At 31.4% G+C, this 230,686-nt stretch carries 227 protein-coding genes, 1 tRNA gene, 10 pseudogenes, 3 riboswitches and 1 other annotated feature; of the genes and pseudogenes, 61 read left to right on the top strand and 177 right to left on the bottom strand.

Annotation, left to right across the window (positions count from 1 at the left end; all coding sequences use genetic code 11):
- Window positions 1–136 precede the first annotated feature (136 nt).
- Both C1I91_RS13050 and C1I91_RS13045 read left to right on the top strand, forming a co-directional pair.
- Window positions 137–1,196, top strand: a pseudogene (locus tag C1I91_RS13050) (IS630 family transposase).
- A 94-nt stretch (window positions 1,197–1,290) separates the two neighbouring features.
- Window positions 1,291–1,869, top strand: a complete 579-nt coding sequence (locus tag C1I91_RS13045; protein ID WP_128213280.1) for a 5' nucleotidase, NT5C type — start codon at window positions 1,291–1,293, stop codon at window positions 1,867–1,869.
- Between the two features lie 34 nt (window positions 1,870–1,903).
- Here the strand turns inward: C1I91_RS13045 and C1I91_RS13040 are convergent, their stop codons facing one another.
- The 7 genes and pseudogenes from C1I91_RS13040 to C1I91_RS13010 all read right to left on the bottom strand — a co-directional run.
- Entirely contained in the window at window positions 1,904–3,025 is a 1,122-nt protein-coding gene (locus C1I91_RS13040) for a tyrosine/phenylalanine carboxypeptidase domain-containing protein (RefSeq protein ID WP_128213279.1), read from the bottom strand.
- A gap of 479 nt (window positions 3,026–3,504) precedes the next feature.
- Window positions 3,505–4,923: a cysteine--tRNA ligase gene (cysS, locus tag C1I91_RS13035; protein ID WP_128213278.1), complete on the bottom strand. Its 1,419-nt coding sequence runs from the start codon at window positions 4,921–4,923 to the stop codon at window positions 3,505–3,507.
- A 610-nt stretch (window positions 4,924–5,533) separates the two neighbouring features.
- The gene (locus C1I91_RS13030) at window positions 5,534–6,649 is read right to left on the bottom strand and encodes a serine hydrolase domain-containing protein (protein WP_128213277.1); all 1,116 of its coding nucleotides are present in this window, start codon (window positions 6,647–6,649) and stop codon (window positions 5,534–5,536) included.
- A gap of 177 nt (window positions 6,650–6,826) precedes the next feature.
- Window positions 6,827–7,561, bottom strand: coding sequence for an ABC transporter permease (locus C1I91_RS13025; protein ID WP_128215986.1), 735 nt, complete (start codon window positions 7,559–7,561; stop codon window positions 6,827–6,829).
- 58 nt (window positions 7,562–7,619) lie between these two features.
- Window positions 7,620–8,438 carry an ABC transporter permease gene (locus C1I91_RS13020; protein WP_128213276.1) on the bottom strand — a complete coding sequence of 273 codons (819 nt, stop codon included), beginning with the start codon at window positions 8,436–8,438 and terminating at the stop codon, window positions 7,620–7,622.
- On the bottom strand, window positions 8,438–9,445 hold the full coding sequence (locus C1I91_RS13015; RefSeq protein WP_128213275.1) for an ABC transporter ATP-binding protein: 1,008 nt from the start codon (window positions 9,443–9,445) through the stop codon (window positions 8,438–8,440). The genes C1I91_RS13020 and C1I91_RS13015 overlap by 1 nt, the downstream gene beginning before the upstream one ends.
- Before the next feature lie 568 nt (window positions 9,446–10,013).
- Window positions 10,014–10,721, bottom strand: a pseudogene (locus C1I91_RS13010) (NRAMP family divalent metal transporter); the annotation flags it as partial.
- 156 nt (window positions 10,722–10,877) lie between these two features.
- On the opposite strand from C1I91_RS13010, the gene C1I91_RS13005 reads away from it, so the two are divergent.
- Complete coding sequence (locus C1I91_RS13005) at window positions 10,878–12,014, top strand: IS4 family transposase (RefSeq protein WP_128213274.1); 1,137 nt, start codon at window positions 10,878–10,880, stop codon at window positions 12,012–12,014.
- A 151-nt stretch (window positions 12,015–12,165) separates the two neighbouring features.
- Here the strand turns inward: C1I91_RS13005 and C1I91_RS13000 are convergent.
- Together C1I91_RS13000 and C1I91_RS12995 are read right to left on the bottom strand one after the other, a co-directional pair.
- A pseudogene (locus C1I91_RS13000) lies at window positions 12,166–12,714 on the bottom strand (Nramp family divalent metal transporter); the annotation flags it as partial.
- A complete protein-coding gene (locus C1I91_RS12995) occupies window positions 12,711–13,967 on the bottom strand; it encodes a magnesium transporter (protein WP_128213273.1) in 1,257 nt (418 codons plus the stop codon). The pseudogene C1I91_RS13000 and the gene C1I91_RS12995, both read right to left, overlap by 4 nt.
- 647 nt (window positions 13,968–14,614) lie before the next feature.
- A riboswitch (M-box (ykoK) riboswitch) is annotated at window positions 14,615–14,803 on the bottom strand.
- Between the two features lie 186 nt (window positions 14,804–14,989).
- Here C1I91_RS12995 and C1I91_RS12990 point away from each other — a divergent pair.
- A tRNA-Met gene (locus C1I91_RS12990) sits at window positions 14,990–15,065 on the top strand.
- A 301-nt stretch (window positions 15,066–15,366) separates the two neighbouring features.
- Here the strand turns inward: C1I91_RS12990 and C1I91_RS12985 are convergent.
- Complete coding sequence (locus tag C1I91_RS12985) at window positions 15,367–15,960, bottom strand: GNAT family N-acetyltransferase (protein ID WP_128213272.1); 594 nt, start codon at window positions 15,958–15,960, stop codon at window positions 15,367–15,369.
- 240 nt (window positions 15,961–16,200) lie between these two features.
- Between C1I91_RS12985 and C1I91_RS12980 the strand changes: the two genes are divergently transcribed.
- Window positions 16,201–16,485, top strand: a complete 285-nt coding sequence (locus C1I91_RS12980) for a DUF5316 family protein (RefSeq protein ID WP_128213271.1) — start codon at window positions 16,201–16,203, stop codon at window positions 16,483–16,485.
- 28 nt (window positions 16,486–16,513) lie between these two features.
- Here the strand turns inward: C1I91_RS12980 and C1I91_RS12975 are convergent, their stop codons facing one another.
- The 12 genes from C1I91_RS12975 to C1I91_RS12920 all read right to left on the bottom strand — a co-directional run bounded on the left by C1I91_RS12975 (window position 16,514) and on the right by C1I91_RS12920 (window position 25,730).
- Window positions 16,514–17,035, bottom strand: coding sequence for a GNAT family N-acetyltransferase (locus C1I91_RS12975; RefSeq protein WP_128213270.1), 522 nt, complete (start codon window positions 17,033–17,035; stop codon window positions 16,514–16,516).
- Between the two features lie 20 nt (window positions 17,036–17,055).
- Window positions 17,056–17,601 carry a hypothetical protein gene (locus C1I91_RS12970; RefSeq protein ID WP_128213269.1) on the bottom strand — a complete coding sequence of 182 codons (546 nt, stop codon included), beginning with the start codon at window positions 17,599–17,601 and terminating at the stop codon, window positions 17,056–17,058.
- 175 nt (window positions 17,602–17,776) lie between these two features.
- On the bottom strand, window positions 17,777–18,592 hold the full coding sequence (locus C1I91_RS12965; protein WP_164880528.1) for a phosphatidate cytidylyltransferase: 816 nt from the start codon (window positions 18,590–18,592) through the stop codon (window positions 17,777–17,779).
- Window positions 18,592–19,149, bottom strand: a complete 558-nt coding sequence (locus tag C1I91_RS12960) for a hypothetical protein (RefSeq protein WP_205694311.1) — start codon at window positions 19,147–19,149, stop codon at window positions 18,592–18,594. The genes C1I91_RS12965 and C1I91_RS12960 overlap by 1 nt, the downstream gene beginning before the upstream one ends.
- A gap of 344 nt (window positions 19,150–19,493) precedes the next feature.
- Window positions 19,494–20,144 carry a carbon-nitrogen hydrolase family protein gene (locus C1I91_RS12955; protein WP_128213267.1) on the bottom strand — a complete coding sequence of 217 codons (651 nt, stop codon included), beginning with the start codon at window positions 20,142–20,144 and terminating at the stop codon, window positions 19,494–19,496.
- A gap of 101 nt (window positions 20,145–20,245) precedes the next feature.
- Window positions 20,246–20,572, bottom strand: a complete 327-nt coding sequence (locus C1I91_RS12950) for an SdpI family protein (RefSeq protein WP_128213266.1) — start codon at window positions 20,570–20,572, stop codon at window positions 20,246–20,248.
- 198 nt (window positions 20,573–20,770) lie between these two features.
- Entirely contained in the window at window positions 20,771–21,706 is a 936-nt protein-coding gene (locus C1I91_RS12945; protein WP_128213265.1) for a ketopantoate reductase family protein, read from the bottom strand.
- Window positions 21,707–22,116: 410 nt separating this feature from the next.
- Window positions 22,117–22,593, bottom strand: a complete 477-nt coding sequence (locus tag C1I91_RS12940; RefSeq protein ID WP_128213264.1) for an HAD domain-containing protein — start codon at window positions 22,591–22,593, stop codon at window positions 22,117–22,119.
- Between the two features lie 45 nt (window positions 22,594–22,638).
- Entirely contained in the window at window positions 22,639–23,256 is a 618-nt protein-coding gene (locus tag C1I91_RS12935; RefSeq protein ID WP_128213263.1) for an HAD-IA family hydrolase, read from the bottom strand.
- Between the two features lie 33 nt (window positions 23,257–23,289).
- Window positions 23,290–23,658, bottom strand: coding sequence for an MmcQ/YjbR family DNA-binding protein (locus tag C1I91_RS12930; protein ID WP_128213262.1), 369 nt, complete (start codon window positions 23,656–23,658; stop codon window positions 23,290–23,292).
- Between the two features lie 449 nt (window positions 23,659–24,107).
- Window positions 24,108–24,647, bottom strand: coding sequence for a hypothetical protein (locus C1I91_RS12925; RefSeq protein ID WP_128213261.1), 540 nt, complete (start codon window positions 24,645–24,647; stop codon window positions 24,108–24,110).
- A 300-nt stretch (window positions 24,648–24,947) separates the two neighbouring features.
- Window positions 24,948–25,730: a class I SAM-dependent methyltransferase gene (locus C1I91_RS12920; RefSeq protein ID WP_128213260.1), complete on the bottom strand. Its 783-nt coding sequence runs from the start codon at window positions 25,728–25,730 to the stop codon at window positions 24,948–24,950.
- A gap of 194 nt (window positions 25,731–25,924) precedes the next feature.
- Between C1I91_RS12920 and C1I91_RS12915 the strand changes: the two genes are divergently transcribed.
- The 4 genes from C1I91_RS12915 to C1I91_RS12905 all read left to right on the top strand — a co-directional run bounded on the left by C1I91_RS12915 (window position 25,925) and on the right by C1I91_RS12905 (window position 27,573).
- On the top strand, window positions 25,925–26,110 hold the full coding sequence (locus C1I91_RS12915; protein WP_128213259.1) for a hypothetical protein: 186 nt from the start codon (window positions 25,925–25,927) through the stop codon (window positions 26,108–26,110).
- Between the two features lie 54 nt (window positions 26,111–26,164).
- Window positions 26,165–26,590 carry a GNAT family N-acetyltransferase gene (locus C1I91_RS12910; RefSeq protein ID WP_128213258.1) on the top strand — a complete coding sequence of 142 codons (426 nt, stop codon included), beginning with the start codon at window positions 26,165–26,167 and terminating at the stop codon, window positions 26,588–26,590.
- A 321-nt stretch (window positions 26,591–26,911) separates the two neighbouring features.
- On the top strand, window positions 26,912–27,097 hold the full coding sequence (locus C1I91_RS28185; protein ID WP_164880527.1) for a hypothetical protein: 186 nt from the start codon (window positions 26,912–26,914) through the stop codon (window positions 27,095–27,097).
- Between the two features lie 17 nt (window positions 27,098–27,114).
- Window positions 27,115–27,573, top strand: a complete 459-nt coding sequence (locus tag C1I91_RS12905; RefSeq protein WP_128213257.1) for a hypothetical protein — start codon at window positions 27,115–27,117, stop codon at window positions 27,571–27,573.
- 160 nt (window positions 27,574–27,733) lie between these two features.
- Here C1I91_RS12905 and C1I91_RS12900 read toward each other — a convergent pair whose 3' ends face one another.
- The 10 genes from C1I91_RS12900 to C1I91_RS12860 form a co-directional block, all read right to left on the bottom strand.
- Complete coding sequence (locus C1I91_RS12900) at window positions 27,734–28,588, bottom strand: GNAT family N-acetyltransferase (RefSeq protein WP_128213256.1); 855 nt, start codon at window positions 28,586–28,588, stop codon at window positions 27,734–27,736.
- 446 nt (window positions 28,589–29,034) lie between these two features.
- Window positions 29,035–29,622, bottom strand: a complete 588-nt coding sequence (locus C1I91_RS12895; RefSeq protein ID WP_128213255.1) for a DUF4362 domain-containing protein — start codon at window positions 29,620–29,622, stop codon at window positions 29,035–29,037.
- 365 nt (window positions 29,623–29,987) lie between these two features.
- The gene (locus C1I91_RS12890; protein ID WP_128213254.1) at window positions 29,988–31,172 is read right to left on the bottom strand and encodes a nitroreductase family protein; all 1,185 of its coding nucleotides are present in this window, start codon (window positions 31,170–31,172) and stop codon (window positions 29,988–29,990) included.
- Window positions 31,173–31,187: 15 nt separating this feature from the next.
- Window positions 31,188–31,832 carry a TetR/AcrR family transcriptional regulator gene (locus C1I91_RS12885; RefSeq protein ID WP_128213253.1) on the bottom strand — a complete coding sequence of 215 codons (645 nt, stop codon included), beginning with the start codon at window positions 31,830–31,832 and terminating at the stop codon, window positions 31,188–31,190.
- A 381-nt stretch (window positions 31,833–32,213) separates the two neighbouring features.
- Window positions 32,214–32,768: a DUF1697 domain-containing protein gene (locus C1I91_RS12880; RefSeq protein WP_128213252.1), complete on the bottom strand. Its 555-nt coding sequence runs from the start codon at window positions 32,766–32,768 to the stop codon at window positions 32,214–32,216.
- A gap of 146 nt (window positions 32,769–32,914) precedes the next feature.
- Window positions 32,915–33,817, bottom strand: coding sequence for a CPBP family intramembrane glutamic endopeptidase (locus tag C1I91_RS12875; RefSeq protein ID WP_128213251.1), 903 nt, complete (start codon window positions 33,815–33,817; stop codon window positions 32,915–32,917).
- A 373-nt stretch (window positions 33,818–34,190) separates the two neighbouring features.
- Window positions 34,191–34,316, bottom strand: coding sequence for a hypothetical protein (locus tag C1I91_RS29395; RefSeq protein ID WP_275051658.1), 126 nt, complete (start codon window positions 34,314–34,316; stop codon window positions 34,191–34,193).
- A gap of 94 nt (window positions 34,317–34,410) precedes the next feature.
- Window positions 34,411–35,385 (bottom strand): alpha/beta hydrolase, encoded by a 975-nt coding sequence (locus C1I91_RS12870; RefSeq protein WP_238475995.1) that lies wholly within the window; start codon window positions 35,383–35,385, stop codon window positions 34,411–34,413.
- A gap of 333 nt (window positions 35,386–35,718) precedes the next feature.
- Window positions 35,719–36,291 carry a VanZ family protein gene (locus C1I91_RS12865; RefSeq protein WP_128213250.1) on the bottom strand — a complete coding sequence of 191 codons (573 nt, stop codon included), beginning with the start codon at window positions 36,289–36,291 and terminating at the stop codon, window positions 35,719–35,721.
- Between the two features lie 217 nt (window positions 36,292–36,508).
- Window positions 36,509–37,372, bottom strand: a complete 864-nt coding sequence (locus C1I91_RS12860; RefSeq protein ID WP_128213249.1) for a hypothetical protein — start codon at window positions 37,370–37,372, stop codon at window positions 36,509–36,511.
- A 190-nt stretch (window positions 37,373–37,562) separates the two neighbouring features.
- Between C1I91_RS12860 and C1I91_RS12855 the strand changes: the two genes are divergently transcribed.
- The 3 genes from C1I91_RS12855 (at window position 37,563) to C1I91_RS12845 (ending at window position 41,285) form a co-directional block, all read left to right on the top strand.
- Entirely contained in the window at window positions 37,563–38,168 is a 606-nt protein-coding gene (locus tag C1I91_RS12855; RefSeq protein ID WP_164880526.1) for a TetR/AcrR family transcriptional regulator, read from the top strand.
- Between the two features lie 305 nt (window positions 38,169–38,473).
- A complete protein-coding gene (locus C1I91_RS12850) occupies window positions 38,474–40,033 on the top strand; it encodes a DHA2 family efflux MFS transporter permease subunit (RefSeq protein ID WP_128213247.1) in 1,560 nt (519 codons plus the stop codon).
- Between the two features lie 25 nt (window positions 40,034–40,058).
- Window positions 40,059–41,285, top strand: coding sequence for an HlyD family secretion protein (locus C1I91_RS12845; RefSeq protein WP_128213246.1), 1,227 nt, complete (start codon window positions 40,059–40,061; stop codon window positions 41,283–41,285).
- A gap of 91 nt (window positions 41,286–41,376) precedes the next feature.
- On the opposite strand, the gene C1I91_RS12840 is transcribed toward C1I91_RS12845, so the two are convergent.
- Window positions 41,377–42,849 (bottom strand): DUF4179 domain-containing protein, encoded by a 1,473-nt coding sequence (locus C1I91_RS12840; RefSeq protein WP_128213245.1) that lies wholly within the window; start codon window positions 42,847–42,849, stop codon window positions 41,377–41,379.
- A gap of 1 nt (window position 42,850) precedes the next feature.
- Window positions 42,851–43,372 carry a sigma-70 family RNA polymerase sigma factor gene (locus tag C1I91_RS12835; RefSeq protein WP_128213244.1) on the bottom strand — a complete coding sequence of 174 codons (522 nt, stop codon included), beginning with the start codon at window positions 43,370–43,372 and terminating at the stop codon, window positions 42,851–42,853.
- A 495-nt stretch (window positions 43,373–43,867) separates the two neighbouring features.
- Between C1I91_RS12835 and C1I91_RS12830 the strand changes: the two genes are divergently transcribed.
- Window positions 43,868–44,617, top strand: a complete 750-nt coding sequence (locus tag C1I91_RS12830) for a GNAT family N-acetyltransferase (RefSeq protein ID WP_128213243.1) — start codon at window positions 43,868–43,870, stop codon at window positions 44,615–44,617.
- 44 nt (window positions 44,618–44,661) lie between these two features.
- Here C1I91_RS12830 and C1I91_RS12825 read toward each other — a convergent pair whose 3' ends face one another.
- The gene (locus C1I91_RS12825) at window positions 44,662–45,447 is read right to left on the bottom strand and encodes a hypothetical protein (protein WP_128213242.1); all 786 of its coding nucleotides are present in this window, start codon (window positions 45,445–45,447) and stop codon (window positions 44,662–44,664) included.
- 70 nt (window positions 45,448–45,517) lie between these two features.
- Here C1I91_RS12825 and C1I91_RS12820 point away from each other — a divergent pair, with 70 nt between their 5' ends.
- Window positions 45,518–46,726, top strand: a complete 1,209-nt coding sequence (locus C1I91_RS12820; protein ID WP_128213241.1) for a hypothetical protein — start codon at window positions 45,518–45,520, stop codon at window positions 46,724–46,726.
- Window positions 46,727–47,144: 418 nt separating this feature from the next.
- Here C1I91_RS12820 and C1I91_RS12815 read toward each other — a convergent pair whose 3' ends face one another.
- Window positions 47,145–47,741 (bottom strand): hypothetical protein, encoded by a 597-nt coding sequence (locus C1I91_RS12815; protein WP_128213240.1) that lies wholly within the window; start codon window positions 47,739–47,741, stop codon window positions 47,145–47,147.
- Between the two features lie 341 nt (window positions 47,742–48,082).
- Here C1I91_RS12815 and C1I91_RS12810 point away from each other — a divergent pair, with 341 nt between their 5' ends.
- Together C1I91_RS12810 and C1I91_RS12805 are read left to right on the top strand one after the other, a co-directional pair.
- Entirely contained in the window at window positions 48,083–48,496 is a 414-nt protein-coding gene (locus C1I91_RS12810; protein ID WP_128213239.1) for an SRPBCC family protein, read from the top strand.
- Entirely contained in the window at window positions 48,486–48,941 is a 456-nt protein-coding gene (locus tag C1I91_RS12805; RefSeq protein ID WP_238475994.1) for a MarR family winged helix-turn-helix transcriptional regulator, read from the top strand. The genes C1I91_RS12810 and C1I91_RS12805 overlap by 11 nt, the downstream gene beginning before the upstream one ends.
- Before the next feature lie 17 nt (window positions 48,942–48,958).
- On the opposite strand, the gene C1I91_RS12800 is transcribed toward C1I91_RS12805, so the two are convergent.
- From C1I91_RS12800 to C1I91_RS12765, 8 genes are all read right to left on the bottom strand, one after another.
- The gene (locus C1I91_RS12800) at window positions 48,959–49,711 is read right to left on the bottom strand and encodes a helix-turn-helix domain-containing protein (RefSeq protein WP_128213238.1); all 753 of its coding nucleotides are present in this window, start codon (window positions 49,709–49,711) and stop codon (window positions 48,959–48,961) included.
- A gap of 332 nt (window positions 49,712–50,043) precedes the next feature.
- Window positions 50,044–50,814, bottom strand: a complete 771-nt coding sequence (locus tag C1I91_RS12795) for an ABC transporter ATP-binding protein (protein WP_128213237.1) — start codon at window positions 50,812–50,814, stop codon at window positions 50,044–50,046.
- 21 nt (window positions 50,815–50,835) lie between these two features.
- Window positions 50,836–52,224: a hypothetical protein gene (locus C1I91_RS12790; protein WP_128213236.1), complete on the bottom strand. Its 1,389-nt coding sequence runs from the start codon at window positions 52,222–52,224 to the stop codon at window positions 50,836–50,838.
- Window positions 52,225–52,641: 417 nt separating this feature from the next.
- Window positions 52,642–53,571: a 2-oxo acid dehydrogenase subunit E2 gene (locus C1I91_RS12785; RefSeq protein WP_128213235.1), complete on the bottom strand. Its 930-nt coding sequence runs from the start codon at window positions 53,569–53,571 to the stop codon at window positions 52,642–52,644.
- Window positions 53,572–53,940: 369 nt separating this feature from the next.
- On the bottom strand, window positions 53,941–54,483 hold the full coding sequence (locus tag C1I91_RS12780; protein ID WP_205694310.1) for a GNAT family N-acetyltransferase: 543 nt from the start codon (window positions 54,481–54,483) through the stop codon (window positions 53,941–53,943).
- A gap of 301 nt (window positions 54,484–54,784) precedes the next feature.
- Window positions 54,785–55,456 (bottom strand): class I SAM-dependent methyltransferase, encoded by a 672-nt coding sequence (locus tag C1I91_RS12775; protein ID WP_128213234.1) that lies wholly within the window; start codon window positions 55,454–55,456, stop codon window positions 54,785–54,787.
- A gap of 477 nt (window positions 55,457–55,933) precedes the next feature.
- Window positions 55,934–57,289 carry a branched-chain amino acid transport system II carrier protein gene (gene brnQ, locus C1I91_RS12770; protein ID WP_128213233.1) on the bottom strand — a complete coding sequence of 452 codons (1,356 nt, stop codon included), beginning with the start codon at window positions 57,287–57,289 and terminating at the stop codon, window positions 55,934–55,936.
- 203 nt (window positions 57,290–57,492) lie between these two features.
- A complete protein-coding gene (locus C1I91_RS12765; protein WP_128213232.1) occupies window positions 57,493–57,822 on the bottom strand; it encodes a ribosomal protein L7/L12 in 330 nt (109 codons plus the stop codon).
- Between the two features lie 379 nt (window positions 57,823–58,201).
- Between C1I91_RS12765 and C1I91_RS12760 the strand changes: the two genes are divergently transcribed.
- Window positions 58,202–58,918, top strand: a complete 717-nt coding sequence (locus C1I91_RS12760) for a lysozyme inhibitor LprI family protein (RefSeq protein ID WP_128213231.1) — start codon at window positions 58,202–58,204, stop codon at window positions 58,916–58,918.
- A gap of 249 nt (window positions 58,919–59,167) precedes the next feature.
- Here the strand turns inward: C1I91_RS12760 and C1I91_RS12755 are convergent, their stop codons facing one another.
- Window positions 59,168–59,560: a hypothetical protein gene (locus C1I91_RS12755; RefSeq protein ID WP_128213230.1), complete on the bottom strand. Its 393-nt coding sequence runs from the start codon at window positions 59,558–59,560 to the stop codon at window positions 59,168–59,170.
- A 59-nt stretch (window positions 59,561–59,619) separates the two neighbouring features.
- On the opposite strand from C1I91_RS12755, the gene C1I91_RS12750 reads away from it, so the two are divergent.
- Window positions 59,620–60,099, top strand: a complete 480-nt coding sequence (locus C1I91_RS12750) for a GNAT family N-acetyltransferase (RefSeq protein WP_128213229.1) — start codon at window positions 59,620–59,622, stop codon at window positions 60,097–60,099.
- A 176-nt stretch (window positions 60,100–60,275) separates the two neighbouring features.
- Here C1I91_RS12750 and C1I91_RS28180 read toward each other — a convergent pair whose 3' ends face one another.
- Both C1I91_RS28180 and C1I91_RS12745 read right to left on the bottom strand, forming a co-directional pair.
- Window positions 60,276–60,413, bottom strand: a complete 138-nt coding sequence (locus C1I91_RS28180) for a hypothetical protein (RefSeq protein WP_164880525.1) — start codon at window positions 60,411–60,413, stop codon at window positions 60,276–60,278.
- A gap of 217 nt (window positions 60,414–60,630) precedes the next feature.
- Window positions 60,631–61,314, bottom strand: a complete 684-nt coding sequence (locus C1I91_RS12745; protein WP_128213228.1) for a VanZ family protein — start codon at window positions 61,312–61,314, stop codon at window positions 60,631–60,633.
- Window positions 61,315–61,986: 672 nt separating this feature from the next.
- Here C1I91_RS12745 and C1I91_RS12740 point away from each other — a divergent pair.
- Window positions 61,987–63,261, top strand: coding sequence for a S41 family peptidase (locus tag C1I91_RS12740; RefSeq protein WP_128213227.1), 1,275 nt, complete (start codon window positions 61,987–61,989; stop codon window positions 63,259–63,261).
- A 104-nt stretch (window positions 63,262–63,365) separates the two neighbouring features.
- Here C1I91_RS12740 and C1I91_RS12735 read toward each other — a convergent pair whose 3' ends face one another.
- The gene (locus tag C1I91_RS12735; RefSeq protein ID WP_128213226.1) at window positions 63,366–64,265 is read right to left on the bottom strand and encodes an alpha/beta hydrolase; all 900 of its coding nucleotides are present in this window, start codon (window positions 64,263–64,265) and stop codon (window positions 63,366–63,368) included.
- 356 nt (window positions 64,266–64,621) lie between these two features.
- Here C1I91_RS12735 and C1I91_RS12730 point away from each other — a divergent pair, with 356 nt between their 5' ends.
- Both C1I91_RS12730 and C1I91_RS12725 read left to right on the top strand, forming a co-directional pair.
- Entirely contained in the window at window positions 64,622–65,539 is a 918-nt protein-coding gene (locus C1I91_RS12730; protein WP_128213225.1) for an ABC transporter ATP-binding protein, read from the top strand.
- Window positions 65,540–65,557: 18 nt separating this feature from the next.
- Complete coding sequence (locus tag C1I91_RS12725) at window positions 65,558–66,352, top strand: ABC transporter permease subunit (RefSeq protein WP_128213224.1); 795 nt, start codon at window positions 65,558–65,560, stop codon at window positions 66,350–66,352.
- 336 nt (window positions 66,353–66,688) lie between these two features.
- On the opposite strand, the gene C1I91_RS12720 is transcribed toward C1I91_RS12725, so the two are convergent.
- On the bottom strand, window positions 66,689–67,159 hold the full coding sequence (locus tag C1I91_RS12720; protein WP_128213223.1) for an NUDIX hydrolase: 471 nt from the start codon (window positions 67,157–67,159) through the stop codon (window positions 66,689–66,691).
- 434 nt (window positions 67,160–67,593) lie between these two features.
- On the opposite strand from C1I91_RS12720, the gene C1I91_RS12715 reads away from it, so the two are divergent.
- Window positions 67,594–68,115 (top strand): GNAT family N-acetyltransferase, encoded by a 522-nt coding sequence (locus tag C1I91_RS12715; RefSeq protein WP_128213222.1) that lies wholly within the window; start codon window positions 67,594–67,596, stop codon window positions 68,113–68,115.
- Window positions 68,116–68,301: 186 nt separating this feature from the next.
- On the opposite strand, the gene C1I91_RS12710 is transcribed toward C1I91_RS12715, so the two are convergent.
- The gene (locus tag C1I91_RS12710; RefSeq protein ID WP_164880524.1) at window positions 68,302–69,630 is read right to left on the bottom strand and encodes a carboxylesterase/lipase family protein; all 1,329 of its coding nucleotides are present in this window, start codon (window positions 69,628–69,630) and stop codon (window positions 68,302–68,304) included.
- 21 nt (window positions 69,631–69,651) lie between these two features.
- The gene (locus tag C1I91_RS12705) at window positions 69,652–70,179 is read right to left on the bottom strand and encodes an HXXEE domain-containing protein (RefSeq protein ID WP_128213220.1); all 528 of its coding nucleotides are present in this window, start codon (window positions 70,177–70,179) and stop codon (window positions 69,652–69,654) included.
- 142 nt (window positions 70,180–70,321) lie between these two features.
- On the opposite strand from C1I91_RS12705, the gene C1I91_RS12700 reads away from it, so the two are divergent.
- Entirely contained in the window at window positions 70,322–70,876 is a 555-nt protein-coding gene (locus C1I91_RS12700) for a TetR/AcrR family transcriptional regulator (RefSeq protein WP_238475993.1), read from the top strand.
- A gap of 208 nt (window positions 70,877–71,084) precedes the next feature.
- A complete protein-coding gene (locus C1I91_RS12695) occupies window positions 71,085–71,621 on the top strand; it encodes an HXXEE domain-containing protein (protein ID WP_128213219.1) in 537 nt (178 codons plus the stop codon).
- A 150-nt stretch (window positions 71,622–71,771) separates the two neighbouring features.
- Here C1I91_RS12695 and C1I91_RS29390 read toward each other — a convergent pair whose 3' ends face one another.
- The 13 genes from C1I91_RS29390 to C1I91_RS12635 form a co-directional block, all read right to left on the bottom strand.
- On the bottom strand, window positions 71,772–71,906 hold the full coding sequence (locus C1I91_RS29390) for a hypothetical protein (RefSeq protein WP_275051657.1): 135 nt from the start codon (window positions 71,904–71,906) through the stop codon (window positions 71,772–71,774).
- Window positions 71,893–73,305 carry a L,D-transpeptidase family protein gene (locus C1I91_RS12690; protein ID WP_205694309.1) on the bottom strand — a complete coding sequence of 471 codons (1,413 nt, stop codon included), beginning with the start codon at window positions 73,303–73,305 and terminating at the stop codon, window positions 71,893–71,895. The genes C1I91_RS29390 and C1I91_RS12690 overlap by 14 nt, the downstream gene beginning before the upstream one ends.
- Before the next feature lie 439 nt (window positions 73,306–73,744).
- Window positions 73,745–74,464: an ABC transporter ATP-binding protein gene (locus C1I91_RS12685; protein WP_128213218.1), complete on the bottom strand. Its 720-nt coding sequence runs from the start codon at window positions 74,462–74,464 to the stop codon at window positions 73,745–73,747.
- Between the two features lie 12 nt (window positions 74,465–74,476).
- The gene (locus C1I91_RS12680; protein WP_128213217.1) at window positions 74,477–75,256 is read right to left on the bottom strand and encodes an ABC transporter ATP-binding protein; all 780 of its coding nucleotides are present in this window, start codon (window positions 75,254–75,256) and stop codon (window positions 74,477–74,479) included.
- Between the two features lie 14 nt (window positions 75,257–75,270).
- Window positions 75,271–76,494, bottom strand: a complete 1,224-nt coding sequence (locus C1I91_RS12675) for a branched-chain amino acid ABC transporter permease (RefSeq protein WP_128213216.1) — start codon at window positions 76,492–76,494, stop codon at window positions 75,271–75,273.
- Between the two features lie 3 nt (window positions 76,495–76,497).
- A complete protein-coding gene (locus C1I91_RS12670) occupies window positions 76,498–77,457 on the bottom strand; it encodes a branched-chain amino acid ABC transporter permease (RefSeq protein WP_238475992.1) in 960 nt (319 codons plus the stop codon).
- A gap of 185 nt (window positions 77,458–77,642) precedes the next feature.
- Window positions 77,643–78,839: a branched-chain amino acid ABC transporter substrate-binding protein gene (locus C1I91_RS12665; RefSeq protein ID WP_128213215.1), complete on the bottom strand. Its 1,197-nt coding sequence runs from the start codon at window positions 78,837–78,839 to the stop codon at window positions 77,643–77,645.
- 484 nt (window positions 78,840–79,323) lie between these two features.
- Window positions 79,324–80,325 carry a 5-oxoprolinase subunit C family protein gene (locus C1I91_RS12660; protein WP_128213214.1) on the bottom strand — a complete coding sequence of 334 codons (1,002 nt, stop codon included), beginning with the start codon at window positions 80,323–80,325 and terminating at the stop codon, window positions 79,324–79,326.
- Window positions 80,325–81,029, bottom strand: a complete 705-nt coding sequence (pxpB, locus tag C1I91_RS12655) for a 5-oxoprolinase subunit PxpB (protein ID WP_128213213.1) — start codon at window positions 81,027–81,029, stop codon at window positions 80,325–80,327. Before pxpB ends, C1I91_RS12660 begins: the two co-directional genes overlap by 1 nt.
- Window positions 81,030–81,060: 31 nt before the next feature.
- The gene (locus C1I91_RS12650; RefSeq protein ID WP_128213212.1) at window positions 81,061–81,150 is read right to left on the bottom strand and encodes a hypothetical protein; all 90 of its coding nucleotides are present in this window, start codon (window positions 81,148–81,150) and stop codon (window positions 81,061–81,063) included.
- A gap of 243 nt (window positions 81,151–81,393) precedes the next feature.
- On the bottom strand, window positions 81,394–82,179 hold the full coding sequence (locus tag C1I91_RS12645) for a putative hydro-lyase (RefSeq protein ID WP_128213211.1): 786 nt from the start codon (window positions 82,177–82,179) through the stop codon (window positions 81,394–81,396).
- Between the two features lie 13 nt (window positions 82,180–82,192).
- Entirely contained in the window at window positions 82,193–83,305 is a 1,113-nt protein-coding gene (locus tag C1I91_RS12640) for a DUF4392 domain-containing protein (protein WP_128213210.1), read from the bottom strand.
- Window positions 83,306–83,322: 17 nt separating this feature from the next.
- The gene (locus tag C1I91_RS12635) at window positions 83,323–84,165 is read right to left on the bottom strand and encodes a D-amino acid aminotransferase (RefSeq protein WP_128213209.1); all 843 of its coding nucleotides are present in this window, start codon (window positions 84,163–84,165) and stop codon (window positions 83,323–83,325) included.
- Window positions 84,166–85,212: 1,047 nt separating this feature from the next.
- Between C1I91_RS12635 and murC the strand changes: the two genes are divergently transcribed.
- Together murC and C1I91_RS12625 are read left to right on the top strand one after the other, a co-directional pair.
- The gene (gene murC, locus C1I91_RS12630; RefSeq protein ID WP_128213208.1) at window positions 85,213–86,634 is read left to right on the top strand and encodes a UDP-N-acetylmuramate--L-alanine ligase; all 1,422 of its coding nucleotides are present in this window, start codon (window positions 85,213–85,215) and stop codon (window positions 86,632–86,634) included.
- Between the two features lie 355 nt (window positions 86,635–86,989).
- The gene (locus C1I91_RS12625; protein ID WP_128213207.1) at window positions 86,990–88,006 is read left to right on the top strand and encodes a metallophosphoesterase family protein; all 1,017 of its coding nucleotides are present in this window, start codon (window positions 86,990–86,992) and stop codon (window positions 88,004–88,006) included.
- A 106-nt stretch (window positions 88,007–88,112) separates the two neighbouring features.
- On the opposite strand, the gene C1I91_RS12620 is transcribed toward C1I91_RS12625, so the two are convergent.
- From C1I91_RS12620 to C1I91_RS12610, 3 genes are all read right to left on the bottom strand, one after another.
- Window positions 88,113–89,603, bottom strand: a complete 1,491-nt coding sequence (locus C1I91_RS12620; protein ID WP_128213206.1) for an NCS2 family permease — start codon at window positions 89,601–89,603, stop codon at window positions 88,113–88,115.
- Window positions 89,604–89,714: 111 nt separating this feature from the next.
- Window positions 89,715–89,817, bottom strand: a riboswitch (purine riboswitch).
- A 398-nt stretch (window positions 89,818–90,215) separates the two neighbouring features.
- Window positions 90,216–91,034, bottom strand: coding sequence for a class I SAM-dependent methyltransferase (locus tag C1I91_RS12615; protein WP_128213205.1), 819 nt, complete (start codon window positions 91,032–91,034; stop codon window positions 90,216–90,218).
- Window positions 91,035–91,385: 351 nt separating this feature from the next.
- Window positions 91,386–92,171, bottom strand: a complete 786-nt coding sequence (locus C1I91_RS12610; protein ID WP_128213204.1) for an HAD family hydrolase — start codon at window positions 92,169–92,171, stop codon at window positions 91,386–91,388.
- Between the two features lie 156 nt (window positions 92,172–92,327).
- Here C1I91_RS12610 and C1I91_RS12605 point away from each other — a divergent pair, with 156 nt between their 5' ends.
- Both C1I91_RS12605 and C1I91_RS12600 read left to right on the top strand, forming a co-directional pair.
- Window positions 92,328–93,092 (top strand): DeoR/GlpR family DNA-binding transcription regulator, encoded by a 765-nt coding sequence (locus C1I91_RS12605; RefSeq protein WP_128213203.1) that lies wholly within the window; start codon window positions 92,328–92,330, stop codon window positions 93,090–93,092.
- Window positions 93,093–93,230: 138 nt separating this feature from the next.
- Entirely contained in the window at window positions 93,231–94,517 is a 1,287-nt protein-coding gene (locus tag C1I91_RS12600) for a mannosyltransferase family protein (RefSeq protein WP_128213202.1), read from the top strand.
- A 243-nt stretch (window positions 94,518–94,760) separates the two neighbouring features.
- On the opposite strand, the gene C1I91_RS12595 is transcribed toward C1I91_RS12600, so the two are convergent.
- Window positions 94,761–97,184, bottom strand: coding sequence for a glycoside hydrolase family 3 protein (locus C1I91_RS12595; RefSeq protein ID WP_128213201.1), 2,424 nt, complete (start codon window positions 97,182–97,184; stop codon window positions 94,761–94,763).
- A gap of 184 nt (window positions 97,185–97,368) precedes the next feature.
- On the opposite strand from C1I91_RS12595, the gene C1I91_RS12590 reads away from it, so the two are divergent.
- Window positions 97,369–98,211: an AraC family transcriptional regulator gene (locus tag C1I91_RS12590; RefSeq protein WP_128213200.1), complete on the top strand. Its 843-nt coding sequence runs from the start codon at window positions 97,369–97,371 to the stop codon at window positions 98,209–98,211.
- A 250-nt stretch (window positions 98,212–98,461) separates the two neighbouring features.
- Here C1I91_RS12590 and C1I91_RS12585 read toward each other — a convergent pair whose 3' ends face one another.
- Both C1I91_RS12585 and C1I91_RS12580 read right to left on the bottom strand, forming a co-directional pair.
- On the bottom strand, window positions 98,462–100,174 hold the full coding sequence (locus C1I91_RS12585) for a flavin monoamine oxidase family protein (RefSeq protein ID WP_128213199.1): 1,713 nt from the start codon (window positions 100,172–100,174) through the stop codon (window positions 98,462–98,464).
- 185 nt (window positions 100,175–100,359) lie between these two features.
- A complete protein-coding gene (locus tag C1I91_RS12580; protein WP_128213198.1) occupies window positions 100,360–101,853 on the bottom strand; it encodes a glycoside hydrolase family 43 protein in 1,494 nt (497 codons plus the stop codon).
- A 417-nt stretch (window positions 101,854–102,270) separates the two neighbouring features.
- On the opposite strand from C1I91_RS12580, the gene C1I91_RS12575 reads away from it, so the two are divergent.
- Window positions 102,271–103,137: a helix-turn-helix domain-containing protein gene (locus tag C1I91_RS12575; protein ID WP_238476038.1), complete on the top strand. Its 867-nt coding sequence runs from the start codon at window positions 102,271–102,273 to the stop codon at window positions 103,135–103,137.
- A 113-nt stretch (window positions 103,138–103,250) separates the two neighbouring features.
- Here C1I91_RS12575 and C1I91_RS12570 read toward each other — a convergent pair whose 3' ends face one another.
- From C1I91_RS12570 to C1I91_RS12560, 3 genes are all read right to left on the bottom strand, one after another.
- Window positions 103,251–103,901 (bottom strand): MarR family winged helix-turn-helix transcriptional regulator, encoded by a 651-nt coding sequence (locus C1I91_RS12570; RefSeq protein ID WP_338032609.1) that lies wholly within the window; start codon window positions 103,899–103,901, stop codon window positions 103,251–103,253.
- Between the two features lie 81 nt (window positions 103,902–103,982).
- The gene (locus C1I91_RS12565; protein WP_128213196.1) at window positions 103,983–105,080 is read right to left on the bottom strand and encodes a helix-turn-helix transcriptional regulator; all 1,098 of its coding nucleotides are present in this window, start codon (window positions 105,078–105,080) and stop codon (window positions 103,983–103,985) included.
- A gap of 313 nt (window positions 105,081–105,393) precedes the next feature.
- The gene (locus C1I91_RS12560; RefSeq protein WP_164880523.1) at window positions 105,394–105,702 is read right to left on the bottom strand and encodes a DUF3784 domain-containing protein; all 309 of its coding nucleotides are present in this window, start codon (window positions 105,700–105,702) and stop codon (window positions 105,394–105,396) included.
- 127 nt (window positions 105,703–105,829) lie between these two features.
- Here C1I91_RS12560 and C1I91_RS12555 point away from each other — a divergent pair, with 127 nt between their 5' ends.
- Window positions 105,830–106,978: an IS3 family transposase gene (locus C1I91_RS12555; RefSeq protein WP_128213194.1), complete on the top strand. Its 1,149-nt coding sequence runs from the start codon at window positions 105,830–105,832 to the stop codon at window positions 106,976–106,978.
- Window positions 106,979–107,611: 633 nt separating this feature from the next.
- Here the strand turns inward: C1I91_RS12555 and C1I91_RS12550 are convergent.
- From C1I91_RS12550 to C1I91_RS12535, 4 genes are all read right to left on the bottom strand, one after another.
- A complete protein-coding gene (locus tag C1I91_RS12550; RefSeq protein ID WP_128213193.1) occupies window positions 107,612–108,427 on the bottom strand; it encodes a MerR family transcriptional regulator in 816 nt (271 codons plus the stop codon).
- A gap of 110 nt (window positions 108,428–108,537) precedes the next feature.
- A complete protein-coding gene (locus tag C1I91_RS12545; RefSeq protein WP_128213192.1) occupies window positions 108,538–108,879 on the bottom strand; it encodes a hypothetical protein in 342 nt (113 codons plus the stop codon).
- Between the two features lie 239 nt (window positions 108,880–109,118).
- Entirely contained in the window at window positions 109,119–110,018 is a 900-nt protein-coding gene (locus C1I91_RS12540) for an acetamidase/formamidase family protein (RefSeq protein WP_128213191.1), read from the bottom strand.
- Window positions 110,019–110,100: 82 nt separating this feature from the next.
- On the bottom strand, window positions 110,101–110,907 hold the full coding sequence (locus C1I91_RS12535; protein WP_128213190.1) for a class I SAM-dependent methyltransferase: 807 nt from the start codon (window positions 110,905–110,907) through the stop codon (window positions 110,101–110,103).
- Window positions 110,908–111,174: 267 nt separating this feature from the next.
- Between C1I91_RS12535 and C1I91_RS12530 the strand changes: the two genes are divergently transcribed.
- A complete protein-coding gene (locus C1I91_RS12530; protein WP_128213189.1) occupies window positions 111,175–111,426 on the top strand; it encodes a kinase to dihydroxyacetone kinase in 252 nt (83 codons plus the stop codon).
- A 221-nt stretch (window positions 111,427–111,647) separates the two neighbouring features.
- Here the strand turns inward: C1I91_RS12530 and C1I91_RS28930 are convergent, their stop codons facing one another.
- From C1I91_RS28930 to C1I91_RS12515, 4 genes are all read right to left on the bottom strand, one after another.
- Window positions 111,648–112,361, bottom strand: a complete 714-nt coding sequence (locus C1I91_RS28930; RefSeq protein ID WP_238475875.1) for a transposase — start codon at window positions 112,359–112,361, stop codon at window positions 111,648–111,650.
- Window positions 112,349–112,984 (bottom strand): transposase, encoded by a 636-nt coding sequence (locus C1I91_RS28925; protein ID WP_238475991.1) that lies wholly within the window; start codon window positions 112,982–112,984, stop codon window positions 112,349–112,351. Before C1I91_RS28925 ends, C1I91_RS28930 begins: the two co-directional genes overlap by 13 nt.
- A 352-nt stretch (window positions 112,985–113,336) precedes the next feature.
- Window positions 113,337–114,164 carry a CPBP family intramembrane glutamic endopeptidase gene (locus C1I91_RS12520; RefSeq protein ID WP_128213188.1) on the bottom strand — a complete coding sequence of 276 codons (828 nt, stop codon included), beginning with the start codon at window positions 114,162–114,164 and terminating at the stop codon, window positions 113,337–113,339.
- 97 nt (window positions 114,165–114,261) lie between these two features.
- Window positions 114,262–114,636, bottom strand: coding sequence for a VOC family protein (locus C1I91_RS12515; protein ID WP_164880522.1), 375 nt, complete (start codon window positions 114,634–114,636; stop codon window positions 114,262–114,264).
- Window positions 114,637–115,223: 587 nt separating this feature from the next.
- Between C1I91_RS12515 and C1I91_RS12510 the strand changes: the two genes are divergently transcribed.
- Window positions 115,224–115,778: a PHP domain-containing protein gene (locus tag C1I91_RS12510; protein WP_238475990.1), complete on the top strand. Its 555-nt coding sequence runs from the start codon at window positions 115,224–115,226 to the stop codon at window positions 115,776–115,778.
- Window positions 115,779–116,045: 267 nt separating this feature from the next.
- Here C1I91_RS12510 and C1I91_RS12505 read toward each other — a convergent pair whose 3' ends face one another.
- From C1I91_RS12505 to C1I91_RS12485, 5 genes are all read right to left on the bottom strand, one after another.
- Entirely contained in the window at window positions 116,046–116,663 is a 618-nt protein-coding gene (locus tag C1I91_RS12505) for a DUF1062 domain-containing protein (RefSeq protein WP_128213186.1), read from the bottom strand.
- A gap of 368 nt (window positions 116,664–117,031) precedes the next feature.
- Window positions 117,032–117,241: a hypothetical protein gene (locus C1I91_RS12500; protein ID WP_128213185.1), complete on the bottom strand. Its 210-nt coding sequence runs from the start codon at window positions 117,239–117,241 to the stop codon at window positions 117,032–117,034.
- Between the two features lie 475 nt (window positions 117,242–117,716).
- Complete coding sequence (locus C1I91_RS12495) at window positions 117,717–118,376, bottom strand: YczE/YyaS/YitT family protein (RefSeq protein ID WP_128213184.1); 660 nt, start codon at window positions 118,374–118,376, stop codon at window positions 117,717–117,719.
- Between the two features lie 97 nt (window positions 118,377–118,473).
- Window positions 118,474–119,502 carry a DUF1048 domain-containing protein gene (locus tag C1I91_RS12490; RefSeq protein WP_128213183.1) on the bottom strand — a complete coding sequence of 343 codons (1,029 nt, stop codon included), beginning with the start codon at window positions 119,500–119,502 and terminating at the stop codon, window positions 118,474–118,476.
- 18 nt (window positions 119,503–119,520) lie between these two features.
- Window positions 119,521–119,847, bottom strand: coding sequence for a PadR family transcriptional regulator (locus C1I91_RS12485; protein WP_128213182.1), 327 nt, complete (start codon window positions 119,845–119,847; stop codon window positions 119,521–119,523).
- A 258-nt stretch (window positions 119,848–120,105) separates the two neighbouring features.
- A riboswitch (guanidine-I (ykkC/yxkD leader) is annotated at window positions 120,106–120,200 on the top strand.
- 187 nt (window positions 120,201–120,387) lie between these two features.
- Between C1I91_RS12485 and C1I91_RS12480 the strand changes: the two genes are divergently transcribed.
- The 4 genes from C1I91_RS12480 (at window position 120,388) to C1I91_RS12465 (ending at window position 123,168) form a co-directional block, all read left to right on the top strand.
- On the top strand, window positions 120,388–120,816 hold the full coding sequence (locus tag C1I91_RS12480) for an EamA family transporter (protein ID WP_128213181.1): 429 nt from the start codon (window positions 120,388–120,390) through the stop codon (window positions 120,814–120,816).
- A 190-nt stretch (window positions 120,817–121,006) separates the two neighbouring features.
- Window positions 121,007–121,714, top strand: coding sequence for a B3/B4 domain-containing protein (locus C1I91_RS12475; protein ID WP_128213180.1), 708 nt, complete (start codon window positions 121,007–121,009; stop codon window positions 121,712–121,714).
- Window positions 121,715–121,732: 18 nt separating this feature from the next.
- Entirely contained in the window at window positions 121,733–122,425 is a 693-nt protein-coding gene (locus tag C1I91_RS12470; protein ID WP_128213179.1) for a radical SAM protein, read from the top strand.
- Window positions 122,426–122,649: 224 nt separating this feature from the next.
- On the top strand, window positions 122,650–123,168 hold the full coding sequence (locus C1I91_RS12465) for a GNAT family N-acetyltransferase (RefSeq protein ID WP_128213178.1): 519 nt from the start codon (window positions 122,650–122,652) through the stop codon (window positions 123,166–123,168).
- A gap of 301 nt (window positions 123,169–123,469) precedes the next feature.
- Here the strand turns inward: C1I91_RS12465 and C1I91_RS12460 are convergent, their stop codons facing one another.
- Window positions 123,470–124,630, bottom strand: coding sequence for a MerR family transcriptional regulator (locus C1I91_RS12460; RefSeq protein WP_128213177.1), 1,161 nt, complete (start codon window positions 124,628–124,630; stop codon window positions 123,470–123,472).
- A 571-nt stretch (window positions 124,631–125,201) separates the two neighbouring features.
- On the opposite strand from C1I91_RS12460, the gene C1I91_RS12455 reads away from it, so the two are divergent.
- Window positions 125,202–125,411 carry a hypothetical protein gene (locus C1I91_RS12455; RefSeq protein ID WP_128213176.1) on the top strand — a complete coding sequence of 70 codons (210 nt, stop codon included), beginning with the start codon at window positions 125,202–125,204 and terminating at the stop codon, window positions 125,409–125,411.
- Window positions 125,412–125,465: 54 nt separating this feature from the next.
- On the opposite strand, the gene C1I91_RS12450 is transcribed toward C1I91_RS12455, so the two are convergent.
- Window positions 125,466–125,900 carry a CPBP family intramembrane glutamic endopeptidase gene (locus C1I91_RS12450; protein WP_164880521.1) on the bottom strand — a complete coding sequence of 145 codons (435 nt, stop codon included), beginning with the start codon at window positions 125,898–125,900 and terminating at the stop codon, window positions 125,466–125,468.
- Window positions 125,901–126,034: 134 nt separating this feature from the next.
- Window positions 126,035–126,949 (bottom strand): helix-turn-helix domain-containing protein, encoded by a 915-nt coding sequence (locus tag C1I91_RS12445; protein WP_128213174.1) that lies wholly within the window; start codon window positions 126,947–126,949, stop codon window positions 126,035–126,037.
- Between the two features lie 409 nt (window positions 126,950–127,358).
- On the opposite strand from C1I91_RS12445, the gene C1I91_RS12440 reads away from it, so the two are divergent.
- Window positions 127,359–128,291 carry a DMT family transporter gene (locus C1I91_RS12440; RefSeq protein WP_128213173.1) on the top strand — a complete coding sequence of 311 codons (933 nt, stop codon included), beginning with the start codon at window positions 127,359–127,361 and terminating at the stop codon, window positions 128,289–128,291.
- 209 nt (window positions 128,292–128,500) lie between these two features.
- On the opposite strand, the gene C1I91_RS12435 is transcribed toward C1I91_RS12440, so the two are convergent.
- From C1I91_RS12435 to C1I91_RS12410, 6 genes are all read right to left on the bottom strand, one after another.
- A complete protein-coding gene (locus tag C1I91_RS12435) occupies window positions 128,501–129,484 on the bottom strand; it encodes an ABC transporter permease (protein WP_128213172.1) in 984 nt (327 codons plus the stop codon).
- Window positions 129,484–130,227, bottom strand: coding sequence for an ABC transporter permease (locus C1I91_RS12430; protein ID WP_128213171.1), 744 nt, complete (start codon window positions 130,225–130,227; stop codon window positions 129,484–129,486). Before C1I91_RS12430 ends, C1I91_RS12435 begins: the two co-directional genes overlap by 1 nt.
- A gap of 18 nt (window positions 130,228–130,245) precedes the next feature.
- Window positions 130,246–131,184, bottom strand: coding sequence for an ABC transporter ATP-binding protein (locus C1I91_RS12425; RefSeq protein WP_128213170.1), 939 nt, complete (start codon window positions 131,182–131,184; stop codon window positions 130,246–130,248).
- 821 nt (window positions 131,185–132,005) lie between these two features.
- A complete protein-coding gene (locus C1I91_RS12420; protein WP_128213169.1) occupies window positions 132,006–132,293 on the bottom strand; it encodes a YciI family protein in 288 nt (95 codons plus the stop codon).
- Window positions 132,294–132,501: 208 nt separating this feature from the next.
- Window positions 132,502–133,092: a sugar O-acetyltransferase gene (locus C1I91_RS12415; protein WP_128213168.1), complete on the bottom strand. Its 591-nt coding sequence runs from the start codon at window positions 133,090–133,092 to the stop codon at window positions 132,502–132,504.
- A 128-nt stretch (window positions 133,093–133,220) separates the two neighbouring features.
- The gene (locus C1I91_RS12410) at window positions 133,221–133,874 is read right to left on the bottom strand and encodes a Type 1 glutamine amidotransferase-like domain-containing protein (RefSeq protein WP_128213167.1); all 654 of its coding nucleotides are present in this window, start codon (window positions 133,872–133,874) and stop codon (window positions 133,221–133,223) included.
- A 161-nt stretch (window positions 133,875–134,035) separates the two neighbouring features.
- Between C1I91_RS12410 and C1I91_RS12405 the strand changes: the two genes are divergently transcribed.
- The 3 genes from C1I91_RS12405 to C1I91_RS12400 all read left to right on the top strand — a co-directional run bounded on the left by C1I91_RS12405 (window position 134,036) and on the right by C1I91_RS12400 (window position 136,029).
- The gene (locus C1I91_RS12405) at window positions 134,036–134,779 is read left to right on the top strand and encodes a class I SAM-dependent methyltransferase (protein WP_128213166.1); all 744 of its coding nucleotides are present in this window, start codon (window positions 134,036–134,038) and stop codon (window positions 134,777–134,779) included.
- Window positions 134,780–134,948: 169 nt separating this feature from the next.
- Window positions 134,949–135,107, top strand: a complete 159-nt coding sequence (locus C1I91_RS28175; protein ID WP_164880520.1) for a hypothetical protein — start codon at window positions 134,949–134,951, stop codon at window positions 135,105–135,107.
- A gap of 199 nt (window positions 135,108–135,306) precedes the next feature.
- Window positions 135,307–136,029: an HAD family hydrolase gene (locus C1I91_RS12400; protein WP_128213165.1), complete on the top strand. Its 723-nt coding sequence runs from the start codon at window positions 135,307–135,309 to the stop codon at window positions 136,027–136,029.
- A gap of 342 nt (window positions 136,030–136,371) precedes the next feature.
- On the opposite strand, the gene C1I91_RS12395 is transcribed toward C1I91_RS12400, so the two are convergent.
- From C1I91_RS12395 to C1I91_RS12390, 5 genes are all read right to left on the bottom strand, one after another.
- Complete coding sequence (locus C1I91_RS12395; protein ID WP_128213164.1) at window positions 136,372–136,848, bottom strand: macro domain-containing protein; 477 nt, start codon at window positions 136,846–136,848, stop codon at window positions 136,372–136,374.
- Between the two features lie 231 nt (window positions 136,849–137,079).
- Window positions 137,080–137,220: a hypothetical protein gene (locus C1I91_RS28170; protein ID WP_164880519.1), complete on the bottom strand. Its 141-nt coding sequence runs from the start codon at window positions 137,218–137,220 to the stop codon at window positions 137,080–137,082.
- A 91-nt stretch (window positions 137,221–137,311) separates the two neighbouring features.
- Entirely contained in the window at window positions 137,312–137,449 is a 138-nt protein-coding gene (locus C1I91_RS28165; RefSeq protein ID WP_164880518.1) for a hypothetical protein, read from the bottom strand.
- Window positions 137,450–137,527: 78 nt separating this feature from the next.
- On the bottom strand, window positions 137,528–137,668 hold the full coding sequence (locus tag C1I91_RS28160; RefSeq protein WP_164880517.1) for a hypothetical protein: 141 nt from the start codon (window positions 137,666–137,668) through the stop codon (window positions 137,528–137,530).
- An 87-nt stretch (window positions 137,669–137,755) separates the two neighbouring features.
- A complete protein-coding gene (locus tag C1I91_RS12390) occupies window positions 137,756–139,033 on the bottom strand; it encodes a tetratricopeptide repeat protein (protein WP_128213163.1) in 1,278 nt (425 codons plus the stop codon).
- 358 nt (window positions 139,034–139,391) lie between these two features.
- On the opposite strand from C1I91_RS12390, the gene C1I91_RS12385 reads away from it, so the two are divergent.
- Together C1I91_RS12385 and asnB are read left to right on the top strand one after the other, a co-directional pair.
- A complete protein-coding gene (locus tag C1I91_RS12385; RefSeq protein WP_128213162.1) occupies window positions 139,392–140,009 on the top strand; it encodes a GyrI-like domain-containing protein in 618 nt (205 codons plus the stop codon).
- A 324-nt stretch (window positions 140,010–140,333) separates the two neighbouring features.
- Window positions 140,334–140,601 (top strand) — a binding site (T-box leader).
- A gap of 364 nt (window positions 140,602–140,965) precedes the next feature.
- The gene (asnB, locus tag C1I91_RS12380; protein WP_128213161.1) at window positions 140,966–142,555 is read left to right on the top strand and encodes an asparagine synthase B; all 1,590 of its coding nucleotides are present in this window, start codon (window positions 140,966–140,968) and stop codon (window positions 142,553–142,555) included.
- Window positions 142,556–142,729: 174 nt separating this feature from the next.
- Here asnB and C1I91_RS12375 read toward each other — a convergent pair whose 3' ends face one another.
- The 13 genes and pseudogenes from C1I91_RS12375 to C1I91_RS12310 form a co-directional block, all read right to left on the bottom strand.
- Window positions 142,730–143,302: a D-glycero-alpha-D-manno-heptose-1,7-bisphosphate 7-phosphatase gene (locus tag C1I91_RS12375; protein ID WP_128213160.1), complete on the bottom strand. Its 573-nt coding sequence runs from the start codon at window positions 143,300–143,302 to the stop codon at window positions 142,730–142,732.
- A 474-nt stretch (window positions 143,303–143,776) separates the two neighbouring features.
- Window positions 143,777–144,499, bottom strand: coding sequence for an HAD family hydrolase (locus C1I91_RS12370; RefSeq protein ID WP_128213159.1), 723 nt, complete (start codon window positions 144,497–144,499; stop codon window positions 143,777–143,779).
- Window positions 144,500–144,945: 446 nt separating this feature from the next.
- Window positions 144,946–145,494, bottom strand: coding sequence for an NUDIX hydrolase (locus C1I91_RS12365; protein WP_128213158.1), 549 nt, complete (start codon window positions 145,492–145,494; stop codon window positions 144,946–144,948).
- 21 nt (window positions 145,495–145,515) lie between these two features.
- Entirely contained in the window at window positions 145,516–146,046 is a 531-nt protein-coding gene (locus C1I91_RS12360) for a GNAT family N-acetyltransferase (RefSeq protein WP_338032618.1), read from the bottom strand.
- Window positions 146,047–146,438: 392 nt separating this feature from the next.
- On the bottom strand, window positions 146,439–147,182 hold the full coding sequence (gene eutC, locus C1I91_RS12350) for an ethanolamine ammonia-lyase subunit EutC (protein ID WP_420808472.1): 744 nt from the start codon (window positions 147,180–147,182) through the stop codon (window positions 146,439–146,441).
- Between the two features lie 30 nt (window positions 147,183–147,212).
- Window positions 147,213–148,580 (bottom strand): ethanolamine ammonia-lyase subunit EutB, encoded by a 1,368-nt coding sequence (locus C1I91_RS12345; protein WP_128213155.1) that lies wholly within the window; start codon window positions 148,578–148,580, stop codon window positions 147,213–147,215.
- Window positions 148,581–148,746: 166 nt separating this feature from the next.
- Window positions 148,747–149,892 carry an RNA-guided endonuclease InsQ/TnpB family protein gene (locus C1I91_RS12340; protein ID WP_128213154.1) on the bottom strand — a complete coding sequence of 382 codons (1,146 nt, stop codon included), beginning with the start codon at window positions 149,890–149,892 and terminating at the stop codon, window positions 148,747–148,749.
- Window positions 149,870–150,333, bottom strand: a pseudogene (locus C1I91_RS12335) (MerR family DNA-binding transcriptional regulator). The gene C1I91_RS12340 and the pseudogene C1I91_RS12335 overlap by 23 nt, the downstream one beginning before the upstream one ends.
- Window positions 150,334–150,577: 244 nt before the next feature.
- Entirely contained in the window at window positions 150,578–151,063 is a 486-nt protein-coding gene (locus C1I91_RS12330) for a GNAT family N-acetyltransferase (RefSeq protein ID WP_128213153.1), read from the bottom strand.
- 365 nt (window positions 151,064–151,428) lie between these two features.
- Complete coding sequence (locus C1I91_RS12325) at window positions 151,429–152,862, bottom strand: ethanolamine ammonia-lyase reactivating factor EutA (protein WP_128213152.1); 1,434 nt, start codon at window positions 152,860–152,862, stop codon at window positions 151,429–151,431.
- A 128-nt stretch (window positions 152,863–152,990) separates the two neighbouring features.
- The gene (locus C1I91_RS12320; protein ID WP_128213151.1) at window positions 152,991–153,716 is read right to left on the bottom strand and encodes a CPBP family glutamic-type intramembrane protease; all 726 of its coding nucleotides are present in this window, start codon (window positions 153,714–153,716) and stop codon (window positions 152,991–152,993) included.
- A 79-nt stretch (window positions 153,717–153,795) separates the two neighbouring features.
- A complete protein-coding gene (locus tag C1I91_RS12315; RefSeq protein ID WP_128213150.1) occupies window positions 153,796–154,209 on the bottom strand; it encodes a GNAT family N-acetyltransferase in 414 nt (137 codons plus the stop codon).
- Between the two features lie 154 nt (window positions 154,210–154,363).
- A complete protein-coding gene (locus tag C1I91_RS12310; RefSeq protein WP_164880516.1) occupies window positions 154,364–154,855 on the bottom strand; it encodes a GNAT family N-acetyltransferase in 492 nt (163 codons plus the stop codon).
- A gap of 260 nt (window positions 154,856–155,115) precedes the next feature.
- Between C1I91_RS12310 and C1I91_RS12305 the strand changes: the two genes are divergently transcribed.
- Window positions 155,116–155,970, top strand: a complete 855-nt coding sequence (locus C1I91_RS12305; RefSeq protein WP_128213148.1) for an aminoglycoside phosphotransferase family protein — start codon at window positions 155,116–155,118, stop codon at window positions 155,968–155,970.
- A gap of 267 nt (window positions 155,971–156,237) precedes the next feature.
- Here the strand turns inward: C1I91_RS12305 and C1I91_RS12300 are convergent, their stop codons facing one another.
- The 14 genes and pseudogenes from C1I91_RS12300 to C1I91_RS12240 all read right to left on the bottom strand — a co-directional run bounded on the left by C1I91_RS12300 (window position 156,238) and on the right by C1I91_RS12240 (window position 170,663).
- A complete protein-coding gene (locus C1I91_RS12300) occupies window positions 156,238–157,077 on the bottom strand; it encodes a MurR/RpiR family transcriptional regulator (RefSeq protein ID WP_128213147.1) in 840 nt (279 codons plus the stop codon).
- Window positions 157,078–157,092: 15 nt separating this feature from the next.
- Complete coding sequence (locus C1I91_RS12295; protein WP_128213146.1) at window positions 157,093–157,851, bottom strand: PHP domain-containing protein; 759 nt, start codon at window positions 157,849–157,851, stop codon at window positions 157,093–157,095.
- On the bottom strand, window positions 157,848–158,960 hold the full coding sequence (locus tag C1I91_RS12290; protein ID WP_128213145.1) for an ABC transporter ATP-binding protein: 1,113 nt from the start codon (window positions 158,958–158,960) through the stop codon (window positions 157,848–157,850). The genes C1I91_RS12295 and C1I91_RS12290 overlap by 4 nt, the downstream gene beginning before the upstream one ends.
- A gap of 1 nt (window position 158,961) precedes the next feature.
- Entirely contained in the window at window positions 158,962–160,758 is a 1,797-nt protein-coding gene (locus tag C1I91_RS12285) for an ABC transporter permease (RefSeq protein WP_128213144.1), read from the bottom strand.
- A gap of 263 nt (window positions 160,759–161,021) precedes the next feature.
- Window positions 161,022–162,197 carry an extracellular solute-binding protein gene (locus C1I91_RS12280; RefSeq protein WP_128213143.1) on the bottom strand — a complete coding sequence of 392 codons (1,176 nt, stop codon included), beginning with the start codon at window positions 162,195–162,197 and terminating at the stop codon, window positions 161,022–161,024.
- A gap of 314 nt (window positions 162,198–162,511) precedes the next feature.
- Window positions 162,512–163,219: a hypothetical protein gene (locus C1I91_RS12275; protein WP_128213142.1), complete on the bottom strand. Its 708-nt coding sequence runs from the start codon at window positions 163,217–163,219 to the stop codon at window positions 162,512–162,514.
- 202 nt (window positions 163,220–163,421) lie between these two features.
- Window positions 163,422–163,556, bottom strand: coding sequence for a hypothetical protein (locus tag C1I91_RS29385; protein ID WP_275051656.1), 135 nt, complete (start codon window positions 163,554–163,556; stop codon window positions 163,422–163,424).
- Window positions 163,557–163,779: 223 nt separating this feature from the next.
- The gene (locus C1I91_RS12270; protein WP_128213141.1) at window positions 163,780–164,700 is read right to left on the bottom strand and encodes a prenyltransferase/squalene oxidase repeat-containing protein; all 921 of its coding nucleotides are present in this window, start codon (window positions 164,698–164,700) and stop codon (window positions 163,780–163,782) included.
- Window positions 164,701–164,776: 76 nt separating this feature from the next.
- Entirely contained in the window at window positions 164,777–165,214 is a 438-nt protein-coding gene (locus C1I91_RS12265) for a MarR family winged helix-turn-helix transcriptional regulator (RefSeq protein ID WP_128213140.1), read from the bottom strand.
- Between the two features lie 85 nt (window positions 165,215–165,299).
- Window positions 165,300–166,232: a hypothetical protein gene (locus tag C1I91_RS12260; protein WP_128213139.1), complete on the bottom strand. Its 933-nt coding sequence runs from the start codon at window positions 166,230–166,232 to the stop codon at window positions 165,300–165,302.
- A gap of 60 nt (window positions 166,233–166,292) precedes the next feature.
- Window positions 166,293–167,132: a helix-turn-helix domain-containing protein gene (locus C1I91_RS12255; protein WP_128213138.1), complete on the bottom strand. Its 840-nt coding sequence runs from the start codon at window positions 167,130–167,132 to the stop codon at window positions 166,293–166,295.
- A 218-nt stretch (window positions 167,133–167,350) separates the two neighbouring features.
- Entirely contained in the window at window positions 167,351–168,556 is a 1,206-nt protein-coding gene (locus tag C1I91_RS12250; protein WP_128213137.1) for a tetratricopeptide repeat protein, read from the bottom strand.
- A gap of 268 nt (window positions 168,557–168,824) precedes the next feature.
- Window positions 168,825–169,103, bottom strand: coding sequence for a DUF3892 domain-containing protein (locus C1I91_RS12245; protein WP_128213136.1), 279 nt, complete (start codon window positions 169,101–169,103; stop codon window positions 168,825–168,827).
- A gap of 495 nt (window positions 169,104–169,598) precedes the next feature.
- Window positions 169,599–170,663 (bottom strand): annotated as a pseudogene (locus C1I91_RS12240) (IS630 family transposase).
- 134 nt (window positions 170,664–170,797) lie between these two features.
- Here C1I91_RS12240 and C1I91_RS12235 point away from each other — a divergent pair.
- Complete coding sequence (locus C1I91_RS12235) at window positions 170,798–171,673, top strand: LysR family transcriptional regulator (protein ID WP_128213135.1); 876 nt, start codon at window positions 170,798–170,800, stop codon at window positions 171,671–171,673.
- Between the two features lie 104 nt (window positions 171,674–171,777).
- Window positions 171,778–172,719, top strand: coding sequence for an NAD(P)H-binding protein (locus tag C1I91_RS12230; protein WP_128213134.1), 942 nt, complete (start codon window positions 171,778–171,780; stop codon window positions 172,717–172,719).
- A gap of 242 nt (window positions 172,720–172,961) precedes the next feature.
- Here C1I91_RS12230 and C1I91_RS12225 read toward each other — a convergent pair whose 3' ends face one another.
- Window positions 172,962–174,074: a glycosyltransferase family 4 protein gene (locus C1I91_RS12225; RefSeq protein WP_128213133.1), complete on the bottom strand. Its 1,113-nt coding sequence runs from the start codon at window positions 174,072–174,074 to the stop codon at window positions 172,962–172,964.
- A 252-nt stretch (window positions 174,075–174,326) separates the two neighbouring features.
- The gene (locus tag C1I91_RS12220; protein WP_128213132.1) at window positions 174,327–174,677 is read right to left on the bottom strand and encodes a winged helix-turn-helix transcriptional regulator; all 351 of its coding nucleotides are present in this window, start codon (window positions 174,675–174,677) and stop codon (window positions 174,327–174,329) included.
- Between the two features lie 127 nt (window positions 174,678–174,804).
- Here C1I91_RS12220 and C1I91_RS12215 point away from each other — a divergent pair, with 127 nt between their 5' ends.
- Together C1I91_RS12215 and C1I91_RS12210 are read left to right on the top strand one after the other, a co-directional pair.
- Entirely contained in the window at window positions 174,805–175,554 is a 750-nt protein-coding gene (locus tag C1I91_RS12215; RefSeq protein WP_128213131.1) for an alpha/beta fold hydrolase, read from the top strand.
- A gap of 157 nt (window positions 175,555–175,711) precedes the next feature.
- On the top strand, window positions 175,712–176,650 hold the full coding sequence (locus tag C1I91_RS12210) for a metallophosphoesterase (protein ID WP_128213130.1): 939 nt from the start codon (window positions 175,712–175,714) through the stop codon (window positions 176,648–176,650).
- A 455-nt stretch (window positions 176,651–177,105) separates the two neighbouring features.
- On the opposite strand, the gene C1I91_RS12205 is transcribed toward C1I91_RS12210, so the two are convergent.
- Entirely contained in the window at window positions 177,106–177,339 is a 234-nt protein-coding gene (locus tag C1I91_RS12205) for a hypothetical protein (protein WP_128213129.1), read from the bottom strand.
- Window positions 177,340–178,003: 664 nt separating this feature from the next.
- Between C1I91_RS12205 and C1I91_RS12200 the strand changes: the two are divergent.
- The 4 genes and pseudogenes from C1I91_RS12200 (at window position 178,004) to C1I91_RS12185 (ending at window position 181,177) form a co-directional block, all read left to right on the top strand.
- Window positions 178,004–179,207 (top strand): annotated as a pseudogene (locus C1I91_RS12200) (IS701 family transposase).
- Window positions 179,208–179,349: 142 nt separating this feature from the next.
- Entirely contained in the window at window positions 179,350–179,697 is a 348-nt protein-coding gene (locus tag C1I91_RS12195) for a MerR family transcriptional regulator (RefSeq protein WP_128213128.1), read from the top strand.
- 35 nt (window positions 179,698–179,732) lie between these two features.
- A complete protein-coding gene (locus C1I91_RS12190) occupies window positions 179,733–180,518 on the top strand; it encodes an amidohydrolase family protein (RefSeq protein ID WP_128213127.1) in 786 nt (261 codons plus the stop codon).
- 170 nt (window positions 180,519–180,688) lie between these two features.
- Window positions 180,689–181,177, top strand: coding sequence for a GNAT family N-acetyltransferase (locus tag C1I91_RS12185; RefSeq protein ID WP_128213126.1), 489 nt, complete (start codon window positions 180,689–180,691; stop codon window positions 181,175–181,177).
- A 116-nt stretch (window positions 181,178–181,293) separates the two neighbouring features.
- On the opposite strand, the gene C1I91_RS28155 is transcribed toward C1I91_RS12185, so the two are convergent.
- The 15 genes from C1I91_RS28155 to C1I91_RS29760 all read right to left on the bottom strand — a co-directional run bounded on the left by C1I91_RS28155 (window position 181,294) and on the right by C1I91_RS29760 (window position 192,848).
- Window positions 181,294–181,449: a hypothetical protein gene (locus C1I91_RS28155; protein WP_164880515.1), complete on the bottom strand. Its 156-nt coding sequence runs from the start codon at window positions 181,447–181,449 to the stop codon at window positions 181,294–181,296.
- Window positions 181,412–182,962 carry an ABC-F family ATP-binding cassette domain-containing protein gene (locus C1I91_RS12180; protein ID WP_128213125.1) on the bottom strand — a complete coding sequence of 517 codons (1,551 nt, stop codon included), beginning with the start codon at window positions 182,960–182,962 and terminating at the stop codon, window positions 181,412–181,414. Before C1I91_RS12180 ends, C1I91_RS28155 begins: the two co-directional genes overlap by 38 nt.
- A 263-nt stretch (window positions 182,963–183,225) precedes the next feature.
- Window positions 183,226–183,501 carry a CD3324 family protein gene (locus C1I91_RS12175; RefSeq protein WP_128213124.1) on the bottom strand — a complete coding sequence of 92 codons (276 nt, stop codon included), beginning with the start codon at window positions 183,499–183,501 and terminating at the stop codon, window positions 183,226–183,228.
- Between the two features lie 418 nt (window positions 183,502–183,919).
- On the bottom strand, window positions 183,920–184,603 hold the full coding sequence (locus C1I91_RS12170; protein WP_128213123.1) for a 5'-methylthioadenosine/adenosylhomocysteine nucleosidase: 684 nt from the start codon (window positions 184,601–184,603) through the stop codon (window positions 183,920–183,922).
- 316 nt (window positions 184,604–184,919) lie between these two features.
- Complete coding sequence (locus C1I91_RS12165; RefSeq protein WP_128213122.1) at window positions 184,920–185,108, bottom strand: hypothetical protein; 189 nt, start codon at window positions 185,106–185,108, stop codon at window positions 184,920–184,922.
- A gap of 196 nt (window positions 185,109–185,304) precedes the next feature.
- On the bottom strand, window positions 185,305–185,760 hold the full coding sequence (locus C1I91_RS12160; RefSeq protein WP_128213121.1) for a GNAT family N-acetyltransferase: 456 nt from the start codon (window positions 185,758–185,760) through the stop codon (window positions 185,305–185,307).
- 46 nt (window positions 185,761–185,806) lie between these two features.
- Window positions 185,807–186,667, bottom strand: a complete 861-nt coding sequence (locus C1I91_RS12155) for a metallophosphoesterase family protein (RefSeq protein ID WP_128213120.1) — start codon at window positions 186,665–186,667, stop codon at window positions 185,807–185,809.
- A 115-nt stretch (window positions 186,668–186,782) separates the two neighbouring features.
- Entirely contained in the window at window positions 186,783–187,187 is a 405-nt protein-coding gene (locus C1I91_RS12150) for a hypothetical protein (RefSeq protein ID WP_128213119.1), read from the bottom strand.
- Between the two features lie 518 nt (window positions 187,188–187,705).
- Window positions 187,706–188,740, bottom strand: coding sequence for a helix-turn-helix domain-containing protein (locus C1I91_RS12145; RefSeq protein WP_128213118.1), 1,035 nt, complete (start codon window positions 188,738–188,740; stop codon window positions 187,706–187,708).
- A 249-nt stretch (window positions 188,741–188,989) separates the two neighbouring features.
- Window positions 188,990–189,457 carry a GNAT family N-acetyltransferase gene (locus C1I91_RS12140; protein WP_128213117.1) on the bottom strand — a complete coding sequence of 156 codons (468 nt, stop codon included), beginning with the start codon at window positions 189,455–189,457 and terminating at the stop codon, window positions 188,990–188,992.
- A gap of 151 nt (window positions 189,458–189,608) precedes the next feature.
- Window positions 189,609–190,064 (bottom strand): HIT family protein, encoded by a 456-nt coding sequence (locus C1I91_RS12135; RefSeq protein WP_128213116.1) that lies wholly within the window; start codon window positions 190,062–190,064, stop codon window positions 189,609–189,611.
- 163 nt (window positions 190,065–190,227) lie between these two features.
- A complete protein-coding gene (locus tag C1I91_RS12130) occupies window positions 190,228–190,731 on the bottom strand; it encodes a kinase (protein WP_128213115.1) in 504 nt (167 codons plus the stop codon).
- Between the two features lie 423 nt (window positions 190,732–191,154).
- Window positions 191,155–191,709 carry a GNAT family N-acetyltransferase gene (locus C1I91_RS12125; protein WP_128213114.1) on the bottom strand — a complete coding sequence of 185 codons (555 nt, stop codon included), beginning with the start codon at window positions 191,707–191,709 and terminating at the stop codon, window positions 191,155–191,157.
- A 208-nt stretch (window positions 191,710–191,917) separates the two neighbouring features.
- On the bottom strand, window positions 191,918–192,238 hold the full coding sequence (locus C1I91_RS29765; protein WP_420808471.1) for a transposase: 321 nt from the start codon (window positions 192,236–192,238) through the stop codon (window positions 191,918–191,920).
- Between the two features lie 226 nt (window positions 192,239–192,464).
- Window positions 192,465–192,848: a hypothetical protein gene (locus C1I91_RS29760; protein ID WP_128213112.1), complete on the bottom strand. Its 384-nt coding sequence runs from the start codon at window positions 192,846–192,848 to the stop codon at window positions 192,465–192,467.
- Window positions 192,849–193,113: 265 nt separating this feature from the next.
- Here C1I91_RS29760 and C1I91_RS12110 point away from each other — a divergent pair, with 265 nt between their 5' ends.
- Complete coding sequence (locus C1I91_RS12110) at window positions 193,114–194,427, top strand: IS4 family transposase (protein WP_128213111.1); 1,314 nt, start codon at window positions 193,114–193,116, stop codon at window positions 194,425–194,427.
- A gap of 157 nt (window positions 194,428–194,584) precedes the next feature.
- Here C1I91_RS12110 and C1I91_RS12105 read toward each other — a convergent pair.
- Window positions 194,585–195,118, bottom strand: a pseudogene (locus tag C1I91_RS12105) (transposase); the annotation flags it as partial.
- A 115-nt stretch (window positions 195,119–195,233) separates the two neighbouring features.
- Window positions 195,234–196,070, bottom strand: a complete 837-nt coding sequence (locus C1I91_RS12100) for a helix-turn-helix domain-containing protein (RefSeq protein WP_128213110.1) — start codon at window positions 196,068–196,070, stop codon at window positions 195,234–195,236.
- 501 nt (window positions 196,071–196,571) lie between these two features.
- On the opposite strand from C1I91_RS12100, the gene C1I91_RS12095 reads away from it, so the two are divergent.
- A complete protein-coding gene (locus C1I91_RS12095) occupies window positions 196,572–196,868 on the top strand; it encodes an RpnC/YadD family protein (RefSeq protein ID WP_128213109.1) in 297 nt (98 codons plus the stop codon).
- 229 nt (window positions 196,869–197,097) lie between these two features.
- Here the strand turns inward: C1I91_RS12095 and C1I91_RS12090 are convergent, their stop codons facing one another.
- From C1I91_RS12090 to C1I91_RS12030, 14 genes are all read right to left on the bottom strand, one after another.
- A complete protein-coding gene (locus C1I91_RS12090) occupies window positions 197,098–198,303 on the bottom strand; it encodes an ABC transporter permease (protein WP_128213108.1) in 1,206 nt (401 codons plus the stop codon).
- Window positions 198,304–198,316: 13 nt separating this feature from the next.
- Entirely contained in the window at window positions 198,317–199,387 is a 1,071-nt protein-coding gene (locus C1I91_RS12085) for an efflux RND transporter periplasmic adaptor subunit (protein ID WP_128213107.1), read from the bottom strand.
- Between the two features lie 9 nt (window positions 199,388–199,396).
- The gene (locus C1I91_RS12080; RefSeq protein ID WP_128213106.1) at window positions 199,397–200,230 is read right to left on the bottom strand and encodes a carbohydrate ABC transporter permease; all 834 of its coding nucleotides are present in this window, start codon (window positions 200,228–200,230) and stop codon (window positions 199,397–199,399) included.
- 11 nt (window positions 200,231–200,241) lie between these two features.
- Window positions 200,242–201,096, bottom strand: a complete 855-nt coding sequence (locus C1I91_RS12075) for a carbohydrate ABC transporter permease (RefSeq protein ID WP_128213105.1) — start codon at window positions 201,094–201,096, stop codon at window positions 200,242–200,244.
- Window positions 201,097–201,153: 57 nt separating this feature from the next.
- Entirely contained in the window at window positions 201,154–201,696 is a 543-nt protein-coding gene (locus C1I91_RS12070) for a hypothetical protein (protein WP_128213104.1), read from the bottom strand.
- Between the two features lie 12 nt (window positions 201,697–201,708).
- The gene (locus C1I91_RS12065) at window positions 201,709–203,079 is read right to left on the bottom strand and encodes an extracellular solute-binding protein (RefSeq protein WP_128213103.1); all 1,371 of its coding nucleotides are present in this window, start codon (window positions 203,077–203,079) and stop codon (window positions 201,709–201,711) included.
- Window positions 203,076–203,273, bottom strand: a complete 198-nt coding sequence (locus C1I91_RS12060) for a hypothetical protein (RefSeq protein WP_128213102.1) — start codon at window positions 203,271–203,273, stop codon at window positions 203,076–203,078. Before C1I91_RS12060 ends, C1I91_RS12065 begins: the two co-directional genes overlap by 4 nt.
- Window positions 203,274–203,459: 186 nt before the next feature.
- Window positions 203,460–204,653 carry a sensor histidine kinase gene (locus C1I91_RS12055; protein ID WP_128213101.1) on the bottom strand — a complete coding sequence of 398 codons (1,194 nt, stop codon included), beginning with the start codon at window positions 204,651–204,653 and terminating at the stop codon, window positions 203,460–203,462.
- A complete protein-coding gene (locus C1I91_RS12050; RefSeq protein ID WP_128213100.1) occupies window positions 204,647–205,312 on the bottom strand; it encodes a response regulator transcription factor in 666 nt (221 codons plus the stop codon). Before C1I91_RS12050 ends, C1I91_RS12055 begins: the two co-directional genes overlap by 7 nt.
- 28 nt (window positions 205,313–205,340) lie before the next feature.
- Complete coding sequence (locus tag C1I91_RS12045; RefSeq protein ID WP_128213099.1) at window positions 205,341–205,808, bottom strand: hypothetical protein; 468 nt, start codon at window positions 205,806–205,808, stop codon at window positions 205,341–205,343.
- Window positions 205,809–205,938: 130 nt separating this feature from the next.
- Window positions 205,939–206,109 (bottom strand): hypothetical protein, encoded by a 171-nt coding sequence (locus tag C1I91_RS28150; protein ID WP_164880514.1) that lies wholly within the window; start codon window positions 206,107–206,109, stop codon window positions 205,939–205,941.
- A gap of 341 nt (window positions 206,110–206,450) precedes the next feature.
- On the bottom strand, window positions 206,451–207,221 hold the full coding sequence (locus tag C1I91_RS12040) for a GNAT family N-acetyltransferase (RefSeq protein WP_128213098.1): 771 nt from the start codon (window positions 207,219–207,221) through the stop codon (window positions 206,451–206,453).
- A 120-nt stretch (window positions 207,222–207,341) separates the two neighbouring features.
- On the bottom strand, window positions 207,342–207,851 hold the full coding sequence (locus C1I91_RS12035; RefSeq protein WP_128213097.1) for a GNAT family N-acetyltransferase: 510 nt from the start codon (window positions 207,849–207,851) through the stop codon (window positions 207,342–207,344).
- A 262-nt stretch (window positions 207,852–208,113) separates the two neighbouring features.
- Window positions 208,114–209,016 carry a LysR family transcriptional regulator gene (locus tag C1I91_RS12030; protein ID WP_128213096.1) on the bottom strand — a complete coding sequence of 301 codons (903 nt, stop codon included), beginning with the start codon at window positions 209,014–209,016 and terminating at the stop codon, window positions 208,114–208,116.
- A gap of 205 nt (window positions 209,017–209,221) precedes the next feature.
- Between C1I91_RS12030 and C1I91_RS12025 the strand changes: the two genes are divergently transcribed.
- Window positions 209,222–209,731: a YbhB/YbcL family Raf kinase inhibitor-like protein gene (locus C1I91_RS12025; RefSeq protein WP_128213095.1), complete on the top strand. Its 510-nt coding sequence runs from the start codon at window positions 209,222–209,224 to the stop codon at window positions 209,729–209,731.
- Window positions 209,732–209,890: 159 nt separating this feature from the next.
- Here the strand turns inward: C1I91_RS12025 and C1I91_RS28145 are convergent, their stop codons facing one another.
- Window positions 209,891–210,043: a hypothetical protein gene (locus C1I91_RS28145; RefSeq protein ID WP_164880513.1), complete on the bottom strand. Its 153-nt coding sequence runs from the start codon at window positions 210,041–210,043 to the stop codon at window positions 209,891–209,893.
- 240 nt (window positions 210,044–210,283) lie between these two features.
- Here C1I91_RS28145 and C1I91_RS12020 point away from each other — a divergent pair, with 240 nt between their 5' ends.
- Window positions 210,284–211,117 carry a methyl-accepting chemotaxis protein gene (locus C1I91_RS12020; RefSeq protein ID WP_128213094.1) on the top strand — a complete coding sequence of 278 codons (834 nt, stop codon included), beginning with the start codon at window positions 210,284–210,286 and terminating at the stop codon, window positions 211,115–211,117.
- A gap of 169 nt (window positions 211,118–211,286) precedes the next feature.
- Here the strand turns inward: C1I91_RS12020 and C1I91_RS12015 are convergent, their stop codons facing one another.
- A complete protein-coding gene (locus C1I91_RS12015) occupies window positions 211,287–212,033 on the bottom strand; it encodes a nucleoside phosphorylase (RefSeq protein ID WP_128213093.1) in 747 nt (248 codons plus the stop codon).
- 927 nt (window positions 212,034–212,960) lie between these two features.
- Window positions 212,961–213,335 (bottom strand): ribonuclease E inhibitor RraB, encoded by a 375-nt coding sequence (locus C1I91_RS12010; RefSeq protein ID WP_128213092.1) that lies wholly within the window; start codon window positions 213,333–213,335, stop codon window positions 212,961–212,963.
- A 308-nt stretch (window positions 213,336–213,643) separates the two neighbouring features.
- Here C1I91_RS12010 and C1I91_RS12005 point away from each other — a divergent pair, with 308 nt between their 5' ends.
- Window positions 213,644–214,396, top strand: coding sequence for a gluzincin family metallopeptidase (locus C1I91_RS12005; protein WP_128213091.1), 753 nt, complete (start codon window positions 213,644–213,646; stop codon window positions 214,394–214,396).
- Between the two features lie 401 nt (window positions 214,397–214,797).
- Here the strand turns inward: C1I91_RS12005 and C1I91_RS12000 are convergent, their stop codons facing one another.
- The 12 genes from C1I91_RS12000 to C1I91_RS11950 all read right to left on the bottom strand — a co-directional run bounded on the left by C1I91_RS12000 (window position 214,798) and on the right by C1I91_RS11950 (window position 227,303).
- The gene (locus C1I91_RS12000; protein ID WP_128213090.1) at window positions 214,798–215,544 is read right to left on the bottom strand and encodes an ATP-binding protein; all 747 of its coding nucleotides are present in this window, start codon (window positions 215,542–215,544) and stop codon (window positions 214,798–214,800) included.
- Window positions 215,537–216,289, bottom strand: coding sequence for a Mu transposase domain-containing protein (locus C1I91_RS28910; protein ID WP_238475986.1), 753 nt, complete (start codon window positions 216,287–216,289; stop codon window positions 215,537–215,539). Before C1I91_RS28910 ends, C1I91_RS12000 begins: the two co-directional genes overlap by 8 nt.
- Window positions 216,262–217,110, bottom strand: a complete 849-nt coding sequence (locus tag C1I91_RS28905; RefSeq protein WP_238475985.1) for a hypothetical protein — start codon at window positions 217,108–217,110, stop codon at window positions 216,262–216,264. Before C1I91_RS28905 ends, C1I91_RS28910 begins: the two co-directional genes overlap by 28 nt.
- Before the next feature lie 190 nt (window positions 217,111–217,300).
- Window positions 217,301–218,089 (bottom strand): GNAT family N-acetyltransferase, encoded by a 789-nt coding sequence (locus tag C1I91_RS11990; protein ID WP_164880512.1) that lies wholly within the window; start codon window positions 218,087–218,089, stop codon window positions 217,301–217,303.
- A 327-nt stretch (window positions 218,090–218,416) separates the two neighbouring features.
- Window positions 218,417–219,100 carry a hypothetical protein gene (locus tag C1I91_RS11985; protein ID WP_128213088.1) on the bottom strand — a complete coding sequence of 228 codons (684 nt, stop codon included), beginning with the start codon at window positions 219,098–219,100 and terminating at the stop codon, window positions 218,417–218,419.
- Between the two features lie 25 nt (window positions 219,101–219,125).
- Entirely contained in the window at window positions 219,126–219,968 is an 843-nt protein-coding gene (locus tag C1I91_RS11980) for an ABC transporter ATP-binding protein (RefSeq protein ID WP_128213087.1), read from the bottom strand.
- 1,168 nt (window positions 219,969–221,136) lie between these two features.
- Window positions 221,137–221,541: a DUF5391 family protein gene (locus C1I91_RS11975; protein WP_128213086.1), complete on the bottom strand. Its 405-nt coding sequence runs from the start codon at window positions 221,539–221,541 to the stop codon at window positions 221,137–221,139.
- 394 nt (window positions 221,542–221,935) lie between these two features.
- Complete coding sequence (locus C1I91_RS11970) at window positions 221,936–222,205, bottom strand: hypothetical protein (protein ID WP_128213085.1); 270 nt, start codon at window positions 222,203–222,205, stop codon at window positions 221,936–221,938.
- A 612-nt stretch (window positions 222,206–222,817) separates the two neighbouring features.
- On the bottom strand, window positions 222,818–223,285 hold the full coding sequence (locus tag C1I91_RS11965; RefSeq protein ID WP_164880511.1) for an NUDIX domain-containing protein: 468 nt from the start codon (window positions 223,283–223,285) through the stop codon (window positions 222,818–222,820).
- Between the two features lie 67 nt (window positions 223,286–223,352).
- On the bottom strand, window positions 223,353–224,948 hold the full coding sequence (locus C1I91_RS11960) for an OPT/YSL family transporter (RefSeq protein WP_128213083.1): 1,596 nt from the start codon (window positions 224,946–224,948) through the stop codon (window positions 223,353–223,355).
- Window positions 224,949–225,373: 425 nt separating this feature from the next.
- A complete protein-coding gene (locus C1I91_RS11955) occupies window positions 225,374–226,216 on the bottom strand; it encodes a DUF2268 domain-containing putative Zn-dependent protease (protein WP_128213082.1) in 843 nt (280 codons plus the stop codon).
- A 388-nt stretch (window positions 226,217–226,604) separates the two neighbouring features.
- Window positions 226,605–227,303, bottom strand: a complete 699-nt coding sequence (locus C1I91_RS11950; RefSeq protein ID WP_205694308.1) for an SAM-dependent methyltransferase — start codon at window positions 227,301–227,303, stop codon at window positions 226,605–226,607.
- Between the two features lie 686 nt (window positions 227,304–227,989).
- Between C1I91_RS11950 and C1I91_RS11945 the strand changes: the two are divergent.
- From C1I91_RS11945 to C1I91_RS28900, 3 pseudogenes are all read left to right on the top strand, one after another.
- A pseudogene (locus tag C1I91_RS11945) lies at window positions 227,990–228,208 on the top strand (serine/threonine protein kinase); the annotation flags it as partial.
- A gap of 68 nt (window positions 228,209–228,276) precedes the next feature.
- Window positions 228,277–229,420 (top strand): annotated as a pseudogene (locus tag C1I91_RS11940) (IS3 family transposase).
- 40 nt (window positions 229,421–229,460) lie between these two features.
- Window positions 229,461–229,829, top strand: a pseudogene (locus C1I91_RS28900) (RIO2 family protein); the annotation flags it as partial.
- 485 nt (window positions 229,830–230,314) lie between these two features.
- Here C1I91_RS28900 and C1I91_RS11930 read toward each other — a convergent pair.
- A complete protein-coding gene (locus C1I91_RS11930) occupies window positions 230,315–230,605 on the bottom strand; it encodes a hypothetical protein (protein WP_128213081.1) in 291 nt (96 codons plus the stop codon).
- Window positions 230,606–230,686: the final 81 nt, after the last annotated feature.

Below are 230,686 nucleotides of genomic sequence, written 5' to 3'. Positions count from 1 at the left end.
CACAGGCATCATTATAATATATATGTTGCAAGATGAAAATTTCGATATGATATTTAGGTAAGAACATCCATTAATATAAGATAACTAAAATATCCAAACTAGAATATAAAATAAAAATTATAGCGAGGTTTTAAATATGGATATTTTGATTCTTAATAAGATTGCTGGGCATGAAGATGATATAAACGAGTTAAAATCAGCTTTAAAAAAGACTAAAAACACAAGGTTATATAAAAGATATTCTGTTTTACTTAAGCATTTTGATGGATTTACAAATAGAAAAATAGCTGAAATGGAGAATCTAGAAGAACATACTGTTTCTACATATATAAAAATTATAAATCAAAAGGAATAGATGGATTAAATATTGGCCACGGCGGCGGAGCGCAAAGAAAAATCAATTCACTTCAAGAGAAGCTCATTGTAGAAACTATAACTACAAAAACTCCAGAAGATGTAGGCTTCGAATCTAAAATGAATTGGACTATTGAATTAGTGAGGCAATGGGTTATTAAAGAATTTAATATAAATATGTCACATAGAGGAATAGCATATGTACTTCATAGATTAAATTTAAGTTATACTAGACCTACTTACGTCTTAGCGAAAGCTGATAAAGAAAAGCAAGAAATTTTTAAAAGTGACTTTAAAGCTTTAAAAAAATGCCTCAATGGCTTAGTTGATACCATCTTATTTGAAGATGAATCAATGATTAGAGATTATCAAGCAATTCAAAGAGCTGGTTTATAAGAGGACAACAAAGGAAAATTCCTACGTTCGGTAAAAATGCAGGTGTTAAACTTATGGGAATATTGGATTACGAGACTGGTAACGTATATTGCGAGGAACATGAAAGATATGACGCTAAGATATTTAATGACTTTTTAGAAAACGTACTTAAGCAGTATCCAAAAGGAAAAATTGTTGTGGTATTAGACAATGCTAAGATTCATCATGCAAAGCTGATTCAGCCATTTCTTAATAGAGTTAAAGATAGGCTTGAATTGATGTTTTTACCACCGTATAGTCCAGAAATGAATCTTATAGAGGGGTTATGGGGATGGCTAAAGGCATCTGTTATTAACAATGTCTTTTATAAATCTCTGCCACAAGTTAGAACTGCAATTCAAAAGTTTATAAGTAACATAAATAAGGTTCCTACTCAAACAATAGACAGGCTATGTGTTAGATTGTAGAAACCAATTTGCAATATATATATGAATTTAATCAGTATTTAATTAGTAATTAACTTCGACCTAGTATCATGATGTCATAAGAGAGGTGATATAAATGAAACTTTTTAATATCTGCATTGATATCGATGGTACCATAACTGAACCTTATTACTGGCTAGACAGGTGTAATAAATACTTTAGAACTAATATTACAGAAAATCAAATTACAGAATATTATATACACAAGGTACTAGGAATAGCTCGAAAGGACTATGAAGACTTCTATGAAAATCATAAATTTGAGATTCATTCTAACCAGCCGCTTCGGGATGAGGTTCAAAAAGTTATTAAGCTCCTTAGCCTAGAAAATAATATCTATTTTGTTACCGCTAGGGACAGTAGTCTTAGGATGCTTACCTATAGCTATTTAAAACATAACGAAATACCTTATGACGATTTATTTATTCTTGGAAGTCACTATAAAGTTGATACGGCAATACAGCTAAATTGTAATATATTTATTGAAGACAACTACGATAATGCTATACAACTCTCCAATGCTGGTTTTAAAGTATTATTGATAGACGCAAACTATAATAGAAAGCCTTTAACTGAAAATATTACAAGAGTCTACAACTGGCAACAAATATATTCAACTATAAAAAAGATGCTATTACAAAGCAAAGCAGTGTAAAAGCATCTTTTTTATATTCCTTATTAAAGTTTATTTACTTGTGCTTAGCACTATTGTAGAAAAAACTTGGCAAAATAATATTATTATCTTTTTCTGCCTGTTCTATATATTCATGTAATTTAGGAATCTCATTTAATCCTATACTTCCATAATACAGCTTTGAATATAAGGTAGGCTCCTTAGCTAAAGCTTCCTTTATATCCATATATCCTTGAAAATATACATAATCTCGAACAAAACCTCCTGGTTTACTGGTATCAGATATTCCTATTTTTATTCTTGACACAACATATATAGCATTGTCTATACCTACAAAAGGCTCTATTTCTTGTACCATTTCATAAAAAGACATACTCTCCATATTGACTGCACTTATAAATCTTGCAGCATAAATTTTAAGCATTTCAATGTTGATTTTTCCTGCTATGTCTTCATTATACAAAGCCAACCCTTCTTCAGTTTTAAGGGCGTTTGATGTGCCATTTTTAAAGATTTCATATTCTCTTTTAGCTCCATTTTCTGAACGAAGTACATGTGTTGATACTTCATGAACACAAAGCCTTTCCATATCATTAAGAGAAAAACTTTGATTACCATTTATATAAATTGTCTTGTTACCAGTGCTTACAATTACTTTTCCAGGTATCTCATATGATATTATAAGCTTCCAGTCTAAACTATAACTATCTAAACATTTTTTTAAGTTACAACGTAAATCCTCAGCACAAAAGCTTTTTTCTTCCTTCGCTGCTTCAAGGCTTATGGCCTTTCTTGCATTATCCAAGTACAAAGTATTAGGAACCCCGTCCATTTTTTTCGAATGAATTGTAACCAAATCATCACTACCTATATTATCCATAAGATTAAGAAAGTTATATTGTATTTCTTTTTCTTGCGAATATATATGTCCTATAACTGTATTAGTAAAGGACAACCCTTCAAGCTCCATAAAAAGTTTTTTAAAATTTATAGTACTTCTGTCTCTGTAACTATAAATAGGGTTATAAGACTTCTTTGATAGATAGGCTTCCTTGAACAATTTATTTTCTTCTTGAAAGTTTATCGGTGTTATGTACTTACTAAAGCATACTTGCTGATTTATTTTATTAAATACTTCCTCTGCCTTTTCAATGCATTGCTTTTCATTATATATCATAGTGCACCCCTAAACTAAATAAGTATATTATCCCACAATCATTACTTAACTATAAGTATAGACCTATTTAAGTATATTACAAATTTTTTACTAACACTAATATCATAGTAAGCTTTTATGTTGCTTCCTTTATATATAGGTATCCTTTACGAAAACTTAATTTATACATGTTCGATAATACCGGGTTCTTGGGATTATCGGGCATGCATAAATTAATAGTTGAAGTTGGTTCCCTATAGCTGTACACTTTGTAATAAATTTAATAATAATATTTCTTCTAGATATAATAGAAATATTATTGATTGGCGTATACAGATTGTATATTTAAGTTAATGTAAGTATTTCTAATTATGATTAAACCTTAAACTTTAATCAATATGATGAAAGATGCTATTACAAATAAAATTTGTGTAATAGCATCTCTTTTATAACCTGTTAATTTAAATAATACCCTTTAGCATACCTTACTTCTAATATTGTTAAGAATTTATAGTTCTCCAGCTAGTTCCTTCCTTTGAGTCAATTAGTTCTACATTGATACCTATAAGAATATTTCTTATTTCATCAGCTTTAGTCCAGTCTTTTTGTTTCCTAGCTTCATTTCTTTCCACTATTAACTGATTAACATAACTTTCATCAATTAAACTGGATTCCTTACTATCTTCATTCTTAGTGAGATTTAAAGAAAATACTTTATCAAAGTCTTCAATTAAATATATTTTTTCTTCATGATTTAATTCTTCACTTTTTATTACCTCATGCAATACTGTAAAGGCATTTGGTGTATTCAAATCATCACATATTTGTGCAGCGAATCTCTGTTGGTATTTTTTCACCTTATTTTCATTTATAATTTCATCCTTAGATCCAGCTTCAATTATGTGTCTAATCTTGTTTCTCAACTTATTAAGAGCTTGTTTCGAATCTTTAAGACTGTCCAAGCTAAATAACAGTTGCTTTCTATATCTTGATTGCAGACAGAAATATCTATAATCTAATGGGCTAAACCCCTTCTCTTCCAGTCTAGATATGGTTATAAAATCGCCACTTGATTTTGACATCTTACCACTATCATTCACTAAAAACTCACAATGTATCCAGTAATTTACCCACTTCTTGCCTGTAGCACTTTCTGACTGAGCTATCTCATTGGTATGATGTACAGGGATATGATCTATTCCTCCACAATGAATATCTATTCTTTCTCCCAAATACTTCATTGACATAGCGGAACACTCTATATGCCAGCCAGGGAATCCTTTTCCCCAAGGAGATTCCCACTGCATTATTTGATTAGAAAACTTGGAATTTGTAAACCATAAAACAAAATCTAGTGGATTCTTTTTAAATGGATCTATCTCAACTCTACTGCCTGCTTCTAGCTCTTCCATACTAAGATTAGCAAGCTTAGCATAATCAGGATACTTATCTATTGAAAAATATACATTTCCATTAGCTATATAAGTAAAGCCTTTTGCTTCTAGCTTCTGAATAAATTTGATCATATCTTCAATATGCTCTGTAGCTCTGCACACCACAGAAGGTAAAGCTATATTAAGCAAACTGCAGTCCTTTAGAAAGGCCTCTTCATAGAATCTTGCAATCTCCCATACTGTCTTCTTTTCTCTAAAGGCACCTAAGGCCATTTTATCCTCCCCAGTATCAGAATCTGATTCTAAGTGTCCCACATCAGTTATATTCATTACATGTTTAACTTCAAATCCCACATACTGTAATGACTTTTTGAGAACATCTTCAAAAACATAAGCCCTCAAATTTCCTATATGAGCATAATTGTATACTGTAGGTCCACAGGTGTACATCTTTATCTTTCCTTTTTCTAGTGGTACTAGCTCTTCTCTTTGCCGAGTAAAACTATTATAAACATAAAACTTCATCAAATCTTCCTCCTTTTTGTGATTCTATCTTCATTTACTGTGGTTGACGTATAAATTTAGGACTTAAATTTTATCATTAGCTTATTTTTTCAATTATGTTAAACAATCCTTTTGAATATAATATCTAAAAAAATAAAAACTGCAGACAATAAGCCTACAGTTTATAATATTCAAAACTTTATATAGGTTATATCAAAACGCAGACCTGTTGCCATACTATTTTATTAATATAAACTTATTAAATAAACAGCAACAACACATCATTGATTCCCCCTACAATTTAATATACTTATATTATATCCTTAATTATGGAAAAATGATATGACTATTTTAAAGATATATAGATATCATACTTCAAAATGAAATCTATCAAAATAAGTCTTCTTAGATTCATCAAGAGCTTTACTTTGAGTCTAAGGATTGAAGTAGTATCAGTTCAGAGGAATAGATGTACCAATTGGTAATAAAACTTAGACTATGTTTAAGAATATTGTCGCAATGAAGTTGTAATTAGTGAGATACAACATGATCGAGCAATTATCTTGAGCTCATTAAAGTATCGGATTACTGACCACATGATTTCAACAGGGCCCTTTAGCATAGCCTAAATTTATACTTTCATATTTAAAAGAATTTCTTCTACCTCACCATGTAGCTTCCAAACATTACAAGTTTGATTAGCTAATACTATACTTGTGGTATCTATAGATGGATAATATGCAAACATAGCTGCAACGCCAGCATTTGCACCTTCTTTAAACATACTTACTAAGTTTTCTCTCTTATCGTATTTAAAGTGAAATCCATATCCATTTATAATCTTACCACCATCACAGTTTTTTTCTATATTAACCTGAGATTTCATTATTTCACTGGTTAACTTATATGATAAAAGCTTTCCTGCTTTCAACTGTCTCATAAAAACATCTAAGTCATAGGCCGTAGTAAAAGCTCCCCCATCCGCTGTACCAATGGGTGGATAGGAATAAATGTTTTTCTTCCAACTAATAGTATTACTATCTTTATTAACAACAGAATAATAACCTTCTGCTATCTTTTCGTCACCATCATCTCTGGAAGAAAACCTTGTGTTTCTCATACCGCAAACCTTAAATATATTCTCACTTACATACTCTCTATAGCTCTTATTAGTTAATTTCTCTATAGCTAGTCCAAGAAGTACAAAAGCGCAATTATTATATCTTACATTAGTGCCAGCTTTAAAATTGGGCTTTTTATAAGCGAATTGAGGGATAAAATCACTGCAGTTTCTTATTGAATAGTTAGGTTTACTTATAAATAAATCCTCATACTTTTCTCCAGCCTCTTCATCCGCATCATCTGCTATACCTGAAGTATGAGTGAGTAAATGAAATATGGTCACATCCCACGGAATTTCTGTTCCTGTTAGATCGATTATATCAACTATTTTATCTTCTAAACTCAGAAGCTTCTTATCAACTAATTGCAATATTGCTACAGTAGTAAAGAGCTTAGTTATGGAGGCAGTATCAAACATTGTATCTAAACTATTTTTAATCTCAAAACCTCTATGCGCAAAGCCATAGCTTTCAGTAAAAAGAATGTTATTTTCTCTTTTTACTAGTACTACTCCTGAAAAGTTTTCTTTCTCAAAGTATCTTTGACAAATAGCCTCTATTTCAATTGCAACATTATCTTTAGTATCGTTTTCTATCTCGCTTAATATATTATAGCTACCATCCATTTTTATTCTCCTATAACTTAATATTCAATTCTATTTAATATAACTTTTCAATTAGAAAATAAACCACTTCAAGCTTACTATATCTAATCTAAGATTGAAGTGGTTTATCTTTATTACAAATCTATTATAAAATATTTCATAAGTAAAATATAGGTAATAGATATTTCTATATCATTTTTAACTTCCAGAACTTTCGTAGCTTTTTATCCCCTTCGTCCAAAGTCCATAAGCTAGAATCCATGCGATAGCAGCACATAGCACTGTGCCTAATACTCCATATAAAAAGTTTACTTTTCCTAAAATATATTCTGCTGGTATAAAAGCTGTAAAGGCAAAAGGCACTATAAATTGAACAAGCACACTTATTGCCTTAGGATAAATACTAATTGGATATTTAGCAAAAGTACTTATGTTGTATACCATAAAAACAAGATTTATTGAATTCTTTATCCAAAAAGCAAAGGATGCAAAAAACAACTTTATTGAGGTATAAATAACGGAACCAGCAATTATCAGTATTATAAAAATAATTATATTAAAAATTGAAATAGTAATATTTATCTTAGGTATAGAAATTGCTAAAATTATTAATCCTACAATGATTTCGCCAAAAGCATCTGGTTGAAATCTTTCAGATATGACTTGAAAAAATGGATTGATAGGTCTCACTAGATACCTATCAAAGGTTCCCTGGATAACCATGTCTCTAGCAAAAATCCATATGTTATCCATGATTAGATGATCAAGCCCTCTTGGCAGTTGAGAAAAACCATAAATAAACAATATATCATAATAACTCCATCCATTTAAGCTTGGTATATTTTTAAACACTAAATTGATAAAAGCTATCCCTGACGCTTGAATTAAGAAAAATCCAACTAGCCCAAACAAAAAATCCACCTTATATTCCATAAGCCCTTTTAGATACTGAATTAAAAATCTTTTATAAAGTTTTATATATCTCACAGCATTAACCTCCTAATATGGTTAATCTCTTCATAGATCTATTCCACATAAAATTGCTCAATAACGCTAGTAAAACTATCCATACCAATTGTACTATTAAACTATTTATAAGTTCATGTCCTCTTATCTTTCCTAAATATATCATTATTGGTGTATAATTCATTGATGAAAACGGAACAAACTTAAGTACATTCTGAAACCAGTTAGGAAAAAATACTAATGGTATTAAAGCTCCAGAGCAAAATTCAATAACAGCTGCTTGTATCTGAGAAATACCCCATAGATTTGTAAAAGAGAAAGCAAGTAGCCCTATGCAATAATTGAAGAAAAATAATACAAAGTAGGCTAAAATGCAGCTTACTATATATAGTACCAAAGTAATTATATCAGGAGGTAATTCTCCCAAGGTTACAAATCTTACAATCAACAAAATTATCCATAATGGTAGTGCGGCAAATATAATAAAAGCTGCTGTGCCACCAAAGCTTTGAAAAAGTACCCTTCCCATAAAATTTATAGGCTTAATCAAAGTCATTGCTATGGAGCCATCTCTTACTTCCCCACCTACTAGATATGTTGCATTATTATCCAAAAGCCCTGCTGTTATCTTGCTCATAAACACATACAAAGCCATCTCTGTAGCAGTAAAACCATTTAAAATGCTCTGTCCTGAATTGGCGAATATAGCCTTCCATAGATAATAGATTACAAAGGTAGATATTATATTGCCTAGTATGAACATTAAAACATTTACTCTATAAGCTATAAATCTTTGAAGTGAACACTTAAAGAAAGGTAGGTATACTTTCATTAAACGTTTCATTAGACATTCACCTCATTCCTATAAATCTTCTTTACTATTTCTTCAATGCTTGTTTCCTTTATAGATACATCAAGAACTTCGCATTCCTTCATAACAACTTGAATTATATCAGATACTGGAATTTTGTTTTTATTAAAATTAACTATTACAGAATCTTCAACTACTTCAGTAAACAAATCCTCTTCAGAAGAATTTAATAATTGATTAATATTAAACTTATTCAAAGCTTCAACACTCTTTATCTTTATCTCAACCTTATTCATATAGCCAAAGGCACTTTTTATTTCATCAATACTTCCGTCATAAATCTTCTTGCCATTATCTATAATTATTATCCTATTACACAGTTCTTCTATATCATTTAAGTCGTGAGTAGTCAGTATGACAGTGGTACCAAACTCTTTATTTATCTCTTTTATAGCTTTCCTAACCTTCTCTTTTACCATAACATCAAGACCAATTGTTGGTTCATCCAAATACAGTATTTTCGGATTATGAAGCAGAGAGGCAGCAAGGTCAGCTCTCATTCTTTGACCTAAAGAAAGACTTCTCACTGGAGTTGCCATAAAATCATTAAGGCCCAGCACTTCATCTAAGAATTTCATTCTATACTGAAAGTCTTCATTTGATACCTGATAAATCTCCTTTAACACAGTAAAGGTTTCTCTAAGCGCCAGATCCCACCACAGCTGAGTTCTTTGTCCAAAAACAACGCCTATGTTCTTTGCATTTTCTGTTCTATTTTCATAAGGAACAATACCATCTACTGTAACCTTGCCACTAGAAGGTGTAAGTATACCAGTCATCATCTTTATAGTAGTAGACTTACCAGCACCATTAGCTCCAATATATCCAACAATTTCTCCTTTACTTATGGTGAAGCTCATTTTATCTACAGCCTTCTTAAGGGTATAATCTCTAGAAAACAACCCTTTGAAAGCTCCCTTAAGCCCCTCCTGCTTCTTTACCGTTTTAAACTCTTTACATACATCCTCTAAAATTATCAATTTATCTCCCCCCATTAACCTTACTCTTCTTCAGAGTGCTAAAAAGCTACCTTAAAAGTAAAATCTTCCACTCCTTATATGATACCGTTTAAAATAAGTTGTCACATTTTATGCAATCGCTTGCATAAAGTAGTATAAAAGTGCAGAATACTATTCTTCAGTGAGCTTCTTTTAATAAATTCCTTTAAATTATTCTTAGGCTCACCTTTTTCAAACTTACTTGTTTTACTTTTTCATTGTAGTTTGCTTTCACATGGTTGTCAATATATGTAACCATTTATATAAATAAGTCCTACTTTTCTGCGACTTTCCTAAATGAATTTGTTGTTAATTACTAAATCTATTGTCTAGGTACTAAATTAAATCATGACTAGAGTTTAATAAATTATATAAACGTACTATATTAAAATTAAAAATTTAAATATTCATATATTTATATAAATATATAGTAATCATGCGGTTCCAATGATTATTCTATAAAACAAAACATAACTTGTTAAGAAGATTCAAAGAATACAAAAAATCTTCTGTACTAAAAATAATTTAGCACAGAAGATCTTTTTACCTTCTATAATATTAAATTTATCAAAGGTGATAGGAATAACACCAAGGAAAGAATAACTATAAAAATCACAGTTATCCATATTATAATATTTTGAACCTTATTGTTAACATGCTCACCCATGAGCTCCTTATTGTTAGTAAGAACCACCATAAATATCAGTATAACTGGACAAAGTATACCAGCTATCTGCTGAGTTACAAGCATTATAGAAACTAAGGATACATGTGGAATTAATACTAAGATAGAACTAAATATTATCATAAAAGTGAAAATTCCATAAAATGCTGGTGCTTCCTTATACTTATGGTTTAACCCACTTTCAAAACCAAAGGATTCACATATAGCATAAGAGGTTGATAGCGGTATAATCATGGTTGCAAGCACAGACGCTCCGAACAGTCCTGCTCCAAAAAGTATTGATGCATAATTACCAGCTAATGGCTTTAAGGCTGTAGCAGCCTGCTCCGCACTATCTATTTTAATTCCTGCTTTATATAAAGTAACAGCAGTACATACTATTATGAAGAAGGAAACCAAGTCTCCCCATATTGCTCCCAGATAAACATCTAGCTTTTCGTATTTGTAATCCTGCAGCTTAAGTCCTTTATCAACCACTGAAGATTGAAGATAAAACTGCATATATGGGGTAATTGTAGTACCTATCATCCCTATAAAAGTTAGTATGAAGGCTTTATCGAACTTTAAAGTAGGTCACTACCGTTTAATCTTTGATTAAACTTTCCATTGACAATTTTAATATGGTTATAAGTTGTCTAATTACCATAAATTTAGACGTGAAATAGCCAGTAACCTTTGATTTAATGTAATCACCAAAAAACAATAAACCCAAAGGAGGTTACTGGCTACGTGGTTGATTATATCAAATTATTCGATAAAATTATAGAGTTTATCAATTGGGATACACTGAAATATTCAGTATTTAAACTAAATACTGACAATAAAGTTTCTAAGTTTTTCACAAAAGAACATTTAAAATCAATGATTTACTATCATATACTCCAAAAAGATAATTTAAGGGATCTAAGTTCTGGTATTTGTATGTCTAAGAAATTGAAAACAATCATCGTAAGTGTTAGTTTGGGTACCTTATCACATCACAATAACAAAAGAAATTTTGAAGTGTTTTTACCAATTTTAACTGAACTTATTAATAAAGCTGTAAATATAGGCTCAGTAAACGAATCGTTAAAACGTTTCGGACCTGTCAAGCTAATAGATTCAACCACCATAAGCATGAGTTTAAATCTTTATCACTGGGCACTATTTAGATCTACTAAAGCAGGTGTAAAAATTCATACAAGGTTTGATTTAAATAATGGGCTTCCGGATGCATTTGTTGTAACAAATGCTGTCGAACACGACAAGACTACAATGGATTCCTTGATGGATACGAAGCACTGTATCTATGTATTTGACAAAGCATATAGTGATTATAAAAAATTTGACCAATATACAAGAGATGAAAAATACTTTGTAACTAGATTAAAGGATAATGCAGTAGTAACTGAAGTCAAAGACTTAAGGATAAGCCGTAGTGATAACAGACTTTTGGATTTAGGAACTCAAATATTATGCGACAAGGTAGTAAAGTTAGGATCTCTATACACTTATCAGACCAAAGAGACTTATCGCCTTATAAAAATCTTAGACAAAACTGGTAAAGAGTTAACATTCATAACAAACATTGATGAACTCTTTAGTGAAGAAATAGCCTGGCTTTATAAAAAACGCTGGGAAATAGAAATTTTCTTCAAGTGGATAAAGCAAAATCTAAAATTTAAAACCTTTATAGGTCGCTCACTTAATGCAATAATGATTCAGATAATTACTGGAATTATGACTTTTGCTATATTTAAGATTATAGAGAAATTAGTTGAAATAAAAATTTCACTAATTAATATTAAGAGAGCTATAAAAAATAATTTCTTTGAAATTTACGAAGCAAGCAAATTTAAATGGTCTGATATTTTTAATAGCTCCTAAATATGAAACTAAAATATAGTTTTTTTTAAAATTTACATTGAAAAATTCTGAGCCTACGTATGTTTTTACTGGAATTATATTCCTGACTATCGAATAAGACCTTTTTTAAAAAGTCAATGGAAATATTACTTAATGATTAAACAAAAGTGAAAGTAGGTGTAAACGTCGCTTTCATAACTTGATGCCAATCTGGCTTTACTATAAAACAAGTTATTATATATGAGAAAAATACAAAGGTAAAAGCAAGAAATAGTTTTTCTATCTTTGAGTAAGATCCTTTTGTAATAAGGAACCAAACTAGAAAAGCCATTATAGGAACTGATATATATTTGCTTACTCCAAACAGTTCCATACTTGCTGCTATACCTGCAAAGTCACCTATGCAAACTCCAAAGTTTGCTATAAATAAGGTAAGCATTGCAAATAATGCAAGCTTCACTCCAAATCTTTCTCTTATTAAATCCGCTAATCCTTTTCCAGTAACAATGGCCATTCTAGCATTCATCTCTTGAATTACAGCTAAACTAAAGGTAATAAGAAGAAGTCCCCAAAGCATCTTATATCCATAAGATGCCCCTACTGAGGCATAGGTTGCTATACCACCGGCATCATTACCAGCATTTACAGTTATGAGTCCTGGTCCAATAATAGTCATGATAAATAGTATCTTTTTGAATCTGCTGGATGATGTTTCTGTCATAGTGCCACCCTCCTTGCTGGAATATACTCTCTAACACTATCATTGAGTGATATGGTACCAACTAGCTCGTTATTTTCATCAACCACAGGCATTGAGATAAAGCTATACTTTTCCATTGCCTCTATTGCTTCACCTATGGTATCTTCATCCTTAAGACTCTTTGGTTGAGTTGTCATTATATTGTACAATTTTGTATCTCTATCTGAAGTAATAATATTTAATAAAGGTATTACTCCTAAAAGATTATTCTTGCTGTTAGTAACATAAATATAATATGCCTCTTCTTCATCAGGAACATTACTTCTCATCCAATTTGAAACTTCATCCACAGTGAGGTCTGGTAAAAAAGTTATAAATTCCTTCGACATTATACTTCCTATGGTATCTCTTTCGTATTCCATAAGCTCTCTAATTTCTTCCTGACTTTCCTTGTCCATTTGAGTTAACAGCTTTTCTACTCTAGAATCTTCCATTTCCTCAAGAACATCGGCAACTTCATCTGAAGGCATAATTTCTAAAATATCAGAAGCTTTTTGATCTGACATAGAATTAATCAAGTTGACTTGTACATCTGTTTCTATCTCTTCAAAAACTTCTGCCGCTTTTTGATTGTTAAGGCTATTAAATAAAATATGACGGCTCTTATTGTCCAGTTCTTCAATTATATCAGCAATATCAGCAGCATGTAGAGTCTCTATTTTATTTGCTGGAGAGGAAAGCTGTAAATTGTTATGTCCTGTGGACAAGGGCTGAACCTTATCCCATATAATAAGCTTATTTCTCATCTGAATATTAAGAGCACCTGTTAGCAGTATAAATGGATATTCAACACCAAGTCTTCTTAGAAGCCCTCTGGTTCCTATATCAACGGCTATTAGCTGCCATTTTCCATTTATATTGCCTAGTCTAACGTCATTTACTCTTTCTACTCTTTTGCCATTTATATCTACTATTTGCTTATCTAAAAAATCTTTAGCCAAGAATATTACATCTTTACTAGGTAAATCTATTAGTAAACTACTAGTGTTTAACTTGATATGGTATCTTTCTTTGCTATCCTTAAAAATATCAAATTTATCTAAAGATACATAGTAGGATTTGGGTCCGTTCTTAATCTGCACATACTTAGCTGTAGGCTTTTCATGGTTGAAGTCTACTATAAAATCAGTTAACTTACCAATTAATTCACCTGATATATTAAAAATATCTTTCTTTATTATCTTACTAAAGAAAAAACTAGTTGCTTTATCCATTTGTTTCACCCCTTCTATTTATAGCATCTCGCTGTAATGCAAGATACATTTAAATTACTCTTACATTTCTTGAAACTAATAGGATTCCTAATTCAACTAGCAATTTATACATTACCCAAAACCATTTATACTAAGTCATTGAATATATATAAACTATGCTTCAATTTATGGATCCTATATTTTCATAAGCGAAACGTGAAATACTTTAGAAAGGGTCGTCAAATAATTAACATCAAAGCCGTGAATAAACTCTTTATATGTCATAACAATAACCTCCTAAAGGCCACTGCTATTCAAAGGGTCGGTTACCCGTAAGAATAACGGTGGATATTTTGTTTTTACTACTGACTATACTATCCGTAGGTCCCTCTTCCACGAGTAACCACCTCCTAATTCTTAAATAATGAAAAAGTCTCTGAAGCGATCTTCTTCAGTGATCTTTTTTGCGCATCTGCCTTTTCTGAACGTATGTGAATAAATTCTGGCAGGCGACATAATTTCTCTTTTTTTATTCTTTCTTCTATATCTAAATTTAAGCCATCTATACATACTCATCAACAGCTATATCTAAAATATAATTTTCTAAAGAATAAAAAAATCTCTTCATTACAACGAATGAAGAGATTTATGTGCTCAACAAAAAAACAACCTTTTCTCCATCCGTTGAGTTTTAGCACTACAAAGCTTTGAGCAATAAGCATTCATATAAAATGAATGTTGTCAGCTACATTAAGTAAAACCTTAATTCGGCAGTACCTGCTGACCCATTGGCGTCTCTCGACATTTCTGGGCAGTAGCGTATATCTTTGTAGGAACCTCACCTAACGAGATATTTAATTTTACTTCCTAATATATAATATTATTTTTACTATGATTTGTAAACACATTATTTCACATAATAAATTTTATTTTATATATATTCTAAGCTACTTTAGTGAAATTAAATCTTTTATTAAACTTTCCCTTGACATTAGTGTTTTATTGCTGTATATTAAGTACATAGATAAATCACAACACAATATCGCGGGGTGGAGCAGTTGGCAGCTCGTCGGGCTCATAACCCGAAGGTCGTAGGTTCAAGTCCTGCCCCCGCAACCATATAAAACAGATATATATAAATATATCTGTTTTTTTATTTCCTTTTCTCTGTATATATTTGTATATAATAAAAACTCTTATTCTAAGTTAGACTTTTAGGTTCTACTTTCAGAATAACAGCTTTAAAATTTAATTATGTATATACCAGTTCAAGGTAAAATATATAAAACAATTAATGTATCTTTAATAGTTAAAATGATTTCTAGTATTTATTAAGTTTATAGAACTGTAATATCTATTCTTCTGAACAGATTTACTATTTCAATACTTAGCCCCAAAATAAATCTTTATCATATGATAATTACTCAGTATAGTCCTTCTTCAACATAGCAAGAATAACATCGTCAACTAGCTCACCTTTTATCATAGTTCTCTCTCTTAATATCCCTTCTTGAGTAAATCCAGCTTTCTTTAATACTCTTACAGATGCATCGTTGCCATAAGTTACAGTTGCTTCTACTCTGTTAAGATTAAGTTCTGAAAAACAAAATTTCACCATAGTCTTTATAGCTTCCGTCCCATAGCCTTTATTCCATTCATCTCTATTAAAACCATAGCCTATCTCACCTCTTGCTGCATCATCATCGAAATCCCCTACACAACAATAACCTATTATCTTATTGTCACTCTTCCTAGCAACGCCCCAAGTAATTTCCTCTTCTTCTAGGAACCCATTGTTATACCCTTCTATTATGGCAAAGGCTCTTTCTTTATCCGTTATCGGTCTAAAAAAATCGTACTTAGCCACTTCTGGATCGCTGTAGATTTTAAATATTTCTTCCACATCAGTTTTAGTTATCTTTCTAAATATCAATCTTTCTGATTCCAGTTCTGGAAAGTTATTAAAACAATCGTTATTCATCTCAATATTTCTAATTGATTCATTATCTATCATAGTTTTCTCCTTAATCTTTTAAAATATAAAGTATGTTTAAGAACTATGATAAAATCATATTAATTCTTTGCGCAAGCTCATCAAAGCATCGGATGACTGACCACTTAATTCCAACACGGTACTTTAACAGGACAGAAGCATAAAACAATTAGTATATTCTTACAAATATATCTTTGTTGTGTTATACTTTATTTTATACTTAATTCATAAAATAAAAAAATTGTATTTGAAGGTGATCAAATGAACAAAATTCTTATGGGCTGTCTCGTTGAAATGATTTTACTTTTTATTTCCATGGTATCGAACAACATTAACATATTCCTAAATGGGTCAAAGTTAATTGTTATAGGATGCTTAGTTATAGCCATGATTATATCTGGAGTATTTAATAAAGACAATTTACACTCTACTAGATACGAGAGCAGTGAGGATAGGGATACTAGACTTCACCATGTAAGCACCTTATTATTCTTAGGAATCCCTAGCCTTTTATCTTTATTTATGTTATATGTATTTATTAGATAATAAAGATGGATTAATTGTTATTATCTTTTTAATCTAATACCTTCTCAAAATTTATGCTATCTATCCATTGTCCATTTTGATAAATAAAATTACTATTTCGTCCAGTAAATTGGAAACCATTTTTAATAAGCACTACCTGTGAACCTATGTTTTTCGGTGATGTACCAGCTTCTATCCTGTGTAATCTATACGTCTTTAACGCTTCTTCTAGCAACAGCCTAACAGCAAAAGTTGCATATCCTTTACCTTGATGTTCCTCTCCAATCCTATATCCTATCTCTGCCTTGTTTAGATTACCTCTTACAATTGATACCAAATTTACTCTTCCAACAATCTCTTTCTTCTTATCATATATCAAGTACATGTAATTTAAGCCCTTATCCTGTTCTTCAATCAATTCTTCTACTATTGATTTAAAGGTCTCAGCTCTGTAGTAATCCTCACCTCTTGGAAATCCTAATCTATTAAAATATTCCCTATTGTTAACTTCAAATTTGTAAAGGCTTTCTAAATCAGATTTTTCTAGAAGTTTAATAATAATTTCTGTCATAAGCGCCTCTCCATTTCATCCTAATATCTATAAACCTGTACCACAAAATCAGTGTTAGGAAGCATTTCTACATGATAGCTTTTTCCTTTAACAAAGAAATTTTTATCTGATAGGTTTTTATTCATTACAAACTTTTTCTTGCCTAAAGTGAATTTAGTAAATGTTGTTCTGTCATCAGAAATACTTAGCTCCGTCAACTCTCCGTCATAGGACACATATTCTGATTTTACAACCCTCGAAAGATCTTTGTAGTACTTAGGTAAAACTGCAACTCCTATATAAGCTGTTAAAAGTAAAAATATAATTCCAACAGTTCTAACACTAATTCTAGAAGAATACTTATACCCTTCTGCTTTATGCAGAACACAATAGTACGAGCCTAAACAAAATAGAACGATTGCACTAAAGGTATAAGTCATAACTGCACCAATAAATTTTGCCTTAAATCCTCCAAATAGGTTCATAACCTTAGGCAGCAAAAGACCTAAGGCAAATAATATTGGAAAAAGAACAAATGGAATTTTTGATTTAACCTTATTTACTTTATACCAGTTCTTTACTTTCAATATAATCAGCTCCTATAAATACATTTTAACTATATAAATTCTACATTATTTATGGTTCTGCATAGCTATATAAATTTCTAGTATAATAATCTTAAGTTGAACAGCTTTAAGCTATTTTAAGAACCCATCTGGCCCCTGATTTAACTCCATCACTATTTAACTAAAAAGAAGCAGCTTACCTATATTTCATCAATGCAGATAAAATATAATAGATAAATGGAGTCACTAAAATAACACTATCAAACCTGTCTAATATTCCACCATGTCCAGGTATTATCTTGCCGAAGTCTTTAATACCATTGAATCTTTTTATTAAGGATGCTATCAAATCACCACACTGTGAAATTATTGCTCCAATGCTTCCTATCAAGAAACAATATAATGGAAACCCATTTATATTCACATTGGTTGATCTTAAAACTATAATTCCATAAATAAATGATAGTATTGACGCACCAATTATTCCTCCAATAAATCCTTCAACAGATTTATTTGGGCTTAATTCTGGAGTTAACTTTCTTTTTCCTATGGTTTTACCTACTACATATGCGAAGGTATCCGAGCTCCACGCTACTATGAAAATAAGCCAAACAAAGACGTAGCCTTGAGGTTTTATATTAATTATTTTGCTTATATACGAAAACATATAAGTAACGTAAAAAAATCCTAAAAAGGTTATACCAATATACTTTACATTGTTCTTATTATAAAAAACAATGGAGTAAAGTATTAGTGAGATTAAAAATAAAAATATAAATATCCCCAGTGAAGAATCAATGCTTGGAGGTACAAATATATAATAAAGAATTGTAAATCCAAACCCAATCAAGCTAAAGCTCTTATTATAATTTTCAAAGGAATCATAAAACTCATTTAACCCAATTAAACAAACTACCATAAGAATACTATTAATTAACAATGCATTTTTTGTCATTATTATGCCTATTAAAATAGGAAGTCCTATTACTGAGGTAATTACTCTCTGTTTCATCATATACTCCTAAATTCAAAATATTTCCTTATAGGATCATCTGACCAAATTTGAACTTCTATATACCTCTTTGGCCCTTTTGATCCATCACTATTCCAGTTTTGTGGCAATCCATATAATTCTACTACTTTTTTTATTTCTTCTAGGGTATATACTTTTTTAGAATAAGGTTTGCCATCCTCATATCTCATAGCTGGAAAGATATCCCCATATGTAAAGCTTAAGATTTGAGGATCAAATTGGCATATCGGTATATTTAACTCTTGTCCATCTTTATACCAATCCTTTATCCAATTGCAGGGACCTAAAGTCATTGAATAAGGTGACTGTCTTAGTGGTTGTCCACCATTATCTATAAACAACTCTCTAACCTTTTTTTCTAACTCTCTTCTAACAATCATGTAATCTACTGAGCGTTTGCTGGCATAGGTTTCTCCTTTAGCTCGGATACGATCTAATGCTTTCTCAGCTTCTTCTATTGACAAATCAGATAGTGTTTTGAAAGGCCCTACTTCTGCTTCATAGTAATGGTATAAGTTTGTAGGCATTGAAATCATAGGCTTATACCTCCCAGTTTTTGATTGATATACAAATAAATCACTTTACCTCTAATTATAATTGGTATTTCTAAATCAAATAATATTTAGTTCGGTAAAATTAGTCTATAAACAAACGGACCACTCCATTAGAAAATTCATGTTCTGTATTTATATACACATTTGATTCATCGCTAACAAGAAAGTTTTAAAATACTCTATACATCCTGAAGTAGTCCATTCTCATATAAGAGATTAATCTCAGTTAATTTTTAAAGAGATTTATCTAATATATTTACATACACTTTAACTATTATTTAGTTATATAAGCCTAAAATAAATTCAGCTGACTTATATAAGTATTATCAGAGTTTTATTAAATATTCTTTTGTATTTATATCTATAATTCTAGTTCTTGTGTCTCTTTTTGAAATATATATCGGCTCACCGTCACTGTTTATACAGTAAGAAACAGGTATTGATACACCACAGTTTTTATAGGAACCATCTGCATGACTTGTTCCTATCACCATAGTTTTGTAAGTTTTAGCGATATTCTTTGCCTCATTTATCCATTGTTCAAACTGCTCTTCGCTGTACATGCCAACACCAATTGGATTGGCAACAAAATCAATTTTTCTTTTTACTTTTTTTAAATCTCTTTCACCTTTTAAAATTTCCATACAAAGCAAATATCCAATATTAATTTCATCACATTTTACATCCAAAGGTTCAATTAACTCCTGTTCTAATTGAGGAAGTGTCTTAGCTCTTTCTAATACCTTTACTCCATTACAATCAATGATTATTGCTCTATTTTTCTTATCCTTTAAGTAAGAAGTAATAATTATGACCTCATACTTCTTTGCAAGTTCGCAGGCACCTTCTAAAGCTTTTTCATCCGCTAAATATCCCTCTGGATAAATAACTATATCTACTCCGCTATTTTCTACTATCTCATTGGTTATTTGAGCAATTCCTTTTTCACGAACTGGCTGACCAACTAAGATTCTCATATAAATCTCACTTACCTTCTATTTTATTTATTATAATATTTATATTCATTAGACTCATTAATTATTAAGCTTGTCCTCTATTTTTAAAAATTGTCTTTGCTTTATTTTCTACTACCATCTTTGTTAAAGACTCTTGTCATATGTACTTCTGTGAAAACACAAGCTAGCACAAGTGATATTATAATAATCCAAAAGCAATAAGCAAAGTTTCTATATCCTTTTATAAGTAAGCTGGCGCCTACAATTACTGATATGATATTCCCTAAAATAAGTATGTTTGCGCAGTATTTGTTTGCCTCATTCCATGTATCTAGGTTTTTCATAGAAGATCTGGTTTTATAACCGATACCTGTAATAGATTTTTGTTTAATACTTCTAAGGAAAATACCTGCTATCAAAAACACTATGCTCAATATAAAATAACTCATGGTATACACCTCTCTATAGTTAATGAGAATATATTATCACAAAAGAAAAATTAAGTAAAACAGTAAAAATATAACTTCCATTATAATAACAGAGACCATCTATAGGAAATATTTTTTCTATAAATGGTCTTTGTCATCACATAAAAGCTTTATGTAATATCCATTTCTATTTAGCACAAAGCACTGAAGAATCTAATTCTATAATTTTTTCATATAAACCTGTAGAGCATCTAAATTTGGTGTTTCCAGTTTTACTTTCTGCTTTAACTTATTTAGTGCCTCCTCTAAGGCTACCATCTCTCCAACTGCAGACATAGCATGATCGCTGATAGCAAGTTTTCCGATTGGTGTTGCAGTGACAATCTTAAGCATTAAGTAATACACCTTAGATTTATCACATATTAACTTTGCTTCCTTCTTAGGAGTAGGTTCATATCCAGCAGCTTCAATTACCTTATATCCCTCGATGGTTGCATTGACTATTTGCTTTAAAAGCTTTTTGTTCTTAGCTGCCTTACGCAAATTTCCATCACAGGCATAAGTCGCATAAGCTAGAGGCATGATAAGGGCAATATGACTTTTGTGCCAAGCATCCATATTATCAATATATGTTAGCTTGTATCTGGTATTTTCAAAGGCTTTATCAATAAGCTCTCTCCAGGATAGCTGTCCATTTAAGCCTCCTAGTTCCATCTGTCCCCTTGCTCTTACGCATACTACTCGTCCATTTTCACGCCTTCCTCCAGTACTTTGAAATCCAAATGCTATTTTTTTCTCAAATGAACTATTCTTTTGTATATAATCATAAGTTGCCTGCCCATCTGTATTATTTCCTACAAAAACAATATGCTGACTATTGTTTTCTGCCAGTATTGGTAAAACCGCCTGTAATTGGGTACACTGCATTACCACAAATATTAAATCATAAACATCCTCTTTAGTTAGCTTATCGATAACATTTACCTTATCAACAGTGGTTTTACATTGAACATAATGTCGGATTATAAGCCCATTTTTGCTAAGTTCCTCAAATCTCTTACCTCTAGCAAGAACTGTGGTTTCATTTCCTCCATTAACCAATACATGAGCAAGATAACTTCCCAAAACACCTGCACCATAGACTAACACTCTCATATAATCTTTCTCCCTTCCTTTGATAAATTCACTTTTTGCACATATGTCTTTTCCAATACATATTAGGAAAATGTGGCATGTGAATAAGATTTTTTACTTTTTATTCTAAACCTTATTATTGTTATGTGTAGATAAAAAAATTTATATACGTTCAAGACGGTAAAAAACAAATCTCAATTACCATTAGTAATTGAGATTTGTTTTCATTATACATCTTATTCCACTTTATGTAAATAAAGTTATAAGTTTTAATTTTGTCTATGTTCAAGTATATTGTTGAAATTAAGTGTTTATGAAGTAATCATATTAATTCTTTGCGCAAGCTCATCTAAATATTGTATCACTGACCACTCAATTTCAACACAGTACTTTAACAGCACCTTATTTTTATATACAGCAGTAATTACCAATTATGAAAGCATAGAAATTACACTTAAAGCATCTTCGAAAGTTAACCCAATCTCTCCATTTACTTTAACTAAGTGAGCATTTATATTTTCATCCCTAAGTAACAAATCATCTATTACAACATACTTTTCTACATCTTTATTATCCTCAAGCCATGCAATTATTTCCTTTGCTTTCACATGGCTAAAGGTCTTTCTTGATTTTATTTCGTCAGTGCTGAAATCTGGTGTTTTATCATATATTTCTAGTTTATTTTCACAAAAAATATCATATAGCTGCTGTGAGTAGCCTTCTGTAGGCAACATATTATCATCAAACCATAATCTCCAGCCTGAGGACATTACTATAAGCGCGCCAGTTTTCTTTATAATATACTTTAATATACTTATCTTCCAGTAGTCTATGGCTACTCCTGGATTGTCATTAAGGAATCCTTCTGTATTAAGAACTCCGTCTACGTCTAAAAATATAATTTTCATTAATGTACCTCATATTTACAATATCAATAGAATTTAATTTTTTAATTAATCAATTATAGAATAAAGCTGACTAAAATCGCTTACTATATGATCTGCAACCTCTATATTTATTCCTGCTTCATTAAAATAGCAACCATAAATACCAGCATTTTTGCCAGATAAAATATCTAACTCTCTATCTCCTATCATTATTGCTTCATGCTTTAAAATATTGTGCTTTTTTATTAAGTATTCTATAGCTTCAGGGCTTGGCTTTCTTTCAAAGCCGCTACCTTTTGTTATGAAGTCTGTAAAATAATCATATAACCCATACTTCTTTAAAAACCTTATTGACGATTCCCCTCTATGGGTATATAAATAATTGTTTTTACCTGAACTATGAATATATCTGCAAACTTCTTCTATTCCAGCATATGGCTTGCAATTTTCCTCTTCAGCATCTTTCCTTCTCCTAGAATACTCGGATAAAAAATCATCATCTATTCCAAACTTTTGACTATAGTATTGTGCTGCAGTAGACATAGATACCTTCATATATTTAAGTATTTCCTCTATAGGAGCTTCAAAACCATGGGCTTCAAGAGTTTCCTTAAAGGTAGTTGCCATTACAGTATATGTATCAAAAAGTGTTCCATCAAAATCCCAAATAATATGTTTATACAATTATGTTCCCCCCAACCCTTATTCACAGACTGACTAGTCAGCATTTTTATCTAAAATCTCTTCTTGAAGCTTTTTACTAAAACCGTTAAAAACAAGGCTATAGGACATGTTTATCATCTGCTTTAATACGTCGTCTGGTACATCACCTTCAAAATACACTGAGTTCCAATGTTTCTTGTTCATATGATAGCCTGGAACTATATGCTCATATTCTTTTCTTAAAAACTCACCAAACTCAGGCTCGCATTTAACTGAAATTATAGGTTTACTATATTTATCTCCACCGATCATTAAAAACATCTTATCTCGTATACGATACCTAGTTGCTTCCCATTCCTCTTTATAATCTTTAACAACTCCTTGTTTAGAAAGACAAAACTCATCAAGCCATTGATACTTCATACACACACCTCATTTCAAAAATATTATCAATTCTTCTGTAGCTAGTTGTATAAATAATTTTGCTAGTCTATTCTTATAATGGTCAAAAACAGGAAAACCTAATTTATACGATATATAAAGTGCTACAATACATATGCATCTTTAGGTACCTATTCATACTTACTTTCTGCATCTTTCTTATTGCTATGATTATATATTGAACTACATATAATATCAATTTCTCTTGCTAAAAAACTTTAAGTTCATTCAATGTTTTTTCAACTTCTATTGCTATTACTCCTAGCTTAGCATGATCTAAACTGCTTCCAGCTTTATAAACATAAATATAATGAAGCATCCTTGCAACAGAACAAATTAAGAATAAACTATGCTTTACTCAAAATTCTTCTTACTCATTTAATCTTCACCCTATGGTTTTAAATCAATTTATAGTACACGGAAACAAATAGTTACATTACTATTCCTTTTGTAGATAATATCCATATAAGTCCAAAAAACATTATAGGAATAGCTATAAACGTTACTAACAATATAAATCTCATATGATATTCGGAGTAATCTTTACTCTTTTTTACTATCCTATCATTTAAAGCGCCTATAATAATAAATGATATAAATGATATAACACAAACTATTGTAGCAGCAGTTATGGAGGCATTGTTCTTAAGTGCTTTATAATTTATTAAAGCTTGAGCTATTGCAATGAATCCCACTACTATTGAGGAGTTAAAAAATCTATTAACATTATTATTTTCATTAACTCCAAGAGATTTATAGAACTCTTCCCTCCCCTTTAGATTATCTTCTTCAAACCTAAAGAACCTATTTACTATTATCCGTTTATACTCTTTAGAAAATATCATTAAACATCCATGCGCAATACATACTATACCGAAGGCCAAAAAAGCACTAAATATTGAAAAAGCTACAGATAACAATCCTAAGATGATTATTATTAGACCTAACACAAGAATTCTCTTTGATTTCATATTTCTAACCTTTCTTAAATTATTATTAAGCTATAATAATCTTTTGTCATAATAAACCGTCATTTTGAAATTAGACGCTACTCTATATAGATACCCTTTACAGAAACTTAATTTATACATGTTTGATAATCCCGGCTTCTGAGGATTTTGTGTCATGCATAAATTAAAAATTGAGTTAGGAACCCTATCAAGCCTCTTATATATTTCCTGGAAAATAATTACATATACTTCAAGCATAGTTTCCACTTTATAGTACATAAGTTTACTTTAAACTTAAAGATTTACTAGACTTCAGAATTTTTATATCTTAGTAAACTCTAAACAATATAAAGTTCCATTTCTTATCTCTGTTACTTTTATATCCTTAACATTTGGAGGCAATAAATCAACAGGAGCTGTTATGGCTTCCTTTCTGTTTTTGAAAGGCCCTCTAAAATATGGTATCTTCTCAAAAAACTTAGCAACCTTCTCTGTTTCATCAGCTATTAATATCTTCGATCCACTCTTAGCTACTCTCACCATTTCACCTATAGCTCTTTTCTTATCATTAAAGAAATTTATCCCACCTATATGATATACTACATCAAAACTATCATCTGGAAAAGGAAGCATCTCTCCATTTCCCCAAAATAGTTTAAGTCCTAAATTGTATTTTTTATTATTCTTTTCACACTGTTTTAGTTGACCAAGGGATATATCCAATCCATAGTATTCAGCATTCCTTGGTAAGAACCTTATGTTTGCCCCTGTTCCAACAGATACCTCAAGAACCTTATCCCCCTCTTTTACATTTATAAACTGCAAATAATCATTTCTAGCTTTCTCTTCTCCACCTAAGAAGGCATAATAGGCTTTTTGACCAAGCTCATAAAAAGGAGCAAAAGAGTTATAAAACTTTGTACTATCATAATTTGTACCATCAATATCCTCTGAACTAATAAATGAAGGGATTCCTTCTTTTATAGCAAATCTTTCCCCAGTACTTGAATCTACCAAAAACTCCTCTATACCATTAGAATCTACGATTAATTTGTTATGGGTGCTTGGATTACAAAGCATCTCTAAACATAAATCATTTACCATACCAACACCTCATATTCCATATTTTGTTTAATAAATTATATCATTATATTTTAATGGTTGTAAAATAAATATACAAAATCTTTAATATTCTATATTTTCAATTTATATGTTATAATTTCCATGAAATACATACATATTTATAAATTATCCAACTTTCACTCTTAAAGTTGATATGCTTGTTAGGAGAAAATAAAATGAGTAATTCGCTAAAAGAAGTAATAATCAAATGCTTTTTTGTTTTTCTAATCCTTTATCTTGTAGGTATATTTATAAAGTGGCTAGCTTTGACTCTACTAAAAGCTCTTGCCATCGCCTTCGTTATAGCACTACTTGACGGAGTATATGTTCTATTTAAAAATTCCAGTAAAAAGACTCGCTAAAGCACAAAAATTAATTATACTTTGATTAAATATGAATATTATAGGAGAAATCTCATGAAGGATTATATTATTAAGGAAAGTAATAAAGAAGATTGGGCAACTGTTGATACTGGAATTGTTGAGTATAACGCTTCTAAAGTTCCATTTACTCAAGCTCCGGCTTTCATACCACTAAATAGAGTTATAAAAAACTCAGAAGGTGAAACCCTTGCAGGCATAAATACTATGATTTATTGCTGGAACTGCTTATATGTTGATGTATTGTGGGTTAAGGAAGGTTTTAGAGATAAAGGATATGGCTCTATATTATTGAAGGAAGTTGAAACCATAGCAAAAGAAAAAGGCTGCAAGTTAATACACCTAGATACCTTCGATTTCCAAGCAAAAGATTTTTACCTAAAACATGGTTATGAAGTATTTGGTATACTAGAAGACTGTCCCGAAAGTCATAACCGTTATTATTTGAAAAAAACTTTATAAAGATGTAACACTTCAATCCGAAAGCTATTTTTAAAACTCATCTAGGCTTTGAGAGGAGTATTGGAAAATATAAATTTTACTATGAAGTGATGCATCTAAAATATCTAAAATTAAATATAAGCTGGAGGCAAAATGTACATATATATATTGATACCTTTAATCTGCCCAATACTTTGTCCTTTGATAGTCATTGGAACAAGCTGCTTGATTAATAATTTATCTAATAGGAACCTAGACAATTCAAATTTTCTCAAGTCCTTATTGTCTTAAAGCAATACCAGCTACTGGCTCACGGCTAATAAGCTTTCTTCTAGGCTTTTAATGCTGTTTTGCTTATTTACTTTAGTTATAACTTTAGTTATTACATTTATATTAGGTCCAGATAATTTAGATTTAGAGGTTTTTATTTCCTCCACTTTAGTTATAGTTTCATCGATTTCAAGTATGATTATAACTCAAAAGCACTTTAAGGAAAGATTTGATAATTGCAATTTGAATAACTTATAAGGAGAAAATGACTAATCATGTTGGCTGAAATTAAAGAATATAAATTTACTAAAAAGTTTCCTACACCATTACAGAATATTGTTAATATTGTTTTTATAGCTTTTATATTTTTACCTCCAAAAGCCGCCATTTATACTACCATAGGAATAATATATGAAATATCTTTATCCTTAATTTTGTTACTACTAATTGGGAATCAACTATACATAGCATTAACGGAAAAACACAGACAACCTAGTCTAATTATAGATAAAAATCAAATAGCTTTTTCTAAGTATTTCTTAAGGAAATATAGATTAATAAGACTATCTGAAGTGAAAAGTATAAACGAACTTAATCAAGCATTTGATAATATAATAGTACTTACTTTACTTAATAATAGAAAGATACGTCTTAGCTTACATGGATATAGCGAAGAAGCTAAAAAACAAATCAGTTACGCATTTAATGAACTAAAATCAGAAATCACTGTGTAAATAATAAATTCTATCTTCACTTTTAGCATTCTTTTTATAGACTAATCTTTAGCTATAGAAATGAATCAAACTAAAAGCAAGTGCACTTAAGCTTTATACTTAAGGCACTTGCTTTTATATTATTTACTATTTTCTTTTTTTGTCAGATTAATATAATTAGCTATAGTTTATAGTCCATGTTAATCTGTCCTGGTTCTCCATTAGATTGATAGTTTAACGATTTATACAAGTTAAGAGCCCTTTGATTTTCTGCATCACAAGCTAAGAAACTTCTTCTAGCTTTACTTTCTTGTCCCCATCTTATAGCTGAATATAGTAACTTACGACCAATTCCTCTTGATTGATATTTAGGCTTAACTGCAAGCTCTCTTATCCATAGTATGGTTCCTTTTTCACTTTCAAAGCCGTATAATATACCAAAACAAACACCTATTATGTGGTTGTCATCTTCAGCTAGAAACAATCTGGATTTTTCCATATTACTCCATTCCTTTATAGTCTCCTCTGACTGACCGGTAAATCCCCTAGAATAACCAGCACAACTCTTAGTTACTGCTGCAATCTGAGCTATATCCTCCATATTCTCAAAACCTCTAACCTTAAAGTTATCATCTACTGGCAATTTTAAAGCGTATAAATCCTTATTCCAGTAGTCTATCCACTCAGATACAGTATTGAAACCTAAGCTCTCCATATCATTTACAAACTCAGCTGGGACAAATTCAATATATACTCGCTCTGCTTCAGCTTCATTTTTTCTAATATAATTTATAGTCTGCTCTAACCCCTCAAAATAGCTTTCTTTAGTATTGGAAGCCCAAAAAACTTGAAAATTATTTTTGGATTTTGTATAAGTCCCTATTTCTCTATCTGTATTCAAACTAATGTATAAGAATAAGCTATCTTCAGTATCAATGCATAACTTGGCAGTTTCAATATCTTCTTCCTCAACATACATTAAAGAATTAAACTTAAAGTCTTCTGCCTTCTTCATAACATTTTTTATATTTGACATATTTCCACCTCAAAATTTCACTGTAATTTTTAATTAATCCTTCATTATAAACTTCTAATATTTTCTTATTGCACATGCTACATCATCTCCTTATTATAAGTAAAATAGTGTTTAAATTAAGTAGTTATTCATAGGAGGCCCTATTACTAATAGTTAGCTCATATCTTATTTTCATTGTAATCACTTAACTCAATGGGTTTTTCCACATAATAGTTAGATAATTCCTCCTTTTATCTTCCATATAAAGTTTATTATTCAATATTATAACACAAGCAAGCTGAATAGAAATTTATGCATTTAAATTTAATATTTTTGTATTATGTATTTTATCCTGCAGGTCATTTAAAAAGTTCCTACAAAAACAAAAAAGAGCTGGTACTCACTATATACCAGCACTTTCTATAACCATAATGTATAACTTTATATAATAAATCAATTTTTAGGTTTCATTGAACTACGCTACTTTTCTTAAAGCTTATAAGAGTACCACAGTCTTTATCATTATTATTGGAGCATATACCATACCATAAATCATTGGGATAGTCTTTTTTAATAACTCTCTTCTCAAAGGTTTTAGGTGATTTTATAAACTCCTCTGGATTTGAGTAGGTATCATACACAGTCATTTCTATACTTTGCCCATTAAACTCTAAATCATATAACTTATTAACCCAAACCTTACCATCATCATATCCATACTTAACGATTCTAACCTTATCTCTTTTTAACTTTTCAACATTCTCGATAAATTGATCAAGTTTCTTAACATTATAAGTTAAAGTATCTTGACTTTTACCTGGATATTTTGCGTTTGCTGGAAGTTCTACAACATAACCATTACTTATTGCCTTACTAAAGTTTAAAGTGTTGTTGTTGAGCAGTTCCTTTTCTTCAGTAACAACTTTACTTTCCATACTTTCAATTAGCTTGATAACACCTAGGGCACCAGAACTCATGTTAATTTTTCGTTCGAAGATTTCCAGTGTACTTCCTAAAGATACAGCTAGTAGAGATGCTATTACTATAGACTTCATCCTTTGTAACCTCCTCTGACCTTCGTTAGTTAAAAAATATAGTATCCTTTTTTATTTCTTTTATACACGTTTTTACAGAGAAGCTCACAAAAGCATTTTACAGTACCTTCTTCAGTATATATTCCATCTATAGGTATCCTTTACGAAAACTTAATTTATACATGTTTGATAATCCCGGCTTCTGGGAATTATCGGGCACGCATAAATTAATAGTTGAAGTTGGATACCTATACTATTTTTTAAGTACATAAACTCTTACAATGATTATTCGTTATCTAAACTATTAAGTTATGCATAACTAAAGTTCATAGGTGCAGGATTTTTCACCATGCATCACTTAAGTTTTCCTAATGGTCTATAGCTTGTTACTTTTCAATTATATCCATAACATCTTTTCTCATGCTCTTAGGAACCTCTTTAGTAGGCTTACCTATCCTAAATAGCATCTGCAGAGTCTCGCCTGGAAACGCAAATTCTTTATGAATCTTTGTATATTGATCTTTCATCTCAGGATATTCTTCTAATACCTGGCTTAAAGGCTGCATAGCAAGTCCCAAAGATTGTGCTGTTAACACCAATCTACTATAAACCATGCCGCTTTTTACCTGTTCAATTCGTGAATTACCTTTCGTAGCTACTATTCCATAGCAAGGAGTATTATCAATGGAATTCTTTGTTGAACTAATGTACATATCTTTAGATGCCTTTTCACTATTAATTGATGGTATTAAGGTTATAGCCCCTTCTAGCAAGTACATTTTTAGTCCCTTTATATCTTGTCCTTCAAATGAATAACCGTATCTAAACTTATTTTTTGTGTATTCATTTGATCTAAACACATTTGCCGACTCCACATTCATCCTATGAATGCCAGCTTCTATTTCCGCTCCCTTCATAGCTAGTGTACCTAATCTTTTTAAATCTTCCTCACCGTCCAATATTCTTATATCTATATTCTCTTCAGATAAAAGTTTTAATGTAGATATCTGATCCTTTGTAAGTTTAGTTTTTTCATAAGCCTCTCTATTGGTATCTGGATAAAACATATAATTATATAAATGAGCACTTTCCTCAGTTTTGGATAGGTTTATTTTTGCTACAGGCTTACTGCTCATACTATTAACTAAGTCTTTTTCGTCATATACACCTTTTGGGAAAAGTTCTATATTCACGTCATATCCAATTTTTTTACCTGCAACAATTAAGTATTCTAAAAAGGTCCCTTGAGTAATCATAGTCTGCCTTGCTAAGGGATCTACTTCTAGGTTCAACAAATGGCTGTCTGCGTATAGGTAGAAGATATTCTTGTCATCATCAAGCTTTATTTTCCAAGGCTGCATATTATGTCCACTGGCGGCTAGAATACCATTAGATATTATTTTCACTCTTACGTCTTTATAATTTTCCGAGTAATTTTTGTTCCATGTCTCAAGATATTTAGACTTCAAAAAACATCCACTTGCTATGAATACCGAAACTACTGCAACTAATAAGATAGTTAGAACTACCGAAAATGCTATTATCAATTTTCTTTTCCCCCTATATTCCATAAGATAACTCTCCTCCTACTTTTCTATAGTTTTTGTAAGCATATTAAAAGCTACTTCCAATAATTCATCTACACTCTTATGGTGTACCTCTACTATATAGTTTTTCTTTTTCTTTAGAGTAGTGAATATTCCAACAGTGAATGACCATAACAATATTGCTGTACTCTTTATATCTATATCCTCACGTATGATCTTTTCTCTAATGCCTTGCTCTAAGAAGTCACTAAGATACTGAAAAATTATCTCCCCAAGTTCATAACACTGTTCTCGTGACTTATCTGGTATTCCACTTGAAAAATCTAGTTCTCCATTTTCATAGTTCATTATGGCGTAAAAGTAATTTGGATGATGTTTACTAAAGCAAAAAAACACTTCACCTAATTTTCTTACCTTAGTAATTCCATCGTCCTTAGAATTGCTAACATATTCATCAATCATAGAGATTAAAAGCTTATAACCTCTTATCATTATTTCAAAATATATCTGCTCCTTACTATTGAAATAAACATAGATAGTTCTTTTACTAAACTCTGCAGTTTTAGCTACATCATCCATAGTAGCCAGATCATAGCCCTTAGAAAAAAACACCTTCTCAGCAGCATCTATAATGTCATTTCTTCTTATTTCTTTTTCCTTTTCCTTACGCTCACTTACTCCCATCTCTTATCCCTACTTCTATATATATTAAGTAAACTCACAGTTTACTTAATTACATTTTAGTATACCAAAAAACTATATTCAATAATATATCAAAATTAATATGTTAAAAATTTTTAACAGCAATTCATTTTAAAATTAGAAAAGTTTAATAACCTACTATTGCTTTATATTTAATACAATCAGATAAATCATATGATGAAGTTATACTGTTTAATCCTTCATCAAGAACATATTCTTTTTATGCAATCTCATACTGATACATATATAAAAAACAATATAAAATAAGGGAACTTTTTAAAAGTTCCCTTAAAATTTTCACCTTATATACATTATTGTTTCACTGTCTTAAAAACTAATTTTAGTAAACTGAAAATGCCCATTTTATATCTCATCAACTAAAGAAACTAACTTACTTAAAGTTTTCCAATTTCTAACCGTATCTGTAACCTTAAGTTTGGTAAGATTAGTGGCTAATTTCGAATTTCTTATGCTTTTTCCAAATAAAAGATATACATCTCTACCGATTACCTCATATTTATCATATTCATTTTTATAAGCTTCTAACAATTTTATATTTTCTTCTAAAGGAACCTGTTGCATTAAGGATACATAAAGACTTTCTCCTTCTGAAGTACTTTCAGCCTTTTCTATATCTTCTTCAGAAAAAGGAAGGTTTCTAATTATATTATTTAACTCTTCAGAAGATCTCAAAATCATCTTTGTAGAGAAGCCAAACCTATCCTCAAAATTACTTTCAAGCTGTTCTTTGATCTGATTTTCATCAAGCTCAGATCTAAATATCACATTACCACTCTGTATATAAGTTTTCACATTAGTATACCCCAAGTTTTCGAAATACTCCTTAAGCTCAGACATTTTTATCCTATTTTTTGTTCCAACATTAATTCCTCTTAATAACGCTATGTAAACGCCCATAAATATCTCCTATTCTATTTTTATTCTTTTAGTATAATAAAATTAGCATTGTGTCTTTAAATAAGCCTTAAATGGTGGACCATATTAATTTAAACTAGTATGTATGAATGTATTAAAACTACTAATTATAACTAATATAAATAATTTTATTTATATTTTTTATACAACTTAATACCTATTATAAATATTCCTACAAGCAATACTAAGGTGGTAATAAAACCTCCTTCTGGTCCAAAATCTCCTCCATTAAGGAAGTTAGCTGGAGTATTTTTGAATAATACGCAGCTTTCTCCGTAATTAGAAAACCCACTTACAGGAAAGCCAAATATATTTCCTAGAGTTAGATTCCACATAAAATGCAAACCCATAACTGTCCATATACCGTTACAATATATAGCAATCATAGCAAAAAAAGCGCCTGACAAAATTAGATTACTAAAGGATAGCAAAGTGACGCCTTTGGTAAATAGATGTAGTATACCAAAGACAACTGAAGTTATCAAGATAGCTGTAATGGGTGTCTTTCTGTATCCAAGTTTAGGAATGAGCCATCCCCTGATAGCAATCTCCTCTGCAGCACTTTGTATCATCCAAGAAACTACTATAGGAATAAATGACAAAAGCGAGAACCCTTGACTAACACCTATAAAAGTTATTATCTTAAGTGAAAACAAACTAATAGTTATCAAACAAATAGCTAAAAATCCTATAACCATTCCATTTATATAGCTTTTCATAGGTGCATCAGCTCTAAATCCCAATGATCTAATTTCTCTCTTTTCAAAGAACTTCACCCATATAAAGAATAAAAGTATCTGTACTCCGCATACCAAAATCTTTCTAAAGCTTTCTATTAAGTTTTTCTCTACATTTAATTTATTAATAAAGAAAGTAGAAAAGCCTTCGTATACCACTCTACCTAAAAATAATCCAGTCATCCATAGGATGAAATAAAGCAAGACAATTAATACAATATTTAGTTTAATTCTATCCTTAGCTGCATCTGAGAAAAAAGTACTCTGCTTTAACTTATAATCTAAACTATTCATAATTACCTCATAATTTAATAATAATTTGGTTAATAACTTGTAAGTAATGTTTCATATGGAAATTATACATAATCATCTGCTACAAACTGTATTATATTAAAGCTAAAAATAGTTAGTACTATCATAATTAAATGATTATCACGATTCCTAGAATATGAAAACACCTCTTCTATCAATTAATATATAGAGGTGTTTTTTTACTATTCATTCTTCTAAACATAGAGAACCATTTAAATAAATGCTATCTTAATCCAAAAGTAGCTTAAACTAACAAGTATTTTTATAATTGCTTTACAAAAATAAATTTTATAAATAGTTCTTATAAATACAGTTATGTTTCCAGTTTTACTTGAATCTATAGGTTCATAAAGCTCTATGAGTTATTTTTAATATATATTCTTAGAGCTTTTATAAGTAAAAGCATTGTGTATATGCTTAATCCAGCCACTCCAACAATTATAAATAGATAAAGAAATTGAAGTATACCTACAAACATCATCCTGTAATCCCCCCCTAACCTCATAATAAACCATCAATAACTGTTAACTTATAGTAATTATACCATTGACTTGTAACATATTCTAATAATTAACTTAATTTTGTTTTGCAAAATAATTGTCTACAGCGTAGCCAAAAGAATGCATTAGAAAAGAGGTAGCCTGCTTGCTTACTTCTGCTTTAGGACAAAGAATATCGAAGCCATGATAACAGCCTTTAAATAACTGAAAATATACTGGAACTTTAGCTTTACTTAAATTGTTAATATACTCTAAAGTCTCATCTCTAAAAGGTTCCAGATCTCCAACAAAAGTAATCGCTGGAGGAAGGTCTTTGTAGTCAGTGGCTCTTGCTGCTGCGGCATAAGCAGGTACATCTTTACCATACAACTGTCCAAGGTATAACTTCCAAGCCCATCTATTAGATTGGGAATTCCACACAGGAGCATCGTTATCTTTGGATGATTCAGTTATCATCCTATCATCTATCATCGGATATAACGGAATTTGAAATGCAATATTAACTTCCTTTTTATCTCTTGCATACAAAGTTAAAGCCGCAGTCAATCCACCGCCAGCACTTTCTCCACCTACAATCAATTGATTATCCTTTATACCTAGCTCTTTTGCATTGTTTTTCATCCATAAAAGCACTTCATAACAATCCTCTAGTGCTGCTGGATAAGGAGCATCAACTGACAATCGATAATCTGGCGCTATTACTACACACCTTCTTTCAGTTATAAGTCTTTTATATATTTGCCCGCCTTGCTCAGGAGTACCAATAGCATATCCTCCACCATGTATCCAAAGAACTGCAGGAACCTTTTCATTAAGCTCAAGTGGCCTGTATATACGAACACGAATTTTAGATTTATCTCTTTTTCTAGGAATATATATTTCACTACACTTTAATTCTTTAATGTCTATTCCGGCAAATAATATGCTCATTATTTTTTTTGATAGTTTGTAACTCATAACACAAGTTTTTTCTCTAGAAGGAAGTATTCTTCTCATAACATTGCCTTTAAATCTTAGTTCTTTATTTATCATATCATTGGTTATTTTCAAATCTTCTCACTCCTTTTATATCTTTGTATCAAGGAGAACTTTTGTAAATAAATATTTTGGAGCTTATTATTGCTGCATCGAGGTTTATGCTAAAAACGCCACTTAGCAATCACATCAACTTTTAAACCTCCAGTATAGCTGAAACCTATTTATAAAGGCCATCAACTATACTAAAGCCTATATGATTTATTTTGCCTATGTATATAAGAATTACACAAATAATAATTATTAATCTAGTACATTTTTACATGCAAATTAGTTTAAAGAAACAATTCGCTAAAAATATAAACTATACCTTTGTAATACTAACTTATTCGCATACAAACCATGTTTTTATACGACTTGCTCTTCTTTGCTCTGTATGAACCTTTTTGTGATAAATCTATAAAAGTAAAAACCAATCGCTGCTCCCAAAGTGTTTAAGATAATATCATCTATGTCAAAAGATCTTGCACTGCCAATAAACGCTGAAAGATATTGAAGAACCTCTATTGATAAAGTTACTATAAAGCCAAGTAAGACAGTTGCTTTAGAGCTTCTAAATCTTTTAAAAACCAAGGGCACAATTATTGCTAAGGGTGTTAAAAGCAATAGATTTACCAATATATTAACTAACCAAAATTTAATCATGAAAACTTTCATATTTTGTGGAATATTACTCATATCCTTCAACGTATTAAAGACAGGTATTAAATTAGCTTCTGGGCTATGAGCACCCCAAGACCGAAAAGGCAATAACGTAACTGATATTACTGTTATTATATAAATAGAAAGTAATATAATAAGAAATTCTCTAATATTAAAAAACTTCCTATTTCTCTTTTTACATTTTTTATATCTTAATATTTCAGTAACTATTAGTATTGGTACTCCTATGACAAAAGCAGTTATTCTATCAAAACTCATCGTATTTTCCCCCCATTAAATAAGCACATATTATATAAATAATTTGTTTAGTTAATACTGATCTACAGTTATAATATCTTCATCACTAATTTCTCCCTTTGTTATAGCGATATATAATAATTTAAATCCATTAACTCTAATAAAACTTAACTTGTTGTAGTTCTGATACTGTGACTCCTAAAGTGGTTTTTCCTTATAAAAATTACGATTACTATTATTAATCTGGCCATAAATGAAAATTACTCTTACTATTATAATAATCAGGCCACAACTCTTTAAGCTTAGATATTATAAACTTACCAGCTATCAAGTAATACCCCTCATGATGTCTCCTTACAAACCAATCAAGTCTGCTTGTACACCAAGCTAAATCTCCTCTATCAAAAGGAAAAAAGCCCTCTATGCACAAATCCACAATAAAAGATTCATAAATACCATCATAGTCTAATTGATATATTCTAGTAACTTTGTTGTTAATTCTTCTAATTAATTCTTCAATATCAACCTTCTCCTCAAAAATCTCCTTCTTAAAAGAAACAAACAAATCTAGATTCTTAGCTTCATAAAAACGCTGAAATCTCTCTTCTACCTCACTTTTTATATTTTCAGCTCTTTTTCTATCTAATACCTTCCGATAATATAACTTAGGCACACCGCCTAAATCCTCTTCATATATATTAGAAAAATAACTAAAAAAACTATTCTTCTCCTTATCACAAATTATATTAACTTTAGCTTTATCAACGCCTGAAAAACCGAATCTTCTATCTATTCTTGCTTCACTACTTACTTCAATGACTATATTTTTAATAGCTTTCAAATCATGAAAATTATTTAAGTCTATGTTCTCAATTCTCTGCAGTATAACCTTTAGTATCTCTGCCTTTATAGACCAGAATGGATTTTTCTCATTATATGACCTATACAACTGACTTATACTTTCACAATTCCAAGTCTTTGTTACTTTGTAAAGCTCACAGGCTTTCTTATCTATACTATCAATTCCCTTCCTATAGTTTCTTAAGGTATCGATTATATATACTCTACATAAGTTATGAAAGGCTAGAACATTACTATTCATGAAATTATTCCTCTCTAATTAAAATTATTTATGAACAGCTTTTCATATATTGTATTTATTATTTAACTATGATATATTAACTAAGTAGTTAGTTAATGTATACTTAATCAATAGGGTAACGATATATAAGTATATTATACCAATTAATTACAAAATATAAAATTAGTTTATGAGAGGCAGTGTGTCTAATTTGGATAAAAACAAAGCGCAGGATACTAAGCAAAAGCTTCTGGATTCCGCTATTGAAGTTTTTTCTGAAAAAGGGTTCGATGGCGCCAGAGTAGATGAAATTGCAGCTAGAGCAAAGGTAAATAAGGCAATGCTCTACTACTATTTTAATAGCAAGGAAAAATTGTTTGAGGAGCTTATAATGCAATATAAGCAAGACTTTAAAGATTTTCGTGAGACCTTGGTAAAAGATACTTATTTAGATGAAGAAAGCTCTTTAGAGTTCTTATTTGAAGAATTGTATAAATTTATATCAAACAAGAAAGATTTACTTAGAATTATAATAATAGAATCAATCAAAGCTAATTCCAGCAATGACAGCATATTTAATTCTATACTTCCTTCTGCTGAAATAAAAGTTTCAAGACTTAAGGATAAAGGTATAGAGGTGGAAGATACTGTTAATCTTATGCTTAGCTCCTTCTACTATATGTTAGTACCAGCTGCAGCATTCATAATAGTTGGCGATAAATGGTCGGAGTTTTATGGCTTTGATAAAGAAGAAGTTAAGAAAAAATTCTTACAGGTATATAAAGAAATTCGTAAGAATTATATAAGTCATAAATAGAAATGAAAGTTTACTATGGCTAATGAAGCTAATAATTTATAATAATATAAATAGCAAATATTAAAATGTATTTGCTTTATATTTTAAGGTTATTTAACTAAACGGTTAGTTATAAATATAAATCGAATATACTCTAATAATAATTATTCTACTAAAAACAAGTAACTCAATTGAGTTATTATATTTTTGTTCAAAGTTAACTAAACAGTTAGTTATAAATAAGCCTATTACAAAAGTTTATTATTTTTTACGCAGTATTAACTAAATAGTTAGTTATACATATATCTTTAGAAAGGAAGTGCAAAATGGATAAACATGACGAACGTTATATGTGGCTCTGTTTAGCAGTAATTGTAGTCGGAACCTTTATGGCTATTCTTGACTCCAGTATAGTAAATGTTGCTATACCTAAGATGATGACAATCTTCGGTGCTGCTGAGTCCCAAATTGAATGGGTTCTAACAGGCTATATGCTGACAATGAGTATTGTTATTCCGCTAACCGGTTATCTCACAGATAGGTTTGGAGGAAAAAATATTTATGTCTTCGCACTAATTATATTTACCATAGGCTCTGCACTCTGCGGCTTAGCTACTAGCACAAATACAATGATAGCTGCCAGAGTTGTGCAAGCTATCGGTGGCGGAATGATAATGCCTGTTGGTATGACCATGCTTTTTCAAAATGTTCCTCTTGAAAAGCGTGGCTTGGCTTTAGGTTTCTGGGGAATTGCCGCTATGGCAGCACCAGCTATTGGGCCAACTTTAAGTGGTTATATTGTACAGTATATGGATTGGAGATTGATTTTTACAATTAACATTCCAGTGGGAATTATAGGGGTTACTCTAGCAGTACTTCTATTAAAGGATTCACCAAAAACCATAGGAAAAAAATTCGATATATTTGGTGGAATTACTTCAGCCTTAGGCTTGTACACCTTGCTTTTAGCACTTGCTAAGGTTTCTGATAAAGGTTGGACATCCCCTTACACCATAACACTATTGACTGTTGCTTTTCTTTCATTAACAGCCTTTGTGTTTATAGAATTAAATCACTCAGATCCTTTGCTTGATCTTAGAGTAACAAAGAACTTTCCTTTTACTTTAAGCTTAATAATAAGTACCATAACTACTATTGCAATGTATGGAGCGGTATTCCTAATGCCTATATATATGCAGAATCTTAGAGGTTATAGTGCTATGCAAAGTGGTATGATGATGCTTCCTCAAGCTATTATAACAGGAATAATGATGCCAATTAGCGGAAGACTCTTCGATAGATACGGAGCTAAATGGCTTACAATAATAGGTTTAATAGTAGTTTCAGGATGTACATATATGCTAAGCAGGTTAACCCTAGACACACCATACAATACGGTTATGCTTATCATGGCAGTTAGAGGTTTTGGTAACGGTCTTGCTATGATGCCGATGCAAACAGAAGGTATGAATTCTGTGCCACCAGCAATGACTGCAAGAGCTACTGCTCTAAACTCAACTGTTCGACAAGTTGCTGGATCCCTTGGTATCGCTATGTTAACAACAATTTTGCAAAGCAGAGAAGCCTTCCATAATGCAATATTTTCTCAATCCTTAAATACAAGCTCTCCTGCTTTCACTAAAGCTTCAGCTTTGGTTCAAGGATTAGCTACCACTAAAGGAATTAGCCCTACTGCAGGAAAGAGCCTTATATTCATGCAGATTTATGGAAGTTTAATAAAGTCCGCTACAGTAACTGCTATGAACGATACCTTTATTGTAGCTACTGGAATATCAGTATTCGGAGTATTTATCGCTCTATTCATAAGAGGTAAAGCTTCAAAAAAAGTAAAACTATCAGAAGAACAATTAAGTATGGAAATATAATCCTTAAATCATAAGGAGGAAACCCATGGAAAAGTCAGTTAAGTCAAACAAATCAAAGGGAAAAATAATTCTAGCAGTAGGAGCAGTTCTAGTTATAGCTCTAGGTGGCTTTGGAATTAAATATTATATGGATTCAAAGAACTATGTCACTACAGATGACGCTAAAATAACTGGTGATCTTTTAAATGCAAGTTCAAGAATTCCAGGAAAAGTAGTAAAAATCAATGTTACTGAAGGTGCAACTGTTAAAAAGGGTGATGTTCTATTTACTCTTGAGGGAGATCAATTGCAATACCAATTAAATCAAGCTCAAGCTGCTCTTGATGTAGCTAAGGCTCAGCTTACTAAGGTTGAAAGTGGTGCTAGAGCTCAGGAAGTGGCTGGTGCTCAATCAATGGTTGACCAAGCTACCGCTTCTTTAAATGGAGCTAATACTTCTAAGTCAAACTTACAAAGTTCCTTAAATACTCTTCAATCAGAGTATAATAAATTAATATCACAAATGGATAGTTTTAAAGATCCTTCAACTGGAGATTATGATGCAAGCTATGCTCTTAAACAGCTTGATGCAGCAAGAGCAAAAAATTTAGTAACAGAAGCACAATACACAGTAAAAGCTCAAGCAATCGAACAATTATTCTCCAGCAAAACTCAGCTTGAAAACCAAATAAGCCAACTTCAAGGACAAATAAAAGCAATAGATGCTCAGATCTCTGCTGCAAAAGCCGGTTTAGAAGGTGCTAACAGCAAGCTAAGTCTTACAAACTCTGGAGCATCTGACAAGGATGTAGCTATAGTTGAGGCTCAAGTTAGAGCTGCTCAAGCTTCATATGATCTAGCAAAGCTAAACTTTGACAACGCAGAAGTTAAATCCAGCGTTGACGGTACAGTTGTTCAAGTAAACATTCATGAAGGGGATATGATTGCTGCTGGTCAGTCTGCAGTTTCAGTAGTAGATTTAGGAAAGCTTGAGGTTACTGCTAATATCTTAGAAAGTGATCTAGAACGCATAAGCAAAGATGAATCCGTAACAATGACTGTAGATGCTTATCCAGGTGTTACTTTTAACGGCAAGGTTAAGGAAACTGGTTTAGCTACTGCTTCTGTCTTCAGCTTATTTAGCACAGAAAATGCTTCAGGTAACTTCACAAAAGTTAGCCAAAGAGTTCCTGTAAAAATAAGCTTAGATACTACAGGTAAAAATGTTATCCCTGGTATGTCAGTAGAAACTAAAATTAAAGTAACTAAGTAATTTAATTTTTATAGTTGCTAAGTACATCAAAAAGAACTCATTCCTATAATTGGAGTGAGTTCTTTTCTTACTGTGTATTAAAGCATATTTTTTATTTATTTAGATCAATCTTAACCTTGTATTGATCTAAGATCTCTGGATTGTCTACGGTAGGTAGCGCAATCTTATATTTCTTATTTTTGTCTATAGGAGGAAGCATTATTGATATAATTCTATTGTTAACATCTTCATTTACAGGAGTCTCTCCATTCTCCGCTCTTTCGATATCATTGTAATTCTCATCCAAAATAGTGGCATCTAACAGATATCTAGAAGAATATGCTCCATTACCTTCTACTTTAAAAGTTAATTTAGTATATTTATCCGTAGCTGAAATATCTTTTATTACAAGATTATTGCTACTACTTACTTTTATACTTTGATTAATCAATTTGTCAATACTCACAAATTCTCTTGTTCTATCTATATTATAAACATGATAAACCTTATCATAAACATAACCACTGGATTTTTCTTCTTTAGTTGCAGGCCTAGACTTAACTATTGTTTCTTGAGGTATATTAAAATCATTGGTATTAATAGTTCCTTGAAGTACTGGTGTTTTTATGCCATCAACATCTTTTTCAGCCTCACCATAATCCTTAAATATTGGCACAACAGTTATAAATTTAATCTCATCTAAACTACTGTTAATTTGTATTTTTCCTTCGAATTTTTTTGTATTAGAGTAATCAGGAGCAATAACTGCATCCAGCATCTTACCTTTATCATCAATAACTGCAAAGTCAAAAATCCCATTTCTCTGACTTTTATTTTCTTTGTCATATACACCATCGTAAATTATGGTATTACCTAACGGGCTAGTTACAAGCTTACTTAGTTCTAAAGTAGCATTAGGAATTTTTATTGCTTTATTCAATTCAATAGTTTTTGAATTATTATTTTTATCACCCTTTGGTACTGAAAATTTAAAATTCCAAAAGCCCTGAGTATTACCAATCCATAGATACTTCAACTCTATATTCACATTGTCTGTTAATTTCATCTCTGATACATTAGCATAAGTTACTTCTACCATCTTATTATCATTTATTTTTTTAGCCTTATAGCCAAAACTTCTAGGTGCTTGATTATTCAGTAAAATGCCATTCATATCCCCTTTACGTTCATCAAGATCTTTTCCTTCAATAGTAGATGTTATAGCTAAAGTGTTATCATCTAAAGTTATATCATTTATAGTGACTTTTATCCCCTTGTCTTCTACTGTTTTATTTACACTAGTTGAAAATTTCTCAAACCCAGCCACCAATTGACCATCTTGAACATGATTTATAATACTAAATACTGATTGTACTCCAGGAATTGCTTTTACTATATTGGGATTAGTTATTCCTATTATGGACATAATTCCAACTATACCAGCTGCGGTAGCCACTTTTCTATACTTTCTACTTTTTCTATTAACCTTTTCTTTTCTTCCTCGCTCAATTCCCTCTTTAATAGCCAGATCTATGTTTTTTGGTATCTGTATCTGTTCTTTGATTATATTTAAGTTATCATTCATACTAAACAATCTCCTTATCCATAGAAGTTCTAAGTTTAACTAAAGCCTTATTTAAATAAGTTTTAATAGTCCCTACTGGACAGCTCATAACTTCTGCTATTTCTGTTATAGTTAAGTCCTGAAAATATTTTAAAATTATCACTTTTTTCTGTTTTTCTTCTAGCTTATCAATAGAACTCTGTATATCTAGCTTTGCATCTATACAGTATACTTCACTATCCACAAAGCCTTTCTCACTATTGCCCACTACAGATAAAATTTTCTTTTCCTTCTTAATTAAGTCCATAGCATTATTTAGAAGAATCCTTGTTATCCATGTCTTAAAGTATTTTGTATTTTTCAATTTATCTATATTTACATATGCCTTATATACAGTTTCCTGAAGCACATCTAGTGCATCTTGCTCATCTTTAACATAAGCATAAGCTGTCCTGTAAAGCTCCTCCTTACACATATTTATGAGCTCTTCAAAAGCCTTTTCATCTCCATCTTTTGCTAACTGTACCTGCTTTTCTGTTATCATCACTTAGCTCCTTAAATCTAAAAATTACGCGTAATTTATATTTTACATCTATTAGACGGTATAAAACACCAAAGGGTTTTAATTTTTTTAATATATTTAAATACTTTGTAAATATCTGTTTGAACCTCTAAAAACTAAATATAAGCTCCAGGTAAACTTTACTACATACTTATTTTTTCTATTTATTGTACTTTTTAGCTGTAGTAATATGATATTATAGATTATTTATGTTTAGAGTCCTATAGCACCTTGTATATGGTTAAACGCTAGTCTTCATTCAGTAAAAGTTACAAAACCTAATATCAAGCTTGCTTAGAGGTTTAATAATATTGTTGAAATTAAGCGGTTATGAAGAAGAGCTATATGAGAGAGCAATTAGCGTAAGCTAATTTATGCATCGGATGACTAAACACTTAATTTCAACAGAGTACTTTAACAGAAATTAATATTAAAACTTAAATGATCTTAATAATTAACTTAATGGGCGGTGGCGATATGCTAAGTAAAGCTGAAACTTTAAATATAGCAAAAAAACAATTAATATTAGACTATAATCTACAGATAACTGATTTTGAAAATAATACTAATACTATCGTTGAGAAAAAGCTTCTTGAAGGAAGAAGACTTTATGATAATGATGATTGCTTTCTTAAGATACTTTGTATGGAAAATAAAGCCTTCATAAGCACAGAGGCTACTATAATTCCATGGTTTGAGGAATTTTACGGAAAAGGTACTGGGGAGTGGTTCTTTAACTATCCAAATTTAAGAAGAATCGATAATAAGCTAAAGGATTTTGGACATGAAATAGCAGATTGTCACCACTATTATCTTCCTATCTTTAATAATATTCCAATTAAAGAACTAGCTCCTGTAAAATGGTATGAAAAAGAAGATATATTGCAGTTCAGAGGTGATGATAGATTTGATGAAGCCTTTGCTTTTAATGATAATTTTCCTGATATGTTAGGGGTAGCAGCCTTTGATGGTGAGGAAATAATAGGTATGGCTGGTGCCAGTGCTGATTGTGAAAGCATGTGGCAGATAGGTATCAATGTTATGCCAGATTATACAGGCAAAGGAATAGCAACTTATTTAGTAAGACTGCTGAAAGAGAAAGTATATAAAAGAGGTAAAATACCTTTTTACGGCACTGCAGAATCTCATATTAATTCCCAAAATGTAGCCATTAAGTCTGGCTTCTTACCTGCTTGGGCAGAATTATATACAAGAAAAATTCGATAATTTGATAAAACTTATTAAGTTAAATTATATTCTAATCAATTATATTAATCCATTTCCTTTGCACTAATAGAGTAGATTTCTAATATTGCTCTATTAGTGCAAGCTCCTAGGTAGCTAACAAAAATAATATCCACAATTACTCCTATTGTTCCCATTCTCGCAAAGACACATGTAAATACACTAAAAAATGAGAATATTAATCCAAAATATATTGCCATCTTAATGGAAAGAGCCAAATTGATGAATAAGAACCTTATCCCTAGCTTTAAATGTTGTAAGAACTTCACATCATCAACCGCAAAAGAATATGGTACATACACAAATATTACATTTATAAATGCAAGAACAATAAAGACTTCATTTAAAGCTATCAATATTAGTGGTACAAAACATATTAAGTTCAATAAAAAGAATTTATGCCAATTCTTATTGCCTTTTACAAAAAAGTCTTTTATTCTAACTTTTTCTTCTAAGCTTGTACCAAGCACACTCATATAGCCACTACTAATGAAGCTTAGTATTAGTAATATTGTTATTGTTAGCGCTACATTAAAGAGACTTATTCTACTTATAATCCCAGTCAAACCATTACTATCATATTTTAGCAAGGTTGTAGGAAAATCCTCTAATAGATAAGCAACACTTGGTGGTGCACTAATAAAACCAATCTTAAATAAAAATATCTTTTCAGCCGGTTTATACACACTGTGGTATAGTTTTTCCTTCATAAATAAATTAGTTAAATCGAGCAATATAGGAATACTAATAATCCATAAAGCTTTTCCTGTTATAAACTTCAATCCACTCCTAAATCTTTCTGAAATATTCATAGGTTATCTCCTTTTAAACTGAGCCAATATGTAATATAATCAATATTATACCATATATTGGAGGAAAACTATGAAGAAATATTCTATGCTTATCCTTACTTCGCTTATGCTTCTACTTACTACAGTAGTTTATATATACGATAATTCAGGACAAGCCCCACAGATTAAACAGCCTAATATTTCAATTGATTCAAAAAAGTTTGGATTAATAAAAAATATAGTATGGCCAAATGAATTTACAAATATTAAAAACTCTTTAATCCTTCTATCAACTAAAAAAACTAATGAAGGGAATATGTCATATTTGTACAACCTAAATATAAATACTGGAAAATCAGTTATGATGGCAGAATTTCCTTCTCATAAGAATCTAAACAATGTAATTTTATCTAGTTCTCCTATGGGAGATGGTAGTATTATAGTAGCCTATGATAGAGGTATTGTTAAAGTAAAAACTAACCCAACAGATACAAACTCTAATACTGTATCTATGATTGAAGTACCTGGTTTTGAAAATGCAACTAGCATGGATTATAAAAACAGTTTAATTTATACACGTGAAAATGATAGTATACTCTATTATTCGGATGTAGACTCATCTCAGTTTGGTTTTGCTTTTAATAACCCTAACTATACAAATACATCAACCTATTATTTAAAGCCATTTTATGTAGCCAATTTAAATTCCTTGGATAGATTAATTACCTATACTTCCTTAAATAGAAATCAAATCAATCTATATGCTTTGAAAGACGGGAAGCCTATAAATACTTTTAATACTCCGGTAATAAAAAATGTTGTAACCGTACGAGGTGTTTGGGATAGCTATGGTTTCACAGGTATGAATATATTAGATAATAAGGCTCAGAATAAAGAACTTAGTATATTTATGATACGACATACCATAGATAACTATAATCATGATAACTACTATGATCTAGACACTATACCTTATAATACAGATCCTTTCGGTGCAGTACCAGCGATAGATTCATACACTTTTAATGAAAAATTTTCTTTAGTCTATACAACTTATGATAAAAGCCATAGAGGAGCCATTAAGATCTGCGGCCTTAATCAAATCCCTAAGGTTATTTTGAAGGGTGAAAATATCTTTGGTCCATTAAGTATCACTCAATATCCCTTTGACGAAGAAGGAAAACTCTATATTCTTTACTTCTCCTTAGAAGATAAAAAAGTAAAAATTAAGATTTGTAATGAAAATGGAGACTTAGTTAAGGATCTCACAGATATAATAACTGGCGATACTTTAACTTAAGCACCTGCATTCCGAAAGAGCTAAGTTTAGCTATTAAAAATTTCATAATCTCTTATAAGATGATAGTTTATTTTATTACATGCTTAAATGCTGTTTAAAAATTTGAAGTCCTTGATAAAAGACAATTATATTACCTTTTATCAAGGACTTATATATAAACTTATTAATATCCATTGTGCAAATATAATAGCGTATTACTCTCCTAAATCTGAAGAATTATATTAAAAATCTTCTTAAAGGTTGCGCTATGCTATAACAACTTTTATACTCTGTCAAAGTACTAAGTTGAAATTAACCATAACCTATTTTTTTCAGATTTTAAGTACAAATCTTCTTTATAAATATATTTATATAATTAAAAAATCATATAAATATATAGGTATATCAATGGTTTTACCTCTTCTACTACTTTAAGTTATTAATCCAAGTGGATTAAAATCTTATCTCCAATAGAATCTTCTCTAGAACCATACTCATGTTCTGTAAAAATCAAATCAATCCCAGAAAAATCCTCTGGTAATACTGGTGAGATAACAAAACTATGAGAACTATAATCTTCTCCTCCACAGCCATTATCCATTCGACATTCATACTGTGGCCCTATAAACAATTCAAAATAAGTGTGCTGATTCATAGTAGAACGTTTTTCACCATTCCAATCTATGTTAAGAACTAAAACACTAGCATTTTTGTACTGTTTCATAAAGGTTATAGTAAAGATACGGTTACCTACTAAAATAGATTTAAAAACTGGTACATGCTTCTGGAATCCTTGTGGCTCTACTAAAGGTTTATATATCTTTTCATGATATAATACCCTAAATATTTCTTTCAAAAATTCCTCACTCATATCAAATTTCTTTGACCAATCTGATATATATTCTAAATGTGGAAACCCTGGATTATTATCCGAAATTTCTTTGCGTAGTTTTATCAATCCACAAATCTCTTCATCAATCTTAATTATTGCTTCTTCATAGTAACTAGTTGGCACTTGAAATGGTAGTCTTTTCATTGAATACTCTCCTTACTTTATTTAATTAAACTAAGCAAATCTCATCTGAACTCAAATTATAATTAGACTAATTATAACATTAATTTCATTATTATCCACAATACAGAAAAAATCAATTATTTTTTAGGCTCTGTTAATTTACCCTGTTTAAAATAAGTGATCAGTGATCCGATGCTTTAATTGTAATATTTTTGCAAAACTTAATCATTTTACAATTTACAAATATTTTATAATCAAATAAAATTCAAGTTAATTATTGACAAAATGAACTTTTTATATTACAAATATATTTATAATAAGTACACTTATAATAAATACATTTACAAATAGGAGGATTAAAGATGGAGTTAAGTTTTAAAGTTGAGGTAAATGCTAAAAAGGAAACTATCTGGCCTTATTATGCAGATCCTAAAAAGAGAAATATTTGGGAGGAAGATTTAGAATACATTAAGTTTAATGGAGAAATTGAAACAGGTACTACTGGTGTTATGAAGCTAGAGGGGATGCCTGAAATGCCTTTCACACTAACCAATATAATTAAAGATGCTTCTTATTGCGACCGAACTGATGTCCCTGGTATTGGAGGCTTGTATTTTGAACATGATATCTTAGAAGCTGATGGGAAGACTTATATAAAGCATACCGTAAGATTAGAAAAAGAAAATCCATCAGAAGAAGATTTCAATTTCATTTGCGGTGTATTCTCTGATGTTCCTAGTTCAGTTATGAAGATTAAAAAGGAGGTTGAAATATAAATTGGACTTTCCATCCACTCGTTTTAAAGACAATGCTGATGCATCTACAGGACTTCTTTTTATACGAGTATATAACAAGTGGCATTCGACAATTAGCCAAGAACTTCGAAATTTAGGAATTACTCACCCGCAGTTCGTAGTACTTACATCACTAAACTTTCTTAGTCAATCCGATGATAATGTTACCCAAGTAAGTATTGCTAAGATGGCAGATATGGATGTTATGTCAGTATCTCAAATAGTTAAGGGCTTAGAAAAGAATGGTTTTATTGAAAGAACTGCAAATCCAAAGGATAGTAGAGCAAAAGCAGTTAAACTATTGCCAAAAGGATTAGAAATGGTAATTAAAGCCTTACCTATGGTAGAAAAAATAGATGACGACTTTTTCGGCATATTAAAAGATGATGAACGTGTTTTTAGACAATATTTAAAGATATTGGAATAGTTAAAAGAGCTGTCCCCTTACGAGAACAGCTCTTTTATTAACCTTTCATTTCTTTTTTCTGTCATAAGTCTTCGTCTGCAAAGTAACTTTATGTATACCAAAAGTTCTTTTTCTGTATTTATTATCTGTTTGGTTTTATTGTTCCTTTTAACCTTAAATATAACCTTTTTACCTTCTTTAATGCTATCTAAAGCTTCCTTAAGAATATTTTTTATATATTCGTACAATTTATCATTGACTTCATAGTTATCTATCTTTAAATAGGATTTTTGAAAATCTTTCAAACAAAGATTATACAAGTATCCTTCAAAATCATCATAGATTATAAATTCTTTTTCTTCATTTTTTATCTTTCCAAAAACTCTTTCCATGGCCGAATAGGTCGTAATCCATATATCCCCTGCCTGCTTTATCTCATAGGTTTCAAACTTTCCCCTCTCAATAGCCTTTCTTATGGTAGAACCATCTGAAAATCCCCACTTCTTTGCAGCCTCAGATAAAGTCATTACTTCACTTAGATTGCTACTGTCTTCCTCGTCCTTAATATAATATAAAGCCTTTATATCCTCTTTCTTTAAATATCCATTAAAAGCTTTAAGCTCATTTCCATATTGATCATATTGATTAGATACAACCAAAATACTTCTTTGCTTATACAGAATATCGTAAATGCTATCTATATCAATAATAGGTATTTTGCGTACATCATCATAAATATCCGCAGGATACAGCCTCTTATTTTCTGTGGTTATTATATTAATTCCACTCATATGTACTTCCCTTCCAAAATCTATCTACTAAATCTAAAGTATTATATATTGTCTAAATTAATTCTTTGAATTAAGTTTTTCTCTTCTATTTCTTATGAAATTGCATAGAGATGTACCACTTAGTACTAAAGCTTGTATTCTCAAATTCTGATTTTAGAAATCAGAGAAGTTTTGAGAATATATTTAGGATTAAAGTGGTACATAATGACATAACCATGTGCTATAAAGCATTCATCTTCTTTAGTATAAATAATACTTTAGTCAAACTCAATAGACTTTGATAGCTTTCATACTTATCAAGTTTATCGGAAGCTGTAATATAATAATTAACTTTAACTTTCTATAACATCAAATAGTCCTTGAGATTCTTTTGAAGTTATATCTACTATCTTATAGAAGAATTCTTTTTGAGTTAAACTTCCTTTCTCAAGAGAATCATCAATTTTGCCATCTCTTAAGAATAATAGTTGCTTTGCATAGCTTGCAACCATAGAATCATGTGTTACCATAACTATAGCTATACCTTCTTTTTCATTACGTTCCTTCAATATCTTAAGCATATCATGTGAATTCTTAGTGTCAAGGTTTCCTGTTGGTTCATCAGCAACTATCATTTTAGGGTTTAATACTAAAGCTCTTGCAGCTGCAGCTCTTTGTCTTTGACCTCCGGAACACTCTGAGGGAAATTTCTCTAATATAGCTGTTATATTTAATTTATCAGCTATCTCTGCAACCCTGTCATTACACTCGCTTCTTGATTTATTTGCTAAAGTCAATGGAACTCTAATATTCTCTCCAATAGTTAAAGTATCAATAAGATTAAAATCTTGAAAAATATACCCAATATTATCTCTTCTAAACTCTCCCACTTTGCTTTCAGACATCTGAAAAATATTTTCACCTTTGAATTCTACTGCTCCTTGTGTTGGAACGTCTATATTAGCTATTATATTTAAAAAAGTAGATTTACCTGAACCGGAAGGTCCCATTATGCATATGAAATCACCTTCATTTACAGTTAAGCTAACATCATTTAAAGCTCTTACACCACTTGCACCCTCATATATTTTTACAAGTCTTTTTACTGCTATTATCTCATTCATTTTATTACCTCCAAGGCTTTGTTAAATAGATAAAACAAGTTTTTTATAAACTCTATAAGAAATTGGTATCATTAAAAGAAATACTCCTATAAAAATTCCAAGAAGTATAGCTGCAAGTTTAAGATTTATTACTCCAAAACTAATAAATTTATAAAGATAAATTAAAATATGGATTAGAGGAACCAATATGGCTATACCATAAATCATGGTCACTTCTTCTCTAATTATTTTTTTCATTTGCTTTTTGGTATATCCAATAAGAGACAATTGCCTAAAAATGTGCTTTCTATAAGATGCTTCTATAATAAATTTATATAGTATACTTGTACCTAAAGCTATTATAGAGTAGATATATACCAGCATGCTCATTAACTCCACTTCATGTGAGTTTTTATTACTGCCTGTAAGATATATGAGAGTTACTGAAGATATGGCTAGTATTATAATTAGGTAATTTATCTTTCTAAGTGAATAATGGAGATTGCTAAGAGATATAAGTTTGATCTTGTCTTCTGCGTACTTTCCGCTTTTTAATTCTAATATCTTCTCTGGGAAGTACAGTCTTAATAGCTTTTGGATTCCGACTATTGAAATGACTAGAAAGAAAAACAACATAAAATATATAATACTAGAGTCCACAAAAATTATGGTAATCGGTATAAAATAAATTATCACAGCAGCTATTTTACTAGGTTTTACTTCTACTTTAACAGTTTTAGTAGGTTTTACTTCGACTTCAGCCGCTTTACTTGGTTTTACTTCTACTTTTTTAGTGTTAAGTGAATAAAACTGTTTCCATTCACTAGATAGTTGTGGCAAGGAAAACTTCTTCACTCTTGGAGTAAATACCTTACTCTCCCCATATATCATTTCTTTTATTGGCTTGTTTATTATATAAGAAAAATCTCCAATTATGACATAAGGTATTATTATGAATATAGTTATAACAGTTGTAGTCACTAAGGCATCTGTGGAAAATGCTTGCACACCGCCCTTAATTCCTAATAATCCATTAGTTGCAAAGGTTACTGCTGGCGTTGTAATCATCCCAAGTATTATTCCTATAAGTCCACCTGTGATTCCTACTGCTATATTTTGAAGGCAAAGCATACCTACTAGCCTATAAGAGCATACTCCGCCAAGTTCTGCAAGAGCATATTCCTTAGATTTACCTGTGATGAAATAAGAATTTGAGAAAAAAACTATGAATATTGACAGTATAGTTAAAAACATTAATAGAATTTGAAGCATCTGCCAAACGCTTCCATTCTGAGGAATATGAGAATTACTGTCCATTATATTATAGCCATAAAATAAAACTAAAGTGGAAAATGCTACAGAAGTCATATATAGCAATGTCTGTCTTACATCTGTCTTAAGCATCCTTAATGCATATTTTAAGGTTCCCATTTTTACCCTCCTATTTATTTTTATTGAACTAGTAATGATCTACATCCATATTACTAGTCACTATATCGTGACAACATCATTGTACGTCCAAACTCAAATTACTACAAACTGCAAATTAGCTCATTATTGAATGTTTTTGCAAGTTTTATGTAATCATTTACCTTTTCACTATGTAGGGAATAAATTTGCTTCAATTTGCTAAATAATAAAACACCGTAAATTCAGATAATTTCCAAAATATACGATGCTTCAAATCAATAAATGTAATTGTCAAAGTATAAATATACAAATTATATAATTGAGTTCACTCTAAAGAAATATATACGACTACCTCTTCCAAATGAAATCTGTCAAAACAAAGCTTCCCTTTCAATCTAAAGATTAAAGTGGCACACCTTTATAGGTTTTCTAACTCAACTACCAATGATGAATTACCTCTGGATTTGCAAAAATTTCATCAAGTCTTTTTAAAAAAGGAATAATAGAACTAAAGTCAACTGCCCTGTGATCAAAAGCCAAACACATAGGAAGTATTTTTCTTATGCCGATTTCTTTGGTTTTATTTTCTTTTATATACACACCAGGTCTCTCTTGTACCGAACCTAATCCAACGGCAAAAACTTGTGGTGGTATAATCTCAAGCAGTGCAAAAAATCCTCTCTGTTCCTTATATAAAGATCCTATATTTGATACCGTCACAGTACCTGACATAATATCCTCTTCTATCAAGCGCTCATTTTCTGGTATTTTATAATACTCTTCTTTTTCCTTGCCCTGAAGTCCTTTTATTCTATATCTTGTAACTTTAGAGGCAATAATTCTTCGTATCACACCAAAATTGAGCTTTTTTAATTCATTAATCGTATCAGCTATTACTGCCTTATATAGCATTTCATCAACATTGGTATTTTCAATCCTTTTAGAAAGTTTTATTACATAATCTGCAATATCCTCTAAACTCATTTTATCAGCATTCGGCATTACAGGAGTAATCATCTTACCATCACTTAAAAGCCAAGGTATTGAAACATTTATTTTCTCAAAAATCTCAGTAGATCCTTCTGATTTTTTATGATTATACTTTATATGAGCATTTAAAGCTGGAGCTGCTAACAACCCTTCAATTAATACCTTAATCATTAAGGTATTAAATGTAATTTTATGGCCTTTACTGTTTTTATCCTTTGCAAGCTTACTAAATTCTCTGAAAAAATCGGTAATATCAGGCTCATATATATAGGATACATGGGGAATATTCTTCCATGAAGTTGAGGTCATGTGGGATACTACTCTTCTTTGTAGACCAAACCTTTGAGATTTTGCACTTTTAATATTTTTCTCTTTCATAACTCTCTACACCTATCTCTTTCCCCGTATTTTTAAATCTAATTTATTTGTTAATCTAACCTTCATTGATTCTAAGTATATCTATAATTATTATGAAACCCAAAGATATAAAATAAATAAAGATGTACCACTTCTATCCTGAATCTATTTTCAAGGCTCCTCAGATTTCTGAAATAAGAATTTGAAAATATATTTGTTGCACGAAGTGATACATCCATATAAAAAGTTCCTATTTAGTTTCTTGCACATCTGCATTTTCTGAACGTATGTTAAGAAATTCTACTATGCAAAATATTTTTTTACTGTTAATCCTAAATAACTAATCCAAATCCTTGATATTGCTAGGTTCAGATATTTTTTATAATTTGTCTAAACAGTAAAAAATTCTTCCTCTAAAATTGAATATTCATAAGAATCATGCCATATTGGTTTTCCACTGTTGTCTTTCTTAAAGAAAACCGGCTTTCTAAAATGGCCTTCTCTTCTCATAGATAAACGTTCTAGTAGCCTCCAGGAAGCTGTATTCTCAGGATTGCATTGACCTATGATTCTATGAGTTCCTAATTCTTCAAAGCCATATTTCATAACCCTTTTACATGCCTCTGTAGCATATCCTTGTCCGTAATAATCTGGATTAAAAACATAGCCTATTTCCCAAGTTAAGAACTCTTTAGGCTCTTGCTGCTGAAAATAAACATTTCCTATTAATTTATTATTTTCTTTTAAACATACTGCAAAAAACGAATCACTTTGTGAACGATATGCAGCCTCTTCAATACTAGACTTTTCATCATAAACATCATATGGCTCGTATTTAACAACAGCTTCTTGAGAAAGATATTCAAACAAGTCCTTCCAATCATTCTTTTCAAATCTTCTAATAATAAGTCTTTCTGTTTCCATTAATATCATCTAATAATCTCTCCTTTTCATCTTTGGAGGAATAGATGAATATTTTTTCTTATTCCTCCACTTTAATTAAAACAACACCTCATAATTTTGCTCATACAACACCACTCCTTACTCTATTTATAGATACCTATGATTTTAGCATAACTATCCAATCCAATTTTACATCATTTAGGTAATTTATACAATTATTATTATCCATCTCATATCAAGGTATAAAATCCTTATTCCTATACTGAAAATAAATTTCTATCTTACAGCAAATCTTTGTATAACCGCAACATAAGTAATAGATATTATTCCATTATTTAATAGCAACAACTTCAAAAGCTTTTGAATCATAGATATTTCCACTTAAGTCAGTAAGTTTATATATACTTTTATCTACTTTAATATTTGAGAATAAATCTAACAAAGACTTTAACTCCCTTTCGCTAGTATAGTGGTGAGGTACATCTTCTTCCCCCTGCCTTGAACCTATAAAGGTATTATGCTCTATTTCCATACCAACTCCATAGGACGCATCCTTATCTGATAGTATGTCAAAAATGAAGTATCCCTGTGGCTTCAATACCCTGTACACTTCACTAATAGCTCTTTTTATTTCGTACATCCTAGCATGATGTATGGTAGAAGTACATATTACTGCATCAAAAAAATCGTCATCGTAGGGTATATCAATGAAACTATGCTCACAAATATTTATATTAGTTATATTCAACTCTTTCACATGTTTATCAATATTGTGGCAGTTAATATCTGATGCATAAACTTCAAAGCCTTCATTATTGAAGTATATGCTATGTCTTCCACTACCACAGCCTAAATCTAATATGGTTTTATACCCGCATTTCAGCAGCTGATTCTTCATATTTATAATAAATGTTGAAATAGAAATCTGATTAAAGCCATATTCTGAAGTGACATACTGATTATATTCCTTCCACTCTTCACTAATTTTAAATTTATTAGTCATACCACTACTCTTCTTTCTTATTTATTTGCTTTCAAAGGATGTATACACTTACTTGGCAAGCTTCGTAGGTTCGTCTAAGGATTGAATTAGTATATATTTTCAGTGGAATAGAGAATCCAGTTCTATTATTTTGAAAATTACTATAGATCATTTTAAGAATTAATTGTATCTTTATTGATTTGATATTTTATTTTGAACTGTTATATCTATATACAAAAATGTACCACTTCGATCTGAAAACTATTTTCAAAATCCCTCTTAGTACATAGGGAGTCTTTCAAAAATATACATTTCATCAAAAAGTGGTACATCTATTAACTATCTTTCTTATTATCAAAAAGCTAATATTCTTATATTTAGTAATCTTATGCAAATTTACTTATTTCAATATTATAGTATGGAATTAAGGAAATATTCATTCCTATATTTAATTAATTAATTAATTTAGATCACAATTATTTAATTTTAAAAATTAATTTATACTGTGGTACTTTTGTTCCCGCGAACACCCCAAATAATCAAACCAATAATAAAACCACAAAGCGCTGGTAGTATCCATCCAAATCCATAGTTAAATCCAGGCAGATACTTAGCTGCAAAGCTTACAATATTAGTAACTACACTTCCTTGAAGAGATTCTGGCAGTGCCTTTAAGAAATCGAATACTGCAGCTATTATTGTCAAGCCTGTAGTCCATTTGTAAACATCACTTTGTTTTTTAATAAAGGGTGCCAATATTGATAAAAGAATCAATGTAATTACTAATGGATAAAGGAACATAAGTACAGGTATAGAGAATTTTATTAGGTTACTTAATCCAAAGTTTGCTATTACAAAAGAAAATAATGTGAAAGCAATAGCATATTTTTTATAAGAAATTGATTTTGGAAACATTTCACTGAACATTTCTGAACAGGAAGTAATTAAGCCAATAGCAGTTTTTACGCAAGCAACTATAACTATTGCTGCTAATAATACTTTTCCAACAAAGCCAAAATAATGATTGCTAACCATCGACAGTATACTTCCGCCGTTATCTGCACGGCTTACACTTCCAAGACTTGTTGCTCCCATATAAGCTAATGATGCATAAATGATAGCCATTCCTGCAACACTTACTAAACCTGATTTAGTAGTTTCTACTGCGATAGAACGAGGATCGGTAACTCCTAGTTTTTGAATATTTGAAATAATTATTATAGCAAAAGCTACTGAAGCTAACGCATCCATGGTATTGTAACCATCTAGCAAACCTGTAAATAATGGCTTTGCAACATAATTACCTTGAGCTGCATAGTCACTTACATGTCCCATTGGACTTACAAAGGTTGCAATTAACAAAATTGATAGCAATACTATAAATGTAGGTGTAAGAAATTTACCAACCCAATCTAATATTTGACCTGGTTTTAACGAAAAGTAAATTGTAATAGCAAAAAATATTAATGAGAAAATAATAAGTCCTAGCTTTAAATTTTCATCAGATATAAAGGGATGAATCCCAACTTCAAAGGCCACTGTTGCAGTACGTGGTATTGCAAATAGAGGTCCTATTGTTAAATATAGCAAGCAAGTAAATATAGTAGAGTATTTTGTGCCTACTGGTCTTGCCATATCAAATAAACTTTCACTTCTTGAAAGAGCTGACGCAATGATACCCAGTATAGGTAGCCCTACACCTGTAATTAAAAATCCTATGGTGGCTATAAGTGTGTGATTGCCAGCCTGTTGCCCCATCTGTACTGGAAATATTAAGTTACCAGCACCAAAAAATAGTCCAAATAATAATGAACCTATTAGCAAGTTTTGATTAAAACTTAGCTTTTTCTTCATAAGTTATCCCCCTTCAAATGTTAATACCATCAAAAATTAGTAATATAAGTTCACTTTAACTATTGCTTTTTTGATAACATTGTGATCTGTTTTTATTATTATAATATACTTATTTAAATTAGTAAAACTTATTTTATCAATATTCTAATAAAGTTTAACTTAGCTAAAGAAGATAGCAAATATTAGTTCATTTTATTGATTAATTAATATATGTTAAAAGAGTCAATATATTCTTTTGCTTCTTTTAGCCCAACACCAGTTGCCACTCTATATACTTTTATAGCTTTTATCTTTTTGCCTTCTAAAATAAGTTTTCTTATCTCATCATTTAAGTCATTGTTCAAGCTTTCAGATTTAGGTGCTTCTGTTCTTATATTCATATTATCTACACTAGATGTACCAAACTTCCTTTCTATCATCTCCAATGTGTACTTCATATTCGCCACATCACTTCTCAGCTTTCCAACAGCAATAGCCAAGATAATTAATATAATTGCACCTATCACAAGTATGATCATCGTAATATCATCCATTTACTCTTCCTCCTAATTTTCAAATTACTTGATAACCTCTCCATATACAGTGTTCCTAACTCAATTGTTAATTTGTGCAAACCTGATGATTCCCAGAAACCGAGATTATCTAATCCGCAGAAGCTAGGATTATCTAACATGTATAAATTAAGTTTTCATAAAGGATCCTTATATATTTAACATATCCAGTATTATCACCCTAAATTTTACCATAGCTTACTTGTTTATAAAAGAAGAAATATACAAACCACCTTATTAGCATATATTTTTTCTTAAAACAGTATAAAATATGAACTGTACCTAAATATATGTAAACTTTTAAAAAAATGATATAATATATCCATAGTTAGACTTATTTTTTAATCTTTGGAGGAAAAATATGAAAAAATCAACAATACTTTTAACTTTAATTCTTTCTTTTGGTTTGGTTGGTTGTAGTAGTAATAAGAAAAGTGATACCACTACAGCTCAAAGCACTCCAAGTGATACTACTTCTAATTCTAGTTCGACTTCAACAGCAAAGGATGATAATATAATAAAAGCTGAAAAAAGTATAGAAAATTTAAGTTCACTGGTTGATGAGAAAAAATATGACGAGGCTAAAGCGCTAATACAAGACCTCAGCAAACAAAAACTTGATGATTCTCAAAGAGAGAGTGTAAATAAATTAAAGAATAGAATAGATACAGAATTATCTAAGGCAGCTACTGATAAGAAGCAACCTAACTCTACTAGCAAGAAGCAGCAGTATAAAGAAAAGCTAGACAACTTAGAGTTAAGCTTAAAACCTACAGAAACTAAATATCAAAATGGAGCAACAACAAAGGATATGAGAGAAGCAGCTGGAGATATATATAAAGCTTGGGACAACGCTTTGAATGAGATATATGGTGTCTTAAAAGAACAGTTGTCTCCTAGCGATATGAAGAACCTACAAGCTGAGGAAGTTCAGTGGATAGCCAAAAGAGATGCTAAGGCTAAAGAGGCTTCTTCTTCAGTAAAAGGTGGCACTTTAGAGCCAGTAATCTATACGGATTCTTTAGGACGTACAACTAAGGATAGATGTTATGAGTTGGTAGAAAAGTACATGAAATAAGTTACTAAAACTACTATACCAATTTTAATATCTAATCCTAATTTGATAATAAAGCCATTCACTCCACTTTATTTATTGGCATATACCAATGCCTTTAAGTATAAAGTGGAGTCTTTAGCATCAAAACTTGCATCATATAGACATGCTTGAAATAAATATGCCTTACAAAAAGCTTAAAATTTCTCTAATTAAATGTTTAGTAATAATATGTCTTTTCTAAGAATTACTTAGCATTATCATTTTACACTTCTATGACTGCTTAGCCCTACTCAATAGAAATCCAACCGCAGAGAAAAGTAAATTTCTTATTTCTACAGCAGCTGCTCCAGCCTGATTTATATATACCCAATGTCCTGCAATTGATGTGGCAAGACATACTATAGCAACTATTATCGCTATTTGTGTCTGAATATTAACATTTTCTAGATTAGAATTTTCTGACAGCTGTGAACCAAATATAAATCCAAATATACTTGACATCACTGACCTTATTGCTATTGAATTAGGGCTTGTCTGATTTGCATCAAAAAATACCGTAAGCACTGTTTCAACTAAGGAAATCATACCAACAATAATTAAAGCTCTAGTAGCCAGGTTAAGTCCCTTATAAAATCTTACAAACCTACGAAGTAAACTTTTCATACAATGTCACCTCATTATATATTATGTAAGAAAATAAAACTTGTTAAAGGAGATAATATATGAGTAATAAAATAAGACAAGCAATTGAAAGCGATTATTTTGAATTAAATGAGTTAGTAAAAGAAGTTCATAAACTTCATTATAAAAACAGACCAGATGTTTATGTTGACGCTAATACCCCTTTGGATAAAGCTCACTTTATACAACTAATAAACGATACAAAAACTAAAGTATCTGTAGTAGAAGATTCCTCATCTAAGCAGTTAGTCGCCTACAGTATAGTTACTATAATGACTCCAAGAAGTATTCCAATTCTTAAAGCATCCTCTTTTGCTTATATTGACGCTTTCTCAGTTAAGAAAACTAGCCAAAAAAATGGTCTTGGCACTTTACTCTTTAATCACATCTTAGAGTATGCAGAAGCCGAAGCAGTTTCATCTATTCAGTTGGTAGTATGGGAGTTCAATAAGGATGCAATTAAGTTTTACGAGAAGATGGGACTAACAACTAGGAACCGAAGAATGGAACTAATGCTATAATATTTATACTAATTTAATATGAATAATTTAAATTCAAATTACAAATCCTATATGATGTAAACATTTGTATGTTATACACAAATGCCCTTACTACAATACTTTCCATTATACCTAACCAGTTTTATAAATATTTTATAGAAGCAGCTTAAACCTGCTTCTATAAAGTAAACTAATCATTACTTTTTACCTTCTAATCTATAAACAATCTCACCTTCTATTATTATATAATCAGCTTTTGTAAAAATATTCGTCATATTAGCAGTGAATGTTTCGATATTAGCATCTTTACCAGATTCAATAATCCAAAGTATCACCCAAATTTACAGCTATAATTGTTTCATTGATTTTCTACGTTATAGAAATCCTTTTTCATCATACCTTACGGCATCTTTAGCATCCATGTGCGATTCCTAAAGAATAAAAATGACCTATAAAGTAAAAAACTTTATAGGCTAAATATGATTTTAATTTAATAAAGATATATGTTATAGCAACTTTTAAAGCGAAAAAATGGATTTAATTTTGTCACCACTAGGCTAGTTTTAAATTTGAAACTAATTTCTTTAAATTCAAAATAAGCTTTACCATTAACTTTAGCAATGCATATCCAAAAAGGCTTCCGATAATAGCTGACATAACATCATCTATATCTGCTACTCCCAGTTTTGTAATATGTTGAAGTACTTCTATAAATGTAGCAAAAGCCAATGATATAAGTACGATAATATTGACACTTTTTAATTTATTAATGATAACTGGGAGAAGAAATCCAAATGGAATAAATGCTATCATTGGTCCAAAAAGTGCACTAAACCATGTAGAGTTATTAATATGATTAAAGTTAGTTAAATAAAAATATATAGATTTAAATGGAACAAGGTTTATTGTATCAAAGTTTGCCAGCCCCCTATACCTTAGAAAGGACACTTGTATAAACATTAACATATACATTGTAAATAAGGTTGCCGCTAGTATACTTGTTGTCCTAGAAAAAGCATTATATGTATTGGCATAATTCTTTTTTATCTTTTTAATCTCTCCGAAGTTTTTAATCGCCATTTTAGCTGCTTCTCTTTCGGAAAATCCTTTCGTTATAAACTCTTGCTTTAACATATTTAGATGGTCTTCTATTTCATCTGCAATATCTTTTTTGCTATTTGAATCAGTGAAGATATCCTTCAAGATGTCATTAATATAATCCCTAAATTCATGCATACTTAAACCTCCATTCAAATTTTTATTATTTGTATTGTTATTTCACGTTCTAATCTCTCAACTATTGTCTAAACCTTTTTCAAGAACTGATGATTAAATAACTTATCAATTCTCCTACTCATTATTCCCTTATCTACAACCTTATTCCAGTTACATATACATTGTATCACTATGTATATAGTTAAGCAATATATTTTTTCTAGTAATATCCAGTGAATTACGTATCTGTCCACTTAAATATTTCTGAAATAACACTAAAGATTTGCTATATTTCAAACTAAACTATGATTGAATAAACTCTTAATCTTATAACTTTATACTAAGGCTTGATTAATATTTGAACATTTGACTGAGAAAGCATTGTTATGATATATTTTACATATTATCAAATATTTAAGCATTATATAATTACTGTGTCTTTAATTCTTCCTTAGGTCTAATATAATCTTCATTTCCACTCTGTCAATTGTTTTTATTATACCTCGAACTTCTGAAAGTAAAAGTTCGCTAACCCTCACTATGCCTATATATTTATATAATTTTATAAATATTTGATTCTAGTCTACATTAAGTTTTAATTGCAATTTAACTTTGTACATATTTGTATCTAAAAATTTTCCGCAACTTAGAAATTTCAACTATAAATTTTTCACATTGGGAAGAGGTTTAACTATGAACTACTTAGAAATCTTTGATGATATTGCTAGCATAATGCGTACAGATTATTCTGGGTGCAACGATAAAAAAGACTGGGATGCTCCTGAAATATTTAGAAATCAGCTTATATCTCTTGAAAAAGACAATAATTTGGATGCTATTACTTTTAAAGAAATAGTATCTGACTATTTATTGGATTTTAAAGATGGTCATGTATCTTTAACATTATCAGGAAATAATTCTCCTAAGGCTTACGATAACGGCTTTAAGTGCAGGAGACATAAGGACAAGTTGTATATAACACATGTTGGCAAAGAAAAAAGACTTGAAAAGGGAATGGCTATTGTAGCCATGGACGATATATCAATAACAGAACTTGGCACTACTTACAAAAAGAATATTCAGGTTCTTGGTTCCCATGCTGATAGAGAAAATTGGTCTTCTGTTCTACTAAAACATAAACAATGTGTTGTTGAAACAAAGTCTGGTGAAGCTTTTGAGATGATTTTAGAAAAATATGAAAAAGAGAAATATATTCCTGAATACTCCATAAAACCAATTGGAAATGATACCTTATTAATTAAGCTAACAGATTTTAATGATGATGATATTAGTAAACTTATAGAAGATAATAGAGCAGCATTAGATACAGCTAAATATTTAATAATTGACGTAAGAGTAAATTATGGTGGAAGTGATTCTGCATATATGAAATTGCTTGACTATATATTCCCTAGAGAGATATCCTTTAATCAGTTGCATATTGACGTAACCCAATATAATATGACTGAGAGAAATTATACTTTAAGAACAACTCAACTTAAGCAATATCTTACTCAAGTTGAAGACCAAAATACTAAGAAAGTTATTAAAGACTATCTTGATACAATGGATAAATACAGAAATAAAGGTTTTGTAGAATTCGATATAAATGATTCTGTACCAAATGTAAAAATTAATGGAAGAAAAAGTCCTGAAAAGGTAGTTGTTCTTCAGGATGTATATTGCGGTAGCTCTGGTGATTCCTTTGTAGTAATCGCAGGTCAGTCAGAAAAGGTAACCTTAATAGGCCGTGGTACTGCTGGTATAACTGATTATAGCAATGTAGCAGTTCAACAGTATGAAAATGGACTTATGTTATGGTACCCAACTTCTAGAGATGCTGGCATAGATAATGGTAAAGGCTTGACTGGAGTTGGTGCTACCCCAGATATTTATATTCCATGGAGCCCTGAACATATTGAGAAAGACATAGATCTTGAAAAAGCAATTGAATTTTTATCTAAATAATATTTAATATATAGAAAAAGGTTAATAGAAGATAGTTTGTCTCCTATTAACCTTTTATGTAGCTATATTTAAAATATGACGTTGAAATTATTACTTATTTTTAATTAATATTTTTTAAGCCACTCTGAAGCCAATGCAAACCAATGTTCGCAATGTGGATTGATATGATTTTTTTCAGAAGCAGTATATTCATTACTTAAGGATAGTCCATGCACTCCGCTTTCAAAAACGTGAAGTTCATATGGGATCCTGTTCTTACTTAGCTCATAAGCCATCTTCAATGAGTTAGCTGCATATACTAAGCCATCATCTGCGGTATGCCAGATAAAGGTTGGTGGTGTATTTCTAGTAACATAGTTAGTTGGGCTAAGCTCTGCTAGCTCCTCTTCAGTCTGCGCATCTGTGCCAAATATAGCCTTATTAGATACTTTCCAAAAGTCTACAAGCCATCTATTTTCACTTGCTGCCACTTCTTCCTTCATAATATTATAATCTATCAGTGGATACCCTAAGATAACAGCATTTGCCTTGAAATAATTACTGTCTACTCCAAACTTTTCTGTCAGTAAAGAATCCTGCCAATGAACCCCCATACTAGCAGCCAAATGTGCTCCAGCTGAGAATCCGCATAAACTTATTCTTTCACTATCTACAAACCATTGCTTTGCATTTTCTTTTATAATCATCATAGCTTTAGCCAAATCAAATAGTGGTCCAGGATAAACTGCTCTTTCATTGTATTCTGGTAGATTATCAAAATCAATCTCCATCTTATTAAAACTAGTATTGTACCTCAATACGAAAGTATGGTACCCTTGAGATGCAAATTTCATAGCTATTGGTTCAGCCTCTCTATCAGAGGTTCCAAGATAACCGCCTCCTGGTATAACGATTACAGCAGGTCTCTTATTATTGGTTTGAAACTCTAAGGAATTGTCCAAAATATAGGTAAATAGATTAACCTCTTCATTGTCTTCCCATAATTGAATCTTTTTAATTAGCATTATAAACTCCCCCTACCCTTGTTGTTTGTATTTATAAATAATGTTTATACATTCTGTCCAACAAAAAATCTAAAATCTTTGTTCTTCTTATCAAACATACTACTTCCCACCTTAGATTCAAAATAGTGCTTTCCAAAAACCTTCGAAAATCTATTTTAAAGATCTCACTATGAAATAATCTATCTAAATATATACCATATTCTACTCGAAACTTTTGTCAATAAATTCTATAATAATCGTTAGCTAGCAAGTATAAACTACTACTAATTATACCTCTTTGATTTTAATACTTAAAGCATAAATTTAATTTGAACTTTTTTTATAAATCTACGTTTAATAGTTATGAGGTGAAGAAAATGAACGCAATAAAAATAGAAAATCTTAATAAATCTTATGATGGCAGCACTAACGCTTTAAATAACATCAGTCTATCCATACCCAAAGGCGAAATATTTGGTTTTCTCGGCCCCAATGGTTCTGGCAAGACTACCACTGTTAGAATCTTAAATGGAATTCTTGCTCCAACAGCTGGACATGCTGAAATATTAGGGATACCTGTAAAAGACAATCCTATTGAGATTCACAGGTTATGTGGAGTTATGACTGAAAGTTCTTCCTGTTATGAAAATCTTACCGCAGAACAAAACCTAATATTTTTCGGAAAAATGCATGGACTTGAAGAAAAATCTCTAAAAAAACGAACTAACTCTATTTTGGAAAGACTGGAACTAGTGGATGTTAAGGATAAAAAAGTGAAATCCTTTAGTACAGGAATGAGAAAAAGAGTTTCCTTGGCTGTTTCCTTAATTCATAATCCTCAAATTTTATTTCTTGATGAACCTACTTCTGGACTAGATCCTGAAAATGCTCTTAATGTTACAAAGCTTATTAAGGAACTTGCTGAGGAAAGTGAGGTTACCATATTTCTTTGTACCCACCAACTGAAATATGCTGAAGATATATGTACCTTATATGGTTTTATAAATAATGGCAATATACTTGGCTTAGGTACCTTCAATGAACTTGCTTCAAAGAAAAATGCAACACTTAGGTTTCAGGTTAGAGGAAGGAATATTTCTGACAAATTTGGATTTCTTCATGAAGGTAAAGATATATATAGCAAAGCTATCTTAGGAGACACAGAAGTAAACAGTTTGATTCAAGGTATACTGGAAAGTGGTGGAGAGATCTATGAGGCTGTACAGCAAAAGTGGTCCTTAGAGCAACTTTACTTTAAATATATAAAAGGTATAGATGAAAAGCTAAAATTATAAGTCTGGAGTGATTATAATATGAATAGAAGCGAAAAAACATTGATATATAAAGATATAAATGAAATTACCAGTTCAAAACAGGTTATTCTCCCAATGACCATTGTACCTATTATAATGATTGTACTAATTCCCATAGCTATATTAATAGGAGCTAAATATGCTGGTAGCGATGCAAGTTTACTAACTAAGCTTGGACCTCTTTTAAAAAAGTTGCCGGCTGAATATGCTTCCTACTCTCCAGCTCAGCTTTTAATAAAAGTAACTATAAACTTCATGTTTCCATCCTACTTCCTCATAATTCCTATAATGTGTTCAGGTGTCCTTGGTGCCAGTAGCTTTGTTGGAGAAAAGGAACATAAAACTCTTGAAACTTTACTTTACACTCCGATTTCAATGGAACAGTTGCTTAAAGCTAAGATATTGGGAGTTTTTATTCCATCCTATATTGTAACTTTGATATCTTTTATATTACTTGGAATTATCTTCAATATAGGCGGCTACATTTATTTTGGCTCATTAATTTTTCCAAATATTCAATGGCTCCTTATAATATTTTGGATAACCCCTGCAGTTAATTTGTTATCTTTGACTTTTACTGTTATGGTTTCAGCAAAGTCACAAACCTTTCAAGAAGCACAACAGGTAAGTGGATTGCTTGTACTTCCTGTAGCTCTTCTAATAGTTGGTCAAATGACTGGTATGCTTTTACTAAATAATCTTATTATGTTCTTAGGCGGAGGAGCTATATTGATAATAGATTATACCTTAATAAAGAGAATCTCCGCTAAGTTTACTGCAGAGAAATTAGTTTAGATATATAATTGTAATTTTCTAGGTGATTTAATCTCAGAGCAATTCAGTTGAACTAGCTTTTCTATGTATTTTTTATAGTTAATAAGCCGTTGTTATAGACTAACTTCAACTATTAAGTTATGCATGCCTGATGATCCTCAGAACCCGGGATCATCTACTCCACAGAAGTCGGGATTTGCGAACATGCATAACTTAAGTTTTAGTAATAAAACTCTATAAATAGACTTACTATAATCAAACAAAAAATATTTCTTATATTGCATTTCATATTATTTAGAATACTTTTATCCTATATATTTTTAATAGTTTTTCTTAATGGTATAGTAAAAAACTTTATTAATCCTCTGTCTCAACAATTCTTTCAATAGAAGAAGGAAGTTTTTCAAGGTTGTCCTTTAAAAACTTAGGGTATAACTCTTCATTCTTTATATCTTTTATGTCCACCCATCTAAATTCGAATTTAAAATTTCCTTCAGTAACATAAAATAAATCACCTTTATCTATAAGTGCAGTATCCTCACATTCAATCAAATAGTAGTAGCATATTTCGTGGCATTTGTTATTATTGAAAGTATAAAAATCTTCACAAATCCAAAGCAGTCTGTCAACCTTAACATCAACACCTAACTCTTCCTTCATTTCTCTTACTATTGTGGTTTCAGTACTTTCAAACATCTCAAGCCTGCCTCCTGGCAAAGCATAAAAATCATCATTAATTGCCCTATGTATAAGAATTTTATCTTTGTTAAACAAAAGACCTGCTACGCGGAAATTAAAAGTTCCTTCTTCATTCTTAAAATTAATCATAAATACTCTCCCCCCATATTCTTTACAACATTAAGTCATAAGAAGCTTTAGTGCTTTAAGTATAATTTCACACAAGGATTATTATACCATAAATTCAAATTATGTTTATGTTAGTAGTTAATTGAACCTTCAATACAGCCACAATAACTTGTATTGAAAAACTATGTTTTCATATAACATTCTTTTAACACCTATAAGTACTAGTTATTAAACACCACCTGTACCCTTCCTTAATACTCATTTAATTGATTAAGCATATCTTAAGAAACTTACAAAGCGGTTCAAATCACTATATAAGGCAATAAATTGCATTATATAAAAAAATATTAAAAAAGTTAATTGTGATACATATAGAAATTTGTTATAATAACTACTACTCAAAATAAAAGCGTAATTTATATTGAATAAAAATTTTAACTAATTGGGGGAGAAAGATGGATAGACTAAAATTGGTTTTACCGACACCAGATTACAAAGAAATGATACTTGATTACAAAAGAGAATTTATTGAAAATGGAGATAGCATGGATGGAACAGCTGGTCTAGCTAATTCTGAAACCTTTGAAGAGTGGTATAGTGCATTTTTCGATAACTTAAAGGAAGAAACTGTACGTAAAGGTTTGGTTCCAGCAACTACTTATCTAGCCCTATCTACCGAGGACAATTGCCTAATAGGTATGATTGATATTAGACATCGATTAAATGATCACTTACTTAACTTCGGTGGACATATAGGTTATAGTGTTAGAAAGTCCGAAAGACAAAAAGGGTATGCTACTGAAATGCTGTCATTAGCACTAAAAGAATGTTTAAAATTAGATATAAAAAAAGTTCTAGTTACTTGTGACAATGACAATATAGCCTCTGCTAAAACTATAATTAACAACGGTGGAAAATTAGAAAATGAAGTAGAAGCTGATGGCACAGTTACACAAAGATATTGGATAACCTTATAGTTATAGCTTAAAATAATTCTTTTCACTGTTTATCCTAACTAGCTGTGCTAAGCTATTTATATCACTAAGTTTAGCTATCAACTATTTTTACTTCCCTAGACAGTAAAAATAATGTTTTTCAAATTAGAAAGCTGTTTAAACATAATCATACCACTTAAACAGCTTTCTTTTAAAGAACGTCCTTTATTATTTATTGCTAGAGGCATACGGTTCTGAAATGCTTAAAACTTTAATTTCATTATCAAAGATAGCAGTTAAATAGTTGCTAGCTTCATATTCTGGCCATTTGACACCTTCTATCTGTGGTGTTCCATATCTAATAAACGAAATCCACAACTTCTGTATCTTATCAGCTAATAATCTATTTTTTTCTGACTCTATTTGGAATACTTTTAGATTATTGAATACAAATGGAATTTCTAAACCATGAACAGCTTTTGATGCAAAATAATGATCAGTAACAGTGTAGTCAAACCTATACTTAAACACAGGAGCAAACTTACTTTGACTTTTTGCTAGCTGCGCAGAATCTTTCCAAAATGATTCCGTAATTCTTTCTGCCTGTGCTTTGTCTTTAGTAAAAAGCCAACCTTCATCACGGTTTGTACCAATTAGTATTGGAATTCCTTTAGCCATTCCCTCTTCTATCGCTTTTTTAGGTTCTTTTCTAAGCTTAGAATTTGTAAATGGATAGAATATATGCCTATCTATGCCTTCCTGCAATTCTTTACCTATTTCATCTGCTGCTTGTATTATGTTTTCCACAGGTATTGTTTCTAATTTTTCTATATTATCTTCATTTATGTTAAGCTTTTTAAGTAAATTTACTGTAATATCAAATGCTTCGCTTTCTGTTAGTCTTTCTTCCAAGATTCCACTTTGAAGTATTGCTTTTGAAAATAATTTATTAATGTCAGTGGTAGCAAGTAAGTAAGCTATACTTATAGCTCCTGCTGATTCTCCCATAACAGTTATATTTTCAGGATTTCCGCCGAAAAACTCTATATTTTCTTTTACCCATCTTAAGGCTGCCACTTGATCCAACAACCCTAAATTGTCTTCAAATCCATGTCCAAAAGATGACAGCTTCAAAAAACCGAGCGGACCTAATCTATAATTAATAGAAACAAATACAATATCTCCATTTACAACAAACTTTTCTCCATCATAGGCTGGTAAACTTCCAGCTCCATTCAAGAATGCTCCTCCATGTATCCAGACAACAACTGGTTTCTTTTCTACTAAGGAAGTAGATGAAGTTATGTTTAGGTAAAGACAGTCTTCACTTTCATTAATATTGTTATATACTATCGGAAATCTACCTCTCTGAAAACAAACATTTCCGAATTCTAAAGCATCCTTTATTCCCTGCCAAGGCTCTACTGGCTTAGGAGCTTTATATCTAAGTTTTCCAATAGGAGGAAGTGCGTAAGGTATCCCTTTCCATGTCCTAACATTATCCTTTTCAAAGCCACGCAACTTACCACTTTTAGTTTCTATTACAATATACTTCATAAATTTTCCCTCCATAATTTTTTATTTATTTGAGAATTTAATAAGTAATCTTTCAAAGTTCTTTTCTGCATTTTTAAGTGTAATAAAAAGTATAAAACCTAATACACCAGAAAATGCACAAGAGCCTATTATTTCAATTACATTGAACTTTAATAATTTAGTTGAAATATATAATATATAAATGTTTATAGGCAGAAATATAATAGCTGTCACTAAGCCAGGAACATAGTTTTTAAAGTTTAAAGATAGTTTAAAATGTGCTGTAATAAAATGCGCTGTTACAGTAAACAAAAATCCATACCAAAGATAATAGTTATTAAAAATAATAGAGACTAAGGTAATAATAGAAAGTATAAAAAATAATATTTCCACTCCGATAGAAAACTCATCAGTACTTCTAAAGTCTGCGTAAGGCTTCTTTTTCATTGTGCAGGCTTCAAGATCGTACTGATACCTCTTCCTCCATACCTTTATTAAGATTATCTCTTCAAAGTCATGAAGCATAAAAATAATTGGCAATAGCCATGCAATAGAATTCATACTATTCATATAAATCAACTCCTTAATATAATATGTCACACATGAGACATCTAGTTCCAAATATAGTATAATACATTTAAGAGCAATATCAATACTATTGGAACAAGTGCTACATATATAATAAAACGTGACACTTTAGGAGGTTATTAAATTGAAAAAAACAAATCCAATTGCTGAACAATCAAAAAAATGGTTAGTGGAAGCATTAGTAGAATTAATGAAAGAAAAGCCTTACTCAAGTATCTCAGTGAAAGAAATAGCTGACAAGGCACAATTATCTAGAAGAACTTTCTATCGAAATTTTAATGTAAAAGATGATTTATTAACTGAGTATGCTGACTATTTATTTAAAGAATACCTGGATGAACTTAAACAAGTAAAAAATTTAAATATTTCAAATGTATTTATTGTCTATTTTTCTTTTTGGAATAACCATCTAGAAGAGTTAAAGCTATTTAAGAAAAACCATTTATTTTACTCCCTTATGGAACAAGTAAATTTATTTATCCCTTACTTTAATACCATTCCAAACGTACAGTGGCACGATTATGATAATCAAGCAGAAGAAGACTATATAAGCTTTTATAATATAGGTGGTATGTGGAATGTATTATCAAATTGGATAGATCATGAAGATAGAGAATCTCCACAAGAAATGTCCAAGATACTAAGCAAGGCAATCCGTAATTTTTCAAAGGGACTTTAGAATTCATGGTTTGCTTAAACAAAAAGAAAACTGTTTTTTTAAAGTAGTTGCCTCTATTAAGGTTGTTATAGATGTACAGATGTCACACTTACACTTATTTGTAGCACTTGATTTGAAGCTATTGATTTCTATAGTTGTAAATATTATACTAATAATCACAAAGTGTCACAAGTGAGTCACTTATTTCAAATTATTGGAGGTAATATTTATGAGAACTTTATTTACTATGATTTGGCTTTTTCCTATACTATTTATGCTTCATGACTTTGAAGAAATCTTAATGATCAATGCTTGGCAAGAAAAAAATAAGCAATATATAGCCAGTAGACCTGGTAAATTCATACCATATAACTTTAAAGGTTCTACAGCTTCAATAGCCTTTGGAGTTGCTATAGAATTCCTAATCATATCTGCACTTACTATTATCTCTTATTTGTCTAACAGCTTTATTTCATGGTTTGGCTTATTTACCGCCTTTGTTATACATCTTATACTTCACATCATAATGTGTATAAACTTCAAAAGGTACGTGCCTGGAGTATTAACTAGTGTACTCTTCCTTCCTCTTTGTTTCTTCATCGAATACAAAATTAAGTTTAATATTTTATCCAACTTCAACACACATACTCAAATAATTTCAGTACTTGTTAGTACAGCCTTTATGCTAGCAATTATATATATTCTTCATAAGGCCATAGAATATTTTAACTTATGGTTAGGAAAATATAAAGTTAATACTCCTTAGAAAGTTTTACTTATACTATTTTGGGTTGCCTTTAAGTACATTATAATTCTGATTATAAATTCATTGGTAGATATAACTTTAACAATATAATTATTTTATAGATGAATATATATTTTCTATATTATGACCTTACAAGCTGTTATTAGCACTTCATCTTATTATGTTTAGATAAAGAAACTTATACTTTTTTACAATAAATAAGGCTGCTTCAAAATCAACCACAAATTTTGAAGCAACCTTACTTTTACTATTTAATTGTTCTTTTTTAAACTTAGTTTTCTTCATAACATATTATAGGAGTTCCAGGTTCTATATTTTCAAAGATAGTCTTTGCCAAATATAGCGGAGCATTTACACAACCATGAGTTCCATTATTCTTATAAATATCTCCTCCGAAGGAATATCTCCAGCTAGCATCGTGTATTCCTATATTACCATTGAAGGGCATCCAATAAGTCACGTCTGATTCATAGTTTTCTCCTCTTAAGGTAGATCCTTTTTGTTTATAATTAAGCATGTATATTCCAAGGCTTGTTGCATTGCCCCTGTTAGGATTGCCCGTTACTACATCTCCTTGGGTTATTAGCTTTCCATCTTTATAAAACCAAAGATACTGCCTTGTTATATTTATTTCCACATAGGTATCACCTATATCATTTTCACCTCTTGTTACAGCCTTTTGTGTATATATAGGCTCACGTTCTATTTTCTTACCAGTTTTTATACTGGCTAGAAGTGCTTTTACTTCAGCAGTTTTATTAAGCTTCCAGCCATAGAATCCGCCACCTATGTTTAAAGTCTTACCTATGGAAGTCTTAAACTTTCTTGGAGTTCCTACCGTATCGTATTTTTTACTTAGGCTATTCACATATTCATTTACAGCTTTTTCATCTAATATGGCATCTAGATCTTCATTCACTGAAACCCATTGGTTTATGGTACTTCCATCCAAAACTTCAGTCTTATCTCCTAGGAGATAGGTAACTTTTGTTGATACATAGATATCAAGCAGTTTTTTTGTCTTCTCTGTTTTATCAGATTTTAGAGTATACTTTGGATTTTCGTAGCAAGGACACTTATTTAAATCGATATTTTTAACGCCAGCTATTATGTTGCTTTCCACTGATTTATGAAATTTAGCTCTATCTATCTTGTTTCCCTCAACTTCTTTAATTAATTCATAGGAGCCATCTACATATTTAAAAGCAACATTCTTAGGTTCTATTACATCTTTATTTAGACAGTTTAATTGATTTATCCTATTGTCTAAGCTTAACTTATCATACACAAACAAATCCTCTACCAGATACTTTTGAGCTTTAAAAATCGAAAGTCCCCATTTAAATGAATTCTTACTGCGGTAAATGCTTGATAGACTACTTTTTTCATTATATTTCAAATTTATAGCTCGTCCATCTATTTCTTCGGTGAAACCTTCTCTTTCAATCAGCTTAAGCTTATAGTTCTTAACACTACTTTTGATTATATCTTTAACTTGATCATGAGCCTTTAGAGACACATCTACTCCATTTATTGTGGTGTTAAAAAAGAAATGTCCAGCAAAGTATATGGAAACTAGCAAATATATTAATATAACCACTGATATACCAATTACTATATTTCCTGTGAGCTTCCTTTTAAAAAGTTCCTGTATATTTATCTTCCCAATATTGATTTTACGCATACCCTTTATATCCTTCACCAAAAATACTTTTTATTAATCTAGCAATTACTTTTTCCCAAAATCCCTATGTTTATCATAGCAAGCTTTGAAACTATAAATGTTCTTTTAAAGCAGCATATTAAAACTACACTGTTGGGTAATATACATTTTTAAGAATGGCTATGTTTAATTTCAACATGGTACTTTAACAAAGCCTTAAGAATAAGTAGCTAGTATTTTAGTAACACTTTATAATATGTTTGTATTTTTGATTTTAAAACTAATAGTTGCACATCTTTACTGCAATTTTTTAGGCTATACTCTAACCTTAAGTTAAAGTATAGCCTGAGCATAAAGATAACATATTAAAAATATAAAGCTGTTTTCCGAGAATATATAAATCAGTTCTTATTACAATAGGCCCTATATGCTACAGAATAGCAAAATAACTATAGGTCTTCTACCCTAGATAAGCTTCCCGAACCATATCACTTTTTAATAGTTCTTTTCCGGTTCCTTCTAATATTATAGAACCTGTTTGAAGTACATAGCCTCTGCTTGCAATCTTTAGGGCTTTATTTGCGTTTTGTTCTACAAGAAGTATGGTCATACCATTTGAATTTAACTTTTTTATTATATCAAAGATTAGTTCTACCATTAAGGGGGCTAACCCCATAGAAGGTTCATCCATTATAAGAATAGACGGCTCTGACATAAGTGAACGTCCTATAGCAAGCATTTGCTGCTCTCCTCCACTTAGAGTTCCGCCTTTTTGTTTTTCCCTTTCCTTTAATCTTGGGAATATCTCGTATACACCTTCTATACTCTTCTTTATCTTATTACTATCTTTGAACCTAAAAGCACCCATCTCTAGGTTTTCTTCAACCGTCATCCTTGGAAATATCTTTCTCCCCTCTGGTACATGCGCTATACCAAGTGCAGAAATCTTGTGAGCTGGAAGAGTATTTATTATTTTATCTTCGAAATAAACTTCACCAGTTCTTGGTTTTACTATGGATGAAATTGTTCTTAGAGTTGTACTTTTTCCAGCACCATTACTGCCTATTAGGGTAACAATCTCACCCTTTTTAACTTCAAAGGAAACATCTTTAAGTGCATGAATACTCCCATAATAAGTATTCACGTCTTTTAATTTCAGCACTACTTCATCCTTGGACATATTTTTCACCCCTTATGCTATTACCTCTTCTTTTTCCTCACCAAGGTAAGCCTTGATTACTTCTTTATTATTTTTTATAGCTTCTGGCTTACCCTCTGCTATTTTCACCCCATAATTTATAACCGCTATCTTATCTGACAACCCCATTACAAGCTTCATATCATGTTCTATAAGTAAAATAGAGCAGCCAAAATCCTCTCTTACCTTCAATATAAAATGCTTCATTTCTTCTGTTTCCTTTGGATTTAAACCTGCTGCTGGTTCATCTAGCAGTATCAGTTTAGGTTTTATTGCCAGAGCCCTTGCTATTTCTAACCTTCTTTGATCACCATAGGGAAGACTTTTTGCAAGTTCCTGCTCTTTTCCCTTAAGTCCAACATATTCTAGTAGCTTTAAGGCTTCAGAGTAAGCCTTCCCCTCTTCGCTTTTCAATCTTTTAGTTTTAAAAATTACATCTGTTATTTTATAAGGTATATTTATATTCATTCCTACCATTATATTTTCAACGGTGAGCATCTCTGGAAAAAGCCTTATATTTTGAAAGGTTCTAGAAATCCTAAGACTAGCAACCTTCTCAGGAGTGAGCTTATTAATCTTTTTGCCATCGAATATTATATCTCCTCCATCTGGAACATATAGACCACTTATCATATTAAAGAAAGTAGTTTTTCCTGCACCATTTGGACCAATTACACTTACAATTTGACCTTTTTCTATTTCCAAATCAACAGCATCCACCGCTATTAATCCTCCAAAATGCTTGCTTAGGCCTTTTATCTCTAATAATGACATATACTATACCTCCTTTATACTAATGATTGTTTCTCTTTCTTCACGATACCGAATATCTTTTTGCCTGCAAGATGAAGTTTTCTCTTGGCTGGTAGGATTCCTTTTGGTCTGATTATACACATAATTATAAGTATCAAGCCAAAAACTAATTTCTCATATTTTGCAGGATCCAGTTGTGACGGAAGATTTATAATACCTGCATTAGATAAGTCACCTAGGTAGCCAGACAGTGATTTTAATATTTGAAGCTGCAGTACCACTACCGCTGTAGCGCCTGTTATCACACCAGCTATACTACCCATACCACCTAAAAGTATCATTGCAAGTATACCTATAGATTCCATAAATCCAAAGCTGGATGGATCAATAAAGTTTTGTTTTGCCGCAAATATTACCCCCATCATACCTGCAAAAGCTGCTCCACAAGCAAAAGCAAATAACTTCATCTTTACAAGAGGAATCCCCATAGTTCTTGCAGCCAATTCATCTTCCCTTATTGCACTCCAAGCTCTTCCTATCTTTGAGTTGTTTAGTCTATTCACTATTACTATGGTTAGCATCAAGACTACAAGTACAATAAAGTAAAAATGAATAGGTTTATTTAAGGTAATGCCAAATAGTTTTGGTGGTGAAATAGGAACTATTCCCTTTGGTCCATTTGTTATATTTACCGGTTTATCCATATTATTAAGAAGGATTCTTATAATTTCTCCAAAGCCTAAGGTAACAATAGCTAGATAATCTCCCTTTAATCTTAATACTGGAAGCCCTAGCAGAACTCCTACAACAGCTGCTACAATCATTCCTATTATTAGGAACAGCCAAAAATAGTTGCCTGAAATGGGGCTCCAAGACTTACCCATAAAGCCACTAGCTTGAGTTGATGCAAAGATAGCATAAACATAAGCACCAGTTGCGTAAAAACCAACATAACCTAGATCTAAAAGACCTGCAAAGCCAACAACTATATTAAGTCCAACAGCTAATACTGAATAAATTCCTACCTCTGTTAGTACATCCAAATAATAAGTATTGCTGTGCCCCATAACAGGAATTACTACAACAAGGTTAGCAGCTGCTATAGCTAGCTTTATTGGAAGCTTCAAATCACATTTATATAAAACAAATAGTGAAACTAAATATAGTAAAAATATAATTGTAGAGTTGCTAAAAACAAGAAAAAGTATTGGTGCTGCAATAATAACTGGAAATTGTAATTTTCCTAATAACTTTCTCATCAACTACACCTTCTCTCCAACAGTTTGACCTAGCAGTCCACCAGGTTTAAATAAAAGTAAAATTATAAGTATTACAAAAGCAAAAATATCCTTATACTCTGCACCTAGTACACCATGAGTTAATGCGCCTAGAGAGGCAGAGGCAAAGGTTTCTATAACTCCAAGTAGAACACCACCAAGCATGGCACCAGGTATATTTCCAATTCCTCCTAATACCGCTGCTGTAAATGCCTTCATCCCTAATATAAAGCCTATATAAGGATCTACTAGAGAATACTGAACTGCGAACATTGTACCTGCTGCCCCACCTAGTGCTGCTCCAATTAAAAAAGTTAAAGAAATTACTTTATCAACATTAATACTCATAAGACTTGAGGTAGATTGATCCTGTGCAACTGCCCTCATAGCCTTTCCCCATTTTGTTTTAGATATAAAAAGATTTAAGCCAACCATAATCACCACTGCAATTATTGCTATATAAAATACTTTTACAGGTATGTTAAGGCCATTTGATATCTTTATGTTTGAACTAAATATGGTAGGAGTTGTTAGATAAAAAGCATTTCTTGCCAAGCCTTCTATTAAACGTACAAAATCTTGGAGAAAGAATGAAACTCCAATTGCCGAAATAAATGGAATAAGCTTTGGTGCATTACGAATGGGTTTGTAAGCCACTCTTTCAATAAAAACACCTAAGGTTCCGCTGATAAGCATAGCAATTAACAATGCGATTATTAATGCAAGAGGAGCTGGTATGGAGCCTAAAACCCCAGCGCTTTGTGCAAATAATAACACCTCTGTTCCTGCAAAAGCTCCAACCATAAATATTTCACTGTGTGCAAAGTTTATAAACTCTAATATTCCATAAACCATAGTGTAACCTAAGGCAACTATGGCATAAACTAACCCTAAAGTTAGACCATCTACTAAAAGTTGAGGAATCATTTTTAACATACTCTCCATTTCTTCACTTCCTTTCAAATTACTTAAAAATGTATTCATAGCTCTTCATAAAAATTATCTTCATAAAGATGTACCACTTATAACGCACTGCTTTTTTTGCTTAAGATGTATTCACAACTAGTAATTTGTCCATTAAGTGGTACAGCTTTATATAATGCTGAATTTTACTACTTTGTTCTAAATTCCTATTTCAAATAATCCTTAGCAGTTATAGTCTTTATTACTGAAGGCGGATATTTAGCTTCCTTAAATTGAGATATAAACATAACTGCATCTTCATTGTCTCCTTTAGAATTGAAGGTAACTGTTGTAGCAACTCCCTTAAAGCCCTTTATTGATCTAACAGCCTTTGTAACTTGATCTTGTGTTGGTTTCTTGTTTCCATTGTCTTGTACAGCCTTCTTTAAACCATCTAAAAGAACATTCATTGCATCATAACCATATATTGCATAGTTTTCAGGTTGATTTCCGAACTCTTTCTTATACTTTTCTGCCCAAGCTCTTCCTGCATCTGTTAAGGATACATCTGCAGCCATCGTTGTATAATAAACTCCCTTTGAGCTATCGCCTGCAATTTTAACTACTTCTGCAGAGTCCATTCCATCAGGTCCTATAAACTTAGCAGTGATGTTCTTCTCCTTCATCTGCTTTATTATTAAAGAACCTTCTGGGTACATGCCTCCAAAATAAACAACGTCTGGCTTAACTTGGGCAACCTTATTTAACACACCACTGAAGTCAGACTCACCAGCTGTTATACCTTCATACCCAGCAACAGTTCCGCCTTTGTCTGCAAATCTCTTTTTAAATTCGTCGGCAACGCCTTGACCATAAGTAGTTTTATCATGAATTACAAAGGCTGTTTTTGCTGATAGATCACTTAAGGCAAAATCTGCAGCTACTGGACCTTGAACATCATCTCTTGTACATATACGATTAACATCCTCATAACCTCTCTCAGTAACTGCAACAGCAGTGTTAGCTGGAGAAACCATTGCTAAATTTACATTCTTATATATTTCTGAAGAAGGAATAGCAACCCCAGAATTGTAATGCCCTACAACTCCTAAAACATCTTTATCTGCTATAAGCTTTTGTGCTACTGAAACTCCTACCTTAGGGTCCGCCTGATCATCTTGAGGACTAAATTGCAGATTAATATTAAGCTTTTTAAACTCATCACTTCTCTCAGTCAATGCTAACTTCGCCCCATTTTTTATAGATTCACCTATTGCTGCTTGTGAACCTGACAAAGGTGAAACACTTGCAATCTTTACAGTAGCCCCATTACTGCTAGAATTCCCCCCCTTTGCGCACCCTGACATTGCTATCGTAGTCGTGAGCACAGTTGCCATTGTTAAAAACAATAATTTCTTTTTCATTCTTTTATCCCCCTATTTATTTATTTTTATATTGTCAATCTTATTAAGCTGTTATAAATCCTTTATATTGTTAGGGCTAGCTAATATAAATTTTATAATTGGACTAAATAGTAAAAAAGCAATGAAGCATCAGAAATAAACTCTGAAGCCCCATCGCTTTCGTTTAATTTATGCTAGCCTTACTAACATTATCTATATGTAATTTTCTGAATGTTGAAGCACCACGGAAAACTTTTCAGCAATTATCTGACAATTAACTATATTAAAATGTTAATATATTTCCAATTATTACACAAATCGTTTTTAAGCTGATTTATTGACAATTTATCACAGAGTAAACGCTATCAACTATATTTTTCTCATTTTTTGTATGTATTTTGTATTAATTGCATTTTATTATAAATCATTTATATAAAGTAAAAACCTGAGGTTTCTCCTCAGGTTTTCACCACTCTAAAATGTGTTAAATAAATGTTGTTGAGCGTTATAAACTCATCAATTTAATTGATAGTCTCAATTTTTCTATATACTCTTCTCGTTCTATATAAAGCTTCTCTGCTTCTTTAAGAGTTATTTTCTTAAAACTTACTTTATCAGAAGGCTTTAGCTGAACCAACCTTGAAAGATCAACAGATGCTACATGAGATATTTTAGGATATCCTCCTGCAGTGGCTCTATCCGCAAGAAGTATTATAGGATTACCATCTGGTGGAACTTGAATTGTTCCAAAGGAAACCTCTTCTGATATCATTTCTAGGCTTTCCTTTATCTCTAACTTAGGACCATTTAGTCTATAGCCCATTCTATCAGACTTAGCATTTACAGTAAAATCCTGGCTAAAGAAATCATTAGTACTTTTTTCACTAAGATTTTTAAATTGTCTATCCTCAAAAGCCCTAACTAACTCTCGCCCTGTGCCTTCATAGATAGCTCTATGAAGATACCAGCTTGGATAAATAAAATTATTTCCCTTATGAGCTGTTTCTAGCTTTTTGATTATATTTAAGGAGAGCTTGCTTTTATTTCCCACTTCCAATACATCATCTTTTTTAAGTGCTCTTCCATCTTTGCCTCCTAAATTACCTCTTAGATAGGTGCTTTTACTATTCATAATAGTTTGTAGCTTAAAGCCTCCAGCAATTGATAGATATGCCCTGCAGCCACTTATACACCTTCCAAACCTTAATATGGAGTCTTCCTTTAAGAAAATAGGCCTTCCCATAGGTACTTTTTCATCATTGATAGTAGGTGAAAGATTAGCTCCAGTTATTGAAATTAAATTGTTTTTTTCTATCTTTAAAGAAGGTCCCACTAAAGTTATTTCTAGCCCCCCTTCATTGGGCTTGTTTCCCACAGCAATATTGCCTAGTTTCATAGAATACATATCCATTGCACCACTAACAATAACTCCATGTTTTTGATAGCCAAATCTTCCATCATCTTGGACAGTAGTTAAAAGGCCTGGAGCTAATACAGTTATTTTCATTATTCATTCCCCTTTAATTGTTTATACTCATCATAGGAAATGGGATAAAATTTTGCTATATCACCACACTTCAAAAGTGTCTTTTCCTCTCTATTTAAATCAAATAACTTTATTGGAGTCCTGCCAATTATCTGCCACCCTCCAGGAGTTTCAATAGGGTAAACCCCTGTCTGACTCCCAGCTATTCCAACTGAACCTGCTGGAATAACCGTTCTTGGAGTGCTTCGTCTTTCAGTATGGATCTTTTCTGACAAACCTCCCAAATAAGGAAAACCTGGTGCAAAGCCAATCATATAAACTAGATACTCACCTTTTGAATGAATTTCTACCACTTCCTCTATGGTTAAATTGTTTGCTTTTGCCACATACTCTAAATCTGGCGCAAATTCCTTTTCATAGCAAACAGGGATTGCAACAATGTGCTCTTCATACTGAACCTTGAAATCAATTCTTGATATTATATCCTCTAATATTGATTTCACTGTCTCAAAAGGTTCACTACTGCCAATTGATAGAGGATTGTAAACCACAGATACAGAAGTGAAATACGGAACATATTCTATAAAGCCCTTAAAGGAGCTTTTATCGAGGTATTGGCAAAATAGCCTTATCTTTCTATTTGTCTCTTTATCGATTTTAACCCCAAACTCAATTAAAGCTGAAGTTTCTGTTATTTGGGATATCTTAATATTATCTTCCTCCATACTTTATCACCTACATTAGCATTTTATCGCCTTACTTATTACCATCTTGTCCGATTAAAGTTAATTCATCTTCAATTTTAACATCCTTTATAGGGGTGACGTCAACCATCATTAGGTTCATACGTAGTTCCCCATAAATCCTTAGGCTTCTTTCTCAATACAAGGTTGAAATATCCCAAGGTAATGATTCCTAGATTCATCAAAAACTTTATTTTTAATCTAAGTATTGAGATATCAAGTAATTTTTACCTGAAGAATAGATGTACTACTTGGTAGTAAAATTTATATTTTCAAATTCTTATGTTACACGCCAGTAGTTTGTAAATTGATCTGAGATTTGATTGGTACATATTTAGAACTAATATCAGTATTTCAAATCAATATTCTTTATATCAGTTATAAGCATATGACCTGGTGCATGGGTAATAGCTATTATTGGCTTCACATTCATTACCACTGCTTGAGGGGTAACTCCACAGGCCCAAAATACCGGTACTTCTCCATGTTTTATGGCTACTGCGTCACCAAAATCAGGCTTATTTATGTCCTTTATCCCTATAATAGACGGGTCTCCTATATGAACTGGCGCTCCATGGACTTTAGGCATAGCTCCAGTGACAAGAACTGATTTTACAATCTTATCATAGGAAAGTGGTCTCATACTGACCACCATTTTCCCATTAAACACTCCCGCTGGTATACAATCTATATTAGTGATATACATAGGAACATTAGATTTATCCTCTATATGTCTTATAGGAACCTGTGCTTCAAGGAGCTCTCCTTCAAAAGAAAAGCTGCAGCCTATTAAGAAGCTTACAAAATCCTGTCTCCATAAATGACTAATATCTGTACACTCACAGGTTAAAACTCCATCTTCATAAACTCTATATTTAGGAATATCCGTTGTTATGTCTATATCTTCCCCTAAATACTTTAGCTTTCTATTCCCCACATCACTTACTTCAAGAATGGGACAAGACTTCGGATTTCTTTGAGCAAAGAGTAAAAAATCATAGGCTAGATCTTTAGGTAATATTACTAAATTAGCTTGGGCATAGCCATCACACATTCCAGCAGTAGGACTTGTTATCTTTTCATCTCTTATTAGTTTTCTAACTTCTGAGGGCTTCATAGTTGAATAATCCATACGCTTCTCCACCTTAAATTATATTTTGAAGCTTTTCAGCTTCATAAACATAGTCATCAGCTTTTTCGTAAAATCCTAGCTCCATTACTTTGTCAAACCATGTGGCACAAGTTTTTTCCAAACTCATGGCAGAATCTATGGTTTCTCTCATCAGGCTAACTATGGATAGATTCATCTCTAGCCCACAGCCATCAATAGCTGGAACTAAGTCTCCATACATGTCTATCATCCCACTTCTAGAGGCAGTAATCATAGCTTCCTTCTGCATCTCTTTTGTATGCATTAAGCTTAAGTCCTTCTTCAAATAAGCTAAGGCTGCTATAAGTCCGTAGCATCCCCAGTCAGAAACCGTTGCAGTTATTATATTATCAGCTTTTGTATTAGCTAGTATTCCACCATTGCAGCCGCAATTACAGCTTCCTTTTGCAACATAAGGAACATACTTTTCCAAGTGTTCCTTCAAGATTCCCATACCTATCTCATTGCCAAGATCCCCAATTGCTATGTTTAAAACTCCCTTATTCTTTAACTTGTTAAATAATATATCCTGCTTTGCTTCTAAACTGCTTACGTCTAAGCCCACAGCATTATGGTACACTCCTTGTGCATTTGCTCCAGGACATTCTATGCTTATAACTGCAGTAGGAAGCCACTTTGAAATTAACTCCTCAGCTTGTAGTTCAGCTTCCCTTTCATTCTTTGAAAAAGAGATACATGCTAGAGAAAGCGGATATTCTCTTAGGCTTTCTATATTGTCATGATAATGTAGTCCAATCACATAGGCCAGATTTTCTACAGCTTTAATATTTTCCTCCGGGCACACTATAACAGGTTTTACCTTAAAGCCTTTTACCAAAGTTCTAGCTAGAAGAAGAGAACTAACTATACCATCCATTTCAGCCTTTTTGAAGGGTAACAAAACAAACCCTGTCATGATATAAACCAAATCCCCCTCTTTTAGTGTACTTTCTAGCTTCTTTGCACTATTAGTTGTTAGTGGCTCTTTAGTGTATTTTCTTGATGCGCTGTAAAGTATCCTACAAACTCCATAGCCTCTTGGATCTAAATTCATTAAACTATCTAGATTCTCACCTACATTTAATATGGTTAATTCTTTTTGATTCATACACAATACCTCTAACCCTATATTGTTTCTTCTAAAAATTCTTCAAGTAAAGCATTCTGCAATCTTTCAACTATTTCAGAGGCTTTTCCACCTACTGGCTTTCCATCGATCTCACAAGCACTCATGCAAAATTGACCAGAGCTTGTAACAATAACTTCATCTGCTTCCATCAACTCTTTTAAAGTAAATGGTGTTTCATCTACAGGAATACTGAATCTCTTACACATTTTAATTATATGAGCCCTTGCAATACCTGGTAGAATCAAATTATCCGCTGGTGCAGTTTTAAAAATGCCATTTTTAATTATAGATACATTACTATGGGCACATTCTGTTACTCTATCACCTCTATGAAATATTGCCTCATCACAGCCTGCTTCTTCAGTTTTTTGAGCCGCCATAACACTTGGCAATAAATTCAAAGTCTTTATATTACAATGTAAGAATCTTGTATCTTCGATAGTTATTAGTCTTATCTTTTTTGACATGTCCTTAATATTGCGTGGTGTAAGCACTATCCAAATATTAGCCTTTACGCTCTCTTCAGGAAAAATATGATTACGCATGCCAGTTCCTCTTGTAACCTGCCAATATACAAACTGTTCTCCGCAGTCAACCTTTTTTACCATCTCTTGAAGCAAATCCTTTAGTTCTTCCTTAGTATAAGGAATCTTAATTGAGAGTAATCCTGCACTATTATAAAATCTATCTATATGCTCATCTAATGCAAATATTTTATGATTTCTACTATAAGTAGCGTCATAAACCCCATCACCAAAATAGCATACACGATCATTCATTGGTATCTTCATATTCTCGATTAAGTCATACTCCCCATTGTAAAATCCCAAATTTTCCATAAATATTCCCCCTTAAATTATTATTTATTTTTATTGTCTGTAACTTATATACACATATGCAAGGATATTTTCACAGACTATGGATAACTTTTTTTCTCTAACTACCTCTAATATTTTTAAACTATATGTTCAAATATATCTAAAATATAGTTTTTTCAAAAGAATAAAAATATAACTCATACTTATTAACACAGCGCCCTTGCTGTATAAATATGTATGAGTTTCAAATATTAATATAATATTATACCAGTTATAAATTTTTTTCAACATTTATTTCTAATACTTACTACTATTTGGACCGTGATGTCTCTCATATCTTAGGGCCTTTGTTGCTAACTTAAATTTGTCATAAATTATCGCTAGGTTGGAAATTGATACTAAATTCGTGTTATACTTATTTTGAAATTATAGTTTAAGATAAGCCTAGCTTGTTTATAATAGGTAATGTAGTAAACATATTCTAAAGATGTTTTATAGATTCTAGTTTAATTGCCAAAATGCTATTGAGGTAATCTATCAGAAATATTTACGTATTTTTTCTTAATGTATATGAAGAAATTGTTATGGATAAAAGACTAATTCTTTATATTAGAAATAGATATATAATATACTAGTTGAATTACATAATCTATGCTATAGATAAATTGATTTGAAGTAAATCTAATTTCATAGTTAATTTACCTTAACTATTTAGTAAAACTACTAACCTACTTTATATAGGGAACCAACTTCAACTATTAATTTATACATGCCCTATAATCCCCAGAAACTGGTATTATCGAACATTTATAAATTAAGTTTCCGTAAAGGATACCTATATAGTACAAATCTAGGATTTATTTTAAACTTAGTAGCTAAATATGCAAAACGTAAATTCCGAATTTATTTTTAAGCTCTCGCAGATTATAGCGCAAAGATATTAAAAATATAACTTTGGAATAAGATGGTGCGTCTTTATAGGCTACTTTCATGTTCAGTAAAATAATAATACCCTTAGTCTAAATCATAATATTAGTCTAAGCAGTGTGATAATAGGAGTTGATTATATTGGAACGTAAAATTAAAGTACATTTTATGGGTATATGCGGAAGTGGAGCTGCACCTATAGCAATTCTTGCAAAAAATTATGGTTTTGATGTGTCTGGATGCGACCTTAACATATCAGGTTATTATAAAGATGCATTGGTAGATAATAATATAGATCTTATAAAAGGTCACGATGTAAGTCACATAGCAGATATAGATATATTAGCTATCTCCCCTGCTATCTTAGATATCTCCCCTGATCACCCAGAAATTGTAGAAGCAAAGAAGAGAGGAATCCTAATGACTTGGCAGGAGTTTTCTGCAAAATATGTTCAGAAGGATAAGTTTGTTGTTTCTATCGCCGGTACTCATGGTAAGTCTACAACTACAGTTCTAATGGGGCTTGTTTTAGAAAATGGTGGTATTGACCCAAGCGTTGAAGCTGGAACTACCTTTAAAAATTGGGGTGGTGGATACAGACTAGGAAAGTCAAATTACTTTGTATGTGAAGCTGATGAATTCAATAATAACTTCTTAAACTACAGTCCTTCAATAGCTGTAATAAATAACGTAGAAATGGATCACCCTGAGTTCTTCAAGGATGTCGATGATGTAAAGAATTCTTTTAAGAACTTCATAAAAAAACTTAAAGGGCCAAAAACTTTGATTGTTAACGAAGACAGCTTAGCTATTAGAGAAATTCTATGCGAACTAAAAGATTGGCTTGAGCAAGAAAAAGTAAGAGTCATCGGTTATTATATAGATAACAAACTGGACTTTCCTTTTGCCATAGAATATAAAGCAGAATTAACTTCAAACACTCCTGAGTATTCATCCTTTAGATTAAACTATGGAGATAAAGAAGATATTTTTGAGCTTGGTCTTATTGGTAAGCACAATGTGGAAAACTCTCTAGGTGTTCTAGCTACTGCCTTAGAATTAGGAGTTGACTTAGCTTCCATCAAGAATTCCTTTAAAAGCTTTAAAGGAGTAGGAAGAAGATTAGAGTTAGTGGCTGATATTGAGGATATAAAGATCTTTGATGATTTTGCTCACCACCCTACTGCTGTAGCAGCTACCTTAGACTCAATTAAACTTAGCTTTCCTGGCAAAAAAGTTTTTGCTGTTTTTGAACCTCATCAACTTTCAAGAGCAAAGCTATTTTTCAACGAATTCGCTGATGCTCTAAGAAAAGCTGATAGAGTAATAATCACAAAACCATTCTTAGGCAGAGAAGCCTATAAAAATATAGAGCCTGTTGACTTGAATAAAATGTGTAGTGTAATAGATAAAAATAAAGCAGACTATATAGAAAACTCTGAGGAGATATGTAGCACTGTCCATAGTGAAGCAAAAAAAGGCGATATAATTATAGTTTTTGGTGCTGGTAATTCTTATAAGCTGTCTAGACAAATTATTGATGTATTACAAGGAAAGCGCTAAGTAAAACCTTGATTAATATATGATTAACTAAATACTATAATTAATAAAATCCCTCTTCAATTCTTTGTGATTTGTAGAGGGATTTCAACTGTTCCTAAATAATGCCCCGTAGTTAAATACCTTTCTTTTACTGAATTATTAATCGAAGCTCATTCCACTTACACTTTATTCCATAATCAATAAATATGTAATATCCATTATAATTTGATTATATTTGCTTATTCTGATTTCTAAATTGTTCATATATTCAAGTATATATTAATTATTTTATATTCATTTCATTTGGTTTTATTTGACACATTTTCAAATTAATTGTACCATATCCCAGTAATATATTTTAAGGGAGGATACAATTATGAGACTAAAATCAATCTTAACAGCATTACTTGTAACATCGATAACTACAGCAACACTACTTACAGGATCTAAGACTCATGTATCAGCTTCAGTTAAGGCAAAAGTTGCAACCACACCTTTATACACATTCAGTGTTATCTCTGATACGCACCTAGGATCAGGATATACTGCTATAAAAAACACTTCAACCGCATTAAATAGCATAAAGAATAATTTTTCTGATAGGTGTATAGTAATAAATGGAGATGTAGTTGATAACTATTTAGATTCATCCTATCAAGACTTAACTAATGTAGTAAACTACGTAAATACTAATACCGCAAATCCTAGCTATAACCCTTCATCTATAAGTGGTAAAACTTCAAAACTTCCATACATCTACTTTAATTTTGGTAACCATGAGTTTAGAGAAAATGCGACTTGGTCTTCAGATCAAAGTAAATATGACTGGAGTCTTAGTCAGTTTTGTACTTATACCCGCTCAATTCAAACTAAACTAACTCCTAACGGGGTATCTTATACTGATAGAGATAGAGACAAGTCCTACGATGTTCAATATGTAAATAACGCTACTCTTTTTTTCCTAGGAAGCGATAATGTTAATTATGGAGATTGTGCCTACTTAGATCCTAACTATCAATTATCTTACTTACAGACTAAAATCAATAATAAACCACTTTTCCTTTTCTGCCATCAGCCAATATACAACACTGTCTATGGATCTGATGCCAACAACTGCATATATAATAGCAGCGATTTAACCAATATAATAGGAAGTCATTCAAATGCAATAATGTTCACTAGCCATACACACAACAGCTTCACTAGTACAAGTGGCTTTAGTCAAAATTTCGCTAAAGTAGGTCAAAGTTCAGTTTTTGCCACCTCTTCAGTTGTAGAAGGGCCTCAAGGCTTACATGTAAAAGTATATAGTGACAGAGTTGTTGTTGATGCTGTAAGCTATACTTCTGGAAGCAGTTATAGTGTTATAGCCTCAAAAACAGTATATTTGTAAAATAAAAAAAGTAGCTGAAGCAAAATTCAGCTACTTTTCACATCACTAACTTTTTTAATTAATACGAAAGCTAGCAGACAGTGATTTTATTCTTTTTGAACATTTTTTACAGATTTCTAACTGCTAATAATATGAAATTTAATATAAATAGTACTGTGAATAAATAAATTACTGGATGAATCTTCTTTGTTTCCTTCTTTATGATAGCGATTATAACATAGCTTATAAACCCAAAAGAAATACCTGTTGTTATGCTATAAGCAAATGGCATAAGTGCAATTGTAAGGAAAGCAACTGCTGCTACACTGAAGTCTTTCCAGTCGATTTCTCCAATAGAAGACATCATTAGGATACCAACAACTACAAGTGCTGGTGCTGTTGCAACTGTTGGAATAATTCCGATTACAGGAGCAAAAACAAGACATATAAGGAACATGATTGATGTTACAACTGATGTTAAACCTGTTCTACCACCAGCAGCAATACCAGCTGAGCTTTCAACATAAGTAGTAGTATTTGAAGTTCCGAAAAATGCTCCTACTATAGTTGCACTTAAATCTGCAAATAAAGCCTTATCTAAACGTGATTTAACACCTTTACCTTCAAGCATTAACTTTTCATCTTCTGCATCAAAGATACCTGAACGACGACCTGTCCCAATAAATGTTCCAAGGGCATCAAATATATCTGTTAGTATGAAAGCAATCATTGCAGTTACTGCTAGCAAGAACTTGCTTCCATTAGCAAAAAGGCCCGCAAAGTCCATCTTAAAAGCTGTATATTTAACTGCTGCAATAGAATTGCCTATACCGCTTAGAGATATGTTAGCTGAGGAGAAAAACTCATGAGCATTTTTAGCGTGGAAACCAAAAACACCAGGGTTAACACCACAAGCAATCTCGATAAAGCAAAGTGCAGTTACTGAAGTAATACCAATTAAAATTGCAGCTCTAACTTTTAAAACCATAAGAATAAGTATTAAAACAATTCCGAATAATGCTAACTGTACAGCTGGGTTAGAGAAGTTAACAATTGCTGGAACAGCAGATGAATTAGCAACCACTGTTGCATCTGCAGGAGTTTTACCTAGGAAAAGGTAGGTTCCAGGGTCAGAAGTAAACTTTAAAAGACCGCTGTCTTTAATCCCTATGTATGCTATAAAAAGACCAATACCGCCACCGATAGCTTTTTGTAAAACCGATGGTAAAGATCGTATAATTATCTTACGAAGTCCTGTGACAGTTATAACAATATTTACAACACCACAGATAAATACCATTGCCAAAGCTTCTTGCCATCTGAAGCCCATAGTACCACAAACGGTAAAAGTAAAGAATGCATTTAATCCCATACCAGGAGCTAATGCATATGGTACATTAGCAAAAAGTCCCATAACAAGTGTACCAACCACTGCAGATATAATCGTCGCAACGAAAATAGCCTGTGGGTTAAAAGGATTGTCTGGAGTTCCTGCTAACTGTAAAATGTTTGGATTAACAAAAATGATGTACGCCATAGTAAAGAAAGTAGTAAGACCCGCAATGATTTCAGTTCGTACGTTAGTACCGTACTTCTTCAAATTAAAAAATTTTTCCATCTCCATAACTCCTAAAATATTTTTATGATAAAATTTTATCACCAAAAACAAAATAGATTGAAACATCGTTCCAACCTACCGAAAAAACAGAATTATGAATGAAAAAAATCCATACTCTATGTTCATTTCGATAGTCGGATAATTAACGGTCATCCGGTAGAAACTGCCAACCCATATATGTCGGCGATATATCGAATCTATTTAATTATTGATAAAGTTTTCCGAGTTAAATTATAGTGTAATTTGTCTAACTTTACAAGTAGTAATCATACTTTTTTATACATTTATTTTAATAGAATCAGTAGTATTTCTATATAAATCTAATTAATCTATTTATTGTTAACTATTCCTACTTTAGACCATGTTTAATAATATTATTGAGTTTAAGTATTTATAAAGATAACGCTATATTCTAATTAGATAATATAACAATTCCTTTGTTTACTAATGCTATGTTTACTTAATATAGAAAGCCTTTGTAACTTTATCAATTACAAAGGCTTTTAAAGATCTATCACTTCAATTTGGAACCTAATTTCAAAACTTTTCTGGGTTTTTATATGATAATTTGAAAATATAAATTTTACTAGGAAACTGTAGATCTATATGAGCTTATTTCTTTGGATTTCTAGCTATAAATATCCCACTGGATTTAGGTATATCAATGCTTCCATCCCTTGAAATAATATTTTCCAGATATGCATAAAAGTCTTTTATTCTACTTTCCGTAAGTATTTCCTTTCCATTTGTGTGTCCTTCTAAAGAAAGTACATAATCTACAAAAGGCTTTGCTTCTGTTATATGTAAAGAATCCTCACGTATTATCTTTTCTACAGAATTAAAATGCTTATATAACTGTTCTTCCCCATTTTCTAGTCCGAATTCACTAGTTACAGAAAAGGATTTTATATTTAACCTAGGATCAAATGCGACCACTAAATCCTTAAAGCCTTTCATATTATTACTACCATTGGTAGTAGCATAAAAGGTACCTTCTGGTTTAAGTATGCGGGCTACCTCACTTATGGCTAAATCTCTATTTTGTACATGATAAAGCATGTGGTTGGCAATAACGCAATCAAAAGAATCATCATCATATTCAATATTTTGTATGTCCATTACAGCATAGTCTATTCCTTCAATATCTTGCAGGCTCTCCTTTGCAGCATTCAACATACCCTCTGAAAAATCAGTCAAAACCAATTTAGTATCTTTGGGTATTCTATCTTTATTGTTGGACCATATGCTACCATTACCACAGCCAAATTCTATAATTCTTTCATTAGGCTTAATACTATATTGATCAAATACCCAATTTGCCCAAGCATATTTATTGGTACTAAAGATAATGTGAAATGCTTGTCTAGCATTTAAATTCTTGTCTGAATTATACTGAATTTTAACTATCTCTCTATCGTTTGCTTTAGACATAATAAATCACTCCATTCTATGCAAAAATAATTACCTAATTATACTAAATTACAATATAAAAACTCCTGTATAGCCACTTAATCTCAATAATAATGTTAAGCTCAGTCAGACTTAAGTGTTATTGGAGAGTTTTGTATATATTGTAATATCTAACATAATAGGAATAAGGTTTATTATACCACAAATTTATTCTTGATGTTAAAATGATATTTTTTTGCGCATGTTCTCTTCCCAATGTATATGATAAAATCTGATATGCGACATAACTTCTAAATAAAGAAAACCAAGGGAACATTTCTATGCTTCCTTAGTTCTTTGTCAATTATAGGATTTACTTTTTACACACTTTATTTACAATATAAATTTTTCTATTCCAATTGCTACTCCGTCATTTTCCACTGTATCTGTAACCTTTTTAGCAAAACCTTTAACATAGTCATCAGCATTTCCCATTGCTATGCCGCAGCCTACTGTAGATAGCATCTCTATATCATTTTTTCCATCACCAAAGGCATAGCTATTTTCTACTGGTATATCTAAATACTCTAATACCTTTAATATTCCTGAAGCTTTTGAATTTGCTTTAGAATACAATTCAAAAGTCTGATCATGTAAATTGTAAATATAATTAAAATTGGAATCTCCTAAAGTTAAGCAATAATCAGTTCCAGCCTGGTCATTACATAACATCTCAATCTTATATACATCAACTTCCTTATGATTAAAGTTCCCTTCTAAGTAGCTTTTAGAAACGCTGTAAGACTCATAATAGGAATGCAGCTTCTTATGAGTATCTTTTATATAAGAGTACTTTTCTCCCTGCAAAATATACTCCACATTAAGATCTTCAAATTTATCTACCAGCTTCTCTATTAGTTCTTTATTGATAGCTTCCTTATGGATACACTTGTCCGCAATCTTTACATATGCACCATTAGTAAGTACAAAACCATCAAATCCGAAATCTAACAATGCTTCATTTAGAAAAGCGTAGGGTCTGCCAGTGGCAATAAAAACGTAATTTCCCCTTGCCTTCAATTCACCTATAGCCCTTTTTACTCTAGGAGTGATATCAGTTATTCCCTTTAAACAATCAATCAAAGTTCCATCAATATCAAAAAATACAGCCTTTTTCATGTTATAATCATATCCTCCTGATAACTAATTATGTTCTCATTTAGTTTTATTTATTATCATTTTATGTCGTTTCTTCTCATTTGTCAATTAATTAGATTGCGCAACCTAATAATTATTGCTAAAATAGAAGAAAATGAGAAACACTCGGAGGAAGCTATGTTTACCGAAGAAAGACATAAACACATATTAGACTTGTTAGAAAGAGACGGAAAGGTATTAGTAAAAGACTTAAGTACCCTATTTGAAGTTAGTGAGAGTATGATTAGAAAAGATTTAAAGGTTTTGGAAAAGAGTAACTTACTACAACGAACTTATGGTGGTGCTATTAACTTAAAGCGCACTATAGTAAATGGTGAGAGCTTCTTTAAAAGAGTTGAAAAAGATATAGATATAAAAGAAGTTATAGCTAGAAAGGCCTATGAACTAATACAGGAAGATGATACTATCTTTTTAGATGCATCAAGCATCTCTTATTTTCTAACAAAACTAATTACTGAAAATAACATAAGACTCACTTTAATTACTAATATGGTTGAAATATCATCAATGATTAATTTGGAATCAAAAGTAAAAGTTATTTTTATAGGTGGAGATTACTATCCTCTTGTAGGAGGAAATGTTGGTTCCCATGCAAATGAACAAATAAAGCTTTACCGTTGTAATAAAGCATTTATCGGTTGCAGCGGCATAGATCTTAGAGATGGAAATATTAGTACAGGCGAATCTGAGGATGCAGGTACAAAAAAGGCTATTATGAGTATATCTAAAGAATTGTTTCTAATAGCTCCAAATGAAAGATTTAATATAGATGGTGTCTACAACTTCTCTAACCTATCTGATTTTCATGGCATAATTACAGAAAACGAGCCTAATGATACTATACTGACACTCGTAAATCAGTATGATGTAAGACTAATTTAGTTTTATATAATATAAATTCTTTTATACTGGAATTTAACTAAATATTGACCTTACCTCAATTATTGCCAAACTTTCAGGTTCAAGGTATTATGTATATATTAACAAACATGTATGTAGATTGCTTCAGGAGGCTTTAGATTGTCAAGATTAAATTCTATATTAACTAAAAAAACAACTGATTATCCAATGAAATTATTGATACTTAAATTTATTCAAATAACATCTATTTTCTTAGTATCGAAATTAATCATTTTATTAACCATACATTTCTTTTCCATTGGCCCATTTTCACTAATAACTGATCATAAGGATGCGCCATACAATTTTATTACAAGTATAAAAAAGGGGTTAACTGGATGGGACGCTGGATGGTATAAAAACATAGTTGAACATGGATATTCTTATACTGAAAATGTAAAGGATCAGCAAAATGTAGCCTTTTATTTTGGATATCCTATGACTGCAAAACTAGTTAGCAAAGCCTTCAATCTAAAAGCTGATTGGGCTCTTATACTAGTAAACAATTCAGCTGTGTTCTTTGGACTTTTTTTCATGTATTATTTAGGTAGATTACTGGGACTAAAGGATAATATAAATTTTATAGGAATTACGCTATATTCCCTTAACCCATTTGCTATCTTTCTTACAGCCGGGTATTCCGAAGGCATGTATTTTCTAATATCCGCAATGGCACTAGTTTTATTAATAAAAAGAAATTATCTGCCAGCTGCTATTGTAGGAGGACTATTAAGCGGAATAAGGTCAATTGGAATCTTTTATGCACCAATTCTATTTATTCATTATTTTTTCATTGAAAAAAAGAAGTTTAATATGAATAACATTTTTACATCCATAATGCTACTAGCTTTCAGTGTTTGGGGTAAAGCTGCTTTTATGCTATATAACCTTATAAAATTTGGAGACGCCTTTGCTTCTGAAAAAGTTCAGCAGTATTGGGGTAACATAGGTGGATACATAACTTTAAGGCAAAGATTTTCCAATCTATCTCATTATATTTTAATCCCATTTAAAAATCATTTTAATTTGCTAGATCCATCTGTGGTTTCTATTTTGATGGTATACTTTTTACTAATTATCTCTATGATAGTCCTTATAAAAATTACACGAACCTATAGGACTGAAGGAACCTTAAACCTAGTAAAATTTGAAAATGAATTTATATTGCTTACGTGGTCAGTGGTACAAATAGTTCTTCCATTAATAATATTCGGAACCAGAAACAACAACCCCTTCTCAATGGGAAGATATGTGTTACCAATGTTTCCTCTCTATATATTATTAGGCAAATTAATAGACAAGAAGACAACTCTATACGCTCTTCTTCTTGCCACATTTACTTTTGAGATGGTTATTATAACAGTTGGATTTTCTTTAGGAATGCCAAAGGGTTTTTATGTTTTTTAATTAGCAAGGTAGTGTCTTGAAATTAATAATACCCTTTAATAAAGTGCGAAGAGCTATTTCTTCGCACTTTATTTTTAATTTTTAGACATATTTTTATATAGTTTTCTTTTGTTTATCTGCCTTAACAAAGTATAAAGAATACAAACTTCTTCTTTATACTTTGTGGAGGTTTGCTCTCATGAGCGATCCCTTTACAATAAAAAGATCACTGAAGCTACCTTTTCTTCAGTGGTCTTTTTACTATTAATCTATTTTTAATATAAGCTCCAAGATTCTCTTAGCACATATTTCTAGCTCTTCTCTAGAAATAAAGCCTAACTCTTTAGCCTGTAGAAGACGCTGAGGATATCCACAGCCCATTTTCACATCATTTCCGGCTTTGACCTCCTTATAATGTTCTCCACAAGTCCACCAATCTGTTGTGACCATCCCTTTCCACCCCCACTCGCCTCTTAGTATATCTTCTAAGAGCTCTTTGTTTTCTGAAGCGCGATGTCCATTAATAATGTTATAAGAAGTCATTATGCTCCATGGATCTGCTTCTTTAGCTACTATCTCAAAGGCTTTTAGGTAAATCTCTCTAGCTGCTCTTTCTGACACTCTGGAATCACTGTTCTTTCTGTTAGTTTCTTTATTATTTAAAGCAAAGTGCTTAACCGTTGCGCCAATATGCTGAGATTGTATTCCATTTACCATTGCTGCTGCTAGTTTACCTGTCAAGAAAGGATCTTCAGAATAGTATTCAAAATTACGTCCACACAATGGGCTTCTATGAATATTAATTGCAGGGGCCAACCAAAGAGCAATATTATTTTCCTTAACCTCTTTAGCACCTGCCTCTCCAACAGAATAAACAATATCTCTGTCCCAGGTGCAAGCTAATAAAGTTGAACAAGGCCATGCTGTAGTATTAACACCACACTGAGGTGCAATTCTAAGCCCTGCAGGTCCATCAGCAGTCATAACATTAGGAATTCCATATTCAGGCATATTACCATATCCAAAGGTATTCCCTACTCCTGTATTTGGTTGTCCACCTAGCAAGTGGCATACCTCTTCATCAGTCATTTGTGATAAAAAGTCCTCTACAGTAAGCTTACCTTCTGCCACTTCATCAAAAATTCGAATGCCCTTTTTAAAAGGCTCTTTCCATAATTGGTAGCTCTCTCTTGCACGTACTGCTGGAGAATACCCTTCCATCATTTCAGCTGATAATTTTTCAATACCACAGGCATTTGGATCATTTGCTTCTTTTAAAGGTAGCTTCTCAAAACTGCCATCAGATACCATTCTTTCCTTCAGAGAAGTAGGTGCAATACTTTCACTAAGCTGTATAGTAACTCTGTCCTGCTCTACAGTATAAACAAAGCTTACCTTTTCTACCTGTCTTACTGATGTACCAACATAAAATACATAGTCTCCAGCCTCTAATACATAAGCAGATCTCTGAACTTTACCTAAATCATCATAAGACGCCATAGCTTCAACTGAAAATTCAAGCTTAAGCAGTTGAGTTTCTCCTGGTTTTAGTAAACGGGTCTTTTTAAAGGCTACTAAGCTTTTTGCGGGTTTACCTAACAGTCCTTGTGGTGCACCTGCATAAATTTGAATAACTTCTTTACCTTCAATATCTCCAGTATTGGTTACGCTTACTAGAAATTCAATCATACCTTGTTGTTCCTTTATAGAGGTCACTGACCAATTAAAGCTTGTATAAGATAAACCAAACCCAAAAGGATAATTCACCTTATCAGCAGCTCCTGGGATTGTCTCAAAATAACGATATCCTACATAAATATCATCAGTATAATCTACATAAGCTTCAGATTCATGAAAATTGTAGGTAGACGGATAATCTTCCAACCTTTTTGCAAAGCTATCTGCTAACTTACCAGAAGGATTTCCGATACCACATAATAGCTCAGCAGTAGCGAGACCACCTTCCATCCCACCTTGCCAAGCCATTAGTACAGATTGAATAGAGGCATCATCTACGAACCAACTAGTATCTACCATACCTCCAACATTCATGATAACGATTACCTTTGAGAAATGCTCTTTCACAATATTTACCATAGCTGCTTCTGCATGTGTGAGGTAGAAGTCACCATTTTCAAATAGCTCACCTGACTTTTTTGTCATAGCCTCTTCAAACTCCCAAAGGTTTTTATTTTCTGTGTCTACAACACTTTTTCTGTCCCAGCCTTCTCCTGAAAAACGGCATATGGTTATAACTGCTGTATCAGTGAATGTACAAGCTTTTTTTAACAAAGCTTTAGGAACTTCAGGTTCTACTGTCATTCCTGGCACAGCACCACTTTCATACTGCTGCTTCACATTTTCCCTATAGAATTCTGACAGTTCTTCAAAAACAGTAACATGTCCATCTAAAATTTTCATGCCATCATATAAATTTATAATATATTCAACTGTTACATCTCCACTACCTCCACCGCCTTTTACATAGTCAAAGCAGCCTTTTCCAAATAGAGCAACTTTAGAACCTTTACTAAGTGGAAGTACATTTTCTTGATTTTTTAGTAAAACCATTCCTTCCTTAGCTGCATTCTTTGATAATTCTCTATGAGCTTTGCATGCTGTAACCCTTTCTCCATTATTACCCAAAGGTAAATTGGGTTGAAAGCGGGACCTTTGCCACTTATTCATGGTAATACCTCCTAATTTATACATTTGTGTATATTATATTTCTATCTTATTACTTGATAAAAGCTATAACAAGTATTCTTATGACTTTTAACTAAGTCGATATTGACTTTTTTGTTATATAATGATAATTGTTTATATATGATGTATTTCTTATAAAAGCCTGATATGAAAGGTAGTATTATGTATGCCAAACCATGAAATAATAGCTCCGAAAACAGGACTTCCTGTTTATTTTGATATTCATAGAACCTACAACCAACTAGTTGCAAGCCACTGGCACAACCATCTAGAAGTTCTTTATGTTTTCCAAGGCACAATGCATATAGTTCGCAATGATGAAAAATATACTATCTCTAAGAATGATTTATTTATAATAAATTCTGGAGATATACATCTAACTAGGAGCCCTGGCAATGTTGAAGTTCTTCTTCTACAAATACCTTACGAACTTCTTAGCCAATCGATTCCAGGTTACAAAGATATACGCTTTAAAGAATATTATTCTCAAAATGAACTAAGTGATGAACCTGCTTTTCAAAATATGATTTATCACTTGCTTAACATGAGAACACTTTATGAGCAAAACAAATCAGGTTATCAGTTTTTATTTATTAGCAGTCTCAATCTATTTCTTCATAGTCTTTATACTAACTATATTGTTAAGCAAAATCTTGAAGAAAAAAGTAAGAATACAAAAAACCTTGACCGCTTAAAGGAAGTGTTAGATTATGTGGAGAAAAACTATAGCGAGTCTATAAGCCTAAAAGATGCAGCCTCCTTAGTTGCTTTAAATCCAGAATATTTTTGTAGATGCTTTAAAAAACACACCGGTTTCACCTTTATTGAATATGTTAACATGGTTCGTCTTACTCATATTCACAGCGACATTCTTGATACAGATGACAGCATCACAATAATTCAAGAAAGACATGGTTTTACTAATTATAAGTTGTTTAACAGAATGTTTAAAGATACCTATGGCTGCACACCTTCTAAGCTCAGATATAACAACCATATCTACAGGTAGGATTCTATATGTTTGCCACTACTTACTAAGGCTTATAATGTCATATTGACGTTATACATCTTTAATAACTATATGTTCTAACGTATATGTTGCAATATAAATATTTTATAAATAGACTATGCTCAAGAATATTTTGAAATAGGGTGACATTGAATATCTCCTTAAAATTAGCCATACATAATAGGATCTTAATCTGCCCTTTTATGCATGGCTTCTATTGTACAAATAAGTTTTTTAATTAATCTGAGTCTTACTGGCCATGCATATTGCAAGCCATTACTAGGTCATTAGCAGCCTGCATTCCACTCTGAAGTGCTCCCTGCATCCATCTATGAACCGCAGAAATATGCTCTCCTGCAAAAAACACCCTATTATTATATTCTGGTAGAATCATGGAATAGGAGAATAGTCTCTTCTGTTCTGGCTCAAAGAAGGCCAATGCTCCTCTAAAGCTGGGCTCCTTATCCCAATTTACAGTCTTTTGTGCCTCAATTATATTGTCAAGATAACCACCTTGTAGACCATGAACCATTTCAATCTCTCTTTTCACTTCATTAAGCATCTTTTCTTGAGTTAGATTACCTAAACGGGTTGCATCTAGCCCAAAATTATAAGAGCCAACAAATACACCTGATTCATTAAATGGAATATTGTTCATATTAAAGGAACCATTAATATATTTTCCATGGTCAGAGGGATACCAAATAGAGGAAATAGGTAAGTCAGTATAGGAACCGCCGCCTATAATTCCTTGTCTCTCCCAAAACCTATCTTTAGATAAAAGTAGTATTCTCTGAGCTTGAGTATAGTAAACTTCTCTAATAGCTCTCATTTTCATATTGCTGAAAAGAGGATTAATTCTTACATTTCTCAAAGATGAAAATGGGATAGTGCAAACCACATAATCAAATTCTTCTAGTAAGTTATCCTTAAGCTTCTTGTCTTCATAATTTATAATTACTTTCTGACTCTGGCTATCAAAACTTATAGCCTCCACCCAGCAACCTGATTTATATTTTACTTTACCAAGGTTGTTCATCTCCATATCTGAATAAAAATTGGTAGGATTTGTAGTGCTAAAGGATTCTATGAAAGTTTTTGGTAGTCTTACCATACCTCCAGGAATTTCATATAAATACGAAAGATCTGCTGGATATACTTCTTCAATATAATCTATATAACTATTATATAAATTGCCATAAAGCAAAGGTGCAAAATTAGAACTTAAGGATATAGCTTCTTGACTTAAGCCTGTAGCCTCCATCAACTTCATACTAGAGTTGTCACTCCATAGTATAGTTTCATTTTTATAAAAAGGCTTCACTTGTATAGTTTCAGCTCTTGCCTCAGGGGAAGCGCAAAGCAAGTGGCTTTCCACTGCAATTTGAAATAATCTTTGCCAGTTTGTTTTCCGCTCATTTTCTGAGAGATTATATTTGGGATAGATATTTTTCATGGTATCATATCCGTTTCTATCGTTTCTAGCTCTTGATTGTCTAAGATAAATAAAAGCATTTTCGCTGTACTGTATAAATGGCCTTGTTGGTAACTTAAACAGATTTAAATAATGCCAAACGGTCTCATGGGACACAGGAATTCTCATAGGTCCAAATTCATGATAAAGCTTCTTCTGTTCATCAAAATAGTATGTATAAACTCTACCACCTATCCTATCTTCTAGAGCTTCATAAATGGTAATATCAAAACCTAGTTTCCTTAGTTCAAAGGCTGATGCAAGCCCTGCCAATCCACCTCCTAATATTGCAATCTTCTTATCTTTATACTGGCCAGCTCTTCCGTAGTTTCTTATATCTGGAGGAGGCGCTAAGAGCCTCATACCTGTGCAAAAATCTTCTAGGCGCCCTGCTAAACTCATAACATAACGAGTTAAAAAATATCTATCATTATCACTTGGATTGTCTGGTTGTGGGGGATAAAATAATGATTGGCTGTTTAAATTCATTTTATTCCTTACTCCTATAATTAAATATTTGTAGAACATATAAAAATCTAGTTAGAAAAACACTGCCTAGTTGCATAATATGTAACTCTACATTATATGCTACTGAGCAGTGTTATAGATGTATTTTTCTAATTAAAACAGACTAATCAACTACAACCAATACTAAGGATTCTTTCTGTTGATACTTATTTATATTCACACTTAAAGTTTGTGAACTGAGAATAACTTGTATAACTTTCTCCATAGGCATATAACCCTATAATAACCCCAGTAAAACCACAAGCTACTTCAGTGGATAAATATCTAGTTTGTGCCGTACCTAAAAGAATTTCTTTGTCTTCTGCTTTTATATAAAAGCTATAATAATTATTATTTGCATCAATAACAAGGGATGCCTTACTATTTTCTAAAGCTATTATATTTTCTATAGATTTAACATCACCAATATTTAGTCTTTCAATAACCTCAAAGCCACTATTTGCCTTACGTATAGCAAGGTCATAATGATGATTCTCATCCATGTATAATGTGATGCCTGCTTCCCCATCAGTTACAGATACATCACAAGAAATTACTGCATTAAAGTCCATCTGACGTATACCAATAAAGGTTGGTGAAGCTGTCTTATCTAAAGTTACTTCAGTTCCTTTTAACTTTACACTATCCTCTTTAAGAATATAATTATCGCTGTTAGGATGTCTTAAATAACACCAATCTTTGTCCCATTCAGTATTTTCAAAAGTATAAAATTTCTTTTCTTTCTGAATTACTTGGTCACTTATACGATCAGTATCAACGGTATTCAAGGTTGTACCATTATGTCCAGCTGTGAACCAACCATCTTCGTCGAAGGTTACCTCTGTAAGAAAAACTTCACGTCCTAAATGATGGAACATAGCCCATTTATCTATTTGACGAAAGCCTAAATGAAGCATCCACCAGTTTCCACTGTTATCCTGAATAAGATCTCCATGTCCTACTCCCTGTATCTCATAGCCGCCTAGATTACGATTAGTCAATACTGGATTGTTGGCATAAGGTTCAAAAGGACCATAAGGAGAGTTACTACGTGCATAGGTTACCATATGACCGTACTCTGTTCCTCCTTCTGCTACCATAAGATAATAGCTTCCATTTATCTTATACAAATGAGGACTTTCCAAGTAACGGCCTCCTGAGCCCTGCCAGATCACTTTACTTTCTGTAAGTCTTCTTCCACTCTCTATTTCAATTTCACATTGATATATGCCATTAACTCCTTTATCGTCTCCCATGGTACTCATAAAATAAGTTTTATCTTCTTCAAAATACAGCGAAGGATCAATTCCTCCTTGATCTACATACATAGGCTCAGACCATTCACCATATATATCCTCTGTCCACACGAAAAAGTTTTGATTTGTTGTATTATTTGTGGTGGTCATGTAAAAACGTCCATTGTTATATCTAATAGTTGGAGCAAAAACACCTCCAGAGCTATTTATATTTTCAAGCTGAACCTGGCTTTTTCTTGTAAGACAATGGCCTATCTGCTTCCAATTAATAAGATCTTTGCTTTCGAAAATAGGAACTCCCGGAAAGTACTGAAAGGAGCTGCATACAAGGTAATAGGTATCCTCTACCTTACAAACACTAGGGTCTGGATAAAATCCTTTTACAACAGGGTTATTATATTTCATCTCTATACCTCCAACTTTCTTTATTGGCTGATTAAGTACCACATTTAAGTTCTCATACAATTTACTTAAACCTAACTGGTATTAAAAATACTTGTCCAATAAGTTTTTATATCCATATTTAAAATCTATTTAACATTCAACTTATAGATGTCTATATAGTGCTAATATTATCAGCCAATACACTTATTTATCTATTTTCAACCTTTCGCATCGATATTATCTTTGTTATAACTAAATACATATAGTGCTGCAAAGGTTTTAATGATATTATATTAATATAACCGAGGCTATCTTACCTTGATTATTAAGCCTAACAATAGCATTATATAGACATATAAATCCTAAAATATTCTCAAACACATCCAATATCTATCAATAGTCTAAGCATATATATAAGAAGGTGATGATTTGAAATACATGCATCTCAGTATTTTTACTAAAGATACTAATTTTCCTTTCTTTATACAATTAGGGAAACATGAAAACAATATGCCAGTACATTATCATGTGGATTTTTCAGAGTTGGTAATTGTTTTAAAGGGAACCGCAGATCATATTGTTAACTCAGAAAAATACTTTATTAAAAAAGGTGATGTTTTTATAATTAATAAAAACACCTTTCATGGTTATGACAATGCTTCTGATTTTAGAATTTGCAATATTATGTACAAACCTGAGCATTTATATCAAGTAGGTAGGGACTTAGAAAAATCACTAGGCTATCAAGCACTATTTGTTGTTGAACCTTCTTTAGCTAAGGAATCAAACTTTGACAGTAAACTTCAATTAACTTTGTCTGACTATGAAAAAGTGAAAGACCTCATTTTAGACATGATAGATGAATATGAAAATAAAAAGCAGGGATCTCAGACAATGGTGTATTCACACTTTATGGAATTGGTAGTCTTTTTATCAAGACTACATGATTTGAGTGGTTCAGGTATAAATTCTAACCTTATAAATATTGCAAAGGCCACCTCCTATATGGAAAACAACTTTCAAAACCCTATTAACCTGAAGGACTTGGCAGATGAAGCAGGAATATCAGTAAGACATCTAGATAGAATCTTCAAAGAACATTATAAGACAACACCTATAAATTATTTACTTCGACTTCGCATTCAATATGCATGTTTGCTGCTAAAAAAAAGCGACTATACAATCTCTGATGTTGCCTATGAAAGTGGTTTTGGAGACAGTAATTATTTTGCTAGGCAATTTAAAAAAATCATGGGCTTTTCACCAAAGGATTATCGTTCAAATATAAACGACATTCAGTTATAAATCGGTACTTTATAATATTTTTAGTAAAACATATAGATGTCCCTCCTTCTATTTTTAAATTCTATGCTCAGAAGCCAGAATAACTTTAAAAATCAGAAAGAGCTATAATTATCTCATAGCTCTTTCTTTAAGTTTCTTTGTCTTTCAAATTCTGTTATCACTCTTTCATTAAAGCCATCTAAATCTGCACCTAAATCTAAAGTCCCTAGTTCTTCAAATCCATCCTGCATTTGTCCATCGAAAGAGTATAACTTTTTTAATAGCGTCCATAGCGTTTCTATTTCACTTGAAGAAAAGTCTTTAAATAAATCCGTCAATAAGTAAACACCTAGTTCAGAACACTTTATTATTACTTTACCTCCCTCTTCAGTTACCTTAACATTAACTGCTCTTTTATCCTTAGTACTTGGCACAGTTTCTATGTACCCTTTTTTCTCCATTATATCTAGGAGCTGTTTTACACTCTGCTTTGTGGTACCTAGCTTCCTTGCAATGTTGTTTATAGTTCTCTCATCCTCTTCTAGATGAGCAAGTGCAACAATGGCCATGAACTGTCTTGAGGTTAATCCTTCAAGTCTTTTGTCTCCTACTATTTGTATCTTGTTAGTAAGAGAAAATAAAGTTGCATAGGCTTGCTGCATTAAAAACAGTTCTTTAGTAATATCCAATAAAATCACCACTCTTACTTCTAAATTAATTTTTACCCTAATGATATCAGAACTTTTGCAATTAATCAATATACTGTCTAAGTTCCTTATCTTCATCAGCGAATATTGCTTCATAGCAAGGTGTATGATTAGGTTGCTCAGATAAAGTCAAATAAGAATTAAAAATAGAAGCTTTACTTATAGAGCTTTATTATTTTTAATCTCATCAATCATCCAAAGATATTGTAAATCACCAAATCCATACTGAGGGAAAAGTGTCATTAACTCCTTTACAAGATCCTTTTTATCTATATTATTTCTGATATATCTTGAGATTTCACTACCTTCTGTTCTGTAAGAAAGATATAGATTAATTGCCTGATATGTCACTGGAAGTAGCTTTGAATCAGGCTTTTCTCTATGGCATAGTACTGTTTTATAAATATTATTATACCCATTTATATCAATTTCCATAGCATCTGATAGCATCTCATCTTTTTGTTCTAATGCCATGCAGAAAAGTACATCTCCTTGATAATTAATTTGCTCCAAATAAGCAAGAATTGTGATAAAGTTAATCTGGCAGAACATATCATCACCAAACCACAAAACAATTATATCGAAGCTATCAACTAATAGTGGTTTCAACTGTTCTATAACAATATTCTTGTATTCCTCTGGTGTAGAATTTAAAGAAGCAGCTCTCTTTTTTATAAATTCTGTTGAAAAAATCTCTTCATCAGCTTCCCCCCAGCACATTGCCTCATTAAAAGGAATATATACTGCCTCTTCATTCATAAGCTTACTTTCTTGAAAAGCTTGAAGCATACTCATCCCATTTAAAATATGCAAGGTTCTTGATGGGTAATTTTTCTCAATTTGACTTTGTACATGTTTTATGGTTTCATTTTTCATATATAAACTCTCCTTGTCTTTTAATAAAGGATCAATATTCTTCTGATAAGCTGCAAGAGGTAGTGGATTTAGACGAAACTTTTTCGGTGTCATTCCAAAGGTAGTAGAAAATGCTCTTGAAAATGCCTCTTGAGATGAGTAGCTATATTTTATTGCAATATCAATAATCCTATTTTCAGTATTTTTAAGCTCCTCTGCAGCACAAAGCAGACGGCGTTTTTGAATGTAGCTTTTCATGGTTTCACCAAAATATCTATGGAAGATAACAGAACAATAGTAAGGTGAAAAATTTGAGTACTTTGCTAATTGATTTAACGAAAAATCTTCTGTTAAGTTTCTCTCTACGTAATCCAATATCTTCCTCATACTTGCATCTATCATGGAAAATCCCTCCTTTGTATAAATAGTACTACGTTCTGAAAACATTATTTTGATATTAATTGTGGTGTATCTTTAAATATTAGAAAACTTGCTAAGCCTTACATCTGAGAGTTTAAAATGTAGGCTCTGTTAAAGTACCGTATTGAAATTAAGTTTCCAATAAGAGTTCTATAAATTCATGTACAAATCACTTATATCTCAATAGCTTTTTTTTTAGAGAATTTGTGATATATTAGCCTTAACCTATGTTTGCGTATATCTCTTTCTAACAAAAGTAAAACCTATGCTTTAATATTAGCATAGGCTTATAAATTCACTTAGCTATTTTAAATTTTTCATCAAATTTCTTATATCTAATATAGATGTAATAGGCTAAAGCGATTATTAATAGTGAAAATGCGAGTTTAATTCCAAATCCTTGATAAAAATAATCCACTACTGCACCTATTACAAAGAACACTGCCCATAGCAAAATTGTTTTTCCAACATAATTACAAATCGCTACCTCATCATAGTTGCTTCGGTCTTCTGAAGTTGCAAGATTATATCCTGAAAGAAAATTACAACCTTTCCCCTTTGATTTTATAAATAACATTCCCAAAACTATATTGATTACTACCATTAGTAGGTCAATTGACATGCAAATTAACCTTGTACTCTATAATGGTCTAAGAAAACTCAACAAAAATATGAGTTAAATATAATGAACCTGATATAATAAAAGTATCAAAAGAAAGCAGGTTTTCATTATGAGAAAAAGAACATTCACACCAGAATTCAAAGCTAAAGTAATAATAGAGCTACTAAAAGGCGAAAAGGAGTTGAGCCAGCTGGCAAGTGAACACGAGATTGCTCCAAACCAGTTGCGTAACTGGAAGAGCGAATTCCTCGAAAACGCCGCCAATGCCTTTGATAATAAAAAGGATGAAAAGCTTAAAGAAAGCCTTAAATCAAGCGAAGCGGAGAAGGATGATCTATATAAGAAAGTTGGTCAGTTAACTACGCAGGTTGATTGGCTCAAAAAAAATCTGAAGAACTCTTTGGACCTGATTGGGAGAGTAAATTTACTCCGCGCCCAAAAAGATAGCAAGGAACTCCCTTTATCCACAGTAGCTGAATTACTGGACGTAAACCGTACCAGTGCATACTACAAGAGTAAAAGTCCGTCTGAAACAGAATTAGCTATAAAAGACTCCATAGATAGAATGCACACTGACAACCCATCCTGGGGCTCCCAGGCAGATTTCAAAAGCATTTGCGGCATACAAGGATTCGATATAGGTAGATTGAAGACTCGCAGGTACATGCAGGATATGGACATACATGCGATTTACCCTAAACCCAACCTGTCCAAGCCTGCTAAAGGACACAAGATATACCCTTATCTTCTTAGGAATGTGGATATTGTAAGGCCGAATCAAGCATGGTCTATCGATATAACCTACATCCGCCTCAAACATGGTTTTGTCTATCTGACAGCCATTATCGACTGGCACAGTCGTCTCATCGTAGTCTGGGAGCTGGACGATACGTTATCCACAAATATGGTTAAAAGCGCTCTTGAAAAAGCCTTTTCTGTTGCTAAACCTGAAACATTGAACTCTGATCAAGGCAGCCAATTCACAGGTCATGAGTATATTAGCTTTGTGGAAAACCATAGAGTCAAAATTAGCATGGATGGTAAGAGCAGATGGGCAGACAATATCATGATTGAACGCTGGTTCCGCACGCTCAAATATGACGAAGTCTACCTGAAGGACTATGTTAACATAAGAGATGCCCGTAAGCAGATTGGTGATTTTATCCACAGCTACAATTTTGAAAAGCTCCACTCTGCACTTGGCTATCAAACTCCGGCAGAAAACTACTATCCTGTGCTACTTGGTATTACTGCATAGTGCAACTACATAATGGTAAAATATGGTTCATTGTAAACTTAAATATTTTTGTCTTGACAATCGAGCCACTATACTCATATCTTTTCCATTCCCTTATAATATTATTTACCTCACACTATTGATGTATTTCCAAACTCTGTAATAATATAAATTATACAAATAGTTGATTAGTTTATCACATGATCAAAATCAATATAATATTGAGTAAGAATAAGAAAATGGATGCAATAAGCATATAATCAAGTTATTATTTAAAATAAATATATGTATTCTTAATATATTCAACTATAATAACAAATTTTGTATTAGGTGAAAAATATATTTTTTTATCTACAGTTGAATTACTTAATTCTCTTATGGCCAAAGTACATTTGATATTTTCATTACTCACTTATCTTAACAGTCCCCTGCTTTGTCCATATACCTAATAGCTTTGATGCCAGAAGATAAAATAATGTAGAAGATAGACATACCACTTCTTACTAAAATTTATATTTTCAAATTCTCCTTCTTGTAACCAGAGTTAATAAGAAAATACACTTAGTATAGAAGTGGTACACCTTTAAACTTCCTTTTAAGTTTGAAAACTATATTTTCAATCGTATGGAATCTTTACTTATGAACTAATTCATTTTATTGCTGCTTCTTTACTGGTATCTGTATTTCACTCAAATAATCTTCTGTATTTGTTTCATTCCATGGACCTTTTATAGCGACCTGACGTGGATTGCCGCACATAGCAAATCCATTTTCTTCGATCCAATTTGCTAGAAAATTATATGCGCCTGTCAAATTAGAATACTCCCCAGGAACTAATATACTAGCAGCCTGCTCAACAGCTTCAGTCTCCTTGAATACAAAACCGCTATCATCCTTCATCAAACTATAAACACCCATTACTACCTCTACATCAACTTGTCCTTCTTTATATCCCTCATCATGATAAGTCGCATATGCAAAATCATTGCACGGAATATTTCTTTTCATCAAGTATTCACTTAATCTAGCCCAAAGCATTCCTTCTGCAGTATAAGCTGGTATAGTATCTCTTAACGAGATGACCTTATGGCTTGGTATTTCCTTTAATGTAACGTTATATTTCATATTAACTCTCTCCTCTTTCATATCCTTTATGGTGGAGTTAATTCTTTCAAGCTTTATCTGCTCTGCTCTTATATTATTTTCAACTTCTTCACTTTTCACCTTTAGGATTTCCTCTAGCTTTTCTTTAGATCTTTCCTTTATAAACAGAGCTATGTCTGCTACATTAAAGCCCATGTCTCTCAAGGCTACTATTAAGTTAAGCTCTAAAATTTGTTTTGCTGAATAATATCTGTATCCAGTAAAATCATCGATTCCTTCAGGCTTAAAAAGTCCAACTTCATCATAATATCTGAGCATCCGTATAGAAACTTTTGTTAGCTTTGAAAAGTCTCCAATCTTGAACATAAAATCAACTCCTATCTATTACTGCCATTCGAATGACATATTTAGAATAATGCCTACCACTATGTGAGAGTCAATATTTATTTATAATATAAAATTATATATATTTTATATTAATTTTCTCTTCTATTAGTTGGAATATCTCCCTTACTTACCTGAGTAGCTTCAATATCAGATAGAAGAATACCTATGTTTCTTCCAATAGGTGCTACGTTCATCTTACCAAACCTTGGATTTTCCATACCCATAACCTTGGATTTCAATCTGTTCCCCTTAGTGTCTACTATGTACACCTCATCGCCTAGATGTATATCTGCACCTTTCACTATTCCAACTACTATGCAGCCTAATTTCGTAATCGTGAATATATCTTCAATATAAAATGTATAGATACCAGACGGATTTCGGACTTGCTCCTCTTCTTTTTTTCTAAATAAATTGCTTAAGAATCCCATCTGCATTATCTCCTTATCTTACCTCAGTATACTTGCCAATTGCTATTCTAGGTTATGCTTAAAAATAGCTTTCAGATAGATGTGGTAAATCTTTATATGTAGCACTTCATACTAAAATTTATAGTTTCAAATTCTCCTCTCAAAACCCAGAGGAGTTTTGAAACTATATTTGGGATTGAAGTGATAGATCTTTAAGAGCGCAAAGACTTTTTTAATTCCTTCGAAGAATTTGTGGCTCCTTAATATGGTACGTATCCAAATTTACTCAAGTAGCAAAGTGGAAGTTCCATTCTGACTGTTTTGTAAGAATTAACCTTTTGACAAACAGCTAGATTTCCACAAAGACTTAGAAGTACGCCAGCATCATAGGAGTCCAGACCTACCTCTTCTACTAGAAAGCTTAACATCATTGCAGTAGCTTCATCAGCTGCTTCATCTAAGCTACTACAGGAAGCAATTGCCATCCATTTTCCATCTACAAACACAGCTGGAGCCCTTCTGCTCACTTCAGGAATTACTGTAACCTTAAGCTTTATTGTACCTTCAATCTCAAGGCCGCAGCCACCAACTTCTCCGTCCCCCATAAGAGCATGTATATCTCCAATTGCAAGTAAGGCTCCTTCTGTAAATACTGGCAGGTATAACACAGAACCTTTCTTAATCTGTCTACAATCCATGTTTCCTCCGTGATTGCCAGGCATAAAAGTTGATATCTCTTCGTAAGCTGGAGCAACCCCAATAACTCCTATCATAGGCTCTATAGGCACGGATATCTCCTTAATAATTTTGGCGATTCCCTGCTCAACAGCAAGTCTTTTAGTTTCAAACTTCAAGTTTTTCTCGCTTAAACTGTTGCAGTTAGACCCAATAACATTTACACCCAATGTCCCTACGGTAATATCTAAAATCTCAACCTTTAATGTATCACCTTGCTTTGCTCCTTCAATATATAAAGGTCCCGTTGCTGGATTCCCTATAGATTTATTGTCTACTCCGCACTTTGTCCCTTCAGGCAGTAGCTCATTATTAAAGCAATCTAAAGTATGGAATTCAACTATATCACCAGATTTGCAAAAAGCCACAGGTTTATTATCCTTCGACATGTTGTGTATAACATGTTCAGTTTTAATTATAATCATTTATACTCTCCCCAATATTATTTAATAAAATATATAGTCTTTTATTATGCTATATTTGACAATATTATCAAAGATGCATAAACTAACCATTAAACTTCTCTGCTATGAATAAAAGATGATTACTTGCTCCAAAGAATTCTGGCTTTTCGCAGCAGTAGAAATGATAGTTAAGCCAAGCTTCATAGCTCTTATCATCCATACTATTGATTTTGTTTGCTAACAATTCACTTAAGCCATCTGCAGCAACTTCACCAATAATTTTCAAAGCAGAAGTGTTGATTAGATTTCTACAAGCATCTACTGTATGAAAGACAAAAGGTTCATCTACTACCTTGAAGGTTTCATGATTGTAGTTTTCACTCTTAAAATAGTTAGGATTATAACACATAGCCTCAGTTGTAATAACCATATCATTAGAAATAAAAGCAAAGAACATCTTTCCATTATCTTTGCAAACTCGCTTTACTTCCTTTATATGAGTAAGTTTGTCCTCATCTTTCAGGAAATGATATAGCGGTCCAAAGCTTAGAACAACATCATAAGACTTATCTTCTAGCACTGATAAATCAACTGCATTGCCTTGAAACACCTCAAGAGAAATGTCTTCCGTAATCTTTTCTTTTATTTGTTTCACATGCTTCTCTACTATCTCCACTGCTGTTACTTCAAAGCCCTTTTTAGCAAAATAAAAGCTGTACTCCCCTGTTCCAGGGCCTAAATCTAATATTCTCATCCCAGGTTTAAGATATTTTTCAATCTGCCTTACAGTTGTTAAAAACTCAACTCTACCAGCTTTTGACGCTAACCTTAAGGACTCATCAAAAACATCATATACAGCTGAAACTTTGTTTTCTTGGCTTTCTAAACAATACTCTTCTTTAATGCTCATAGTTCCTCAACACCTCTTTTCTCAATATATTAGACAACATTATATCATATAAGTAATATTTTTCAACTAATTATACTTTTTTCAAGTCATTTATGGAGCTGACACTTAATGGTTTCGCAGTAAATGAAACAAATTATCAATTAACACTGGATTTATTATCCTTACTTTATGTATAATAGAATATATTAGTTAATTTACTATTAGCCTTCTACTATAGATTAGCTAATACTTAATCAATTGTTTGTTAATTAGAAAAGGAGAATATTTATGATTGAATTTAAATTTGATACTCAGTTATTAATAGCAGGACAGAATCTTTCAGAGGATGATATTAACGATTATATTACTGAAAACTTTGAAGGTGATTCCTTGCTTGCAGTTGGAGATGATGAACTTATTAAGATACACTTTCATACTAATAAGCCATGGGAAATCCTTGAGTACTGTGCTTCATTAGGAGAAATTCACGACGTTGTTGTAGAAAATATGGAAAGACAGGCAAATGGCCTTAAAGGCTAGTCTATAAACATAAACTAAATATATCTATAAAAAATCACTAAAGCGACTTTCTCAATGGCATTAAGTTAAGAGAATTCAAGAAGCTATTACATAAAGTGATAGCTTCTTTTTTCAGAGTTAGCTGTAAATGTTCAACCGAAATGAAGAAAATAATTTTAAAAATTGCATGCAAATAAAGCAGGCATATATCCCGCTAAAAAAAACTATTAAATTAATCATTATTATGCTACTCTATACATGAAGCTTACGGATGTTTTTTCAGACATATTTCTAGGTCGCGAACGACCAGGTCGAATCGGTGTTATGTGCCTAGCAATCAAAGCTTCTATATTAGGTGGAGTAACTTTACCAAGGAAAAACTGTCGGCATATATGCGCTGCAACAGAAAAGTTGACTTTGTAGTCGTATTTCCTGTTCCTTTTCTTTATGATTACGTGTTGGGTAATTATTTCAGAAAAGTTGTACATAATTAGCCTTGCATATATTTCCTGAAGTATGTACTCCACCTTTTTTGAATGAAAATGTAGCAATCCAATAGTATATTTCAAATCACGGAATGATGTTTCAATTCCCCAACGCTTGAAATAGAGTTCTTTTAGTGTTTGAGGTGAAAATTTCGTTCTATCTAGGTTTGTAACAACAACCTCATAAGTATCATCAGTAATTTTAAATCGTACAATCCGAAACGGTAGTTTGTACATTACTGTAGGATCACTTTTTCTATTTGTCTCTGGGAGATAGTCAAATGTCTTATTTTTCCCAATTAGTCTATAATGGTTTTTATCCTTAAGCAATTCTTTCACTTTATTAGTTTGTTTTCTAGTAAGGTTTAAATCAATATCAACATCAAATTCATCAGCAGATGGAAGTTCAAATCCATGTAAAATACCTGATGCATGACCATGAAAATCTTTTATTCTTATTAGAATTTCCATCCTTTTTGTTGAATGTGTGCCATATTGTTATAAGATTCATACCCTCGATCCGCAAGGATAATTGCTGGAGTTTTAATAGTAGATCTGTCTACCATGTCTGTTAATGCCTTACATTCATTGGAAAGCTTTCTTCTCAGCACAATTACGTCCTCGTAGGTATGTTGATTAAGATCGTATAATGCATTTAAATGCAAAAGGTTGTACGGTTTCCTAGAGTCTTTAAATTCATATAAGGAATCCAAATCGTTTTTATTTGTTGGAATATGTATGTCAGATCCATCGACAGCCAAAAGGCGATAGCCTTTAAATAGATAATCAGTTGTTGTTTTGTTAACGAAGTTATGAAATAATTTTTCAAATGCCGTAGTCAAGATCTTTGCCCTTTGTTGAACAAAGGCCGCCGATGTAGCTGTGTCAATAGAGCATCCCCATTGATTTAAAAGCTCATTACTTAAAGTATTTCCTTCCATTCCTAGCAAAGAAAAAATTATTTTATCAAAGGGAAGTTTTCGATTTCTAAGGAAATCCTTGTCGGGATTCCTAATATTCTCTTTAGGATTATCGCGAAGCTCTTGAATAAGTTCAAATAAAGTGGATCTCAATTCTTGTGACTTAGTATTCATATGTATTCTCCTCGTAATTGAAATTTCTCTCTAATTACAAGGGCCGCTTTCACTACCTTTAAAACAATTGGTAGTGAAAGCGGCCACATATTTTTGAAATGCTGTCAAGTGATAATTAAAAAAAATAAAAAAGACCCACAGCACATATTTGTGATGCAAGCCTTTCCTTAACTTAATGACATTGAGCGACTTTCTTTAGTGATCTTTTTGTTTATATACCTTTCCCAATGTATAGGTAACCAACTTCAACTATTAATTTATACTTGTTACAAATTATGTTTTCATAAAGGTTCCCTATATAAGAAATATCTTGCGGTCAACATAATTTTTCTTATTCTATATCATTTTAATATTAATTGATTTGCTTTGAAGATCTTTTTATCGTATCCCATATAATAAATAGTATAATTATAAACTGGTATATAATCCAAGTAGCAGTATATCTATTAAATGATTTTACAAAATACGGATTAATTAATGGCGTAATATTATATAATGTGTGAAGAAGAATAGTCATTAATACACTTCCATGAGTTCTGTTATATATCCATGTAAAAACTAATGATAAACACATCACTGATATTATAAACAAACTAAAAGGTATTCCATATTGTGGTGTACCCTGAATAAAAAAAAGTGGTAAATGCCAACATGACCAAATTACTCCCAAAATTATACTTGAATAAATTGGATTTAGTTTATTCTGAAGTTTTGTTAAAGCAAAGCCACGCCACCCAAACTCTTCTCCAAGTGGACCACCCAAAAGTAAAACTAAAAAGAAATTAAGTAGTACACTATTAAAATTCATTGATATATCAAAATTATAAGAACTACCTGTAATATTACAAAACCAGAGAGGTACAAAAAATGATGATACTACATAAAACAAAATGAATATATAATATAAAGGATTGATTCTCCAAATAATACCTTTTTTAAGTAAGTTCTTTACTCCATCAGTTCCATAAAAAAATCCAGTAAAGATTATAGCCATAATGGTTGGCATAAACGCACCTATTGCAAAAAAAACTCCAACATAATTCTTGTAAATGTCATAAGAAATTATATTTCTATCAGAGGCATATATAATGCCCCAAATAATCCACGAAAATAAATAAGTTACAAATACATATAAAATCATTTGTAGTTTATTTGCGGATTTTGTTTTTCTATCAATCATATAATAATCCTCTCAATAAAGATATATTTTTATATAAAAATTATATAATCAACTAAACAAATATTTATTATTCTTTTAAGTCTGCTATATACAGCTTCTATTTTAAATCAGGCCATTCTGAGAAAAGGCACCATCTAACTCCAAATTTATCGACAAAGTCCACCATGCATGGACTAAAGGAAGATGATCCAATAGGAACATTGGTATTACTTTCTTCTCTTAAGACTTCATAGGCTTTTTCTACATCCCCTGCAGTTTGCATCCTTACATCTATCTGAAAAACTGTACCGGTTACTGAAGCTTCTTCATAATCACTAATTGCTAGCTTTTGCCCATGTGCAATAATTTCTGAATGAAGTACTGCGTTTTCTTGAGTGTACTCAATATAAACTAGTTTTGCGTCAAAGGCTTTTTTATAAAGCTCAATGGCTTCCTTCGCATTTTTTACATACAACTGTATCATAAATTCCATTTTATTACTTCCTCTCATTTTAACTCATACTATTTTTCTATTCTAAGTCAATAAACTATATGATTGTACAATAATTTAATTATACATAAAATGGATATTGTTTTATATAATAAAATAGTTTTTTTCATAATATTCTTTTAATTCCACATGTGATTCTTTAGTTATTGCTTTAAGTATACAAAGTTAGATACAATATATAATGTATAGGATGTACATCTTCCATAAAAGACTTATTTGAGAAACCTCTTTTGTTCCCATCTAGGTTTTCTGTGTAATTTCAATCTTGAAGCTACATCCCTAAATAACATAAGGAGTCATACTACTATGATAGATTTACATATGCACACTACTACGTCTGATGGTTCTGACGAGCCTAAAGATCTCCTCATTAAAGCACAAAGCTTAAGGAAATAAATATTCATCAATACTATGAGGGCAAACTTATACCAGGCTGTGAATTCTCTGCTGTACATAATGGAAAACCAATTGAGATCTTAGGATATGGTATAGATCTAGAGGTAATAAGTTCAACTGGAATAGTTTCTGATGAGAAATTTTACGAAAGAGAAAATACTTACCTAAAGAAAATGATGGAGGTATGCAGAAATCTTAATATTAAGTATAGCGATAATTTATCAATTAGAGGAAAATACTTTGCAACACAGATACTCCATGCAGATATAAGAAAATATCCTGAAAATGAAAGACTTTTGGACAAAAATATATGGGAAAGTCTTAATGCCTTTTATAGAACCTGTGTAAACAACCCAGAAAGTCCATTCTTTCTAGATCAGATGAAGGATTATCTCACAGTACCAGAAGCTGCTGCCCTAATCAAAAAGGCAGGTGGTAAATCCTTTCTTGCACACCTTTATGGTTATTTTGTAGAAGACCACGATGCTTTTCTTGACTCAATAGTGTCGCTAAATGCTCTTGATGGTATAGAATGTTATCATTCTCTTCACACCATTGAAAGAACAAAGCACCTACTTGATTACTGCAAGGAACATAATCTACATGCCTCAGGCGGCAGTGATTATCACGGTGCATTAAAACCTAATGTAAAAATGGGCGAAAGTTTACCTGATGTAAAAATTCCTTATTCCATACTGGAACCTTGGCTTCCAAGTAATATCATATAGGAAAATTACCAAAGTATATTTCTTCAATGATTTTTTGCAAATCTGTCCTTTATTAATGTATATGAAAAAACTATAATAGGAAACTGAATTTTTCTTCTTTAACTTCGACTAAAATAAGTATTTAACCTGATTCCGGATACCTATCCCAAATTTCATAGGTACCATAAGTTCTGACAAGGTAAAATTATTATATATATATTGCAAAAAGAAGTAAGCGAGGCTAATAATCCAATAGCCTCGCTTACTGATCTACCATCGACGATTTCACTATACTATAAGTTCCAAAAGCTCTATATTCTCTTCTACCTTTAAAACATGTATTTCCATTTTATTTTTTATTTTAGAATTCATTGAATTCTTGCCGTCATTAATAAAAATCAAACCTCTATTATGCATATTTTTAATCTTACTTCTAGAAAGTCCTAGTATATCACTTAAAAGCTTATCCACTCTAATTTCTACTGGATATTTACAACAAATTTCAAAAACTAGCTCATTTTCTTTTATATATGAGGCATTTAATTCCTTTTGAACCAAGGCATAACTTACAGTTTCAAAAATAACCTCAGCTTTATTTTTACTGTACATATTTAAATTAAAAGCATATTTTCTGGCTAGTTCTTTATCATTTGAAAGGAACTTTTCATACTCCTCCTTATTAATATCAAAAGGCTTAATCCTTTCATATATAGTCATATTATAAGTGGACTTGCACTTCTCACATTGATAAATCATCCAAATATCAAGATTATTTTTATTTGCATTTACTCTGAATTTCTCAGTATTTATATAAGTTGCTTTTTCATTACATTTAGGACAGTTTCTTTTTACCACTGGTAATTTCTCAGGAACCAGCTCCCATTGATATTTTTTTAAATAGCTCATTTTGCTCCTCCTAGTTCTCTAACATTTTTAGGAACAGCAAAGGCTACCTCATTAAACTTTATTTAATTAATGCAATAGCCTCTGCTACGCACTAAAGATATCTAACATCATAAAAATTCCTCCAATCCTTTATCTACGGAGATGTTATAACTCCTAGTTGAAGTAGATAGTTGATTTATCCTCTCATAATGTCTACTACACCAACCTAATTTCAACAATATTTTTTACTAAATATATTTTATCAATTTCATGTACTAGAAAAAACCTCATACTTATTTGAGAAATAAAAATGAGGCGATAGGTTGACCACCATAAATCGCCTCATTTTTTAGAACAGTAAAATTCAACTATTGAAATATATATTTATTTTAGTGTGTTTTCAATCCTCTGAAATACTTAATATTTACCAATGTTCCTCCAACAAGGAGTACTCCAAGTATAACATAAAACCATCTTTTTGACTTTAGAAACATTATAATAGTTGAAACTACTACAAATACAAGTAAAATCCATAATAAAAAGTTAATTATACTGACTATCTTATCATTTAAGTTCTCTTTCTTAAAATTATCTAGCACACCAATCCCCCCTTTAATATCTCTTATAACAATATCTATTTTAATTTATACTTTAGTTTTAAATCATCTATAAGAAACGATATTTTTAGATACAACATTTAGAAGCCAGAGGAACTTTAATATAGTTCTTATACAGAAAGGTACATCTTAACCATATTATACCACCATTGCTAAAAGAGTAAATTAAATATTATAAAAAGCCGCTGAAGCGTCTTCAATAATCCTTATTAACAATTTAAATTTATTAAACATATGTGAAGAAATTCTGGAAGGAGATATAATATCATTTTTTACTGCTCAGCCTGCATAGCTGTTGTAAGTTCTTGATATTACTAACTTTAGCTAATAAAAGCTTTATACTTTCACATAAAGAAAAAGATAAGATATTTATTAGAGGCTATGTTGAAGTACTGTGTTGAACATAACCTTATTATAAAATATCTTACCTTATATATCTAAAAGAACTGTTGCTTAATTATCTTTGATTTACTATACAATCATTAATAAATATGAAACCTTGCTTTATATTTCTGTGGCTTAGGGCCTTTACATCAAACTTTAGTAACTTATATACTACTTGTACACAATACCCTATTCCAAAGGCAGTTATAAGTGTTCCAACTCCAACAAAGCCTCCTAATGTCCAGCCAATTATTAAAGCTCCCATTTCTATAAAAAATCGTATTAAGCTAATAGGTTTGCCAGTAAGACTAACTAAAGCAATCATAAGACCATCTCTAGGCCCACATCCCATCTCGCAGCTTATATAAAAATAGCTACCTATAGCACTTACAAATAGACTACCTATCATCATTAACATACCAGTAGCTACACTACTACAAACAGGAATAATCTTGCTGTATATTATTAAGTCAATGAAACATCCAATTACTATCATGTTAGCTATTGTTCCAATTCCAACCTTAAGTCCTAATATACTTGTTATTATAACAATAATTATGCCAACTATAATGCTAGCCTGTCCAAGAGTTATACCGGTTACCTTTGTTAGCCCTTGATGGAATACATCCCATGGACTTAAGCCCAATTTAGAGTTAAGAGCCATAACTGTTCCACAGGCACATAATAAAAAGCCTAAGGTCATTCTTATAATAATTGCTAATATTTTTCTCATTCTACCTCTTCCGTGGCTCCATTACTCAAGCCAATGTTCTTCTATATTTTCACTGATTCTTATCAAAAATTCATATCATATATAAACTATTAATGAATTAAGAAAGACTTTTATTTATTAATACAAAGAATCTTATAGATACTGTCATTAAAATACTTAATAGAGCTATTATAAATAAAAAGATAATTCCTAAAACATCTATACTATTCTGAATGTACATACCTCTCCCTATAAGAACTGCCAGCAGCAAGAATATTAAAAGGTATATAGAAAACATTGCTATAGTGAAAAAATTATTCCTTACTCTCTTAGCTTTAAAGCTCTCAAATTCTAAAGGTTCTTTATTACTTCTCTTTCTTCTTTCAACATGCATTTGATATTGTGTATTTAATTTATCTAAGTATTTTTCTTCTCTAGCTTCCTTTTCTTCTTCCATGCTACCTCGTTCTAGAACTTTCATCAGAAATAATATTACAAAATTAATTAATCCTAAATATAAAAGAATTAATGATACCTTTGAGAAAGACATAATCATCAGACTACTCTTATCATTGTCTTTTATAAAGGAATAAATCATTATTGTAATAATCCATATTGCATAATATGTATATCGCTTAATCCTTCTGCATCTTCTAGGATTCTCAAACTGCGATTTTGTTACAAAGGAAATGATTTCAGGAATACATATATAGGCCAGCATTAGTATAATATCAGCTATTCCAAAATTAATTGTTTTAAATATTACTCTCATATCTCCTAATTTTATGGCATCAAAAATTCTAGGAAATACTTGCATATAGGCGGTATAAAACAAGGTGCCAAGCAAAATGAAGAATATCCTAGATGATTTATAAATATAAATCCTTTCTCCATAGATCATGTCATCACAATATCTCTTTAAATCTGGTCCTGTAACTTGAATTACTGATTTTTCCTCTTCTTGAGCAGATAAAAATGTGTCTAATACTTGCAAGAGACAGTTGTTTTTTTCAGAGGTATTAAGTTTAGATGAGCCAATAACGTATACCTCTATCTTATCAAAGTCTTTTCTATAGTCATCCATTAGTAAATTAACATAGTTTTTATACCCCTCATATTTATCAACCTTATTTTTACCAATATCCATTCTATCCTCCCAATAAATCTATAAGCTATCTGCATTTATAATTTCATTTACCTTTGATGTAATTTCCATAAATACTTTTTTGAATTCTTCATAATATGTTTCGCCAGACTTCGTAATAGTATAATACTTACGTTTAGGCCCTAAGGGCGACTTTTCAATACGACAAGTTATAATGTTCTTTTTCTCCATTCTAGTTAATATTGGGTAAAGTGTCCCCTCATAGATATCCTTAAATCCATATTTATTTAGTACCAGCAGTATTTCATAACCATAAGTTTCCCCTCGAGAAATAATGCTTAAAACCGTACCTTCTAGGATTCCTTTAAGTAATTGTGCTTCATCCATAATAATTCCTCCCTACTATGCTTTGTATAGTAGCTTGATACCAATATATAACACCTACTTTGCAATGTCAAGTAGCTTTATATTTAATAAGGATATATTTAATAATATTTTTGAAATTAATTTCAATACAGTACTTTAACATATTTTAAATAAAGATCACTTTTAGATTTCTGAGTTCAAAATTAAGTTGACTAAACTTTTCTACTATGCTAAATTAATTCTAGTAAGTTGCAACTTATAAATTTTGATTTTTTATATAGTTTAGTCTTCTAGGGTTCCGCAGTTTATACTGGCTGGTCCAAGAGAAGACGCACAGGTAACTGTGTACACGGAAGGATAAAAGCCTGGGAGATATTTTTATAATATTTCCTTGGGCTTTTTTTTAATGTATAAGAAACTACAATTTTTTATTAACTAAACCTAGCACTATTAGGAGGCTAAAATAACCCAATAAAAAAGAAAGCTTCTTCGCCTGCCAGATTTTCCTCATAAACATTCGGAAAGTCAAATACGCGAAAAGAACAGTTAGGAGTGATGTTTGTGAAGTCTCAGTACTCCCCAATTTTAATAGTGATTATATCAAGCTTGTGCTATCATTTATCTCAAAAATCAACGCCATCAGCCTTGCATCCAATTGCAGCTTTGATTGTTACCTACGCTTGTGCTTTAGTTATATCCATTATATCATTCTTTATTTTTGTGCCTGGGACAAATTTAATAGAATCAATTAGAGTCGCGAACTGGACAAGTATTTTACTAGGATTTGCAGTTGTAGGTGTAGAATTAGGATTCTTATTGTCATATAAATCTGGATGGAATATAAGTGTAACCAGTCTTTTATCAAATACTTCGGTAGCACTTTTACTTATCCCTATAGGGTTATTGCTTTATAAGGAGAAGATTTCCTTCACTACTATATCAGGTGTTGTCTTATGTATGGCTGGCTTAATTCTAATTTCTAGATCATGATGGTGTAAAGGCATTTAATTTATCAATAATTACTAATAAATAATACAATAATAAACTATTGATAAACTTAGACTTCTTAGCAAGCTATTCATAGAAAGACTTTAATATATCAGAAAGCTTATGCTTTAAGATTCAGTTTTATAGGCTGTTTCAGAATATAAATAATTCAATTATACAAGGAGGAGCAATAATGAAAGATTTCATAATAGAGGATGATTTTTGGAGCCTATTCCCCAATGCTAAGATAGGAGTGGTTATCTGCCAAGATATAGACAACTCTATAAAGGATGAAGACAAATATAAGGAGTCTATCCTTAACGCAGAAAAGGAAGCTTTAAAACATTTGCAGAATGATGAATTTAGTAGCAATCAAGTTATAAAAGTATGGAGAGAGACTTTTCAAAAGTTTAAAACAAAAAAAGGCGCTAGATCCTCAATTGAAGCATTATTAAAAAGAGTTAATAACGGCAATCATTTAGGTACTATTAACCCACTAGTAGATATCTATAATTGTATTTCACTTAAATACGCATTACCTTGCGGTGGAGAGGATATTGATAAATTTGCTGGCAACATTAGGTTGACTAAGGCTGTTGGAAACGAAGACTTTATTACACTAGGAACAGACAAAAGTGAGCCTCCATACGAAGGTGAGATAGTATATAAGGATAATGAAGGAGCAATTTGCAGATGCTTTAATTGGCGTGAGTCCGTAAGAACCATGCTAACTGAAGATACAAAGAATGCTTTTTTATGTATTGAATTAGTAGATGAAACAAGAACAGAATACTTTGAAAACGCCTTAAAGGAATTGTCAGAAACCATACAGGTTAATTTAGGTGGAAGCTGTAAGCTTTTCATTCTTGATATAAACAATAAACAAGTTACAATACAGTAATTCAAGGAGGTCATAATAATGGGGGTTTTCAGCTACAAAGAAGTTTATATTGAAGATGGAAAAAAAGTATTGGAGGTTAATGTACTTCCTGAAAAGCATTGTAATTTTGATTGTATATTTTGTCCTATTGGAAGATCTCAAAATAAGGTAGATATCCAAAGGTCATTTGATGATATGGATAGTTCATTGAAGGATCTAGAAATCATGATAGAAAATACTAAAGCAGAATTAATTTTTATTAATTCAAAAGGTGAGGCTTTAGTTAATGACAAAATTTCTTATATAATTGATGTAATAAAAGCTAAAGGTTTGCCTGTAAGACTACTGTCTAATGGGTATTTGCTAGGTAGATCTGAATACATAGAAATTGCTAATAAGTGTGATGAGGTTATTGGAGAAATAAAAACAATAACAGAAGAAGATTTCCAAAAGATCCAAAGGCCAATTGATGGTTATACAATAGAAGATTACATTTCAAGCATGGTTTCTTTTAATAAACAATATAAAGGGAAATTTATATTTGAAATCACTATCATCAATGGTTATAACGACGATGAAGAATCAATTGAAAGACTAAAGATTATTACTAAGGAAATAGCTCCAGACAAAGTAATTATTGAAAGAATAGATGATGAAAGATTTAAGAAAAAACTTTGGATAAATGATGTAAGATTTGAGGAGATCTCAAAGGAACTACTAAGTATTTGCTAATACTTACAAAATATGTGGCTCTTTTATTACACTTAAGTTGTTCCTGTTAGATTATATAAGTTTGTAGTTTTTGGGTTACTAATATATTTTAATTTAAAGATGCACAGTTTCAATCTAAAACCTATTTTTAAAGCTTTTCTGACTTCTGGGAGTAGAATTTAAAAATACAAATTTTATTCCTGAAGAGGTACACTCATATAACAAATTTTGGAGGAATGAACTTTATGGATAACTTTTTAGTAAGAGAATGTGGTTTAGAAGATGTGGAAAAACTTAAATATGTAGGAGAAAAAACCTTTTATGAAACATTTTCTAATGAAAATACAAAAGAAGATATGGATAATTACTTAAAAGATAATTTTTCTTATGAACAAATAGAAAGTGAACTTAAAAATAGTGGTTCAAAATTTTATATAGTTGAAAGTAATGAAAATGTAGCTGCTTACATGAAGGTTAATTTTGACAAAGCCCAAACAGAGCCAGGTCACGAAAACACTTTAGAAGTACAAAGAATTTACGTACTACAAGATTATAAAGGCAAGCAAGTGGGCAAAAGTTTAATACTTAAGGCTATTGAGCTTGGAAAGAACACTAATTTAGATTATATTTGGCTAGGCGTATGGGAACACAACATAAACGCCATAAAATTTTATGAAAAGCTAGGCTTTGAAAAGTTTGATACCCATATCTTTAAACTAGGTGATGATGAGCAGACAGATAACTTGATGAAGCTGGTATTGTAAAAACCCTAAGCAAGCTGGTATTTTTAAATGAGCAGAAGCTAAAGACGGGATTTATTAAACACTATAATATACCTGTTGGAAAATATACAAAGCAACTTAGGATAATCATAGCTAAAAAATTCTTGTATATAAAAGACTTACCTGCTGAGATGGTGGCTAAAAAAGTAGGTTATACTTATTAAGCAAATTTTTCTAGGATGTTAAGAAAACTTATGGAAAGACTCCTTTAAAGTATAGAAAAACTAAATAGGAGCTTTCCATAAGCTTTGAATTTGATGCGCTTAAAGCACCTACTAATTACTTATTTTTCTGAGTAGAACTTGAAGGCTTCTCCAATAAACTTAGAAGCACCCTCTCCATATTTCTTATCAGTTGCTTTTATTATAATATCATTTGATAAATAGGACTCTGCCATATAGCCCATATAATTATCTCCCTGATCTAATTTATAGATTTTGTTAGTTTTTTCATGTAGTTCTTCTATTTCTTTAACAATTTGCTGTATTTCTTCGGAGGCTGGATCTTTACTTAGGTCCGCTAAAAGCTCTTCATATAATTCCACTGCTCTAGGTTTCTTATTATCTAGATTCTTTTTTAAAGCCTCTCCAACGAACTTACAGGTTCCTTCACCATACTTGTCCTCAAAGGATTTTATCCAATCCGGAAAAACTAAATACATTTGGACATGACTATACCAAAACTGCCCCCCAATCTCCTCTACTTGAAATACATCATAATCTTTTTTAGCTGTAGCTGATATTTCTTCCGCAACTTCTTGTATTTCCTTAGAAGTAGGATCCTTGCTTGTATCCTCTATTAATTTTCTATATAACTCCTTTAATCTTGGATGATTTTCTTCTAATAAATCCTTTCTAAATTTATCGATTTTCTCTGATAAGTTTTCTAGTTTTTCACTATTTAAGTTATTTTTAATAGCCTTAGCATATCTTTCAATACTTCCATATTGCCTAATAGCAGACTTAGCAATTTCAGCTTCTTTAGATTTAATTTTTTCAATACTTTCATTGTATTTTTCTATGCTTCCATAAGCTTTGATTATTTTATCTTCATGCTCTAACTTATATTCCTCCAAAACCTTGTAGTATTCACTCATATCAAATTCTTCAAAGTTCATATTTCCTTCTCCTTTCAAGGTCTTATTTATAAGATCTATCAAACCATTAAGTCTTTTTCTTTTTAATATCAGTAGCTTCTTTTGCTCCTCTAAAGCTTTCATTTTATCGAAATATGGACTAGTCATTATTTCTTTAACTTCCTTCAAAGGTATATCTAGCTCTTTAAAAAACAGAATTTGCTGCAAGGTTTTGAGAGCTTCCTCATCATAAAGCCTATAACCTGCTTCTGTAATCTCGCTTGGTTTTAACAATCCTATTTCATCGTAATAATGCAGTGCGCGCACACTTATTCCAGTTAACTCCGAAACCTGCTTTACCGTTCTCATGGATACACCTCTAAACTGAATTTTATTGTCTATAGACATTCATTAATTTATCTTGGCCAATTTTTATATTACACTATGACGTTATGTTAGGGTCAATAACTAATTGTTAAAGTATTTATATTTTACTATAATTATCCAAATTAACAACTAACCGTATGCTAATAGAAAACACTATAGGGAAGCAACTTGAACTATTAATTTATACATGCACAATGATCCCCAGAAGCCTGGATCATCTAATCCCCAGAGGTTGTGATTATCGAAGATGTATAGATTAAGTTTCCGTAAAGGATACCTATACATAATAGCCTTTTGCAGATAAATTAAAATCACACTTTCCTTTATGGCTAGTGTGATTTTAAAGTATGCTATGTATTGAAATTAAGTGATCATTAAATAGATTCTATATAAGTAAACCATTAAATTTAAATCATCAGATAGCTAAGTACATAATCTTAACAGGTCACTCTTACAACATCCTTTTTATAGTAAAAAGTTATAATTATGGCTAGCAGCAACTATAATTTAATACGTACTTATAAAAATTAAATTTAAGCCGAAGGAGACTTTTATGAAACTTAAATTTGTATTTCTAGGAATATTCATCTTTGCAATTATACTAATCTTCAACATAACTAATTTCATGCTGGAAGAAGGATTTAGCTCTACAATAGGAATGATGCAAGCAGCTGATAAAAGGTTTGCATATTCATTAGTAGCCTTGTTTTCATTAGTTGGGTACTTTGTAGAAGTAATACTAGAGAGGATAAAGAAAAATTAGTTAGAACCTTACTGTAATAATCACCCTTTTAATTGCATCAATTTTCACTTTTACTTATATTAACAAGCATAATAGTCCTACCAAGTCGCTGATGCAATGGGCTGACCAAGAAAATAATATATTGGACCTTGAAAAAATCAAGCCATAAAGAACACTGTCTACAAATATACCTAATAAATCAAAAAACACTATACTAAATTGTCCTGAGGAATAGTGCATTAGCGTAAAAGCGATAGATACTACTATTATGGCAAAAGGAACCGAAGTAAATTTTGTGATAACTGCTTGAATCACTTGTCTATATATCAATTCTTCTAAAAAAGTTCCTACTATAATATTTAATAATACTAACTTTTTGTTATTAAGATCGAATGGAAGCCTTTTTATTATATGCTTGGCTACTTCCGGAAACATTGTTCTTTCAATGAAGGCTATAACAATTGGAATAACTATAGCTACTAGTAGCATTAACATTAAAGTTTTTTTCATTAATTCAAACACCTCAATTATTGGACTCAAGAATAGGATGAAATTATTATACATTATATTACCTATATTCAAATATATGTATTTATACTATATAATACCTTTATAATTATTAAGCGTCAATAAATCAGTGTAGTCTATATTTGTAATAAACCCTCCACTTCTCTCTTTCTATACTCTGAAGGAGAACAATTTCTATATTTTTTAAATACCTTTGCAAAATAACTTATCCCGTTAAATCCTACCTCTAAGGCAATGTTGGTAATAGATTCTTCAGTTTTTAGCAGCAGCTCTGCAGCCTTTGAAACCCTATACTCCATTAAATATTCGAAGGGCGTAATCTTTAATATCCTCTTAAAGCTACGACAGCACTCGCTCTTGCTTATATTTGCAGCCATTGCTATATCTTCTAAAAGAATATTGCTTGTGTATTTTTCATGTATATATTCCATAGACAGCTTTACTCTATTATCATCCTTTGAAATTATTTGCTCAGAAATCAAGCTATCAGCTTTAATTTCTCTGATCAAATGTAGCCAAACCATACTTAGATTATTTCTCATTTCAAGCTCATACCCGTAAGGCTTTTCATGAGATAGTGTAAAGACAGCTTTTATCAAAGTCAAAATATTCTTCTGCCACTGTTCTTCTGGCTTTAGGCTTATATATTTTAAATTACTATTTTCAATGATTGGAGCTAAATACTTCTTCTCTATTACTGATTGCTCAGTGCCACCAAGAAAAACTGGATCGAAGTCAATTGAAAACATCATGCAATCACTATTATTGTATGGTTTAATCTGATGAAGCACATTGGAATTTATCATAATTCCCTCACCTGGAGACAGCACTATCTCTTCATCCTCAATAAACACTACCACCTTATCATAAATAGCATAGGAAAACTGCAAATCCTTATGCCAATGCCATCTAATATAACCTTCCTTAAATAGACTGAATCTATCTGTATACACTGCTATGGGAAAATCATAGGAACCATGCTTTACTGTTTCCTGCAAATTGTGATTCACTTCTATTTTCGTTGCCTGCATTATATCATCTCGCTAATATAGTTTTTATTTTAGGCAATATATTAATTGTTAAAGCCCAAAAATAATAATAAAATTATTACAGATTCACTTACAAAAAGCAATATATTTGCATTATATTATTTGACTCTGTTTAAGTGCTGTGTTGAAATTGAGTGTTCAGTCATCCGGTGCTTTCATGAACTTGCGCATATAGCATCTCCTTTATAACCAATTAATTTCAACAGTATCATTAACGTAGACAGATAAAGTTGTACCCCTTATCAAAAGAGTGTTTATTAAACTATAAATATATAAATTATAACTTCATTAGTAAGTGTATTAGAATGTTATTATTTTATTACTCCCATAATTAAAGCTTAATAGAACTTACATAATGAAAAATCTTCATAGAGAAAGTAGGAAAATATCAATGAAATCTAAAATAGAAATAAGAGGGCTGATGCTTGTTATTATAGCTTCTATGCTTTGGGGTGTGTCTGGCACAGTAGCTCAATATTTGTTTCAGCAAAGGTCCTTTACTCCAGAGTGGCTAGTTGTAATACGTTTATTAGCTTCAGGTATAATCTTATTAATATACTCTTTTTTCAAGGATAAAAAGAGTACCTTAGAGATATGGAAATCTAAAGCTGATAGCGCTAGGCTTGTATTGTTTAGTGTTATAGGCATGGTAGGAGTTCAATATACTTATTTTGCTGCTATAAAATACGGAAATGCAGCAACCGCCACCATACTTCAGTATTTATCACCAGTTTTAATAACCTGCTATTTGGCTATTAGAACAAAGAAAGCTCCAAATTTGAAAGAAATGCTAGCTATAACCTTGGCCATATTAGGCACCTTTCTCATTATCACAGATGGTAATGTTCATAGCTTATCTATTTCTAAACTGGCTTTATTTTGGGGCTTTGGTTCTGCCTTAGCAGCAGCCTTTTATACTTTGCAGCCTCAAAAGCTACTTGAAAAATACGGCTCTATACTTATTGTAGGTTGGGGTATGCTAATAGGAGGAATTACTTTTTCCTTTATCCATAAACCTTGGGATTGCACTGGCCAATGGGACTCTTACTCTGTACTAGCCACCTTCTTTGTAGTTTTATTTGGAACTTTAATTGCTTTTACTCTCTATCTAGAAAGCTTAAAGCACTTAAAGCCAACAGAAGCAAGTATTTTATCCTCAGCTGAACCTTTGTCAGCAGCTTTATTGTCTGTACTTTGGCTGCATCAAAACCTTGGATTGCTGCAATGGCTAGGAACTTTATGTATCATAGCTACTATTACTATATTATCTTATGTTAAAAATTCCAAAAAATCTAAGACAAGCATAAATAATCAACCCATATAAAAAATCACACTGAAGTTAGATTCTTCAGTGTGATTTTTTACTCTTAACCATATTTAATAAAGTTATTATCCATAAAGCGGCATAAGAGTGAGCTACTAGAATTAAAATATCTGAAAATAAATTCCAGATTGATGTACTATCTCTTTAGTAAGTTTAAAGCTGTTAAACCTAGTTTAGACTTATTATTTTCAGATTAAAGTAAAATATCTTTAGTAAGTCCCAACTTTAATCTTACTTCTATTTACAGCACTTCCTAGTAAATAAGCACCAACAATCCAAACGAGCAGATATAAAAGTTGGCTACTAAACTGGTAGATATGCTTTCCATTTTCTATTCCTTGTATCATGGTCATATATGCTTTTTGTGGCAATATACCCAATAACATACTTAAAACACTATTATTCCCTGTTAAGGAAACATAACATCCTGCAAGTAGGCTGGTTAATACATATATACCTGTGGAAGCTAAAGAATAGTCTGTTCCAAGCACTGAAGCAAATAGAAGTGCCAGTGAAGTTGATAAAGCTGAAATTATTGCAACTAAAATAAATAGTATTCCATAGCTAAAATTAATATCCACTCTAAATACAAGCTTTGTAATTACTAAGGTTAAATAAGAAGGTATTAAGATAGATAAAAATGTGAACAATCCTTGGGTTAAAAGATATACCCTCTCATTGGCTGGCGACATTAATATTCTTCTTAAAGTTTTCTTATCTCTATCTTCAGTATATAAATTTATAAGTGCTATGCCTTGCATCAATAAAATCATCAGGATATAACCTAAGATATTAGTCCCTATGCCTTTCCTTACAGTATCAGAGTTACTATTAGCATCTGATACCTTGCCTGTCTTAAAAAATCCTTCTATTAGTTCCTTATCCTTATTACTTTTCAGTGTAGTCACATTATAATTATCTCCTGATTTCTCCACAATAGCAGTATATTTTCCCATGAGGAGAGATGAAAAGGCTGGTTTTTCTTTTAGAACTTCAATATTAATATTAGGATCTCTTGGGATACTTACTGAATTATCACATACGTAACCAATACTACCTTTTATTTCTGTCTTTTCTGAAAAAAATACTGCCATACCAGTCATAAGAGGTATAAGTATAAAGGCCATAACTATAGTAGCTTTCTGCGATAGGGTTCGATAAAGGTTATTTTTAAAGATATTTAATATATTCATTATACATATTCCTCCGGTTCAAAAGTTATATGACAAATAATAATACAGACTATAGAAAAAACTAGAATTACACAAATCGTAGGTATAAATATGCTAAAGTCTTTATCATAAATAATTCTAAAAGCACATTCTGTAATCCACTTTATAGGTGATATAACTGATATTTTAGCAATTGCTTTTCCAAGACCCTCTACTGGAAAGAAGCTGCCTCCTAAAAGTATAAATATTAGTATTGGGATCTGCATGATAGAATTGGCAAGCTGCTCATTTTTAAAAATACTACAAAACATTGTACCAAGGCAGCAGCCCAAAAAAGAAAGCGCATTTATTAATAGCATGATATAGAGAATATTTTTCCCGCCAAAGTTAATGTGCATAAGGTACTGACCTAAAAGCATAATAATGCTAAAACAAATTGTGCCTAAAATATAGGTGGCCAGCAATTTAGAAAAATATATTGTTGTTTTTGAAACTGGGGCATATATAATACGAGTATTTCCTTTCTTAACCTTCTCTTCCATAAAGGTGTTTGTTGCTGTCATTGCAAGCATTATTGCTGTAAAAATCATCATAGTAACTCCATAGTAATCATACGAATCAACAGTTGAAGCGTTGTAACTTCCTTTAGTTACAAAACCCATAACTCCGATGATTATAATAGGAACTATGGTATTTGCAATTATTAACGTTGGGTTTCTCACTATATTTATAAAATCAAATTTTATTATTTTTATAAAATTCATAATTAATCTTTCCTTCCATTAATCTCTCAAGTTTCTTCCTGTAAGCTCAAGGAAAACTGTTTCTAAGGACGCTTCTTTGCTTTGCATACTTTCAACCTTGCAATGCTTATCTAAGAAAATACCTATTATCTCATTAAGATTGTTATTGGATTTTAAGGTAGTTACCCTTACTTCATCTTCAACAATATTAACCTTTTTTACACCTTGGACAGCATAAATCTCTTTATCTATTACATTTTCTATATTGTTAAGTTTGAAAGTATAGGTAATTTCATCATTAACCTTCTCCTTTAGCTCTTCCTTAGTGCCCTCAGCTATTATCTTACCTTCATTAATTATAATAATCCTATCTGCTATTGCCTCTACTTCCTCCATATAGTGAGTGGAATAAATTACTGCTGAACCTCTAGCTTTTAGTATTTTAATAGATTCCAAAATATGATTTCTTGATTGTGGATCTATTCCTACAGTAGGTTCATCCATTATTATAACCTTAGGCCTATGGGCAATGGCGCAAGCTATATTTAGTCTTCTTTTCATTCCACCTGAAAAAGTCTTGGGCTTATCTGCCCTCCTATCATAAAGCCCTACCAACTCTAAAGCTTCCTTAACCTGTTTTTTTAACTCATTTCCTTTAAGTCCATATAGACTTGCAAAAAAACTTATATTCTTTTCAGCACTTATCTCCTCATAAATTGCTAAGTCTTGAGGTACTACACCTAGGGTTTGTTTTATTGATTTAGCATTACTAGTAAGCCTTTGACCTAAGACATCTATATCTCCCTTATCTGCTTTCAATATGGTAGATAAGATATTAATAGTTGTACTTTTGCCAGCACCATTAGGTCCTAGCAGCCCCAATACTTCACCATCTTTTACAGAAAAACTTATTCCATCTACTGCCCTCTTAGCTCCATAATTCTTTTCAAGATTTTTTACTGTAATAACATTATTCATAATTGCCTTCCTTTCTAGACATTATACTGTCTATTAGATTAATAATATAATCGTAGGCTTCATATTTGTGTATAGGGAACCAACTTCAACTATTAATTTATACATGCCACAAAATCCCCAGAAGCCGGGATTTTATGACAAGTATAGATTAAGTTTTCATATAGTTTCCCTATAATGAGCTACGATTTAAAATCTTAATTTTAAATTTTTTAGTTTGTTCCTTCCTCATTCCTATATTTATTTTGACATTATATTGTCTAAAATAAATATACTGCTAAATATTTTATAAGTCAATATACTGTCTAAATATTTTTGCTAACTCTTCAGCATTTATTCTTCTCGATTTAATTCAGGGCATCCTGTAAGTAGAATAAATTCTATAATATTATTTTTTACTCAAGTATTGAGTTACCTTCAATAATATTGAATTTAGGTCATTATATACTTTCGTAACCTTTTCTCTAATTACAAATAAAACCACCACAAGATTCGCTTTGAATAATGTGGTGGTTGAAGTCTTTATTTACTTTTAGATACTTTATATATAGATATACCAGTTCAAAGTAAAGTATATAAATTAATAAAAGTATCGTTAGTAGTTTAAATAACTTCTTGTACTTTTAAGATTATAGAACTGTAATTCCTCTGAAAAGAAATACTACTTCAAGCCTTAAACTCAAAATAAAGCTTTCTATGAATCTACGAAGCTTTATTTTGTTAGGTTCAATTTTGAAGTAGTGTGTCTATAGATGTACCGATTCGTATTTAAACTTATGCTTTCCAGCGAAGTGTACAATCTTTATTAAGTTATATTTTAAAGATTATTCAACAAATTTCTTAAAGTTTTCATCATACTTTGTTGGTTGGAACTCTACTATCTCATAATTAGCAATGCTATCTATTTTAAAAGGATCCTCACTAATAATTTTCTCTACTTCTTCCATATTTGTCGCATTACATAAGATTATTCCACCAGTCCTAGGATTCTTTCTCCCTGAACAGATAAAGTTGTTACTAGCATAGTATTTATCTAAGAATGTAATGTGCTCCACCAGATGCTTTTCAACCTCTTCCATAGGTTTTACATAAGTTAAATTTACTATAAACATCTTCTATTCCTCCAAGTCTAAGTTACAATTTCGCTATTAAGAAGTAGTATAACATGATTATACTACTTCTCAATAAAATTTATATTTTCAAAAGCTCTTCTCAGAAGCCAGAATAGCTACCAAAACCGATTTCGTATTGAAGTTGTACATCCTTAAATCTCATGTCATATCCTTAAATAAGAATATACATCATATTGTGAATTACTTTCTACACTTCAAATCCAGTCCTATCTTCTTCAGTAATTTCTCTAATTACTCTACAAGGCACACCTGCCGCAATTACATTTGCAGGAACATCTTTCGTAATAACACTACCGGATCCTATAATTGAATTATCTCCTATTGTAACACCTTGATTTATATTAACTCCTGCTCCAATCCAAACATTATTGCCTATCTTTACAGGTTTTGCATAGCAGCCTCCTGCTACTCTTTCTTTTGCATATGTCGCATGATTAGAGGTGTAAATTCCAACTCTAGGTCCAAACAACACATTATCACCTATAATTATTCCTCCTCCATCTAACATTACACAATCAAAATTGGCATAAAAATTATTCCCTATTGTAATATTGAAACCAAATTCACATCTAAAGGTTGGTTCGAAGTGAACTCCACTTCCAATACTCTTAAGTAACCTCTTTAATATTTCTTCTCTTTCCTTCTGAGGTCTACCGAAACTATTATTATATTCGTTTGTAAGAAACACTGTTTTTTCTCTTGCTTCAATTAATTCTTTAGTCAAATCATTATACATCTTACCAGATAAAATCAATTTTCTCTGTTCTTCTAAATTCATAAAACAACCTCCAAATCTACTATAGGATTCTTTAAAATCACTATATAAATACCCTTTATTCCACAATTATACACTATATTAACTTAGTTTATTTCTTAAGATTTCTCTAAATTATATAAGAATTAAACTTAATTAACTTTTTCTAGCTTTCCTTTGGAAATAAAATATATTTCTCCATAAAAAAATTGTTCTTTACCTCTGCATACAATAGCACTATTGTCGCACATTGCATATATATCATATTTTTCAGAAGCCTCAAGCAATTTATCATACTCTATCCCACTACCTTTAGGATTAAAATGTGGCTCAATTGACACATCAACCAGATTAAGGCCTTCATATATGACTGCTCTATCCTGTCCACTTTTTTCGGTATTAATAGATATTTTCGCCATATTTATAGCTCCTGCACTTAACCCCAAGATACAGCCTTCACATATCCTTAAAGCTTTATCTAGATCATTTTCTTTAAGAAATTTAAACTGAGTCAAGGTCTGACCACCCATTAGAAAAATTACAGAAGCATCTTTTATATTTTCTATCATTTCACCTTTTCTCATTCTATTATCAATTACTGTGCTAAGCTTAAATTTAATACCTATATTAGAAAACCACTCTAAATATCTTTGGGCATACTTATCTGTATTACTGTTATGTTCTGGACTTGAGGCAATAAAAACTATCTTATTATTATCTTTAATATCAATTAATAGATTGCTTACAACCTCAGTAGTAAATCCTTTTTCCATATGAAAATCGCTAAACAAATAATAAACACTCATCTCAATCCACTCCTTATTGTTTATATATCACTATAACATTTTTAAAAACCATCTGTATACTTTATAGACAATAATATGCAATTCCTGTAGAATAAAATTTACATATACCTGTTAAAAATTTAAATTTTTTCTATAATTATAGTGTTTTAGGGGGATTATTTATGGCAAATAAAAGTATCCATGATACCAACAAAAATTATTGGGACAATACCGCAGATGAATGGTTTGGAGTTACTGCGCTTCCTACATACGGGGTTCAATTTATAACAGAAGATGAATTAAATTTATTTGGTGATGTTTCTGGAAAGAAGCTGCTCGATATAGGCTGTGGAAGTGGTCACTCATTAAAATACCATGGTGATCATAAGGCTGCTGAGCTTTGGGGACTTGATATGTCTACAAAACAAATAGAAAATGCTGATAAGTACTTAAAAGAATGTGGATATTCCGCAAAACTAATAAATGCACCTATGGAAGTTGACGCTGGCATACCGCTTGATTATTTTGATTATGTATATTCTATATATGCAGTAGGTTGGGCTACAGATTTGCAATGCACCTTTGATAGAATAGCATCCTATTTGAAAAAAGATGGTGTATTCATCTTCAGTTGGAAGCATCCATTACATCATTGTGTTATTGTAGAGGACGATAAGTTAATATTTGATAAAAGCTACTTTGATGAAAGCTGGTTTACCTACCTAAATGATGGTTTTGCCATAACGTTATGCAACAGAAAAATTCCCACCTATATAAATGCATTAGCAAAAGCAGGCTTCGTTGTAGAATATATGGCTGAAGAAACAGATAAGGAAACGATGCTGGCTACCTCTGACCTTAGCGAAAGATCAAAAAAGGCAAAAATGTTACCTCTTTCATTTGTTATTAAAGCTAGAAAACTCTAATTATATAAAATTACTGTCAATTCACATTAGTTTTTATTTTAATAATATGTAGACTTCGAAAATTCCTTTCGGGTCAATATCATTAAGCTCGATTAAATTGCCAAAAATAATTCATTCGCGTTTCATTATGGTATAATTAATATAATATTACTATATATGGAGGTACATTATGGATTTCTTTGCTACAAAGTTGAGTAATGTTATTGCATTTATATTAGTGCTATTGGCTGTGATATGCTATTTCTTTGGATTTAAAGAGGCGATTATAGTACCAATAGTGTATCTGATTTTTGTAGGTTACATACACTTAAAAAAGACTAAGAGCTAAATTATTCAGACTTCAGCTCAGTGATGGCTATAACAATTCTGTTATTTAAAACTAAGTAGTCAATTAAATTATTTATCAAACTTTAATTGCCTACTTAGTTTTTCACTATATATTTAACATAAACCAATTTATATATAAGGAAATTAATACATGCTTACATATTACTTCTAAATAATTTATTTAAAATTGAGGTTAATTTATGGATAAAATTAAAGCAATATTTTTTGATATGGGTAATACTTTACTACACTTTCATTATGGACAATCTGATTATGAAAAAGATATACACGGCTTAATGCACTTAACTAAATATCTAAACAGATTTAACACAAATATCAAGCTTGACCAAGTAAAGCAAGGTTTCTATGAAGTTTGGATGGAAACAATAAAAGATAGGCAAACAACCTTTGTAGAATACCCTATAGAGAATTTCCTAAATAAATTTCTTCAAGAATACGAGGTAGTTTTAACATTGGATCAATGCATAGAAGCAATCAACTTATTCTACACAGAATATAGAAATCAATTGTATTTTGAACCATCAATATATGATACTTTAAAACACTTAAAAGATAAGGGTTACAAGACAGGAATTATATCTAATACTTGTTATTATGATGAGGTAATGAAAGAATGTTTCAAGAAAGCAGCTATTTACGATTTAATTGATGACTTTACCTTTAGCTATTCATTAAGAATTGGTAAACCTAAGGAGCAAATTTTTAAAGTTGCTCTAAACAATATGAAAATCACCCCTAACGAAGCAGTAATGGTAGGTGATAGCTTAGAAAAGGACATCAAACCAGCATCAGATTTAGGTATGAAAACTATATGGCTAAATAATAAAACTAGCAATATAAATAGTGATATTAAACCCAACATCGAAATATCAAGTCTAGCTGAATTAACTAAATACATATAGATTAGTCTAAGTTATTATTAAAAATTATATAGACCAACTTAAACTATTAATTTATGTATGCCAGCTAACCCACAGAAGTAAAGTTTATCGATCATGTATAAATTAAGCCTTCATAAAGGTCTATAGTCAAGGCAATCTTAACAGATTGCCTTTTTAGTTTCAGAAAATATTAAGAAAATTTTGCTTATCAGCATTTATATTAAGTATCAGAGAATTTCTCCATGTACTATATGTGAATCTGCTTACACCACAGTTACTTGTTTCTCTCGTATAGGTAAAAGTAGATCTAGTCGAATAGAACCATCTTAAAGTGCGACATAACGTCAAAGTCAATGGTTTTTACTAAACTATATCGTAGACATAAACATCTATATTTTTAGAAATAATATTTTTATTTATTAGTTTTTCAATCTCTTCCCATTTACCTCCAGCCAATCCACATCCAATTCTAGGCATATGAATACTGGCATCTAGCTCTATTGCCTTTTTCGCAACCTCTTCTAAGCACTGGTCAACAGCCTCATATCTAATAGGAGGAGTACCAGTTTTCCCCCTTCTTATACCTCTTTGCCCTATCATATTGGCAACATATATTTCATCAGAAACTTGAACAAACTGGACTTTTCCTAACTTAAAATCATCGCCAACTTTATACCAAGCTTTATATTGATTTTCTGGCTCACTCCAGCTTCTCGAAACAGCTAAAACAAAGCCTTTTCCCCATGCACCAATATCATTACATATATGTGCAATAATCTTATTTCCTCCTACATTAGGATTAGTGGCATCACCTTTTAAATATATAATTTCTTTTTCCAACTCTATATCCTCCAAAGCATCTATAAGTTAATTTAACAAATTATTTAATATAAGTTTTAGTTTTTTATGTAATCTTCTCAATAAAAATTATAATTCAAAAATAAGTAATATAATAGCTTATAGCCAACTTTAATGTTGTAAGTTTTCAAATAAGTTAATAGTTTATCTAATGCAAACTCTAGAAATAAAAAAACTAGATGAATCTATAATTCATCTAGTGAAAAGAATATGTTATCCTGCTATTCCTGGACCTTCAATACTCATAGGTGCAACAGCCTGGCCATTACCAGAAATACTTTTACTAGTAACAGGAATTAAAAACATACTAATAAATAAAATATCTGCTATACCTTTTAGAACTTTCTTTCTCATATGCTTAAAGCTTATTCAACATAGAATCGTTCCAAAAGTATTATTGATCATTTCTCTTAATATTCTTTTATAAATACTAATTTATCTTTTACTAATCAATAGGTCCTGGTTCCAATCCCATAGGTGCAATAGTAACTCCATGAATTGAAACATTATTGCCAACAACTGGAACTAAAAACATACTAATAAATAAAACACTTGCAATAGCCTTTAAAAATTTTTTTCTCATATACTCTCACCTCTTATTCAACATAGAATTACAACCAAGATATTCTTCTAATTTTACTTAAGTATTTCTTTTAAAATTCTAATCCATAAAAGGTCCAGGTTCTCCACCCATAGGAGCAACTGTGCTTCCATGAACTGAAACACTACTACCAACTACTGGAACAAAAAACATACCTACAAATAAAATACTTACAATAGTCTTTACAAAATTTTTTTTCATTCTCAATGCCTCCTTAACTTTATGAAACAACTATACTATATTATACACATTCTTCCATTATATATGAAACATGTTAACAAAAAATTATCACAATAATTTTTCTAACTCACTTAATAAATTTACAGTTTCTTCTTTTTTATCTAAATGAGCTGAGGCTTCAGCCAACTTTAGCATTGCATATGACTTTCCTGAATTAACCTGACTATAATCTAGATATTCTATTAGTCTATTCATCAGTTTGACAACGCTCTCGTAATCTCCTGCAGACTCGTAAGCTTGTACCAAATCCTTATAATTTTCTAACGATAAATCAAAGTTACTATACTCTTCTGCTAGATCAATTGCCAAATTAAAAACTAATATAGCCTCTGAGTAAAGACCTCTTTTTAATAACACCTTTGCTTTAATATTTATAGTACGAGCTAAAGTATCCTTATATACGCGCATTTTAAGTTTTTGCGCTTTTTCTATATATTCTAAACTTTTATCGTATTCTTCTAAATCATAATAGCATTCAGCTATATTATTATATACCATAGACAACATAACTTCGTCTTTATCCTTTAAACTATCAACTAAATTCTCAAATACTTCAAGAGACTTTTCAGTTTCATTCTTCCTGTTATAAAGTACCATGCCTTTTGTTATCTGAGCTCTAGCCAGTAAATCAAAGTCAACGTCATTACTTCTATTAAAAATATTATTTTCAAGTATATTTAAAGATTTCTCATATTCCTTTGTATACATATAAACTAATGCTAAGTTAGAGTTTCCTTTATAATAATTCTCCATATCCATTTCATCTAGAGCATATGATATAGTGTCTTCAAAGTAATTTATAGACTCTTCGTATTCTCCTCTGTTATATTTGCAGTTGCCCATTAAAAGATATATTCTAATTTGTGCTTTATTATCTCTAAGCTCCTTATATTTTCCAAGAGCTTTTCTTAAATATAGAAACCCATCTTTATAGTTTTTCTCATTATAGTATAATTCACCTTCAAGCTTATACATTTGAGCTAATAACCTATCTAATTCAAAATCCGTTGCTATCTTAATTAACTCTTTTAGTTTATCATGAGTAGCTTCACTCTTTAGTTGCTCTTCGCAATAGTAGGTTGCATCTTCTTTAGGTGTTCTTGAAAAATACTCATCGTCTAAATTTAGATCTACGGATATTCTTTTTGCAATGTCATTAAACTTCTCTGCTAAGGCCTTAGAGCTTGTCCTACTAACATTTCTTTTTCCGCTCTCCATCATGCTGATGAAGGCTCTCGTCATATTCGCACCTTCAAGTTCAGCTTGATTTACTCTAAACTTTTTTCTCATAAGTTTTATTTTCTCACTTGGATTATAAAATTCCAAACTTCTCACCCCTGATTCTTTAGCTTATCGCCTTTTAAATAATACATTTGTTAACTACTATATTCCATTATATAGGAATTATCATCTTTTATGCAATATTTTTTGTTTATTTTTTCTAAAGAATTACAGAACAAACTGAATTATTTGTATCTATCTATAAATCAATACGTTATATTAAAGTATTATTACAATATGACAAGCAGTTGTCGCATTAAGTATTGTATACTTTATTTATAAAGATGTTCTACTTCAATCCAGAATATATTTTCGGAGCTATTCTGGGTTTTGATAGAAATTTTGAGAATATAAATTTTATTATGAATGGTCCATAATAGATTTGAAGAGAGGAAGAAAACTTATGAAATTTGAATGGAAAAAGCATGAGAAAGATCTTTATCTACCAAAGGATAACCCAACCTTAGTTTCTGTACCTAAGCAAAAATTCTTTATGATAAGCGGTAAAGGCAACCCAAATGATGAGGAGTTTTCTGAAAAAATAGGCATATTATATTCCTTATCCTACGCTGTGAGAATGATGCCAAAACAAGGTTACACACCAGAGGGCTATTTTGAATATACTGTATATCCACTTGAAGGAGTATGGGATCTAACGGAAAAAGGTAGAAGCTCTGCTACTTTAGATAAAAATGAATTAGTATATACAATAATGATTAGACAACCTGATTTTGTCACACAAGAAGTATCTGATAAAGCCTTCGAACTTGTAAAAAAGAAAAAAAGTAATCCCTTGTTAGATAGTGTTACATTTAAAACTATGGAGGATGGATTAGCTGTTCAGATGATGCATATAGGCTCCTATGATGATGAACCAGGAAGTTTTGAACAGATGAAACATTTCATAAAAGAAAGTAACCTAGAGATAAAGACCCTAAGACACAGAGAAATATATATTTCAGATGCAAGAAAGACTGATATCTCCAAATTAAAAACAGTTTTGAGATATATGGTTTTATAAAGCTATATCCCTGCTTATAGTTAGACGTGTTCGTTTACCGTATAATAAGATTTATTAATTCATATAAAACTATTCAAAAAAAGCTATGTTGATATATGAATGTAGCATTAATAGTAAAGCTTATAGTTCAAATACTACTTTAAAAACACTGCCTTTCAAAGACAGTGTTTTTAAAGGTTCCTTGCAACTTATAATTACCGTTTTTTTAAAGTGTTCCTAAAAAAAATGAATTTTTATTAAAAAAATCTTTTAAAAATCTATTGACGTTTAAAAAAATCCGAAGTAAAATGAAATAAATTCAAAGTTAAATTTCAACATTCTATTATAAAAGCATTGATGGGAAGAGTAGTTATTATGACGTAGTTATAGCGAGTCAGTGGCGGTGTGAGACTGATACGAAGCTGATAATGAAGAACATCCCGGAGCTTCCAAACGAAATTTTTTTAAAGAGTAGTCTTGGACGGAGCCAAACCGTTACAGCATGGACAGTATCGAATTGATTTTCTATAAATTAAGATTCTGTACTGATTAAGGAGAGCTTTTTAAGCTAATTTAGGTGGTACCGCGGAAGTATAAGTCTTTCGTCCTATAGAAAAATATAGGATGAAGGGCTTTTTTTATTACCTTTTAGCAAAAATCATACTCTACACATATATCCGGATAACAAATTTTTATTATAAACATAGACTTATGTATGATGAGCTAAAAAGTAAATATATGCTACTTGAAAGAATTTCTCCACATACTTTCATAAGAGACAGCTACACAGAAATAATCTTTATACAAATCCATGGATAATTATGCAAAAAATTATAAACAGTACTATCTTAAGAAACAAAAAGAAAATTAACTTACTGCTACACTCTCCCTATACTTATTGGGAAAAGCAGATGTTCAAAATAACTATAAAAAATTATATTAACGATTATATTTTAAATTTGGGGAGGAGTATTAATATGTGTACTATTATGTGTTATACAGGAACAGACATGAAACATGAAAAATTTGCTGAGGCTTTACAAAGAACTGAGTTAAGAGGTCCAGATATGACTGAGATTCTAACTTTACCTTCTGGTATCTTAGGCTTTCAAAGACTTGCTATCATGGACTTAAGCTTTAGCGGAATGCAGCCATTTACAAGAAAGAGAGATGCTTCTATCTGCAACGGTGAAATATATGGTTTCCGTAAGATAAAAGAAGATTTAATAGCTAAAGGACACAAATTCATATCCGATAGTGACTGCGAAGTGTTACTTCCAATGTACTATGAATATGGTTTAGATATGTTTTCAAAACTTGATGCAGAGTATGCAACAGTTATCTATGATGGAGAACAGGACATCTTCATCGCAGCAAGAGATCCAATAGGAATTCGTCCTCTATTCTACGGCTACTCAGAATCAGGAAAAATAATATTTGCCAGCGAAGCTAAAAACTTAGTTGGACTTACAGATAAAATCATGCCTTTCCCTCCAGGACATTATTATGCGGATGGAAAATTCACTTGTTACTGTGATATAGCTGCTGTAGAAGGTGATTACCTAAAGGATGATTTAGATACTATTTGCCAAAATGTTCATGACAAACTAGTAGCTGCTATAGAAAAACGTATGGATGCTGATGCTCCTGTTGGCTTCTTACTAAGTGGTGGCTTAGATAGTTCACTTGTGTGTTCAATAGCTCAAAAAATGTACCCAGGCAAGCCAATAAAGACTTTCGCTATAGGTATGACTGAGGATGCTATAGACTTAAAATACGCAAAGGAAGTAGCTGACTACATCCATAGTGATCACACTGTTGTTTATATGACTAAGGAAGAAGTTCTTGAATCCTTTGAAGAAGTTATAAAGCTTCTTGGAACCTTTGATATCACTACAATAAGAGCTAGTATAGGAATGTATCTAATCTGTAAAAAGATTCATGAGATTTCTGATGTAAGAGTACTTTTAACTGGTGAAATTTCTGATGAGTTATTTGGCTACAAATACACTGATTTTGCTCCAAGTGCAGATCAATTCCAAAAGGAATCTCAAAAGAGAATTAGAGAATTATTTATGTATGATGTACTTCGTGCAGATCGTTGCATCAGCTCTAACTCTTTAGAGGCAAGAGTTCCATTTGGTGACTTAGACTTTGTTAAGTACGTTATGGCTATTGACCCTGAAAAGAAGATGAACAAATACAACATGGGTAAATACCTTCTAAGACACTCCTTTGAAGGTAACTATCTGCCACAAAGTATTTTATACCGTGAAAAAGCAGCCTTCAGCGATGCTGTAGGACATTCTATGGTAGACTACCTTAAGGAATATGCAGAAAAGCAATACAGCGATGAAGCCTTCGAAAAGCTATGCGAAAAGTATAAATATCATGCTGAGCCATTCACAAAAGAATCTCTACTATATAGAGAAATCTTTGAAAAATATTATCCAGGTCAAGCTGAAATGATAAAAGACTTCTGGATGCCAAATAAGGAATGGGAAGGCTGTAACGTAGACGACCCAAGTGCTAGAGTATTGTCAAACTACGGTGCTAGCGGACTATAATATTTAGAATTTAATTCATATGCTTCTACATTCTACTTCTAAGCAATGCTTATAACAAAAGCATAAAAAAATCTATTCTTCTAATATAATGAAGGCACCTAACATAACTTATTAAGTTTTGATAGGTGCCTTTAAGTATTTTCAATGCTCAAATTATTGTTTATTCTTTTCACTTTAAATAGAATTTTCATTTGAAGTTTTCAAAATCCATTTTACCGCTTCAAGTACATTTTCAGCGATATAATCAGCTTCGTACTGCTCCCAAGTATGTCTAAACTCTGATAAGCTACCTTTGCCTACTCCTGTCAAAACTAAAATACCCTTTGCCCCAACATTTCTAGCAAGGACAATATCGCTCATACCCATATCTCCTACTACGAAGCTATTTTTCACATCAATATTAAGTTCCTTAACAACCTTGTCCACCATACCTGTGAGAGGTTTCTTACAGCTGCAATTATCTTCTTTAGTATGGGGACAACAGTATACACCATCAAAATGAGCACCATTTTCACAAAGCTTTCTTTTAAGAAACAAAATTTTATCATCAAAATCCTTTTGTGATAAGTATCCTCTTGAGATATTACTCTGATTTGTTGTTAAAACAGCTAATATATCATTTCTATTTAATTCCTTTATGGCCTCTATAGCAAATGGATAAAAGTCAAAGTTTGAAATATCATCTATACCGGTACCTCCTAATGTACCTTGCATGTCTAAAAATACAGCTTTATTTTTCTCACTCATACTCTTAAACCTCCTAGTAAAACTTTCAGTAAATTACCTTCTTTTGTTAATTCCTAGGATACTTTTCTTATCTGAGCATATTTGAAGAAACTTTGGCAAGCTAATGAGCTTTTAGCCTCTATGTGGTCTATTATTTACAGACTACCAATCCTACAATAAGATATTGGTATATAATCCGTTTTATGTATCTACCAAAATTTCTTCTTTTGTCTATGTATTATTTCTGATCCTATTAAAGAGTTCCTATGTAGAAATTTAATTTACACATGTTCAATAAGCCAGGCTTATAAAGATTTTCTTGCACGTATAATTAATAGTTGAGTTAGGAACTCTATTATTAAGATGTACCACTTAAATCCCAAAACTATTATTAAAGCTCCTCTTTCTTCTGAACGGAGAGTTTAATAATATAAATTTAAATATAAAGTAGTACATCTATTAATACCTATGTATACTGCTCTAATACTTTTTAGCTTATCTATTTCTTGAAGACAATGTAGTAAGAATTTTACTTACATCTCCATCCCAAAGAACATAATCACTATCAACTTTTGTAACTTTTCTAGATTGGTTACTATGAATATAAAGACAATCTAACGAAGCAGCTTTAGCACCTTCAACATCACATAAGTGATCATTGCCAATAAAAATGCTTTCTTCTCTATCTAGGTTCTCATTGTTTATAAGATAATCAAAAAAGGCCTTATCTGGTTTGCATATTTCTATATCTGAAGAGCTATATAGGCCATCGAAATAATCGTGAATGCCTAGATATTTTAATTCTGGCACTGTAAATTCTCTTTGTCCATTTGATAGCATGTATATCTTTTTATTAGTTGCCTTTAACTCTGTTAATAACTTTTTAACTCCTGGATAAAGACTTATATATTCTGTAGATAGTCCTCTAAACAGCCTCATGGAGTAATTGATTAGCTGCTCATCCACTTTTATACCTTTATCCTCATATAACTTTTTAAAAACTTCTGATAATTTTATATCTGGATATTTTGTCTTATCATTTTCTTTAAGCTTCTTATTAACTTCTTCTAAATATGCTTGTTTTAATTCACTAGGTTTATATATAGCTCCATTGTAACTATAAAACAGTGAAAGCTTCTTCCAAAGTATACTTTTTGACTCATTAGTATGAATGTTTATTAAGGTTCCATACAAATCAAATATAAAATTCTTGTACATAAATAATCTCCTCACCTTTACCCAATATCTTTACTTTTATATATAAAATTTTTCCACATGTTTATTATAACAAATTTGAGTTATATTTTAATAAAGATATACTACTTCAATCCAAAATCTATCTTCAAAACATTTCTGTTTTATGAGAATACAATCTAAAAATATAAATTTTCATATGAAATGGTATCGTTATAGACATAGCAGTTTTATGAGTAATAAAACACAAGAAATCATTTTAACTATTAGTGGTACCTCTCATGATTTATATATTTTACTTTGAACTGGTATATCTTTATATAATACTGACATCAAGTAATTTAATATTTTTACGGCATTAAAGCACTTAAGATTATTTATTACATAAATAAAGCATATATAGCTTTTATTTAGAAAATACTATATATGCTCTTAGGCTTATTTAATATTAAATTTTGGTGTACTTCATTTTAAATCTTAGCTATTATCTTACTATAAATTTTCTTCATATTAGGTTCAGTTAAATGTATGTCTAATTCTTTTATTGGTAGCCATTTCACTGCGCTATTTTCATCTGGTTTAATATTAACAGGCTCATTATCGTCAGCTTGAAATAAGTATACAACTGAAATATGTAGATGTGCTGTAACATATTCACCTATTCTCAAATGTCCTGATAAAGATAGAAGATCTAAAGAAACTATTTTGTCTGATAATAGAGTAATAGCTTCTAAGCCAGTTTCCTCTTTAATTTCTGATGTAGCAACACTCACTAAGTTTTCATCACCATCTGCATGCCCACCTGGTAAAGACCATGCCTTGAATATATTATGATGTACCATTAATACTTTATCTTTAGACTTATTTATCACAAAACCAGAACTGGTTATATGGATAAGTTCGTTGCTCCTACTTAGGATATTGTCAAAAATGTTTATATACTTCAATGTTGCTTCTTTATCTTTTTTCTCCTGTTCATCAGAAGGAATGAACTCTTTTATTGAATTAGCCCAATTCATGTCTCCACCTACATTCTTAAATTAATAATTTAGCATTAATTCATATAAATTGCACTCATGCACTCTTTTAAAGGACTTTTTTATTGTTTCTTTATCTTCTCCTATATAGTGATTAAAACTGCTACATACAAATAATTTGCTAATAGTAGACTTAGCTATCTTATCACATTCACTGCCTTCTGCATAAACATGAAGATAGGACTCTTTCCATATAAAGCCTCTATTTTTATACCAATCATTTACCCATTTATCATCTCTAGTCCATGCTTCAAGCTTCTTTATCCCATTACTTTTCACCCTATTTATTGCTTCACCCAATAACATGGTTGCAACACCTGATTTTCTATATTCAGGTAGTACTGCTAGATGCCATATCACGCCGCCTAATTGATTAGTGCTATAGCACACCGTTCCTTTTTCTATTTCATATTCTACGTCTATTAAGCCAATAATTTTTCCATCATCTTCTGCCACTAATTCTACAGAAGGATTTTCATAATGCTCTTTTTCTCGGAGCACGTTATCGAAATATGCACTATCTAAAAAAGACAGTAATCTGCACTTTACCCATTCATACTCATCAGTAGTTTTATATTCTCTTATTTAATCATGCATTATCTAATAATTCTCAAGTAATATATTTGATTTTCCACTTTGCCTTTTTATACGACACTTTATAGCTTTTACTTAATTCTATGTTCAACAAAATATTTTAACAGAGCCTTACTCAAAACTTTCTTTAAATATTGTTTTTAATAGTTCACTAGAAATCTCTTGCTTATGATAAATTTGCAGCATACCTTTAGGTGTTAGTTTATAGCCTTTCAATTCCTCCTTATGGGAAATTACTGCTTTCGCTTCCACATTTATATGATCTTTAAAAGGAATAAGCCGAACAAAATTATCCTCAACATAGAAGGATGGAAGTTTAGCCCATAGCTTTTCTAAAGCTTTAACTCTATACCGCTTTTCTTCTCTTTCAACAGTATTTCTATGAGCTGAACGATTTGTGCTCCTGCTTCTACAGGAGGCATTCCATTTTTGTGTATATTGGATACTACGGTTCTTTGGGATTCTAGCTTTTTGCTGCTGGCTTCATAGGCCATGTAGCAGCTCATACTTTCACCTGTAGCTAGACCAGGTCTTTCTCCTATCAATATGAGGGTTACTTTAGCATTTAAGACTTCACTTATTTTATCCATGGTAGCAACTCTTGCATATTTAACAAAGATAGGAGTGCCTAGTTTATAGCCTTTAGCTTTTAGTCCATCAACTAACATTGGATATATTTCTTTTAGATTTGACGTTATAGCAGGAGAACTCAATCCATCACCAGCGATAATCTGCACATCCACGTCCTTTATACAGTTTTCTTTTATATCTTTCAGTACTTGTTCTGAAAAGCATCTTCCTAAATCCGGCCTTGTTATATATTGCTCTTTATCTTCAACTAAGGTTTGCACCTTAAAAAATCCAAGCTCATCAACTACCTTTTCATCTACATAAGACCATACTGCATCCATTGCGACGGCATGATCTGCACGTAAGCTTAGATAAGTGCTTGTTTTATATCTAGTTCCAGCTCTACCTAAGCAAATTCTTGCTGGAGTTGCTTGCTTTAGCATAATACAGCCTTCCTTTTCTAAATGCTTGTCTTTAGAATCACTAGAATTCGAATCATTTTCCAATGTATTATCTATAAGATCCTCTTCCACAGCCTATACCCCCATATTTAAAAATAGTGATGGATTACCTGCTGTACTGGTCAATACTCCATCTTTCATTATTCCAAGTTCATTAAGTCTCATTTCAAACTCTTTAATGGGCCTTTTATTAGTTATTTCCCGTAAGGTTGCAATATCATGATAGCTTGTAGATTGATACATTAGCATAACATCATCACCACCAGGAACCCCCATAAAATAGTTGCAGTTGGCTTGTGCTAGCAGAAGCGCAAGGTTTTCCAAGTCATTTTGATCTGCTTTCATGTGATTTGTATAGCAAACATCTACTCCCATTGAAAGTCCAGTAAGCTTGCCCATGAAATGATCCTCAAGTCCTGCTCTTATTACCTGAGCTCCATCATAAAGATACTCTGGTCCTATAAAGCCCACAACTGTATTTACCAAGAAAGGCTTATATCTTTTTGCTAGTCCATAGCACCTCGCCTCCATGGTAAGCTGATCCGCTCCATTATGTCCTGCTGAGGATAATTCAGAACCTTGTCCGGTTTCAAAGTACATAAAGTTATCTCCTTTAGAAGATTTGAGAGTCTTCATAAGATGATAACCTTCGTCTAATAATTTTACATCTATGCCAAAGGCTCTGTTTGAGATCTCAGAACCAGCTAGGCTTTGAAACATCAAATCCATAGGGGCTCCATTTTTAAGAGCCTCCATTTGAGTGGTTATATGAGCTAAGACACAGTTTTGAGTTGGCAGCTTAAACCTATTCATGAAGTCCTTAAAGGCTTTTAATATGTTTGAAACACCTTCGATAGAATCTATTGCTGGGTTAAGTCCAATTACTGCATCACCTACTCCATAACTTATACCTTCCATAACAGATGCCATTATCCCCTGAAGATTGTCAGTTGGATGGTTAGGCTGAAGCCTTGAAGCAAGAGTGCCTAGGGTACCTATAGTAGTGTTGCAGGTTGCGGTATTTATTATTTTCCTAGATGCACATATAAGATCCATATTGCTCATCAGCTTAGTTACAGCTGCAATAACCTCAGAAGTTAGTCCATCACTTATAGCCTTTATTTCCTCTCCTGTGTTTTCTAGAAGAAATTCTCTAAACTCCCCTATTGTCATAGACTTAACCTTCTTATAGATCTCTTCATCTACACCATCTTGAATCACTCTTGTGACTTCATCCTTATCATAATCCACCACTGGATTATTTCTCAAATCTGCTATGGTCAATTCAGAAAGTACTATTTTAGCAGCTACTCTTTCTTCAGTAGTACTTGCCCCTATCATAGCCAGATTATCCCCAGACTTTTCTTCATTTGCTTTTGCAAGAACTTCCTTTATATCTAAAAATTGATATACCTTGCCAAAAAGAGTTGTTTTCAACATCATATATTAGCCGTTACATAAAATCTACTAAAATCTAATATTTAGAGATTTATTCCTTATTCAACGCAACCTGTTTTGTCATAAGACTACTCCAGTTTGATATGTTGCTCCAAAGGCTTAAAATCCTGCGTAACGCACAGTACATATCAGCACTATCTTGTTAGTGATATTATGCTGATTTTTTATACCTTGAAAGATTTATTGACGCATTTTTGTCCCTATCCATCCGAGCATTACATGATGGACAAACAAAAACTCTGTCTTTAAGTTTTAAATCTTTCTTTATTACGCCACAACAAGAACAAGTTTTGCTTGAAGGATAAAACCTATCTGCTTTTACAAATTCAATGCCATTAAATTTACTTTTATATTCTAAGATAGTAATAAACTTATGGAAACATTGTTCTTGTATAGCCTTTGATAAGTGTTTATTTTTAAGCATACCCTTTACATTTAAATCTTCAACAACTATTCTGCTTGGCTTGGTTTTCACTATTGCAGTTGTTGTTTGATGAATATGATTTAAACGTATATTTGAAAGCCTTCTTTGAATAAGTTTTAATTCTCTTTCGAGTTTTTTAATATTATTAGTTTTAGTAAATTTATAACGGTTTTCACCTTCCTTTCCTATTCGAATTTTTCCATCTTCATATTTTCTTGAAACTTGTTTCTGCTTTCTTTTTAACTTCTTTTTTAGTCTTTTCACTTCTTTAGCTTTATTAATATTTTTAAATGGTTTATCTATATTTGAAACTATTGCTAAATCTTTTAATCCTAAATCCACACCTATTGATATATCTGTATTTTCTGTTATAGTTTCTTCTTTTTCTATGCCTATAGATATATACCAAAACTTACCGTCAAAACTTATTCTTGGATTAATATATTTAATATCTGTAGGTATTTGCTCTACTGTTTTAATCCAACCTACTTTTTCAATTAATACTAAATTTTCTTTAACTTTTAGTTTATCTGTATCATTATAGAATGAAGGTTTGCTTTTTCTTCTGCTCTTAAATCTTGGTTTATCAGCTAACCCTTTAAAGAAATTTTTATAAGCATTACAACCATCTTTTACAGCCTGTTTGGCTACATTATTAGATACTTCATTAAGCCAGTTAAGTTCTGATTTCTTTAAAATAGTTAAATCTTTTCTTAAATCTCCATCTTTTATAAACTTGCCACCATTTTTGTGATTTTCTTCTTGTCTTGCAAGTGTCCAATTATAAATATATCTTGAAGTACCAACAGACTGCCATAATTTTTGTTCTTGCTCTATATTCGGAATAATTCTAACTTTCTTCGCCAGTATCATTCTCTAACAGCTCCCTAATCATTTTCTTTGCTTTATTGGCTCTTTTGCCTTGCAACCTACAACTAAAAACTGTAACAATTTGAATTAAATCCTCAACTAATTCCTGTTCTTCTGTTTTTTCAGTGTTATCTATGATTTCGATATCAGTCCCATACTTATCACATAGATTTTCTATTATTTCAAACCCAAATCTCAGTAACCTATCTTGCTAAATCATCTTTTTGTTTATTACTTGATACTCTACAATATCCAATTACTTTTCTAGTTCTCTTAACAAGTGGCACTTGCAAAACTTGATTAATTTGTAGTTCAGAATAATAACGGTGTCCACCTTCTTGTTATATTATGTGGTTTTAACTTTACTTCATTATCCCACAATCTTAAAGTTTGAATACTTTTTCCCACTAATTTTGAAAATTGACCAATTGTATAATACTTCATGCTATCACCTCTTTACACATATTATGACAACATAAAACTAACAATATTCCAATATATTTTAGTGGGTTTTAGTAGGTGTTTTAAAACTGTTGTATGCCCCCTTATAACCGCTTTTAACTTCAATTAAATATATGTACTATACGAATAATAATTAATACATGGTAAAACTCTATGTCATTGGATTCTTTAATAAGCAATCTTTACATTTTCTTATAAGCTTATGAAGTTCAAAGATAGTTCCAGCCTAATCAAGAATCATAACTGAGAATCCAATATTACCAAACTTAGAGCTTCTCTCAAAAGAACTAACTTTTTTAAAGCCAGTTCTTTCATATACTTTTACTGCTCTGCTGTTAAAATCTGCTACAGTTAGTCTAAAGGCCTTTGCTGCAAATTCATCTTTAGCAAAATCTAGGATAGCCTTAAGGAATCCAACACCTAGTCCACAGCCGCACAAATCAGGCTTCATCCCTAAACCAACATCAGTATAATCCTTGCAATCATAAGCTCCAAAGATATTTCCTATTGGAACCTGAGCATCTTCCCCAAAACAACAGTACCCTATAATATTATTTTCACTATCAAAAACTGTATAATAATCTCCCTTAAGAAGTTCTCTTACACACTCTTCACTTTTATCCATGCTATATATTGAATACGGTGCTTCATACACCCATTTTGTGATTTGTTTTACGTTCTCAAGGTTAATCTTCTTTATATCTAATTGCATATTAAATCCTCCTTTGCTTTAGTAATTATTTAAAATGGTATTTTCAAATTCTCCTCTCTAAAAGTAAAGGAGTCTTAAAAATGATTTTAGGGTTGATTTTGTATCTTATAGGTATCCTTTACGAAAACTTAATTTATACATGTTTGATAATCCCGGCTTCTGGGGATCATCAGGCATGCATAAATTAATAGTTTAAGTTGGATACCTATACTATAGGGAATCTTTATGAAAAATTAATTTATACTTGTTATAAAATCCCGCCTTCTTGGGATTTTTTTGCATGTATAAATTAGTAGTTGAAGTTGGTTCCCTATATCTCTAAATTAAATCTATCAAAATACAGCTTCGTAAATTATCTGAAAGCATTATTTTGAGTCTAAGGATTGAAGTGCCACATCTTTATAAACCAGCGTCTTAATAACTACTGGAATAGCATTACCTATGGGTAGTCCTATATCTATGTAATCTCCATTTTTTGTAGAGATTTTATCTAGGCATATAATTTGTCTTTTATCTTTAAGCATCAAAGAAACTATCTGCCCTAAGGCTTTTGCAAAGTCATTTTCTAGTATTACAATTATTGGCCCATCTATTTCTTTATAGAGCTTTATAATTTCCTCAGAAATTACTTTTAGTTCCTTATAGCTTGGACTCTTAGGCCCTATTAAGGAAAATGCTACTGTAGTATTTTCATAAAGACTAAGCTGTTTCTTTCCCTGAGAAAATATTTTGTTTATATTCTCTTCGGCAGTAAAAGGTTTAATTATAGGTATATTCTTAATAGGTAATATACTTTTATCAAAGGCAATCGTACTTCCGCTTATGGTTAATGAGTGATTTCCTGCTCCTATAACCGTTGCCCTTATTCTTTCCTTGGGCAGTATGATTTTGTCTTTATATTTATTAAAAGCTTCACTTATGCATATACCTAAAAGTGGTCCTATGTCCTTGTATATTGCTAAATCTTCAAACCTGGTGACTTCAATACTCGTCCCTATATATTCTGCAACCCCTCCAGAAAAGCTTATAACATCAGCTGTAAACACCTTAGGCTCTTCAGTTATGAATAATCGCTTTGTTTCCTTGGTTAATTCACTTAAGCAAGAAGCTTCTAGTAAGCACTGGACCAACTTTAAGCACAAAGCTTTAAGCTCCAGTAAGCTTATCTGCTCTCCAAGTTTTATGTCTAGATTCATAAGCTTTAAGAGAAATTCAATTCTTTCAGAAATATAAATAACCTTTCCTTCATGGTCAAATCTAATAAGTCTGCCACCAATATCTAAAGCAAAGGTCTCTTCGCAGCTGCCACAATTGAAAACTGCTACGTTTGTTGTTCCTCCTCCAATATCAAGATTTATTACCTTCTTATTGAGCTTCTTAGACAACTCTGAGGCTCCTGCCCCTTGTCCAGCAAGCAGTGCTTCAAGCTTAGGTCCAGCTGTGGCTACAACAAAGCTTCCTAAGTATTCAGAGAGCTTTTCCGATACCTCTCTAGCATTTTCCTTCCTAGCAGTTTCACCTGTGATAATCACAGCTCCAGTAGAAATACTATTTTTCTCTACACCACTTTGTTTAATTGCTTCCTCTACCATCACTTTTATTTTTTCAAAATCTATGGTCACAGTATCTAAAAGAGGTGTAAACTCAATGGGACTTTTATATATAACTTCCTTGCTTTCAATAATGGTCTCTTGGACTAAGGAAGCTCCTATGATGTTTTTGAGCTTTAGCTTGCTTAAGATAATTTCAGTAGTTGAAGTTCCAATATCTACACCTATGCTATATATTACATTTTCCAAAGCACTTCTCACCTCTTTACAATATGACTAAAGCTTATACCTGTTATATTGTTAACCAATATTTGTAATGTATCCATTATTAAATAAGAGCATCTCTGGATTTGGCCACTCTTCAATTTATAAGAGTGCTACTTGCTCATTGCTTTCATGGTTTCAAATAATGCTGGAGATATAGAAGTCATTAAGATTTGAATACTTGTTGCAAAATCTAAAACAGCGTGTCCTATCATCAATGGCTGTAATTTTCTATTTTTATAATAAATAATCACCAATACCAAGATCAAAGGCAAGAATGACAAAAATCTAAACAAGATATGCTTATAATCATATAGAAGTGGAATAAAACTATGTTGTAACCCATAGAAAAATACTGTATACACAACTGCTAATATTTTATTACCTGTAATTTTTTCAATTCTGTTTAGTGCATAGCCTAAATACAAAGGTAGTTCAGCAAATACAACGGTAAGTGGCAAAAGTATAACATTTATTATTGAGAACCAAACAGGAAGTGGATGTATCATTGTCACTGGCACATAACCATAAATCATAAATGCAAATCCATACATTCCTCCCAACCCTAATATAAGCATTGCTACAACAATCAATAAAGTATGCTTCAGATTTCCTTGCCTACCTTTGTTAAAAATCAATTTTTTATATGTAGTGCCTTCACTTCTACATACTGCCATTAATACAACAATAGTAATAATATTGCAAATGGTACATATAACTGACCACCATTGGCTTGCTTGCTCCAAGGTTTGATTGGTTGCTATTGCAAATAATAATCCAACTATAATAAATAAAAGGCTTCTGAATATCGGTAGTATGAATGGAATAACTTTTTTCATTTCATATTCTCCTCACTATTCAATAATATTAACTTAGTAAATAATCATTTTAATTAAATCATATCTTGCCACTTAAATTTCATTTCAATATAAGCTTTCTCATACCATAACCTGAAGAATCATCTGGAATCTTCTGAAATCCCATTTTTTCATAAAAGGGCTCTTTGCCCTTTGCAGCAATAAGTTGAACGGTAGCTCGTCCTCCTATTGTAGTAATGCTATCTGCATGCTTTAATATCATATTAATTATGTTTTTCCCAATGCCTTTTCCTTGATACTCAGGCTTTATAACCACATCCACAACTGTGTAATATATTCCATCTCCAATTAATCGTCCCATACCAATTGGTTGCTCATCCTTAAATGCAACAACAGTATATATACTATTTTTAATTGCTTGTTCTGCTTGTGCTCTTAAAAAATTCTTCCATCTTACACTTTCTCTTAACTCATAATAGTCACTGTATTGTAAAACATTTTCTTTATATACCATGTCTTTTTCTCCTCTCTTAAAGTGTTTTTAATTTATTTATTACTTTAGCATTTTATATTCTTGTCCATGCTTAAAATTATGTTGAATCAAAGTAGTTGCATAGTAGCTTTTCAGTTAAAATCAGATTATTTTTCCAGATTAAATCCATATAAGTTTATTTAACTTTTGCATATATTATATTGTCAAAATAACCATTCTGGAACTTAACAACCTTTTTTAGTAGCCCTTCTTTTTCGAAGTTATTTTTTATTGCCACTTTTTCACTTGCTTTATTTCTGGGGTCCATCCTAATCTCAAGTCTTACTAATTTAAGCTCTTCAAATGCAATTTTCTCTAATGCTTTTACTGCTTCAGTTGCGATTCTTTTATTAAAATATTCTCTATCTACAAAGTATCCCAACTCTCCAACGTGGGAATTTTCCTTATCAATCCTTATTTCACAGCCACCAACTAAAATATTATTATATATAATAGAAAAATTATATTCTAAATTGTTTTTTCTTTTGTGCTCTCTTCTTTCAAGCCACTTTCTCTCTAAATCAATACTTTCAGGAATTGTAGCATAATAGTATTCAAACTTTCCCTCTGTCAGTATTCTAAAAAAAGCTTCTGCATCAGAAATTAATGGGTAACGCAGTTTTATCATATTTTCACCTTCTACAATTATTTTCCGCATACTCAATTCACAGTATTTTACTAATATGTAATATATACATTATACATGAAATTTCCACTTATATACATTAGCAGAAGATATCTTTGTCATTATATTCTATAACTATCTAAAAACTGTAATAAGACCTAATTGAAAGCATAATTAATTTAGTATATAATATTATTAATTTCCATTTATGAGAATTATATACCAATAAGTGTTTTACTACTAATTGAATCGAGGGATAGACAATGATATTAGGAGAATTATTAGGAAGCGGTGGCTCCAGTGAAGTATACGCATATACTGAAGATAAAATTGTAAAGTTGTACTATGAAGGTTATCTCAAAGATAATGTAGTGTGGGAGTTTGAAAAAACTAAGAATGCTGGTGATCAAGGGCTACCTGCTCCTAAAGTTTACGAGATGATTGAGCATGATGGACGATATGGTATTGTGATGGAACGTATTGATGGAACTTCTTTCATGGACTGTATGTATCAGTTTATAATTAACTTTGAAGGAAGAGAGATTACTGGAAACGAAGTGAATCAGTCACCTGAAATGAACTATGTAATAAAGGAAACAGCTCGTCTGTTATACAACTTACATTGTACTAAGGCTGACTTAATGGATACAATGAGTAGCTCAATGACTAGAATGGTAGAAAATAATACATACTTGACCTCAGAAGAGAAAGACTATGTAAAAAATATGATTGATGCCTTACCGCAAGGAGATTATGTCTGTCATGGTGACCCAAATCCAGGTAATATTATAAAAACCAATGATACTACCCGTCTTATTGATTGGGTTAGCTGTGTTAATGGACATCCCCTATATGATCTTGCCGAATATATTCTTATGTTTGAATATGGTGAGCTACCACCGGATACTCCTGCTTACATTATAGAGTTTATTAGTAAGAACAACCAAAGTATGATTGATATATTCTTAAATGAATATAGTCGTCTATCCAATTTAGATTTGACTAATATTGATGCTTTTATAATACCAATGTTAGCTTCCAAGTTAGGCGGAGGAAGTTCAGAAAGACAAAAAGAGTTTATTTTAAAGAAAATCCGTAGTGGTTTGAACATTGCATAAAACACAAATTTTTTAGCAGAATAATGTCAACTAATACTCTTATTAGTTAGCATTATTCTGCTTTTTATTTTAGCTTCATTAATCACTTTATGATAACAGCCTACTATTACTTACAGTACCTTATAATTTACAAGTAAAATACCATACTTGATTTATAAGCTAACATTATAGCATCCCTTTCTACATTCATAATTATTAGTGACATCTAAGTGCTTTCCTAAAATAATCAATTTGCATCTGCACACCTATTCTAGACTTAGGCTATGTTTAAACCTTCTTAGGCAGTAGCTTTTGATAGGTATTTCTAAGCTCTTGAAGCCTTTCTAAGTTAACTAAAGACTGCTCTTTTCGCTCCTTACCTACAGCTACAATTATGCTTTCAATTAAGGCTAGTGGTGCTAGCATGGAGTGAAACTCCCAAAGTTCTCCTCTAGCGGAATATAACTTAAAGGTTGCCTTGTCAAGCATAGAGCTTACCATTAGATCTGTTATTAAAATTGTCTTGCAGCTTATCTTTTCTGCTAGATCAAATAACACCTTTATTTCTGGCGATTCGTGAACAAAGCCAAAGATCAATATTGTATCTTCGGGCTTTATGTGAAGTAAATCTTCATAAAGTTCATGTCCACTACTTGTTAACTGTTTTACCTCTATTCCAAAGCGCTTTAATCTAAATTCTAGTAAAGAGGTTAAAGAAATAGCTGGTCCTGTGCCATAAAGATGCAGCATCCTGCATTTATCTATAGCTTCTACTATATTTTGAAAATCCTCACTGTCTAATTTATCTACAGTCTGCTTTAAATAGTTTGAGCCTGCCATTATAGCTTCTGATAACATATTGTAACTATCCATCTTTTCAAAGGCAATTTCAATCTTTGTAGCAGGAGAAACAGAACTTTGTCCTTTTAAGTATTCCTTAAATTCCTTGAAGTTTTTAAAACCTATTGCCTCCCAAAATCGAGATACTGAAGAAACACTTACCTTACACTTGTCAGCTAGATCTTTTTCTACCATGTAGGGAATTAGCTCTACATTCTGCATGATATAATTTGCGATTTTCTTGTGATTTTTAGTAAACTTTTTATCTGAAAAGTTTAGTTCTATCATAAACTTCCTCCAACATTAAAGAGCTTCGAGTTGCTTTTTTAAAAGGCTTTTAATCATGGTTGCAGCCTTTATTTTTATTCTTAAATTAGGAGAAATAAATAAGGAATATCTTTCTGCACCTATTTCCTCTTTTATCTCTTTAACTGTATTACATTCCTTTTCAAACACAGTCATAACACTTCCTATTTGCAAGTATTGATGAGTATCGCTGCCTGCAACTACTGGAACCTTATGCTTCTCGCCCAAGTTCTTTACCATACTAGTCATTTCCTCTACTCCATAGACATACAAATCTTTTCCATTTAAATCAAAGCCATGGAATTTATTTAATAGTTCTGGAGCTGCCTTGTATAGAGGATGATCTTCTCTAAAGGGATGAGAGCCTATAATCAGAATATCATATGGTCTACACAATTCAAACAATTTTTCAAGAGCAATAAAGTTACCCTTTGTGTCATAACCATTTAAAGCCTCTCTTAGCATCCTTATGTCCTTTAGGTTCCCAATCACCAAAACATGGGCCTCTTCTGCTACATCCACCTCCATGCCAGTAAAGGCTTTAAAACCGTCAACATCATAGTAATCATTTGTATATTCATAATACTGATCTAAGGTATCATAAACTGCTGGAAAGTTAGTGGTATTAAAGTGTTCTGTAATAGCAATAGCTGTTAAGCCCTCCTCTCTTGCTTCTTTAATCAATTCCTTAAAATTTTCTATGTCAAATGCTGTTTTCTTAGATAACTTAACGTGTGAATGAAAATCTATCTTCATACTTTTTCTCCTTTAATCATAACGTTTAATAATTTTCCTGATTCTTTATCATAAATATTTACTTTATTTTGCTTATATGATATCCATAAGTTTGAATCAACTTCATACTCCTTCTCACCAACAACTAAGGCTGTTATAAGCTGTTGCCCAACCATTAGCTGTACTTGAGTTTGTGGTCCTGCTGGAAACACTGCAACTACAGTGGCGCTAAGACAATTACTTTTAGCTTTCTTATGTATTTTTATGTCTTCTGGCTTTATGGTTAGTATCACTTGCCTTTGAGAACTTTCTAAAGCTAGAATACTAAGAGTTCCAAAGCTAGATTTTATAACTCCATAACCTTCAGCCTCTTCATAAATCCCATCTATTATGTTTAAAGATGAATTACCTATGAACTCTGCCACCTGGATATTGCAAGGGTTCTTATATAACTCCCTTGGCTTTGCAACCTGTGCTATTTGTCCATTCATAAAAACTGCTACCTTGGTAGATAAGGTCAAGGCCTCGTGCTGATCGTGAGTAACATATATAATTGTAGTTTTTAACTCCCTATGAAGTCTTTTTAATTCATTTCTCATTTCAACTCTAAGCTTTGCATCCAAGTTGGAAAGTGGCTCATCCATTAACAATACCTTTGGCTTAGTAACAATAGCTCTAGCTATGGCAACTCTCTGTTGCTGTCCACCGGATAATTCTGTTGGATATCTTTCACTTAAACTTTCAATCTGCATTTTCTTTAAGACCTCTAGAGCTAAACTTTTTATTTCTGCTTTGGGAATCTTTTTTATCTTGAGACCAAAGGCTATATTTTCATATACCGTCATATGAGGCCAAAGGGCATAGCTTTGAAACACTAAGCTCAGATCTCTCTTTGAGGAATCTAGATGATAGCTATTTTCCCCGTTATCTACTTCCTTATCATCAAAAAAGATCTTTCCTTCCTCTGGATTCTCTAAGCCTGCTATTATTCTTAAGGTTGTAGTCTTCCCACAACCAGATGGTCCAAGAAAAGTCATAAACTCTCCATCCTCTATATTCAAATCTATGTTTTTAATCACCTTATTATTGTCAAAATATTTACTTATGTTTTTTAACTGAATACTGCTCATCTTAACGACCAATTCCTTTCGTTAATTCCACTTTTCCAAAAACCGTAGCTATAAGATATACCATGAGAATTATGAATATGGTAAATACCAATATTGCGTTTGTCAGCTGGGTAAAGCTTTTTTGAGTATAATAAAAATTCAAAGTGGTTAAGGTTTCTGTTTTTGGTGTAACTAATAATACTATTAGCTCCATCTCTTTCATGGCCCCAATGAATACTAAAAGAAAGCTGGTAAATATGCTTTTCTTGTTTAAAGGCAATATTACTTTTTTAAACCTAGTAAACCAGCTAGCACCACTGATTTTGGCCACCTCCTCAAGCTCTTCTCCAATTTGAAGTATAGCACTACTTCCCACTCTAGTAGTAAAAGGAAGTTCTTTAACCACAGTGATTAATATGATTAAGGCTAATGTTCCATACAGTGCTGGCAGGATAAAGGTAGGCTTCGCAAACATCACAATATATATTGATGACAAGGAAATTCCAGGTATAAGATAGGGTATAAAGGATATCTTATCTATACATTTCGATAACCTGCCTCCCTTTCCCCTTGCAGTAACATATCCTAATATAAGTCCTATAACTGCAGCTATTACAGCTGAAATAATCGCTATTTCTAAGGAGTTTTTTAAACCTACCAAAAAGGTTTCGTTTTTAAAGATTCCAGGTTCTCCTGTATTGATATCGTATATGGAATCCCCTATCCAGTAATGTAGGGTTAGATTACTTAAGCTTATCACACCATCTCTAAGTAGAAAGGTTTGAAGTAATATAAATATCAAAGGCACTATAGAAATCAAAAAAAGAAATACTAATATCGCTATAGAAATTAATCTTCTCCCTTTACCTAAAGGAACGAGTCTTTGCACCGTAGCCTTTCCTGTAACTGTAGCATAACTTTTCTTCTTACCTACAAGCTTTTGGTTAATAGCTATGGCCAGCATTGAAATCACTATTAATATTAAGCTTAGAACATTGGCCTCTGTTACCATCCTTGAGCGCATACTGCTATATAACATGGTTGAAATAGTATAAAACTTCACTGGTGCACCTAAAAGCTCTGGTACTGCAAAAGAGCTTATTGCCTTGCTGAAGATAAGTATAAAGGCAGAAAGAATAGATGGCAAAACCATAGGAAAAACTATTTTTTTCAATATATGAATTCTTCCTGCTCCAGAAACCCTAGCAGCTTCTTCAAGCTGACTGCTCATAGAGCTTAATGCAGCACCAACTATGAGATAAAAATATATGCTGTCATGTATGCTTAAGGATGCAACTATAGGCACAAAACCATAGGATATATAATCCGGAGGATTTATGTGAAATAGCCCTTGAATAATCCCTATGCTTCCTCCAATTTTTGAGTTTTTGAAAATAGTTAGCCAGGCCATGGAAATTACCCAAGATGGAAATAAATAAGGAATTATGACTAAGAATCCTATCAGCTTCTTAAAGTGAATATCAGTACGACTTACTATCCAGGCAAGACCTGAGCCAATTACCATGGAAATCAAAGCTACCACTAAGCCTATACCAATAGAATTAATTAGTGGTTTATAAAATAAAGCTTTGCTTACATCACTATATATAACTCTGAGCCAATGATAAAAGGTAAACTCACCAGGAATGGCCCCTGCTACTAAACGTACATCTTCCTGCTTCCATTGAAAAGTAGATAAAACTATCTTAAAAAATGGAATGAGTATGGTATAAGCAAGAAAACTCAGGGCTATTAAAGAAACTATATTTATGGGACTGCTCAAATAGTTGATTATTTTATTTCTTGTTCGGACCTTCAAGATACTATCCTCCCCATGCTATATTTATGTAACGTATATTATAACAAGCTGTTCTAAACCATTTTATTACTAAGCTTAGCTAACAAAACTTTTATATTGATCTTAATAATAAAAAACTCAGATAAGCTTGTTATGTTGCCATACTACTTCATTAATAGATGTACCACTTCTTAGTAAGCTTCATATTTTCAACTTATCCACTGTGAAACCAGAGAAGTTTTGAAAATAAATTACTAATGGAAGTGATACATATTTAAATAGCTTTATTTTTGCTTAATCCAGAAATCTCTTACCTTAGGTGCTGTTTTATATAGCTTTTCTCCGTCAAAATCCCAAAGCTTTAAATCTTCAAATTTTATATCATTTTTTGATTGAACATCATTCCTTGGCACCCAAGAGCCAATTGTATTGAATTGATCTGCACCAGCTGCTTTTCCATCAGCTTCTCCCATAATCCAACGAGTAAATAACTTTCCTGCACTTTCATGAGGTGCATTCTTAGCTAAATACAAATAACCTGGGTCTGGTACAGAAGTCTTTGGCTTTATATCATAAATTGCATTTACATGCCAATTCTTCTCCTTTATTTTACTCATATCTCCTGATACAGATATGCCTACTGCCTTATTGCCAGACTTTGAAATTGCATCAAGTACATCATCGCTGCCCTTAAGTGCTACTAATCCATTTTGAAATAATTCTTTTATGAATTCATAGCCTGCATTTTCAGTGCCATTTAAGGTTATATCTTTACCAAACTTCTCTTTATAAGCCTTTGCCATATCATCACTGTTAATAACCATTGTTGTATACAAATCCATAAAGGCCGGTGAACTTAGTGGATCTACAGCATAAACTTTTCCTTTCCATTCAGCAGTAGTCAAGTCCCACCAATTTTTTATAGGAGCTTCTTTGAAATCATCTGTATTGTAAAATACAGTTCTAAACTCTATGTAGTTAGCGTAAGCTGGAGATTTTGTTTTGAAAGGCTCATCCACATGAGAAGCTATATCCTCAGGCAAATACTTTATATAACGGCCTTGCTTTACCATCTCTTCTTCCACAGCACCGCTTACCTCTTTAGTTATAATCACATCTGGATTGTAAGTTCCCGCATCCTCTTCACTAGTAACCTTGTTCATCATTTCATCAGACTTAAGTTTACTAACCTCTACCTTAACTCCAGGGTATTTTTTTTCGAAAGACTTCTTTGCATCATTGGCACGAGCAGAAGTTGAGTAAACTACTACCTTGCCTTCTTTCTTAGCTTGTTCATACAACTGATCTACTGACTCCGTTTTAGAAGTACTGGTGCTCTTTTGTTGATTAATAGTTTCCTTTGAAGCTTTTTCACTTCCACAACCTGTGACTGCCGAACTTATGATTAGCATTGCAGCTATGGATATCATTGTTCTTTTTGATAAAACTCCTCTTTTCATAAACTAACCCCTCCAACATATTTTCTTTGCTTCCACAATTTCAATATAAAGAAATAATGTTAATTTTAAATTAAAACAAGGTTTAGTTTTGGTAAAAAAATATTATTTTATTCACTTTGAAATAAAATTATCATTTTTGTATAAAAATAAAGCTTAGATAACTCGTCTAAGCTTTATTTTATAAATCTATATAATTTATCCTTCTAAAAAAGAGTTTATCTTGTCAATAGGATAGATATTGAAACAATCTTTACTACCTATATGAATGTATTTAAAAAATGTTGTCATCAATTCGTTGAAGTCTCTACAAAAAACTAAATTTCTTTAAACTTTGCTCCAAACACTCCCACTTTTAGATTGTTTTCTTTTAGTAACTGCTTTGCTTTTTTGCAAAGTGCTAGAGAACTAAATAAATTTACTATTGGAATTAACGATAAAAATAGATACATAGCCGTCTTTTCTCGAATTACCTTGGAGGCAATTATTAGCCTTACAGTTCCGTTTAGGATAAATAGGTAGTTCACCAATGCCAATATAGAAATGATGACTCCTATTATTATTGATACATAGGCTGCTAATGGAAAGGTTAAAAGTATTGCTCCAGGTAAAAACGACAACGCCAAAAAACATATCAAAATATACGCTACTTGTACTCTCATGCTATAAAGCATCAATGCTGCTAAAACAGCATATATTATGTTTATTATAGTGAGATAAATACCAACCTTTGTCAGCCCTAATCCTTTATCAATTCTGCTTAACTCTACTGAATTACTACTATTTCCAACTTTCTTAAGCCTTGAATATGAAAAAATATTCATATCCGCAATTAAGAGGATATATATTATGCCTACTAAAATGCAGAATATCATTAAGCCTAAGTTGTCCATAAAATTATGTGGCGTAAATATAATAGCAAACAATGAATACGCTAGATTAACTACTATAAAGCATACTGATGCCGGAAGTACTGATAGTAATAGTATAGTTAAATTAAACTTGAATCTTTTTAACTTCCTCATAATTATTGAAATTATAAGGAAAAAAATTATTATTATACTTATCAGATTTAAAAAAATCATATTATATAAAATCCCCTTTATCTTTTAATGCTAGGCTCGGTTAATATGATGTGTTGAAATTATTAAACAGTTTAAAGTTAATTCTAGATGTCTTACACATATCTCTTTTTATCAGTACAAAGCTCCATTGCCATTAATGCTATCATTTTGATTTACCAGTAAAAAATGAATTTATATAGTTTGTTAACACACCTAATTTACTGTTTGGATAAAACTTAAAAGAAACAACTAAAACTACAATCAAAATTACTATTGCTAATACATCTTTATAATCCATTAATATTACTCCTTAAGAATTACACTTAAACCATTCAATTATTACTTTATTTTAAGGCTTAAGTACATTATATTGTTAGCAGATTACTGTCAATACATATTATACCACTAAAAAAACCTCACTAGAACATACTTCAGTGAGTTTCTTTCATATTTCATGTCCTAATGAGTACAAGGAAAACCTTGTATTCCATATGTTTTTATAATTAAACTTAAATTAGTAACTATTGAATTCTCATAAAACTTTTTAAAAACCTTGCTCTTTCAATGGCCTTGGTAGCTTTCCACCAATTTAAACTGATTACTGCTTCCTTAGGATATTTATCGTTATTTTCAAACCAGGACCAAGAAATTGGCCAAACATCATTTTGAGGTAAAGTGTCATGTAGGAAATCTAATTCTACATTAATGATTTCTTCATTGCCTTGGTAAAAAATACTATCCTTCGATTTTATATAATCTGATGGTCTATATCCATAATAGCACCACTGCTCTGGATTTCTTTGAATAGAACCATTGACTAACTCCTTAAGTCGTAGTTCTAATTTATCATAGTCGTAGCCTTCAAGCTGTGCTTGTTTCATAGAATTTACTAGGGAAATATAACCTGTTGGCCCCATATCTCCATGCTCGTCACTAAATAATTTTTCTATCATTTTCTCCATAAGTTCCATCACAGCAGGATATGTTTTTGAATCACGATAATGATCTATAATAAATGAGGAGAACCCTAAAATGACCCCTGTACTTTCTATTTTATTATAGTTTTCATCATAATTATGAAAACTAGCATGTGGATAATTTCTATTGGTAATGACAGTAAAGGTGCAACCTTCTGGGAAGTTCAACTCAGTATCGATATATTTTTTTATACCTAGATAGATTGGGTGCTGCATATCATCAAATTCAATGTCTTTAAGTATGTTTAAGGCAAATAGTGTAGCGTAGGGCGATGAATTTACATCCCAGTTATCAGGATCAATTGCATTTCCAAATCCACCATCTTCGTTTTGATAATATATTAATGCATTAATAACATCTTCTTTTGTTCCATTCTCAAAATGAAATTTCCATATTGCAACCTCAAGTTCCCTTGCATTTCTATGAATCCATGCTGCTATAGGCTTTAAGCTAACTTTTTTCATTATTACTTCCTCCAAAACTTTTAAAGGTGTACCATTTCCTTTGAAAATATATTTTCATTCTGATTTATGCATTTAATTATAGAACATTACAAATTTCCTTATGGATACGAAGTAATGTATCTATATCCTTTGCTGATAACTTTTCTAGTGCTGAAGCCATAGCTAAGTATGAGCTAGGGTTTTGAATTGATTTCTTTGATATTTCTTTACCTTTATCAGTTATACTAAAGTTATTTTCACTAATATCTTCTTGAGAGGATTTTTGTTCAACTAAACCAAGTTTAATAAGTTCTTCAATACTAATAGTAGCTACACTTTCAGAAATTAACAATTGTTCCGTTATCTGTTCAAAGGATATTAGTGGAGTAGCATAAACAGTATTCAATATACCTATCTGCTGCAATGTTAACCCTAAATTAGCTGCATTTTGCTGTGTGTATTTTGCTAAGGCTTTGCTAATCATCATAAATGATTGAACAACTTCAGTAGCCTGTCCTATTTTAATATTATCCATAAAAATCTCTCCTCAAAATATAGTTCAAACGTTAATAATTTATATTGTTGCTATATTGCATATATTTAATCAAAAGTTATGTTTTCTATAAGCAGTTAAAGTCTTTAAGATACATTAAGTTTTTCAAAATCACATTAGCCTTCCACCAGTTTTTGCTTATTGCCCACTGTTCAGGATAATCAGCCCAGTCCCAGGTTATTGACCAGGTACCTTCTGAGCTCAAGGTATCTATAATAAAACTAACCTCGTAATCCGAAAGTTCCTTATTGTCCATGTAGAAAACGCTTTTAGGGGTGACCATAAATTGTGAAGGCTTACACAAATAAGTATCCTTCCAAGCTTCTTTATCTTGGCCAATTGTTACTTTCACCTTTTGCTTTAACCTATCAAGCATCATATCAGTGTTGAAAAGTTCAGTTACTCCAGCCTTTCTACAATACTCATAAAATCTAATAAAGCAAGCTATTTGGTGCATGCTTTCTACATTATCAGTATTTAAAAATAAATCAACTGCTTTTTCTGCTATTTCAAGTGCCAATTTATAAAGCTTTGTTTCCTTATCTTCAAAGTATAAAATAAAACCAACGAGAGCTATCGTAGGATTGTAACCCCAGTTTTCAATTACATTTTCTCCATAAGTCCACCAGGGTGCATGGGGATAGTCATTATTACTAGGTGTTGCTGCAAGCCAGTACCCCTTCTTAAAATCCTGTTTGCTATCCAGATATTTTAATATACCTTTAACTATTTTATTATTTTTATCAGTAACCTCTAATTCATACAAAATTTCAGTAGCACACCAAGTTTGAATAGGAGTAGAATTTATATTCCAGCTATCAGCTTCAAGCGCATGTCCAAAACCACCATCACTATTCTGATAAGCAACTAAAGCTGCCAATACCTCTTCTTTAGTCCCTTTTTCAAAATGATATCTCCATCTTGCTAGGTCCAAGGGCCTTGCATTCCTATAAATCCAATTTCTTATTTGCACAAATTGTTCCTTACTAAGTTTATCCATATTATCACCTCAAAACTATTCTATTAAAAGCATCATTCATTGTATTGTAAAAATACGACATCATCTTTTCTTAAAAGTAAAAGCTCTGGCAGCTCTTGGAGTCATTGTATGATACTTTTTAAAATCTCTAAGCAGATGAGCTTGATCCACATAAGCATATTTAGAAACTAAGTCTTGAATGCTTATGCTATTACCTCTTATGATATCCTGCCAAAGATACTGATAGCGAATAAGTCCAGAAAGCTTCTTCGGCGACACCCCTACATATTCTAAAAATAGCCTTTCAAGCTGTCTCTGACTAATAGTTGTAAAATTCAAAATCTCACTGATACTAGCTGTACCCTTTGATTGTAGTATCTTATACACAGCATTCATCAAATTATTATTTTGCTTATTTATGTTAAGTCTCATAAGAAGATAATCCTGTACCTTTCCTACCCTATCAACGATACTAGTGCTAGCTAACAATATATGTTCTAAAGCATTTTTAAGATTCTTAAAATAAACTTCAGTTTCGGTAAATGCATTTAGTGCCTTATTCATAGCTTCATCAGAAAATAGAGGTACAGCCCAGCAATAAAACCTGATAGCGAAACATGCTATTGTAGCTGAACTTTCCTGCTTTTCTGTAATAAAAGATGTATCATTTATTCCACAAAATATATCCATAAGCTGATTTTTACTGATATCAATATCAAAGATAATATCCATGCAGGTATCAGGGATCACAATGCTGCTTTCTAGCTTTAAAGATGGATTTTCTGTGTAGGGTTTTGGTGTGCCCCAGAAGCAACGTATATATGGCTTTAAAGCTTGGCAAGGCTCTATTTCAACATAGGTTTCGTTTCTATTAAAGGGAGTGGCTGTGATTGGATAATAAATATCACTAAGTTTAAACATGTAGTAGCACCATCCTGAGTATGTATTTCATCAATTTTCAAATATTATATACATATTATACCATGCAGGTCTAAGTCATTTAATAAATTTTTTATATTGCAAGTTTTAGTAAGGATGCTATTAACTTATATAACTTAATAGTGTATTTAAATGAAAAATTGAAAAGTAGCGAGATAGTGATAAGGTGAATTTATATCTTTGTATTGTATTATTTTTTACTATTCTTCCGATAAAAATCCTTGTTTTTTAGTTAGTAGAAAGTAATCCGGCATATTGGCCAATCTACTTGTAAATTCTTTAATTTTATTATAGTCTTTGCATTTTTCATATATAGATATAATATCTCTATAATTTTCATACATCATATTAAATTGTTGAAATTCCTCAGCTATATCTATTGCCAACTGAAATACCATTATACTTTCTTCTACATAACCAAGTTTATATAAAACTCTGCCCTTAGTATTTAAAGTATTAGGTAATGTTTTCTTGTCAACTTTATTTTTTAATAACTGTGCTTTAGATATATATTCTAAACTTTCGTCGTATTTCTCAATCTCATAATAATATTCACCTATATTATTGTACAAGTATGATAATAAAATATCATCAGAATCTGCTAATTCATCAACTAAAGCAAAATACTCAGCTATTGCTTCTTTATAATTCTTTAGTTCCTTTAATACATTAGCTTTAACTAATCTAGCATTTCTTACAAATGTTCTAGGTGCATTATTAGATTTATTTAATATTGACTTATCTAAAACCTTTAAACATTTATCATACTCTTTAGTCTGTACATAAACCAAAGCTAGATCATGATTGGCCCAAAAAAACGTTTCCTTTAACTTTTCATTCTTATATGAATATGATAATGCTTGGTTAAAATAATAAACAGCTTCATCATAAATACTTCTCTTCAATTTACATAAACCAAGTTGCTTATAAATATAGGCTTGCTCATTTTCGTCTTTAAGTTCTTTATACTTTCCAAGGGCATCAGAATATCTAATAAATCCATTGTAATAATCCTTATCTTTTACATAGTCTTCTCCATCTAACTTATATAATAAAGCTAGTGATTCGTCTAGATTAAACCTATCAGCAATTTCTATTAATTTTTCATAACATTGATGCCCATTTTTATTATCTTCTAATTTTCTCTCTATGTAATATCTGGCATCCTCCTCTGGCTGCCTTGAAAAATATTCATCATCAATATCAAGGTTTACAGATTTCTTACTTGCAATTTCTTTAAATCTCGATACTAACTTTTGTGAACTTGCTTTACTTACATTTCTTTTTCCACTCTCCATCATACTTATGAAAGCTCTCGTCATATTTGGTAACTCTAGATCAGATTGATTAACCATAAACCTTTTTCTCATCAGTTTAATTTTTTCATTTGGACTACAAAAATTCACGTAAAACACCTCTTTTAACTTATCATAGTTTATACATTTAATTATAAGTATAATAATATTTGTTAAGAACTTAAATACAAAATTGTTAATTATGTCAAATTTTACACTAACCTATTTGCTAGAGTTAACTGGTAAGTATCTGATTAGAAACTCTGTGATTTTATCTTGAAAATTAGTCTACTCTCTATTATACTGTCGATGATATTTACCGATTTCACTTCTGTATAACAAAAGAAGCCCTTAATCCAGAGCTTCTTTCCTAAATGCTTTATTGAAAATATTGCTTCAAGTCTACCTTATCGTCCCTTACTTCAGTCTGAGGTAGATTGTTCTCGCCATCTTCTCCTTCTGATAGACAATTAAGGTAGTCTTCTCCAGTACTATCAGTCACTATCTCTACATCTTTTATTACGCCTTGCTTTGCAAATCCAACTGCATCGCTAGTAGAGATTTCATCTCCATTGTCCAGTTCATAGGATATTACTTTACCCTTTTCATTCTTGATGATTCTAACTATTGTGTGTCCAAGTCTTGTATCTATAGTCATATTCTCATTCCTTTCATAAATTAATACATATTAAGTTTAAGCATTTATCTGTTGCCTATACGTAATCTTAGTTGATTTATGATAATTTCCTTAAAGTACTAGTTTTACTTTCATTATTATATACTTTCTGCTGTTTACCAATAGTTGTACAGTTTATATTGTTTATGCCCAATCATGAGTAAGCTTATATTTGCCTAAATAGCTAAGTTTGCTACTGTATAATATTTCAACTTTAGCTACTAATTCATATATGTTTAAAAATCATTAATAGATCTTATTTTCAAGACTCCTCTGAGTTCTGATAGTCCACATATAATTTTAAAACTTTAATAAGATTTGACATTATCATTATGTTATTATAAGCTCAAAAAGTACTAAAAAATGAAGGTTTCTATTCATATTAAAGGGTGAACTTAGCTATTAGCTATCTTTAATACTAGAATAAGAAAGCTTTCTTTAAATAATTTATTTAATATATATATTTCAATAAAACTTCTACATTTTAATGCATAGCCTGTCTATGATTTCTGTAGGGGTTTTATTTATATGTGTAATAAACCTTTGCACTGCTTCGCTTACCCTAGATAAGGTAGGATAGAATGCATTATTAATTATTCTTGACTTAAGCCACCCCCATAACCCCTCTATCAAATTAAGTTCTGGACTATATGGTGGTAAAAATACTAACTCTAATCTATTTTTATTCTCATATAAAAAGGGCTCAAGTAGTTTTGCATGATGTATTCTTGCATTATCTAGTATCATTACGATTTTACCCGTAGGGTATTGTTCTAGTATACACTTTAAGAATCTTTCAAATACAACTGCATCATACCTCTCATGCTCTTCACAATATACTTTTCCTGTACCATAATCCAATATCCCTATTAATTTTACTCCAGCATTTTTACCGTAGGTTGGGATTTTACGTCGCTGACCTTTCTTAAACCAAGTTTTCTGTATAGCTTGATAGTCTCTTATCATGGATTCATCTTCGAACAGAAGATGCGCTAGCTCCCCATTAATTAGTTTTTTTTTAGGTCTTCAAAAGTTACCTTAAATTCTTCTTGCTTTTCTTTATCAGCTTTTTTTTAGTACGTAGGTTGGTCTTGTATAGCTTAGATTTAATCTATGCAAAATTTCATGGATTCCCCTGTGACTCATGGTTATACAAAATGTTTTAATCACCCACTGCCTAATTATTTCAATAGTCCAGTTTTTTCTAGATTCAAACCCGACTTCGTCAGGAGTTTTATTTGTTACAATTTCAACTATCATGGCTTCTTGGTCTTTACTCAATTTTCTGGGAGCTCCTGTACTATGCTTCATTACTAAGCCTAGCAATCCTTTAGCTTTGTAGTTTTTAATGTAGTCTCCGACTGTATGTTGATCTAAAGAAACCATTTTAGCAATATCAACATTTGAAGCACCTTCCAAGTGCCTTAATATTACTAGGTATCTTTTATACATTCGTACATTTTTAGTTTCCTTCATAATTGACTTTAATTCATTAATTTTTTCATTTAATTCTAATGTATTATTTGAATAAATATTATCCATATAAATCACAACCTTTTAAATATTATTGTAATTATTTTGCACTTATTTGCGATTTATATATTTGGTAATATTCTACTATGAATTTTTATTATTGAAATTTATATAAATATTTTAAAATACAGGTTGAGGTTAGCATGAATATTGAAAAGATAAAATATTTTATTGATCTTGTGGAATGTAGAAATTTTACTGATACAGCAAAGAAGAATTATGTGTCGCAGACTACTATTAGTCAACATATTGCATCTATTGAAAAAGAGTTTGGCATGCAGCTCTTTGATAGAAAACAGATTCCTATCGAGCCCACTGAAGCTAGATGGTTATTTTACGGTGAAGCGGTTATACTTTGGAAGCAGTACAATAATATGAAGGCTAAGATGGAAAATTATCAAAGGGATCATACTCAAACCTTAGCCATAGAATATGCTGCAGTAACAGATATCAAAAGTATATTAAAATTCATACCACCCTTTAAAGAAAATAATCCGAATATTAAAATTGAGCTAAATAAAGTTTTACTTAAAGACGTATCAGAATTTCTGCAAAAAGGAATATATGATGTCGCAATAGCCTTTGACTCTGAGTTTAAAGGAAAAGAGGATATTTTAACAAAGACCTTATATAGTGGAAGTTATTATGCTGTTGTGTACAAGCACCACCCCCTATATGATAATTCCTCTATATCAAAGGAAGAACTCTATGGTTACCCTCTTGTGATGCTCAGTCCAGAAGCTATCGGTAATTCTTATTATTTAATGATAGAGAATGCTATAGAGGATGGGTATGAACCTAATATACTTAGAACTGCAGATGATGTGGAAACAGAGCTATTTTACATAGTAACAGATAACTTAATTGGATTCTTCCCAGAGAATTATAATCTTACATATATGAGAGATGAAGTACGTTTAATCCCTCTTCAAGACTCTCACCATACCTTTAAGATAGAGATTGGCTACTTAAGGGACAATAGAAATCCTGCTTTGAAACTATTCCTAAATCAACTATAAATTGGTTTTCCCAATGGCTCATAGCTTTTTTGTATTGGACTTTAGTTATTTTTTAACATAACATAATATTATAAAGTTGTAAAAAGAAAGGTTTGTTGTATATTATGGGTAAACTATTATTAACTGGAGTAGATGGAAACTTAGGAAAACAAGCTGCTGATTATTTATTAGAGTTAGTTGGTAAGGATCAAGTAATTTTTTGTGGATATAATCCAGCATCCTTAGAAGAGTATAAAGCACAAGGCATAGAAACTCATGTAACCAACTTCAATGTAATCGATGGTCTTGAAGAAGCTTTTGCAGGAGCAGATAAATTAGCTTTAATATCAATGCCTTTTGTTGGTAAGAAACGTCAAAACGCACATAAAAACGTTGTAGACGCCGCTAAAAAAGCTGGTGTAAAACAAGTTATATATACTTCATTGGTAAATGCTGCTGATGAAACAAATCCAAGTATTGAAAAGATTGACCATGCGTATACTGAAGCTTACATAAAAAGCGTTGGATTAGACTTTATCTTCCTTAGAAATTCACAATATGCTGAAGCTATGATAACAAATTACTTCACCTTTGTAAAAATGAATCAACCATTACAAAACAGCCAAGGTGATGGAAAAATGGCCTATATATCTCGTAAAGACTGTGCAAAAGCTGTAGCTTATGCCTTAGCATCAAAGGACTATCATGAAGCTATTCTTAATATCAATGGAGCTGAATTAATGACAATGGCAGACTTCGTAGCATATGGAAATGCAGCCACTGGCAACAATGTAACTTATAAAGCTATCACTGATGAAGAAAACTACGCTATTTTCGATGCAATGGGAGTTCCAAGAACAACTGATGGTACCTTTAAAAAGGACTCAGAAGCACCATTCTCTTCTGAAGGTATGGTTACATTTGCTCAAGCAATCCGTTTAGGAAAAATGGATTCCTTTACTGATGACTTTAAGAAGCTTACTGGACAAGATCCAATTACCGTTAAATACATGTTTGAGCACGCAGATGACTTCCAGGTTGGTGAACGTCATTCATTAGATGCTTAGTATTATTATAAAGCAAAAGGGGAGAGATAACCTCTCACCTAATTCCTTGCTAATCTTTATAATTTGTAAGGAAAATAAAAAACAAACAAGGATTCAAACACCTGTATTCATTATACCAATATACTTTTGATTTTTATAGTGTGAATACTTTCCATCCTAAGTATTATAGGAATTATGACTAAATAGACTTGATTAAAAAGATTAATAAACCTCTCTTTCTTAGTCAAACTTCCATATACCTACTATAAAACTTTCTCATAAGTACTAATAAGCTCTTGTATTATTCTATCCCAGGACTTACTTTTAATGTATTCCAAGGCATTAGCAATGAGATATTTCCTAAAAGATTGATTTTCTATAAGCTCTTCCATGCAGTCATATAGTTCCTTATGGTCCTTTGGCTTAAACTTAATACCAGTATTCCTATTATCTATAATCTCTCCTACTCCTCCTGCATCTGCTCCAATTACTACAAGTCCAGAAGCCATGGCTTCTAGTACCACATTACCGAAAGTTTCTGTAGATGATGGACAAACGAAAATATCACTGGAGGCATATAGCTCTGAAAGTTCCCTACCCTTTTTAAATCCTGTAAATATAGTATCTTCTGAGAACATATTTTTACATTTATCTAGATAAGGTCCATCTCCTGTAAGGATTAAGGCTACTTCATCTTGGTATTTTTCTTTTATTGCTTTGTAGCTATCACTTAACACATCCAAGTCTTTCTCAAAAGAAATTCTGCCTACATATAAGAATACTGTTTTTCCTTCAATCCCTAAACTTTTTCTAAGCTCCTCATTTCTGTAATCAGGGTTAAAGCTTTCTACTTCTACTCCTCTTGAGAATATTTTAGTTTTACTAATACCATTATCATTCAATATTCTTTCAGTTTCCTTTGATGGACAGGTTGTTATATTATTTTGATTATGAAACCACCTCATGTAGTTCCATATGCTTTCTTTCAAAAATTCTAAATTGTAATACTCTGTGTACTGTGAGAAATTAGTAGTATAGTTAGAGATGGTGGGGATGTTGTGCTTTTTACCAAAATTCAATCCAGCTACTCCCATACTGAACTCTGTCATGTTATGGATGATATCTGGCTTAAACTGAAGCAATGCTTTAGATACCCTAAATATATTGGGAAATGCTACCCTGCATTCAGGATATAAAAACAAACTAAGGCTATAAAATCTTTCAATATTACTATCTGTACTGTTAGCATCATACTTAGGTGCAAACACCATATACTCTATATTTTTCTCATTAAAGTATTTAATGAGCTTATCTAAAGTATTGGTAACTCCATTTATTTGTGGTGAAAAAGTGTCAGAAAACAATGCAACTTTCATTGAAATCTCCTTGTAAAAGTAGCATACAATAATGATTTACAAGAAAATACTATAACAACTATATAAACTCTATATTATTATAAGGTAAAATATCAGTTAATTTCCTTAGGCTAATACTCTTCTGATAAAGCCTTTTACAATATGTCTATGCCTTATTCTCTAACTTAATTTAGCAAAAGAAGGCTCTTATTCAATCTTTTAATGCATGAATAATACCATTTAGAAAAATTTAATTTATCTTTAAATAAGTATTTATACGCTTTCTTTATAATAATCCTCCCCCCACTTACACATTGAACTAAAAACAGGCATTAATTTTTCTCCTAGATCAGTCAATGAGTATTCAACCTTTGGAGGAACTTGTGCGTAAACCTTTCTATTAATTAACTTATCAGCTTCTAACTCTCTTAATTGCTGGGTTAATATCTTTTGTGTCACCTTTGGAATAAGTTTCTTTAATTCACTAAATCTCTTTGTACCTTTGTTTCCCAAATACCATAGAATAAGTGGTTTCCACTTTCCACCTATTAAGTCCACTGCTATCTCAAAGGTACATGTATATTCTTTATTTCTTATTGTCATAATATTTTCACTTATACTCATTATAAACTCCCTTTCCTTAGTATCCTTTTAGAAACCATAAAACTAAAAAGTACCTACTTTTAGTAACCTAATTCATTGATTATAATAGTATCACAACCAAAATTCACCAGCAATAAAGGAGCTAATTATGGAAGGAAATTTAATAAAAAAGACAGTAGATAACAATGGAGTTGAAATCGAATATTATGTTAATAACAAAGTTAATGACAAAGCCACAGTAATAATATCTATGGGTGTATGGGAGCCTGCTGCAAGAGCATTACCATTAATAAGCAGACTTTTAGGCAGACATTGTATAGCAATTAGTTACAGAGGTCGTGGTAGCAGTAGTACTCCAATATCAGGTTTTGATTGGCTTCAACATTCCTCTGACCTCAGTTCAGTATTAAAAAATGAGATAACCAATAGGCCTGTATTTTTAGGATTTTCTAAAGGAGTTTCATATATGCTTGGCTATATTTCCTCTAACTTAAGTGAGCCTAGTGGAATAATTATAATTGATTATCCTGCCATACACTGTAAAGCTGCAAAAGGATATGCTCAATTTTGGAGTAATACTGAGTATAATGGCTCAAAGATGGGAAGTTATATTACTAGTCATGCCTTAGAAGGCATAGAAAGCGAATCTACCTACAAGGAATTTTATACGGCACTAAGTAAAATAAAATGTCCTGTATTAATATTAAGAGGGACAAACCCTGATTCCTCTATACCTTCTAATTTAACTGATGAAGATATCTTTAAATATAAAGATTCTATAAAAAATTTAGAGATTATTGAATTCCATTATAGCGGTCATATGATTCTTGATGAAGAGTTAGGTAAGACCTGCAAGTATATTGACAATTTCCTTAAGTTAGTGGATAGTAATAAATAAAAGTATTAATAAAAAGGATATATAAAACATATAAAAGAAGTATAATTGTACAGATATTTGCCAAATAATTTAAATATATTCTTATTAGAATGGGTAGATTAACAATTGGCCATCGATTATTAGAAGAAAATTTTATTTATCCTTAGAGAGGTGTACTATGATAGCTGAAAAGAGGCTAGCTGAAAAAAGATTAACAGAAGCTTATAAAAATGCCAAAGTAGAATACTTTGATAAAAACTCTAAATATATATTTTTTAGTGATTGTCATAGAGGCGATTGTACACCCTCCGATGAATTCGCAAAAAATCAAAATATCTTTTTATTCGCCTTGGAGCACTATTATAGAAATGGCTTTACTTATGTAGAACTAGGCGATGGAGACGAACTTTGGGAACACTCCAACTTTAAACATATAAGATTAGCTCATGATGAAGTATATACTCTATTAAAGAAATATTTTGATGATAATAGATTTATCATGCTATATGGAAACCACAATATACATTTAAAATATAAGGACTTTGTTGAGAAAAATTTTTATAAATTCTATGATGAGTATAACGAGGAAGAGATAGAATTATTTCCTGGATTAACTCCATATGAAGCAGTAGTTTTTAAGCAGAAATATACAGGTCAAGAAATACTAGCTGTCCACGGTCATCAAGGTGATAGAATGAACGATAGACTATGGCATTTTAACATGATAACAGTAAGATACTTTTGGAAATTTCTTCACTCTGTTGGCTTTATAAATCCTGCAAGTCCTGTGAAAAACGCAGAGAAAATTCATAAAATCGAACGTATTTATGGAAATTGGATAAAAAAGAATAAAACCATGATTATCTGTGGCCATACTCATAGGCCACACTTTCCAAAGGCCCATGAACTACCTTATTTTAATGACGGTTCCTGTGTTAGAGCAAGTGGAATACAGGGGATTGAAATAGAAGACGGAAAAATACAGCTGATTGAATGGAGAATAAGAACAGACGAATCCGGTGATCTTCATATCAAGCGAAAGGTATTGAGAGGACCTGAACCAATAGAAAACTTTGATTTAAGAAATAAAGAAATCGATAGAGAAACTTATTTATAGATTTATTTTAAAAAGCTCCTTTAAGAACCAAAAGGAGCTTCAAAATATATTCCGAATTGAAGTGATCTTTATATGGTTACAACTTCAACTATTAAGTTAGGCATGTCGCAAAAATCATCAGAACCAGAAATTTTCGAACATGCATAAATTAAGTTTTCGTAATTGGACCCTATGTGAAGTTATTGCAGGATAATAATCAAAGATTTATTGAAAGAAAAATTTTTGCAAAGTTTAATAAGTAAGGGCATGAATAAAATACTTTTTTATTTATGCCCTCTATCCTTGCTTATGTTTAAAATTGTTAAATTTAATTGGTTTTGAAGGTTCTGCTATACTAGTGGGCTATCAAAATCAAGTAATTTTTTCACCATACTCCTTTTCTAAAGGTATGCTAAAAAATTATAATAGGTTATATACTCTCTTCTTAATTCACTGGAATTATGTGCTTCCCCCTTCTACTTTTCTGCGTTTTTAGTATACCAATTGTCAGCAATTCTTACAGCTATAGTATTTAAAATGAAGACAAGCACTAATATTATAGCAAAGTTAATTGCAGTGTCTGATGAAAGTAGTTTCTTCCCAGTTAATCCCAAAAACTCACTTATTATATTTCCCCCAATGAAGGCAATAGCGAAGGCTCCAAATTCAAGTCTTCTTCTTATTTTTCTGTATTTTTCATGTATGTTCATAAACTCCTCCAATATATTAATTTATAATATCTTTACTTATTTAGGAAATATTAAACCTTAAAGCTAAACTTATACCCTACTATAGAAGGCTATTCTGTTAAAATCACTAGGCTTAGCTAGTAAAAAGCTTTGTAATTTACTATGGAAAAGATAAGTTTTTTATTATACTTTGTGTGAGTTTTACCATCAAGTAGAATTACCTTAAAGTAAAAGCCTTATAGCTACAAGTAAAATTCAATAAAGTTGTAAGTAGGTCTCGTTTATTTTCTAAATATTTCCAAGGAAATTTCAATTACTATTTAGATTTTAAGTTTAAATATATACCATAATATAACAATGATGTATAGTAATTATATCATCTACTGAATCACGATGTACATATAGCTTTAACCTTTATTAGAACATTTATATTTTCATATATATGCATTTTTTACTTTGTTATTATCATTAATTTAAGCATATTATACTCTCCAAGCATGATACTATCATAACCGATAGGTTTAAATTGAATAAATGTTATAATCAGTATAATAATTTTTATATCTATAATAGTGCAAAAACACTTGAATAATTTTACAACTAAATAAAATAAAAAAACATTTATGCTAAATCTTTGTTATAATTGAGTTCCCACACAACAACTACAGCAAGGAGATTTGCATAAATGTTTCAGAACACAATTATATCAGATGAGTTATCAATACACAAATTCTTTAAACAACTAAATTTTGATTTATACCTAACAAAACCACAACTAAAGCATCTAGAGAGCATTGTAAATGCTATGCTATCAAAAGGCTATAAAGGGAAAATGTCCGATATAGCGGAGCTTGCTTCGCAAAGGCATCGAACCAGTATTACTAGATTTCTAGCAAGCAGTTCATGGAATGAAGATTTTTTAATTAAAGCCTTAAAAAAATTAGTTGTAGAATTAATTTGGAGCAAATCTAAAGAAACTAACAAACCAATATACTTTATCATAGATGATACTATTTCTGAAAAAAACTAAGCCCTCGTCAAAGGCTAAAAATATTATTGAAAAATGTTCTTTTCATAATTCTCATCTCAAAGGTAAAACAGTGTACGGTCATCAAATTTTAGTTTCATTGCTTTCTTGTGATGGTTTGGTACTTCCTTATTCAATAGACATTTACGATAAGGATTTTATGAGTAAAATAGAACTAACTCAAAAGTTAGTTGAATCACTACCTAAACCTGAAAATAAAGGCTATGTGTTGTGTGATAGTTGGTATAGTTGTAAAGCTATTTTTAATAGTTCCGAAAAAGCTGGTTACAGCTACATAGGAGCTATAAAAACTAATAGAGTAATTTATCCTAAAGGACATGAAAGGCTCGGAGTAAAACTTCATAAATTTGCAACAACACTCGATATAGATGACTTTGACCTTGTCACAGTTAAAGATCAAGAATACTATATTTATAGCTATATTGGAGATTTGAAGGATAGAAAAAATGTTACCATTATTTTAAGCTATCCTAAAGATTCCTTCCATAAAGACGGTTCACTAAAAACATTTATAGCATTGGATAACTCTTTAGTTCCCTTAGATATTTTAACTCAATATACTGACCGATGGGCGATTGAGCCATTTTTTAGAGATTGTAAAACTTACTTAGGACTAGACGGATATCAAGTAAGAAGTGAAAAGAGTATCAATAGATATCTTGCAATAATGACTATAAATTATACTTACTGCAAATTATACTCTAATGAATCATATCACTTTAATACTGGATATAAATCAGCCAAGAAAGCTCTAATAAAATCTAAAATAACATATATCTACGAAGCTGCCGCTACCGGAAAGTCACTAGAAGAAATTTTTAAAACATTAAAAATAGCTTAGTTAATCTTTTGGTTATTTAACTGTAAAATTATTCAAGTAAAAACGCACTATTATAGTTATATTAATTTTTCAGATCAAAAAGCTTGACATTAACACCAATGTCATACTTTAAAATATTCATTAGAAGAGAGGTATATCGAAATTGAATATTAGTAAATTGTCTAGTAAAACCGGTGCAAGTGTTCGTTCACTGCGCTACTATGAGTCAAAGGGACTTTTGAAATGTGAGAGATTAGAAAATGGTTATCGTGATTTTCATGATTCTATGATTGAAAGAGTAAAAACAATTCAAACTTATTTATCACTTGGATTAAATACCGATGAGATTGGCCAGATTATTGAATGTCCTGTATCAATGATTAACAAACAGCCACTTTGTGACAAAGCTTTGAATGCTTACAAAATTAAATTATCAGAAGTTGAAAGTCAGATTGAGATACTACAGAAGCTTAAATTACAGTTACAAAGAACAATATCCGATTTCGAATAACCTAACTTGAATATACTTAAAGAGAGGTTATAAATATGATTATCGACAGTCACCAACATGTTATTGTTCCCACTGAAAAACAATTAGCTTTGATGAGCGAAGCAGGTATTGATAAAACAATACTATTTTCAACATCAGTTCACCCAGAAACCACAAATGATTTAGAATCCTTTGAGAAGGAAATGGAAGCTTTAAATGGAATAGTATCCGGCAAACAAAACGCCATTGAGTCTAAAATAAAATCAATTGAAGAACTGGCTGGAGTTATCGAGAAAAACCCAACAAAATTCATGGGATTTGGATCAGTTCCACTAGGATTATCCCAAGATGCAACTTCAAGCTGGATTGAGGATAAAGTTATAAGGAATAAATTTCTAGGACTTGGTGAATTCACCTTAGCTCCAGGTCAGGTTCAGCTATTAAAACCAATTTTTTCAGCTGCTAAAGATTTTAACAATCTTCCTTTATGGATTCATACATTTTCACCCTTAGCTATAGATGACATAAAAGCCATTTCACTACTTGCTAAACAGTTTCCAGAAGTTCCAGTTATATTGGGACACTTAGGCGGTGCTAATTGGTTAGAAACCATCAAATTAGCTAAGGAAAGTAAAAATTTATTTTTAGATTTATCAGCGACATTTTCAACCCTTGTGGTTTCACTTGCTATAAAGACTCTACCAGAACGTACCTTGTTTAGCTCAGATGCTCCATATGGTAATCCATTAATCTGCAGAGAAACCATTGAAAGTGTAACTAATGATAGTCACGTTAAAGATCAAGTTCTTGGATTAAATATTGCTGAACTATTAGATTTATAATTTTTATTTCTATACTTAGATAAGTGAAAAGGCAATACTGTTAATATAGCATTTACTTTATTGTTCTTTTTGCCCTTACATAATTATTAATTTAAGTCCAGCATATTACCAAGTAAGGCTAACTTTAAACAACCGATTCATATACATTATATAGAAAGGGAGGATTAGGTTTGGATATAGTAAATGTAACCCATAATAATATAGATATCTTTTCTAAGGTCTTAAAAGACTCTGCTACATGGCTTAACTCTATAAAGCAACCTATGTGGAAATACGAAGATATAACAAGTGAACAATTACTAAAGAAATATCGTATGGAAGATATGAAATTATGCTATGAAAAAGGAAACTTAATTGGAGTATACGTTTTGCAATGGTATGACCCGCTATTTTGGGCAAGCTTAAAGGAAAATGAATGTGGAATACTACACAAATTAGCTGTATGCAGAGATAATGCCAAGAAAGGTGATGGTAGTAAACTAATACAAGCTGCTGAATTAATGTGCAAAGAGCGTAATATTAAATGGTTGAGATTGAACTGTGGTACATTTAGAGATCGCCTTAGAAACTTTTATGAATGTAATGGCTTTAAGATGGTAGACAGGGTATTTATTGATAATAGGGATCAAATTAGATATGAAAAATTTTTAAAACCTTAGTAAGTAAATAGCTTGCTAAAGCTACCTTTTTAGCGATTTTTTTGTCCATCTAACTTCCCGAATATAAACTAGTAAAATCTGGGTGGATACTAAATTTTCTTCTTTTACTGTATGTCTCAAAAAGCCGTACTTATATCATAGCTAGGTTTAGCTAAATCAAAGTTTTTACCATGCTCATAAGGCAAAAAAGCCAAGTTAAGGGAAGCCCTATGGTTTCCCTTAAAAATTGCTTCACTATCCTCTAGTTGCCCATTCTTCACAGTTCCACACATCAGTAGCAACCTCCTTGTAGAATTCAGGCTCATGGCAAACTAAGATTATACTGCCGTCATACTCTTTTAAAGCACGCTTAAGTTCATTCTTTGCGTAGATATCTAAATGATTTGTAGGTTCGTCTAACACTAATATATTGGTAGGTTCATTTATTAGCTTGCATAATCTAACTTTAGCCTGCTCTCCTCCACTCAATATATTAATTGGGCTGTCTATATGCTGTCTCGTTAGTCCACATCTTGCAAGTGCTTTTCTAACTTCTGTTTGGGTAAAGTCTGGGAACTGATTCCAAACTTCATTTAACACTTGTGTAGTATTTTCTTCTGCAAGTTCCTGCTGAAAATATCCTACCTTTTTATAATCACTTATTCTAACTTCTCCATCTATAGGATCTAGTAAACCAAGTAAGCTTTTCAGTAGCGTTGTCTTTCCTAACCCATTAGCTCCTATTATTGCAATTTTTTCTCCTCTTTTCATTTTCAAATTGAGAGGTTTGCTTAATGGGCTGTCGTACCCTATAACTAAGTTCTTGGTTTGAAATACTACACTTTCAGGAAGTCTTAAGGTTTTAAAAGCAAAGTAAGGCTTTATTATATCCTTTTGTATTTCTATTCTTTCAATCTTATCAAGCTTCTTTTCTCTTGATTTAGCTTGTTTAGCAGTTGCTGTTCTCACCTTATTCTTTCTTATATACTCCTCAAGTTTTTCTATTTCCCTTTGCTGTTCCTTATACTCAATAAGCCTTTGCTCTTTCCTTATTTCATATAGTCTTAGAAAACATTCATAGTTTCCCTCGTATCTTGATAGAGTCTTGTGTTCAAGATGATAAACTACATTCACCACACTATTTAAGAAACTATTATCATGGGATATTAATATAAATGCGTTTTTATAGTTTATTAAATATTCTTTTAGCCATTGTATATGTTCTTCATCTAGATGATTGGTTGGCTCATCTAATAACAAAATATCTGGCTTTTGTAAAAGTAGTTTAACCAGCAAAACTTTAGTTCTCTGGCCTCCGCTTAAAGCTGAAACCTCTTTATCTAAAAGCTCCTTTATTCCTAATCCAGCTGAGGTTGCCTGTATTTTAGAGGAAATACTATAGAAATCACTTTTATCTAAAGTCTCCTGAAGAACAGCGATTTTGCTTAGAGCTTTATTCATTTCCTCTTCATCCATATTGCCAAGCTTTATATATAAATCATTAATCTTATTTTCTACCTCAAACAGATTAGCAAAAGCTTCCTTTAAAAATTCCAATGCAGTTATGCCTTCCTTTAAGTCCACAAGTTGATCTATATATCCAATGGTATATTTCTTATTCCAATCAATAGTGCCGCTGTCTGGCAAAATCTGATTTGTAATAAGCTTCATAAAGGTTGACTTACCCTCGCCATTGGCACCCACAAGGCCTATATGCTCACCTTTCAATAGTCTAAAAGATACATTATTAAATAATATTCTATCACCAAAGGAATGGCTCATGTTTTCAATGTTTAAAATACTCATATCTTACCACCTCATTGTATCCCATAACACCATGATATCATCACCTAGATTAAAGCCCAAGTTCATAAATAATTCTGTAATGTTTGTAACCGGAGAAAGCTTTAAAAAAAGTTACTTAAGCTGCTGCTAGGCCTTTTGATTAGTAGGTTTATCTGGCTAAAGCTCTTGTACTTTTTGAGAGCTTTAGCATTCATGGCATATTCGAAGACAGCAAAAAGACATACTTTTCATAGCTATAACTGCGAAAAATATGTCTTATATCATTAATCATAATTTTTTTGCTTCCTAATTATTCTTCTAATACTGCTCTCTGTTAAGAAATACTGTTCAGCCAATATTTTAACAGCCACTCCAGAAGAGTACTTATTAAATATTTCTTTATCTCTATTTTTAAGATAAATTTTAGTTTCAGTATTTTCTCCCCAGGACTTTTTGTTTTCATCTTTTCTAGGTATATAGATATATCCACCATCAATATAATTTTGAAGAAGCTCAATTATATTGTGGGGCAATATATTTTCTGCTTTTTCATATTTCATCTTCTCTTCGCTCCAATCTACATTTAGTTTCTAAATGAAGATGCAAAGATTTATCCAAATATGAAAAACTCAATATTTAAATATTGGCTCCAGGCAAAAGTTTTTCATATATCAAATCTTTGCATGGAGCTTACTACTATGACTAAAAACATCTTAAATCACTTCCTTTTTTATTCAACATTATACCATTTAAGTAAGTTATGTCAATTTTATTATATATTATTTCTGTGCCGATAAAGAATAATTCTAAAATTAAGTGTCTGTTACTATAGTGATCTAGTTAAAATCCTTCATTCATGTAAAAGCTTTTTATCTGCTAATTGAAAGCAATATCATTAGACTTGCCTCTAAATTATTATATGCACAAAAGTCAATCTCATTATCACTTAAAGCTTAATAAATCCATAATATCTACTCTCTAAATTTTCTCGATTAATTTTTCTAATACCTCAATAGAATTCTTTGCAACAGATACGCAGTTATTTTCAAAGGCTTCTGTTCCACTCTCATCTGCAGTGTCAGTTATTGACCTTATAGCTAAAAATGGAATCTTATTAACATAACACACATGTGCAATACTTGCTGTTTCCATGTCTACACATAGTGGGTTATATTTTTTAATTATATCCTCTCGCCCACTATCACTTATAAATGCTTCACCAGTAACAATTCTTCCAAATAGTACTTTTTGCTTAAACTCACTCTCTTCTACCACTTTTTTGCATACATAGACTAAGGTATTATCAGCTTTAAAATATATATTATCCATCCAAGGATGATACTCTGTTAATATACCAGCCTCAACATCATGATATGCAATTTCTGTTGAAATGACAGTATCTCCAACCTTCAATACACTATCAATGCCTCCTGCAACACCAGTTACCATAACATGGGTGATATTAAACTTGTCTATAAGTATTTGAGTTGCAATAGCTGCATTGACCTTGCAAACACCGCAGTAAAGTGCTACCACATCTTTATTGTCATATTTACCGCTATAAAACTTTAACATTGCATAGGCTTTTACCTTTTTACTATGTATTTTATCAATGAAAGGTACTATCTCATTTTCCGATGGGCCTATAATTCCTATTCTCATAAATTCACTTCCTCTTATAACTTTTTGCTGACATTATTTAGTGTATCTATGCATAGTTAAATGCCTATAGATTGAAAAATTCTAAAATGTATAATTAAAATACTTCTGCCTATCTTGTATATAGTTTTGGCTCCCTATATGTATGTGTTAAATAAATGTTGTTATTATCTTCATATATAAATTCTAATTATTATGGCCCACTTTATTTCAAACACAATACTTTAAGAGAACCTAAAATAAAAACAGAAAGCCAAATTTCAAAAAATATAGACTCCCTGTTAAGACATAAGGTACTAATAAGCTTTATATTCTGGTTTTATCTAGTGTAAGAACTTTGCCTTTTTATTAAGCAATAACCATAATATATTAGACCCACTGTAATGAATGATATTGCCATACCCTCAAAGTATCCTTTAGTAAAATCAGTCATATTCTTAAAAATAAGGCTAACAAAAAGACTAAATGCACCGATTGGCACGCATATTTTAAAAAATCTTTTTCTCATATTGCCCACCTCTTAAAATTTTTCCTACCATACTTATATTTATATATATGTTTTATTATACTACACCGAAAGCATATTATATACTTTTCTAATAAATATAATATACCTAAGAAAGATATCTTTCCTTACACAATGATGGAATATTTTATAAGTCATTAAGGAATATTCAATAAGTTTAGTATAAAAACGTCATAAGTTACTTTAAGCTTAAACTATATAACAATTCATCATCGATTATTCTACCTGTAGCCTTGAAGTTAAAGCTCTCATAAAGTTTTTTGCCAATTTGATTTTCTGGATCAAAGGATAAAAAAATCTCATTACAATCCTTAAAGCTTTTCATTTCTTCAATGACTTTTCCTAGTGCTTTCCTGCCATAACCTTTTCCCTGATATTTGTGATCTATCATAATCCTACATATCTCATAAAAATTATTTTCATAACAAAAACCATACATTGTGAACCCAATCATAGTATCTTCATCATATATTGCCTTTGTAATCCACCCTTTTTGAATTTTTGATTGGGCAATTGATAAAGCATTTGAAGCAACAAATTCCTCACAAATAAAATGCTTTCCTTCTTTATTAGTAGTTAACATAATGCATTGCTCCCAATTCTGGTTATCAATATCCTTTAAATATATACTCATATTTCCCCCTATATCCATCCATCTGATATGCACTGCTTCACTAATTCTATAAGCCTATTAATTCATTTACTGCCTGTTTCCAATACCTTTCAGGTATATCAGGCCAAACGCAATCACCAGTTTCCTCTACGCATAAATTCACTGCTCTTGATAAAACTTTTCCATGAGATATATTACCTCCACGGAGAATATTTTCAGTTACCAAGCACCAATAGGGTGCATGTTCATTGAGCTTAACTTCATGAAGCTCTCTGATTGCCCGTAAATAGTCATATTCGAGACTAACAAATTCCTCTGACCAGGTTATATCATTGCCATGCAATATTAAGAACTGTGTCTTTCCTTCACTAAAAAGAGGTACTCCTATCGCTCCTGGATTTAGTACAACTTTTTCATTATGTACAATCTTTCTTTGAATATGGGTATGTCCACATAAAATTATGGATGTTTTAGCATTGTTCATGATTTCTATAGTCTTCGCATTATCTGGTAATAGCTTTTCATTTACCTTGTTAGGTGAACCATGACAAAGGGTTATTGCTGGCATATCCTCAACAGTCATCTCCTGTACTGGCTGTAACTGCTCAAAGAAATCCAAATCTTTTGATGTAAGAGCTTTGTATGTATATATTAAAGAACCACTGGCAGAATTGTTATCCTTCCAGCCTTTTTCACCACCAGCACGGTAATTAAGCCAATAATCCTCCTTGTTACCTTTGATGAAGTAACATTTATATTTTTCATTCAATTCATATAATATTTTCATTGTTCTTTCAGGGTATGCTAATTCACCAATATAATCTCCAAGAAAAATAAAGTTACTAATGTTTTTTGAAAATGCATATTCAAGGCAACGCTCTAAAGCTACGTAATTACCATGAATGTCTGATAAAACTGCTATATCCATTTTATACCTCCAAGTTTGAATTATTAGTTTACAATTAAGCATTGAGCTTCAATTTGCTATAATGAAAAAGTCACTGAATTGAGTTTTTTTTGCAAATCTACATTTCTTATTACCATCAAAATAATCTCATTGCTTTTAATAGTTCTACCTCTATTCCAATGCTTACAACATATTCTACTAAAATACTAATAGGCTTTGGTGGTATTAAATCTCCGTCTACACCTGAAATATCTAACATAGGACTTCCATCATCTGATATGCATTGCAAAGTCCATTCATATGGATCCATAACTAAATAATACCTTTCCATATTCATATTTGAAGCTTTAAAATTCTTCACTTTCAATAACCGCTGTAAATGAGCATATTGCTTATCGTTTAGTTTTATACCTTTACTTGTGTAACCTTCCTGAAAATTATCATATGTAATTTCCAGCTCTTTACATAGCATATTTACCTTAAATCCGTAAGCTAATATACCACAATTATCTGCATTAAAAACTGCCTTTACATAATGCATAAAATTCCTCCTAGGATAAATTGAATCTACTTTCTAATCTATATGTTATTTGAAGAAGCACTTCTCTTAGAATATAAAGACCATTGCTATTAGTCCTTATTTTGATTCAGAACCTCATACCTTATTATACCATATATTGAAAATTAACACTTATGTTTGAATCTTTCCATCATATGCCTTTCCCAATTTATATGAAGACAATATGTAAGGATAATAAGCTTTTTTACTTTTCAAACCACCAAACTAATCTAAACCCTTGATATTACTATATTTAGCTAATAAGAATTTTTATACTTTTCTACGAAAAAGTCAGGCTCTTTTTCATTATACTTCTGCTAGGACTTTAGCCTTCATCAGCGATTCCTACGAAAAAGAAAAAATTGCACATCATAATTTATTTGAGATTTAGCCTTCATAGGGATTCCTAGACAGAAAGATAGCCTTAACCAATTAAGATCAACGGTTAAAGCTATTTATTAATTCTATATTTTGAGCTGAGTTATTTGTCAGTTCTGGTTTTATTCCAGTAGAAACTTTATTCTAGGGTCATCTTTTACAAAATCCAATGTTTTATCATTTTTAATTAATTTCTTTACTAGTCTTTCGTATCTATCCTTGCTCCATCTTTTAGTAACCTTCCATTTTCTATGTTTATACAGCTTTGAATCCATACTGTCCATGGTCTCTGCTTCCTTTACCATATTTATAACTAGTTCTATAGCTTTTTCTTTATCTTGTTTTTCTTTCGCTAAATATAAATCTAAGGTGTACTTATGGTATGCTCCTAGTTCAAATACTTCAACTAATTTTTTAGCACGTTCTATATAATCTTCTGCATCACTTGTTTCATTCTCTTTTAGAGCCATCTCTGCCATCAAAAATAAAATGCCAACGGCCTCATGAGCAGTTTTGAATAACATTTGCTCACAAGCATCATAAGCTTCGTCTAGCTTATCCATACTTTCAAGTAACAGTATTTGTTGAAGCTTTTTCCCATAATCCATCTCTAAATCTGGAAGTTTGCGCAGTATTTCTTCAGCTTTTTCGTATTCTTTTCTCTCTCTGTAAATTGCAACTAAAGATATTTTTGCCATAGTAGCTGTTTTCTCATTGCTGTTTGATGCTACAAGCTCAATCCAAGCAATTATTTTTTCTTCATATTTGTCTTTATTATCAATTTGCTGGGGAACTAGAAATAGTCTTAGCATTGAAGCTACTCTTAATATTAATTCATCACAGTTTGAGTATTGCTTAATTAATTCACTACCCATTTCAAAAGCTTTTTCATATCCCTCTTTGGATACCATTTCACTTACGTCTCTTCCGAATTTGTTAACTTCCGCTTCAGTTAACTCCTCATTAAAGGCTAATAAAGTATTAACATCAACTTTTAGAATTCTTGCAAGAGGTGATAGCAGAGTTATGTCTGGATAGGATATTCCATTTTCCCATTTATTCACTGCTGGAGTGCTTATATTTAAATAGTTAGCAACCTGTTCCTGAGTAAGATTTTCTTTTTTCCTGTAATCCCTAATGATCTCACCTATTCTCATAAATTAAACTCCTTTGCTTGTATATGTACTACTTAATTATATATTTTTAGGCTCTCCTCTGAGAAGACAGAAAGGAGTTTTAAAAGTATATTTCGGATGTAAGTATTATATCTTTATCAATAATAACTTAGGCCTTCGTTACCTAAATCATATCAAGATTGTATAACTTAAACAATTGAAGTACTTTCACTTTTCGTTCATAAAAATTAACCATTAGTTAATACATTGCAGGAACTCTCGCATATCTTTTTATAAAAGTTCGCTTCTCTCCATTTTTAAATGCACTACCTTCACATTTCCATCCATCTCTGTACCATCTATTTTAAAGCCACACTTCTTTGTATAAAAATTTATATTCTTCTCTTTATCCGCTGGAGTTATCAAGGTTATTTTCTTCCAATCAGAGTAATAAGCCAGTGTATACTTAATTGCTTGTGCTCCAATCCCTTTGTTTTGGTAATCAGGTACTACACAAAGACATCCTAGATAGTACTCGCCCTCTCCCCTGTTTGCAAATGAAACAGCTCCAACGGGAATATCATCACTGTATATTATAAACTTAGGAGATTTTTCAATAGAAGCTTCCATGTTCTCTTTTGATTTTCCATAGGCAGGACATTCAACATACTTAATATAATCCTCATAAAAGGATTGATTATATATTTCTATTAGCAGTTCTGTATCTTCTTTTTTTGCTTTAATATATTTTAAACTCATAAAACACCTCCAGTTTTATCTAGTTTCTCTTAAGACTTGCCATATATTATGTTCATTTTATAGAACAAATTCAATTATTAAGTTATGCATACCTAAGGTTCATAGCTTCATTATTTTCGAACATGGGTAACTCAAGTTTTCGTAATGTACCCTACAATTGATTTAATTCAAATATAAGTTTTTCTTTCATTTCTTTTAATTCTTCTTCAGTAGGTATTGTTGAATCATCATACATTTTCTCCTGAGGATACCACCAAACAGGTCCTTTTCCATTGATACCATACTGTCCCAAATCATTTTGCCTTCTTGGAAACAGGTGCCAATGCATGTGTGAGTCACCATTACCTAACATTTCGTAATTCATCTTTTCGCAGCCAGTAGCCTTTTGTACAGCTTCTGCTACAATTGACATTTCCTCTAAAAACTTCAATTTAAACTCATTACTCAACATGCTTAATTCTGTTTTATGAACTTTACAAAGAAATAAAGTATAACCTTTAAAAAATTGGTTATCACCGATAACTACATAACCTGTTTCTAGCTCTTTTACAAAGTACTTATTTGTTCCTTCTTTTATCATAGAAATTCTATCGCATATAAAACACATATTTACCTCCATAAATCGTTGTATTTTTTATTATTTAATTAAGTGTCAGTTCGCTATAGATAGTATCGTTAAGTGATAAAGCCCATATTGCCAAATTCCCCTGTCACAATCTAGATGATTCTAGAATTGTTGAAGTTGTCCATCTTGCAATTGTAGTAACTTATTACCTAAGGACATCCTTATATATCAGCTCTACTGTTTCCTCTAAGCTTAATTCTTTATGTATATCTGCCTCTGGAATAATACCTAATAAGTCTTTTTCCTTCCACCATCGCTTCATTTCTTTTTCACCAAATTCATTGGCGTTAGGTTTCTGTTTATGGCGATTTAAGGTTTCCTCAAAAGGTATATCAAAGTAATACGCAAAAACTTTATCATCAAACTCCTCAAGTATGGTTTCAAATAGTTTTCTATACCAGGTTGCATTTAAAATTCCTTCTAAAATTATGATATCGCAGTGCTTCTTTCCATATAGCACAAGATCAATTAATAATTGCACTGCCTCATTGTCAGGACCATCCTTTACAAATAGCATCTCTCTCCTAACTATATCCTGTGGAATTAGCATCGTGCCATGTCCAAATTTCTTTTGTAATTCCTTAGCGGTAGTACTTTTACCGCTTCCAGAATTACCTCTTAATATTATTAATTTTGTATCTTTATTCATACACTGTCCCCATCCTTCTGAGGTATCTTATTTCTATGTGTCATTAGATTTATAGGGTTTCATTACGAAAACTTGAGTTATGACTGTTGGAAAATCACGGGTTCTAGAGATTTTTGCGTCAAGCATTGTTCAATAGTTGAATTTGGATACCTATAGGGAATCTTCATGAAAACTTAATTTATACTTGTTATAAAATAGCATCTTCTGGCGATTTTGCTGCATGTATAAATTGATAGTTGAAGTTGGTGCCCTATAGATTTTATTTAGAACTTATTAGATGGCCTACTTTAATCAGAAATCTATTCTTAAATCTTTTTGACTTCTTATTTTGGGAATACAAATTTTAAGATAAAGTGATTCATATACATAATAGAATTTTAAAGGGACTTAGCTAAGTAGGACTTTCTTTAACTTATACCTTAATTATTTATCCTTCATTGATATCCAATACCTTTGAACTATATTTCCGTTCTCTTCAGTTATCTCATTTTCAAGTACTCCATTATTGGCAAGGATAGTCTTTGCTGAACCTATATTATCTTTATCACAGGTTACTAAAACTTGCTTTATTCCCATATCTCTACACTTTTCAAGAGCCAATTGTAGCATCTTGGTTGCATATCCTTTTCTTCTTTGACTAGGTCTTATTCCATAACCTATATGACCACCTAATCGGAGAAGCTGTTCATTTAAACAGTGTCTTATGCTAACTGCACCTAGCAGACTATTATCTTCATTTACCAAAAAGAAAGTATCCGAAGGTGAAAGGTGTGACGGGCAGGTTTCCCTTTTTTTATGTGCTTCTAAAGTTTCTAACCAGCTACTATATTCAATACAATTCCTTCTTATTTTACCTGGATAGATATGCTCCTTTGTGGCTTCCCATTCTTCCATCATGTCTATATATGCATCCTTATGTTCCATGGAAGGACAAACTAAATAAAGCTTTTCCACTTCTAAATCACTACCTCTCAACATTTCTTAATATCATTTTTTTATCAAGTCACATTAATTTCAATGTTTTTCAATTATATACATATACATACAAATACTTACTTTATATATTGTATCAAATTTTTATGACATATTGAAAGGTATACTTTTTTATCTATCTTATACTGGGACACTAGCTCCGTCCGAAACCACTGAAAAAGTAGCATCTTTTAGACAATAAAAAACGGCTTCTTCAATAAAAATAGATTAAACATCCTTTATTTGTAAAAAACTTCAGTATATCTAATAAAAAGGAGGATACCAGCTTGGCTATCCTCTTCAAATTTACCGCTAATGCCGTTAACCGGGCTTGCATGCCCATGCTTCTTAGACCATACCCTTTGGCACGGTCTAACCCATGAAATCTCTTCATTTCACCATTTTTCCACTCATTACAGGAACGATTTTTATATTTTTCTAGAAAATCTTGAGTCTTTGCACGTTGACTATACTCGTAGTACTCATGTGCATTTACTCCAACTTCTAAAGTTCTTGCTGACACTTTACCATTAATACATTCAGAACGGTGTGGACAATCTTTACATATTTCTTTGTCAAAAGTATATCTAAAACTTTTTTACCACTTTTATTGATTTTTGCTTTCTTTTTTACTGTATTGTTTCCATATTTACAATACCATTGGTCGGAGTCTTTATTATAATTAAATTTACTCTCATCGATACGATATACAGATTCACTAACAGGTATATAAGCTTCTGCTTGATCTTCTTTAATTAAGTCTAAAATGGGTTTTCTAAAGTATGCTTTATCACCATAAACTTCTTCCGCTTCAATCCCTCGTTTGCCTTCGTTAGCTCGTATAATTCTTTAAAACCTGTTCCGTCAACATAAGCTCCATCATGTACTGCTACCGCAGTGATTATACGTTCTGAACCTGTAGTCATTATAAATTCTGTCTTGTATCCAAAAAAACTATCAGTTTTACTTTTGTTTCCCACTCTTGCATCTTGGTCTACTAATGAACGTACTCCTTTTTGTTGAATAAATTTCTCATCGGATATGATTTCACGAGCATTCTTAATAACCGCTGCGGTAGCAGAAGTATCAGGATTTTCTATATGATTTTCTGCTTTCTCCATAAGATCTTCCAAGTATGCTTTCATTGTTTCTTTGGCTACTTTGTGATCGTCGATTGCTTTATAATCAGGAATGTTTGCATCAACATCCTCAGGTATTGACCAATGTCATTAAGTTAAGAAATAAGTATTATAGTTATGGAACAGAGTATGTTTACAAATACATACCTGTTCTTTTTTTATAACAATTTACGTATAATAATTTTTATCAAAACATTAGAAAAAGCTTGACAAATAGTTAGAAAAATGTGGCGAAGCCCCTTAAATATAATGTTTTTTAGGAGGTTCGCTCATGAACGAATATGCAGATTTTATAAAGAATAAATTAGATACGGTATTAAAGGAAATGCATGAATACTCATGGTTATTTGTCAACGACCCCGATAAGGATTTCACTAGAAATCGAAAATTGAATTTCAAAGAGATGCTAAATATTTTACTTTCTATTGGAGGCAGTAGCTTAAATCTTGAGCTTCTAAAATACTTTTCGTATGATACTGAATCAGCCACTTGCTCCGCGTTCGTTCAGCGGCCGCAAAAGATTCTCCCTGAAGCACTTAACTATCTTTTTAGTAAGTTTACATCATTAGCAGTAAGCCCTAAATATTATGATGGCTATCGATTATTGGCAGTTGATGGTTCAGATTTATGTATTGCACATAATCCTAAAGATGAAAAAAATCATTTTCAAGCTACTGAAAATTCAAAAGGATATAACCTTCTTCACTTAAATGCTATGTATGATTTATGTAGTAGAACATATATGGATGCAGTTATTCAATCAGGTAGAGAAGAAAATGAATTTCAGGCATTAATTGACATGGTAGATCGCTCTAATATTAATGATAAAACTATAATAATAGCCGACCGTGGATACGAAAGTTATAATGTCTTTGAACATATCATAAAGAAAAATTGGAATTATGTTATAAGAGTTAAAGATATACATAGTAATGGAATAGTATCAGGTATATCTATACCTAATGATGAAACATTTGATATAGAGCATAGTATTTTGCTGACTAGACGTCAAACTAAGGATATAAAGGCACATCCTGAAAAATATAAGTTTATGCCTGCTAATCAAAGGTTTGATTATCTTCCGGTTAAAGATAAAGGAACCTATCCAGTAAACTTTAGAGTTGTTCGATTTCCAATATCAGACAACACTTACGAAGTTATTATTACTAATCTTAGCAAAGAAGAGTTTTCAATAGAGAAGCTTAAAGAAATATACCACATGCGTTGGGGCATTGAGACATCATTTAGAGAATTGAAGTATGCCATTGGGTTAACAAGTTTTCATTCTAAAAAGGCGGACTACATCATACAAGAGATATTTGCAAGACTTACCATGTATAACTTTTGCGAAATAATAACAACACAGGTAGTTGTACAACAGAAAAACAGAAAATACAGCTATCAGGTTAATTTCACTATGGCCATAGCAGTTTGTATGCAATATTTCAGATGTAGCAATGTAGATTCACCGCCTAATGTTGAAGCACTAATTAAAAGAAATATATTACCTGTTCGAAATGGCAGAAAAGACCCTCGCAAAGTCAAAACCAAATCGGCAGTTAGCTTCATATATAGAGTAGCATAAATTTATGCTAATATAAATTTTTTTTTGCAGAGATTTAACTCTGTCTTATTTGCATGCAAAAAAATATACAATATAAAAGAGAAAAGCCAATGGAAAGCATATACACTTTCAATTGACTTTAATTTTGCTGTGGCAAAACATTAACTTAATGACATTGAGGTATTGACCCTCTTTCTTCTTCTAGGTTCTTTAGGATTTTTTTAGCTAAGTGCTTTAATACTCTCTCAGGAACTAACTTACCTGTATTAGCATGTGTATGAGTAGCATCAATGCTTATACTATGTCCTTTTATAATTCCTTTTTCAACGCATTGTTTTACAACTTCTTTTATGATTTCATCCATTGTAACTTCTTGTAGTCTATGAACTCTAAATTTAGCAAGAAGACTTGGATGCGGAAGTTCCTCTTCTGGGTTTAAGCCAACAAACCACATGGATGCAAGATTTAAAGAAGTTTCTTCTATTATTTTTTCATCCGATAAATTATATAAATATTGTAAAATCAACAATCTTATCATCATTTCCGGTTCCTTTGCGGGACGGCCATAATATTTGCAATAAGAACTTTCAAGAAGTTTATTAACAAAACTAAAATCCACAGCTTGATCAATTAGTTTCAATATATGATTATCGGGAATTTTGTGGTATAATATAGAATATAGACTGTATTGTTTTGATTGATTTCTTAACATATGGTTGAACCCCCCTTTTTGGTTATGGTTGTCGCAATTCCATTATACCATTTTAAGGGGGTTTTTTGTATTCTATTCTACTTTATTCTGATTTATTTTACATATTTTCAAATATTTATAATATGTTTTTCAGTGGTTTCGCTCCGTCCCCCTGTCCCTTGTCCCTGAGGCCCATATAGAAGAATATAATTGAAATGATAGTGCAACCTACTGCTGTTAGAATAATAGAGTAATCAATCGCTAATCTTCCTAAAATCTTGTCAATTATTATATCTAATATATGTAAGATAATAAATGCAATTGATAAACCATAGTATTTATTTAATTTGGTATAACAAAATATAAAAGTACCTATCCACAAATAACTAAGTGATGCAATTACGATTGGAATTCCAACAGAAATTAACCAGTGACCATTTGTATTTTGTTCAATTATCCATAAAAAAGGTATGATTAATATACTCAATGAAAGCATTGAAATCGATAGTCTATTTTTCTTTAGTCTAATCATAGGTATTATAATAAACCATGCTAAAACTATAGAACTTGAAGGGATTATGGACCAGCTAATAGTTTTAGTTATGGCTAAATCGCATAATGTACAAATAAATATGGCAGTTAGAAAGATTAGAGAAACCACTATGGTAACTATATTTACATTTTTAACATTACGATGGTCACTTACCTTATTTACATAATCTAATGAGCTATCCACAGCATTGATTAAAGATGAATCTTCCGTTAATCTTTCTCCATTTAAAAGTTCATTTACTGTAACACTCAGAATTTCAGCAAGTTTTGATATTATAGTAATATCAGGGTACCCAATTCCTCTCTCCCACTTTGAAACTGCTTTATCTGTTATGTTAAGTTTCTCTGCTAATTCTTTTTGAGTCATATTCTTGGCTTTCCTTGATACCGATATAAAAGTACCTACCTTATTATTATCCAACTTAGCACCTCCTTGAATTAAATCTACCACCAATTGTAAAAATAGGCAACCTACACCTAGATTACTAGAGGTAAACTAACCGTAGATTCGCCTAAAATCAATTGAAACAACGTTATTACATACAATTTTTATTTTGGAAACAAATTTAATTATCCAAGTAGCCATAACAATATATATTCGAATTTATCGCTAAATAAAGTAGATTGATCATATAAAGTTGGATATAATATTAGTAAGATATATGTCAAACCATAAGTAGTCAATGTTGCTCAAAGATTTAGAGAAATCGTAGATGGAAGTGAATTATTTGAAGATAGTATAATAGATTTTAAGTATAGTGTATTTCATGTAAATAACAAATTCACTAAAGAGCAGCTTATTGAATATAAGAATATAACCTCAGCGATATTTTTACTAGACCAAAAGATTGATGCTAAGGAATTTATAGAAAGAATTAAAGCAATAGCATTATTTTTTTCTAGTATAACAGAAAAGGAAAGAATGGTATTAAAACATTGGATAGAAAATACCATCGAGGAAGATTTGGCAAACACAGCTAAGAGTATATTAGATGCAAATAAAGAGGAGGTGGAACGTATGGTAGCGAATAATGCATTTTTATTAAGAGAAATGAAGGAAGAAGCCAAAAAAGCAGGTAAGATTGAAGGTAAGTTAGAGGGTAAAAATGAAGAAAAAATACAGATAGCAAAAAACTTACTAGACGTTCTAGATGACGATACCATTGCTACTAAAACTGGCCTTTCTTTGGAAGTAGTGAAGAATCTCAGAAAATCTTAGTAGTAGGAAATCACCACTTACTAAACAGAACATCCCTTGACTTTTGAATTATTTACCCAAGTTAAGGGATGTTCTATTTATAGGGAACCTTTACGAAAACTTAATTTATACTTGTTATAAAATCGCGGCTTCTGAGGATTTTGTGGCATGTATAAATTAATAGTTGGAGTTTGATACCTATATAGGGTTCCATTAAGAAAAATTAAGTTTACTGAAGCCACATCTCTTCTTATTCTAAGCCCTTCAATTCACTAGTTGACATGCTTCTTAGTCCTTTAATATTTATAAGCGCTATAGCGAAAAATATAATTTCTCCTATTAAAAGTGATCTTTCCGCACTATTTATATTGGTTACGTATCTATTATAGACGTTGCTATATCCTACTTCGTTAGCATTTGTAAGCTGTGCATATTTTACTATAGTGTCTTTATAGAATTTCAAGTCAAAAACATTATCCGAAGGCAGATAGTTTGGGTCTATAATTACAGTAAACTTTGCCAGCATGAATATAACTATAATACATACCAAAATCAGTGATATCTTTGAAAGGATAGTTAGAAGTTGTATTTTGTTAGAGCTTATTATATCCTTAACATAGTATTTCTTAGAATTTTCTTTAAATATCAGAGCAAGGCTTTTTACATATTTCTTCAATATTCTTATCAACTCTACTATAAGCCATAGTCCTATCAGAAAACATAGTATTCTCAAGTATTGAAAGTTTATATTTTTGTTTAAGATGTAGCTATAACTGTTATATTGGGATAGAGCTCCGCCTAATATATTCACTAACTTATTTCTAATTTTTGCTGAAGTATTTTGTCTTGATTCATTAGTTGCAAATACGTCAACTGTTAGTTTTCCCATGTTATCAGCTATATAAGAGGTATATGGCACAAAGATTCTGTCGTATCCATCATCAGACATGTTAAAGATAAATGATTTATCTTGCTTATAAACTCCTATAATTTTATAAGTAGCATTGTCTATTTCAATTTCATTTCCAACTACTTTAAGGGTTTTATAGAGCTTAACTGCTAACACATCACTGATTACAATTATTTTATCTCCTTTTTCTACTGATAGGTAATCTATCTTGCCGCCTGAAATAAACTTATAATTATATAAAGTAAAAAAGTTTTCATCTGTTAAGACTAATTTCGTCTTCTCAGCTTTCTTTGGAGTTATATCAAATTTATTTCTAACTTTACATATTGCTTCAGAGTAGCCTGTGAAGTTTGCTTCTTTATATTTATCTTTTAATTCATTAAGTTTAGTAAAGCTTAGACCTGTGCTGTCTATCTTCTTATACTCTATTATGTTTGGGATGCTTTTATTTAGATTTATATCTAAGTATAGGCTTACTAGGAGTAATGTTATAAATCCTACTACACTAATTGTAAGGTTCAACTTTATGATTTTCTTCTGCTTCACAAAGGCACCTCCATTATCTCTCAGTATCAAGTTTAACTTCAGCTTTATCTTCGATTTGCTTGGAACTGTTAACTACCACTCCATAGCCTCCTGAAATATCATTGCTGTTCTCCATCTTAATGGCACAATTGATACTATCTGAAGCTATTACTTGCACTGGAACTTTCTCAACATAAAGTTCTCCCCCTAAGGCATTTGTCTTGTCTTTAACAATATAGACATAGTCTTCTCCTGCTTCTTCTGTTAGACAGGCTTTAGGGATTACATTATCATATCTCTTACTGTCTTCTACCAAATTTATTGTCACTTTGTCCCCTGGTTTTAATTGTCCAGCATTATTTATTTCTGCTAAAAAAGTATAGCTATCCTTTTCCATATTATAGGTCTTTTCAGATATGCTTGAAGTAATTTTGTTGTCCTTATTATTATCTTTAGTTTTAATCAATACATCAATATTTGAACCTATAGCTAGTCTTTCAGCATCCTTGGGATTAGCTTCAAACTTAACTATAAATTTAGGATTATCATCTACAATTTCGAATAGAGCCGTAGATTTTACAGCATCCTCTGTAGCTTGACCACTTATATTAACTATTTTTCCATCCATATCGCATAATATATTTCCATTCTGATCCAAACCCTTGCGAATTTGGCTTAATTTAAGTTTTTCCGTTGATAGCTCATACTGACTTTCCTTTATCTTATCTACATCTCCATTGGGTGTAGCTTGTAGAGACTTTAATTCATTTTCCAGCTTCATGATTTGAGCTTGCTCTTCTCTTTCCTCTAGGATTACCTTGCTATTATCTACTTTTCCTAGTATGTCTCCTTTTTTCACAGGCTTATTTACCTGTACTGCTATATCTTGAACCTCCCAGTCACTTTGACAGATTATTTTATGGGTGTTCTCATAATTTATAATTCCTTCTGTTTCAAAGGTATCTCCAATAGCACCTGACTTTAATTGAGCTGTTGAAACCTCAGGTAATAGCATATTTTTTATGGTTTTTGAAAAATACATACAAAACAAAATTGAACTAATAAAGACTGCAATAACTATATTAATAATCTTTTTTCTTCTCATATAACACTCCTATTTACTATCAAGATGCTGTATCCCTTCTAATAAAAGTTTCTCTCCCTTAATAAAAATGAATACCGCTGGCAATATGAATATTACTGCACAGGCAAAGGCCAAGCACACTGAATTTGGGTTGTTACAAATTGTTGGTAAATAAGTGGATAACGGTTGCTGATTGTCATTAAGTAAAATCAAAGGTTGCTCTATCATATTCCAATTGTCTATAAAGCAAAGAATTCCAAGCGATGCAATTGAGCTTTTACACTGTGGAATAATAATTTTCAATAACACCTTAAGATGGCTAGCTCCATCAATCTTTGCACTCTGACATTGATCCTCCGGTATGCTTTTCATAAATTGGGTTAATAAAAACACTCCAAAAGTTGAAAAAATATTTGGAAATATAACTGAAGTATAAGTACCAATTAAATTCAGTTTTTTCATAAGAATATAAGTTGGTACAAGAGTTACTTGGTAGGGCATTATCATAAGTAAAACAAAGCCAAAGAAAAACTGATTTTTGAAAGGAAATTCTATTTTGGCAAAGGCATAGGCTCCTAACACCGATACTACTATTTGCCCTAAAATTATTGGTATAGTCAATATTAAAGAATTTAGGAACTTTAATAAGAAATCTGGCTTTCTAAGAAAAACCTCATAGTATTGAATTAATGTAAAAGAATTAGGTATGAAATGAAAGCTATTTCTACTTATTGCCTCAGCTACTTCTCTTTGTCCCATAAATGAACCAGAAATTATATAAACCACAGGTGCTAAGGCAAAGATTGCACTGATGCACAGTACTATATACTTAATAACTGTTAAAAACTTGTTTTCCACTGTCATGACTTTATCACCTATATTTCGTAGCTTTTTTGCAACTTAAATAATAATCCTAAAGCTGCTGCTACTGCTATAAATACTATTACAGAAGCTGTAGCCAGCCTTTGATAATCCAAGCTTGCAAAATTGTTATTTATAAAATGCTGTAGCATATAAACACTAGATTCGGGGTATTTACCAAAAAGCAGGTATGCTTCTCTATATACTCTTAAAGAGTTTATTATTGAGATTATCAATACGAAAAATATTGTAGGAACCAGCAGTGGTAAGGTTATTTTTAAAAATATGCCTATGGTACCATATCCATCAATGGCCGCAGCCTCATAATATTCTTTTGAAATACTGTTTAGCCCTGCGAGAAATATTATCATATTGTATCCACAATTTTTCCATATATATAACAATACTAGAATTATAAATGACCACCTAGTGTTAATATAGTCTGGGCCAGATATACCTAAGTTTATCAATATCTGATTTAAGAAACCGATCTGTGCAAAGGTAAGCTGCCATATTAGTATTATAGATGCAACTGGAATCACCAAAGGTAAAGTTAGGGTAGTTCTAAAAAAACTACTTCCTTTTATACTGCTATTGAGAACTAATGTAATTAATAAGGATATTACAAGCAATAATGGTACACTTACCAAGTTAAATAAAACTGTATTCTTTACTGCCAATTGAAAATCACTATTTTTAAACAAATCCAAAAAGTTCGCAAAGCCTACATATTCAACATTACTAGCTCCTTTTGTAAAGCAATAAAATAAACTCATACTAAAAGGTATAGCGAAGAAAATTAAAAATCCACCTATTGATGGTGATGCGAAGATATAACCATTTAGCTTCTCTTTATTATAAAACCTCAACCTTTCAATGCCTCCCTTTCTTACTTTAGATAAACTATTCTACAAAAATTCTTAAAGCTATTTTTGTTGGTTAACCATATAGATAATGATTTTTTCAGCTTTAATCTGTCCACCTTTCTTGCTGCCCCACACTTCAACAAAAGAATCTTCTTTGATATTTGATATTTCACCAATCTTATCATCAAATCTAGTATTGTTTTTGTCTATAGGAGTTCTTATCACCACAGAAATGCTATTATCTATGTCTATAGTAACTAGCTGCTGTTTGTCCTTGGGAGCATTCTTTTTTTTACTTGTTGCGGCTCCATCAGAATAGTTAGTAACTTTGGAAATAGTTATTTTTTCCCCCTGAACTTCTGATACTGTACCAACTATAACCGGTGCATTATTATTTTGCTCGAATGCTTGAGCAGCTTTAGAAGTATCATTAGTCTGAGAATTAGTAGACTTGTCTTCTGTGCTTGAGCCTTGGTTTATACTTGAATTTGAAGCTTGCTGGAGGCTTGACTTATCAGTATGGTTAGAGCATGCTGCTAAAAACATAATATTAAGCCCATAAATAAAAGTTATGATTAATTTATTTAAACTTCTACTTTTCATCTTTTTTCTCCCTTACTCATTCAGATATAAATTAATTTTATTTTCTAAGATCTTTAAACAGGTTTCATAAGAAGCTTTATCCTCAAAATACGGTGTTAAACACTCCATCATCATATTTTCAACCTCAGAATTAGTAACTTTAGCCTCATCAACCTGGTCTATTATCTTATCATAATAAGCTTTAAAGTTTTCAGATAAAGGCTGCTTTACTACAGTTAAACTTTTGCTATATTCAAAGGTGCTATTAACCTCATTTTTTATATACTGTTGTTCCAGTTCTCTTGCGGCTTTCTTATTAACCGGTATCATAAAAGGTATCTGCCTATTTTTCTGTATTTCCTCAGATATGGCAAGCTTTATGAAGTTGTAAGCAGCAGCTTTATTTTTCGCATTCTTACTAATAGCTAATGAACCATTAACAATAGGAGTTATCCTCTCCCCTCCACTATAACCGGGGATAACATTAATTATTAGATTTTCTTTGATAGTTTGTTTTATTAATGACTCATATGGGAAAAAGGTATCTCTCATGTCTATAGGATCATTAGACAATAAGGCCGTTCCATTCTTTAAGGCTTCAAAACCATCAGTCCCGCTTCTTCCAGTTACTTCACTATCCTTCTTAGAGCTATTGTATATTTTTTTATAATCCTCTACTATTTCCTTAAACTCCGGCTTATCAAAATAGGCTTTTTTGCTATCATAATCAATAAAGTTTACACCGCTTCCTTCTATGAAATCTTCTATATTTACTTGATTAGCAAAAAGCAGTTTTTTTCTATCCTTACTAGCGGAAGCTATATAAGAGCTTAGTTCCTTAATAAACTGTTTTTCAGTGTAATTTTCTTGAAGGTTAAGATTGTTTTTCTTCAGTAGTTCCTCAGTGGTTATATACTGATTAACGTAATAATCAAAGGGCATTATTACCTGCTTTCCTTTATACTTACCGCCTTCAATAACCTTCATGTTGTAATCTTCTTTTTTAAAGTCTCTATCTTTTTCAATAAAAGCACCTAGGTCAACAAGCATATCAGCTTTCTCTAATTTTCTGGTAGTTTGACTGTCCAAAACTAATATATCTGGTCCATCATCTGCTAAAGTATCTGTAAGCATCTTTTTAACATAATTATCCACTCCATCACTGGTGCTGGCATTGAATACCACTACTTTAATTTTTATATTGGTATATTTTTTCTCGTATTCCCTTACTACAGCCTGTATCCTCCTATCATAGTTATTCTCATCGCTGCCCAATACATAAAGCTTTAAAACATTCTCCTCTTTCGCTACAGTTGGTTTTCTTTTAAAGATAATAGGATAAGAGCCTAAAACCACTACTATCACTGCCAGTAATAATACAATTAGCACCTTTTTCTTCTTCATTCCATCACTCCCTTTTTAGCTGAATTTGCTTTACATAGGTATAATAACAATATCAACATTAAGATAACGTTAAGCACAAACTTATATTTATGGGTTGATAATGCAAGAGGAAAATCTGGTAGGTGAGTAAAGTTTCTTTTTTTGCAGTTTCCCCTAATCAGCTGCTCTAAGCTTTTTAGAACTTCAGATTCCATCGAATATTTCTAGACAGTAAAAAACTCTTTTAATCTATAAAGCTAATACAGTTGAGCTGCAAGCTTTATAGATTAAAAGAGCTTAATATGTTTTTTGAATGTTGTTGAATTTTAGCAAGATGAAGCTTTGTAATTCCATGTAAGGCTTGATTTTAAGTTTATCAATTGAAGTAGTATGTTACTATTCTATTTCTTAAATACTAATGAAAACTTAGAATATTCTCCCTTACTGCTTTCAACTAGGATCTTGCCTTCATGCAAATCCATTACATGTTTTATGTAGGCAAGGCCTATCCCGGTGCTTGTTCTTTTTTCTGTTCCGTAATAAGGTATAAATATCTTTTCAAATCGGTCTTTTTCAATTCCTTTACCATTATCATAAACTTCAACAGTAACATTGTTATCATCTTCATATACTTTTATATTTATCTCATTAATAGCTTTTTCTTTGTCCATAAACTTCATTGAATTGTCAATAAGATTGGCTACACATCTTTCTATCCATACTTCTTTTCCTTTAATTGTTTCAACACCCTCTTCAGGCATGTCGAAGTTGAAGTTATTAAAGATTACTGAGTATTCATCAATGAGCTTTGCACATATCAATGCCAAATCAACCTCTTCTTTTCTATCAGAAATGGTTGTTGTGGCCATAGCTAATATATCGCTTATAATATTATTTAATCCATCTATATAGCCGGTAATTTCTTCTGTATCTTCACCTATCTCTACTTTAGCTCTTAGTACTGCCAGTGAATTTCTTAATTCATGTGACACATAGGAATTTAATCTCTGCAAATTCTCATAAGAGCCTTTTATCTTTCCTAAAGCCTCATTGTAAGCTAGAGTCAAATCATAAATTTCATCTTTAACCACTGGCGCTTCAATTAGTTCTATTTTATTGAAATTCCTCTGTTTCTCAACCTTCTTAGTGAACTGAATTAAGGGCTCTAAAGCAAAAGAAGCATACCTTTTACTTAGTAGAAAATTGACCAATAAAATGATAGCTATAACCATAGCAATAATTATAAAAAACCTGCTATAAAGATTGCTCATAATTATTTTTTCAAAACCTTTTTCAGTAAAACTCATAATGCTATCTTCTGCTTTAGTAGCTTTATCGCTTTTGCTCTCAACCACAGCTTGTGGCTTTTTCCCTATTATTATTACACTATCACTATCCGTCCCTACAGCTTTTCCCTTCTTACTTACTGTTATTTTTGAAGTACTTGCATTTAAGCTAAGATTAGATATTAGTGGTTCTTTATTAAGATTAAGTTTTAGAAACAAGTAAAATAGCACTATAAAGAAGATAATTAATATTACCGTAAGCACACTATATAACAATGCAATTCTGCTTTTTATCTTTAGCTTTAGCATAGCTTATATCCTCTTCCTTTTATAGTTTCTATTACCTCTTGTCCATTTTCATTTTTTAATTTTCTTCTCAAATTTGCAATATGCACTCTTATTACATTTGAAAATTCATTTGTATCTATGCCCCATATATGTTCGATAATACTTTCAGCTGAAACTGAATTGGGATAACTATAGCCTAACAGCTCTAAAATTTCATACTCTCTTGTGGTTAGCTGAATTAATTTTCCCTTTACACTAACGTTCTTTTCCTCTGTATTTATAATAATATCTCCTATTTTAAATATATTAGAGGTCTTGTTATAGTTTCGTCTTATTAAAGCCCTGAGTCTTGCACTTAGTTCTTTTAATTCGAAGGGTTTCCCTAAATAGTCATCTGCCCCACTGTCTAAGCCTAGTATCTTATCATCAGTATCAGTCCTAGCTGTAAGCATTATTATTGGCGTATGTATGCTTTTCTCTCTGATAGCTCTACACACTGTTATGCCATCTATTTTAGGGAGATTAACATCTAAAATAATAGCATCATACACATTTATTTCACTGTAGTATAAGCCTTCTTCACCATCAAAAGCCACATCACTTATATAATCATATTTCTCTAAGCCCTTACTTAAAACAGAACATAGATTTTTATCATCTTCTATAATCAAAAGCTTCATGTTTATACTCCCTTAATAATAAAAATATTTATTTTATAATACCTTTCTTAGATAACATTCTGCAATAAAAGAAAAATGCCCATGTAATTAGTAATAAGCCTATATCGAAAAGAGATACCCAAGGGCCAAGAACATTCCATCTATTTCTAAAGGCAAAGGTTAAGGCATCTAAAAATAACATAGATACAGCTGAAACAAATGAGATTGTTTTTGCTAGGCGAATTCTGAATAGAAGAATAATAGGCCCAAACAAGCCACTGAAAATATTTGTTGTGTATAAAATCAAAAATACTATTGGGTAATTTGTAAAGTACTGAACTACTGCTTCGCCATAATGTTTGGAATTATAATAGTTCGCATTATGTCCAAGCATCATAAAGTAATCATAAGTGCCGTTAACATAAATAAAAATAAATAATACTGCAGTTACCCAAAGATGCCAAGGTGTGTTAATAGATCTTTCCTCTGAATTGTTATTAGCTACATTCTTTTTCATACTATTTCTCCTTTAAAATTTATATGAATACTTAAAGAAAATTAGTTATGCATGAACTTCAGAATCTTCCCTTGTAAAATTTGCAACAAAATACATAATTTAACGGGACATTAGCTCCGTCCCCCTGTCCCTAAGCATAATTGGGTGTTTCTATAAAAAATGCTGCTCCCACTCCCCAAAATAATATTAATCCCAATATAAATATAATTATATTATTAGTAATATATCTTTTAGTCTCTTTATTAGATTTTAATTTAGCTATAAAGCCTAGACCTATGATAAGTAAAATATATAGTACCATTGAAAGCACTCCTGCTATTAGACCTTTAACACTTGGATACCTAAATATTGGGGTGAAATTGACTTTATGATTAACCATATCTAATATAAGCAAAATGGTAAAACCATATATAAATGAGATTATTGAACTTATTGTATAAACTAATTTAATAACAGCATCCTCCTAGCTTTAGTGATAATATATCATAGCATAATGTTCAAGCTCTCATATCTAACCTATAAAATGCTTCCTATATGCTATCTTTATGGTATCTTTATGATGTTCATATGATTCTATGATATTTTAAGAAGCTTTAAGCTATACCATAATTAATATTACATTTCTATGTGAAAGCTTAAAATTTACTTAATAGCATACACCCGGTATTCCTTGTCAAAATGATATCCTAATTTCTCTGCAAGTGCCACTGATCCTAGATTTGCTGCATCCCAGTGAGGATAGATATTTCTTTCCATGCAAGCTAGAATTAACTTTGAAGCTACAGCTAGAGCTAACCCCTTACGTCTATATTCATCTTTTGTTCCAATAGTTATTTCGATACAGCCCTCACAATAAGAATAAGAAGATGCTCCAGCTATTATCTGTCCATTATAAACTATGGCATAACCAAGCCCATTGTTTAAAAATTCTTCTAAGGAGTCATAATTTGAGCAGCAATCTGCCATAAAATTATCTTGTAAAACTTTAGGATAAAGTGATTCATCAATTCTACTAATCTTAAAATCAGAATCAATGGCATTAATATAATCATTTAACCTATCTTTCTTAAATAGATCAGGCTCTGTTTTTATTGAATATCTACTAAATCTCTTTAGAGGGTTAGGATATTGGCTTTCTATAAAGGAAATCCATGAGCTGTCATCAGCTATTATGATCTTTCTCTTGCACTTTTCAATCAATTCTTCTATTGAAACTTCACCCTTACAACCTTCAATGCTTCCAAGTAAGTAGCAGAAATCAGCTACCACCGCAATACCAAAGGTAGGATTGCCATTATTATCTGCCCAAGCTTTTCCCATCTTTCCCTCAATACATGACCATATTGTAACATCAGTTTTTTCCTTACGAAATCTGCTAAGAACTTGTCTTTCCTCAGATAATAACTCTAGCATAACAATAGCCTCCCAATATAATTTAAGAATTTATTTTAATATTTATCGAAGATTAATTTATGAATGTTAAACAATCTTGACCTATAAAAATTGCGTAGATGTACATAGATTAACGGGACATTAGCTCCGTCCCTCTGTCCCTAAATCTAACTTATATCTTAAGATTATTTCCGTTGTGCCATCCTCAAACTTACGGTTGCCATCTGGTTTAAATCCATGATTTTCGTAAAACTTCCTTGCTTTATAGTTCTTTTCTAATACCCAAAGAAATACTTGCTCTGTACTTTTCTCTTTAGCTTGATTTAGGCAATCATCTATTAATTTGCTTCCAATTCCTTGTCCTTGAAAAAAAGTATCTACATAAAGTTCAAAGATCTCTATACTATTTTCATTACTTTCTTTACTTAGACATCCATATTTGATCAATCCTTTTACGATTCCATCATCATATACATATAAGCCCTCTAATTCAGCTTTATTGTCACGAAAACCTAACGCCAAGTCCAAAACCTGCATTTCGTTAAAGGAAACCTGGTCATTGTTGAATATTTTTCTATAAGCAGTCCTTTTTGCAAATATTAATATTTCCGCTATCCTTGATGCATCCTTAACTTCTGCTTTTCTTATCATCTCAGTACCTCTTAAATTATGATTTGTATTATATGTATGGAACCTTTATGAAAACTTAATTTATACTTGTTATAAAATCGCGGTTTCTGGCGATTTTGTGGCATGTATAAATTAATAGTTGAAGTTGGTTCCCTATACAGGTATCCTTTACGGAAAATTAAGTTATATATGTTCCATAATCTTGGCTTCTGGGGATTAGTTGATCCAGGCTTTTGTGGATCATCAGGCATGCATAACTTAATATTTTAAGTTGCTCTATATATTAGATTGGAATTTTATCATCATTGTGCTCTTTCTGTTCCTCCTCAATAAATTTACTGAATAACTCTAAGAATAATTTCACCTCAGGGGTGTCCTTTTTCCACATAACATATGTAAATGATATTGGAGCTTCTATATGATTAGCTTCAATTACTCTAATATTTTTGTCCTTTTGCTCTTTAAAAATATATGTAGGCAAATATGAAATTCCTTGATTCGCCTTTATTAAACACTCAGTGGTATGCACAGATGATATATTAGTTATATCCGCTTCTGGATATAGTTTGTATACTTCTTCAATTAACTTCTCCCAATAGGAAGGATGATTACCGGCTAATATACGGTATTTCTTAAAGAAATCAAGCTCATTAACTAAATTTTTATTCTCTTCAACATCTGGTACTATTAATTTTATTTTCCCCTCGCATACATTTAAGTAATTTATCTTATCTGTATTAGGTAATCTTCTATCTATTCCAATTGTGTATCTATTTTCTTCTATTGCTTGAGGTATATATTCATCCATAACTGATATTGATATATCTATATTAGGTGCAGCTTCAAAAAAGATTGGCAAAAAACTAGGCATTAAATATGAAGCTATGTAAGAAGTAACGACCACATTAAGTCTAAAGGAATATCTCTTCTTAGATTTTTGCATCTCATATATCCCTTTTTCATATGTGCTTAAGGTGTTAGCTGCAATTGAATAAAATAATTTTCCATCCTCTGTTAGTGTAATATTTCTTCCTTTTGGTTCAAAAAGCTTTGTTTTTAATAGATTCTCTAAATTCTTTATATGATTGAATACCGAAGTCTGGGTAATAAATAATTCATCTGCTGCTTTCCTATAATTTTCATATTTTGCAACAACTATAAACGTATAATACCATTCTAAATTCATTTCTTCTCCAAAAATTAATCATTACTTTTTTCTTAACATTATATCAATAAATTACAAATTTTAAAACAAAATACACTAGTATATAATATGATCACAGCCATGCTAGTAGTTAAACTTAAATATATTTAATGGTAGGTTATAAGACCTTTATAAGTTTAATTAATTATTTTAGTTAATAATATATTAAGAGAGGATTGTAAAATTTATGAAAATTAACGTAGAAACCAAGAGTGGCTATTTGCCAGCTAAATATTCAAAATTTGCTGAAATTGAATACCAATATAAAGGAATTCCTTGTGTATCTTTTCCTATTGAGATAAAAGATATATCAAAAGAAGTTAAGTCCATAGCTATTACCTTTGTAGATCATGATGCCATACCTGTATGCGGTTTTACTTGGATACACTGGTTAGCTTGCAATATTCCATCTACAATTGATACTATTCCAGAAAACATAAGTATCCATAATATTCTAAACATTGTACAAGGAAAAAATAGCTATGCTTCTCCTTTAATAGGTGAAACGGATCCTAATATAAAAAATAGATATGTTGGACCAACTCCTCCAGATAAAGATCATGAATACAGCTTAAAAGTATATGGCCTTGACAAAGTCTTGGACTTAAATGAAGGCTACTTTATGAATGAATTTTTAAAAGCAATTAGAGGTCATGTTATCGAATCTGCTGAATTGAATATATTATCCCGTTGTTAAATAAATGCTATGTTTAATATATTGTTGAAATTTAGTGGTCATGAAGAAGATGTATTATGACAAAATCATATTAATTGTTGCGCAAGCTCATTTAAGCATAAGATGACTGACCACTTAATTTCCAACACAATACTTTAACCACTGCTTTAGCATAGTTTTTTATATTCTTTTCTCTAACCTTCCTTGCTCTTTAAACTCTTTGATTAATTCATACTTTTTTTCTTTGTGTCCTTTTCTTTTATTCCAATAAGCCATGTAGTCTGGAAACTTAGTCAGATAGTCTAAACCTTCACTAGAAATACATATACTCATTTCCTTCTTTTTTGTAGATTTTCCTTGTTTTAAGGTCGTTTAATGAGACTTCAAATCACTTTCTTATGCTCATAATTTTACTTATTTTAAAATTACTTTCATAAAAAGTATAACTTTTTGTCAAATAAATACGATAATTACATTAGTTGCTTAATTAAGTGATTTGTACTAATACATTTATGACCTAATTAGACAACATACATATATTTAAGTAAACGTGATTTTTAGGAGGTACTTTTAATGTCAAATAATATATTAGATTCAGTTGTCGTTGCTGCTGCACAACTAAAAACATTTTTTCAAGATGATAGTTTATCTATATGTATATCAGATTTAGAAAAATTTATAGCAATATATGATAGCGAAAAGATACCAGCAGTTTTCAAAGTTGGTGCGACTCTTGAAGAAGTTGGTTATTTAGATTCTATAAAAGAACTTCTTGAAACAAAAAAGGCTAAAACTATTTTTATACCAAAAGAAGTTGTAGGGATACCCTTCAAATCTATTGTAAGTCCAATTTTGGATGAAAGAAATGAATTGGTAGGTATGTTTAGCGTATGTATTAGCTTAGAAAAGGATTCTTTAGTTGAGGAAACTTCTGAGGAACTTACTTCCTCTATTGAAGAAATCAACGCTTCCTTCCAAGAAATTGAACTTGGAGCCAATAAGCTTAACAATATGTTGACTTCAATCAAAGAAAGTACAAGGATAATTGAAGATAACTTAACCATCAGTGATGAAGCTGTAAGTTTAATTAACGGAATTTCTTCGAAATCAAATTTACTTGGGTTAAATGCTGCCATTGAAGCAGCTAGAGCTGGTACTTTTGGACAAGGTTTCTCAGTGGTAGCTTCTGAAATGAGAAAGTTAGCTAGTCTAAGCAGCGAAACCTCAAAGAAAATATCCACCTCTCTTCAACAGATGAGCCGAACTATTGAAGATGTACTTAAAGTTATAAATGAAGTAGGAGATATTGCAGACACTCAATCAAAATCCACTTCTGAAGTCTCTAAAGCAATAGAATTTATCACAAACAAATCCACAGACTTAGTAAAACTTTCAAAGTCTAACTAAGGCCCAAATTGATAAATAGTATTACTTGAAATATAACTTAATAAGTACTTAAAAACTTTGCGGAAGTGTATTTCTTCAGCAAAGTTTTTTGCTTATCTGTATTTTTGAATGTATATGAGGGAAATCTAACAAGCTACACAAGTTCTCTTATAAGCAATCATCTCTGATTTTATATTTTTACAGAAGCTATAACCCTTTCAATTATTTTATCTACAGTATTATCTATTTCAGTTCCTTGCCATCCTAAATTCCATCCATTTTCATCAAGTACATCTGTAATTATATAAATAGCTGAAGCTGCACAGTTTCTGTATTTAGCTATTGTAAAAAGTCCGACACCTTCCATTTCCACACATAAGGCTCCCTTAGCTCTATAATCTAGAACTTGCCCCCAGGTTTCATGGTAACCTGCATCTGTTGTCCAATGCTTTCCTTTTTGCATATATATTGAACTAGTCTTTAATAAAGCCTCTAATTGATCTGTTAAACTTTCAGCTGTTTCTATAAAATCATAATCAAAGCCGTAGAGCCTAGGAACAGCAGTATCATTATATGCCCCTTTTGTAATAATAACTTGACCAACATTTAAATCTGGTTGTAAGCCACCTGCAAACCCTATATGTATTAGCTCCTTAACACCTCCAGCAATTAAATCCTCTGCTTGGGTAGCGATTGCTGGAGCACACATTTGTCCTTTTACAAATCCAACATTTGAATTATTGTCAAAAATATATAACCTTCCACCTATGGGATACTTGTATGTTCCACAATTTTTTTCAAGCATATCATCATAAATGCTGTCTGCCAGTAAAAACACTCTTTCTGGAACTTCAATTTTATCTAAATCAAAACCAGCATTTTTTAATTCAAGCCTAACTAAATCCTTAGGCTCTGTAAGAACTCTATTTCTATCCATTTTATAACCTCCATAAATTCACTATTCTATTGTATCTTGAGGATTCTCATCCCCAAGTATGTTATATTAATACTGACATCTAACTTGTAAAAAGCTTAGTTATATATAGAAGTAATTTATCAGCTATTACAAGCTTACCATGGTGCCCATATAACCTTACAATACTATATATGTATGTATTCAAAAAATGTGGGTGGATTTTTTGCTTTATAATTGTAGTAATAAAAAGCAGTTTTTAAAACTTGCCATATACATCGTTATTTTTAAAAATCTTTCCTTAATAGAAGTAATTTCCTGGCTAAAACTAGCTTTCCATGGTGACAATATAACTTTACACTACTATATATGTATGTATTTAATAAATGTTGGTGGATTTTTTCTTTATAATTATAGTAATAAAAAGCAGTTTTTAAGGCTTGCCATATATATCGTTCTTTTAAAAAATCTTATCCTTTATAGAAATAACTTCCTGGCTAAAACTAGCTTTCCATGGTGACCATATAACTTTATGCTACTATATATGTATGTATTCAAAAAATGTGGGTGGATCTTTTTCTTTATAATTGTAGTAATAAAAAGCAATTTTTAAGGCTTGCCATATATATCGTTCTTTTAAAAAAATCTTATCCTTTATAGAAATAATTTCCTGGCTGCAATTAGCTTTCCTTGGTGACCATATAACTTTACGCTACTATATATGTATGTATTTAATAAATGTGGGTGGATTTTTTTCTTTATAATTGTAGTAACAAAAAGCAGTTTTTAAGGCTTGCCATATATATCGTTCTTTTCAAAAAATCTTATCCTTTATAGAAATAATCTCCTGGCTACAACTAGCTTTCCTTGATGACCATATAACTTTACGCTACTATATATGTATGTATTTAATAAATGTGGGTGGATTTTTTCAAAGGTAAGTACTGAATATCATTCCACCTTAGTACCCCATCCATCATATACTTCATTAAAAGCAGCAGCAATTTCTGTCATTCTTTTTGATTCTGCAAATATAATATTAGGTTCTACTAAGCAATACTTGCAACCATCAAAATAATAGTATTTCTCACCATGTTCCTTAGTTTCTTCGTACACTTCTGACACCTCATAGCCTTCATTCTTCAAGCTTTCTGCCATTTTAGTAATATTGCAATTATGCATAACGGCGAAATGATGCTCAATGTGGTGAGGCTTTGACAAATCTGAGCCTGCATTTTTTAATGCCTTTATTGTATCTAAATATAGCCTTTCGCGTTCTCTCTTTTCTATATTTGCCTTAAATTTATAATTAATTGACTTGAACATTAACTAATCGCTCCTCCTAGAACTCCTAATGTTTTTTGTATTTAGCACTATATAGATATACTACTTCATAATTAAATCTCTCAAAATAATGCTTCGTATTATCATAGAAAGCTTTATTGCAAGTCTAAGGATTGAAATAGTTGTTTATCCATAATGAAAGTTACTTCATTCTTAAATAAGACCTAAGCTCAAGTTTCTCTACCAATACACATGCCATTTATTACAAATTTTATATTTTTTAGGGTCTTATAATGTTATAATTAACTATAGACATGCTATTAGATATAATGTTGGAAGGTGAAACCTAAATGACAAGAGAACTTGAAGATTATTCTGATAATGTAGATTTAAAAAACATAACCGCAGTGAAAGACTATAAGCTCAATTTAAGAAGAGAAACTCAGCATTTTATAATTGATTACACTGAATTTGATCAACCGTGTATAGATAAGGTTTCTGATGTTCTTGAAAATAATTATGCTAGAATTACTACTAACTTTAAGCAGCAGCTTGAAGAAAAGCTGATTATCGAGCTTCATCCAGACCATAAGCAGCTCCATGTAGCTTTGGGTTTCCCAGATGCACCGGATTGGGTAAGAGGAGGTCTTGGAGTGGGCAAGATTGCTATAGCTTCACCTTTAAATCCTCCACCAGGTTCAGAATTTCACAATGTATTAAATACAGCAGTTCATGAATTTGTTCATATCATAGTAAATAGAATAAATGAAAACACTCCTAGATGGCTCAATGAAGGTATTGCCGGTTACGAAGCAAAGGACAACAATGAAAACTGGATAATACAAACTGTTAAATCTGGATTGCTTAATAATACTGTTCCTACCTTCAGCGAATTAGATACTGGAGATGATTTTGAGACATTTTTCAACCGTGACGGATATCAATACTCTTATACTATAGTAGAAGCAATAGTTAAATTGTTCGACTACGAAAAATTGTGTAACTTCATAAAGTCTCCCAATAGTTTTGTTGATAGCTTTGGTTTAACTGAGGCTGAACTACAGAATAAATGGATTGATTATATTAGGAAGAACTATTGCTAAAGAGTTCCTATAATGAAACTTAATTTATTTAAATAAAGCTTTTGATGAATCTACTAAGTTATATTTTCATAGGCTTCATTTTAAAGCGATACAGCTTCATAAATTAGACCTTTGGGAAGTTTGAGTTGAGCCACTCCTCTCTAAGAATGCTCATTTGTATTTGATTAAGGAACTTGCCTTTTCTCAAGCTTTCTTCTCTGCACACCCCTTCTCTTATAAAACCTGCCTTTTCATAAAGAGCAATTGCCTTAGGGTTATTTTCAAGTACTCTTAGCCAAATTCTATTAAGTGATTATTACGCCACATTAGAACCATAGGTTCATATTATTGAAACTATCTATTCACAGTAAAGAAACCACCTATTCACTTATAAGCACCGCCTAAAGGCGGTGCCTTTATAACTAAATTTCTTTAGTAGAGAAGTACTCTCTCATGTTCATGCTCCCTGTATCAATACGAATTGATTTATGTACTATACGGTCTAAAATAGCATCAGCCATAGTTCCACCTCCCAAGCGAGTATGCCAATCTGACACCTTGTATTGAGTACAAAATAAGGTAGAATGACAATCATAACGTTTCTCAGTAAGCTCAAAAATAAATCTGACGTCATCATCGGATAATTCTTGAAGTAGCCATTCATCCAGAATCAGTAGATTATAGTTAGAAAATTTGTTTACCAACTTTCCGATCCCTTTGCCTTGCAAAGTTGCCTCGGTCCGAAGCTCTAGGAGTTCTGGCATTCTTATATAGCGTACTCGATATAACTGCCTACAGGCAGCTTTGCCTAATGCACAAGCTAAAAAGGTTTTACCAGAGCCTGTGAAGCCGTTAAGAACAATACTAAAGTTATTACGCATGTATTGACAGGTTGAAAGCTCAAGAATTTGATTTTTATCAAGACCTCTATCTGCATAGTAAATCGAATTTACATCTGCATCAGTAAATCTGAATTTGGCCTGCTTCATTAAACGCCTGGAGCGCTTATTGTTTTTACCCTGATATAGACCGTCAATAGCTAAAGTTATTCTTTCATCAAAGGTCATAGTTAGATAGAGCGATTGATTATCATCCTGTATCTTTAATATATCAACCATTTCATCAAGGTTTAACTCTCGAAGCTTACGTTTTGTTTCATCACTAATCATACCTGCCACCTCCGTAGTATTCAGAACCTCTCACATATCCATGAGTATTGGAGTTTGATTGTATAGATTTAAGGTGGGTATTTTTCTTTTCAAGATAGATGATATCTTGATTACTTGCGAGAATGGACTTAAGCTGTCTATAGCGAGGTATGCGTGTCATAGGCAATGCTATTTCACATGCAACTTCAAGTCGCTTTTCCGAATAACTCTTACTTAATTTTAAAACTGATAATGCAGAGTTATATCCTTGTTCTTTTATGGTTACACTTTTAAATATACGTTCAATAACTTCGCTTGTGTGAGTACCTATACTTGCTGCCCATTGTCTCAACCTTATATCATTCATTTCTGGTTGATTAAAGGCATCAGGCATATCTTCTTTGTGGGTAGAATATTTGTTACTCACATAAAGCGGAAACCTAGGATGCGTAGAAATACGCTGATGTCGGTTATATATTTCTACAATACTATCTGTTAGCTTCACATCCACATACTGACCGGCAAAAGCAAAAGGTACAGAGTAATAATTCTTACAAACGCATACATGGCTGTTAGGATAAACCTTATGATTGTACTCCCAAGCGGCTACTTCGTAAGGTACTGCAGGAAGTGCCCGAAGATACTTTCTTTCTTCTTCAAACACTTCAATTCTACTGTATTGACGTTTCTGAAAAGGTGCCTCATTAAATCCTTTCAAAGCCTTTGAAACAGCTTCTTTCAATTCATATAGAGAATAAAAGTACATTGTCTTAGCTTAGCAATTATGGCAGTTGCCACTTTGCCAACCGTACCTTCTACGGAACTTTTTTGTTTAGGTTTTCTCACTCCAGTCGGCATGATAGCTGTAACATAGTGACTTCCTAAGGCTTCATAAGCATCTGTGAGTATAATATCTCCTTCTTTCGGATGTTTAACAACTCCCGCCTTAAGATTATCACATACAGTTTTTACAGGAACACCTGAGAAAAACTCGTACATATGGATATGACATCTAAGCCAAGTATCTTGCTTTTCATCTAGAGTAGGCTCTACATAAGCATATTGACTATATGGTAGACATGCTACAAAAAGATGTACCTTTGTAATTTCACCAGTATCAACATTCACGATTTCCATAAGCTTGCCACTCCAGTCTACTTCCACCGTCTGACCCGGTTTATGTTCTAAATGATTGGAGAGATTGCACTGATTAATGTATGAGCTATAGCCCTCTGTAAATTTAGTGTATCCCACAGGAATTAAGCCCTCTTTGTTGCAGAAATCCCTATATTCTTGATGTAAGAGTTTTAGTGTTACACCAACTCTTTTCAGTTCGTTGTGAATGTAGTCATAGTCGGGTACTTTAAACATTGTTTCTACAGCAAACTTATCTGGATAAAAGAGACGGTATACTTCATCGTCAGGTTTATCTTTAATGTCATCGTAGAAAATTTGCTTTTCCTTTGCGATATTTAGTACATCGCATATAGAAGTTTTTGATATGTGCCTGGTCTTTGCAATTACATTCTGCGATAATCCAGATGCCTTAAGCTCCATTATCAGCTTAACATTGATTTTATTAGCCATATGTCTGGCTCCCTTCTGATAGAATTTGATAGTCCTACGGACTTCCTTAATAATTCTTGTCAAAAGAGGTGGTTTTCAAGCGTGAATTAATGGTCTCTTTAGGCAAATTTATATGAAATTTAAAGTGGTTTTATTAGTGTGAACTATCGGTTTCGAGAAGCGAATCGGTGTCTTCCGATACGTGAAATATTCAATTAAGGCCCATTTGTCCAAATCCTAAGCTTAATAAAAGCTTAATTGCCTTGTAAGCAAATCCTTTTCCTCTAAAAGAAGGACTTATGCATATGCTAAGCTCACCACGGCGATTCTTCCAGGATATATCAAACAATTCAACGATGCCTATAAAGCTTTCGCATTCATCGGTTATGATGTAACACTTATTACTATTATCTTCGTAATATGCTTCATCAGAGAAGGTAGTAACTCCAAGCATCTCTCGTGCTTCTTCATCCATGACCATCATATTTATAGCTTGGATATGTTTTGTTTGTACAGGTATAAGAGAGACCCCTTCATATTTTAAGCTTATGGGCAATGAAGCTTCAGATAGCTTGTCAATTTTCTTGATAGTATCATAAATCTCTAGAGGAGAATTTATCAAAAACTCTATATCACTATTATTCTGAAAAGTTTTATCATAGCAAATCCCAATATATTTAGCTTTCACTTCATAAGCAGCATCAACATCATCAGTGTCAGGGCCTACAATAATTGCACTGCTGCAAGCACACTCCTCTAATATCTGTTTAATAAGCTGAACTTTTGTATAGCAGTCATTACTATATTTGATTGATGAGATGTATTCATTAATTTTTAAGATTCTAAGAAGATTCTCAGTATTGAGCTCCTGTTCATCTGTATATACACCTAAGGTATATCCTTCCTTATAGAGGCTTAAAATTAAGTCGTTTACTTCCTTATATTGGGGCTCCTTGTCTACAATTAGACTCTTTAGATTAAAGATAATGGTTTCATACATTAACATCACCCTATTTCTTAACCAAATATTTTACAAGTATTATCTATAGGTATCCTTTACGAAATTTTAATTTATACAGGTTCGATAATACGGCTTCTGGGATTAGACACCCCAAGATTATGATAATAATCAGTCATGTATAAATTAATGGTTAGGCTATGTTTAATATTATTGTTGAAATTTAACAGCTCCAATAGTTAAGTTACTATGGTTACAGAAACAAATTTTAAGTTGTAAGTTTTAATATAGAAGTATTTTTTAATGTATAGGTGTAAGCATAACTTAAGCTTTAAACTGAGAAACCTATAAATCAAAGAATGGATTTTACTACAAAAACTTTTTTGACATTGATAATCTTAAATAGCTTGTGATTAGCACTAAGCTATACGCAAATCCACATATAGCAGGTACCATAACATTTTTATCAAGGCAATCTATAAGATAATAAGCAGGCGGCAGTACTAAAATTATATATTTAATAGCCGGGTAATCTCTTATTATCACTCCTTGTAAGCAGGATAAAAGAAGTATTATAAAAACAAGGATTATAGCTATTTTTCTATCCTTAAATTTACTTGATTCAAAAAAGTTTGCAAACCCGATACCAAGTAAGCTGACGATTCCCTGAATAAGTATACCTTTTAGGACATCTGTAACTGTTATGGATTTTGAAAAAGAGCCGAATATAATTGGGTAAATAATTGATATTATGCTAAAAGCTGAAACAAAAAGAAAAAGAAATATAATTCGGCCTGAATAATATTTTACTTCTTTATTAACGGACAGCATTACCAGCTGTTTCTGAGTAGTATCTTCTATTTCATTAAAGGTAAATGTTATCCATACTGCAATTATATATATTGCAATAGAGCTTTCTGCATATCCACTTAAGATAGAATCCAACCCAAAGGCATAGGAAACTATCAAAAAAACAATTAAGAAAAAGAATGGTACTATGTATATATATGACTTTATTAAATATCTCAAATAATATTTTATTATAGCTTTCAACTTTATAATCCTCCCAAAGACCGATCTAATTTGTTATTTCATTTAAACTCATGATACTGATACCATTTTTTAATGCTGTAAAGACCACATTATCACAACATTCCTTCTCAACTAGAACATCTGTTATATCTTTATAGCTTTCGAAATTAATAACACCTTGTAGATTCCTTAAAAAATCCATATCTACTTGGTTTATATTTTTCAGTTGCAATAACTTCAAAGATTTTTTATTGTATTCCTTAACTTTATGGTCAACAATCTTACCTTTGTCAACCACAATTACCCTGTCTGAAATTGTCTCAACCAGATGCATTTCATGACATGCAAAAACAATAGTTGTATCCTGCTTCTTTAGCTCGCTAATTAATTCAATGAGAGTCTTTTGAGATTTGATATCTTGTCCTGATAATGGTTCATCCATTATTAATAAATCACATTTTATTAGTAGTGCCTGTATCAAGGCTACTTTTTGCATTGAACCTTTAGACAACACCGTAATTTTTTGATTTGCCATATGAGATATGTTCAGTCTTTCATACAAAATATCTAGTTTAGCTTTGATTTCCTCGTTTTTCAAGCCTAAAATACTGCCCATGTGATATAAATATTCATTTACTGTAAAATTAAGCTTAGGGAAATGCTCTGGCACATAACTAATTCTCATATCCTTCTTCGATATAATTCTTTCACCACCAGTTAAAGCTACTAACCCAGCAATGGATTTTAAAAGTGTGCTCTTCCCCATACCATTCCTACCTAATACAGCTAAAGCTTGTCCTATATAAAGTTCTAGATTAATATCATCTAAAATAATTTTCCCATCAACTTTTTTTGTAACATTTTTTAGCTGTAAAATACTATCCTTCACTTAAATTCCTCCATTATTAAGATATACTAAATCTTCAGTTTCAAAACTATTATCCGATCAAGCTTGCAAGTTATTCTTTACTTAACGCAAACTTTAGTCAGTAAAGATAAATATATCTTCTAATATCCTTTTCCAATTTACTATTACTTGAATTTATGTATATATTTCACCACTGAAACTAATTATATATTTTATACCTTCTATAGTCAATTTAATGAGAAAAGCTTCTATGCCTCAAGCAAATGTCTAATTTGGTAATTATGCTGTATCTAATATTTTCAATAGATAATTAATCTAGTTTCTATAACCAATTAGAGAGATTAAACAGCTTATATTTCTCTACGGTCTACATAACCATTCGGAAATATTTTAATTTTAGGCTCTGTTAAAGTTCACTTTTTAATTTAAGTGGCCCTAATCTAGTAATTTAATAATTTAAACTTTTACCAGTTATATACAACTAATTAAAAACAATGTTATAATTTAATTATTACATAATAAATGCCTATGTAAGGAGAAATATCTATGGTAAAGATTACAATTCTAATAATAAACTTTATTATTTTATTCTTGGTAATAAGATCTTTAATAGAAGTTTTGAAAAAAAGGTTAAAAAATACTAGCAAACGCCTTAGAGTTAAGAATCCAATGCAATCTAAGCTTCCTATGTTTGCATTGTTATTAGCCATCCTTAACATGTGGTTTTTTATTTTGGGTAAATTCTATATAGTCTCATTTATTTTTTTATTAATGCTTATGGCATGTGTAATTTATATGGGTGCAATAACTGAAGGGAACTAATAAATTTCTAAGTATTTTTGTAATATTTTAAAACCTATTATATTAATAAAACTTATTAGAAATTATATTTATTGAAAACTATATTCATATATAAAAAACTATGCTAAAACTGTTGTTAAATCATAGTTTTTTTTATTTTAAACTGATTGTAAAATATTGATAGCTTTTAAATTAACATATCTATAGAAAACCCTTTATTAAAATCCGAACTCTTTTTTATTTTATGCAACCGTTTTTTTATTGAGCGTTCCAAGCACTATCATTTGCTACTCTTACTTCTTGTTGCACTCTATTAATTAGGCCAACTTAAATATGCACACTATTTTTAAACATGCATAAGTTAAAGTCTAGTAATATATGGCTGGTCCTAAGCCTGCTGCACTTTACTCTTTCCAAACACTGTATAATACCAGAAAATGTTCACAATAAGATTAACTAAACACAATACTAGTTCTGCTATAACTACATTCATAGCTGCATTTCCTATAAGTCCTATGAAAATTATCCCGCTAATAAGTAATCCTATAGAAAAAGCCCCTATGATTACCGCTATAAAATACTTGATTTTATCTAGCCCTATTATGAAAAGTATTAATGGAAATAAGTACACTATGAAAATACTCAAAACTGAAAGCCACATAGCTCCCGATCCAAATTTGTTAGAATGAGAACCATAACTGATTAAGGATGCTACTACTGTAACTAAGGTGAAAAGTACTCCAGAAACCAAGGTTAAAAAAGTGATTCTGTTCTTATTAGCTTTTACCTTCATAAAACTTCTCCTTTAATTTTAATGATATAATATGAAGCAATTCCTATATGGGCATATCCTCTCTTTAAGACAAGATGTTTTTCAAATCTGCTTATGGGTTACTTTAAGATATTTAAGATCTAATTCCAACACTACCTTTAAACAAAGCCTTTTTTTAATTCTTAATGGATAATATAACTTTTATTCTGTAAGCCCTATATTTAATATTATCTTACTATAATTGAATGTATTAAATAAATGTTGCTAAAGGTTCTCGCTTCAATCATGCCATAATTCTCCTTGAATTTGATATTTACAATAGAACGTATAGAAGTGGACAAATGAACCTGCCCACTTTACCTCTAAATGGTAATAGGTTAAGTTTTCCAATCAATCCAATCTTATAAATTCCAAATTACTTCGTTATAAATACTAAAATTGAAACCACAAAAATAAGTATGGCAGCAAATAAAGTAACTATAGCAGCCGATTTACTTTTCCTCCAATTCTGAATGGTTTGAATTAACATTACCACACCCAACAATGGCTCGAATACATTTATTGCATTTTTCCAAACACCTAAAAGCTGTATAACTACCAATATTATTATGCTTATAGAACAAATGCCGCTCATTACAGCCAGCACTTTTTCATCTGTTGTTTTTTTGCTCCATGTATATTTCATTATTGGCCTTTGAACCTCCTATATATTACAATTTTTAGCTTACAATTTAATAGGATTAATTAATATCACATATTCCTATTATACTTAATTTATCTAATTAAATTCCAGCAATTGTATAAATAAAATTAACCCTTTATAAATCTTTCTTTTTTTGTTATATAGGTATCCTTTAGGAAAACTTAATTTATACTTGTTGGAAAATCACGGGTTCTGGGTATTTTCAGGCACTTGTAAATTAATAGTTGAGTTATGGATCCTATATTTATCCTTTACGAAAACTTAATTTATGTATGTTCGATAATACCGGCTTCTGGGGATTATCGGGCACGTATAAATTAATAGTTGAGTTATGAACCTTATACTCGCTTCTAGGGATAAGATGCTTCAGGTTTCTGCTAATAATTATCATGCCTTAAATTAATAGTTGAAGTTAGAACCATATAGATATACCGCTTCATAATTAAAAATCTATTTTTATATTCTCTTCTCCCCGAGAGAAGTCTTGAAAATAGATTTCTAATTGAACTGCACTTCTTTAAAGAACACATCAAATTTAATAAACTAAATAATTTCTATTATTTCTTTATAAAAGAATGTTACTTGTTAACAAGCTTAAAAGGTATCTCCTATATATAAAGGGGTTGTGATGTTTCCTTGTTGGTCAAAAACTCTTTTTAACGCCTCTGGATACAGGGTTCTATCTTTCATTTCATCAAAACCAATCCATTCAACTCCTACTTGGTCAGGGTCAGTATTGGTGGCTTTTGACAGCTCTATAGAAGATTTTAATGAGCAGAAAAACATACATTCAATTCGGTGCACTTCCGAATGTATATCTGCAAATTTATGATTTTTCCCAATATATTCAGTAAGCAGTGCAAATCGTTCCACTTCTATTTCAGCTCCTAGTTCCTCTAAACACTCCCTCTTTAATGTGTCGGCAAAGGTTTCGCCACCTTCTTGTCCACCACCTGGTAATACATAGTATGTAACTCCAGTTCTTTTTGAAATATATTTTACAAATAGTATCTTATTATCTTGAATAATTATGGCTTTAGCGGCATTTCGTAATTTTATCAAAACATCGAACCTTCTTTCTAAAATTAATAAAATAGTGCAATTTAAATCATTACTTTTTTATTGTAAATTATTTCAATACATCCATTACAGCAGAAATAATGGACATTATCCCCTCTCCAGTGATCAATCCTACTGCTACATTATTGGGTACTAGTTTGCTATTATTCTTAACCAATAGTTTTGCTATTAGGCCTCCTAGGAATATTGGTATTATTACTGATGTTGGAATAAGTATTCCCATCCCTATTAGTAATGGAGAGTGTTTAAAATGAGCTAGGATTATGCTAAGGAATATTGCAATTTCTATATAAATTATATTTATACTTGTAGGAATTCCTCTATTAACAACTGCCTTTGCAATTGTTCCCCAAGTTAGGCTTGTTGGGGCAGGCAAAAGCGAATTGCCAAAACCATATTCTGACTTCAGTATAAACATTGTGACTGAGCCTATAAGAACTCCAACAACTGAGCCAATCGTATAGCATATAATAAGCTTCTTAATAGAAGTCTTTGTGACTTTGCCAATGCTCATCATTTCCATACAATCTGAAAGTGTTACGGTCATTAAGGTTATACCACCTGAGATCAAAAGAGTTGTGGTGATATTTTTAGTAATTATTCCGATTAAAGGTATAGTAAAGTAAATTGTTGCTGTAGTTCCTAAGCCAGTTTCTCCTCTTGTTCTAGCAGTTACTAATCCAAATAGTAAGGCTAAACAAAGAATAACTATCAGACCATAGATAGGAAAGGAAAATTGTATTTTAATAAATGTGCTAAGGCAAAGAAAAAATACAAGAAAACAGACTCCATAGATATGATTTAGCTTTGTATTCTTCTTGGCTATATTAGAAAATACACTCCCTATCTTTATCAGTAAGCCAGGTACTATGTAGATTGTGTATCCTAATGCCAAGCCTATAGCTACAGATAATACTAAGGGATTAGATAAATGATCTTTAAAGGTGATTGCTGGCGAAAATCCTTTATTGGATAATACAAGCACCAGTGTAGAATAAGCAGTACCTATTAACATAAATAAAACTGATTTAAAAGGAAGAAACATCCCAAGTCCAAATAGAAGTGGAGAGATTTCAGCTCCAATAAAATCTGGAGTCTTAAATAAGCTAGCTAAAGGATTGTATAAAGACTTCTTGAGTCTAACAGTTATGTAAACCACTATTGCAATTAAGCCACACCATAAAATCTGAAATAAATTTTCTTTTTTGTCCTCTGTAATTGAAAGAATAATGTTTCCCATTGCTTGTCCCTTAGGAAAAGGTAAGCCTTCCTCGTAGATCCATACTCTTAGTAGTGGTATTGCAATAAGAATACCAAAGACGTTCATACCAATACCTAGAACCATTATGATCCATAAGTGAATATTTGCACCATTACCTCCATAGATAATTGAAGCTGCATATGCACTTTCTAGAGAGAAGGTGGCTAGAGAAGCCCCTGAAGAAAATATTTGTACCAAGGTAAGTTCCTCACTGGTTGGCTTAAAGAAAATTCTAATAAAAAAATAGAATATTATAGGTGTTACCAAAGTTGATGATATGCTCATACCAGTTTTGTATACTAGCAGTATTCCTATAAATGCATATAAAATTCCTATGAGTAACCCTAAAGAAACCATATAGCCCCATTTAATTGCATGTTTCATAGTATTTGCCCCCTGAACAGCTATTAAAGTTATAATAGATGATTTGTAATCTTTTATTGTTTTATAAATTCAACTAAATATATAGGTATTTTCCACGAAAACTAATTTATAATTGTTAGAAAATCATAGGTTTTATGTATTTTACGAGCTTTATAAATTAATAGTTAATTTGGTCCTCTATAAAGATGCACCTAGAAAATAATGCCTATAAATTAAATGATGCATAAATGATGCATAAATAATTCTTGAAATGCTTTCTTGTTTTATTTAAGTTTGGTACTCTTTGATTATAAGTGGATACTTTAACAGATCCTATTCATTAATATACACTACGTAATTTATCCTAAGCTATCGAAATAAGTTTAGTAATTTACAAATAACCTTAGGTAGCTATATCAGATACCTAAGGTCATTTTCATTTCATTTTATAAATTATACTCACTCATAGAGAGAATTTCATCAGAATTCATTTCAATCATTTGCTTGGTGTTAGTTGTAGGATAAATTTTTCTAAAACTTTCAATTATCTTATAGCCAAAAAAATAACCTGCGCACCAAGGTATGGCTGATTCTTCATTGCCAAACATATACTTTGCATAGTCAAAATCAGTTTCATATAACAATTTTGAATAATTGTTCTTCCACAGTTCCTCTTCTTTCTCTTTTGATATTTGACATATCCATGTTGGGTTTAGTGTAGGATTAAGGCTTTTTGCGAAGAAATCAGCTTGGCCATCTATTAGCAATGCTTCTAAAAGAGTTCCTGTGCTTCCTCCATGAATTACATGCCAATAATTGCCCCATACGGTATGATGGTATTCATGTGCAAAAACATATGGAATCCATTGAAGATAATCTTTAGCAAAGGGATTAACTTGTATTAGCATGTTTCCAAATACATTTACACCTAGTACACCATTCTGCTGTTCCTTAACTGTAGTATTATCATCATCAAGTGGATATATCGCAATCACTATTGTATCATCATCATAATTAGGAAGTGCCTCTACTACAGCTTTAAACTTGCTTTTTATCACATCTAGATTCATTTCTTTCAATAATCTAATCTGCTGTTTTAATTTATTTATATCCTTTATTGGCTGTGGTTTTCTATCAGACATGTCAAAGGGCGCCCATTGACTAATCTTATCCCAATAAGGTTTTATCGCATATCTATCCCACAACTCTTCATAAGCTGTATTGTCCTTTTCCATCTCAAGAATATATCCCTCTAAATTCTCATAAACCGCTATTATCTCTAAATTCATTCTTTCTCCCTTCGGTATAACAAATATAAAAAAGTAGCTAAAGCCACCTTCTTCAGTGAACTTTTTTGCTCATCTGCCTTTTCTGAACTTATGTGAAGAAATTTTGACAGGTGCTATACTAAATATGATACTTCATTATAATTAGGTACTCTTAGAATAAATCTTCAATATATGTGGAAACTTGTTCCTACTTCACAATAAGCATGCATTTTCAAAACCTCCTCTAGTATTCCAGAGGAGGTTTAATAATGACTTAGGGGTAAAGTTCTCCCTATTTAAGATGTACCACTTCCATAGGAAATATATTTTCAAAGCTCCTTTTATTTCTTGGTGGAGAATGTGAACATATAAATCTTATTAACAATTGCTACTTCTATAAATGGGATTCTTACTTTTTGGTTGCGGTCATTGCTATAAGTGTAAGATAATCTTCTGAATCGGCAGCATGCAAATCGAAATCCGCAGTTGATCTCCATATTTCCTTACCATCTTCAATGTTTTCAGCATAAGTCACATCAACTATGCCAGTTTTTTGCCATAGGTCCTGCCACCACTTTGCACTGTGGAAACAATACATATCTGGTTCCCAGTATGGTTTCATTGCTTCTGGTAGACCATCGCTGAACTCCCTTGTAAGGCCAGGGCTGACAATTCCAAACTGTCCACCCTTTTTAACAAGCTTTGAAAAATAATTTGGAAAATAGATTTCATCTGTACCAAAATAGTGATACGCATCTATACTGATGGCTGCATCAAAGTAGTTTTCCGCATAAGGTAATCCATGAGCTTCTGCACGAATTGGGAACACCTTATCTTCTACTTTCATTTCAACAAAGCGACGGTAGTTATCTGTAGGGCTTATCCACAAATCGTTTGCAAATACAGTTACACCAAATTCCTTTGCAAGAAATATTGATGTAAGTCCCATACCACACCCCATATCAAGCACGCGCATACCTGGCTTTAAATCCATCTTTTCGCAAAGAATCTCAATAAGATACATGGCGTTTGGACCAAGCATTTTATTTTCTTCAAAAAACTTTCCATACTTCTTATAATAATTTTCACAACGTTCAAATTTTCTCATTTTAAATATTCTCCCTTATTATGTTATTCTTTTTTTCTTTTTAATGTCATATACGGTTAAGTTATCTATGCATACTTATCCGACTATTTATCTAATATAGGGTTGGCTAAAGAATAACACGCAAGGCGATAATATATAATTTAATAATATCTCAGGCGTGTTATTCAGAAACCACCCTTGATACTATGCTCTTTTTATTCATCATACAAACACTTCCTTTCGCCAAATAATGGATTTATCATACCATATATAAACCATTATGTAAACTATTTCCTAAAATAGTTTTATATTCTTTTCCTTATAAAAAATGCTTAAGTAATTTTTTTTCACATCTGCCTTGTCATAGCCTATCTAAAGATGTATAACCTCCATCCTAAATATATTTTTAATGCTCTTCTGGTTACGAGTTGAGACTTTAAAGGCAGGTCTTAGTAAAAGTAGTACATACTTAGACATGCCACTTCGTAATGAAATTTATCAAACTAAAATTTCGTAGGTTAATCGAAAGCCTTATTTTGAAAGTAAGAATTGAGATAGTATATCTTTTCAGATAAATAGCTATTCTGTCTATTCAAACTTTAAAAGCCACAACAATATTACATATAGCAGTATAAAATTATTAGTGTATGGTAGAATTCCTGCATTAAAAATCATATGATATGTCAAACAATAATTTTGAGGATAATATGAGGTACATTTTAAACATTAAGGAATGCGAATTTTTAGGAAAAGGTGACGAGGGAGCAGTATATTTAACTCCAGAAGGCTTTGCACTAAAAATATTTTATGATAAAAAGAAAGCTGAAAATGAAGTTGCTATTTTAGAGAAAGCTAGTAGCAGTAGGTTTTTCCCTAAGGTACTTTTTATTGCTGACAATAGAGTTTTAAGAGATTATGTTGTTGGTGTTAGTATAATATTGTAGACACAGAAAGCCGAACACTTTAAAATAAAGAAAGAGAAGGAAGTGTTAAAGTGTCAAGAGGCCAAAAACAATATACGGAAGAATTCAAAAATACAATAGTAGAGCTTTATAATGCTGGAAAGAGCTTAGCAGAGTTAAGCAGTGAATATGCCCTATCAAAATCCACAATAACTGGATGGATAAAGAAGAATAAACCTATAGCTGTTGATAAAGGTACAACTATAACTGCAGCAGATTATCAGGCTTTAATAAAAAAGAATAAGCAACTTGAAGAAGAGAATGAAATATTAAAAAAAGCCATGGGCATATTCGCAAGGAAGTAACTACTGTATTTGAGTTCATAACTAACAACCAAAAAATATCATGATATTAAGCTTATGTGCAAGGTTTTAAAGGTGTCTAGGAGCTCATATTATAAACATTTACATAAAAAGCCTAGCAATAGAGCAATAGAAAATTCAAAAATAGAAGAAAAGATTATAAATATCCACAAAGAGAGCAAAAATCGTTACGGGGCAGTTAAGATAAACGAAGCTTTAAAATCCTCAGGGATAACTATAAGTCTAAAGAAAACCCAACGATTAATGAAGAAACTGGGGATAAAATCTATAATAGTAAAAAGTTCAGACCAACTTCATCTAAAAACAAAATAGAAACACAATAAAACGTTTTAAAAAGAGATTTCAATGCAACCACAATTAACGAAAAATGGGTAACAGACATTACCTATATCCACACAATTAAGGATGGTTGGTGCTATTTAGCGTCAGTTATGGACTTATATAGTAGAAAAATAATTGGCTATGCCATGTCTAAATTTATTGATACCGACCTTGCTTTGCAAGCGTTGAAAATGCAATTAAGTTGCAAAAGCCAACCAAGCCATTGATCCTTCATAGCGATTTAGGCTGTCAATATACAAGCTCTGCTTTTAAAGAATATATCAGTAGCACTAAATTAATTACTCATTCTTTTAGTGGTAAAGGCTGTCCCTATGATAATGCTTGTATTGAGTCCTTTCATGCTTCTTTAAAAAAAGAAGAAGTTCACCTTGTTAAGTATTTTGATTATGATGCTGCAAGACTTGCTATATTTGAGTATATAGAAGCTTGGTATAACAGAAAAAGGATACATAGTAGTATTGGCTATTTAACCCCGCAAAAATGTGAAGATTTAGCTAGAAAAATTGCGTAAAAAGTTCAACTTTTTGTGTCTAATATATTGACATAGATCCATTGTTGGTACAAATTTATATGATTACATTAGTAAAAATGGATTATCTTATAAACTTTCTGTTGAGATAATAGAACTTATAGAAGACTTTAAACGTCTAAACTTCAAAAGAATCGATATCAGGAATGCTCACATCTTTGTAGATAAAGCTGGGAAAATACAAGTTATAGACCCAAGAAAGGTCTTTGAAAAAAACATTCCCTACCCTAAAGAAATAATTAAAATATTAGTTCAGCTTAATGTATTTGATGAATTTCTTAAGCATGTTTTAGCTTACAAGGGAGGCCTTCTTGATTATTGGATTAAGGGTTATGAATACTTTGAAGCTATGCGTAAGAAGTCAATTACTATAGATATGAAGGCTTGCTAAAATGACATATCTATTCCTATGAACAAATCATACTACTTCAATTATTAAACTCAAAGTAAATCTCTAGCTGAACCTATGAAGCTTTATTTTGATATCTTTTAATATGAAGTAGTATGTCTATATAGGGAACCTTTATGAAAACTTAATTTATACATGTTATAAAATCGTGGCTTCTGGGGATTTTGTGGCATGTATAAATTATTGTTAAAGTTGGTTCCCTATATATAGAGGGAACCTTTACGAAAACTTAATTTATACATGTTTGCTAATCCCAGCTTTTAGGAATCATCGGGCATGCATAAATTAATAGTTGAAGTTAGAGCCCTATAGATGCAACACTTCGTAATAAAGTTTATTATTTTTAAATTCTTTCACCAGAAACCATGAGAGTTTTAAAAATAGATTTCGGTTCGAAGTGGTAGATCTTTTATTAGTTTGATTGGTCAACTATTCACTGAAGCAGTTACTATCTGTCTTTCAAATAATTATGCTACACTATAAATCTTCACATCTGGATCAGCACTCCAAAGTGGTTGTAGCCCAACGAAAACATCCTTTTGGAACATTTCACTGGATAAGTAAGTTTTTGCATGTTCTACGCTGTCAAAACCATGAAGTACTTGAACATCCTCTTCACGAATTAATAAGTCTTTGGTAAGAGCTCCTTCAATTGTTTCTAGGAATGGAGTACGGTAATCAGTATAAACCTTAGCAGCTGCTGGACGGTTACCTTCCTCTATTTTCATTGTAATTTCTAAATAAGCATTTACTTTCATGATATTACCTCCAATTTTCTTATATGACTCTGTTGCTTTCGCTGAGCCTGGTATAATTATATTTCAAGTACTCTAAGAGAA

It is taken from the genome of Clostridium manihotivorum (genome assembly GCF_004015185.1).
GTDB lineage: Bacteria > Bacillota > Clostridia > Clostridiales > Clostridiaceae > Clostridium_AR > Clostridium_AR manihotivorum.
This window is presented reverse-complemented; position numbering and strand designations above follow the sequence as displayed.

Excerpts from the sequence above, each read along its gene's own strand:
- brnQ (WP_128213233.1), bottom strand. The coding sequence starts at position 57,289 with ATGAAGAAAAAGCTAAGTTTTAATCAAAACTTGCTAATAGGTTCATTA.
- C1I91_RS12070 (WP_128213104.1), bottom strand. The coding sequence starts at position 201,696 with ATGAAAAGTAGAAGTTTAAATAAATTAATCATAACTTTTATTTATGGG.
- C1I91_RS12365 (WP_128213158.1), bottom strand. The coding sequence starts at position 145,494 with ATGAATTGGGCTAATTCAATAAAAGAGTTCATTCCTTCTGATGAACAG.
- C1I91_RS12940 (WP_128213264.1), bottom strand. The coding sequence starts at position 22,593 with ATGAAAATTATATTTTTAGACGTAGACGGAGTTCTTAATACAGAAGGA.
- C1I91_RS28160 (WP_164880517.1), bottom strand. The coding sequence starts at position 137,668 with ATGAAAAAAAATTTTGTAAAGACTATTGTAAGTATTTTATTTGTAGGT.
- C1I91_RS28910 (WP_238475986.1), bottom strand. The coding sequence starts at position 216,289 with ATGTACTTTTATTCTCTATATGAATTGAAAGAAGCTGTTTCAAAGGCT.
- C1I91_RS12945 (WP_128213265.1), bottom strand. The coding sequence starts at position 21,706 with ATGAGAGTGTTAGTCTATGGTGCAGGTGTTTTGGGAAGTTATCTTGCT.
- C1I91_RS12715 (WP_128213222.1), top strand. The coding sequence starts at position 67,594 with ATGGATAGACTAAAATTGGTTTTACCGACACCAGATTACAAAGAAATG.
- C1I91_RS12705 (WP_128213220.1), bottom strand. The coding sequence starts at position 70,179 with ATGAATAGTATGAATTCTATTGCATGGCTATTGCCAATTATTTTTATG.
- C1I91_RS12255 (WP_128213138.1), bottom strand. The coding sequence starts at position 167,132 with ATGTTTAAACTTAGTGATATTTATTATCCAATCACAGCCACTCCCTTT.
- C1I91_RS11960 (WP_128213083.1), bottom strand. The coding sequence starts at position 224,948 with ATGAAACATGCAATTAAATGGGGCTATATGGTTTCTTTAGGGTTACTC.
- C1I91_RS12875 (WP_128213251.1), bottom strand. The coding sequence starts at position 33,817 with ATGAATAGTTTAGATTATAAGTTAAAGCAGAGTACTTTTTTCTCAGAT.
- C1I91_RS12000 (WP_128213090.1), bottom strand. The coding sequence starts at position 215,544 with ATGATTAGTGATGAAACAAAACGTAAGCTTCGAGAGTTAAACCTTGAT.
- C1I91_RS12165 (WP_128213122.1), bottom strand. The coding sequence starts at position 185,108 with ATGAGAAAAAGATTTTTTAAAATATGCGTGCCAATCGGTGCATTTAGT.
- C1I91_RS12850 (WP_128213247.1), top strand. The coding sequence starts at position 38,474 with ATGGATAAACATGACGAACGTTATATGTGGCTCTGTTTAGCAGTAATT.
- C1I91_RS12645 (WP_128213211.1), bottom strand. The coding sequence starts at position 82,179 with ATGGATTATTCAACTATGAAGCCCTCAGAAGTTAGAAAACTAATAAGA.
- C1I91_RS12810 (WP_128213239.1), top strand. The coding sequence starts at position 48,083 with ATGGAGTTAAGTTTTAAAGTTGAGGTAAATGCTAAAAAGGAAACTATC.
- C1I91_RS12955 (WP_128213267.1), bottom strand. The coding sequence starts at position 20,144 with ATGAGAATCTTAGTTGGTCAGCCAGTTCGTGAAAAAGGAATTGCTCAA.
- C1I91_RS12435 (WP_128213172.1), bottom strand. The coding sequence starts at position 129,484 with ATGAATATATTAAATATCTTTAAAAATAACCTTTATCGAACCCTATCG.
- C1I91_RS12425 (WP_128213170.1), bottom strand. The coding sequence starts at position 131,184 with ATGAATAATGTTATTACAGTAAAAAATCTTGAAAAGAATTATGGAGCT.
- C1I91_RS12530 (WP_128213189.1), top strand. The coding sequence starts at position 111,175 with ATGATTGAATTTAAATTTGATACTCAGTTATTAATAGCAGGACAGAAT.
- C1I91_RS12450 (WP_164880521.1), bottom strand. The coding sequence starts at position 125,900 with ATGAAAAAAACTTTAATGTTAATGCTACTAGTAGCTATAGTTATTCCA.
- C1I91_RS12710 (WP_164880524.1), bottom strand. The coding sequence starts at position 69,630 with ATGAAGTATATTGTAATAGAAACTAAAAGTGGTAAGTTGCGTGGCTTT.
- C1I91_RS12750 (WP_128213229.1), top strand. The coding sequence starts at position 59,620 with ATGAGTAATAAAATAAGACAAGCAATTGAAAGCGATTATTTTGAATTA.
- C1I91_RS12170 (WP_128213123.1), bottom strand. The coding sequence starts at position 184,603 with ATGAGAATAGGAATTATAGGCCCATCGGAAAATGAGATAGTACCTTTC.
- C1I91_RS12580 (WP_128213198.1), bottom strand. The coding sequence starts at position 101,853 with ATGAAATATAATAACCCTGTTGTAAAAGGATTTTATCCAGACCCTAGT.
- C1I91_RS12915 (WP_128213259.1), top strand. The coding sequence starts at position 25,925 with ATGAGTAATTCGCTAAAAGAAGTAATAATCAAATGCTTTTTTGTTTTT.
- C1I91_RS12930 (WP_128213262.1), bottom strand. The coding sequence starts at position 23,658 with ATGAAGTATCAATGGCTTGATGAGTTTTGTCTTTCTAAACAAGGAGTT.
- C1I91_RS12415 (WP_128213168.1), bottom strand. The coding sequence starts at position 133,092 with ATGAATTTAGAAGAACAGAGAAAATTGATTTTATCTGGTAAGATGTAT.
- C1I91_RS12190 (WP_128213127.1), top strand. The coding sequence starts at position 179,733 with ATGATTATCGACAGTCACCAACATGTTATTGTTCCCACTGAAAAACAA.
- C1I91_RS12605 (WP_128213203.1), top strand. The coding sequence starts at position 92,328 with ATGTTTACCGAAGAAAGACATAAACACATATTAGACTTGTTAGAAAGA.
- C1I91_RS12625 (WP_128213207.1), top strand. The coding sequence starts at position 86,990 with ATGAGACTAAAATCAATCTTAACAGCATTACTTGTAACATCGATAACT.
- C1I91_RS12550 (WP_128213193.1), bottom strand. The coding sequence starts at position 108,427 with ATGTTCAAGATTGGAGACTTTTCAAAGCTAACAAAAGTTTCTATACGG.
- C1I91_RS12405 (WP_128213166.1), top strand. The coding sequence starts at position 134,036 with ATGGCAAATAAAAGTATCCATGATACCAACAAAAATTATTGGGACAAT.
- C1I91_RS12490 (WP_128213183.1), bottom strand. The coding sequence starts at position 119,502 with ATGGATATTGGTAAAAATAAGGTTGATAAATATGAGGGGTATAAAAAC.
- C1I91_RS12670 (WP_238475992.1), bottom strand. The coding sequence starts at position 77,457 with ATGGAGAGTATGTTAAAAATGATTCCTCAACTTTTAGTAGATGGTCTA.
- C1I91_RS12565 (WP_128213196.1), bottom strand. The coding sequence starts at position 105,080 with ATGATAGATGCAAGTATGAGGAAGATATTGGATTACGTAGAGAGAAAC.
- C1I91_RS12745 (WP_128213228.1), bottom strand. The coding sequence starts at position 61,314 with ATGCATGAATTTAGGGATTATATTAATGACATCTTGAAGGATATCTTC.
- C1I91_RS12140 (WP_128213117.1), bottom strand. The coding sequence starts at position 189,457 with ATGAGTTTAAAATATATTAAAGCAAAAAAAGAAGATACAGAACTGCTA.
- C1I91_RS12270 (WP_128213141.1), bottom strand. The coding sequence starts at position 164,700 with ATGAAAAAAGTTAGCTTAAAGCCTATAGCAGCATGGATTCATAGAAAT.
- C1I91_RS12520 (WP_128213188.1), bottom strand. The coding sequence starts at position 114,164 with ATGATTGATAGAAAAACAAAATCCGCAAATAAACTACAAATGATTTTA.
- C1I91_RS12660 (WP_128213214.1), bottom strand. The coding sequence starts at position 80,325 with ATGAAAATAACTGTATTAGCTCCAGGCCTTTTAACTACTGTCCAAGAT.
- C1I91_RS12590 (WP_128213200.1), top strand. The coding sequence starts at position 97,369 with ATGCCAAACCATGAAATAATAGCTCCGAAAACAGGACTTCCTGTTTAT.
- C1I91_RS12925 (WP_128213261.1), bottom strand. The coding sequence starts at position 24,647 with ATGAAATCAAAGAGAATTCTTGTGTTAGGTCTAATAATAATCATCTTA.
- C1I91_RS12005 (WP_128213091.1), top strand. The coding sequence starts at position 213,644 with ATGACAAGAGAACTTGAAGATTATTCTGATAATGTAGATTTAAAAAAC.
- C1I91_RS12045 (WP_128213099.1), bottom strand. The coding sequence starts at position 205,808 with ATGAAAAAGAATGTAGCTAATAACAATTCAGAGGAAAGATCTATTAAC.
- C1I91_RS12465 (WP_128213178.1), top strand. The coding sequence starts at position 122,650 with ATGGATAACTTTTTAGTAAGAGAATGTGGTTTAGAAGATGTGGAAAAA.
- C1I91_RS28155 (WP_164880515.1), bottom strand. The coding sequence starts at position 181,449 with ATGTGTGGAACTGTGAAGAATGGGCAACTAGAGGATAGTGAAGCAATT.
- C1I91_RS12295 (WP_128213146.1), bottom strand. The coding sequence starts at position 157,851 with ATGAAGATAGATTTTCATTCACACGTTAAGTTATCTAAGAAAACAGCA.
- C1I91_RS12210 (WP_128213130.1), top strand. The coding sequence starts at position 175,712 with ATGATAGCTGAAAAGAGGCTAGCTGAAAAAAGATTAACAGAAGCTTAT.
- C1I91_RS12510 (WP_238475990.1), top strand. The coding sequence starts at position 115,224 with ATGATGGAGGTATGCAGAAATCTTAATATTAAGTATAGCGATAATTTA.
- C1I91_RS12880 (WP_128213252.1), bottom strand. The coding sequence starts at position 32,768 with ATGGGCGTTTACATAGCGTTATTAAGAGGAATTAATGTTGGAACAAAA.
- C1I91_RS12470 (WP_128213179.1), top strand. The coding sequence starts at position 121,733 with ATGGGGGTTTTCAGCTACAAAGAAGTTTATATTGAAGATGGAAAAAAA.
- C1I91_RS12920 (WP_128213260.1), bottom strand. The coding sequence starts at position 25,730 with ATGGTAAATGATTTATGTTTAGAGATGCTTTGTAATCCAAGCACCCAT.
- C1I91_RS12055 (WP_128213101.1), bottom strand. The coding sequence starts at position 204,653 with ATGCTAAAGCTAAAGATAAAAAGCAGAATTGCATTGTTATATAGTGTG.
- C1I91_RS12015 (WP_128213093.1), bottom strand. The coding sequence starts at position 212,033 with ATGGATAGAAATAGAGTTCTTACAGAGCCTAAGGATTTAGTTAGGCTT.
- C1I91_RS12585 (WP_128213199.1), bottom strand. The coding sequence starts at position 100,174 with ATGAATTTAAACAGCCAATCATTATTTTATCCCCCACAACCAGACAAT.
- C1I91_RS13040 (WP_128213279.1), bottom strand. The coding sequence starts at position 3,025 with ATGATATATAATGAAAAGCAATGCATTGAAAAGGCAGAGGAAGTATTT.
- C1I91_RS12060 (WP_128213102.1), bottom strand. The coding sequence starts at position 203,273 with ATGGAATCTGAAGTTCTAAAAAGCTTAGAGCAGCTGATTAGGGGAAAC.
- C1I91_RS29760 (WP_128213112.1), bottom strand. The coding sequence starts at position 192,848 with ATGAAAGCATACTTGGAAGATCTTATGGAGAAAGCAGAAAATCATATA.
- C1I91_RS12300 (WP_128213147.1), bottom strand. The coding sequence starts at position 157,077 with ATGATAGAACTAAACTTTTCAGATAAAAAGTTTACTAAAAATCACAAG.
- C1I91_RS12690 (WP_205694309.1), bottom strand. The coding sequence starts at position 73,305 with ATGCGTAAAATCAATATTGGGAAGATAAATATACAGGAACTTTTTAAA.
- C1I91_RS12440 (WP_128213173.1), top strand. The coding sequence starts at position 127,359 with ATGAAATCTAAAATAGAAATAAGAGGGCTGATGCTTGTTATTATAGCT.
- C1I91_RS12765 (WP_128213232.1), bottom strand. The coding sequence starts at position 57,822 with ATGGATGATATTACGATGATCATACTTGTGATAGGTGCAATTATATTA.
- C1I91_RS13020 (WP_128213276.1), bottom strand. The coding sequence starts at position 8,438 with ATGAAACGTTTAATGAAAGTATACCTACCTTTCTTTAAGTGTTCACTT.
- C1I91_RS12695 (WP_128213219.1), top strand. The coding sequence starts at position 71,085 with ATGAGAACTTTATTTACTATGATTTGGCTTTTTCCTATACTATTTATG.
- asnB (WP_128213161.1), top strand. The coding sequence starts at position 140,966 with ATGTGTACTATTATGTGTTATACAGGAACAGACATGAAACATGAAAAA.
- C1I91_RS12725 (WP_128213224.1), top strand. The coding sequence starts at position 65,558 with ATGAATAGAAGCGAAAAAACATTGATATATAAAGATATAAATGAAATT.
- C1I91_RS12730 (WP_128213225.1), top strand. The coding sequence starts at position 64,622 with ATGAACGCAATAAAAATAGAAAATCTTAATAAATCTTATGATGGCAGC.
- C1I91_RS12495 (WP_128213184.1), bottom strand. The coding sequence starts at position 118,376 with ATGAGAAAAATATTAGCAATTATTATAAGAATGACCTTAGGCTTTTTA.
- C1I91_RS12150 (WP_128213119.1), bottom strand. The coding sequence starts at position 187,187 with ATGCATTATGTAAAGGCAGTTTTTAATGCAGATAATTGTGGTATATTA.
- C1I91_RS12895 (WP_128213255.1), bottom strand. The coding sequence starts at position 29,622 with ATGAAGTCTATAGTAATAGCATCTCTACTAGCTGTATCTTTAGGAAGT.
- C1I91_RS12345 (WP_128213155.1), bottom strand. The coding sequence starts at position 148,580 with ATGATGTTGAAAACAACTCTTTTTGGCAAGGTATATCAATTTTTAGAT.
- C1I91_RS12985 (WP_128213272.1), bottom strand. The coding sequence starts at position 15,960 with ATGATAGATAATGAATCAATTAGAAATATTGAGATGAATAACGATTGT.
- C1I91_RS12545 (WP_128213192.1), bottom strand. The coding sequence starts at position 108,879 with ATGGGATTCTTAAGCAATTTATTTAGAAAAAAAGAAGAGGAGCAAGTC.
- C1I91_RS28170 (WP_164880519.1), bottom strand. The coding sequence starts at position 137,220 with ATGAGAAAGAAAGTTCTAAAAGGTATAGCAGATATTTTATTTATTAGT.
- pxpB (WP_128213213.1), bottom strand. The coding sequence starts at position 81,029 with ATGGAGGAAGATAATATTAAGATATCCCAAATAACAGAAACTTCAGCT.
- C1I91_RS12035 (WP_128213097.1), bottom strand. The coding sequence starts at position 207,851 with ATGATAAGAAAAGCAGAAGTTAAGGATGCATCAAGGATAGCGGAAATA.
- C1I91_RS28930 (WP_238475875.1), bottom strand. The coding sequence starts at position 112,361 with ATGGAAATTCTAATAAGAATAAAAGATTTTCATGGTCATGCATCAGGT.
- C1I91_RS12650 (WP_128213212.1), bottom strand. The coding sequence starts at position 81,150 with ATGAACCTAATGATGGTTGACGTCACCCCTATAAAGGATGTTAAAATT.
- C1I91_RS12535 (WP_128213190.1), bottom strand. The coding sequence starts at position 110,907 with ATGAGCATTAAAGAAGAGTATTGTTTAGAAAGCCAAGAAAACAAAGTT.
- C1I91_RS12775 (WP_128213234.1), bottom strand. The coding sequence starts at position 55,456 with ATGACTAATAAATTTAAAATTAGTGAAGAGTGGAAGGAATATAATCAG.
- C1I91_RS12815 (WP_128213240.1), bottom strand. The coding sequence starts at position 47,741 with ATGAAAAGACTACCATTTCAAGTGCCAACTAGTTACTATGAAGAAGCA.
- C1I91_RS12505 (WP_128213186.1), bottom strand. The coding sequence starts at position 116,663 with ATGAGCTATTTAAAAAAATATCAATGGGAGCTGGTTCCTGAGAAATTA.
- C1I91_RS12620 (WP_128213206.1), bottom strand. The coding sequence starts at position 89,603 with ATGGAAAAATTTTTTAATTTGAAGAAGTACGGTACTAACGTACGAACT.
- C1I91_RS12615 (WP_128213205.1), bottom strand. The coding sequence starts at position 91,034 with ATGTCTAAAGCAAACGATAGAGAGATAGTTAAAATTCAGTATAATTCA.
- C1I91_RS12385 (WP_128213162.1), top strand. The coding sequence starts at position 139,392 with ATGAAATTTGAATGGAAAAAGCATGAGAAAGATCTTTATCTACCAAAG.
- C1I91_RS28165 (WP_164880518.1), bottom strand. The coding sequence starts at position 137,449 with ATGAGAAAAAAATTTTTAAAGGCTATTGCAAGTGTTTTATTTATTAGT.
- C1I91_RS12125 (WP_128213114.1), bottom strand. The coding sequence starts at position 191,709 with ATGTTGAGAGGTAGTGATTTAGAAGTGGAAAAGCTTTATTTAGTTTGT.
- C1I91_RS12675 (WP_128213216.1), bottom strand. The coding sequence starts at position 76,494 with ATGAGAAAGTTATTAGGAAAATTACAATTTCCAGTTATTATTGCAGCA.
- C1I91_RS12315 (WP_128213150.1), bottom strand. The coding sequence starts at position 154,209 with ATGGTATATAAAGAAAATGTTTTACAATACAGTGACTATTATGAGTTA.
- C1I91_RS12230 (WP_128213134.1), top strand. The coding sequence starts at position 171,778 with ATGGGTAAACTATTATTAACTGGAGTAGATGGAAACTTAGGAAAACAA.
- C1I91_RS11930 (WP_128213081.1), bottom strand. The coding sequence starts at position 230,605 with ATGAAAGTAAATGCTTATTTAGAAATTACAATGAAAATAGAGGAAGGT.
- C1I91_RS12050 (WP_128213100.1), bottom strand. The coding sequence starts at position 205,312 with ATGAAGCTTTTGATTATAGAAGATGATAAAAATCTATGTTCTGTTTTA.
- C1I91_RS12370 (WP_128213159.1), bottom strand. The coding sequence starts at position 144,499 with ATGTACAAGAATTTTATATTTGATTTGTATGGAACCTTAATAAACATT.
- C1I91_RS12145 (WP_128213118.1), bottom strand. The coding sequence starts at position 188,740 with ATGAGAATAGGTGAGATCATTAGGGATTACAGGAAAAAAGAAAATCTT.
- C1I91_RS12265 (WP_128213140.1), bottom strand. The coding sequence starts at position 165,214 with ATGGATAATATTAAAATAGGACAGGCTACTGAAGTTGTTCAATCATTT.
- C1I91_RS12790 (WP_128213236.1), bottom strand. The coding sequence starts at position 52,224 with ATGGGAACCTTAAAATATGCATTAAGGATGCTTAAGACAGATGTAAGA.
- C1I91_RS11990 (WP_164880512.1), bottom strand. The coding sequence starts at position 218,089 with ATGTATGAAACCATTATCTTTAATCTAAAGAGTCTAATTGTAGACAAG.
- C1I91_RS12020 (WP_128213094.1), top strand. The coding sequence starts at position 210,284 with ATGTCAAATAATATATTAGATTCAGTTGTCGTTGCTGCTGCACAACTA.
- C1I91_RS12595 (WP_128213201.1), bottom strand. The coding sequence starts at position 97,184 with ATGAATAAGTGGCAAAGGTCCCGCTTTCAACCCAATTTACCTTTGGGT.
- cysS (WP_128213278.1), bottom strand. The coding sequence starts at position 4,923 with ATGAAGTTTTATGTTTATAATAGTTTTACTCGGCAAAGAGAAGAGCTA.
- C1I91_RS12560 (WP_164880523.1), bottom strand. The coding sequence starts at position 105,702 with ATGGTAGTAATCAATATAGTTTTGGGAATGTTATTTATAAAATCAAAG.
- C1I91_RS12110 (WP_128213111.1), top strand. The coding sequence starts at position 193,114 with ATGAACGAATATGCAGATTTTATAAAGAATAAATTAGATACGGTATTA.
- C1I91_RS12845 (WP_128213246.1), top strand. The coding sequence starts at position 40,059 with ATGGAAAAGTCAGTTAAGTCAAACAAATCAAAGGGAAAAATAATTCTA.
- C1I91_RS12570 (WP_338032609.1), bottom strand. The coding sequence starts at position 103,901 with ATGAAGATAAGGAACTTAGACAGTATATTGATTAATTGCAAAAGTTCT.
- C1I91_RS12010 (WP_128213092.1), bottom strand. The coding sequence starts at position 213,335 with ATGTTCAAGTCAATTAATTATAAATTTAAGGCAAATATAGAAAAGAGA.
- C1I91_RS12135 (WP_128213116.1), bottom strand. The coding sequence starts at position 190,064 with ATGTGTTTTATATGCGATAGAATTTCTATGATAAAAGAAGGAACAAAT.
- C1I91_RS12320 (WP_128213151.1), bottom strand. The coding sequence starts at position 153,716 with ATGAAAAAAGTTATTCCATTCATACTACCGATATTCAGAAGCCTTTTA.
- C1I91_RS12640 (WP_128213210.1), bottom strand. The coding sequence starts at position 83,305 with ATGAATCAAAAAGAATTAACCATATTAAATGTAGGTGAGAATCTAGAT.
- C1I91_RS12030 (WP_128213096.1), bottom strand. The coding sequence starts at position 209,016 with ATGAATTTAGAATGGTATTATACGTTTATAGTTGTTGCAAAATATGAA.
- C1I91_RS29390 (WP_275051657.1), bottom strand. The coding sequence starts at position 71,906 with ATGAAGAAAACTAAGTTTAAAAAAGAACAATTAAATAGTAAAAGTAAG.
- C1I91_RS12975 (WP_128213270.1), bottom strand. The coding sequence starts at position 17,035 with ATGACAGAAATTATTATTAAACTTCTAGAAAAATCTGATTTAGAAAGC.
- C1I91_RS12155 (WP_128213120.1), bottom strand. The coding sequence starts at position 186,667 with ATGGATATAGCAGTTTTATCAGACATTCATGGTAATTACGTAGCTTTA.
- C1I91_RS12905 (WP_128213257.1), top strand. The coding sequence starts at position 27,115 with ATGTTGGCTGAAATTAAAGAATATAAATTTACTAAAAAGTTTCCTACA.
- C1I91_RS12575 (WP_238476038.1), top strand. The coding sequence starts at position 102,271 with ATGCATCTCAGTATTTTTACTAAAGATACTAATTTTCCTTTCTTTATA.
- C1I91_RS28925 (WP_238475991.1), bottom strand. The coding sequence starts at position 112,984 with ATGAATACTAAGTCACAAGAATTGAGATCCACTTTATTTGAACTTATT.
- C1I91_RS12455 (WP_128213176.1), top strand. The coding sequence starts at position 125,202 with ATGAAACTTAAATTTGTATTTCTAGGAATATTCATCTTTGCAATTATA.
- C1I91_RS12680 (WP_128213217.1), bottom strand. The coding sequence starts at position 75,256 with ATGTCATTATTAGAGATAAAAGGCCTAAGCAAGCATTTTGGAGGATTA.
- C1I91_RS12635 (WP_128213209.1), bottom strand. The coding sequence starts at position 84,165 with ATGGAAAATTTGGGATTTTACAATGGGGAGTATGACTTAATCGAGAAT.
- C1I91_RS12290 (WP_128213145.1), bottom strand. The coding sequence starts at position 158,960 with ATGAGCAGTATTCAGTTAAAAAACATAAGTAAATATTTTGACAATAAT.
- C1I91_RS12910 (WP_128213258.1), top strand. The coding sequence starts at position 26,165 with ATGAAGGATTATATTATTAAGGAAAGTAATAAAGAAGATTGGGCAACT.
- C1I91_RS28185 (WP_164880527.1), top strand. The coding sequence starts at position 26,912 with ATGCTGTTTTGCTTATTTACTTTAGTTATAACTTTAGTTATTACATTT.
- C1I91_RS12900 (WP_128213256.1), bottom strand. The coding sequence starts at position 28,588 with ATGTCAAATATAAAAAATGTTATGAAGAAGGCAGAAGACTTTAAGTTT.
- C1I91_RS11955 (WP_128213082.1), bottom strand. The coding sequence starts at position 226,216 with ATGAATTTAGAGATAATAGCGGTTTATGAGAATTTAGAGGGATATATT.
- C1I91_RS13025 (WP_128215986.1), bottom strand. The coding sequence starts at position 7,561 with ATGGAATATAAGGTGGATTTTTTGTTTGGGCTAGTTGGATTTTTCTTA.
- C1I91_RS12175 (WP_128213124.1), bottom strand. The coding sequence starts at position 183,501 with ATGAAATATGAAAAAGCAGAAAATATATTGCCCCACAATATAATTGAG.
- C1I91_RS12965 (WP_164880528.1), bottom strand. The coding sequence starts at position 18,592 with ATGAAACAGAGAGTAATTACCTCAGTAATAGGACTTCCTATTTTAATA.
- C1I91_RS12085 (WP_128213107.1), bottom strand. The coding sequence starts at position 199,387 with ATGAGAAGAAAAAAGATTATTAATATAGTTATTGCAGTCTTTATTAGT.
- C1I91_RS12665 (WP_128213215.1), bottom strand. The coding sequence starts at position 78,839 with ATGAAAAAGAAATTATTGTTTTTAACAATGGCAACTGTGCTCACGACT.
- C1I91_RS12735 (WP_128213226.1), bottom strand. The coding sequence starts at position 64,265 with ATGCTAATTAAAAAGATTCAATTATGGGAAGACAATGAAGAGGTTAAT.
- C1I91_RS12685 (WP_128213218.1), bottom strand. The coding sequence starts at position 74,464 with ATGTCCAAGGATGAAGTAGTGCTGAAATTAAAAGACGTGAATACTTAT.
- C1I91_RS12065 (WP_128213103.1), bottom strand. The coding sequence starts at position 203,079 with ATGAAGAAGAAAAAGGTGCTAATTGTATTATTACTGGCAGTGATAGTA.
- C1I91_RS12215 (WP_128213131.1), top strand. The coding sequence starts at position 174,805 with ATGGAAGGAAATTTAATAAAAAAGACAGTAGATAACAATGGAGTTGAA.
- C1I91_RS12830 (WP_128213243.1), top strand. The coding sequence starts at position 43,868 with ATGCTAAGTAAAGCTGAAACTTTAAATATAGCAAAAAAACAATTAATA.
- C1I91_RS12885 (WP_128213253.1), bottom strand. The coding sequence starts at position 31,832 with ATGGGAGTAAGTGAGCGTAAGGAAAAGGAAAAAGAAATAAGAAGAAAT.
- C1I91_RS12890 (WP_128213254.1), bottom strand. The coding sequence starts at position 31,172 with ATGGAATATAGGGGGAAAAGAAAATTGATAATAGCATTTTCGGTAGTT.
- C1I91_RS12995 (WP_128213273.1), bottom strand. The coding sequence starts at position 13,967 with ATGGATAAAGCAACTAGTTTTTTCTTTAGTAAGATAATAAAGAAAGAT.
- C1I91_RS12420 (WP_128213169.1), bottom strand. The coding sequence starts at position 132,293 with ATGTTTATAGTAAATTTAACTTATGTAAAACCTATGGAAGAGGTTGAA.
- C1I91_RS12835 (WP_128213244.1), bottom strand. The coding sequence starts at position 43,372 with ATGATAACAGAAAAGCAGGTACAGTTAGCAAAAGATGGAGATGAAAAG.
- C1I91_RS12840 (WP_128213245.1), bottom strand. The coding sequence starts at position 42,849 with ATGAATGATAACTTAAATATAATCAAAGAACAGATACAGATACCAAAA.
- C1I91_RS28175 (WP_164880520.1), top strand. The coding sequence starts at position 134,949 with ATGGATTTCTTTGCTACAAAGTTGAGTAATGTTATTGCATTTATATTA.
- C1I91_RS12800 (WP_128213238.1), bottom strand. The coding sequence starts at position 49,711 with ATGAGTGGAATTAATATAATAACCACAGAAAATAAGAGGCTGTATCCT.
- C1I91_RS28905 (WP_238475985.1), bottom strand. The coding sequence starts at position 217,110 with ATGGCTAATAAAATCAATGTTAAGCTGATAATGGAGCTTAAGGCATCT.
- C1I91_RS12025 (WP_128213095.1), top strand. The coding sequence starts at position 209,222 with ATGAAAATTAACGTAGAAACCAAGAGTGGCTATTTGCCAGCTAAATAT.
- C1I91_RS11975 (WP_128213086.1), bottom strand. The coding sequence starts at position 221,541 with ATGAAGGTAAAAGCTAATAAGAACAGAATCACTTTTTTAACCTTGGTT.
- C1I91_RS13030 (WP_128213277.1), bottom strand. The coding sequence starts at position 6,649 with ATGGATGGTAGCTATAATATATTAAGCGAGATAGAAAACGATACTAAA.
- C1I91_RS12475 (WP_128213180.1), top strand. The coding sequence starts at position 121,007 with ATGAAAGATTTCATAATAGAGGATGATTTTTGGAGCCTATTCCCCAAT.
- C1I91_RS12180 (WP_128213125.1), bottom strand. The coding sequence starts at position 182,962 with ATGAGTATTTTAAACATTGAAAACATGAGCCATTCCTTTGGTGATAGA.
- C1I91_RS12515 (WP_164880522.1), bottom strand. The coding sequence starts at position 114,636 with ATGGAATTTATGATACAGTTGTATGTAAAAAATGCGAAGGAAGCCATT.
- C1I91_RS12820 (WP_128213241.1), top strand. The coding sequence starts at position 45,518 with ATGAAGAAATATTCTATGCTTATCCTTACTTCGCTTATGCTTCTACTT.
- C1I91_RS12720 (WP_128213223.1), bottom strand. The coding sequence starts at position 67,159 with ATGATTAATTTTAAGAATGAAGAAGGAACTTTTAATTTCCGCGTAGCA.
- C1I91_RS12485 (WP_128213182.1), bottom strand. The coding sequence starts at position 119,847 with ATGGATGAAGCACAATTACTTAAAGGAATCCTAGAAGGTACGGTTTTA.
- C1I91_RS12330 (WP_128213153.1), bottom strand. The coding sequence starts at position 151,063 with ATGCAATTAGATATAAAGAAGATTAACCTTGAGAACGTAAAACAAATC.
- C1I91_RS12220 (WP_128213132.1), bottom strand. The coding sequence starts at position 174,677 with ATGAGTATAAGTGAAAATATTATGACAATAAGAAATAAAGAATATACA.
- C1I91_RS12865 (WP_128213250.1), bottom strand. The coding sequence starts at position 36,291 with ATGAGTTTTGATAGAATAACTGCTTTTGTCATAGGAGTACCAATACTA.
- C1I91_RS12610 (WP_128213204.1), bottom strand. The coding sequence starts at position 92,171 with ATGAAAAAGGCTGTATTTTTTGATATTGATGGAACTTTGATTGATTGT.
- C1I91_RS12130 (WP_128213115.1), bottom strand. The coding sequence starts at position 190,731 with ATGAATAAAGATACAAAATTAATAATATTAAGAGGTAATTCTGGAAGC.
- C1I91_RS12540 (WP_128213191.1), bottom strand. The coding sequence starts at position 110,018 with ATGATTATAATTAAAACTGAACATGTTATACACAACATGTCGAAGGAT.
- C1I91_RS12235 (WP_128213135.1), top strand. The coding sequence starts at position 170,798 with ATGAATATTGAAAAGATAAAATATTTTATTGATCTTGTGGAATGTAGA.
- C1I91_RS12225 (WP_128213133.1), bottom strand. The coding sequence starts at position 174,074 with ATGAAAGTTGCATTGTTTTCTGACACTTTTTCACCACAAATAAATGGA.
- C1I91_RS12305 (WP_128213148.1), top strand. The coding sequence starts at position 155,116 with ATGATATTAGGAGAATTATTAGGAAGCGGTGGCTCCAGTGAAGTATAC.
- C1I91_RS12410 (WP_128213167.1), bottom strand. The coding sequence starts at position 133,874 with ATGAGTGTTTATTATTTGTTTAGCGATTTTCATATGGAAAAAGGATTT.
- C1I91_RS12275 (WP_128213142.1), bottom strand. The coding sequence starts at position 163,219 with ATGAGGAAGTTAAAAAGATTCAAGTTTAATTTAACTATACTATTACTA.
- C1I91_RS12310 (WP_164880516.1), bottom strand. The coding sequence starts at position 154,855 with ATGATAAAACTGCGTTACCCATTAATTTCTGATGCAGAAGCTTTTTTT.
- C1I91_RS12260 (WP_128213139.1), bottom strand. The coding sequence starts at position 166,232 with ATGGATAAACTTAGTAAGGAACAATTTGTGCAAATAAGAAATTGGATT.
- C1I91_RS12860 (WP_128213249.1), bottom strand. The coding sequence starts at position 37,372 with ATGAATAGTAATGTTCTAGCCTTTCATAACTTATGTAGAGTATATATA.
- C1I91_RS12740 (WP_128213227.1), top strand. The coding sequence starts at position 61,987 with ATGAACTACTTAGAAATCTTTGATGATATTGCTAGCATAATGCGTACA.
- C1I91_RS13045 (WP_128213280.1), top strand. The coding sequence starts at position 1,291 with ATGAAACTTTTTAATATCTGCATTGATATCGATGGTACCATAACTGAA.
- C1I91_RS12460 (WP_128213177.1), bottom strand. The coding sequence starts at position 124,630 with ATGAGAACGGTAAAGCAGGTTTCGGAGTTAACTGGAATAAGTGTGCGC.
- C1I91_RS12095 (WP_128213109.1), top strand. The coding sequence starts at position 196,572 with ATGGTATTAAAACATTGGATAGAAAATACCATCGAGGAAGATTTGGCA.
- C1I91_RS11950 (WP_205694308.1), bottom strand. The coding sequence starts at position 227,303 with ATGAGAAAATTTGAACGTTGTGAAAATTATTATAAGAAGTATGGAAAG.
- C1I91_RS12080 (WP_128213106.1), bottom strand. The coding sequence starts at position 200,230 with ATGACAGTGGAAAACAAGTTTTTAACAGTTATTAAGTATATAGTACTG.
- C1I91_RS12445 (WP_128213174.1), bottom strand. The coding sequence starts at position 126,949 with ATGCAGGCAACGAAAATAGAAGTGAATCACAATTTGCAGGAAACAGTA.
- C1I91_RS12430 (WP_128213171.1), bottom strand. The coding sequence starts at position 130,227 with ATGAATTTTATAAAAATAATAAAATTTGATTTTATAAATATAGTGAGA.
- C1I91_RS11970 (WP_128213085.1), bottom strand. The coding sequence starts at position 222,205 with ATGAAATATACATGGAGCAAAAAAACAACAGATGAAAAAGTGCTGGCT.
- C1I91_RS12755 (WP_128213230.1), bottom strand. The coding sequence starts at position 59,560 with ATGAAAAGTTTACTTCGTAGGTTTGTAAGATTTTATAAGGGACTTAAC.
- C1I91_RS12760 (WP_128213231.1), top strand. The coding sequence starts at position 58,202 with ATGAAAAAATCAACAATACTTTTAACTTTAATTCTTTCTTTTGGTTTG.
- C1I91_RS12400 (WP_128213165.1), top strand. The coding sequence starts at position 135,307 with ATGGATAAAATTAAAGCAATATTTTTTGATATGGGTAATACTTTACTA.
- C1I91_RS28145 (WP_164880513.1), bottom strand. The coding sequence starts at position 210,043 with ATGAGTATATGTATTTCTAGTGAAGGTTTAGACTATCTGACTAAGTTT.
- C1I91_RS12950 (WP_128213266.1), bottom strand. The coding sequence starts at position 20,572 with ATGAGTTATTTTATATTGAGCATAGTGTTTTTGATAGCAGGTATTTTC.
- C1I91_RS12555 (WP_128213194.1), top strand. The coding sequence starts at position 105,830 with ATGAGAAAAAGAACATTCACACCAGAATTCAAAGCTAAAGTAATAATA.
- C1I91_RS29385 (WP_275051656.1), bottom strand. The coding sequence starts at position 163,556 with ATGGATTATAAAGATGTATTAGCAATAGTAATTTTGATTGTAGTTTTA.
- C1I91_RS12785 (WP_128213235.1), bottom strand. The coding sequence starts at position 53,571 with ATGAAAGAGAAAAATATTAAAAGTGCAAAATCTCAAAGGTTTGGTCTA.
- C1I91_RS12375 (WP_128213160.1), bottom strand. The coding sequence starts at position 143,302 with ATGAGTGAGAAAAATAAAGCTGTATTTTTAGACATGCAAGGTACATTA.
- C1I91_RS12160 (WP_128213121.1), bottom strand. The coding sequence starts at position 185,760 with ATGAGTATATATTTAAAGGATATTGATAACCAGAATTGGGAGCAATGC.
- C1I91_RS29395 (WP_275051658.1), bottom strand. The coding sequence starts at position 34,316 with ATGATGTTTGTAGGTATACTTCAATTTCTTTATCTATTTATAATTGTT.
- C1I91_RS12040 (WP_128213098.1), bottom strand. The coding sequence starts at position 207,221 with ATGCTAGAGTTATTATCTGAGGAAAGACAAGTTCTTAGCAGATTTCGT.
- C1I91_RS12795 (WP_128213237.1), bottom strand. The coding sequence starts at position 50,814 with ATGAATGAGATAATAGCAGTAAAAAGACTTGTAAAAATATATGAGGGT.
- C1I91_RS12780 (WP_205694310.1), bottom strand. The coding sequence starts at position 54,483 with ATGATATTAATGGAAACAGAAAGACTTATTATTAGAAGATTTGAAAAG.
- C1I91_RS12980 (WP_128213271.1), top strand. The coding sequence starts at position 16,201 with ATGAACAAAATTCTTATGGGCTGTCTCGTTGAAATGATTTTACTTTTT.
- C1I91_RS12340 (WP_128213154.1), bottom strand. The coding sequence starts at position 149,892 with ATGATACTGGCGAAGAAAGTTAGAATTATTCCGAATATAGAGCAAGAA.
- C1I91_RS12280 (WP_128213143.1), bottom strand. The coding sequence starts at position 162,197 with ATGAAAAGAGGAGTTTTATCAAAAAGAACAATGATATCCATAGCTGCA.
- C1I91_RS12245 (WP_128213136.1), bottom strand. The coding sequence starts at position 169,103 with ATGACTATAGATACAAGACTTGGACACACAATAGTTAGAATCATCAAG.
- C1I91_RS12205 (WP_128213129.1), bottom strand. The coding sequence starts at position 177,339 with ATGAACATACATGAAAAATACAGAAAAATAAGAAGAAGACTTGAATTT.
- C1I91_RS12825 (WP_128213242.1), bottom strand. The coding sequence starts at position 45,447 with ATGAATATTTCAGAAAGATTTAGGAGTGGATTGAAGTTTATAACAGGA.
- C1I91_RS12960 (WP_205694311.1), bottom strand. The coding sequence starts at position 19,149 with ATGATTTCAATGCCTACAAACTTATACCATTACTATGAAGCAGAAGTA.
- C1I91_RS28150 (WP_164880514.1), bottom strand. The coding sequence starts at position 206,109 with ATGGTACTATATATTTTACTTATCATAGGTCTAGGCTTTATAGCTAAA.